This window comes from Erythrobacter sp. S227, assembly GCF_057364925.1.
This window is the reverse complement of sequence record NZ_CP200280.1, coordinates 2573965-2800463: the sequence shown is the minus strand read 5'-3', so window position 1 is coordinate 2800463 and position 226499 is coordinate 2573965. Positions and strand designations below refer to the sequence as shown.

Below are 226499 nucleotides of genomic sequence, written 5' to 3'. Positions count from 1 at the left end.
TGAGAGGCCAGCTTGAATCGCTTTTGACGCGCTACAACCAGGTAACTTCCGCTGCCAATGTCGATGCAGGCGCATTCAACAAGCTTGATGCCGCTGTGGTTCCATCCACGCCTTACGCGCCCAGCCTGTCTGTCAATCTGACCATGGCTTTGGTTGCCGGTATTGCATTGGCTGGCGGTCTTGCTCTCTTGCGGGAAACCTTTGATGATCGCATCCGGTCACTGGAAGAAGTCGAAGACAAGCTTGGTCTGCCGCTATTTGGGCAAACGCCCTATGTGGATGAGCGCGACATCGAAGTCTTTGGCAATGATTTCAGCACGCTTATGGAATCCTATGCCTCGATCCGATCGAGCATCGACTTTTCACTCTCGCGAGAGCGCAATGTGCTGCAATTCACCAGCACAGAGGCTTCAGAGGGTAAGTCAACCACGGCCGTCATCCTTGCTGAATTGTTCGCCCGCATGGGCCGCAAGACCCTGTTGATTGACGCTGATTTGCGCCGTCCAACGATTGCAAAGCTCCTCGATATCGAGAAGCCGAAAGTGGGCCTCGTCGAAGTTCTGCTTGGCCACGTCAAACTTGAAGACGCGATAATCAAAGGGGTTCACGACAACCTCGATATTCTAGCGATTGCAGAGATCCCTGCGAGCCCGACAGAGTTGCTGGCAGAGTCCTACGTTGGTGAGCTGATCGCCAAGCACCGCAACGATTATTCGCTGATCATCTTCGATTCGAGCCCTGTTATGGGCCTCGCGGATGCGCCAATGCTTTCACGCGTCGTCGATGGGACGATCTTCGTCATGGAAGCCAACCGCATTTCATTCGGTAAAGCGAAAACAGCCAAGCGGCGTTTGCAGGCCAGCGGCGCAAAAATGCTCGGCGTAGTGCTCACCAAATATCGTGCGCTCGAAGCCGGGCAGGATTACAGCTATCAATATAGCTATTACCAATATGGCGGGACCAAGGAGTAGCGAGGGGGCGTGACACGTCATGCTCTTTCGCATTGACCCTGACCAGATGCATCGCTGCCTCAAGCTCGACAAATGACCAGCCGGATTCTTCACGTTAGTGGCGATTTTCCCGATCCGATCGAGCCGTTCAAAACCCCCGTCATCAAGAGCTTCCTTGACCTAACCTCGGCAAGCTTTGACCACGAGGTAATTTCGATTAACCGCCATAGTCCGGGAGCCCAAGGGCTAGTCTCGGCGGTGTTTAATCCGACGGCACAGGTAACAAGCCAGCAGCCGTTCGAGGCTGGCACAGCCCTTCGATACACAGCGCCTGGGCGAGGCATATTTCATCGGACCATGCTGGAGCGGCTGGGCAAGCACATAGCAGCCATCATCGCTGCGAGAGGCGCCCCGGTGGATTTACTGGTCGGGCACAAGCTCACCATTGAAGGCATCGCGGTCGAAAAAGCATCCGAGATCACCGGTATCCCTTACGCTCTCACCATTCAGGGCAACACCGATCGAAGGATTTTGAAGGCTCGTCCGGACCTGCGCGGAGTGTTCCGGTCAATCTATAAAAATGCCAGCTCGGTGTGCACCTTCACCCCCATTGCCAGAGATGCAATCGAGGGCATGCTGGGCAAACGAAGGGATGGCATTACGCTGATCCCCTGCCCTACTGAGCTCGATAGTATCGTGCCGCCCAAGGTTACAAATGGCGATGTGATTTCTGTGTTCCATTTGAAGAACCACGCGGTGAAAAACCTTGATGGGCTTGTCAAAGCAGCCTCAAAGCTCGGCGGCGAAGCACGCTGTCGCAAGATCGCAATCTTGGGCGGTGGGAACGAGGAAGAGCTGGCCCATTGTCAGCAGATGATTACAAGCGCCCCGCATGTCCGTTTGGAAGGGCCAGTAGCCCGCACATCTATGCAAGCCAGAATGAACGAGGCCTGCGCTCTAGTTGTGCCTTCAAGAGCCGAGTCTTTTGGGCTTGTATTTGTCGAAGCTCTTTTTGCAGGTCTTCCCATCATCTATCCCAAAGGCACCGCAATCGACGGGTATTTCGATGGCCTGCCGTTTGCTCAAGGAGTTGACGCCGGGTCACCGCATTCGATCGCAAAGGCGATAGAGCGAGCCATCAAAGACGAGCGCTCAATGAAGGCAGCGCTAGCCCAATGGCAGCAGTCAGGCGCAGCAGATTTCTTTACCCGTGATGCAGTTGCGAAGGGGTACACATCCGTTCTTGAAGGTGCCCTGGCCGGCTAAACGCAGCCAAGCGCCTAATAGCCTTGCATCCATTCCTTGCGGGCATCCCAGATTTTCGCCCATTCAGCGGCAGATTCTGAGTCGCCCGAAAGGCGCGATTGAATGATCGAGGCAAGCCTTCGGTTAGCGATCCAGAACCACATCAGCATGCGCCCCAAAGGAGCGAGGGCTGCAGGCCAATGATCGTCAATCAAACTCACTTTGGCGCGCATAAGCTTGATCTGCTTCTGGCTCCTCAGCTTTGTTGAAGCCCCGACCAGATGCATAATCTGCGCATCCGGCGTCACCATTGGGGAATAACCAAGTTTGGCAGCGCGAAGACACATGTCCGCCTCTTCGCCGTACATGAAATACTTGCTGTCAAATCCGCCTAACCGGTTCCACAAATCGCGTTTCAAAAGAAAGAAGCAGCCGACAACAATATCAACCTCGCGAACGCTGTCGCGCTTCCATCCGCCAATCGCTTCGGGGTTCCAAAATGGTGAGTTCGGAAACATCCGGCTGAGGCCAAATGCGCTGCAAAAAAGGCTCCAAGGAGAAGACTTTTTCCAACACGAAGCAGGGTTGAGCGAGCCGTCAGGGTAGACCGTTCTTCCCCCAACGATCCCTGCTTTGGGATTGGCTTTGCCAAAGCGCAGGAGGTTCTCGATCGCTTTTGGATGGGTTTCTGTATCGGGGTTTAGTAGAAGCAACCAGTCCGTCTGTGCCCCGGCTGCAACGCGGTTGTTGGCTTCGGCGAAACCGATATTGTCGTCATGGGCGATCAACTCAACTTGCGGGAATTTTTCTGCAACCGCTTCAGCTGAGCCGTCGGCGGACGCATTGTCCCAAACAACGACGTGCATCTGAACATCGCCAGCGTTCTCGAGCAAAGTCTCAATCGCCTTCAGTGTCAGTTCGCGCGTGTTCCAGCTGACGATAATGATCGTGACTTCGGCGCTTTGGGGTGGAGCGAGCATTGTTCGGAATAGAGCCTGTTTGCAGGGGTGAGTGAGGATCGTTACGGTCAACCACTACGCAATGGATGGCAAACAGTCACGGGCAAACAAGTCAATTCGATGGGTTTTATTGAGGCCAACCAGACAAGAAACGAAGACTTTCCTACATCAAATGTTCTTCTTATGTTCTTTCCGAATCCAAGGAGAATAGAAATGCCTCAAGACCCCTTCTCAACTACCGACAGCGTCACATCCCCTTCGCGCGACTGGTTCGATATTGTGCCCGATGACAATTCGGACCTCAATTTCGTACCAAAGGCCATTTTTGTTGGCACAGGCGGCGATCTTGTTGTTTCCAGCACTCACACGAACACCGAGGTGATCTTCCGAAATATTCCAAGCGGGTCTGTCCTGGACATTAGGCCCGCTGCGGTGCGGGAAACGGGTACCACAGCAGCGGACCTGGTGGGTCTGATCTGATGGTGGGGTTCGGTTTTGGAACCGGCTTTGGCAATGAGTTTTCAAGGTATGCGCCTTTTGCAGGTGGGCAGCCGGTCAACCAGAGTCTGAGGCCAGGTAGCAATTGGGACGGCGCGCCCTCCAGCGGCTTTGCGAGTGTTCCGACCGATCCGGCGCGCACCACTGCAAAGCCTGTTTGTCGGCTGCTCACTCCTCCTCATCAAACTGTGCGGATCGCAAATGTGATCGGCGTGTTTGCTGCGGCCAACAATGAAGGCTCGTTGATCCCCAATCTTGGCATGTCGCACGTGGATTTTCACTGCGAAGGCAATGTGCTTCGCGTGGACAGCCCGACATTTCGCACGTTCGAGCGCGCAGACGGATCTACCTATGACATGCTGGGCTGGTGGATTACTCTAAGCCGGCCCTCGGGCGAAGAAGGCATTGCGCAGGTTTATGCCGAAGCTGTGCCGAGTGACACATCAATGCAGCCCAGAATTTCTGGTCCGTTCAACTATGTGATGGCATCGAAAACATTCGATTATGATGTGACAGTTGCCGCCAGCGGCGGAGCGGACTTCCTCACTATGGAAGACGCATTCACACACCTCAGAGCCCAGGACGCGCAGCACCCCCGGGTCAGGGTTCTGGAGGGCGGCGACTATGAACTGGGCAATACCAGCCGCCATTCACCGGCAGGATGGTGCAGGATTGAGGCCGATGCACCGGTGACATTTCTGCAGTCCCCACCGGCGCTGGAAGGGGATTTCACCCGCATGCGGCCAGGGATGGAGAGCCTTCACTTCAAAGGCCCCGAAATCACAATCGACTTTGTCGAGACCTTGGAGTTCTATACCGAACTTGAAGGCGGCGAACATTGGCTTGATGGCATTCACATCGTTCAAAGCAGGGGCCGCGAAGACCTTTGGCGAAAGGGCCCGCGAAACATCATTCCCAGCCTCTTCCGCAATGGCGCGTGGTTCACAGACTGTGTCGTTACCGATGTAAATGATGTCTTCGACAAAGCTCGACTGGTGCGCGGTTGCAGAACTTCGGCAACCTGGGCGGATTTGGCGCAAGATGCACTTTGCTTTGTCGCGAACGAGGTCGAGGACCATTCAAGTGCATTTTACTACACAAATGTTGAGGCACTGAGCATTGCCTATTCAGGGTCGGGAATACCGACAGTATCAATTCGCAATTCGCCAAGAAGGCTCGTTTTACGGGTCGATGGCGTGGATGAGGCAAGCTTTGTTTTCGATGGCAGCGAGCAGGGTTTCAGAAATGACACCAACTACCGCATCGCCAGCTCCGTCGATTGGGTCAATGCGCAGACAGATTGGTCCGCAACGCTGCTTGATGACACGAGGGCGGGCATCTCCCTCTCCCCGCCGGGAACCACGAATGGAGGCGCACAAGAGGACATTGCAGTCCCCACGACACTGCCGACCCACTTCGACATTCACTCGGATATCTACCAGCTGCCGATCTTGCCTGACTTCCGCGAGAATATGGTCTTTGCTTTCAATCGCCTGTGGAAGATCGATGCACAGAACATCTTCATTCAGGACCGTCCCGGTGTGCTCGACAGCATGGTCATCGGCAATGCCCTCTACAACAATCTTGGCACGCCGGACGAGGGGCTACAGTCTGACCTTGGCGGCATGATCAGCCACGGGGTATTTGCTCATAACACCATGGCGACACAGCGCGCCCTGATCCCGTCTGATGGTCAAGGGGGTGATATATACTCGCTTGTCGCCAACAATGTGATCCTGCGCCTAACCGTTCGGAATAGTGACCCGATCCCGCCTGAACTGACGGTGAGAAACAATCACGTCGTGCAAGATGTCGGGCTTCCCTCTGGACTTGAAGGCACATCAAGTGGCGGTGACAGCACGACCCTCTTCACAGATGTGATCAACGGTGACTTTGCGCCTGCAGGTGATCTGCTCGTCAACGGAGTAGCACCTTGTCTTGCGAATGACCTTCTTGCCGCGGAGTTTCCACAAACGGCGAGTAAAGGGGCACTTGCGGCTGTGGCGAGCGTCAACACAGGCGACCCACTGCCATCTTGGAGCACCGCCCCATCTATCACTGGTCTCGCAGAAGTCGGCCAAACTCTGTCAGGTGATGATGGCGTTGTCGAAGATGGGACGGTCAACGACCGAGTTTGGCTTCGCAATGGGCTTGCAATCCCCGGTACAGTCGACCCTTCCTATACTCTGTCTAACGAGGACGAAGGAACACTTATCGCTTACGCTGTCGAAGCCACCGGTCCAGGAGGAGTGAACTTTGCCGTTAGCGATGAAGTAGGCCCTATCGCAGCAGCGCCGGGACCAGGCGATGAACTTGTCTTCGTTGATAGCATTCAGGCTGGAGGTTCAGGAGGTTCCGCCTCTGCAACAGGGCTTACCGCAACTGGCAACGACAGACACATCTTTGCCATGGTCGGTGCAGGCACGAGCGACGCGGTCAACGACATCAACTGCATGATAACCGGATCTGGCGGCACAACCATGATGACCCGGGTTTTCTTCAGCGGCACCCAAAACTCAAATCCAGCAAGCTCTCTCGAAGCGTTTGCCGGCTTTGTGATTGATGAAGCGAACCTGCCAGGCGATGGACCTTATAATCTTGTCGCGAATGCAAGCGGAGCAAACGTTCCGGACAAAGTGGGAATTGTCGCAGGCTCTGTGGCCAATGCCCCTTCAGCGCCCATCATTGCCTTCGATCGTTCGCCCAGTGTGACCGCGACCGCTGTGGCTGATGGCACCCTTGCGCTTGTTGGCCTTGGTTCAAGCACTGCAACAAGCAGCGCGTCAGTGTCGGGAGCTACACAGGTCGAAAACCTCTTCACCTATGGTGACGGCATTCAGCTTGGCTGGACCATGACGGACACAGGACCTGTGACAGTCAGTAACTCGGTCAGCGCCCGAAGTGTCAGCGCGATTGTCTTGTTTGCACCTAGCGAAGCAACTTGACCGGCACACATTTGAGTTCATGCGCCATGATCATTGGGCCTCAGCCGCTTTCGGCTTTGCTCGATGATCATGGCGCGTAGCTCGGCTGGGACAACGAGCACCGCTCCAAGAAGCGTAAGCGACCCGACAACAACTCCTGCGGCCAACTTCAAACCTGGTTCAGGCAAAAGACCAACGGTCGCGATTGCCACCAAAAGGCCCATCGTTCCGGGGATTTGGGTGACCCAGAACCGGCGACTTCCAAAACCTGAATTGGCCACAAGGAAAAGCGCTTCAAAGGTACGCCTGAAAAGAAAGGCACCCACGACTCCCATCAACCCGTAGGTGTTGGCGCAGTACAACAGCAGCCCAAGGTAGGGCAGGATCGTGGCGAGCTGAAACTTTGCTACAAAGGCGCCCCTGTCCTGCGACTGCAGGAACACCGCCATGGTTTGCACGATTGCCGTCACATAGAAAGCGCACAAAAGCCACGTTCCAACTTCGACCGAGCGAGGGTCCAGTTTGTCGCCAAGCCAAAGCTCCAAAAGCGGCTCAATGAGGTAGATCAACCCCACGATCATCGGCGCGAAACACGCCGACATCACAATGGAATAATAGAGCGCCATTTTTTGCGCCTTCACGCCCGCCGAAACCGCAAGGCGCGGAAATAGAACTTTGACAAGTGACTGCGGGATCAGTTGGAGGCGGCTGACGACCTGAAACGGGATTGTGTAAGCAGCTACTGCAATCGCACCCAATTGCGCACCAATGACCATCCGGTCCAAGGTCAACAGCAACGGGGCAACAATTGCGGTTGCCATAATCCAGAACCCGAACTTCAAAAGAGCACGGGACCGATACCAGCTCACGCGAGCCTGCTTTCCACGCAGTTGCGAGCGCCACAAGTCGAGCAGCAGGAAGGTCAATCCCAGGCAATAGGCTGTGAGACTTGCCCACAAGAGGACGACCATAGTCGCCCCGAACATGTGCGCGTAGACCAATGCCAGAAGCGGCAAGCCCCCATTGCACACCATCATTGCAAAAGAGGCGCTGGGAAAACGCTCCTTCCCGACCAATGCACCGTACACTGCGCGCGAAACACCGCTTATAAAGCTGGAGGCACCGATGAGCCAGATCGATGCGACAAGCTCCTGCTTGACTGTCTCGCTCACTTCGAAAAACTGCCCGAAGAAGACGAAGGCCACAACGCTCGCCAGGATGGCGGTTGCAGGGCTGACAACCAAGGCCGTCGCGAGACCTGTGACCATTGTATCGCGGGCCGTTTGATGATCATCCTCAGCGCGCGCCACCGCATGGGTGATAGCTGTGCCGACCCCATCGAGGATATGCGCGGAATAGATCAGGATGAGCCAGCACAGTGCAAGCGCGCCATATCTCTCAGCTCCGATTATCCCGAGAAGAAACGGCAGCGTAACCACCGTCACCAAAACAGGTACGATGCTCCCTGCGAGTGAGAAAAGGCTGTTTCGAGCTAGCATAACGAGCGACCAGACCTACGGTCTTATCGAACGTCTCGCGTTTGGGGCGGCATTTGCGTTTGCGGTGCCATTTGGGGTTTTGGCTCTTGCATCATCGGCCTTGGCATCATCATCTGTCTGGACCGCGTTCTCGTGATCGCAATCATGCATGATGTGGAAACGCCAAGGGCGATCATAAAGAAGACATTGGCTTCTGAGAAGAATGTGACCGTCATCGATGTAAAGACCAGAATGGTCAGCATAATGTTCAGACTAATGACGAAGTTTCGATCAGCAAGCGGGAGCTTCGCCGCAGTTCGGCCTAGGGAGACCATCACAATGCCAACGGCGATCGCAAAGAGAATTGGAGTGACCAGGCCAAACCGAAGAGCCAACAGCAAGAAGTGCGCATCGATCGCGTCAGTGAGCCATGCAGGTTTGTCGTAAATGGAAAACCCGATGCCGAACAGCGGATTGTCGATCACTGTCTCGCCGCCGTACTTCCATTGCATTCGGCGAATGTAAGCGGTCGCAGGGTTCAGCGTAAAGCGTCCGACAACGCCGACGATTCCTCCTTGCAGGGCGATCTCGGCCAAGACCCCGTAAAACACGATACCAGCGGTAATGAACGGCCATCGCAGTGGCCTCAAGAGCGGAAGGAAGCGATCCAGAACAACCATCGCAATCCCGAGTGCAAGCGCGATAAAGGTCGCAGACGACAGAGAAAAGAACGCAGCCCCTGATGCAACAGAACCCACAAAAAGGGCCCGCGATTTTATCCCGCTCATCAGATAAAGCGGCAGAAGGCTGGCAAGAATAACGCCCCCGAGGATGGGGAAGGAAAACACACTGTAGGCTCGCAAGAGACCGATACGGGTTTCATAAAGCAGGTTGAGATTGCCTTGAGCCGCGCCCGCCTCGTAATTGACTGCGCTACCAAAGATGGAGCTGAAGAATGGCCTAATAATGAGTTGGCCAGACAAGCTCTCAATGGCGAAGAACGCGGATGCGAAGATCAGCCCGGGAATGATCAAAACGAGAAGTCGACGCAGATCATTGAGGCTCGAAATCGCACCCCGTGCGATCAGATATCCGCCGAAAGTATCCAGTACGATCGCCACCGAGCGAACGAGCCCTTCGTTCGGGCCGTATAATTGAACGAATGAAATCATCATCCAGCTGCAGCCGAGGGCCACAAGCAGATCGACCCTGTTAACCCCGCCATCACGGCGTGGGGCAAGGTAGATAAGCAAAGGCAAAGCCACGAAAATCGCTAACCTGTAAGCGTACAGGTTCAGACCGGCGACAACAAAACGGACTTCAATCGGGAAAAGCAAAAACGAGTAAATCACGATCAGCAACGGCATGACCTGCAAAATCGGATTTGCATCCCGTTTGGCCATCTGGCGCATCGGACGCATGGGCCGTGGCGGGGGAATACGCCGAAGATCACTCGGAGTTGTCATTCGCGGTCCCTTAAATGCCTCTAACCTACAAAGTGCCGCGCTGCACACGGGCACGGCGACGGGCGGTGAGCAATCCTGCCAGGAAATCTGACTTCTTGGCCCACCTGAGAATCGTCCTTTTCACTTCTGAACGCAAGTGTCTTGTCGGCGCTGTGTCATGGTTGATTACAGCATCTATGGTCGACTGGGCGAGCTCTTGAGCAGGTCCTTGAGGTGAGGAAATCGCCTCAGCAAGGCCTTCAAAACCAGCAATGGCTCTCCTGATCGCCTCCGAGCGGCTGGCTTGGCGATCTTGCGCATGGCTATTGGCAAAGGTGTCGAGGATATCGGGAATGTCCATCGACATGCCATAATCAATGCCGGCAGCCAAAAGCGTCTGGCGGTGTTTTCCATCGCCTTTGCCTTTGCCAACATATCCCGCAAAAGCAGTCCCGAACGAGGCCGCCGTGACGCACGCATGTAGCGAACTGGTGATCACACCTCCGCTCATGCCAAGCAAAGCCGCTGTGGCGATGATGTCTTTGCTTTCCACTAGAGGCAAATGAACGTCGCTTGCGTTTACCCCCAGCTCGATCAGGAGCCCACGCGCCGTTTCTAGTGTGTGTCTGTCATCCATGAAATGGCAAACGGGAACCATCAGGATCGGCATCTCGAAGCGCTTTGCGACGGCAGCGACCTGTTTGCACCAGTCGCGCAAATCATTTGCAAGGTAAGGCGCGGAAATGTGCGCAGCCAGATAGTTTCCAGCATTGTACCCCTCGGGCAACCACTTGCTCAGTTCGCTTTCCCATTCCTCGGTAGGCTTCATGGTCGAAAGCGCGAAAACAGGGTCCACCTCAACCGGGAAACGATTACCCAATCGCCGCGCAGTTACCTCATCGCGCACACACACTCTTGAAGCGGACGCAAGAGCATCCGCGATCGCGCTGGGGGCTTCAAGCTGGGCGTGAGGCATGCCTACGCAATGCACGTGGAAGTCCGTCATCCCGCGTGCAGTCGCCACTGTAGGAGCAAGCCAAAGCCGGGTGTAGGCGCTTAAGGTTGACGCAGGAAAGTTGAATGTCCCGCTGCTGTGCCCCACCCATAGGGTTTCGCCACCGCAAAGGATGAGCGCATCTTCGTCAAAGGCAATGTTCGAAAGCGTGTCGGGAAGCGGCTGGATCGGGCCGTAATCCATAATCTGGGCCGACTTGGCCAGAGGCGAATAGAAGCTGAACACGACGCTTGGGTAGCGCTCTTTCAAAAGGTGCATGTAGACGGCCGGAAAAAGGCAATCGCCATAATTGGCGACATCAAAAGTGCCAACAAACCCGACCTTTGACGGCCTTCCTGTGACTGACATGTGCATCCCTTAGGTGATCTCGAGGCAGTGCCGCTAACACGTTGGCAGGAGAACCGCTAGGTTCGAAGAGAAGGAACCTGCCTGCACAGATCGTCACGTTGGTTTGGCCGCTAGTTCCCGTCCTTCACTTTGAACCAGTAAGCGCCAGGCTCCAGATTGCTGACCGTTTTCACTGCGGGAAATGCGCGGGAAAATTCGGCCTCATGATTGTGTTTCAGCCAGTTCAGCGCAAACACGGTTTCGTAGCGCGCTGAATTCTGCAACATGACTTCCAGCAGATATTGTTCGTTCCACAATCTGCGATCATCGCGCAGCCATTTCTCCGGGTAATCGCGTGGTGTGAAAACGTCATGGACATGCACCAGAACGCCGGGCTTTAGCGAAGGAATGATCTGTAAAAACTCGACCAATACATCGCCAAAGGGTCGAATGATGTGAGAGCTGTCTACAAAAAGGACATCCCCAGCCTCCAGTTCGTCGAACAGATCAAGCGGCACATCTTCAACGCGGCTTCTGATGATGCGAGGCCCCAGTTTCTCCAGCCACGGCATCTCGTAGGGTTCAACGCAAATGTGTTCGCACTGATATGCGGGGTCTTCGACGGTGTTTTGCGCCATTGCGTGAGCGGCCATCTTGGTCGAGTTGCCTGAACCAATCTCGATGAGCCGGCGCGGTTTGAAATGCCGTATCATCGCATAGAGCGAATCCGCGTCTCCGGGCCCGTATTGGTTGTTGTTGTAGGAATAGACCAGCTCATTGCTGTCCGAAAAAGGGAGCGATGCGATCTCATCTCCGTAAGAAAAACTCTTCAGGAGTTGAACCTGAGCCGTCTCGTGGAGATCGATACCCGGCAAGGTCCTTTCTCCGGTTACGTCCTCGGGCAAATCCTCGTTTCGATAGGTGGGTTGGTAGTAATGGGTCGAGCGCCAATGAACTCCAACCCGGTCAGCTTGAGCGCGATACCGCGGGTAATTCCCCGGCCAGTTTCCGACTGCACGAAACAAGGGAGCGCCAGCAGTCACAACGCCTGCCGCGATGTAGTCGACTATCTTCTTTAACATGACCGCCAGCTTTCCTCCCAAACCGCGAGTCAAACAGGTCGGCATGCTCCCACGAGCGACCGATTGATCCCATTCGGCTGCGTCCATTCCCTACAGGAGGAAACCTAGCCTAAGGAACTGGTCCTTACAAATGCGGGGGAAATACTTGAGCGACTAGAACGTTAATACTCAGGGGGTTGCCAATGGCCGCCACCATGTTTCGTTATCAAGATACCAGCGCAGGGTTTGGCGCAGGCCCTCGTCAAAACTGCGGGTCGCCGCATATCCAAGCTCGCCGCGCGCTTTGGTTTCATCGATCGCATAACGGCGATCGTGCCCCGCCCGGTCGGTCACAAAAGTCTTAAGCGTTTCGCTCTTCTGACCCTTAGCAGCAGGCGCATCAGGGTAACGCTGAGCAAGGCCGTCGACCTCTTCAAACGCCAGATCAACCTCACGGCATATCGCAGCGATTACTTCGAGATTTGGCAGTTCTGCCCCGCCCCCGATATTGTAGGTCTGACCTGGCACGCCCTTTTCAAGGCACGCCTCAATGCCGCGGCAATGGTCTTCGACATGCAGCCAGTCGCGCACATTCATGCCGTCACCATAGATAGGCAGGTTCTTGCCCGACAAAGCGTTGAGGCAAAACAGCGGGATGAGCTTCTCAGGGTATTGATAAGGACCGTAATTGTTCGAACAATTGCTGGTCGTGACGTTAAGGCCATAGGTGTGATGATAGGCGCGGACCAGATGATCAGACGCAGCCTTTGATGCGGAATAGGGGGAGTTTGGCGCATAGGGCGTTGTCTCGCTAAATGCGGGATCGTCATTGCCAAGCGAGCCATAAACCTCATCAGTAGAGATATGATGGAACCGGTGATCCTTGCCGTCACCATCAAGCCAGACCGCGCGCGCGGCCTTCAAAAGGGAATTGGTGCCGAGGATATTGGTATCGATGAAGGCATCAGGACCCGTGATAGAGCGATCCACATGGCTTTCAGCGGCAAAGTGCACAAGCGTGCTGATATCGTGTTCACGCAGGAGCTTTTCGACCAGTTCCTGATCGCGAATATCGCCGACAATCAATTCCGCCGAAGGCGCATGTTCAATCGTAGAGCGATTGCCAGCATAGGTCAGCGCATCCAAAACGATGACGTGATCTTCGGGGTGATGGGCATTCCAGTAATGCACAAAATTGCCGCCGATAAATCCAGCACCACCGGTTACGAGCAAATTAGCCAAGAGCCTTTTCCTCTTTCAACATTGCGCGCAGGTTCTCGCGCCAATGAATGTGTTTGTCGCCCAGAAGCGCGCGCGTGGCACTGCTATCCAAAAGGGAGAACGCAGGACGCTTTGCCGGGGTTGGATAGTCTGACGATGCGATAGGTTTGATCGCCGGAATCCGCTCAATCAGCCCAATGGCGTGAGCCTCCTCGGCAATCGCCACTGCAAAATCATACCAACTGATTTCACCTGCATCGCTGTGATGGAATGTCCCGGATGCACCCTTTTCGATCAAGCCCCAGATTGTGGTAGCAAGACCGGTTGCCCAAGTTGGTGCTCCCACCTGATCGGCTACAATGCCAAGCTCATCGCGCTCATTCATAAGACGGATCATCGTGCGCACGAAGTTTGCGCCCCCAGCGGCATAGACCCATGAGGTGCGTACAAGAATATCTTGCCCGCGCACATGATCTTCACCAGCCGCCTTGGTCCGGCCATAGGCACTGATTGGAGCACGTTCGTCTCTGGGCTTGTATGCTTTTGATGAGGTGCCGTCGAAGACAAAATCGGTCGAAACATGAACAAGCTTGCCACCCGATTGCTCCATAGCCTCAACCATGATCGCCACAGCATCCGCGTTGATCGCAAGGGCAAGATCTTCTTCCTCTTCTGCACGATCAACCGCGGTGTAGGCCGCTGAGTTGATAATGATCTCTGGCGCTTCGACCGCAAGGCGGGCAGTCAGCATCGCGCTGTCTGTGAGATCAACATCGTCAACATCAATTGCGCTCAGTTCAGCACTGTCGGGCGCCGTCGCCTGAAGAGCCCTGCCCAATTGTCCGCCCGCTCCGGTGATCAGGACTTTCATGAAAACACCGCCACATCAGCAAGCGCCACACCTTCTGCATCCTTGGCCGAAATGATCGGATCAAGCCCTGCCAAAGGCCATTCAATTCCAACGGCTGGATCATCCCAAGTCAAAGTGTGCTCGGATTGCGGAGCATAGGGCGCGGTGCATTTGTAGAGGAAATCGGTGTCGTCGCTCAGCGTCAGAAACCCGTGCGCGAACCCTTCCGGCACCCAAAACATGCGCTTGTTCTCGGCAGACAACTCAACGCCGACCCATTTGCCAAATGTACTTGAGCTTTCACGAAGATCGACCGCCACATCAAAAACCGCGCCATTGGCAACTCTGACAAGCTTTCCTTGCGGGCCCGGATTTTGGAAATGTAGACCCCTTAGAACGCCCTTTTGCGAACGGCTGTGATTGTCTTGCACGAAAGCGGTGTCGATACCCGCCGCGCGAAAAGCGGCCTCGTTCCATGTTTCCATGAAAAACCCGCGCTCGTCCCCGAAAACGCGCGGCTCAATGATCAGCAGGCCTTCAATCTTGGTTTCGATGATATTCACGGCAGCACCGGCTTTTCGAGCAAGCCGCGCAGATATTCGCCATAGCCAGACTTGCGCAAAGGTTCTGCGATCTCCTCAAGCTGCGCATCAGAGATAAAACCCTGACGCCAAGCTATCTCTTCCGGACACGCGATCTTGAGCCCCTGACGTTCTTCGGTAATGCGGACGTAAGTCGCTGCATCAAGGAGCGACGCATGGGTCCCTGTATCCAGCCATGCAAAACCGCGTCCCATAATTTCAACCGACATCGACCCTTCATCGAGGTACAGGCGGTTAAGGTCGGTGATTTCAAGCTCGCCGCGCGGTGATGGTTTCAAATCACGGGCACGGTCCACAACGGTTTCATCGTAGAAATAAAGGCCCGTCACAGCATAGTTGGATTTGGGCTGGGCGGGCTTTTCCTCAATCGAAATCGCCCGTCCTGCACCGTCAAATTCAACGACGCCAAAGGCTTGCGGATCGGTCACACGGTAGGCGAATACGCTCGCACCCGTATCCCGCGCATTTGCGCTCCGCAAAATATCCGGCAGGCCGTGACCATAAAAGATGTTGTCGCCAAGGATTAGTGCGCTTGGCCCGCCTGCGACGAAATCCGCGCCAATGTGGAACGCCTGCGCGAGACCTTCGGGCTTTGGCTGCTGCGCGTAAGAAAGGTTGACGCCAAAATCGGAACCATCGCCCAGAACGCGTTGGAACTGCTCCGCGTCCTCCGGCGTAGTGATGATCAAAATGTCTTGAATGCCTGCCAGCATCAGCGTGCTGAGCGGATAGTAGATCATCGGTTTGTCGAAGATTGGCATCAACTGCTTCGACACGCCCTTGGTCAGCGGGTACAGCCGCGTGCCCGATCCCCCTGCGAGGATGATCCCCTTGCGCGGTTTTGTCACGATATTCGCCTTGATTAACCCTACACCCTGAAAGCGCATTGTGCTTTGCAGCATGCCCAATAGGGGTCAAGGCTTAATGTCCTATTGTGAATGGGACGCCCCTGAACCGGTGAAAGCAATCACTGGTAAATGTGCGGCATTTATCGCATGGGACAGTGGGGCCAATTTGCGTTTGGCCAAAGGGAATTGGGATCGAATTTGCAAATCCAATGAGCGACGCTGCATCCATTGATGACTTTCTTGCCAAGTGCCTGCGCGCGGTCCGTGCGGGGAAGCCTGCGCCTTGGTCACAAGATGCATCGGCCGGTTGGGAGGCGGTGTGGAGCCGCATCGAATATCACGGCATCGCCTTTCTTTTGAATTCCCATGCAGATCAACTGGATAAGTGGCCGAAAGACCTACTTGAACGCATGGTGGAAGAGGCGCGGCTTATCGCCTTATGGGAAACGACCCACCATCATGCTCTTTCAAAAGTGTTGGACGACCTTAGCCAAGCCGGGATCGAAGCCACTTTGATGAAGGGAACAGCGCTCGCTTATTCGCTTCATGATGAGCCCGCGACGAGGCGCCGCGGCGATACCGACTTATTGATCCAGCCCAAAGACCAGGCTCGCACTCGCGCAGTCCTGCAAGAGCTTGGCTGGTATCGTAAAGAGGACCCGCATGGCCTTTATTACCAAGAGGGCTGGTTGCATGATGCGGCGGGCTTTTTCGTCCATTCCATCGATTTGCACTGGGAGCCCTCGGACAGACCCGTTCTTCAGCGCATTTTGCCCATCAGCGAATTCTTCGTTGACCGGCTCCCTATCCCTAGCCTTCATAAAGCAGCTTACCGCCCTCACGCGGCGTTGATGATCTTGCATGCAACGATCAACCAGAAATGGCATGCCTTGCACGGTTACCATTCCGAAAGCGGGCGTTTAAGCAGCCCTCGACGCCTGATCTGGTCTGTTGACCTCGACTTGCTTTGCCAAAGTATGACGGACGCAGATTGGCGAAAGCTTGAGGAGCATTGCGACGCTCATGGTGTCGGGGCTTTGGTTGCCGAGGCTTTGCGCGGGATGCAGATCGATCTTGCGAATTCAGTCCCCGAAGCCAGCTTGGCGGCGCTAGAGGCACGTCCCCTTGATCCGACTTTGGCTGCATATTTCGCCAATCCCGACAGCCTGAGCCAGTTCTGGATCGACCTTAAGCAGGCAAGGTCTCTCGGCCAAAAAGCATCGCTTTTGAAGACACGTGCATTTCCTCCGCGTGAGCATTTGCTGGAGAAATATCCTTCAGCCGTAAAATGGCCCACCGCTCTTTTGCAAGGGCGTTTGCTATTGGAAACCGCCGGGCGAGCAATGCGAAAGGTGGGCTCACGGTGAGTGTAGCATTCTGGCTTGAATGGGCGCGGCGTTTTCGATGGCAATTGGCGGCGATTAGCACGCTGACACTGCTCAGTTCGATTGCCACACTGGCCGTTCCGTGGCTTGCGGCAGATGCCTTGGGAACCGTTGTTGCTGCCGAGGGCGAGGCGCCTGACCTGACGCAGACGCTTGTCATTCTGGTGATCGTTCTCGCTTTGCTGACCGGACTGAATATTGCGGCTGCGATCCAGTCCGAACGCGCTTCCACGCGTATCCTGACCGATCTTCGCAAGCGTCTCTACGAACATGTCCAGATCATGCCGCTCAGCTTTCATGACGAGCAACGCTCTGGCGATGTTCTTGCGCTGACCTCATACGAAGTCGGCAATTTGAGCGATTTTCTTGCAAGTACTCTTGCCAATGCTCCGGCGATCCTGCTGACCACTCTTGGGGCAATTGCGATCCTGTATTGGATCGACCCGGTCATGGCTTTGATTGTGCCACTACTGGTGCCCGCGTTTGCAATGATGATCCGCCTCACCGGGCGCCAATTGCGCGGACTGTCGGGCAAGGTGCGGGCAGCGGAAGTCGACTTGGTTGCGATTGCAGAACGCGATCTGGAGATACTGCCTGCGATCAAGGCGTTCGCTGTGGAAGAGCATCACCGCACAAACTTTGCCAAAGCCGCCGAAGTCTCGCGCGATTACGCTATTCAGCAAGCTCAGCTGAAAGCCTTCATCGGCCCTCTTATGGCGTTTATTGCCGCACTTGCTGCCATAGGCGTTCTGATGATTGGCAGCGGGCAATTGAGCGGCGAGGCGTCTTCGCCAGCCGAAGTTTTCGCATTTTTGCTTTACGCTGCTTTGCTGACGCGGCCTGCCGGAGCACTTGCGACAATGTATTCGTCTTATCAGATGGCGCGCGGAACACTTGCGCGGCTGGAGACGGTGCTCGCCTTCAGCCCGGAAACCGGACACGATGGCGGGACCAGCATTGACCGGGCCAAAGGTGCGATACGCTTCGAAAATCTAAGCTTTGCCTACCCCGGTCGACCGCCGGTGTTGACCAACCTCAACCTTGAAATCGAGCAGGGAGAAACTCTCGCGGTGACCGGCGAAAACGGTGTTGGCAAATCGACAATGGTGCGGCTTCTCTTGCGTTTCTATGGCGCAACTTCTGGTCGGATCACACTTGATGGAACCGACATAACGGAGTTTCAGATTCAAGAGTTCAGGCGCCAGTTTGGCTATGTTCCGCAGCGCGCTTTGCTATTCAATGGGTCCATCGCTGATAACATCGCCTTTGGCCAGATTGCGGACAATCGCGAGGAACGCATCAATGCGGCTGCGCGGCTATCCCAGGTAAATGACTTCCTAGAAGACTTGCCAGAAGGGCTTGATACCGAGATCGGCGACCACGGGGTGAAGCTTTCAGGCGGACAGCGTCAACGCATTGCTCTTGCCCGGGCCCTATTCAGCGATCCGCCGATCATGATTTTGGACGAAGCAACCAGTATGTATGATCTCGAAAGCGAGGCGGCCTTTGTCGAAGAATGCGTCGAGGTTTTGAAAGACAGGACTGTCATTCTGATAACGCACCGCCCTGCAAGCCTGTCGCTCGCGGACCGTGTGATCAAACTCGGCACTGACGGGGTAAGCGAGGTCAGTAAAAAGGGCTGATTAAGCAGCCTCGGCTGCGATCAATTCCTGCTCTTGCAATTGTTTGGCAAGGGCCATCAAATCAGCTTCGATACGCTCACGCGGGGCATCGAATTCGCTCTCGATCTGATCACAAATCTCGTTCAATTTGCGCGGGGCGTCTGCAAGCAATTCCCAGATGCGCGCACCGACAGCATCAAGCCCGAAATACTGACCCGAGTTAAGGTCAAGCAGTACAAGCTCGCCGCTCACCTCCCGCACGACAACGTCTTCGGACACTGTAAATCGATCAGTGAGTTGCATGCAAATATCCCAAATCGCTCAATATTTTCGTCACCGCAGATCGGAGAAACTCTCCAGCACGGCCTCGCGTACCCGCGGCAGTTCTGCGTAGTCGCGGGTAAAGTCAAGAGCATAGCACGCTATGTCCTGCGACAGGTCAGCCATGCGCGTAAAGTGCCCTTTCAGCCGCGATTTATCAGCGACATCGAGAATGAAGGCATGCGGCATGAGAGCGCTCAACGCCTCCTGACTCGAAAGCCGGCGTATCGAAAGCGGCGCTGAATGATCGGTTCCCAAAAGGAAAATCTGCCGCAAAGGCGCTTGGTCTTTGGCAAATGGCAGGGTGCCACCTGCTTCAACATCTTGTTTGAGATCGTCGTCTTCAAAGTCTGTATCATCGCCGAGCAAGAACCGGGCGCTGTCAGCAAATAGCCTGAGCTTTGAACGCTTTGGCTGTAGCCAATAGGTTTCGTCCTTTCGCCTTAGGTCGATTACATCCTCGGTCAGGAAAGGAAAACCGGCACGAGCAAAAGAGCCAGCAAGCGTGGTCTTACCGCCTCGCGAAAGACCAAGAAATGCAATTACACCGTCCTCGTCTTTGCCAGAAACATCCGCTGGAACCATCACCGCGCTGCCGTGAAGGTAAAGGCCGCCCTTGTGATTGCCCAGAATGGGCTCGATAGCATTGTGGTAGAGATTGGTCAGCGTTTGCACATCGCAATCAGGCGTGGGCCAACCGGTAATAGCGAAGCTTTCATCTTCCGGCCGAAGCTCGAAATCAGCCTGGCCGGGAAAACGAATGACAAATCCCGAAGCCTCGCGGCGGAATTCCGCCATACAGACGCCATTGGGCGAAACCCACCGATCATAGGGCTCACTTGTTAGCGCTGCTTGTTCTCGGGCTGCTTCTTGCGTCCAACTCATAGCAGGTGCCTCTAGCCGCAAGTCATCACTTGTACCAAGGCCCAGTTTCAATGATTTGGGACGAGCCGCTTTTTGCTGAATGACTGCCTCGGACGATTAGCGACAAGAAATTGTAAAATTGTTGCGAAACAGTGCATTTTTGCTGCAGCGCAGCATGATTTGGTTCCCCAAATGGCGAAATTTACTCCGAATCACTTTTTGAGAATTTTACAAGAACTGGCAGTTGGGGCGGGCAACGATTTCAATCAACTTCACGGTTCCCGGTGCACGTGATAAACCGATGGTGGCTACGGCTGATCGCCGCGCGGCAGATGAGCGTGGCCTAGATGCACACTCGCCGTTTGGCCACCGATCGCGGAAATGTAACAGTGAACTCGATCACACTACGGTGGATCAAAGCATGATTCTCTAAAAACCCATTAAAATCAGGGTGTTGACGCCCAAAAACAAAAAGGCACCCCGATGGGATGCCTTCAAGTTTCAGTCTGCATCGGCGGTCAAATGCGCCGGTAAGACCTATATTTTTAGAAGCGTGAGTTAGACGCCGCACCGTCACGGAAACGGGTCTGGCTTCCGCCAGTGAGGTTACGAACCGAACCGAATACGGTCAGTTTCGGAGCCTCATATTTCGCTTTTTCAAAAGTCTTAGTCATTTATTATTCCTGTCCAATTGCACCCCAGTGGCAGGGTTAATTTCGCCTGTGCGGTTAGCTTGATACAAAAATGCTGCGGAAGCGTAAAGACCCCAAATCTCCCAAGCCCAATAATCTCCCTCCGGACCGCGGAAATCTATGTCCAAAATCTTGGGCAGCCCCTCTGAATCGCACAATTCCTGGAGAACTTGAGGTGCATGCGCTCTTACATATTCCGCGAACTGGTGATCGATCTTGGTGTTAGTGAAGTTAGCCTTTGTTGTGCGGTTAAGCACTTTTTCCGGCAGGTAAGGCTCCATCGCTTTCCGGTGAATCACTTTTGTAATGCTCCCGCGCCGCTTGATGTGAGCGGGAGTGGCAAGAGAAAACTCGATAAACGGCCGGTAAAGCATAGGATGCCTCGATTCGAGGCCAATCCTGTTTCTTTGACGGCGCATCATAGAGTGCGTGAGATCGCCTCGCGGGGTTGTTGCGAGGTTCACCTTCGACCACTCGATCGGACTTGCTGGTAGTGAGGCTTCGAATTCTTCCTCTGCCTCTTTAAGGGCCTCGCGCAATTCAGGGGCAAGCCAGCGCAAAGAAACGTCATCGTGGCGACGCTTTTCCCGCATCCTTCGACGTATCGACTCACGAAAGCCTTCTGGCGCAAGCCAAACAGCGGTTTGCCTGGAGCATTGTTTCAGAGCGGGGATAAGACCTTGGTCGGCGACCTCGTTGTTCAAGGTACGCCAAAAGCCGGCTGGATCCTTATTGTCCAGAAACTCAAGGTAGCTGTGAGCGTGTCCCTGAAGCCACTCGTCTCCCCCGATGCCATTGATCATGACACGGGACCCATCGTTAACCACTTGCCGTTCCATGGTCAGCATCATCGCGCCATTGGACGGGCTGGGAATATCGCAATGCCAGTGCCCGTCTTGCGAATAATATTCGATGTCGGGATCAAAGAGCGGCAATTCGCTGAGTTCACGTCCCAAATGGGCAGCAGCGGCCCGTGCATAGGGCAATTCGAATGCGTTGCTCCCATCGGGCGCCGCAAGCGTGTAGCCCTGCATATCTGGGGCCAACCAGCGGCCGTTTTTGATCAAGTCGTCTGCGACAGAGAATATGGCTGAGGAATCCAAACCGCCGCTTACTGCGACGCCGACCTTGTGATGCGCACGAGACGAGCGCCGCACACAGTCGAACAAGACCTCGCGATAATGCTCGACATACTCCGCATCGCTTTTGTAGCGGATGGTGACGTCCGTTGACGGTGACCAATACTGTTCTTCGCGAAGAGCCTCACCATCGAAGCTCAGAAAGTGCGCTCGCTTGAGGCGGCTGATTTGCTTCCAGGGGGTTTCTTCACGCAAGTACCATCGGTTGGTAAGTGTCTGTGCAAGATAGCGCAGATTGGGCTCAAGGGCCGCGGGCTTTAATGCCGCAATCGTCCGAAAGTCGGATGAGACGATCAGCCGGTTTTCCTCGCGCAAAAAATAGAGCGGGACGAAGCCCAGATGGTCGCGTGTTGCAAAAAGCCGACCTTGCCTCTGATCCGCGATGATTAGCGCAAATTCTCCCTGGAGACGCTCTGCACAGTCATCCCCCCATGCCTCGTACGCTTTGATAGCGATTTCAACATCGGAGCGATTGCGAAATATCACGCCGCGCAGTTCGAGATCGCTAACCAGTTCGTCGTGGTTTATGAGGTATCCGTCGAAGACGCAGGCAACTTGCCCGTCATCGGTTACGATTGGTTGCGATTGCTTATAAGATTCGCTGGTGGTGTGCAGCGTGCAGGCGGTTAGAGCCAGACGACCTGAAACCCAGCTTCCTTCTGCATCGTGGGGGTAGGCCCGAAGAGAATGCAAAGCCGTCTGCACGTCATCATCGCGTACACCGTCAGTTGAAAAGATGGCACAGATGACGGACAAGCTGGAAATCCCGATAGCGGCAACAGAACGCTTGGCACCTCGCTAAGCGCTGTGCCATGGCGGCGGCGTAATAGGCAGATGATCAACTTGGCGCAATCTTCACACATCCCTGAAAGTGGCAAGCTGCCCGGTTTGCGCGATGTGCCTTGGCTCACTGTCTATGCGCTTCGTGGCTTTTGCGAGCTTGTTCGCGCCAGGCTGATTTTTGCAAAACTTGAAGCCAAGGCGATCCCCGAAAGGAACCGGCAGGCCAAGGCGAAGGCTTTTGCAAATAAAGTCGTGCCCGCAGCGACACTTGCCCGAATCACATATGTGATGCCCCGATTGTCAGATCGGCTCCCGTGGCGGAGTGATTGCGTGATCCAAGCCATCGCGGCACAAAACTGGATCGCGTCTTATGGAGCGGCAAGCGAAATCCAGATAGGCGTTGAAAACCCCAAGGATGGTAAGTTCGGCGCCCATGCCTGGCTCCTTCACCGCGAATCGGTGATCACGGGCGGAGATATTGATCGATATCACGTGATTCTGGCCGAATCGGGGGAAGACAAGTGAACTTGTTAGTGCGTTAGACCAATCGTTCATGCCCTAAGAAAAGGTCACGGTAAGGACTGCAGGGCGGTGGTTAGCATTCCATTTACCTTTTTTTCGAGATGTAGTTGTCAAACGTGTTGCACTGCACTAACAGGCTACTTGAAACCACTCATCAAGAGGGCAGGATTGATGTTCAATAAGATTATCACGACCGCCGCTGCAGCTGGCCTCGCTTTTGCGCCAATCGCTGCTCAGGCAAACACCCGCGCTGCTGACAGCGCTCCAGTTTACACCAGCGCTTCTGCTGCACAGCCCGGCCTTGGCCGCACTGCTGAAGGCGAAGACATCGTCGGCGTACCTGGTGTAATCATTGGTGTCCTTGCTGCTGCTGCTGTAATCGGCGCAGTTGTTATCGCTGCCAGCGAAGATGACGAAGACACTGATCCAAATCAGTCGCCAGGCACCTGATCGCCTAACGGCTTTCGGATACGGTAACACAAAGATGAAGCGCGCGGGTTTTCCGGGCGCTTTTTCTTTGTCTCAATTGTACGTGCAAAGTCGAGTCTCATAGCCTTGCCACGGACGCTGGAAATCAAACCCAAAGACAATATGCGGGGCCATTTCTGGGCCCTTCTCGTGCTACTTGTCTCTGCCCTCATCTTTGGCGGCGGCGGGTCTAGGTACGGCATTGCCAACCTGCTCGTGCAGCTGACCGCTATCGGGGCCCTTGCCTTTCACCGCGAAGCTTTCCTGATGTTTTGGTCGCAGGCACCCCGGGCGCTGAGGCTCCTTGTAGCAGTGTCAGTCCTACTGCCTTCACTGTTCCTCATCCCGTTGCCACCACAGATTTGGACCACGCTGCCCGGACGCGAAATGGTTGCCCAATCGCTCGAGCTGGCGGGCGGGATCGGCTGGACCACAGCAAGCGTCGATCCGATACGAACCCTACTCGCGATCACCGCACTGATTACGCCGCTGGCGGTTGTGTTTATCGGTTGGACAATCTCTCGAACGCATCTCATCACCCTTGGCTGGCTGATCGTATTGCTGGGGCTCGCAAACTTCGCAGTGGGCATTGTCCAGGTGCTTTCAAACGGCGCAACCGGGCTCTTCTACCCTGAAAACCCCATGCCCGGCATCTTGTTTGGCACTTTTGCGAACCGAAACACGACCGGCCTTTTCCTTGTCGGGTGTTTGGCCTTTGCCGCCCTTCTGCCCGCCCCGCCCCAAGCGAGGCAGGCCGCTGTGCCCGCACGCATATTCATCTGTGTCTTGCTTCTTCTAGCCATCCTTCTGACCCGCTCTCGCACAGCCTTGGTGCTCGCAAGCTTGCCGCTTGCAGGGCTCTTTTTCCAGGTACTGGGGCAACGGCTTTCTGCCACGCGCAAAGGTATGTCCACGAACGGAAACAGGAAATGGGTTGCGATAGCGGCCGGAGCACTCACGCTTGGCGCAATAGCCAGCATCGGCGTGATGGCGCCGGGCCGGATCGGTGAGGTCGTTGAGCGTTTTCAGAATGACCGCACCGATGCGCGGACCTATATTTGGGAAGATGCCAGCTACGCAGCGAGCCGTTATTGGCCGGTTGGGTCCGGCACGGGCACTTTTGACGACGTATTCCAAACCGATGAGTCGCTCGAAAATATCACCCAGCGCCGCGCTGGCAGGGCTCACAATGACTACCTTGAAGTCGCCATCGAAGCGGGGACCGCGGGATTGTTGCTGGCTGTCTCCTGGCTGGTGCTTTTGGCGTGGCTGAGCTGGCAAGCCCGCAATCGCGATGGAAGATGGATCGCATGGAGCGGTAGCATCACCCTTTTCGCAATCGCGCTGCAATCGATTACAGATTACCCGCTTCGCAATCAGACGATGCTCGCCCTCGCCGCTTTTGCAATGGTCATTCTTGTCCGCTTTGCCCTTCCTCAGCGGGAGACCAAACAGTGATTGGACGCGTGATCTGGTTGGCGCTTCTACTGGGAATTGCCGTTGTATCAATCGGGGTGCAGCTCGATCGTGAGGCTAGAAAGACGCCGGCTTTAGCGCTTCAGGTGCCAGAACTCTTCCGCTCCGGGGCGCAGCCTCGAATAACTGCGTTGGCCATCGATGCGGGCGCCTCGGATATGGCTGTCGCGCAGGCTCAGACCCTTGTCAGGAGGCGTCCGCTTCCAGCCCGGCATTTGCGTTTGCTTGCCCAGGCGCATTTTGCAGCCGGAGACAATGAGACCAGCGCTCTCGCGATCCAATATGCAGCCCAGCGCGGATGGCGCGACCCGCTTGCACAAGAGGCGATGATGCAGATTGCGCTCGTAGCGGGCAACCGGCCAGAGGCCGCTCGGCGATATGCTGCGCTGTTCTTGATGGCCGATACTGATCGCGCTTTTCTTGAAAAGGCCGGTCTAGAGGTCTTCCCGCAAACAATAGGCGAAGAAAGAGCGGTCTTTGCGCAAATTGTTGCCGGCGGTGAACGGTGGCAGAACACATTCCTGATCCGCGGGGCCCGGGTCATACCCGCCGATGCTTTTGTCGAGATTATCGAGATGAGCGCCAGGGACGGCGCCCGGTTTCGTTGCCCCGCCCTACGCCAGGCGCAGCGTATAATCGAAGGCAAAGACCAAGTTCTGGGCAAACGGCTATCATCGTTACTTAGCGCACAGTGCTAAGCGAGCGCGGGTCCTGTCAAAGGGGTGGCCGTCAGCGGATCGTCCGCAGTCAGTAATACACTACCTTGATGAGTGCATTTTGCCGAGGTTTCACCCTCCGCGAGCCGTCATGCTCCGGCGTTGTTCAATCGCGTCTCTTCTGACCAACGGATTTCGCCACTGGTGTAATCTTCGACGGGATAGAAGGTGGTGGTCATCACTGTAGCCCCATCATCCGCAAACAATTCGGTCGACGTTCGGTCCATGAGCAAACGAAATTGAATGGGCGCACCGTGCTTTTTGCGCGGCGCTCGGTGAATTTTGGCGAACTCAGGGTGAAAACCGACCTTCCCCGAATTCCTGCGGTCGATGTACCAGCCTTGTGCATCCATCCCGATCAGCAATTCCTTGCCAGCGGTGTTGGACAACTGGATTTGGAACCAACCGTTTTCAGGCGCTTCGAACACTAGATTTACCTCGGTAGATGGGAGGAAACCGCCCGCCAGCTTCGCGCCGTGTTCGAACACTTCCAGTTTGACCGGCGTTCCGCGCAGCACGGCCAGCTCCTCGGCGGGTTTCCGGCGCAATTCGGTGCTGTGCAGTGTGAGTTCGCGCGGCGCAGTCAAGGCGCTTCGCCACTGCTGCGTAGGTACCTGTTCGGCATACATCCAGTTCGACATCCAGCCCATGAAGATGCGCCGACCATCTGGAGCACCGTTCCAGATCACCCCGGCGTAATTGTCGGCGCCATGGTCGAACCACACCACATTGTCGCGCTTCAAATTTTTCTCCAAATTCAGCGTCGAGTGTGAACGATGAGCCGTTCCAGTCACCGACGAAACATTGGGGGCCCGAACCGCCTTGTGGCCCGCCTTTGTTCAGGCTGAGCAGGAGCACCCACTTCAATTCACCTGACGCTTCATCGCGAGCACCGGGAATGACCCCGAAATCGAAAGGTCCGTCTGGCGTACAGTCCGAGAGCACCGGATAGACGGTGTCCTGTTCTTTACCATGTGCCACCGCGACGTTTCGCTGCCGGAAATAGTAGGTGCCGAACCGTGCGTCTTCGCCAACTGCTTCTCGCGTGACGACCAAAGCCTCCTGTCGGTCTTACCAGACGACTACCAAGGCGGGCGGGACGCGGCGCAATATTTAATCGAGCAGGGGCACATCAATATCGCTTGCCTGACCCTCAACCCAATTATTGAAGCTGCGAGGCTGCGACTTGCCGGACTCTGCGATGCGATGAGTGCCGCTGGGGTCTCCAGTGCGCGAGGAATGGATCAAACCTGCCGTCAAAGGCGACATTGGCGAGGAGGAAAAATGTGCGGCAGGATCGCTTGCGGAGATCTTTGACCCCGGAAAGGACTATTACCCGACAGCTCTGTTATGCGGCGATGATAAGGTCGCACTGAAATCCATTTCGGCTTTTCTGCAGCATGGGAAACGCGTTCCAGAAGATATTGCTGTTGTCGGATTCGATGATTTCCAGATGATATCAAATAATATTTTGGTTTCGCACGACCTGCAGGTGCTTCGAGCCTCCAATGACCGCTTTGCCCACGAGTCAATGACTCTGCGTTCCGAGATCTTAGTTCATCAAAGCGGACATTCTCTGAGGCCATTCAGGCCAAGGAGAACTACAATGACGTATTCGAAACTTGGCCCTTGTGCTCAACATCGCGTGCCGTTGAACTTTGGAGCGAAGATTGGAGCCAAGCGTCCCTTCAATCAGAAACAGATCTTGGCGATCCGTTTCTTCCTTGATCGCGAGAACCGCATCCGAGATAAAGCTCTGTTTGATTTGGTGATTGATAGCAAGCTGCGTGGTCGCGATCTCGGTAAATACCGCAACCTCACGAAAGGCAATCATACTGGGTGTGCCTGCACTAACAATTCATCCTCTTGCCCACTGGTTCTGGCTCGAGGGTGGAAATTGGTTTCGCCGTTAGTGATGCGAATGACAAAATCACCCTGGCAGTCAACGATTAGTGGATAGGCCAAAAGGAGTTTTCAGCCGATGTCTTGCAGCGGCAACAGTGCATAGTGCTCGGCTTATGTGGCGCGCTGGCAAATGGCGCGAACTCCATGGTTCAGCATGCCCTTACGATGTAGTCTGTTCAATTCTCCCGAGAAGAGCGTGTCAAGGTGTTCTGCATCGAAACCCGCAATGCAAATGGACACACCTATTCTCGTGAACTGGCGAGTTTTTGTTCAAGCGCTTCCAGAAATTGCATCTTGCGTGCGGCGGGAATGTAAAAATGATTTTGATGCCAGTCAGTCTGCTCAATCACGAAGGGAATATTGTGTTCTTCGCAAAGGGCAGAGAATTTCTGGTATTTGGTTTCTGGACTGTCGTATTCTGTGCTGTTTTCCTCAGTGCCGCCGTCTATTCGGCGATTGTACGGTATGAAGCATTGCGGCTCATCAAATCGCTTAAAGCGCGGGTCCACTTCATCCGTGATTTCCAGGGTTAAACGCAGAGGTCCCACACGCCACCATTGCTGGAGTGTCCCTTTCAGCACGGCGTGCTCTTTCTCGCTGATTAGCTCTGCCATGGTCATCAGTTTTAACGGTCAATTTGCAAAAGGGAAATGTCGTCTTGCGTAAAGACATTGCGGTCGCCGCGGCTGTTTAGAATCACGCTTTGCTCTTGACCCAGCGCCCGCAGAACAGCTTGATCACTAGCGGAGGCGACCTTTTGGCTAGCGTCTATCCCGGGCTGGGTATGAGCGCTCCAGCGCCATCCCTCGGATTGCAATTGATCAAGCAGCCGCGCTGGGATTTCGATCCTGCCATCATTTCCGCGCAGGACCATACGCTGCGGCCCGTTCGTGAAAATTGCAAATTCATCACCTGTTCTGGCAGTGAGGGCTGCGATGTCATTGAGATTGATATCACTGCGAGGGATTGTAATTAGAGCACCATCGCCCTCAAGCATACCGAGCAGGCGTGACTGGCGTGCATTAAGCTCCCCAAATCCCGTGTAAATGGCGGCCGGATTGCCCAGTGTCCCATTTGAGCGGGGGGCCGCAATTTCCAGCGCTTCCGAAAGCCCTTCACGCATCCGATTCACCGACAATGCCTGATCGGCAGGCAAGGTAGCGGTATCGATCCTGTTTATAGCCGCAAGCGCTTGTGCCGCCTCATCAGCGTTGCCGCCTAGAAGAGTTTGGCGGGCCAGGCGTGTGCCACTTTGGACCATGCTGCTCAGCCGGTTTAGATCAACCACGCCATCTGCCGCGCGGGCTACATCGACGGCAAGGTCAGAAACCCTGCCAGCTAGACCTAGCTTGGATACGGGAACAAGAGTGGAGGCAACTTCGAATGTTGCTCGCCCAACTGTCTCACCCCACCATCGCGCCTCGGCTTCCGGGCCTAACGCTGCCGCTTGTGCGTGACTGGCCTGCAAACTGTCCCAAGCCCCGTCAATCGCAGCGATGACATCGGCCTGAAGCCGCCCCGGATCGCTTGCAACCGCAGACAAATACTGCCTGATGTTAGCGCCCATAGCACGCAGAGCTTCGTTGCTTGCCTCACCGCGCTGTGCCGAAGGTAGAATGCTGTCAGCCCAGCCTGGCAAACTGCCTGTCGCACCGCGCAACAAATCACCTGCATCACCGAGGATTGAATTGTCAGCGCCGTACTGCGCGAGCTGCCCTGCAAGGACTGCAATACCGACGACAGTATCTTTTGCGCCGTTGAAGACACCGCGCGCGACCCCCTCTTGAAATGCCAAGAGCGTGCGGGGCCCAGACAAAGCGGCGGACAAACTTTGCGACCAGTCTGCACCGACAAGCGCAGGGTTATCAGCAATGCCGGCCAAGCCTTGTTGAACCGTGGTTGTCAGCGCGCCAATGGAGGGGTTTCCGCGTACCGCTGTTCCGATCTGGTCGGCCCACCCCCTTAAGGCAGCGTCGCGTTGAGAAGCGGTTTGAGCGTTCAGCAGGTCGGCATAGCGGGACATCACGGCCTTAATGGCTGCATTATCTGTCCTGCCACCGGCCATTTCGACCAGTGCATCATATTGGGCGCGCACTTCCAGGTTTGAACTGTTCCGCGCCTGATCAATCCACGCATCCCAGCTCAGCCCGCCCTCAGCGAAGCCAAAGCCGGTTTCTTCTAGCCTCGAGGTATCCAGAGGAGAAGGTGCTGGGGTGTTTTGTGCAAATGTGGATCCAGTAGTGATCTGGTTCATGCGCAGCCTCGCCGAATAGAATAGTCCAGTTCCAATATGATAAGAAGGCTGACCTGTCGCTCTGCAGAATGCATATGGGAGCAGCTTTTGTACCTTAACGGGGCATTAGAACACGGATGAGCAATTCAAAGCCGCGCCTCTTCGAGATCTCGACAGTCTGCTTTTTTCGAGAGTCTCAAAAGCAAGGCAGCGGCTTGGGCTTCGCACACGCGGTTATTGGGGAAATACTTGCAACAGCACCGCGACACGCGATAGGCTTGAGTCGCAACTTGCAAGCAAGATAACGCTTTTCGGACAACTCATTTTTCGTAGCGCAGGAGTACCCCCTTGATCCTCACTCCGTTTGGCCGTTCTTTGTTGTTTGGCTTTGGCCTCACACTTGCTGTTTGTAGCGCAGCTGTGCCCAGCCAAACGCTTACCGCACAGCAACCGCTGGAGGTGCAATCAGGACAGGGAGAGCGCAGTGGCGGAGTTCTTGGTGACGATTTTGCGCGGGACGCGGGCGCAATCATCGTGACCGGACAGCGGCTTGGTGAGAACAATCTCTTCGAACCGGTCGTCCACCCTGAGGACAGCTGCCAGGTGAATGCCCCTGCAAGCGGCGAAAGCGAACCGGGCTTTGCGATTGATGCAAGCGGTTTTACGCGCGTTCGTCAGCTTGAACGTGTCAGGCGCAAAACGCGTGCATCCACCATTTATGTGAAGGGGGGCAGCTTTGTTGGGGCCGATTTCCGCCGTGCTAAATTGTACGATATGTGTTTTTTCGGCACTGATTTGAGCCAGACCAACTGGACAAATATGTCGGCGCGCGGTTTGGGTTTTGTAAACGTCGATCTCAGCGGCGCAAATATGCAGCGTGCGTATCTTCCAAATGTTCTCTTTAGAAATTCGAAGCTTATGGCGGTCAATGCAAAGGGGGCACGTTTCAACCAGGGGAGGCTTGACGGCGGATGGGAGGGCGCTTTGCGCGGTCTCGATCTGAGCGATGCCGACCTCACAGACTTCCGTATCGTGTGCGGTACATCTGCCGCCGATGGTTGCCCGATCGACAGAAACGACATTTCCATGGCGGGCGCCAACCTTCGCCGTGCGAGCCTGCATTCGTTTTATACCAGCGATCTGGATCTGGCTGGCGCGAGGATTGATCAGACCGAACTATCGCTCGAGCATCTAACGCTTTTGGATGAAGCGAAACTGGTGGGGCCCATTGTGCTGCGCTCGCCGCGCCGCGCGATGATGCTTTTTCCTGGAGAAGTTGCACAGCTGACCAAGGTTGCTCGCAGCAGTGAGGCCTCTGTCGATCTCTGCGCGGGAGCAGGTGCAAATGCGAGTGTCCAAGGAGATCAGGCTAGTGCCTCCAGGCCCTCTTCCGATCCCACGACGCCTTCTGCGCTTGCGATTGTCTGCGGTATACCAGGTAGTGAGACGCGCGACTTGCTTCGTTCAGTCGCTTTACTGGAGAGCCAGTCACAGAGTGCCCGCGGGTATATGGAAAGGCGCAAAATTTGGGAGGCAAGCCGAGATGCGTGCCTTGATTTGGCGGCATCTAACGACCAGAGCGCATGTGTCATCTCGGCCTATCGCGGTCGCCAGGCCAGCCTTCGCGAAAGCCTTGGCCGACCTGATTGGCTAAAGGATCGCGGTTACCGTCTATTTTTGTCGCGCGAGGCCGCATTTCCAACTGACAAGGGTAGGCCCGGACTTTACGGTCGGGTCCTCCCGGTTCTGCTCGATACAGCGGCGGCAGCCCTTATCATTCACAGCGACGGTGAAGGCCGCATTCACGCAAAAGGGGTCGCGGTGGACGGTTGCTATTTCGAACAAGAAGACCTCGCGTTGGACGTTGCAAAGGGACAACTCGGCTTTGCTGCAAAAACGCGCCGTCGCAGGGGACCCCTTCGTATGGAGGAGCCGCTGATCTCGTTGGCAGGCCGCAGCGCCGAAATCGAAGCGGCTGGGTTGGTGCGGGCAAGCAGCGGCTGCGATGTCGAAAACCCGTTTCCGAAACTTGAAGAAATTCAACTCGACGACAACCTACTCGCGACCATTTGGGACCGTTTCTAGAGTCAGCGCGGACGGTTCTTATACAAAACGTATAGAGACAGGTTTGTAGCATCTGTGCGATCTAAAAGACGTAACAGATGTCGGAGATTGATATGTCAATAGGTGGTGCCAACGATGTGTCCCGCGGCACAGAAACAAGCGTTTCTTCACCATCCAGCACGGCAGGTTCTGACCTTGCCAGTGCTGGAGCCGACCGCGTCGAGGCAGCCCAGCGTGCAATTGATACGGGCGCTTTGAATGTAGCCCAGGACACGCAAGTCGGTGATTTTGCTCAAGCGACGCCAGCCCAAGGTCAATCGGGCACCGTCCCACAAGGGCAAGGGTCTGCACCCGGCGGTTTCGCACAAGCTATCAACACTCCTCCGCCACAGCCAACAACTCTCGAGCTCGCCCAAATGTCGCAAGCCGTCTATGGCGAAGTAGGGCCGCCCAGAGGTTGGGCTGTCGCGAGCGCACAGCAGCTCGCCGAGATTGGTCTCACCCCCGACATGCTCACCTCGCCAACCTCTGAGTTTCAGGCGCAGGTTTACGTCCGCGAGATCGCAGGACAGACGAGCTACACGGTCTCATTTCGTGGAACTCAGTCGCGCAATGATTGGGTGGCTAACGGGCAGCAAGGGCTTGGCTTTCAAACCGACCATTACAACCGCGCGCTCGAAATCGGCGAGAGTTTGATCGTCCCCGAAGGATCGCGCATCACTTTGACCGGTCACTCACTTGGCGGCGGGCTTGCGTCCACCGCGGCAATTGCGTCTGAGCTTGATGCGACTACCTTTAATGCTGCAGGATTGCATCAGAATACGATCGGTGCAGCGCAGGATATTGCCGCTGCAGATGGCCAGCTCGAAATCCCCGACATCAGTGCGGTTTACGTCCGCGGCGACATTCTTTCGATGGTTCAAGACGGCGGCGACCAGGTGATTGGCGGCCTTATCGGGCGCGGTTTAGGCAGTTGGCTTGGTGGGCCTTTGGGAGGAGCGGCTGGCGGGCTTGCTGGGCGTCAATTGGTCGATGCGCCTGAGGCGTACGGAAACCGGATAGAAATTGACCCTGTGCGGCCCGAGGGCATGCGCTGGTACCAGGATAACCCGGTGGCACGGCATTCCATGAACTATGTGATTTCCAGCCTTCAAGGCAATTGACTTGGCGCGGGCGCAACCAGCGTCTAAGGTGAGAAAATATGTTTAGGCGCCCCAGTGTAGTTGCAATCACCTTTGCCACGCTGCTTGGCGTTGCTTCTGGGAGTTGTGCGCCAGTGACTGCGGGATCGCTTTGTTTCCAACGTTCTAAACCCTCTTTACCGACAGCGGAAAAGGTGCGCCCCTATCTCAATAATGGAGACGAGGGTCGTCAGATTTATGATGCGATTTCCAGGGGAGATATCGCTAAGGTTGAGGCATTGGTGCGCGGCAACCCCCGGTTGCTGGAGACACGCCGGGTTTTGGCTGACGGAGAACGTCCCTCGAATGGCAACACTGGCGGGCTTCTGACTTTTGCAATAGCAAGCTGCAATCCTCAAATGGTGGGCGCGCTGCTTGAGCTTGGCATTGATCCCGATGGGACCCCGCCCGGCAATGCTCTGACATACGCCCTGCTTGCAGACGATATGGTGATGGCCACTATGCTTCTTCAGGCGGGCGCATCACCCAATGCTAAACCGAAAGACGGAACAACGCCGTTGCGTGAAATCCTGTATTACGAGCGCGCTGACGCTGTGTCGCTTTTGGTCAAGGCAGGTGCAGATGTAAATCACGCCGATGCGATAGGCACTACGCCTCTGATCGCGGCAATCCGGTTTGAGGATTATGCATCGGCGGACATTTTGATCGGTGGCGGGGCGAACCCTTGGCTTGTCGGGAATAAGGGCGCATTGCCTGCTTCCATGTTGATGAAGGCGGCGAAAGACGCGGCGAAAGAACCGGCCCGAGAGGCACTGCTTGAAAAAGTCCGGGCAAAGGCACCTTCATGGCCGCCACCTGCGCACAGTGAGATTGTGACCAATTTTGCTTCAGGCGAATGGCCTACGGCGGCAATGAAAGCGGACGGGTTTGCCGTGTCTGAGGGCGCGCTTCGCACTATCAGACAGGTTGCCAAGGCATCTGGCCGGGGACGATAGCGATGGTTGGTTCCATTCGCTCAAGCGGGATATCGGGTGTCTCAGCAATTGGCCGCGCTGGTGCGCCATCTGGGGGCAGTCGAACCGGCGGAGCGCTGCGCAAACTTGCAGGGCGGGTCGCAGGACGTTTTGCGCGTGAATTCGATCTCCTTGGCGATGACCGTGCGGGAAGCGATAACGCAGATAGTTTTCGCGAAGGCGAGGATATCTACGATGTGCTTAGCATAGCGCGCGAACTGGCAAACGAGCTTAACGCGCGAGCCTTGGATGAGGGGCTGATTGCCCGCTCACTTGGCGGATTTGTGCAGGAAAGCGCAGTGCTTCTGGCGGCGCGTCCTGGCGCTGCCTCGCTCGATGCAATTGCAAGGGTGATCGCGCAAAATGAGCATTCGCGCGAAGAGGAAACTCTGACGGGATCAATCGCACAGATCGATCAAACGGCCCGCGGCATTGCGGATGCTTCGCCCGGAGCAGATCCCGCTTCGCGCGCGCTGGGCGGGTGATGCGCACTTTCCAAGTGGAGCGATTGGACTTTTAACCGCCGCCTGTTGAGTGCTGCACTAAGCTGTAGGTGCAATTGAGCAGTCTGCAAAGCAGACAATTTGGGATCAACCCCGGCAATTCGTAGCGAAAGGCTTCCACCTGGTTCGCGCAAGATATGAGCCGTCTGCGCCAGCGAACCGCCAGGAAAGGCGATAGTCACCAGCTGCTGGACAGAGGCAGGCCAACTTTCGGCGATATGGGCGGCCATGCGTTCGAGGACCGCATTGTCCAGTGCACTCAAGGCGGTGGCTGGGGTAGCGACATTGACGCTTGATGTTTGAGCAAGGAGGATCGATGCGGGTTGCGACTGCCCATGATCTGACCTTGCATCCCCACCATCATGACCTGCGTTTTCGGAACCGTCCTCTTGCTCACGCTTTAGCACGCGGTTTCCTGGCCCGGTCTCATTTTGCCCCTGAGCTTTCTCGACGGTCGAGGCTCCTTTACCCGTATTCTGATCGAGCTTTGCGGTAAAACGCTCCCTCGTCGACTGCAATTCAGCCTGCTTGCGGGCAGTGTCTGCTTTCGGCTCGAGCGGGGCTTCTTGACTGGCGGCAACAGGGCGATCAGATGCCGAAAACGGCCGAGGCGACTGAGAAGGGGTGGAATTCATCGTATCCTCTCCTGCATTTCTTCATCGTCGCGAGTCTGTGCTGTGGTTGCAATTGCGCGCTCTACCGCTGCCAGATGTTGATCGATCATGGCGCCGCGTTGGCGCATTTGTTCGTGCTTATATCTGGCCAAGCTGGTGTGATCCTGTGCCTCGCTCAAATTCGTTTCAGCACGCAAGGCGCTATCGGCCGCCTGCTTCTCTCGTATTCCTTCGGCTATCATCCAGATTTCAGCCTCAGCCGATCCGCGCAGATTGAAAAAGGAGGAGCGCGCTTTTGCAAGCCTTGCCTCAGCCTCCTCGCGTCGAACCGCCGCAGCTTCAGATTCGGCGCGGGCCTCTCGTTCTGCGCAAACCGCCTCGATCCGCACACGCTTTGCTCTGCGTTCTTTCAGTGCATTAACCCGATGCACCTGATTGAGGCGGCGTTTGCGGGTGAGTTCGCTCATAGGATTGTCTCCCCAATAGCGCGGAGCCGAGCAATAGTCGCGACCGGTTCGCTAGCCTCGTCTGGGCGCTGACGAAGAAAAGCTTCAATGGCGTCGCGCTGATCAAGTGCTGCATCCGCCAGCGGGTCGGCACCGCGTTCATACTCACCCATCTGCAGCAGCATCTCAATGTCTTCGAGTTTTGCGAGCATTGCGCGCAAGGCCTCAGCAGACGCGATCTGCCCAGCGCCTGCCAGCTTGCGAAATAAGCGGGATTGGCTGTGTCCGATGTCGATTGCGGGATAATGTCCGCGCGCGCCCAAAGAGCGGGACAGAACGATGTGACCATCGAGAAGCGAACGTACTTCTTCTGCGACCGGGTCTTCTTCCTCGCCTTCGGTCAAAACGGTGTAGAGCGCAGTAATTGCGCCGCTGCGATCTGTGCCGGCCCGCTCAAACAGGCGTGGCAGCTCGGCAAAAACCGAAGGAGGAAGGCCTCTGCGCACGGCGGGTTCTCCTGCGGCAAGGCCGATTTCCCGTAGCGCCCGAGCATAGCGGGTGACGCTATCCATCAGCAGTAGAACATGTTTTCCCTGAGCACGGAACCCTTCCGCAATCGCAGTGGCCGCGCGCGCCGCACGAACGCGCTCCATCGCGGGCTGATCCGAAGTCGCCACGACCACAACAGAGCGCGCTAAGCCATCTTCACCCAGGGCATCATCGATAAACTCGGGCACTTCTCGGCCCCGCTCTCCGATCATTCCGATTACAATGGCATCAACTCTCGCACGCCGAGCTAGCATCGCGAGAAGTGTCGACTTACCGCCGCCTGCTGCTGCGAATATCCCGACACGCTGGCCCTCGCCGATAGTCAGAAGCCCGTCGATAGCGCGAATACCGCTTTCAAACGGTTGCTTAATGGGGCGGCGTTCCATCGGGGGCGGTGATGGCGCTGCGAGTGGACGATCGGGGGTCAACTCCAAAGGCCCAAGTCCGTCGACCGGTTTGCCCTTTGCATCAAGCACCCGGCCCAAAAGACCATCATGTGCGGGCACTCGGTCGGCGAGATCGCGGAGTACGACCTCAGCATCACTTCGCAACCCCCGCAGATCACCGAGCGGAGTGAGAAGCAAATCGCTTCCTTCGAACCCAACCACTTCCGCGCCAAGGGCGTCATGCCGTAAACTCTGCGCGTCATGTGCTGACCCGTCCATGATCTCAACTAAGTCGCCAATCCGTGCCCGCACTCCGCGCACCCTGAGGGTGGTGCCCACCGCACCGACAAGCCGCCCGCGCTGTTCGAAAAGTGGCGCTCGCAGACCATCAAGAAGGGTCGCCTTTTTCCTTGAACCGTACGAGATTTTTACTTCCGCAGAAGCGAGGGGCGCATCGCTTGCGTTCATCTCTGATCGCCTACTGCGTTGCTGACTCCCCATCTTTGGCGGAGGGTATGAAGCTGTGTGTCCAGGTCGGCGACGATCACGCCTTCGCCTGATCGTACGCGGCAGCACATGTCTTCGAGGGTTTCATTGGCCTCAATCCGCACATTTGATGCTTCGCCGCGCATCCGTTCGCTGACCGGGCCGGCGAGATCGGGTGCAATTTCGATGATACAATCCTCCGCGCCTGCGCCAAGCCTGCCAAGTGCCTGCGCGGCCAATCCGGCGACCACCTCATCAGGATCGCGCCGTCCGATCAATTGTGAGATTACCTCAATCGCAGCGGTGGCAACCTCGCGTTCGCGGCGGGTGTTTTCCTCTGCAAACCCGTTGGAAAGCTCGGCAAGCGCCGCACTCAGCGCATCGGCAAGCTCGGCGCGGGCCGATTCTCGGCCCGCCTCATAACCCTGCATCCGCGCCGCTTCACTAGCAGCTTCGGCCTCATCCCGGATACGCTGTGCCCGTGCGAGGAGATCGGCAGCGCTTTGGAAAACGGCAACATCCTGTTTCGCAATACGAGCGGAAGGCAATGTGACCAGGCTCTCTCCGAAAATGATGGGACCGCTCATAATTGGTGCGCCTTATTTGCGGAAACGGGTCCTGAGCTTTGCATGAGCTCGCCTGCGCATCGCACAAGCTGCGAGATCTGCGCGTCATCGGCGACACGCGATAGCAATTGTGTGCCCTTTTTCATCAATGCAGCGAGGGGCGGAAGAACCGGCACCAAAGCGTCTTTGGGCAGTTCGTTCAGATCCAACCTTATCACGGCATCAAGCAATTCTTCACCCAACGTTTGCGAAATCTCTTGCAGCCGTTTGCCGCTCAACTCGCGGTCAAGCGCAGGTTTGGCCTGAAGCAGGGCAATCGTCACTGCGAGCCGCTCACCGTGACGATCGGACGAATGCGCAGCCCTTTGCTCACGCACCAAATCCGCGAAGGTCGGTTCGCGCTCTCCATTTAGCCGTCGCTCAAACCGGGCAGCGCGGGCGGAAATTAACGGATAAGAGCTCAGCGCGAGCTCATCCTTGCTGGCGTCCGTTCTACTTGTGTCAATTCCTTGCATCATGTGGTTCATTCTGCTGGCTGTGTCACACGGTCGGTCACATCATCGGACATGGGGGCGTGAATTGACTCTGTTGCTCGGGCTCTCGTTCGCTCGGCCGCTTTTCTGGCGGCACGAAGGGAGACAAAACGCCACCCAGCAAATGCGAGGATTATCAACCCAAGCGCCGCTGCAAGTGGAGCAAGGGTTTCTCTCAGCCAATCAGAAACCGGGTCTTCGCGAACAGCGGGCAGCGGTTTCGCTTCCGTCATCGCCACAGATACTTTTTCATAATCCAATCCCTCAATGCTGTTGGTTACAAGCGATTTGATTGCCGCAGTCTGCGCTGGCAAGTCCATGCCTTCGCGGTATTTCACAAAGACTGAGGCAGATGGCGGATTAGCCGTGCCCGTCAATGCGTCCGCTTCGGGCAGTGCGAGGTGCACGCGTGCGTCTATGACCCCGTCGAATTGGCTTATTGTATTTGCAAGCTCTTGACTGGTTCCAAAAACGAGGCGTGCGCGTTCGGCCAACGAAGACGATGTGAAGCCTTCCTTTTCAAACACCGTGCCCAGAGATTCGAACCGCTCTTTCGGGAGGCCATTCTGGCGCAAGACCTCGACTGCCTCGGCAAAGTCCGCATCGGCAACATGGACGGTGAAAGAGTCTTTTTCGCCCAGGCTTTTGCTACTGTCGATCCCTGCGCGTTTCAGGACTGAAATCATCTCGTTCGCCTCACGCTCACCGATATCGCGATAGAGTTCTTGGCCGCTGCACGCAGTCAAAGCCAAGGACATCATCAAGACAAAAGCAAGACCGGCGTTGGCCGATTTGAACCACGATATCATAAGTGCCCCTTAGCTTTGTTGACGGAACAATTGCTGCACCCCGTCGGCGCTGCGATTAGCGATGTTGGAGGTAAGCTGGCATTGGAACATAAATTCCTGACACTGCATCGTCAGTTGGACGATCTCGCCCGGCGTTAGTTCGCCGCCACTTTTTTCAGCGGCTTGCGCATAGTCGGTGACCGAGCGTGCCTGTATGTCGATCCCATCGAGCGCGCTCAGAATATTGCCAAGTGGTGCGGGCAAGTCGGCACGCAGTGAACCGCTTGCGGACATAGCTTGTTCAATGGCGTTGGCGAACTTGTCGGCTTCGGCAGAGTTTGCACCGCCGACGCTGGTTGTAACATCGCCCGGAGCGGAGTTTGGGCCAAGAGCGATTGTACGTTCGGCTGCGCCAGCGCCTGCGGACGAGGCGATGGCGGTCAAGATGGCATCCATACTCATCGGATCAGCTCTTGCGTGCCATGGTTTCAAGAGCCTTGGAGACGCTATCCATCGAGGTGTGGCTGCTTTGTGCCATAAAGCTCATGCGCATAGATTCTGCCGTGAGTTCTGTGATCGCCGACGGGGTATCGCCGCCATTCACCGCAACGCCTTCCGACTGCTGCTCGATCTGCATAGCCTGATTATCTAGCGCTGCGCCCCATGCCCCGGCAAACGCCTCGAACCAATTGCGAGAGCGATCGTTATTATTAAACATATTGCCCGAGGCAGCCATATCGCTGAGTATGCGGGTGTTGATCGTATTCATAAGATCGGTTCCTTTCTTGATCGTGCCGGAAATGGCACCTTAATTCTTGCCGTTCACATGGTCAGTACGTCACGCAACCCGTCTCGCTCGACGATGACGCTATTATCCTTGATTTCTAAAATCTTGTGTCCGGTCGGGAGGTTCGCTCCTGCAAACCAGCGCGTACCGTCTTCGGTCACGATGTAACCGGGATCACCGGCGATGAAGCTCGCTGCGCCGTAACCTGGTGCATTGAAAAAGTAAGCGAGGTCCGATTGCCCACGTTTGCCAGACGCGCTGAATGTAAATGCCTGCACGCGCGGCAGATCCCGGCTGAGCAATGCTTCGAGCTCGGCCTGACGGTCTTGCGGAAGAAACTCGGTCTCAATTAGTAATCCAGCCGTTCCAGCCGGGATCACATCGGCATCTACGTTTTGCGCTGCCAGAAGGTTATCAGCCGCCTCTGCCGCGCTCTGCAATGTGGTAACACCCAAAGCAATGCCGGGATGGCGCTCCTGCGCCCATGTCTTGAGCCTTAGAAGATCGTCCTCATTCTCGACCAACCCAACTACAGCGAGGCTTTGCACTGCGCCTCCTGCATCGCGAGCCGGTTCAACCGTTAAGCGCCCCAAACCCAATTCTGTAAGCTCCCGGTGGATCGCTTGGGGTGATGGTTTGGAAAAAGACAAGGCGCTCGTGCCAAAAAATGTACCGCCAGCTACAACCAACAATATCGCTGCAAAGAAGGCCATAGTGATGGGCGAGGTCAGCTTTTCCTGGTAAAGATTGCGCATAGGCTGTGTACGCAGATCAATGCGTTCAACCACGCTCGTCGCAGGCACTCTATTGGTCTGCTCAGTGAGCGCGGCGGAAGCTTGTTCAGCGATGTCTTGTGCCTCACGCCAGCGTTGTTCGTTTTCGCCTCCGATAGCGAACGCAAATCCGGGTGTGCGCACAGGCACATAAGGTTCAAGCATGATACGTTCACCGGCGACTAAGTCGCGCCCGAGGACGGTAATCCGGCCGGCCACAACCTCCAACTCCCCCAGCCTGCCGCGAGGTGTGAGATATAACGCAAGTCCGCTCGCTTCTGGATCGCGCAGGACAATATCATTCTCGAAGCTGTGCCCGACCATAATTTTTCGGTCGGGAGGAAGGCTATGCTCGGCGTCTTTGTTTCTGCCTCTAAGCACGCGCAAACGCAGGCGTTCGCGGACTACTGACGTATTCGTGTCCGAGTTGGAGCTAATTGGGGATGAAGAAACCGCGTTCATTGCGCCTCTCTCGCTGACAGTTGAGCCGCGCTCAATTGATGGATTTCAGCGGGTGATGGCGTCCGGGGCTGCGCCATCGTCGCAGGACCAAGGTTGCTGACGCGCGGGGTCAAAAGGAAAAGGCGTTCAATATGTTCTTCCCCTTTGCGCCGGCTCCGGAATGCCTGTCCCAGCAACGGGATATCGCCAAGGACAGGGGTTTTGCGTTTACGATCAAAACTACGGGTTCTCGTAAGCCCGGCGAGCAATGCGCTTTCTCCGTGCCTAACAATCATCGTTGTTTGGATGCGAGGGCCAGCTGGCGTAGGCACCCCGTCCACTATGAGTCCGTTCAAAGACGTGTCGCTGATCTCAATGTTCATACGGATCCGCATATCGCCGCCATCCTCAATGGCCGAGGGGCGAATGCGCATTGAAAGGCCGTAGTTTATCGCAAAAGCGCTCGCGAACCGTTCAGCCTGATTGCGGATGATTTGCTCGGCTGTGATATCAAATGTGGCGACTTCATTGTTGTTGGTCGAAAGCGTCGGCCGCGTCACAACGCGCACCGCACCATTCTCTTCCAATAGCCTCAGGCGGCCCAAGAAAAAGGACCCGTCGTTTGTGACGAACCCGCCGGTTATCCCGCCTGGGCCCAAGTCGGGGCTGCCTATCAACGCGCCAAGGCCCAAGTCCGCGATGACCCCGCCAAGCGAGGCTCTCAGCTCTTTCAGGCGGTTCACGTCCAACTCGAGGATTGTTACCTGTGTCTCGACCATAAGCGGTTCGAGATCAAGGTTAGCGATCAGCGCTTCATAAACCGGCATCACCTCAGGGCGATCGCGCACGATAACAGCGTTGACTGTGGGATCGGCAGAAATGCGGGGGCCATTAAGGTCGTAGTCTGCTTCGGCAACTTCACGCCTGTTGTCGGACCTGTTGTTTTGATCAAAAGGCTCGAAAGGGCTTTCTGGGCCCAATCGGCGGATGCCATCATTTTCAAAGACGTTGGTTCCGTTTGATGTAACGCCGCCAACCTGACGGCCATCACCCATCTGTTCTTGTAACAATGTCGCGACGCCCGGTATGATGTTGACGCGTGTCGTACTTCTCACTTCTCGGTCTGCTGCATCGCGATACTTCAGGTAGAAAATACGTACCTCGAATGGATTGCGCCCGCCTGCAGGCTGCAAGACTCTCGAACTCACACTGGTGCGAATAAGGGATGTTGCGATCGGATCGGTTCGCCGAGGCTCAGTGCTGGGCTCGGCGCGCGCAACCTGACTTCTCATCTGGCTAGCCATCGTTTCAACCTGATCAAGATAGGCGGGAACACCTGTTGCGAGAACCATCCCATCACTAGGCCGGACCGTGTTGATGCTGTCACTGATAGCGAGGCTTTGCACCTGCGAGACGAGCCGCTCAGGCGCGTATGTCGGGATCGAACGGCTGCTCAATTCCTCCTGAGAATAGACGCGCACTACACTGCCGTCCCAATAGGCGACAAGGCCGTAAGCACGTGAAATAGCTCTCCAAATCTCTTTCGGCTTACCCGGAAAGACCCCCTGAACCTGACCCTTCACTCCGGTACTGATTTTTACAGGAAGGCCGGCTTCGCCCATTAGATCAGCTACGAAATCACGCACATCTTGCCCGCGCGCGCTCAGCGATATTTGCTTATCAGAAAAGGGGGGCTCTCCTGCCGATAGCGCAGCCGGAAAGCACAAAGAGAGGGCAAACAAGCTCCCAACGTAGAATACTGTGCGGCTCCATTTTAAACGAGAGAAGATATCTTTAACAGGGTTGTTGGCGAGAGCTTGGGGGGTCACTCGGCTGCCTCCATTTCCTGGGTTTCTATGCTGGAATGCGAAATCAGATTGGGTTCGATCGCAAGCTCACCAACCACGTCAAGTGGGACTGCGGGATTAAGCTCGTTGAAACTGAGGACTGGCACGTCGAACAGATCAGCGGCGGTTATGAGCCGTAAGGGCCGACGAATGTCCTGAGCGGTCAAGATAGCGCGCGCGCCGGTTTTCTCGACTTCGCGTCCAATAAGCTGAACAAACTCGCGCATCCGCAAGGGATCAATCGCAAGCCTCGTTTGGCCATCGATAACAGTTGACGTTTTGCGGATCGCCTCTTCAGCGATTTGCCCGATCATCAGAACGCGCAATTTGCCATCCTCGCAAAGCGGCGCCACAAGATTTCGCCGAAGCTTGACCCGAGTGCGCGCAGCTATCGCAGCGGGTTCTCGCTCATTTTGACCCGCTTCGCAGATCGCTTCGATACAATCGCGCAGATTCCGAAGCGGCACTTGCTCTTCGGCCAGAAGCCGCAAGACTTCGCGAATTGTTGGCATCGCCACCGCGCGCACAGTCTCTTTGACCACTTCGGGATAGTTCTCACCCAACCGGTCCAGCATTTCTGTGGTTTCTTGCAAACCCAAAAAGATCGACAGGTTTCGACGCAGCAACTCGCGCACGATGTGAGGCAGCCGGTCTTCTATCAGCGCCATATCCTCGCGGGCTGCGGCCAAGGGAGCGTCAAATGCGCACAATTCCCAGCTGCCTTCGGGACGGGTGCTGGTGAAGCGGGCAATGCGAAGGTCGGGTAAAGCAATGCCAGACTGCTCCTGCACGCTAGCGCGGGCGCTGTTGAGGCTTGCCGCAAGTCGGTCCATGCTGGCCGCTGATATATCGCCCGGCGCGATGTAAAGCGCCAGGGGCTCAGCACGCGGAGCAGGTGTCGCTTGAAGGATAATCTCGTCAGGCGCACGTTCATCTTTATCCAAGCTGCGATCAAACAGCGAGCGCACTTGGGGCCCGAAAACCTTGTGCCGCCAGACCCCCAAGCCGACGAGCATGGCGCCGATCACGAGGAAGACGGCGACCGGAAAGCCGGGGATGAGCGCCAGCAAAAAGGCTATCGCGCCAGCTGCGATCAAAGTGCCGGGTTTAGCGCCGACTTCGGCAAATATGGCTGGCGCGAGATCAGGTTTTGTCTCAGGATCGTTGCTGCGGGTGACCAATAGCCCTGCCGCAAGCGCACAAAGAAACGCAGGTATCTGTGCAACCAGGCCATCACCTATCGTCAAAATCGAGAAGACCGACGCAGCCTCGGCCATTGAAAGACCGTGGTAAATCATACCCACCGCGATCCCGCCAACCAGATTGATGAGCACGATTACAATGCCCGCAATCGCATCGCCCTTAACGAATTTCATCGCCCCATCGAGACTGCCGTAGAGCTTGCTCTCTTGCTCGAGCAAAGAGCGCTTCTGGCGGGCCTCATCTTTGCTTAACAGTCCTGAACGGAGGTCGCTGTCGATTGAAAGCTGTTTGCCTGGCATCGCATCCAGGCTGAACCGGGCACAAACTTCTGCCACCCGTTCTGAGCCCTTGGAGATGACGATGAACTGGACAACGGTGATTATCAAAAACACCACCAGCCCGATGACGATGTTTCCCGCCGCCGCTGTCTCGCCAAATTCTCTTATGATCTGACCGCCATCCATTTCGCTCAGGATCATGCGCGTTGTTGCGATACTTATGGCGAGCCGTGTCACCGTGGTAAACAGCAGGATCGAAGGGAAGGTCGAGAAATCAAGCGGCTGGCGAAGGCCGATCACTGCGATCACCAAAAGCGCTGCGACAATGAGGTTTATCGCAATGAAAACATCAAGCATCGCAGGCGGGAACGGCAGGATGAACATGGCGAAGATCGCCAGTAATCCTCCTACCACTGCAATTTGAGCGGCTGGTATTTGTTCTGCCGTTCGCTTGAAGGTCCGGGCCAATTCCATCAAAAGTTCACCGCAAAACCGCTCTCGCCCGCCAATTGCTCATAATTGGCTTTGACTTTGACAACGTAGTCTTGCGTCTCTCGATAAGGCGGGATCGCATTGCCGTATTTTCGAACCGCACCTTCGCCCGCATTATAGGCGGCAAGAACTAGATCTATGTTGCCCTCGAATCTGTCCCAAAGCTGGCTCAGTAATTTGGCCCCCGCATTGACGTTGGTGCGGGGGTCATAGAGACGCGACGGGTCGCGCACTCCAAGCATTCGTCCGGTCCCGGGCATAACTTGCATGAGCCCCCTTGCGCCTGCGTGACTGGTCGCGTTTGCCCGGTAAGCGGATTCCTGTTTGATGACGGCATGCAAGAGTAGAGGGTCGACACTATGCTCGCGTGCAGCCTCAGCAATTGTTTGATCGAAGCTCGTGGAATAGCTGCGCGGGCCCAACGAGAGTATCGCATCTGCATTTTCTGATGCCCCCGCCGCCATGCGCGCATCATCGTTCGGCTCCCCGGAAGGCTCGCTAGGCACTGCTACAAGGTCCCAAGCACTCGACCCGGGCCTGATCGCAACCTGGCTTCCGTCACGAGATGCGATCGCTCGGGTCGGTATGTCCTTGGCCCGGGCTGAGTTAAAGCGGGCGTCCCTTGGCCCGCGCTCTGGCGGTATTTGCCAAGGCGCCAAACTATCAGGATCAGACGTTTCGTCTGGTGCCTGCGCGCGGGGCAAATTGGCGCGATATGCGGGCGATTCGATAATCGAACTTTCGGGGCAATGACCAATAAGGCCCTCGAACTGACGCAAAGCGCGAATGTCGGCAACGCGAAGTGGCGCATCAATAGGGCATTCACCGGGGTCTTCGATTGGTTCGGGAGGGTTTTCTTTTGCCACTACAGGCGCCGCAATTGCTATAAATACTGCGTAGACAGCAATTATACTGGCAAATCTACAAATATAGGGCGTCAAAATAAAATCCTCCGTGCCTAAAACAAGGTTAAAGGCGTGCGCAATTATATTACCCAGCACGACGCGTGCGGGCATGTAAGGCGCAAACATCTGTTATTGCGCCTGAAATTGACTGTGGGATTACGACTCGCGCCGCATTTGATCCTTGATCTTGGATGATAGCCAATTTTTCTCTCGTGAAAAGTGCCGGGACCATAATCGCAAAAATTATTTTAAATCAGTAATTTAAGGCGATAATTTCCACTAAGATGCATTTTTCTCACGATCCACTTATCGCAATTTATAAACCATTCGGCTCTGTTGCATTTTGTTGACAATATTTGTGTCAATCCGATTCTTTCCTTACTGACACGAATGTTCATTAACTGATGCATTGACATTACTGTTTAAAGGCTGAATTCAAAGCGCGAGCCGATTCCCCATCTTGGGTGTTTTCAGGGAGCAGCGCTGTGGCCGATAAGGATAAGGGAGGGGATAAGACCGAGCTCCCGACGATGCGCAAACTTCAAGATGCGCGCAAAAAAGGGGACATCGCGAAAGGCAAAGAACTGACGCCAATGCTTGGCACGATTGGCATGGCGATCCTTTTTATGATGGCAGCGGCTTACGTAGCGACCTCCATTGCATCTTTTGCCGATACAACTGTTCAAACGGCGGCTCGGGGCGACTTTGACCTGCAATTATTCCAGATCGGGGGCGAGGCGACCCTGCTGTTATTGTCGCTGTCCGCCGTGTTCCTCTTGCCGCTTTGCGCGATCGCCCTTTTTTCCGAAGTACTCCAGACGCGCGGCTTGGTCGCACCGAAGAAGCTGGAGCCCAAGGCCGAGAACCTCAATCCGGTCGAGGGCATCAAGCGAATGTTCGGGACACAAGGTCTTATTGAATTAGTCAAAACCCTGATCAAAGTGACGGCGATCATAGCCATCGTATGGTTCGTCGCCAAAGACCAGATTGCACAAATGGGAGCGATGCTCTTGCCTGCGACCCAGCCCGTTTGGCGAGAGGGGGCGGGTATGCAAGGGGGCACCCAAGACGCATTAATTTCTTACACCATCACCCTCAAAGTGCTCGCTTCGGTTGGAGGCATATTTGTGCTCGTTGCAGCGATTGATTTTGTCTGGTCGCGTCAGCAGTTCATGAAAAAGATGATGATGAGCCGCCGGGACATTAAGGATGAACAGAAACGTGATGAGGGAGATCCCCATGTTAAAGGACATCGCAAACAAATAGCGCAGGAATGGGCACAGTCCGGCGCTGTCTCGAAGACCTCGGATGCTAACGCTTTGCTGGTCAATCCCACGCATCTCGCAATCGCCATCCAATATGATCCCGACACCGCACCCATCCCCACTGTGTTGGCTCGCGGAGAAGGCGAAATCGCTGCATTGATGCGCGAGACCGCAGAGCGGTTTGGAGTGCCAATTGTGCGCCATATCCCAAGTGCAAGGCAGCTGTGGGCGAGAGGTGAGGTCGGGGAAATGATCCCCGAAGACATGTTTGACGCCATCGCCGAAGTCATCTTGTGGGCCCGCAAGGCCCGCGCAGGTGAAGCGCCGATGGACTGCGACCTTCACCGCGAAACTTCCGCAGCCGCCGCGAGAAAACAATATCAGGGGCGGGAGCCACTGCCTGAACCTGTAACCAGTCAAAGTTCACATTCATCCAATCATTGAGGACAGCCGCAAATTTATGTCGATCGGAACGCTCTTCTCCTCCCTGCTTGCCATCATCATCTCGCTCGCTTTCGTCATTGCTCTGGCATGGGGAACGCTGTGGCTTTTGAAGAGATTTCAGGACGGCAGTTTTGGCCGCCTATCCGGCGCTGATGACGGACCTGATATGAGGTTTGAGAAGGCATTGCCTGTCGGACCTCGTGAACGACTTGTTCTGGTTGAGGTTGAGGGTGAACAGATGCTGCTTGGCGTTACCGCACATGCGATTACACCGCTCAAGAGCTGGCCCGTTTCTACATCTTCGAACGATGAGGTTGGACGTTCTGCCGGTGCAGATGCAGATGCAACAGATACTCAATTCGAAAATCGAGGCTCAGAACGCCGTTTCCGTTTGAGGATGGCTAAAAATGATCGATCTTTGGCCGACGATGTATCGGGAGACAGCAGATTATGAACCATCCGGTTCAAGGTCTCGCCGCAGATTTATGCAACCTTTCTGCAGCGCAGATAGCTTGGACGCAGCAGGCTGCGCAAAGACTGGCCAGAGCTGGGTTTCAAACGTCCATCTCTCCCAAGCGAAGGGATGACGCGGCGTACTTTTGGGGGGAGTGCATCGCATTCCTACCTATGCGCAACCCACCATTACGCGCCGCCCCTGCCGAGGAGTTGATGCGCACTCTCACGGCGCATGAAGACATTCTCGCCGATATTGAAAAGGCTCTTGGGGTTGCCGTAGAGTTTCATGATATGCGCCAGCCTGACGCGGATTGGCCCGCTATCACGCTGAGTAAAGGCGGGGAAGTCTTAGGACAGCTCGCAATCCTTACCGAGATTTGCGCAGCCGAGCCTGCCTCTGCGCCGATTGTTATGCCTTGCGCTTTTGTGGGCGCACGCCTTGCCATCTGCGATGCCGAGGCGCTTGATGCAGGCGATTTGGTAGTGCTCAATCATGGCCCTTGGCCAATGGTCACCGGTCAAAACTCTGCAAGCGATGAAACGCTTATGCCGCCACAAAAGTCGCGCTTGGGGTTTGACCCTATCGCGGGAAGGCTCGTGCCGATCCTCGCGGATGGAGGGCCGCCCACAGCCGAGCCGATTTCAAGAGGAGCATCAGGTGCTATGACCCGAACCGAGCCTTTAGCCGAACCTTCATGCAACCCCTCAGGCAGTTTTGCTGTCCCGGTTGCCGTTCACTTTTCCGATATCGCGGTGACTCAGGCTGAGCTTGGGCGCATGGCTGAAACGGGGACTTTTGATTTGGGGGCTGTGAGCGAGGGGCTCAAAGCGAGCCTTTCGATCGGAGGGCGCACGATCGGGCGTGGCGAAATTGTCAGGATCGGAGATCGGTTTGCAGTTCTTCTCGAACATTCTGAAGTGGGTTCATCGCCGTCTGCACAAACTGAAGACGCCACAAACGGGCAAGCCATCGATCGCAGCGACATTAAACTTAGCCAATCTGATGATGAAACCGTTCCGAGCAGTCCGGGGGCCAGATCTCAATTCACTGGTGACCATTCGGTAACAAACCCATGAAGGAGCAAACTTGATGGAACTCGGCAGCTTTACCCCCGGCTCGGCGCTCATAACGGTCATCCTGATTGCGCTTGCACCTTTTCTGGCAGTGATGGTTACAAGCTTTACCAAGATCGTCGTCGTTCTTTCGATCGTCCGCACCGCGCTCGGACTTCAGCAAACCCCTCCCAATGTCGTACTCAATGGCCTCGCCCTCATTTTAACCGTTTATGTGATGTACCCGACGTTACAGGATATGAGCGCGGCGGCCGGTTTGACGGATGAATCTGTCGCGACAATGCCGGGCGATGCTCCTCCCAATATCGGGCAAATCCAGGACACGCAGGAGATATTGTCGACTGCCGACCGTGTCAAAGAACCGCTACGAGAATTCCTGGTTGCGAACACCACGAGAGAAGACCGGGCGTTTCTCCTGGCGACCCAGCGGCAGATTAGCGGTCCCGAGCGCGCAGAGGAGCTTTCCGACCGCGATTTCGTGATTGTAATCCCGGCCTTTGCGGTGCGTGAACTTAAGCTTGCTTTTCAAATCGGCTTCCTCATATTTTTGCCGTTCCTGATAATTGATTTGTTGATTTCCAACATCCTGCTGGCGCTCAATATGATGATGCTGAGCCCGGTGACGATATCGTTGCCGTTCAAGGTGCTGTTATTCGTATTGGTGGATGGGTGGGTTAAGCTTAGCCACGGATTGGTGCTGTCCTATGTTTAGAACACGGGGGCGGCAGGCGATATGACAGATATGACTGACATTACGCTGGAAGCACTTTGGCTTGTGCTACTCTTATCGGCTCCGCCAGTGATTGCAGCCTCTATCGTAGGGCTGTTGGTGGCCGTGGTGCAGGCCGCGACGCAGGTTCAGGAACAAACGCTCCAATTCACGCTTAAATTCTTTGCCATTGTGCTGACGCTGTTCATCACGGCCTCGCTAATGGCGAGCAGTCTCTACGCTTTCAGCGATCAGATTTTCAGCAACTTCCCGCGCATGATCGGATGAGTATGCCCGATACTCTCGGGGGATCGCTTATTCAGGCGATCCCGTGGACACAGCAAGCGCTACTTGTGGGTGCTGGCTCTGCGCGCTTTGGTTTTGCTTTCCTCATGCTGCCTCTTTTTTCCAGTGAGCAGATCCCTGCGCTTGTGCGCAATTCGCTTATCGTGACCTTCGGGCTTGTGACGCTGACATTGCCGATGCGCTTTGAGCCGCAGTCACTAAGTGCAATCGATTGGGTGCTCCTATTGGGGAGAGAAGCGGCAGCCGGAACTGTGCTTGGCTTGTTCTTTGGCACCTTTTTGTGGGCGATGGCGTCTGCAGGCGAGATTATCGATAGCAAGTCGGGCGCAACAATCGCACAAATCGTCGACCCGGTCAGCGGCGCAACCCAATCACTGACCGCCACATTTCTGGGCCGGTTTGCGCAGGTGACGTTCGTGACTGCTGGCGGCCTCACATTGCTGGTTGGCACACTTATGTTGAGCTTTGCAGTGTGGCCAATGGGTCCGGGCGGGCTCAGCCTTGAAATCAGTGGTGTGCGTCTATTTGAGGGTGAGCTTGGACGTTTTTTCCAGATTGCCTTTTTCGTCGCATCGCCTGTCCTTATGGTATTGTTTATTATCGATCTTGGCATGGGGCTGCTCAATCGGTTTGCACCCAATTTCAACGTCTTCATGCTTTCGCTTTCGATCAAGACCACCGCGGCGATCTTTATCCTGATCCTAATCCTTCCGCTTCTGGCACAGATGGTCATCAGTGACCTGGCAACGCGCCAAGATGTAGGTTTCGGGATCATGGAGCGGGCAGGAGAGCCGCAATGAGTATGAGTGAGATTGATCGGCAGGCGGGCGAGCAAACCGGCTTTGACCTTGCCTCGATCGATCCTGACATGCTCGCGCTTATCACCAAGATGCGCGAAGCGGCGCGGCGTGATCCGGCCCGGCAACGCGATGTGGAGATCGGCGAATTCACAGTGGACGGCGCGCGAGTCCCTTTATCGCTTGTAGAGGGCCTGAAGGGTCTGACCCGCACAGAGGCCGCCGCTTTGCGCTTTGCCGGTTGGGGAAGGTCCAATGCAGACATCGCAACGCTGCTGTCCGTCGGGGAAGGGACAGTGCGAACCCACTTGAACAACGCGGTGCGCAAGCTCGATCTCGATGGAATGCGAGAGCTGGTGGCACTTGGCGGGCTGTTGTTTCATTCCCTCGATTAGGCCTGCATTACCGCCCTCTATACGCTTTGCATAGGCTGCCTCTGCATTGTGCAGATATTGCTACTCACCAAGATCGGCGAAAAAGAATCCGAAGACATCAACAAGTCTTTCGGATTCCAAGTTCTGATGATCAATGACAGGAGTTGCTATTATGTTTGACCGTATTGCAGGTGCAGTTTTTAACCCCGCCACTTTAGTACAGGCTGCCATGGGCCCGGTAGGCTGGGGCGCCCTTGCCATGCGCACCATCGGCTCACAGATCGCAATGAATGCGATCCAGCAGTTTGGCCAGCAAATGGGTTTGCCACAGCCAATGATCGACATGGCTCAGGCGGCTTTTGCTCAAAACGCCGGGCTCAACGGTGCTTTCAATCAGAATTTGCAAGAAGCCGCAGCGGGTCTTGGCGTCCGCCAATTTGACAACTTCTTCGATCAGATCAGAGGTCGCGAATCAGCGGGTTTCCAAAGTCTGCGTCAGTCGATCGACTTTTTTGCAGACCAAGGACGGATGTCACCTCTTCAACGCGGACAGCTTATGAGCGCGTCTGAGATGCTTCTTGATACGATGCAGGACTTCATGCGCGCCAATGCTCAGCGTGAGCGCGAGGATGGTATCGGTGGGATCGGCGACGGTGGTGGTGGCTTCCTTGCACGGATGGCACGCGCCCTTGGTCAGATTCTTGACCAGAAGATCAACCGCATGGTCGAAGTTAGCGAAGCGATCGGTCAACAAGGGGACTCTAATACTTCGCAGCTGGGCGAACTTAATGGCGAGCTTCAGAAGCTGAATCAAGAAATCAGCATCATTTCCAACGCGCTCAATACTTCATTGAAAGCGGTCGGGGAATCCCAGTCAACGCTTGCTCGCAAGCAATAATCGCAAATTTCTAGCACAAGAGCTGGGGGGGTGGTATGAAATATCACCTCCCCGTTTTTATATCAGGAGCGGCCCATGATTAGATATGCCTTGGCTTTTCTAGCTCTTTTCGTCGTGCCCATGTCGGCCCAAGCCCAGAATATGGGCGGCGTCGTTGGCTTCAACAACGTTACCAATTCCATCTGTGGCGGGTCTTGCGAGAGGGCGCGAGAGCGCCAAGATCGATTCGTCGATGCCCGCAGCTTGAATGCGTTGATCGGCTTGCCGGCCAGACGTACAACACAGGCTGCCGCGAGCACCTTCACTTATCGCTATTCCGCACAGCGTACCGAGCAGAACTTGCGCACTTTTGTTGACCGCACTCCAGTTGAAGCGGGTCGTGCAGACCTTGAGCGGACTCTGGCTGCAGAGCCAGGCTTGATGGCTAACATTCGCACCGGGATGAAGTCTTACGGATTTGATCCCGACAATGTCGCCGACATCTATGCAATGTGGTGGATGAATGTCTGGATGGCGGCGAATAAGCAGGATCGAGATCCCGACAAAGGCACAATCGTGATGGTCAAGAACCAGGTCTACAATGCTTTCGCTGCGACCCCAGCCTTCGGGGACACAACCGATGCGCAGCGTCAAGAATATGCCGAAGCATTGATGTTACAGGCTTCCATGCTGAGTACAGCGTTTAATCACTACAAGAACACCGATCCCGCGATGCTTGATCAATTGGCAAAAGCTGCAGCTGAAGGCGCCAAAGCTAGCGGGCTGGACTTGAGCACGATGAGCCTTACCCGCAACGGCTTTGTCCCGCGCCAAGGGGCGGATGCAGGCGATGCTCTTGAGGCGGGTCCGGGCGGCAGCGAACAACCGGTGCGCAATGCGAGCGTCGAGGGCGAGGAAGGTGATGCATCTCCACTAACACTCGCTTTAGCGGTAGGGGCAGGTCTCGGCCTTGCGGGTCTTGGCGGCTACGTTTTAGTCAAACGGGGATAGGTTTGTTGCTGCAAACAGGTGACAAAGAGACATGTTAGCGCATGCATAGACTAAAGCGCGCTCACCTGTGCATTGCCTTCGGTCAGCGCTCTCATGCTATGCGTTTTGCAGATAGCGTTGAGCACACCTTGCAGTGATACTTCAATCCCAACTTGGAGTACCTCGCCATGAACGCCATTGCACAAACTCGGCCGTCAATCTCTGAGCAAGGAGCGCTCAGTATGTCGCTGAGCGGCAATGAGTATACCGTCCAGAGAGGCGACACTCTTGGCCAATTGGCGGCGCGTTTTGGAACCGATGTGGCGACACTTGCGAGGGCCAACGGGATTATCAACCCAGACCGGATATTTGTCGGACAGCAGCTCTCTTTGCCGTCATCGGGCGGCCGCGAACATATTGTTTCTCGCGGGGATACCTTGAGCGTGGTTGCCCGTGCCAACGGGCTTTCTCTTGCTCAAGTACTTCAGGCCAACCCGCAAATTCGTAACGCCGACATGATCTATCCCGGGCAACGCATCGCGCTTCCTGAGCCAGGCCCGGAATTGGTCGGCGCCCGGCCCGCCTCAACCTCTCCAAGCGCAGGGGTGGGGCAAGTCGCCAAAACCCGTTTTGAGGGAGGAACGCTGAACCTTTCTCAGGCCGACATCGACAATATAAAAAGGACGCTTCAAACCGAGTGGGTTCAATCGGCAGGCGAGGCGCAGGCCTATGGTGTGATTGATACGATCTTAAACCGCACAGCCTCTGGCCGGTGGGGAGACACCGTTTCAGAGGTCGTAAACGCACGTAACCAGTTTTCCGATATCAATGGTCCGGTGTCCCGCCGCGATGGCCGCAACGCGGTGGAAGACATCCCAATGTCGCGCGTAAGCGAACGTGTGGATGCACTGGTCGATCGTTATCTTGCCGAACGCGCTGCGGGACGCCCTTCTTCGATCGGGACGAATCTGAATTACGCGAACCCCAATTACTCAGATGCGCGCAACCTTGGATGGATTAACGCCCTCGACGGACCAGTGCTGGGCCGCGGTGATGCAATCCATCGTCACGGCACTACACCGGATCTCGAGCGCTTTCGGCCCGATGCATTTGCGGTTTCACTGCCTGGGGCAACTGGAACCGCGGTGCCTGCTGCATCCGGTACTTTTGATGGGCGCATTCTTGCTCAGGAAGCTGGCGTCGCCATCAAGAGTGACCGGGTCGACATTGACAGTCTGCATCCATCCATGGACCCTGTGATCCGCGCGGTTGCAGTAGCCGCTGAACGCCTAGGCCTGCCGCAACCTGTGATTACCAGCGGCAATGATGGTCGACATTCTAATGGCTCGCTCCACTATCAGGACCGAGCGCTCGATTTCCGCGGCAATAATATCACTGACGCGCAAGGGTCTGCATTTGCCCGCGAAGTTAGCCAAATTCTCGGATCGGACTATGATGTGCTATTCGAGACTTTCGCGGGCAATGCTGCAAATGACCATCTTCATGTGGAATACGACCCTGATTAACTGCGTACATCAACGTGGCCTGCGGGGCGTTCTTACGATTGCTGCATTGATGGGAGGAGCCGCTTGCTCGAATGCGGCCAGTGTAACTGATCAAGCCAAGCGCGAACCAGAGAGGCACGAAAGCGCAGATGGGCGTACGAGCGAAGTGCCCGCGTTGCCAATTGTGCATGATGCGGCCACTGCGACAAGGTCGGCGGTGTTAAGCATGGAGTCTATGGCTGAGAAGTTTCCGACCCGGGGCAGCGGGCCGGGCTGCTTTATAACCTTCGCTTATCGTGGTTATGTGCCTGAAACACTGATTTGGGACGGCGAGACTTGTGAGGAACTTACGACGCGTTTTGGCGATCGCGCCTTTTTAGAAGCTTATGGCAATTGGGACCGGCTCGATTCATCGCAAAAAGAAGATGTATCGAGCGGCCCTGATGGCCGGGTGTTTTACGTCGAAGGAAAGTACACCGCATCGGTCTATCCGATTGGAACCAGTGGCCTTACCTACGAAGTTGTGGTCACTGATTGACTAAGATTTGTAGGCCCTGTCAGAGCCAATGCACCGGATCGCAAATCGTGGGCCGGCGTCATAATTTGTAGGGACGCCGAGACCCCGTAAAACATGCAGTCCGTCTTACTATTTCAACTGTTCGCCCGAGATCATCCGGATCGCCGTGCTGATGTATACTCGTTATCCGTTGAGACTGCGTGATGTGGAATACCTGCTATTTGAACGTGGTATCAGTATCGGCCACGAGAATGTACGATATTGGTGGAACCGGTTTGGCCCTTCGTTTGCGGCTGATATTCAAAGGCAGCGCGCCTCCAGAATGGAGGGCTTTCGCCATTGGCTCTGGCACCGTGATGAGATGGGGCGGTGGAAAAACAACCGGCTGAAGAACTCACACTTACCTCTCAGGCGCATGAGGACGTTACAGAAATTCGCCTCGGTTCACGCCAACAATCATAGCCACTTCAGCTCGCAGCTTCATCTCGTAAACCGCAAAAGCTTCAAAGCCGCCCGCTCAGCCACATTGGCTGAGAGGCAGATCTTGCAGCATGACCCATGCCGCCATCAGTCCTAATTGCGCCAATCGGAGACAAGTTGAGATTGGTCTGATAACAACGCCATCCTCTCTATCTTGAGCTGGGCTTACCCTCGCGCGGGATAGGCGCAATATCCGCGTTCTTCTCCGGTTTAGAGTAGCGATTAATCCGGCTTTGCCATCTTTGCTCCGTTCCGGGTCCGAGCGGGATAATCAGGGTTGGTTAGAATGGCTCTGCCAACAGACACAGCGTCCGCTTCTTCTGTCTCGAGCCATTCAACTGCAGCGTCGGGTAGTACCATAGCGTCGGTGATGATGAGGCCGTCATAAGCTGTGCGAATATTCGTCAGTGTGTCGGGGCGGTCTTCGCATTGCCCATGGTGGTCGGTTTGAAATGGTTATTACCACTGGTCTGGCTGCGGCAGCGCAAGGGGTGAAGATGGGCTTTTCTGACCCCAGGATCGGCGCCGCTGCGGTCGCGGGAAGCCTGCAGCGATTGATCCGCGAAGTCGACTGCAAGGCGGGGATAGAGAGATTGCTCACTGTTGATCCGATCAATACAACGTGGGCGCTTGACCCTAGTCTGGTGCACGCCATGGTGCCGCAAGCGCAGGTGATGGACGAAAGCTGCGCATTGGCGCACCGCATAATTGTATGCGCGCCAATGGTGATCCAGGCAACTAAGCAATGCGCATTCGAAGGTCGGGCACAAGGCCCCTAAGCCATTCCCTCAATCTATTGTAGTTTGCTTGATAGGGCGGCGACCTTCGGACAGGTGCACCAGCCGCTCTCTCGCGATAGAACAATCTTTCAGTATCTGAAGCGTGAGCCCAATCTGCGAAACCTTGCGCCAAAAGGTGTTCATGGAGAGGCACCCACCTTTGCGAGTTGTTCTTCACTTCCCCGGCAATGGGGGTCAAGTGTATGGCCCATACCCCATCCTCTTGCCGAACATCAGTCTTGCGAAGCTGAAGCACCTCACCAACTCTTGCGCCGGTATACGCGCATAGCCAAGGCACCCAACGTCTAGCATCTGCCAACTGCTTGCCCATCCGTTTAGGGGCTGGCGTCAGGGAGGCAGATAGAATGATCCTTTGCTCATCCTTGCTGAAGTGCCGTTCGCGAAGCAGCTTGGGCTTCTTAGCTCGCATAAGCTTCAAGTCTGACATTACGTTTCGTTTTAAACGGAGCTTGGTGACACCGTAGGCAAGCGTCAGGCGAAGAGCTGCAAGGTAGCTATTGCGGATAGTTCCCTCGGAAAGTGTCGCTGCCTTCCGTCCGGGCTGGGTTCTCAACCAATCAATCCAGCCGATAACGTGCTCCAGCTCAACTTTGGCCGCATCGCTAACCCCGCTTTGACTGATGAATGAGCGGACGTGCGACCGGAACCCTTGGATTGTGGAAGGCCTAGCTTCTGCTTCGCTCGCATAGCCCTCAAACAATTCCATCAAGGTAACCGCTTCATGGCGACCGGCCTCCGATAACAACTCCTTATCCTCTCTCCGTTCTCTAAGCCCGCGTAGCTCAGCGGCCTTTTCAGCCCTAATCTCCAAATCAAGTGCAAACTTTGGGTCTTGCTCTGCGCGAGCTTCCTCCTCTGCATCTTGAGCCGCAAAGAACTCCGCAGCTTCAAGCGAGGCCTCCTGCATCGCGCTCTCTACCTCCGCCGCCTCAGGACTGTCTTGACCTAATCGACTGATAGAAGCCGGAGCTTTTCTTGCGCTGTCAATCCACTCGTTCGTCTTGGAGAGACACTCGGGTAGCTTGCGCTTTGCAGCTTCACGATCCTTGACCCGCAGCGACCATGTCCATTCTGTGCGAGGTTTTCCACTGGCGGTCCGAAAGTGCCCTCGGACGTCATCAGGCACTATTCGCCTGAAGTAATACGTTCCATTGCGGTTCTGTAGATGATTGCTCACGTCCTTGCTCCTATTACAAATGTAACAGTCAGCTGAAAAATCCCAATACTTTTCAGAGATTTGATGCACTTTCAGAGACTTAGAAAGTGCTGGTGCCAGAAGAGGACTCGAACCGCTCTCAGAATGTCGCAAAACTGCGAGAATCTTGACCTTGGTTACTTAAGTGAGGCCCCCGTCGGTGCCCCAAGAATGAATTTTTGCCAGAGGATTTGGGTCCCATCCTCGAAAAATTCTAATGATTTCAATGCTCGTTGTTTACAGCAAATTGATGGGAAAGACCAGCCATTTTGCCCCAACCGAGTGACTGAATTCAGGAGCTATCCGCGCGCCTTCGCCCACTCCTCCCAATAGGGCACTAGCTCATCAGGCAGGCTTTCCACAAACTCGTAGCCCAATGAATAATGGGGCATCGCCTCGGCAACTGCGTCGAGCAGCGCCGCTCCCTGCACCGTGTCCTTGCGCCGCTTAAGCGGGTTCCGCTTTGACTGAGCACCCAGCCAGAGTTTGTGGAGCGCGAACCAGCGGGGGTCAGGTGCGACGATTCGCGCCGGGCTGCCATCACGGCACGGGACGACCTGGTCTACCCGCCGACCCGGTAGGAGCCATTCCTGTTCGGGTAGCGGAACGGGTCGTGGCCGATCTTTTCCGGCGAGCGTTTCGACACGTGATGGTGCGACCAGCAATTCGACTTCATAGGCCTTCGCATTTCGCGCCTGAAATTCCCGTTCGGTATTGATCGTGAAAGTCGGATCAACCGCTTTGAGCATGTCCCAAAGCTGCGTTCCGTCTTCCGGTTCGTCAGCCGTCCAGGCGAGATCGAAGTCCTCTGTCTCGTCAGGCATGTCGCGGAAAGTGCCCGCAGCTTCTAGCGCATAGGCGGCCATCGCATTTGTCCCGACCACAAGCAGATGGCTGCCGAGAAGCGAGCGCCTGTCTGCCTCACGAAGGATTGGACCCGCGTCCGCCGAGAGGAGCGGCAAGCGTAACGCGCGCGCAATCCTGCTACTTTCGCCGAGGGCATCCCGCGCACCGTCCCGGCGCTCCCTCAGAGCACTCTTTGCAGCCTTGTAGTCCTCCAGCTGGGTTTGCTTTTCATTGTCCCAGGCACCGAGACTTTTCCCGTTCCCGCTGCGATCGAAGATCTCATAGAGATACTCGTAATCGCCGACCTTCTTGCGCCTCAGGTCGTATGGCATCGCATAGAGTTCGCGCTCGGCCTCGATCCACGCGTCATAGCGCTGGCGCATGTTGATGAGCGCACGTTCCTGTTCGGCAGAGAAAGGTTGGATCACAGCCATCGCTGCGATTTATCCCACAATTTTCCAATTTTCAATAAACGCGGGATAAATGCGCTCGAACCGGGGCACGTGTAATGATTTTCGCGTTTTCTTTGCATGTCCGTATCAACGTGCAAAGCGAAAGCGCATTTGCTTGTCATTTCGACTCAAGCTGCGATTCGCGCGAAAACCGGTCTCGCGCTGCACCAAGACCGTAGATTCGGACCTGCATTGGCCCGGAGCGGACACCAGCGGGAAAATTTCTCTCAGTCCCGGACTGTCCATATCGATCCAACAGCGTCCATCCGCCATTCCGGAACGGCATTAGTTCTCTTTTTGTTCTTTCCTACAGCATTGCGATTCGCATAGCTTGGCCAACGTCACCTAAGCCAAGGGTGGCGCTGAGTTGAACATCTGATTGCACGATCCGTAACGGCAAAATGAAAGCAACCCATCGTCGCGAGGGGACAAGCGGCAGCGGTGACAGAACCTTGAAGCAAAGGAATCTGTCGTGCCGAATATCGAACTACTCACCTGCCATGAGGTCATGCGCCTCACGGGCATTCGCAGCCGGACAACGATCTGGCGACGCATCCGCCGGGGTGCCTTTCCTCATCCGATAGACATCGGTGGCGGTCGTATCCGCTGGCGCTCCACTGACATCGAAGAGTGGATAGAGACCCTCCCCCTGCGCAGCTATTGACCCCTCCAATGCGGGCAATGGCCCGCAGAAAGCATCTCCCCCATGTCTGTCCTTTCCCTGATCAACGCGGCCCTGCAGAAGCATGGCTGGCTGATCGCTCGCCTTCCAAGCGACGAAGAAGCGCGCGCGGCCCAGCTCGTAGGATTGCTTGTCGAAGACAACGCCGACGGGCGCGCCCGTCGCCACACATTGCAGCCCTGGCTCTGGTACGAACGCCCGGTCCGCGAGCGGTTTGAGGGGCAAGATTGTTGCCTCACTGTCGAGGGCCCAATTTACAGGAGCCGGAACGGAACCGGGTATCCGCTTGGCGGCCAGCTGCGTACCGAATTCGGGTGGCTGGACCTCACGCCGGAAGAGACCAACCAGCTCGCCGATGAGGTTCGATCAACGATCGACCTCGCGCTGCTTCGCTGGTTCACGCGCCCCGATATGGCGGAACGGCGGTTGTCCTCGCGCCAATCCCGCGAACGCTATTTCGACGACCATGTCGCCCGAAATCTGATCCTGTCTGCGACGCCTCCAACGGCAAGCATGGAGCAAGATGCCCATGCCAATTGACCGGAGAAAGACGGGAGAAAGAAGGGGCCACGATACTGCGTATCGGACCCGTAATTTTCATACACACCCCACGCACGTGTGCATCGAGGAATTCTGCGGGTTTGAGCGGATGCGAATAGCATCGCGTTCAAGCACGTTGCCCGGAAGCCGCGCAATTCCGCCATTCTTCGCGATGGCGGATAGCATCGCCGCCGGAGCGAACCGATGAGCGCGCGGGCGCAGACGGTGCGCCTCAGTCCGTCGCAATACCGGGTGCTGGCTGACTTCGCCAGGCGGAGGGGCCTGAGCGACTACGCCATGCTGGCGCGGGTCGTGGAAGCAGGCTTTCTCGCCATGCTTCACGGCACCGACAAGGAGACCGATCTCGCCGAACTGGCGCGCGAGATCGGGGCAATATCGGAGCGCCTGGCCGAGGTCGAAAGGGTGCTAGACCGCACCCTGTTCACCGCCTGTGCGGCCTATGCCTATGCCCGTCACGCGGCGCTGGGCACGAAGAAACCCGACGAGACAATTGCAGCCGAAGCGCGCGCCGCGTTCGAGCGCCAGCGCTCGCTCGCCCTGGAGATCGAGCCATGAATTCGAACATCGATTTTGTAACCCGTGCCCATGCCCTGTGGCGCGTGCGCATGGCGCAATGGCAGCAGCGTTTTCGCTTCTTCTCGGCGGTCACTTTAGGTGCAGCAGCGACCGGAGCAATCATTGCACCCCAGTTCCTGCTGCACGGCCCCGCGGTAACGACAGCGGTGCAGTATGCGTGGGCTAACCTGCTGACCCTGCTCGGTTCCCTTGGGGACAGCGACATCAAGATGAACATAGCGATGGAGGGCAAGCGCTGGACCGTTCCCGCCGCCTGGTTCGCCTCTGAACCGCTCTTCACCGATACCTTCTGGCAGGTCGTCAAAGTGATCGCTGGCGGTGCAATCACGGGCTTTGTGATTGGCCTGTTCACGGTCTGGTTGCTCCAGCGAACCATGTCCGAACAGGGCAAGGATACGCTCGCCGACCGGGTCATTGGCGGCACCCGCGTGGCGGATGAAGTGGACGTTGCGGCGCAGACGATATTGCTCTGCGGCAGGGATGCCCTGCGCATCGGCCCGGTCCCCGTTCCGCGCCGGATCGAGACCCGCCACTTTGCCTTTCTCGGCACCACCGGCAGCGGCAAGACCACTGCCTTGCGCCAGATGCTCGACGGCATCGAAAGGCGTGGCGAAGCGGCGCTGGTCTATGACACATCGGGCGAGTTCATAGCCCACTATTATAACCCCGCGCGCGGCGACATCATCCTAAATCCCTTCGATGCGCGCTGCGCCTTCTGGACGCCCTTCGACGAGATATCGCACCCAGCCGATGCAGACCGGATTGCACGCCAGCTCGTCTCGGAAACCAGTAGCCAGGACGACGATGTCTGGCTTGAAACAAGCCGCATTCTTGTCGCCAATATGATCCGCTCGCTTTGGTCAGAAAAGAACTGCAGCCTCGAAGCTTTGCTCGAAGCCTTGCAGGTCAAGGACAAGGAACAGTTGAAGGAGTGGCTGGGGCATACGTCGTCGGCCCGCACCTTTGCCAACGACGCCGACCGCGCCACCGGCAGCGTGCTCTTCATGCTCGCCAAGGCGGCAAACCTGATCCAGTTCCTGAAGGTCGAAGATGAAGGAGAGGACCGCTTCGCCTTCCGCGATTTCATTGCCAAACTGGACGAGTGCGAGGGTGCGAAGCCCTGGATCTTCGTGCCCCGTAAAGAGGACTATTTCGAAGCCTCCAAGCCGCTTATGGCGTGCTGGCTCGAATGCGCGGCGAGTGCGGTGCTGGGTCTGTCGCCGTCGCCAGACCGCCGCATCTGGTTCGTGCTCGACGAGCTGGCCGACCTGCCCCGTGTCGAGAACCTGGCTCGCCTGCTGCCTGAGGGACGCAAGTTCGGCGCTGCGATCGTGCTAACCTTCCAGGCGCTCGGGCAGATGCGCAATCGCTACGGCGCGAACATCGCCGAGGCCATGCTCGCCTGCTGCAACACCAAGCTGTTCCTGCAAACGGTCGATCAGGAAACGCGCAAATGGGCGAGCGAGACCATCGGCCAGTGCGAGGTGGAATTGCGCGTTGCCACTGACACGCTCTCTATAGGCAGCGAAGTGCCGCGCACTACCATTGCGACCCAGCGCCAGTTCCGCCCCGCCGTGCTCGAAAGCGAACTGCGCTTGCGTCCGCATCAGGGCTATTTGTTGCTTCCCGATGGCCTGCCGGTCGCGCGCATTGGTCTTACCGCCGATCACATCACCCGGCGTGGCGACCCTCGTCAGCCTGCCTACGTGCCAGGCGATCCGGCAGGCACGCTCTGGAGCCGGGTCAGCGAGATCGCGATAGGTGCAGAGCCCGACGCAAAACCGGGACCGGTTTAGTGGTCGCCTCGGTCTCGGCCCTGTCGAGTGCCGGGCAGGCCGCGAGCTATTACGAGGCCGACGACTATTATGCTGAAGGCGGCATGGCTCCGTCCGAATGGTTTGGCGAGGCAGCAGAGAAGCTGGGCCTGTCGGGCGAAGTTGATCGCGAGAAGTTTGCCGAATTGCTCGAAGGCCGGATTGCCGGACAGCAACTCGGCACCACCCGCGATGGCAAAGTAGAGCACCGGCCAGGCTGGGACATCACCCTGTCTGCGCCCAAGTCGGTCTCGATCATGGCCGAGGTTGCCGGAGACAAGCGGCTGATCAAAGCGCATGGCGCGGCGGTGAAAGTGGCGCTCGCCCATGTCGAAAAGCACATGGCGGCAACGCGGATCAGGCAGGGCGGCGAGGTCCGGCGCGAGGCGACCGGTAATCTCGCAATCGCCACTTTCCGCCATGCCACGAGCCGCGCACAGGACCCGCAGCTGCACACCCATGCGGTCGTGATCAACGCCACGCAGGACAAGGATGGCAACTGGCGCAGCCTTGAACCCCGCGCCTTCTACCAGCTGCAAAAGGAAATCGGCGCGATCTACCGGCAGGAGCTGGCGCACGGTGTTGCCGCGCTGGGATACAAGATCGAGGCCGGGAAAGACTCGCTGTTCGAGATCGCAGGCGTTCCTGAGAAGGCCATCGATGCGCTGAGCCAGCGCACAGCAGCAATCGATGCCCGGCTTGCCGAGCGCGGGAAGACTCGCGATGAAGCCAGTGCAGCCGAAAAGCAGATCGCCGCGCTCGATACACGGGAAGCCAAGACAAGTGCGGATCATCGCACCTTGCGGGCCGACTGGCGGGCGACTGCCGATGCCAACGGGTTCGACAAGGCAGTGCGAGACAGGTTGATCGGTCAAGCGAGGGAGCGGACCAAGAGCAGCAAAGCGACTGCCAGCCCGGAATTGCTGGCGCGACAGGCGGTGACATGGGCCGCTGCCAAGCTCTCCGAGCGAGAGGCGGTAATCTCGGCCAGCGCGCTGGCGCGCGAGGCCGGAGACTATACCTTTGGCAAAGCCGGGCATGGCGCAATCAGCGTAGCGATTGCCGAGGCGGGAGAACGCGGTGAGCTAGTCCCGCGCACTTTCCTTGACCGGCGCGGCGCGGAGTTCGCCGGGTTCACGACGCCGCAGGCGATCGTGACAGAGCGGACGATGCTGCGGCTAGAGCAAGCCGGGCGCGGCATGGCGCGATCACTCGCCAGTCCGGTTGCAGCAGCACGGACCATTGAGCGCGCAGCGCGCCAATCGGCACGATCTGGCTATGCCTGGACTGAGGACCAGAAGCGGGCGACCGCAGACCTACTTACTTCGCGGGATCGCGTCGCCGCTGTCCAGGGATATGCTGGGACCGCCAAGACCACTACCGTGCTTGCCACCTACGCGCGCGAGGCAAGGCGTCACGGACTTGCGGTTACCGCGCTTGCGCCGACCGCATCAGCAGCAACCGTTCTCGGCGAAGCGCTCGGCCTGCGCGGCGATACCGTGGCGCGGCATTTGCTGGCGCCAGAGGCGAAGGCAGCGGGCAAAAATGCCGTCTGGATTGTCGATGAAGCCTCGATGCTTTCGGCGCACGACATGGCGAAGCTCTTGACCCGCGCCGACAAGTCCGGAGCCCGGCTTGTCCTAGTAGGTGATGTGAAGCAACTGGGATCGGTGGGCGCGGGCGTGGCCTTTGCCCAGTTGCAGCAGGCAGGCATGGCGACCGCGAAACTTGCCGAGGTGGTCCGGCAGACCAATGCCGAAACCCGCGAAGCCGTGATGGCGTCAATCGAGGGCCATGCAGGCAAGGCCCTGGCCGCGCTTGGACGTGGCGGCGGCAAGGTGATCGAAGGCACAACACCCGAAGAGCGCCTTGGAGCCATGGCGCGGCACTATCTGGCGTTGCCGGTCTCAGAGCGCACACGAATGCTGGTGATCGAACCATCGCGCGAAGGCCGCGACCGGCTCACCAGCATGATACGCGCGAAACTAACCGAGCGCGGCGAGCTGTCGGCGGATGCGGTACGATTCCACGCTCTTGAAGCGAAAGGTCTGACCCGCGCCGAAGCGCGCGAGGCGGCCAGCTATGCCATCGGCGATATTGTCCGGTTCAACCGCGACTATGCCGCCAAGGGCGTGCGGCGTGGTGAGAGTTTCGCAATTGCCGCTGTCGATCCCGAGCGAGGGCGTATTGCTCTTGAAGGCCGCGATGGACGTTCGATTGACTGGCATCCCCGGCAGTGGGGCGCTGGCAAAGCCGAAATGTTCGAGCCGAAGCCGATGGAGCTGCGGACCGGCGACCGCGTGCAGTTCACCCGCAACGACCGCGAGGCTGGGAGGGTCAATGGCCATGGCGGGACCGTTACCCGCATCGATCCTGACCGTAGCCGGGCAACCGTGAAGCTCGTCAACGGACGCGAGCAGAAGCTCGACCTCTCCGATCCTCGCGATGCCCATTTGCGACATTCCTATGTGCAGACAGCGCACGCCGCGCAGGGCCAGACCGCCGAGCGCGTCCTGATCCACGCCGACAGCCGCTCCACCAATCTGGTCGATCAGAAGATGCTTTATGTCGCACTGTCACGCGCTAGGGCCGAGGCCGTGGTTGTCACAGACGACAAGGACCGGCTTGTCCGCGCCATCTATGAGCGCGCGGGTGAAAAGCAGACGGCCATGTCCGCGAGCGCTCCCGACGCCGGAAAATCGAAGGCTATGGGTGCCGGGCTGGGCTAGGCCATCGGCGCACCTGTGCCATCATCGATGGCAGCACATCCTTCGGAAAAGTGCAAAAGAAGGTCCGAGAAATCCGGACAATTTGGCTCACTAGATCACCCACATTTCATAAATGTGTTGCATATTTCTGAAATGTTTACCATATCGACAAAACGGAGATTCGATATGGACAAGAAGCGTGAAAATTTCGTCAGACTTGCGGAGCAGAGGGTCAACCGCGCCCTCAAGGAAATCCGCTTGATCGGAAATCTTTCGAACAGATCGGCATATTTCTCGACAGACGAGGATGTGAAGAAGATATTCCGGGCCCTTCAGAAGGAACTCGACACTGCCAAGGCTCGCTTCGGGGATGCTGAAAGCGGCAGCGAATCCCTGTTCAAGCTCTGATCACGCGGCAAAAAGGAACGGACATGACTGGACCAGTACTGGAATTTTTGCCGAATCAGGCAGGTGAGAGCGAAGGCCTCGGCGACGCAGGGATCGAGACCTTTCGCGATAACCCTTATGCGAGTTGTGGCCGCGAAGCCGGGCAGAACAGTGCTGACGCCGCTGTCGACTTTCCCGTGAGGATGAAATTTGACGTGCTCGACGTGGCAACTTCAGAGCTGCCGGGCATTGCTGTCCTGACCGACACAGTCGAAAGATGCCTCGCCGATGCCAAGCAGGAAAAGGACGAAGACTTTTTCTCCCAGGCGAAGAAGCTGCTCGAAAAGCCGACCACCAAGATTCTCAGGATCAGTGATTTCAATACGAAGGGCCTTGCCGGACCTTCGGGTCAAGAAGGCACTCCATTCCATTCGCTGCTGAAGGGTGCCGGCGTCAGCAACAACAAGACAGAGACGTCGGGGGGCTCATTCGGCATTGGCAAGAACGCTTCGTTCGCGATCTCCGATCTTCAAACGGTTCTCTATTCGACAGCGTACCGCGATCAGGCAGATGAGTTGCGGTTTGCGGCTCAAGGCAAGTGCCGGATGGTCTCCCATGTCGATACCAACGGTGAAAAGAGACGAGCCACCGGCTACTGGGGAAACCCGGATGGATATGTCGCTGTCGAAGATCCGGCACTGGTGCCGGACTGGATGCACCGCGACGAGATCGGGACAAGCATTTTCAGTGTTGGCTTCAGACAGAACGACGGCTGGTCCTGGTCTATCGCCTACTCACTGCTGACTAACTTCTTCGCAGCGCTTCACCGGGACAGGATGGCGTTCGAAATCAACGACGGCGAGATCAAGCTCAATCACAATACAGTTGCGGCGATGTTCGACGACCCTCGCATCATCTCGGCAGCCGAAGCGGACGGTCAGAAAAGCCAGCTCGACTTCTCGCGCGACCTGTTCCGCTGTCTGACCTCGCCCGATGCGACGGAAATTGAACAGAAGGTTCAGGGTCTAGGCAAGATGCGCTTCCGTATTCTTGTCGACGATGGCCTCCCCAAGCGTGTTGGCATCGTCCGCAACGGAATGTTGATCACCTCAGAGCTTCAGCAGTTCGGGGACAAGCTTCAAAGGTTTGTCGGCACGCGCGAATTTGTAGCATTCGTCGAGCCGGTCGCCGACGCCGCAAGCAAGCTCATGAAGTCGATCGAGAATCCGCGGCATGACAGCTTCTCCGCCAACCGTCTTTCCGATCCGCTGAAGCGGCAAGCCGCTGAAAGCGCTATGAAACAGCTCATCAAGGACTTGCGCAGACAGATTGAACAGACCGCTTCGATTGAGGAGGACGACGAGGTCACACTCGACGAGCTGGCAAGGTTCTTTGCCGAGGATGCCAGCGGCACTCCGCCGCCCGACCCCGATGCCGAGAATGATCCCGAAAAGTACGTGTACAAACCGGCTCGCAAGACCAAGACAAGAGCGCTGCGACCGCAGGAAAACACCGGCGATGATGGCGGTGGCGGAGACAAGGAAACACGTCAGACGGGCGGGAAGCGCTCCGGTGACCAGAAAGGGCCGGGAGCCGGAAGCGGCGGAAGCGGCACGCAGGGCAAGGTGCCGCCGCTGAAGCTGCGGGGTCTCAGGACGGCGATACCTTCCGACCAGCCGGATGCACTGAAAAGGACCATATGGTTTACGCCCACCGTCTCGGGAGCAGCTGTGGTGCAGCTCGAAGCTACTGGACTCAACACCGGAGAGCCGCTTCCTGTCGTTGCCACGAGCAACGGCGCTGTACACAAGGGAAACGTGGCAATTGAACTGACGGAAGGGGAGCGGGTCTCCCTCGAAGTAACGTTCGACGCGCCCTATTCGGGCCCGGTCGAAGTGTTCGCCACTGCTGAATTGCAGGAGGCCGCAGCATGAAGTTTTCCGATGACATGCGCTTCGCCCACCCGGTACTGACGGACGAGACCGGTGACTTCAGCGAAGGGAGTTTTGCGCTCGATACCGAAGTCGAGGAGATCATAGAGACCGGCAAGGTCAGTATCCGCTACAGCATCGACCTCACTGAGACATCGATCCGTGAGCTTGTCGAGAATGGCAAGGCCTCTGTCGGGATTTTCGTCCGGTGTGGTGACACATTCTATTCCGAGCTCCGGGAACTTGGTTGGCCCGAGGGCAAGGTCGAGTTCGAGAAGGGCTCGCTGTTGAACCGCGTAACGGTTCGCCCCGTCATCTGGCTTTCACAATCGCTGCCGGAATGGGAGCCGGGCAATGTGCACCCGGAATTTACACTGCCACTCAGTCTGGTTGCCGGAGATATTCTGGCCTTTGACGATGAGCAGGTCCTAAGCGTCGGCCAGGCAAAACTGGCGCCGATGGAGAGCATATTTGCGCTTGTCGCATCCCCCTCCCAGCCTGAAGGTCAGCTCAGTGTGAAACTGGACGACGAGAAGATCACAATTATTGCCGGGGAGGAGACGTTCAAGATGATCAACGGGCTACGACATTCACCGGCAAAGGCAGCTGTCCTGAGTTCGGTATACTTGCCCGCCGTGATGGAGGTCCTCGACGCGCTGCGGGACAACCCAGACGCGCACGAGAACCGGCGCTGGAAACAGCCGTTTGCAGCGAAATGCACGGTTGCCAACATCGATTACAACGGCAGTCTTTTTGATAACGCGCAGACGCTGCTGGAAATGCCGGTCAGTCGGCTTGAAACGATTGCGGAGGCCAAGGCGTGAGCAAACTCAAATTCCTCTCTCAAGATGTCATGGACAGCCTGCAGGCGCAGGTGACCGCCAATCGCACCCGGTATGAATCCGGCGACTTTCTTGATCTCGAACTTGGAAACGGATGGGCGATCGAGGCTTCGTCAGTATCTCTCGATGGAGCGGCCATTGCCGACCTCGACATGTCGTCGACGAAGCCGGAGATCGAAGTCCAGAATTCACTGAAAGTCTTCGAAGCGCTTCCCGGAATGACCCCGGCCATAGCGCGCGAGGGTCGCATCTGGACCAGGCTCACCCATGTAGAGGGCCTCGAGTACTCGCGGGCGCGGTGGCTCTCGGGCGCTTCCGGAGAGGCAGTCGACAAGGCTGTCCTCGACCATTTCTTTGGAACGGGGCTCACTTCGATAAGGGACGATAATGCAATTGGCCGCCTATGGTGGAATGCGAGGGTGGCGAAGATTGCGGCCGGCGCTAGTGACCATGAAAATGCGCTGAACCTTATCCTCAAGAGCGCTGACATTCGGAGCAACTTCGTTGAGCGCTCCCGGACCACAAGCAGGCCCCAACTGGCACAGGGCCTGATCCGGATCATGACCGCAGAACCTTGGGTAACTTCAGATGAGGCGAGCTTTCGCCATTTCATGAAGGTCCTGAACCGGAACGGTGGCGGAATTCTTTTCGAGGTCATGAGCGAATCTGAAATCGACAAGTTTTTGGCGGATACCGCGGCATTGGCAATGCGACAGGCCGAAAGAGAGTTGAAAGCTGCCTAGGCTACCCTGCCGGGCAACCTGCTCTATCCGCTGGCGCGGACCGGGCCTGTAGTCCCTTCCCATCCGGGTGACGATCAGGAGCACTTGAAAGCGGAGCGGGAATTCCTGACGGACGCGCTCTGTCCCGCGCATTCTGCGCTCCTGAGGGCGCGGCATTCCTGAGCTAACCCGCAGGCACTCTTGCCTCTCTCATTGCCGGACGCCCGCTGGCGCACAGATCGCGCGCGCAGGACCTCCGTCGGCTTCGCGCCGTTGCAAGGGTGCTATTCTTTCTGGATCGCCGGGCGATCCCTGGCGGGAACACCAGGGGCTTTGCCCTCTCGTTCCCGAAACCGGAAATAGACGCCCCCGTGTGGCGGCCAAAGTCCGGCCAATTCGCGCTATGCGCGAAGGCCGATCTACATGCCCGCTGGCCCGCACCAGGGCATCGATTCCGGTTTTCCCTCCCCCTCCCATCCTCGCCGGAAGGCAGGCCGCATGCCGCGTGCCGGATGCGGCTTTCAGCCGAAGGAGGGCAGAAAATGGGTGATTTGATTTTGAGCTACCGGGCTTGCGGAGCCGAGTGCCGCGAGGACTGGTTGCGGATGCTGGCCAATGAGAACGGCTTGCCGTTCGGGACGGTGCAGCGTCTGGCCGAGGAGCTGGGCGAGTGGGAAGATTTCGGCGAGCTGGTTGAAATTTGTGAGCGCGGCCGGAGGGCGGTGCAATGACCGCTGGCACCCTTTCCCACAGCAAGCGGATTGCCCGGCTCAATGACCGGGCGCGGCAGGCGATGGGCCTTGCGTGCGTTGCAGTGGCAACCGAGGGCTTTCGGGCCTTGTCCGAGGAAGATCAGTCGCGGGTGCGCGAGCTGGTCGAGACATTCGACGCCTTCACCCCGGACAACGATCCTTATGGCGAGCGCGATTTCGGGGCGATCTATCAGGATGTCGATCGCAGCTGGACGACCGCGCGACCGGCGCGGCCTGCCGCAACCGTGTTCTGGAAGATCGATGCCTACGACCGTGACTTGCGGGTCGGCAGCGAAGACCCCGCCAACCCCGCCGTTACCCGGCGGGTGCTTACCATCATGCTGGCAAGCGAGTACTGACCGGAAGTGTCCTGTGGAAATTTGTTCCACAGGACACTCTTGCGGATGTTCTGCAAATGTTTCATCACTGGGTCTGGATTTGACATCTTGTCCTTTCCAGACCCAGTGGAGATGCCCGTGCTTGATCGCCGCACCGAGTTTACCAGACTGAGGGAATGCGCCGGATTGTCGATCGAAGAAGCAGCACAGCTGCTCCACGTGACCGAACGAACAATCAGACGCTACGAGACACCGGGATCACGCGGAACAGATCCATCGCCGCTGGCGCTGGATTTCGTTCGACGCATGGCACAAGCCGCCGCGCGTGCGAACTTTGTGGACCGCGAAAGGCCAGCCTTCCGTTTCATAGACCTCTTTGCGGGTATTGGAGGCTTGCGGAGGCCGTTCGAAGAGATTGGCGGAAAGTGCGTGTTCACCGCCGAGTGGGACCGCTGGTCACGCAAGACCTATGCCGCCAACTATCCTGACAACCCCTTCGATCACGAGTTCGCTGGCGACATCCGGCCCTACGCCGACGAGCCCTGGAAGGTTCCCGGGCACGACGTCTTGCTGGCCGGTTTTCCTTGCCAGCCATTCTCGATTGCGGGGGTCTCGAAGAAGAACGCGCTTGGCCGACCTCACGGTTTCCTGTGCGATACGCAGGGGACGCTTTTCTACGATCTCGCCAAGATCATCGCCCATCATCAGCCCAAGGCATTTCTGCTTGAGAACGTGAAAAATCTCGAGCGGCACGACCGGGGCCGGACTTTCGCCACCATCATGCATGTTCTCACACAGGAGCTCGGCTACAAGGTCCAGTACCGGGTAATCAGTTCCGCGCCCTGGGTTCCACAGAAGCGCGAGCGCGTGTTTATTGTCGGTTTCCGGGAAGAGACAGGTTTCAGCTTCGATGACCTGGAATTGCCCGAGAGCCGCGAGCCTGTGCTGGGTGACATCCTGGAAGACGATGTTGACGCCAAGTATACGCTGAGCGAGCATCTGTGGGGCTACTTGCAGGGGTATAAGGAGAAGCACGCAAAGAAGGGCAATGGCTTCGGCTATTCCGTCTTCGGTCCCGGCGATGTCTCGCGTACTCTCTCCGCGCGCTATCACAAGGACGGGTCCGAATGCCTGGTTTTGCAACCTGGCAACCGGCCCCGCAGGTTAACCCCGCGCGAGTGCGCGCGCCTCATGGGTTTCGACGAACCGCAAGGCAGCGACTTCATTATCCCCGTTTCTGACACTCAAGCCTATCGCCAGTTCGGCAATGCCGTGGTGGTGCCCGTAGTCCGCGCTGTAGCCAGGATCATGGCCCCCCATATTGTGGACGAGCCTGCTGCGAAGGACGCTGTCAGCGAACAGGTTCGCGAACCGGCTTACGCCCATGGCTGATGTGGTCTCGCCGGCTGTCCGCAGCCGGATGATGGCCGGAATCAGGGGCAAGAATACAAAGCCGGAGATCATCATCCGGCGCGGATTGCATGCACTCGGCTTCCGCTATCGCCTTCACGACCGCAAGCTGCCTGGAAAGCCGGACCTTGTGTTCCCGGCGCGACGGGCAGTGATCTTTGTACATGGCTGCTTTTGGCACGGGCACGACTGTCATCTCTTCAGGTGGCCTTCGACACGCGAGGAGTTCTGGCAGGCCAAGATCACCCGAAACCGCGAGAATGATCGCAAGCATTCTGCGGCACTGAACGAGGCTGGCTGGCGTCAGGCGACTGTTTGGGAATGCAGCCTCAAGGGCAAGACGCGTTTAGCCGATGGGCAACCCGTGAGACTGCTCGCGGACTGGCTTCGATCGGACCACGCGTCTATCGAGATCGAAGGACAGAACACGTCCGGACGGAGCGCAGATGGCTGAACAGTTTGACCTTTTCGCGGAAGATGGCAGCAGCCTTCTTGCAGAGTTGCTACGCACGTCGCGCGAACTCTTCGTCAAGAAGCTGTCCAACAACGACCGCGACTGGGCGCGGCTGAGAAACAAGCACCAGGGCGGTGTCTACGTCCCGCCAGCTCAGCGCGACAGCGGCTTCTTCCCGCCACTTGTCGCCAAGGAACGGGACGACCCGGAAGCCGATGAAATAAGGGAAGCGTGGTTCCAGACCGATTGGCCGCAGTACGGCATCGAAAGGAAGACTCGCCTGGTGCACTACACCAGCAAGGGTACTGAGACCCACATGACGCGGGTACCCAAGGAGGGATTCGCGGAATTGTCTCCTGCTTCCTGGCTCGTCATGTCGGAGGCAGAAGGGCGCGGCGAGCCGCGCTACATTTGCCTGACGGTCGATTCCGCCTCTGACGACGCGACCGTCCTTCTCGACACACTGGGTATCGATGCCGCCTTCACGGTAGGAATTCTCGATCCGGCAGCTGCGATCGCGCGCGAACGTGACGAGATACTGGACTTCGCTGAAGAAGTGGCGCTGGCCTGGCTCGCAGGCGAGATCGCCGGTTTTGCGAACAATCGGGCAGCAATGCCTGCGACTGCCGAACTCGCCCAGCTAGCGCGGACGAACTTTCTTGATCGCTACAAACTACCTTCGCTCAATCCTTTCGAGCTGGAGTTTCCTGGCGACGCGGTCCGGGAGATCAGCCGCAAGATCGAGTGGGACCTCTTCCGAGAATTCCAGCGCCGGGAGCGCGGCGTAGAACTGGTTCGTATCGTGCTCGGCGATGATCCGATCAAGATCGACATGAAGGGCGTCGTGCGGCGTCTGGTCGATGCAACCGGCGCGGTCGACCGTTTGATGCTCTCGGCCAGCCAACAACGCAAGTCGCGCGCCGGATACTCGTTCGAGCACCACATCGAGGCTATGCTTGAAGCGGGCAACATTCCCTTCGCCAAGCAGGTCGTAATGGACGCGAAGAAGCGACCTGATTTCGTGCTTCCATCGCTTGTCCATCTCAAGAAGCCGTACGAAGGCGCGCAGCGCGGACTTATCCTTAGCGCGAAGACGACACTTCGCGAGCGCTGGAAACAGGTCCAGCGAGAAATGGGCGGCAGCGACCTGTTTCTCGCAACGGTCGATGAATCGATCGCGGCCAATGCGATCGAGGATATGGCATCGATGGGCATCAACCTCGTCGTTCCGGAAACCCTCAAGAAATCGAAGGACACCGAGTATGTTCGCCATGACAACGTGCTCGACTTCGCCACGTTTTTCCGCGGGGAACTGCAGGTGAAGCGCTTGCCTGCCTGGGCCTGATAACTCTTCGTTGCCTTGGACTCGTATTGAGCACCCTCACTGGCCGCACGCGGTCAGTCTTCAATGCCCGGCCCGCGCAAGTTCGCTCCGCTCACCCGTGTTGGACATGAATCCTCCCCTTGGCCGTGCGGCCTTCTTGTTTGGTGCGACGAGCCACCAGACACGAAAGGACATCATCATGGCACGCAGCAATATTCCACCCGCGCACGAGACCAATCCGCCGGACTACCTTGCCTGGCATGTCGCCAACAAGGGCGACAAGGGTTTCTGGATCCGCATCGGAGCCGCGTGGTTCCACCGCGACCGCAAAGGGCTGTCGCTTCAACTGGAAGTGGTGCCGATCAATGGCCGGATTGTTCTGCGCACGCCGATGGACGACGAGAAAAAGGAGCCGGGCGCTTAGCGCCCGGCCTTCGGGCGAACGGATCGCAAGTCCTCCGATTGCGCCCGGGCAGTTTTCGGCATGGAACTACACCAAAAAATTGACATCGCTCGGTTCAAGCGGCCTGAATTGCAAACTAATCACTAACCCGTGAAAGTCTTAGCATGGGCGACATCGACGGAGGACGGAAATATAGGATTGAAAATTGATGCGAAGTAGTCCGGAAGCCATCTATCCTGAGGTATCAAACGGTGTGCGCACACATGCCAAGAATAAGGACAGCAATATGGCGGTTGCGAATATCGTGACGCGTACCAGCGAACCCGCGATTCGGAAGGGTGGCGCGAAAAGTCTCCCGTTTAAGGTCGCAATCGTCGGATGGATCGATTTGCTTGGTTATGGCGAGATGATCTCGGATGTCGGCTACAACCCCATAGCCAGCCAAGCAAAAAAACCGATCAGTCGGCTCCGCGCCTTTCACCGTATCGTTGCCGAACATAGCACCCGAAACTTTCGAACCCTCGTCCTCAACGACGGAGCCGTCGCGTATCGCGATCTTTCGCTCCGCGGCTCAGCAAACACAGTCGATTTCTTTTGTCGGGCCTGGGACCTCTTTGAAGCGGTAAATTCGCTAGAAACTCAGAATGGCTTCCCCGGCGCACGCATGGTCGTCGCACCGGGCCTGAGAGCCAAGGGAAGTCGACGCGCGATAGATTATACTTCAGGGCATCTAGACTCGATCCTGCGGCGGATGGCGGACGGCACCATTTCAGCCGATCAGGCCGTTCGCGAAGCGGCGGCGATCCAAAAGTACTTCGACGTCTTGCCTCAACTTCAAGCCAACTTCGCTTTTTCCAAGGCCTATATCGCCGAGCAGGGCGGCAGGAAATTTGGGCTCGGGGGCCCAGCCTTCTACGTCGACGATATGATCTTCGATGGCACCAAGCCGGACTGGATCGATAGCGAAGAGCCTATCGAATGGGAAATGCCGAAATACAAGCTGGCGACGACTTTCCATCCGGTTCGCGGAGCGCGGCGTCCAAAAGGGTCTCTTGGCGAGATCCCGGGATTTTGCGATGGGATTGGCGTCGCGACCCAGATTGCTGCGGAAGATGCGGCTGCCTATGCTATTCGGACGAAATAAACAAAGTACAACGCTATTAACGGTCGACACTTGAGGGGACGCTACCCAAAAAACCGATCATAATGCCTTTTACTAACTTCGCAGTGCAAGTGGACCAAGTCTGAGTTTTCTGGAGCGCTGCATCGTTCAATTGGCTCCTGACAACCAAGTCTAATGCTCGCTGCTGACCGGCTGCCTCAAAAAGGAAGAACGATGGCCAGTCCGCCTCCCGGAATTTACGACAGCTTCACCGAACAAGGCCTCTTCTGGCTTGCCGATAATCGGGACGACAAGGTTCCTGGCAGCTTGAGCTACGACCCTGAAAACGGGGCTGTGCTCAAGCTGGTCGGAATTTTCGGCGAGTTGCAGGACACATTCAACCGGGCTTTCAGCGGCAGCAACCGAGATAAGGATGCGGTCATTCATGGCGTGACCATGAAGGGCAAGCCGATCAGCCTGCTGCATGCTCACGACACAAACCGGCAATTAAACATGCCTCGTATCCCGCACGAAACTTGGACGTCCAATCTTTTGGTGATCGGGGCGCATATCACGAGCGCAGCTGACGAGGCGATTTTCACGAAATCCTATTTCCGTTTTGACGAGATCGAGACCTGGCTTGAGCACAGCCCGTTTACCCAAACCCTCAATCCCGAAGCGAAAACCCTCAATGTGTTCGCCGAAAAGCCGCGCGAGGTCGCTTTCGCCTCGCACGCGGACTTCGATGTAACCTCGGTTGGCAGTCTCTACTCGGACAATACGTCTGCCACGCGCTACGTCATCGATGTTCCGAGCCAGATGGCGATTACGCCCCGCAAGCCACAGTCGCTGAACTGGCACCTTGATCGTGCTGTAGGTTTGCAGGAGCTCGCTTCTCTTTGCACCGGACATTTCCTTTCCTTTACATCATTCGAACTGCGCGGGCCTGAGGTCGAACTGGGAGGCGGCGGTACGCGTTCGGCAGAAGTGCACTTCTATGCGCGTATGATTCATGGGGAAGCACGTGCGAAGAGCCCTTCCAAACGGCGCACTCCGATCGTGACCGGCCCCGAGTTGAATCGTTTCAACCCGCACGCTGTGCAGGTGTGGTTCAATCAGTTCGAGGACTTCAGCCCCGCTCTACGGCTCTTCTTCACGATCACAGCCGAGCGGGAAATGTTCACCAACATCCGTCTTCTTCTTGCAATCCAAGCGCTCGAGGTCTTGCATCGCCGTACCAGTGGCGAAACGGTGATGGCGGAGGAAGACTTCGGAAAATTTCGCGAGGCGATGGTGACGAACATTCCATCCGAGACCGACACCGCTATGCGCGAAAAGCTTGAGGCACTCTATCGCTTCGCAAATGAGCCAAGCCTCAAGCAGCGGCTCCGCTCGATCGTTACCTCGCTTACCGAGGCGTTCGGCGAGACACCGGGCGGCTTCAACGGCAAATTCATCCGTAAGCTCGTTGATACGCGCAACTACTACACTCACTTTTCGGAGGAATTAGTTGGGCGTATCCTCGACGGTGAGGGTATGCATTGGGCTACCCGCCGTGTCGTACTCCTGCTGACTTTGCTTTTTTTGCAGCGCCTTGGCCTCGCGGCAAACGATATCAAGCCGTTGCTGGAGCGGCACCGGGAATTTGCGCAATTATGGGCAAAGGCTGAACGCCCCAGTTGATCTGTCTGGCTGCTTTAGGAAGCAGTTTCTCGTACTTGGCTGTCCGAATAACGCTTCTTGAATAACATTCGGTCATTTTATTCCTCGTGAAGTCGGCCTTACCCTATAAGCAGTCCAACTTTAATCCCAACAAAGCTGGAAGCGATGATGATTCACAGCTTCACGACCATGTGAAGCCGCGAGCCTGTAATGGGATTGCGCCGACATCTTAGATTTGATTAAGCAGAATGCTAACTTGCTGTTTCAATGGAACAAAGGATAATGACCGCCAGTGAACGAATTCGTCGACCTAGACCGTACCTTCCACGAGCTTCCCTCCCATAAAGGGGACACCGACGACTTCGACTTTCAAGGGACATTCGGCCTTGGCAGCGCCCTCACATGGGGCAAACTGATCGATCAATTCCGGGTTGTCCTCCTGTCCGAAGCTGGCGCGGGGAAAACGGTCGAAATTCACCAAGCCGCCAAGCGCCAACGCGCCGCTGGCAAGCGAGCATTCTTTCTGCGCCTGGAACACGTTGCGGACGACTTCGATATCGCCTTTGAGGAGGGCTCGCTTACTGAGTTCAACGACTGGCTGGCTTCGGGAGATGAAGCCTGGCTTTTTCTGGATTCTGTTGATGAGGCTCGCCTTAAGGAGCCTGCAGACTTCGAGCGGGCGATTCGCCGACTAGGCCAGCGTCTTTCGCCAGCGCTGCAACGTGCGCACATCTTCCTCAGCAGCCGTGGCTCCGCATGGCGCCCGATCAGCGACCTGCGTCTCTGCGGCGATCAACTGAAGTTTCAGCCGCCCAAAAAGTCTGAGAGTTCAGAGGTTTCGGGCGAAGGAGCTGCCGCAAAGAAAAGTTTTGCCGTCGATCGGACCTCTACGGGGAAGGATGACACCCCTTTCAAACTTGTCGCGCTGGACGATCTTCGGGGACCGCAGGTCCGCAAGTTTGCCGCGGCAAAAGGTGTCGAGAACATCGACGCGTTTCTCGAAGCCATTGAACGCGCCGACGCATGGCTAATGACCCATCGCCCGCAGGACTTGGAAGAGCTCACCGGGTTTTGGCTGAAGAACAATCGGGTCGGGAACCGCTTGGAGCTGATCCGGGAATCGATCGATCAGCGGCTGAGCGAACCCGATCAGCGTAGGGATGAAGCCCGTCCCCTTTCCAAGGAAAGGGCTCGAATAGGTGCCCGCCTGTTGGCCGCTGCTACGACGATGTCACACGAGGCCGCCATTCGCGTCCCCGACGGAGCACAGAATGCGGTTGGTCTTCCAGTAGCCGATGTGCTTGGAGATTGGAGCGCGCCGGATCATGCAACACTTCTCGCCCGACCGATTTTTGATGAAGCGATTTATGGCACCGTTCGGTTTCACCACCGATCGCAGCGCGAGTATCTAGCTGCCGAGTGGTTTGACGGGCTGCTCAAGCAAGAAACGTCCCGGCGAGAGATCGAAACGCTTTTCTTCCGAGAGCAATATGGGATCGAGGTCGTCACGCCGTCCCTCCGACCAGTCCTCCTCTGGCTCATTCTGCTGGACGAACGGATGCGCGAACGCGTCTTGCGCATCGCGCCGGGGCTAATCTTTGAAGGCGGTGAGCCCGCAGAGCTGCCGCTGGAAACTCGACAACGGGTGCTCCGTGAAGTCTGCGATGCCGTCGCCCGCGGTGAAGCCGGGCACGGCATGGACTACGCAGCAGTCCAACGTTTTGCCAATGTCGACCTTGTCCACGAGATCAAGGATTTGATCCGTGAATATGGCCGGCATGATGACATTCTTTGGTTCTTGCTGCGAATGGTCTGGCAAGGACGCCTCAAAAACGCGCTACCTGAGGCCAAGCAATACGCCTTCAAAACCGACGCGGGTAAATATGTCCGTACTGCCGCCATTCGTGCGGTCTTGGCGCTTGGTAGCGACGAAGACGCGCGCCAGGTGCGAACTGCATTTGTCGATGAGCGGCGCCATCTTAGGCGCGACTGGCTGGCAGAGCTGGTCGAAAAGCTACCCTCCGATCAGGCATCCATTGATTTGCTCGTGAGGCGCTTTCGAAGACGGAGCCAAAGCGCCGTTTCAGCAGCGATGGTTTGGGTCAGGCGCTCTCGAACTACATCTTGAGCATACCTATCGACATGTTGCCGGGGCTGATCGCACGGCTCGCCAAACTCGTTTCCAAACGCCCGGTTATCGAGCGACTGCACTGCGAGATTTCCGAGCGGCACGGGTGGCTCCTTAAGCGTGTAGCACAAGGGGTGGAGCGTCTGGTGGAAGCGCGTCATCCAGCAGCACTCGAACAGGCCTGCTTATCCATTCTTCAAAGGCTGCCATCGGCCACCGACTATCAAGACTGGGATCTTCGAGACATTCAATCCAAGCTCCCAGAGCTGGTGCCCGCATGGCCGGAGTTGAACGACGCGCTGTTCTGGCATCATGTGAAGGTGGCGCGCAAATCTTTGAACAAGAAGCGCGGGGAACGTCTGACAGATTTCTGGCGGGCCTATTGGCATTCCTTCTGTCGCTTCTCCCCCGATGACTTCGATCGCATCAAGGCCGAGATTGCATCGCAAGGGTTCCGCGACGACCGGTTGGTTGCTCTCAGCTTGGCGTTCCGCTTGTATCGGGACGCCGGAAGGCCGCGTAAATGGCGCGAACAGCTTAAGGCCGTCTGCAAGGGCAAACCGACATTGGAGGCCAAGCTTCAGGCTCTTTTGCATCCTCCGCCTGCGAGCGATCAAGACAAGCGCTATCGTCGTCAGGAAGCGCAGTGGAAGCGCCGGAGCGAGGAGAGGGAGCGCCGGATCGCAGAAAATGAAGCCGAATGGCGCGCTCATCTCGATGCGAACTTTGAAAAGTTGCGTAGTCCGGATTTGCCGAAGCCCACGGACATCTCGAATGACCAATATTACGTCCACGAAAAGCTGCGTGAGTTAGGTGATCATTCCAGTCGCTGGACCCATGGCGAATGGCAGCTCCTGGAGGGTGTATACAACGCTGACATTGCGCGAGCCTTCCGTGATGGGGTGGTAGCCTATTGGAGGCGCAATAAGCCGAAGCTCCTGTCCGGAGGGAAGGCAGGCAATTCCACACCCTTTTCGACAATCTTTGGTCTAACCGGCCTCGAGATTGAAGCGAACGAGACTCCGCAATGGCCCTCCGGGCTTTCCGAAAACGATGCCGAAACTGCTTTTCGCTACGCCATGAGCGAATTGAACGGATTCCCTGATTGGTTCCCAAAGCTCTATCGCGCCTTCCCTCAAATCATCACCGATCTGCTGCTTCGCGAAGTGGATTACGAGCTTCGTACAGGGACCGCCGATCACGAGAGCCACTATGTCATCTATGACCTCAGCTGGCATGGGGACTGGGCCGATGAAACGCTCGCTCGCCCCATTTTCGAAAGGCTGAGCAGTCGTGAACCGAAGAGTGTCGGCACGCTTCGGTATCTTCTGACCATCCTGAATCGTTCGGGACTTGCAGAGGGCGAGCTTGCCAACCTTGCAGAGAAGAAGACGCAGCAAAAGGCGCTCGATCACGTCGCGACCTGGTATGCCGTTTGGGCAGGGGTTGAACCAGAACACGCGATCCGAGCCATTCGCTCAAAGCTCAGCAAACTTCGCACCAAGGCAAAGCGTGTGGAGCTCGCAATGCAGTTCATCTCGCAGCTTGTTGGCGACCGGCACGACAGATCGGTTGTTCGCCAATGTTACCGCACGCCCCAACACCTGCGGGACCTCATCATACTGATGCACGAGCATATCAAAGAGAAGGATGACATTGATCGAAATGGGAAAGGCGTTTTCTCGCCCGGCCTGCGCGATCACGCCCAAGATGCACGCAACCATCTGTTCGGCATGCTCAAGGACATTCCTGGGAAGGAAGCTTTCCTAGCGATCCAAGACCTAGCGCGACAGCATCCGGTGGTGAGTTCGCGACCGTGGATGCTTCATCACGCCAAGAACAAGGCCGAAATCGAAGCAGACCTAACCCCATGGACGGTTGCTCAGGTCTGCGAGTTCAACGAGAGACTGGAGCGAACCCCCCGCAATCATCGGGAACTTTGGGAGCTAGGGGTGCTCCGTTTCCTCGACCTGAGGGCCAAGCTTGAGGATGGCGATAGCAGCGTTGCCGATATCCTGAAGATGGTCGGCGACGAAATCCAGATGCGCAAATACATTGGCGATTGGCTGCGTGACGGCTCTCTCGGCCGTTACTCGATTCCCCAGGAAGAAGAGCTCGCGGACGCGAAACGCCCGGACCTTCGCGTTCATGGCACAGGCTTCGATGGTCCTGTGCCCGTTGAACTGAAACTCGCGGACAACTGGTCTGGCCCTGGCCTCTTCGAGCGGCTCGAAACCCAGCTTTGTGGTGACTATCTCAGAGACGACCGCTCAAACCGTGGTCTGTTTGTGCTCGTCTATCGAGGTCAGAAGACGGGATGGGATATTCCTGATCGCGACCGTTTGAATTTTGATGATCTGGTCGCGGCTTTGCAGGAGCATTGGCTTGCGATCTCTGCCAAATTTCCGGGTGTTGAAGAGATCAAAGTCGTAGGAATCGACCTCACTAGGAGATCAACCAAATCAAGTGGCTAACTCATTGCGTAGCAAAGTTAATTCGGACCATTCGATCAAGTCGCCTTTTTTGCGCGAAACCATATAATTTCTGTCAGTCAGACCAAGTCCAAATTAGCAGAGCTTACGGTTGAGCCTATTCATGCAAAATAGCTCTCTATGAGTAGCCGAGGTTTAGAGGTTCGATTTTCCTTTTCGAAACATGTCTAGATTGTCGCTCCACCATTGAGCCATCTTCACTCGCTCGTCCCAGTAGTTTCCGCGATTGTATACACCACGGATGGCATTGCTGTCGCCATGAGCGAGTGCACGCTCAATCGCGTCTGGATGCCAAAGCCCACTCTCGTTAAGCATGGTCGATGCGGTCGAGCGCAATCCATGTGCCGTTACTTCGTCTTTGGTGAAGCCCATGCGCCGAAATGCCGCGTTGATGGTGTTCTCGCTCATTGGGCGCTGGCCCGTATGGAACGCCGGGAAGATGTAGCCCTTGCCGCCGGTGATCGATTTTAGCTCTCGGAACAGCTCCAACACCTGCCGTGACAGCGGCACCACATGGGTCCGGCGCGCCTTCATCTTACCTTCCGGAATTGTCCAGGTGGCCTTGTCCCAATCTATCTCGTTCCATTCGCCGTGGCGAAGCTCACCGGGCCGCACAAAGACATGTGGTGCGATCTTCAACGCGAATTTCGTCGCCGGGTAGCATTCGAAATCATCGATAGCGCGGAGTAGCCCGCCCAACTTCTCAGGCTCAAGGATCGCCGCGTAGTGCCGTGCTTTTGGCGTGACCAGTGCGCCCTGCAGGATCGATGTTGGATCGGTTTGGCACTGGCCAAGCGCAGCTCCATACCGGAACACCCGGCTAGCGAAGGATCGGCATTTCTTCGCGGTTTCGAGATTGCCTCTGGCTTCGAGTTTCTTGAGCGCCGCCAGCATCAACTGCGGATCGACGTCGTTGATTGGCATATTGCCGATTGCAGGCTTGAGCAGGTCAAGGAACCAGCGCGCCTTGCGCAGCGTGGCCTCCGCCCGACCTTCCGGGACCATCTTCTCGTCTATATACTTATTGGCGATGACCTCGAAGGTGTTCTCAGCGCCGAGCTTGATCCTGGCCTTCTTGCGCTTCCGCTCCAGCATCGGATCGATGCCATCGGAAACCTTGAGCCGCGCTCGGTCGCGAAGCTGGCGCGCTTGCGACAAGCTGACCTCTGGGAACGCGCCGATGGGCAGCTTCTTTTCCTTCCCGCCGAAGCGGTACTTGAAATACCAGAGCTTGGAGCCGTTCGGCTTCACCAGAAGCAGCAGTCCCCGCGAGTCGTATTTCTTGTACGATTTGTCGGAAGCTCGGAAGCCTTTGATTTCCTGCACATTGAGGCTCATTTGGGGGCCTCACTTTTGTGCAAGTTGGGGCCTTTTGAGCTGGAGCCCCCAGCCGAGGCCCCCACAGACGTTGGAACAAAGCGGAACAAAACAAGACCTCGCTTTCTGCGCTAGAGGTCAAGAATGGCAGAATTCCGCCATTTCTGCAATGTTTTGGAACGTTCTGATGAGAACAAATGGTGCCCAGAAGAGGACTCGAACCTCCACGCCCTTGCGAGCGCCAGCACCTGAAGCTGGTGCGTCTACCAATTCCGCCATCTGGGCACGGGTGGCGAGCAGCTTGTTGCGCTCTCGCCGGGTAGGGGCGGGCAAATAGCGTTGCAGCTACAGCAATGTCAACGCAAACCTTCGCACGTATATCTCACCCCTTGCCCTTGCGCGCGCATTGGAGCATGGCGACCCCAATCAAACCCTCAGTTTCAAATCCTCCGTTTCCAACCTTCGCGTGCCATACCCTTGCGCAAATTGATCAGCTCTTCGGGATATACGAGCCATGTCAAAACCATCACCTCTCTCCAATGCTCTCGTCACCGTTTTTGGCGGAGGCGGCTTTATCGGCAACTACGTTGTTCAAGCTCTGCTTGAGCGCGGTGCCCGGGTCCGGGTTGCCAGCCGCAAGCCCGAGAAAAGCTGGCCGTTGAAGCCGCTTGCCAATCTGGGCCAGCTTCAGTTTACCCAATGCGATATCACCAGACCTGAGCAAATCACCAAGGCGCTTTCCGGCGCCGAATATGTTGTGAACCTCGTGGGTGCCTTTGCAGGTGACCTCAGCAAACTGATGGGCGAAGCGCCCGGGCAGATCGCAGCGCAGGCCAAGGCGAACGGGGTCAAGGGCTTTGTCCATCTCAGCGCCATTGGAGCCGATGAAAACTCGCCGACCGCCTATGCCAAAGGCAAGGGTCTGGGCGAACGGCTTGTCATGGAGGGTTTCGAGAACGCAACCGTGCTTCGTCCTTCCATCGTGTTTGGCAAGGATGACAACTTCCTCAACATGTTCGGCGGCCTGATCGAAATGGCTCCCGTCCTCCCCGTCTTTGGCCCCGATGCCGAGCTTCAGCCGGTCTATGTCGACGATGTTGCCGAAGCGGTGGCCGTAGCACTGGAAGACCCTGCCAGGCACGGTGGCAAGATCTTCGAGCTTGGCGGGCCGGAAGTCCTCACCATGATGGACATCAACACCCGCATCGCAGCCGCCTGTGGCCGCGATCCCAAGTTTATCGCCATGCCCGACGGGCTCAGCGGTCTGTTCGCCGCTATGCCCCTGACCCCGATGAGCCGCGATCAGTGGACCTTGCTCAAAGCGGGAAGCGTGGTAGCCGATGATGCAAACACGCTGGCCGAACTTGGTATTGAAGCGCGCCCGCTTGGCCTGTTCCTTGACAAATGGATGATGCGGTATCGCAAATTCGGGCGCTTTGGCCTTGCCAATGAGCGCGCAAAGCGCCGTGCAAACAAGCCTTAGATAACGCGCCATTTTTCGCAAGTTTTGACACACTTGACACACTGTCCAGAGGCAAAAAACCTTTGCCCTCTTACAGCCCGGTAAAAAGCGGGACCGGAGAGGGCAAATAACGGGCTGCATATCCCGCGACGCTTATACAATGCGGGGCGAGTAGGAAAACGCGCCCTTGCTAAAATCGTCAGGTCGCCGCCTGCAACTGTTCCGAATACAGCGTCAGCAAGTCCGCATAGGCTTTCTCAGCCGCTTCCTTGGCGTATGCCGGGCTGTCCGGCACGGTCCAGCCGTGATCGCCAGCATAAACCTCGACTTTGGCAGGACGCCCCGCTTCCTTTGCAGCGGCAGCGAACTTGTCCTTGTCGCCGGGTGCCTCGGCATCGTCGTCCTGCGCGACCGCGATCAGATAACCAGCCGTGCTTGCCCCGAGCAATTTGTGCGGGCTCTTTGCATAGTCTTCGCGTACCAGTCCCCCACCGTGGAAGCTGGCCGCTGCTTTAATCCGCGTGGGAACCGCCGCGGCGCTCCACACGGTGAACGGCCCGCCCATGCAGTACCCTTGCGTGCCGATCCCTTTGGACGTGTCGACTGCGTCTTGCGCATCGAGCCACACCACCGCGGCCCCCGCATCGCGGCCAATCGAATCCGCATCGAGTTTCTCGCGCCAGGGGCGAACTTTCTGAAAGCCTTCCGCTTCGATAAAGGCGGCGAAATCGGCAAACTGTTCACCCGCAACATCGCGGTAATAAGGGTTCATGATAAGGACGGCATAGCCTTCACCCGCAAGCCGACTTGCCATGTTGATTTTGGACGCGCGGATCGAGGCGATGTCAGGCCAGAAGATGACCGCCGGGTGCTTGCCTTCGGACGGGTGGATGAAAACACCGTCCATTACGCCATCGGCGGTCTGGAAGGTGACTTCGGTTTGTGTGACGGGAGTCCCTGCCACGTCACCTTCAGGAAGAGTGATATCGACTTCATGACATGCTGCCAAAACAGCAGCGGAGCCAGCAAGCACACCAAATTGCCTACGGCTCATCGCCCATTTCTTGAGATTGGCTTCATCACACATCGCGTCTCGTCCTCTTCTAAGTGGTGTTCGCCTCCAGTGATAAGCGCGCAAACACCCCATGGACAAGCAGCATTTTGCACGGCAGACTGCGTTTCAAGACGGGACTTAATTGCCCCGCATGGGAGAAAAAAATATGAAAAAGCTGATTTGGGCAGCGCCTGTATTGGCGCTGGGCACCTTGGGTCTGGCATCATGCGAAGATATGGCCGGGACCAGCGAAGGCGGCATTACGTCAGAAATGCTGCTTGCCGCAGGCGATGACAACGCCAATTGGATCACCCATGGCCGGACCTATTCCGAACAGCGATTTTCACCTTTGGAAAAGATCAATGCCGACAATGTCGGCGATCTGGGCCTTGCCTGGTACGCCGATATGGATACAGCGCGCGGGCAAGAAGCAACGCCGCTTGTCATTGATGGCAAGATGTACCTCACCACCGCATGGTCGAAGGTGAAAGCCTTTGATGCGACCACGGGCGAGCCTTTGTGGGAGTACGACCCTGAGGTTCCCGGCGAAACCGGCGTCAAAGTGTGCTGCGATGTCGTGAACAGGGGTTTGGCCGCATGGGGCGATGACCTCTTCTTCGGCTCGCTTGACGGGCGGCTGATCTCACTCGACCGCAATACGGGCGAGCTGAATTGGGAAGTCGTCACCGTTGATCAGGAGATGGCCTATTCCATCACCGGCGCACCGCGCATCATTGATGGCAAGGTTATCATCGGCAATGGCGGCGCAGAGTTTGGCGTTCGCGGATATATCGCGGCCTACGATGTCGATGACGGCAGCGAATTGTGGCGCTTCTACACCGTGCCAGACGGCACGGAAGGCGATGATGCGCCGGAGCATTTGAAAGCCGCCGCTGAGACATGGAACATGGAAGTTCTTGCAGGCTCCGACGCAATCGGCGGCGGGGGCACGGTCTGGGATTCCATGGCCTATGACCCCGAGCTTGACCTTCTCTATTTCGGCGTTGGCAACGGATCCCCATGGAACCAAGCGTACCGTTCACCGGGCGAAGATGGGGCGGGAGAGGGCGATAACCTCTATCTGTCCAGCATCGTCGCGGTGCGTCCAGATACGGGCGAATATGTCTGGCACTATCAGACAACGCCGGGAGAAACGTGGGACTACACCGCGACGCAGCACATCATCCTTGCCGATATGGAGATCGAGGGCGAAGAGCGTCAGGTGCTGATGCAGGCACCCAAGAACGGGTTCTTTTATGTGATCGACCGGGCAACCGGTGAGTTCATCTCTGCCGAAGAATACATCCCGCAAAACTGGGCCGAGGGGATCGACGAAAACGGTCGTCCTATCTTCAATCCCGAAGCGCGGTTCGACAAAACGGGCGAGACTGCACTGGTGATGCCGGGACCACTTGGCGGGCACAACTGGCACCCGATGGCGTTCCACCCGGGCGAGGGGCTTGTTTACATTCCGGCGTTCGAAGCCGCCTCTGCCTATGCGCCGCAGGCCGATTGGAAGCCCGACCGCGCACGCGGCTTTAACGTCGGGATTGACCTTGGCGCAGGCGATCTGCCGCCTGATCTGGGGGTTCGCAAATCCATCTATGGCACGGTCAAAGGCAAGCTGATGGCGTGGGACCCTGTGGCGCAGGAAGCGCGCTGGACGGTCGAGTTCCCCGGTCCATGGAATGGCGGATTGCTGGCGACCGGCGGCGGGCTGGTGTTCCAGGGCAATTCGTCGAGCGAATTTGCCGCTTACAATGCAGGCTCTGGTGAGAAGCTTTGGAGCTTTGCAGCGCAAACCGGGATTGTGGCACCGCCCATCACCTACACCGTGGACGGCGAACAATATGTCGCCGTGCTGGCCGGATGGGGCGGCGCATATGCCTTGGCGGGCGATGGCCATATGATCAAGGATCAGGGGCCGGTGCGCAATATCTCGCGGCTTTTGGTGTTCAAGATCGGCGGTGAGGCTGTGCTTCCCGATATGCTGACGCTGGCAGAGATCCCGCTCGACCCGCCACCTTCGCGTGCGAGCGCCGAGACTATTGCTCTGGGTAAGGTCAACTACGCCCGCTATTGCGCCGTGTGTCATGCGCCGGCCGCTGTAGGCTCAACCACGCTGCCGGACCTGCGCCGTTCGGGCACGCTCGGCAATGCGACAAGCTGGCAGGCGGTGGTCCACGACGGCATCCTTGCTGACAATGGCATGGCAAGCTTTGCGACCTCCCTGTCAAAGGACGAGATCGAAGCGATCCGCGCCTATGTCATCGCGCGCGCCAATGAGGACAAGGCGCTTGAGGCGGCGAGCGCTGAGCAGATCGCAAAGCGCTAACCGAAGAAGAACGTGTTGAGCAGGCGCCCGGGCAATAGGGTGAAGGCGCCTGCGATGCACAGTCCCACGTAAAGCCCTGTCATCGCGCCGCGGTGATGGCGGATTTTCCCTTTTCGCGCGAGGTGAATCGCCAACGGCACGTTGATCAGCGTCCACACTGTAAAGAAGTGGATGGGGCTAAACCCGGTGCCCGCAATCCCGCCCCCTGGTGCAACGATAAAGGCCGAGGCGATGGCGGTTATGACCATGAGCGCTGCCCAAATTCGCCCAAACAGCTTGTGCAAGGCATCGCCTTTCTTGCGCAACAAGATCACCGGACCGAGCAATAGCGCGGGAACAACGGTCACAAGATGCAGCATCACCGGCCATGTCAGCCGCGATTCGCCAGCAGACACCGATTGCGGCGTCGCAAAGCCTCCCGTCACCATCGCCAAAACTGTCAGGCCAATCGTGACGCCAATCGTCACGAGGCCTGTTGCCACCATGTCCGGACCAAAAAACCGGCGCGGCCCATTGGGGGCGTTCATTTGATCGGGTGCTGTGTTCGACATAGCTGCTCTTGTATCCTTTTCGTAGCTCACGCTAAAATGATGCGATGTTGCATTGCCCTTTTCAAAATTGCGCGCCCACCCGCGATGCCAAGCGCAACTGCGCAGCGTGTCCGCATGATGCGTGAAGCGTCCGGCTCTTTCGCGAATGGTCCGCGATGATTGAGCTCACCCGGCTCGAACGGCTTTTGGCAGAAGCGGGGATCATGGCCCTATGTGGCTGTATTCTTGCTGTTTCAGGTCTCTTCGTAGGGCCTGAAATGCCTCTTGGCGCGCGGCTCGCCTATTGGATTGTGGGCCTGATTGCCGCCTGGGCCTTGGTGCAATTGCTCGCTTTTGTGGGGTCCGCTGTTGCCAAGCTGCTGGGCCTTGCACCGCAGTGGGGTTATGCGCTCACCATTCCGCTCGCAACCGTCGGGATCGCTTGGGGCATCCTCTATTGGTCTGGCGGCAGCGAACTTGCTTTGAGCGAAGGGTTCGGGCGCGTCTGGATCAGCGCATCTATCGTCGGGCTTGGCTTTTTTGCATTGTTCTACGTGCTCTACGCTCGCGCCGAAGCGGTGCCTGAAGTGGAGATATCGGACGATGTGGAAGCGGAAGAAAGGCCCGGACAAAGCAATCCGCAGACAGCACTCCACGAGCGCCTGCCCGCAGGCTTTCCTGACATCATCGCTCTCTCGGTCGAGGATCACTACACCCGCGTTCACGCCGCCACGCGCAGTGAAATGGTGTTGATGCCACTTGGCGAAGCGATCGCGCTCATGCCCGCTGAGGCAGGCAGACAAGTCCATCGAAGCTGGTGGGTCGCGCGTTCAGCGGTTGCCAGCCACAAGCGCGAAGGGCGCGATATCAAGCTGACGCTGACCAATGGCTTGGAGGTGCCGGTAAGCCGCGCACAGGTCAAAACCTTACGCGAGGATGGCTGGCTGGATTAGCCTCTAAACACCACCGTCCGGTTGCCGTTCATCAGAACCCGCTCGCCTGCAAACAACCGCACCGCTTCGGCAAGCACGCGGCGTTCGATATCGCGGCCTTTGCGCACCAGATCGGCGGGGCTGTCGGCATGGGTGATGCGCTCCACATCCTGGTGGATGATCGGTCCCTCATCGAGGTCCGCCGTTACAAAGTGAGCGGTCGCCCCGATGATCTTGACCCCGCGCTCGTGCGCCTGGTGGTAGGGTCGCGCGCCCTTGAAGCCGGGCAGGAACGAGTGGTGAATGTTGATGCAACGCCCTGCGAAATGCGCAGACTGCTCGTCCGAGAATATCTGCATATACCGCGCAAGCACCACCAGTTCAGCCTCGGTCTCGGCTGCAATTTCGCGCACCCGTGCCTCGGCTTGCGGCTTGGTTTCTTTGGTCACCGGGACATGGTGGAACGGGATATCGCCAATGTCAGTGCGGATCGCGACATCGCGCGGGTGGTTGGAAACAATCGCCACCGGCTCGATGTTGAGCTCCCCCATGCGCAGGCGATAAAGCAGATCGACAAGGCAATGGTCGCCCTTCGAAACCATGATGATGACACGGCGCGGGCGATCGAGAGAGACGATCTTCCACTCCATCGCATATTCCGCGCCAAGCTTTGCAAAACTGCTGCGAAGCTCATCCGCATTGGTGCCAAGCGGGTCAAATGCCACCCGCATAAAGAAGCGATCGCTGGTCTCGTCGCGAAATTGCTGCGCATCGAGGATATTGCAGCCACGCTCGAACAGGAATGCGGTCACTCGCGCGGTGATACCGGTCTGATCGGCGCAGGTTAGGGTCAGAACAAGGGGAGAGCTCATAAGTGGGCTGCAATCACATCTTCATGCGAGCGGACTGGCCGTCGTCGACCTTGATGACAGCGCCGGTCACGCATTCGCTCGACGGGCTCACCAAATAGAGCAGCGTTGAATCCATCTGCGCTGGAACCGGCACACGTTTGCGAGCCAGCATCGGGCGCGGGTCGCCAATGCGTTCAAACATGCCATCGGTCATCTCGGTCACGAACATGCCCGGGCAAATCGCGTTGACGTTGATATTGGCATAGGACCATTCGACGCTGAGCGTTTCGGTCATGCGGGCAAGCGCGGTTTTGGTGGTCGCGTAAAGCGCCGCCCCGCCGCCATCGTAGCGATAGTGCGCGGTTGAGGAGATGTTGACGATGCGCCCCGGCTTCTTGGCCGCAAGCAGCCTTCGCGCCACTTCGCATGAGAGGATCCACGGCGCACGAAGGTTCACGCCCAGCACGCGGTCGATGAGTTCCAACTCCATCTTATGCGCGCGCTGCGCATCGGGAATGCCAGCATTGTTGATGAGGATATCGACAAGGCCAAGCTCGCGCTCAGCGGTCTCAACCGCGTTGATCAGAGCGTCCGCATCGGTTGCGTCCATGGCGATGGCGACCGCTTTGCCGCCGCTTGCATTGATCTCTTCGGCCAAAGCCTCAAGCCGGTCGACACGCCGCGCGCATAGCGCCACAGCCGCGCCTTGGCTGGCGAGCACGCGGGCGAAACGCTCGCCGAATCCTGACGATGCACCGGTGACCAAGGCCACGCTGCCGGAAAGGTCGGTCGATGCGTTGGGCAGCGGGAATTCCTGGGGTTGGTCGTCACTCATGGGCGCAATTTACCTTCCTGTAAGAGCCGTTTCGCACTGCTCCATCAGCTCGGTGATGATGTCAGCGGCAGGCTCTTCCTTGGTGACCATGCCGACCGATTGGCCCGCCATGATCGAACCGTTTTCAACGTCGCCATCGACAACTGCGCGGCGAAGGGCGCCAGCCCAGAAGTGTTCAATCTCAAGCTGCGCTTCGCCCATATCGACCTCTTCGCGGTCGAGCATTCCGGCAACTTCGATCTGCTTTTTGGTGAATTCTTCGGTGCCCTTGTTCTTGAGCGCACGCACGGGGATCACCGGCAGGCGCGGGTCGACCTGAACGCTGGCCTCTGCATCGCGGGCCTTGGCGCGGAAGAATGCTTTCTTGAAGTCCGGGTGCGCAATGCTCTCTGCTGCGCAGGCAAAGCGGGTGCCCAATTGAACTCCGCAAGCGCCCATTTCGAGATAGCTCGCAATCGCCTCGCCTCGGCCAATGCCGCCTGCGACAAAGACAACATGGTCTTCGGCCAAGGCGGGGAGGAATTCTTGTGCAAGGACACTGGTGGCAACCGGACCGATGTGGCCGCCTGCTTCCATACCTTCAATCACCAGAGCATCACCGCCGGAGCGCAGCAGCTTTTTCGCGAGTGCCAGTGTGGGCGCAAAGACGATGACCTTGCCGCCAAACGCCTTGATCGCTTCGACCGAGCCTTTGGGAGGGATGCCGCCTGCGAGCACCACATGGCTCACCGCGTATTTCTTGCAGACCTCAATCAAATCGAAGAGCTGCGGGTGCATGGTGATGAGGTTCACGCCAAAGGGCTTGTCCGTCATCGCTTTGGTCGCCGCGATTTCAGCATCAAGCAGGTCAGGCGTCATTGCCCCGCAGGCAATCACGCCAAAGCCGCCAGCGTTTGAAATTGCGGACACCAGATTGCGCTCGGACACCCAGCTCATCGCGCCGCACATGATCGCGGTTTCACAGCCGAGGAAGTCCGTACCGCGCTGCATCATGGCAGCAGTTTTTGAATATTTGGTCATAGGAACGCTCGCTTAAGCGGCGCCCGCGCAAAGATCAATCGTGATACACAATGCGCACCTTGCGTGCCGTAGCGGCAGCCAGCTCGCGCGCTTCGCCTGTATCCTGACCCTTGGCCAGCGCAACAGCCATGCGGCGATAGGGGCGCGTGGCGGGCTTTCCGAAAATGCGGACATCGGCGGTGTCATGGACAGCGAGCGCTGCATCCACCCCTTCAAAGCCGAAGTCCTCGCTATCGCGTTCTGCAAGGATCACGGCGGAAGCGGACGGGCGGGCGTGGATGGTCGCTGGCACGGGCAGGCCAAGGATGGCACGGGCGTGGAGGTCGAATTCGGTCAGATCCTGGCTTGCGAGGGTGACCATGCCGGTGTCGTGGGGGCGGGGCGAGAGCTCTGAAAAGATTACGTCATCGCCGCGAACGAAGAACTCGACCCCGAACAGGCCCCAGCCTTTGCCATCCCCTTGAAGCGCCTCGACGACTTTGACCGCCATCTCTTGCGCCTTGGCAATTGCGTCTTGCGACATTGCTGCGGGTTGCCAGCTTTCCTGATAATCACCACGTTCTTGCCTGTGGCCGATGGGAGGGCAGAAACTGATGCCGCCCCTTCCATCTTTTCCGGCATGGCGAACAGTCAGCAGCGTGATTTCATAGTCAAAGGCGATAAACTCCTCGACGATCACGCGCGCCCGGTCACCGCGCATATTGGCGCAAGCATAATCCCACGCTTCTTCTAGACCCCCGGCGTTATCGACCTTGCTCTGGCCCTTACCCGATGACGACATCACCGGCTTGATCACGCAAGGGAAGCCCGAGTGGTCGGCTGCGGCGCGCACTTCCTCAAGGCTGGTCGCATAGCGATAGCGCGATGTGATGAGGCCAAGCTCACCCGCCGCCAGATCACGGATGGCATCGCGGTTCATGGTCAGCTGCGCCGCACGCGCGGAGGGTACCACGTTAAAGCCCTCGCCCTCGAGCTCGCTCAGAACCTCGGTGCGGATCGCCTCGATCTCGGGGACGATACAATCGGGGCGGTGCTTTTCGGCGGCAGCGCGCAACGCCGCGCCATCAAGCATCGAGAAGACCTCGCGCGCATCGGCAACTTGCATGGCGGGGGCATCGTCATAGGCATCGCAGGCGATCACGCGCGCGCCCAAGCGCTTGGCTGAAATGACAAATTCGCGGCCCAGTTCGCCTGAACCAAGAAGGAGGATAGTGCCGGTGCATGGGGTGACGGTGTGTGACATGACGATGGCTTAGCCCAAGGTACCGCTACCTCCAAGCGGCTCGGATAAGCGCAACGCCGGGGTCGTTACTTTAAGAGGCGCGTCTTGCTGCGCGCTCTACCACCGCCTCGATTGCGCGCTCTACCGAGCGACCGCTTGAGAAAGTCGATTGCGGTCGGCAAATCGCCGCCTGCATCCCTCCGGCCGCGCGCGCCATGACCAGGCCCAGCTCCGCCTGGCGGATGGTCCATTCCGCACTCAGGTCCAGTCGCGCAACGCCTGCACTCGCGCTCAGGTCGGGCTTTCCACCAGCGTCCGGCATCGCCAGCCCTGCGAATATCCGAAGCGTTTCGCGCGCCCATTCCTTCGCTTGTGCCGTGCCCCTGGCGGGCAAAATTACCCCAAAGCGTTCGTCATCAATCTGTGCGATCGTAAAATGCGGTTCAGCCATTGCTTCGAGAAAGCGGGCAAATCCCCACCGGATCTCGTCAGCGGTCGCCTGTCCATATTGCATGAAAATCGCGCGCATGCCGTCAATCGCGAGGATCGCAACGCTGGCGCTTTTATTCATGGCGATACCGCCGGTAAGCTCGCGGACAAATGCACGCCGGTCAGCAAGGCCAGTGAAAGGATCATTGGAAGTTGCGACCGGTTTTGGCGCCGGTTTGATGTCTGCAATTTGAGCGCGCTCCTGCACGATCTGCAGTGTCCCCAGCACCCCTGCCAATTCGCCGTCATCATTGTCCAGACGCGTCAGGGTGAGGTCGTACCAATCCCGGTTCTCGCACTCGCCAATGCGGAGCGCGGGCACCTCGTCAGCCTCGCCGATATCGCGCGATAGCATCGCATTGACCGGAAACCGCACACTGCGGACGCTGGACCCTTCTGCGACCACCTCATCAAAGTACCGCGTCACCTTGGACTGGTAATCCGGTGCAACGAAATCGGTCACATGCGGCATTACCAGCATCGCATCGAGATCAATCCCGAGGCGCGCCACATTTACCGATGCGTCAATGAAAAATCCTGCCGTATCAAGCCGGACAAAGATACCGTCCGCACGATCACGTGTTCGACCAACCGAAGTGTGGTCGACACGGTTCTGTATATGCAATTTCATGCAATAAGCCCCTAGTTTTAAACAACCGCCCCGCGCGATCCGCTGTCAATCCAGGTAGCTCGTAAACTAACGCCCCGAGGGGCCCTTTGGCGAAACATCGTGATGTTTCAATCGATAAGGCCAAAAGCCCGTTAGTTTGGGTTAAGTCACTGAACTAAATAACGAATCATTGCTTCCGCTGTTTACCATAATCTGACCAGACAAAGAGTTTTTTCGAAACCTCGGCGACTCAAGATCGCCTCAAATTTCGATCATGATATGAACACATCCGGGATCGACGGCATATTCCGAAGCGATACTTAAGCGACATTCCTCTACGAGGTTTTCACTCTTGCTTTGGCTGGCAGAACCGGAAAGCTCGGCTTCGGAAACGCCAAGCACTTCGGCGATTCCCGCGATCCTCTCGGGCAATGGCCGTGCCTTGCCTTTTTCCCATGCCCAAACGGTCGGTTTGCTCACACCCAAAGCGTTTGCGACCTGTTCAAGGGTCATCGAACGTTCGCGGCGCAGGCGATTGAGCTGGACCCCGAACTGGGCACCTTTGGAGGCCCGCCCAAATGCAGGGGCAGTCGTCTGCCCAGCAGCACCAGACGCAGGTCCAGAAGCAGAGCCAGACGCCGGGCCAGCCTCGCGTGGCTCTGATCGCAGCTCGGTGGCGGAAAGGGCCGCTTCGCCAAGGGCCTGCTCAAAGGCGCAGCCATACAAACGCTCGCTCACCCAAACGATCTCTGCGCCCACCGGCCCCACATCAGGCAGGCCGATGGCCAACCGCTCGCCGGGAATGAGCTCCAGGTCTGTTTCGATCAGAAGGCCCGCAGCGGACAGATTGTGGATCGTCACATTGGCAGGAGCGCCGCCTTGGGAAACAGCCTCGGTCTGAAATTTCAGCGCGCGGCGGGGGTATCTGCGACCATCCGCAGTGACGCCTTGGGTGCGTTCGATAACTTCGAGGTGGGCTTTCAACGCCATTAGGTAAGGCTCCTGTGTGAGAGCCTCAAAGTCCGGTCAAAAAGGTAAAGACGGAGTTAGCAAACAAGGTTAATCGCGCCGGACCGCACCTGTGTGCGACCAAGCGTTGAAATGAGCTTGCAAGATTAGCGGTTAGTCGGCGGCGTCGAGGCCGTAAGCTGTGTGAAGCACACGCACGGCAAGTTCGGTTTCGTCTTCATCAATCAGCACGCTGACCTTGATTTCGGAGGTCGAGATTGCCTGAATGTTGATGCCGCGATCAGACAGCGCGCTGAACATGGTGCTGGCAACGCCGGCGTGGCTTTTCATGCCGACGCCCACCACGGAAATCTTGGCCACTTTGCTGTCTGTGATGATGCGGTTGAAACCGATGTCTTCGCGCCGGTCATCCAAAAGCGCCTGTGTACGGGCAAGGTCAGCGCCCGGCACGGTGAAGGTCACGTCGGTCTCGCCTTTGTCGCGGCCGACGTTCTGAATAATCATATCGACATTGATCGACGCATCCGCGAGCGGGGCAAAGATATCGGCCACAGCGCCGGGCTTATCGGGCACGCGGGTCAGCGTCACTTTCGCTTCGTTCTTGTCGTGCGCGATACCGGTTACAAGTTGGCGTTCCATTTCGCCCCTTTCGACCATGAGTTCCATTTCTTCATCCGACACGATCAATGTGCCGGGCAGTTCATCAGCGGGAACGGCGTCATCCCCTACAAAGCTGGAGAGCACCTGAAGGCGCACGCCCGCTTTCATTGCAAGTCCCACAGAGCGGGTCTGAAGGACCTTTGCGCCCACGCTCGCAAGCTCCAGCATCTCCTCATAAGTGACCGCTTTGAGCTTGCGCGCTTTCGCCACGATGCGCGGGTCGGTGGTGTAAACCCCGTCCACATCGGTATAAATGTCGCAGCGGTCCGCTTTCACCGCCGCCGCCACAGCGACCGCCGACGTATCAGACCCCCCGCGGCCAAGCGTCGTCACCCGGCCTTCATCCGAAATACCCTGAAACCCGGGACACACGGCGATTTCGCCGCTTTCCATGCTGGCGATCATATCGGGGGCATCGATGGTAGAGACACGTGCCTTTGAGTGGGCCTCAACCGTTTTCATCGGCATTTGCCAGCCAAGCCAGCTGCGCGCTTTACAGCCCAGCGATTGCAGGGTCAGGGCCAGCAGCCCGCTGGTCACTTGTTCGCCGCTCGATACAACAACGTCATATTCCGCCGGATCATAAAGCGCATTGGCTTCGCGGCAGAAATTGACGAGGCGATCGGTTTCGCCCGCCATCGCGCTGACGACAACGGCGACCTCGGAGTTGTTTGCGGCCTGTGCGCGAACGATATTGGCGACGCGGCGAATCCGCTCGGTCCCCGCCATCGAGGTCCCGCCAAACTTCATCACAATTCTTTGCTTTTTTTCGGCCAAGCCCATGAAGCTCCCGCTAGTTAAGTTTCGTTCGCGCTGCTAACGAGGGTCTATGGGAAACGCAAACACATCTGACGTAACAATCCGTCCCGAAGAGGCCGCCTTCTTTGCTGATCTTGCAAAAGACTGGTGGAACCCGAAGGGAAAAATGGCGAGCCTGCATCAGGTGAACCCGGTGCGCCTTGCCTTCATCCGTTCAGCGGTTGATGCACATTTTGGCACTGACACCCGCGGGATCAGGCCGCTCGCGGGCAAGACCGCGCTTGATATCGGCTGCGGTGCGGGGCTGGTGTGCGAACCGCTTTCCCGGCTTGGCGCAGCAGTGACCGGCGTCGATGCGGCATCCGACAACGTCCAGGCCGCCAGCGCGCATGCCGAGGCAGGCGGGCTCGACATCCGCTATATCGCGGGAGAGGTCGCATCGCTCGATATTGGCACCTTTGATCTGGTTACCAGCCTTGAGGTGGTCGAACATGTCGCGGACAAACGCGCGTTCCTGCGCGATGTGGCGGACCGGCTGGCACCGGACGGATTGCTCGTGCTCTCCACCCCCAACCGCACGGCTGCCTCGCGCGTGCTGCTTGTCGGCGCGGCAGAGGCGGTGGGATATGTCCCCAAAGGCACGCACCATTGGGAAGATTTCATCACGCCGGAGGAACTGGAAGAGCTCCTCGCAGAGCTCGGCTTTGAAGTGACAGAGCGGCGCGGGATTGCATGGCGTCCGGGCAAAGGACTGCACCTGTCCGATGACGAGGCGCTCAATTACATTTTGAGTGCTCGGCTGAAGCGTTAGTCCGACCTCCCTCGTCATCCTGAACTTGATTCAGGATAACACGTCGACCCGGCCACCAAGCTCAAAGGGTTATGCTGAAACAAGTTCAGCATGACAATTCTGCTACAAGATACGCGCGGCTTGCTCGGGGCTTGGCGCCCAACATTCGTCTCTCTTGCCAAACCATTTGTAGCGATTGCGCGCGATGAGCTTGTAGACGGGATCGCGAAGAAAGCGTGGGACGATGCGGAAAATCACCGCTGCGCGCCACGGAAGCCCAAGCTGCGACCACATATGCAGCACCGCATCGCTGTTCATCCAGATGCGCCCGCCCTCACTCTCAGCATCGAGTATGATAAAGCTTGTGGGATCATCGGGATCAAGCCCCGCGTGAACCATGATCGCAGCGCCCGCCGCGTCCTGCATGGCAGCCAGCCGAAACCGGCCCTGACGATCATGGTTCAGAACAAAGCGCGCGTTCGCCGTGCACAACACGCACACGCCGTCAAACACGATGATCGGCTTGTCGCGGGGAATGCCTGCGAGAAGGCCTGCCTTATTGGCCATCCTCTTTCTCCGAGAGAGCGACAAACTCTTTCACATTATCGGTAAAGAACCCGTCCGCACCGCTCGCAAGCGCTGCTGTCCATAGCATCCGCCATTTGCCATCTGCCGAAGGCCCGCCTTCGTTCTGCAAGCTTTCGGGGAGAAACCCGTTTTCCTTGCGCAAGGTCCACGGGTGAACCTTCAAGCCAAGCCTTTGCGCATCGGCCACCAATGATGTTTGCGCCATGGTCTGCGGGTCGAGCACATAGCCAAGCCATGGCCCAATCCCGTCAACATAGGTCGCAAGCTCTTCCAACCCGCTGGGCGTAATCATCTCGGCATAGCGCATCTCGGGCTCGTCCACCGGGCCACCTTCAGGGTGGATCAATTGCACAAGCTTATAATCGCTGCGCTGGTTCAGGCGGCGCAAAGTTCCCACTTCAAAGCATTGGATGAATATCGGGTCTTCAGGACCAATCCCAAGGTCACGCAGTTCGCGAAGGACCAGATCGACCATGTCGATGCCTTCAACCTCGAGCATGAAATTGGGGTGTTTAAGCTCGGGGTAAAGACCGATTTTGCGGCCCGTCTCGGCCTCTTTTGCGCGGACCAGCTTGACGATCTCTTCAAAGGTTGGAACCTGATAAAGACCGTTGAAGCGCGTGTTCGCAGGGCGGCTTGCGGGCACGCGTTCCTTGGCGCGAAGAGTGCGCAATTCTTCGAGCGTAAAATCCTCGGCAAACCATCCGGCCACGCGCTGCCCGTCGATGGTCTTCTCGCGGCGCAAATGTTCAAATTCTTCGCGGCCTGCCACATCGGTCGTGCCCGAAAGCTCGTTCTCATGGCGAGAGACAAGCTCCAGATCCTTCGTCACCACAAGGTCCGGCTCAATAAAATCGGCACCCTGATCAATCGCCAGCTCGTAAGCGGCAAGAGTGTGTTCGGGCCGGTCGCCGCTTGCGCCTCTGTGAGCGATTATCAGGGGATCATCTTGAGCCATAATGGGAGCGGGAACCGTAAGCAGCGCAGCAGCTGCACTCACAAAAAACAAGCGGACCATTCATCTTCCTTGAAACCCACGAGGATGCCATTTGCATGCTCTACCACTGGGCGTTTGATCATGGAGGGGTGCTGAACAAGCAAGGCTACGACTTTGTTACTGTCAGCTGCCTCCGTCTTTTCAGCATCGGACAATTTGCGAAAGGTGGTGCCGCGTTTGTTGAGCACGACATCAACGCCCTTATCAGCGATCCACGAGGCGACTTTACCGGCCTCAGCGCCCTCTTTCTTATAGTCGTGAAATTCGTAGTCGAGCCCGTTTGCATCGAGCCACTTTCGCGCCTTCTTGACGGTGTCGCAATTGGGGATGCCGTAGAATTGAATGGTCATCGTGGGGGCCAGTCCTTGACGCAATGAGAATGCCGGAATGCGGGTCCTCTACCCCAAGCTTCCCTCGGAAAACAGTGACAAATTGTCACACAATCGCGCCCGCGCCTCTCGCCCGTTCCCGGATTGCGCCATCAGGCTTAACGGACCCTTTAGTGTTTGTCCTTAAGGCGAGGTTGAACCTTGTAGGATGACCATGACCAAAACGCCTTTTAAATCCGCTCTGGCAAAACTCGCTCTTACCGCTGGCGCTGCTGCGCTCAGCTTTGCCCCTGTCGCAGCCTCTGCAGGCACGCGCGCCGGTGACAATGCGACTGTCTACGCGTCAGCTGAATCGCAGCCTGGTCAAGGTCGCGCCGCTGAAGGCGAGAAACTGGGCGCGAGCGCTCCGGCATATTTCATCCTCGCTGCCATTTTCGGGACGTGGGCAACCGTATTTATTGCCAAATCCTCGGACGTCTTGTTCGATGACGAGGATGAAGACGACGGCTTCCAGTCCGCGGGCGTCTAAACCCGTCCTGATTGCGCGCCCAAATGCGCATCTGCAATCGCGACCGCTAAGGCATCTGCGGCATCTGCACCGGCCACTTTTGCGCCGGGCAAAAGCACTTTGATCATAGCCTGCACCTGCGCTTTATCCGCGCCGCCGGTCCCTACAACCGCTTTTTTCACCAGCCGCGCTGCGTGTTCATTGACGTGAAGCGATGCGCCCCCGCAAGCGGCAAGGATGCATCCGCGCGCTTGCGCAAGCTTCAGAGTGGATTTGGGGTTTTCATTGACGAACACCTCCTCGCACGCCGCGCGGTCGGGGTTGTGCGTAGCGACAACCTCCACAATCCCTCTATGTAGCAACGCCAAGCGTTCGGCCATCGGGGCCTTGGCATTCGTTTTGATCTGGCCGTTGGCAATATGGATCAGACGCGAGCCCTCGCTGCGAACAACGCCCCAGCCTGTGCAGGTTAGCGATGGATCGAGGCCCAAAATTACCATTCAAAGCCCCACCATAAATCCAAGCCGCCACGCAATCGCGAGCGCAAACGCCGTCAGCAGCGCGGTTAGAAAAAGCAGTTCGAGCTTCTTCAAACGTCGAGTTTATCCATCACTTCATCGCTGATTTCGTAATTGCCCCAGACGGTTTGCACGTCGTCATCGTCATCAAGCGTATCGATGAGTTTCAGAAGCGTGCCAGCGCCTTTCTCGTCCATCTCGACAGTGAGGTTCGGCTTCCACGCAAGTTTGACTTCTTTTGCTTCGCCCAGAGCCTTCTCAAGCTCTGACGATACGCCGTGCAGTTCTTCGGGCGCGGTCCAGATGGTGTGGCCATCTTCAGACGATTCGATGTCGTCCGCGCCTGCTTCCATTGCCGCTTCGAGTACGGTGTCCTCATCGCCTGCTTCTGCCGGATATTCGATCATTCCAACGCGTTCAAACCCGTGAGCAACAGAGCCCTCTGTGCCAAGGTTTCCGCCGTTCTTGGAGAAGGCTGTGCGAACAGCCGTAGCAGTGCGGTTGCGGTTGTCGGTCAGCGTTTCAACGATGATCGCGCTGCCGCCCGGGCCATAGCCTTCGTAACGGACCTCTTCGTAATTCTCGCCATCGGCTGCTGCGGCCTTGTCAATCGCGCGCTGGATGTTGTCCTTGGGCATGGATTGCGCTTTGGCGGTGTTGATCGCGAGGCGCAGGCGCGGGTTCATATCGGGATCAGGCGTGCCCATTTTGGCAGCAACCGTGATTTCGCGGCTCAATTTGGAAAACAGGTTAGAGCGCTTTTTGTCCTGCGCGCCCTTGCGGTGCATGATATTCTTGAATTTGGAATGGCCTGCCATTGGAAACTCTTTTTGCCAAAGATTTGGTCGGTTTGCGTTTTTTGCGCTGTTTTAAGCGTGAATTAGTGGGCATGCATTAGCCCCATGAGCGACATGACGACAACCCCCATCTCTGGCCCCATCTCTGGCCCCAACTCCGGCCCCATCTCCGGCCCCAACTCTGGCCCTATCAACGCGGCCGAAATCGAGGCCACTTTTGGCGATGGGACGCGTGATGCCGCCCTTGCGGCACCGGCCCCGACCCTTTTGGATGAATGGCGGCGCTTTGGCGCATTCCTGAAGCGTCCTACCCTTGACGTCGGCACCCAGAATGCGGGCGCTTTTACAGTGCTTGCACGCATATATGCCCTCGATATTGCGGCGATGGCGGTTTTGATCGGCCTTGCCAGCGCGTTGATCGCGGCGGGCGTCTACATCCCCGAAACCGCGCTTGCGGGTATGGAGTTTACGCCGGGGATCATTTTCGCAGTGGTGGTCGGTGCACCGGTTATGGAAGAGATCGCCTTTCGAGGCTGGCTTTCAGGCAGGCCGGGCCCGGTTCTGGCACTACTCCTTTTGGGAGTGGGCGTGATGGGGGCGGTGCTGCTCCACACATCCACGCCTGCCGGAGGCGCAGCGATCGGCCTTGCAGGTATCGTCGCAGCGGCGATCGCGCTGTTCGCGCTTCGCAAAAAGCCGGCGATGGGGTGGTTTGCGCGGAGTTTCCCGCTGTTCTTCTGGTTCTCAACCCTCGCCTTCGCGCTGGTCCACCTTTGGAACTTTGATGAAGGCTCGCTTGCGATCCTTCTGCCGCTGGTCCTGCCGCAGTTCATTCTGGGAATGATGCTGGGATATGTGCGGGTGCGCTTTGCGCTCTGGGCCGCAATTGCTCTGCACGCAGCGCACAATGGAACAGCGGTTGCGATTGCAGCCTTGGCAGGGCAGATGGGTTAGGAAGCCCCACTATCTGTTTTCCTGCTTGCTAGGTTACGTGCCAAGGTGACCTTATGGATTACAAAAGAAGGCGCCGAGTAAGGCAAAACCTGATCGTCAGACAAAAACATCGCTGCTATTACTGTGTGCGTGTTTTCGGTCCAAAGGGCTCTCCGTTGGAAGCAACCATCGAGCATTTGAGACCTCTTGCTGACGGCGGATCGAGCAGACAGAAAAACCTCGCCGCTGCTTGTCGCCATTGCAATCAGCACAGAGGCCGCCAGATGCAAGCTTCCCGCTCGGCCAGAGCCTAAATCTTAACCGCGGTCCCGCTGGCCGAGACCATCAGCATCGAGCCCGTGTCGCCGACCACCTCGTAATCAAGGTCAATCGCTACGACCGCATTTGCGCCTTTGGACGCGGCTTCTGCCTGCAATTCGGCAATCGCCTCGTCGCGTGCTTGCTTCAGGATGCGCTCATAGCTGCCCGAGCGGCCGCCTACGATGTCACGGATATTGGCAAACAGATCGCGAAACAGGTTTGCGCCAACGATCACTTCGCCAACGACAATACCGCAATATTCCTGAATCGGGTGCCCCTCCACCGTGGGTGTGGTGGTGACAAGCACGCCGCGCGCGTCTTTCCATGGTCCGGCCATTGATCATTCTCCCTTATGAGGTGTGTTATCCAAATAACACGCAAATACGGGAATTCAATGGCGGGTATCGCCGCCGGATACAGCGATCACATCATGCCAAGCGCAGACTTGTAGGTTTCAAGCACCATGTCCTGCTCGGAACGCTCATCCGGCTTCATTTTGCGAAGCTTGATGACCTGGCGCATGATCTTGGTGTCATAGCCCACCGCTTTTGCCTCGGCATAAACATCGCGAATATCATCGGCGATGCCTTTTTTCTCTTCTTCAAGGCGTTCAATCCGCTCAATCAACAAGCGCAGGCGGTCATCGGTGGCTTCGGCCATCGTCGGGGGTTCTCCAAAAGAATCGGTTAAACAGTTGGCGCTCCTCTAACAGGAGACGCGAAGGCTTGCAGCTTGTGTCTGTTTATTCTCCACCGATCTACCCACAACTTGCGCGAGGACGCCGATATTGTAGGGTCGCGGCACCGTTGGGTGCGCACATGATACGCACCTGACGCGCAGATGATACAGGCGAAGGGGGGTGAGCCAGTGGTCGAACGAGTAAAAGCGATTGGGGCTGCGCGCGCTCAGGAGAGGCTTGCATGACCCCTGACGAATTGGAAGTTGTCCCGTCCGAAACCGGCGCAAACGGCAATGTCGTCGTGTTTTGCGGCCATATGTTCAATGCCGGAAGCGATGCCGAAATCTCCCTTGCGCAGCGCATCAGCAACCACCTTGATGAACTGGATGTCACGGTCGGATACGGACCGCTCGCTTGCGGCGCGGACATTGTGATTGCCGAAGAGCTGTTAAAACGCGGGGCGGAGCTCAATGTCGTCCTGCCCTTTGCCGAAGAAGACTTCATCGATGAAAGCGTAACATCTGGCGGACATGATTGGGCAGAGCGGTATTACGCCTGCCGCAACGCTGCCAAAACGATCAACTTTGCAACGCCTAGCGATTATGTCGGTGACGACAATCAATTCGCCTACAACACGCTTTACGCCATGGGTCTGGCGCTATTGCGCGCCGAAAAGCGCAAATGTGAAGCATACCAAATCGCGGTTGTTTCCAACGAATTTGCAAGCTTCTCCTCCACCGGGATTGCCGGGACAAAGGCGGATATGAAGCTGTGGCAGGATCTGGGCAGGCGAACCATCACGATCCCTGCCGGCAATGTGCCGCGAAACCTGCGCTTTCCCAAAAGGGGCAAGATCGGCGACGGGACCAAGCGCGAAATCCGCTCTATCATCTTTGCCGATTACAAAGGTTTCTCGCGCCTTGGCGAACGCGAACTGCCCGAATTCATGCATGTCATCATGGGGCGCATCGGGCAGGTGCTCCACGACCACGGCGACCATGTGGAGTTTCGCAATACATGGGGCGATGCGGTTTATGCGGTCGTCGATCAGCCCAAAAAAGCCGCCGCAATCGCGCTCGCTTTGCAGGACGCCCTTAATGATATTCCGCGCGGGCTTGTCCCTTCGGGCGCGGTCGCCGGGATGCGTATTGGCGTGCACTATGGCCCGATCTGGGTTGGCACCGACCGGATCACCGGCAACCGTCTATGGTACGGCGGCGAGGTCAATCGCACCGCGCGGATCGAACCGGTGACGCCAGTAGGCGGGGTCTATTGCACCGAAAGCTTCGCTGCAGCGCTCCTCATGGACAATTGCCACGAGTGCAAATTCACATCCGTTGGCCGCGTATTGCTTCCCAAAAAATACGGCGAGGTCGAGCTCTACCATCTGGAGAGCGCTGGAAAGCTGGACAACTCTTGAGGTGGATCACTCCCGCTTGTTGAGAGCGATGCTGGCTTCCATCGCCGCCAATTGTTCATCGGTCGCCGGCTTTTGCCGGGTCGCTTTCCACTCATCCATCGGCATTCCGTGAATAAGCTCGCGCGCAGCCGCCTTGTCCCCTTCAAAACCGGCATCGCGAATCCAGTCCGCCAGGCAATTGCGGCAAAATCCGGCAAGGCCCATGAGCTCGATATTTTGCGCATCGTGGCGATATTGGAGATGGCTCACCAGACGCCTGAACGCCGCAGCAGCAACGGCATCGTCCAATTGGTCAAGATCGGAGGGAGTATTCGTATTCATGCGGGCTTTTCCTTGAGTTGCAATATGGCTGTGTCATAGCAAACGTATTACGTGATGGGCCAAAGGGATCAGCAGCGCCATGACAAAAAGCGACAACACTCGGATCGACCCCAAAATCGACCCAAGGATTGGCCCTCGGGGGCGCAAGGTCAAGATTCTGGCCACTATCGGCCCTGCCAGCCGCTCGCCGGAAATGCTGCGCAAACTGTTCAAAGCGGGCGCGGATGCTTTCCGGGTGAATATGAGCCACGGGACCCATGACGATCACGCAGAGGCGATCAAGGCAATCCGCGATCTGGAGAAGGAATTTGCCCGCCCGATTGCAATTCTGGCCGACCTTCAGGGGCCCAAGCTGCGCGTTGGCGAGTTTGCCGAAGGGCGCGCCGTCATCCGCCATTCGGGCCATTTCACATTGGACCGCGACCCAACGCCGGGTGACGAAACCCGCGTTTGTCTGCCCCACCCTGAATTGTTCGGCATTATGGAGCGCGGGCAGCGTCTGCTGATCAATGACGGCAAAATCAAGCTGGTGGTGAAAGAGGCGGACAAGGACCGGATCTTCTGTTCAGCCGAAGTCGGCGGGGTCATCTCAGACCGCAAGGGCGTGAACGTCCCCGATGCCGAGATACCGATCCCTGCCCTTACCGATAAAGACCGCAAGGATCTGGCCTTTGCCGTCCAGCACGGCGCAGACTGGATCGCGCTTTCTTTCGTGCAACGCCCCGAAGACATGGCCGAGGCGCGCAAACTTATCGCCGAGCATAAGGGCCGCAACACCGCCCTCCTTGCCAAGATTGAAAAACCCATGGCGGTCAATCGCCTGGCCGACATCATCGATATGGCCGACGGCATTATGGTGGCGCGCGGCGATTTGGGTGTCGAGCTTGAGCCTTACGAAGTGCCGCCGCTTCAAAAGAAGATCGTCAATGCGACACGGCGTGCGGGGAAGCCGGTGATTGTGGCGACACAGATGCTGGAAAGCATGATCGAAAGCCCGATACCGACCCGCGCCGAAGTCTCGGACGTTGCCAATGCGGTCTATGACGGGGCGGATGCGGTGATGCTCTCTGCTGAAAGCGCGGCGGGTGACTGGCCCGAGGAATCGGTGGCGATGATGAATGCAATCGCTCTGCAGATCGAAAACGACGAAGGCTATAAAGAGCGGGTGCGCCTGCTGGAGACGCAGCCTGATGCGACGACGTCGGATGCGCTTGCGCACTCCTGCATGACCATTGCCGACACCGTGCCGATCAGCGCGATCACCGTCTTCACCTCGTCGGGCTCCACCGCGCGCCGCGTTTCGCGAGAGCGGCCCGATACGCCCGTACTCGTCCTTACCCCAAGCGTCAGGACAGCGCGGCGCGTCGCCCTGTTATGGGGCGCGCATGCTGTGGTGACAAAGGACATCGGCAGCTTTGAAGAGATGATCGCCAAAGGCAAACGCATGGCCCTTCGCCATGGCTTTGGCGAACCGGGGTCAAAGCAGATTGTGCTGGCCGGTGTGCCGTTTGGAACGCCGGGCTCGACCAATGTGCTGCATGTGGTGACGCTTAGCGGGAAGGAATTGGAGGAGCGTGGGGATTAAAAAATCTATGTTCAAGCTTATTGATTTGTTGGGAATGAGTTGCTAATTGGAAGGCAATCGCACCCGCCCGGCCTCTTTCCTTTGTGGAAATGCACACTGGGCGGGTCTTTTTTTGCCTGTTGAGCGATATAGTAACGAAATGGCTCGAACCTATTCAAAACCTTCGCTTACTATCGACGAACAAATCAGTCATCTCGCCGAATGTGGAATGGTAATAGATGATAAAGATAGTGCTGCTTATTGGCTTTCACATGTCAGCTATTACCGCCTGAGCGCGTATTGGTTATATTTCGAGAGCCCGAAAGAGGAAGGTGACCCCCGATTTAGGCCGGGGGTAACGTTTCAACAAGCTACAGCTCTTTACGATTTCGATAGGAACCTGCGAAGGTTGGTATTTCGCGGCACCGAGCACGTCGAAGTCGCATTAAGGGGAAGCTGGGCATATCAGCTAGGTCAAATCGAAAACGGACACAGTTATCTGAACGCTGCGCTTTATCGCGACAGAGCCGAGTTCAATAAAAGCTTGGCGAGGCTCGCAAACGGCGTTGGACGTTCGCGCGAAACGTATATCAAGCACTACATGGCAGCGTATGACACTCCTGCCTTACCACCCGTTTGGATGGTCGCCGAGATGATGTCATTCGGTGAAATATCGCGCTGGTATTCTAACCTTCGTGATCGGTCGCTACGGAAGCGCATTGCCAATCCCCTTGGCCTCAATGAAACCGTATTTGTTCCCCTCGTCCGTCACATTAATGATATCCGGAATACATGCGCCCATCATGGGAGGCTTTGGAATCGAGGATTTAGAGCGCCGCCTAAACTGGCAGAAAAACCTCCCGAGCTTGCCCAATCGCTGGATAAAGCTGCGAACCAAGCGGGACTTCGGATTTATAACGGCCTGACAATGATCAATTACATTGTCCAGAAGGTCGCGCCGGACTCCAACTGGTCCAGCGACATCAAGCAAGTTCTCTGTAGCCACCCCGAAAATGCACTGAGCGATATGGGTTTCCCCAATGAATGGCAGGAAACTCCAATTTGGAGGGCCTAACCCGCTGCCTTCTCCAGCCGTGCCTTTGCCTCGGTTTCACCGATCAATGGCAATAGCTCGCCCATATCGGGGCCGTGGTTCATGCCGGTGAGCGCTTGGCGAAGCGGCAGGAACAATTGCTTGCCCTTGCGGCCTGTTGCCCCCTTCAAGGCAGAGGTCAGCGCGCTCCATGGGTCGTCGCCCCAGGTCAGCGTCTCAGCCGCCTGCGCAAGGTAGGTTTTGTCCTCGTCCGAGAATTCAGGTTGTTCGATCGGGCCGGTGACCAGACGCCACCATTCGGTGACCTCGCCAACGGTCGAGATATTGGGCTGAACCGCGTGCCAACCCGCCTCGTCCATGCCTTCCGGCAGGCGGTCTTTCACCGCTTCATAAGGCATGGCGTGAACAATCGCAGTGTTCAGCCGCTCCAATTCGGCATCGTCAAACTTCGCAGGAGCACGGCCAAAAGTGCCAAGATCGAAGGTTTCGAGCAGTTTCGCGCGGTCCGCAATCGGCTCTACCGGGAGCGACGTGCCAAGGCGTGCAAGCAGAGCGATGATCGCGATCGGTTCAATGTCCTTTTCGCGGAACGCATCGCAGCCGAGCGAACCCAGCCGTTTGGACAATTTGCCCTCTTTGCCCACCAAAAGCGCTTCATGCGCAAATTTGGGCGGGGCCGCACCCATGGCGGTGAACATCTGTATCTGCACGGCGGTGTTGGAGACGTGGTCTTCTCCGCGCAAGACCTGCGTCACGCCCATATCGACATCATCGACAGTAGACGGGAGCATATAGAGCCACGACCCATCGGCGCGGCGGATCACCGGGTCTGACAGAAGCTTTGCATCAAATTTGGTATTGCCGCGTACCCCGTCGGTCCATTCGATCACTTCGTCATGATCAAGCTTGAAGCGCCAGTGCGGCGCAATTCCTTCGGCTTCCTTTGCCGCGCGTTGTTCGTCGGTCAGATCAAGCGCACCGCGATCATAAATCGGCGGCAAACCGCGCCCGAGGAGCACCTTGCGCTTAAGCTCGAGTTCCTGGCTCGTCTCATAGGCTGGATAAATCCGGCCCGCTTCGCGCAGAGTGTTGAACGCCGCTTCATAGGCATCAAGCCGTGTCGACTGGCGCTCTTCACGGGTCCAGTTGAGGCCCAGCCATTTAAGGTCCGCACGGATGGCGTCGACATATTCCTCTTTGCTGCGCTCAGCATCGGTGTCGTCGATGCGCAGGATGAATTCCCCGCCCTCTTCTTGGGCGAGCATCCAGTTGTGGAGCGCAGTGCGGATATTGCCAACATGGAGCCGGCCCGTGGGCGAAGGTGCAAAACGTGTCGTGGTCGTCATAAAAGTTGCGCTAGCGCCAAAAGCGTTACAGTCCTAGCGGGAAAAGTGGCCTAGCGGGAAAAGTGGCCTAGGGGAAAAAGGGGAGAGCGCGCAAAATGGACGCAAGAAAATTCGAAGCGGCTGTTGAAGCAGCCGATTTGCCGGGGGCCGCTGCGATTGTGGTCGACAAGGAAGGCGCAATCTTTGCCCACGCTGTAGGCTCTGCGAGCACGGCGACTTTGGTGCCGATGGCTCTGGACACCAAATGCCAGATCGCGTCGATGACGAAAGCCCTCGTGTCTGCTGCTGCAATGCAATTGGTCGAACAGGGCAAGCTTCGGCTAGATGAGCCCATCGGTGCGCTTTTGCCTGATCTGGCCGAGCCCGACATCCTCACCGGCTTTGACGATGCGGGCGTTCCGCAACTGCGGAAAGCCACCCGGCCTGTGACCTTGCGCCACCTTTTGACCCATACCGCCGGGCTGGGATATTTCTTCGTCCAGAGCGACATCCTGCGATATTACATGCATGCCGGCATTCCCCAGCCGGGCGAGCGGGCAGGTGTTGAAATGCCGCTTATGTTTGAGCCCGGAGAACGCTGGGAATACAGTGTTGCAACCGATTGGGTCGGTTTCGCGGTGGAAGCTGCCAGCGGTATGCGGCTGCGCGATTATCTGACCGCATATGTGCTTGCGCCGCTGGGGATGAACGCGACCGCCTTTCACGATACCCCGCCTGACGGGCTGGCAAGCGTACATGTGCGCAAACCCGAAGGCGGTTTCGATATTTCGCCGGTCTTTCTGAGCAATGCCGAATTTGACAGCGGGGGCGGCGGACTGGTCTCAACCGCGCAAGACTACGCGCGGTTCTTGCGCGCGATGCTGCGCGGCGGGGAGCTTGACGGGACACGCATTCTGACAGCGGAAACGGTTGCAGAAATGGGCCGCAACCAGATCGGCGACTTGCGCGCAGGCTATATGGCCTCAAGCATGCCCGAACTTGCAGGGGCCTTCGACAATTTTCCCGATATGCACACAGGTTGGGGCCTTGGATTTCTGTTGAACCCGGAACCTGGCCCCAATGGCCGCGCTGCGGGAAGCATGGCGTGGGCAGGGATTTTCAATTCCTATTACTGGATTGATCCAGCGTCCGAAAAAGCCGGGGTGTTTGTCACCCAGATGTCGCCCTTTGGCGATCCCGGCGCGCTGGAGGCATTCGGCGCGCTTGAGCGGATGGCCTACAGTTAAACGCCAATAAGTCAGACTGCGGTAAACTCAGCCTCGACCAGTTCGAGGACGTTTTCCCACAGGCGCGTCGCGCGCTCATTGCGGATCAACCCGTCCACCGCGGCTCTGAATTTGGAGTAATCCCGGTCGGTTGCGGCCTCCAGGGCCGCTGCGATGGTTGCCTCATCATGGGTGAGCTTGCAGCAGCAAAAGCGCGAAACGTGGATGTTTTCCGGCCAGATCGCAGCAACCGTTTGGCTCAGAGCAAGAGCTTTAGCGGCCACGCTGACACTGTTCAGTTGCGCAGCAAGCTCCGGTATCGGATCGCGCCCCGCTCTCTGGTGGAGAGCGATAAGCCGCAGGGAATAGACAAACCGCGCCGCAATCGGACCCACAGTTTCGATGGAACGCTGCTGCGCCAGCTTGGCGATTGTGGCTTTGCTCTCGGCGGTCGGGACGGAATTGCTTGGCATGATGCTCCTTCACTGGTCTGTGGTGTGACTGTGAGGAGCATCATGGCCTAATTGCAAATGCTTCGCAAGAGCGAAAAGGTGGGGATTGTCACTTCGGCGCGATGTCGAATGTGTGCTCGATGTAGAGGAACACCTCGGTTTCGCTCGATTGCTGGAAATACAGATCGCCGTGAAGGCCAGTGATCGAGACGCCGTAGTCACTCCCAAACAGCTTCGCATAGGCGTTGGCTTCCCTGGCGATTTCACCGACGACAGCCCGTCGGTATTGTTCGGGATCGTCAATCGCGAGGCCGGTTGTGCCCACGTCGATAAAGGATCGGCCCGTTGCAGGGATCGCCTTTACAAATTCCTTGATCCGCTCGGATGTCGCGCGCACCGATGGATCATCGCCGCGCAAAGGGATGCGGGCATAAATCTGTACCCGGTTGGTGTCTGGCCGGTTGCCCCCTGCAAGGGGAAGCTGACGCATATTCGCCAAGGTCACAGGCTCCAGACCATACTGGCCCGCGACAACATCAATGCCCTCGGCATCAGCGCGCTTCAACGTTTCGCCCAGCATTGTGAAAAGCTCTTCGCGGCGTTCATCGAAATTGCGCGAGTCTGAACTCACGAACAGCGGCGTGACGAAATAATCTGCGCGCCGTGTTACCCCGATAGCGGATGGACCGCTGCCATTCCGGCTTGGGCCGAGATAAGCATTGAACGCAGAGCGGTCTTGGCGTGAGCCCGTAACAACGACAGTGTCTTGCGCGGTCAATGGCACAACCGGCGCGGCAATAGCGGTCGCACAAGCCAATAGAATCAAACGTTTCATAAAGTCCCTCCTCCAACAAATAAGCAGGCACGCTATGCCCGCAAACCAGACTGCAATCTGAACGGCCACAAAAAAGGCCCCGAAGGATCGCTCCTGCGGGGCCTCTTTTTAGGTAGACGCGCGTCGCTTATTCGCTGGCGTCGCCTGCGTCTGCTTCGGGTGCCGGTGCTGAACCGCCACCCATGGCTGCCTTCATCGCGTCTTCCGAAGAGACCGGATCAGCGGCCGGTTCTTCTTCTTTGACGCCCGCTGCTGCCAGCTTCTCTTGCTGCTTTTTCCAGGCAGCTTTGAGAGCAGCATCACGGCTCGAGGCAGTCACACGCATACGGTTCATGCCAGCGCCCGTCCCTGCCGGGATCAGGCGGCCCACGATCACATTCTCTTTAAGACCGATCAGCGTGTCTTTCTTACCTTCGACCGAAGCCTGGGTAAGTACGCGGGTCGTCTCTTGGAACGATGCGGCAGAGATGAAGCTGCGGGTCTGGAGCGACGCCTTGGTGATCCCGAGCAGGATCGGCGTGCCTTCGGCCGGCTTCTTGTTCTTGCCAAGCTTGGCGTTCACTTCGAGCATTTCGGCATAGTCGACCTGCTCGCCCGGCAGAAGCGTGGTGTCGCCGCCATTGGTGATCTCAACTTTCTGCAGCATCTGGCGAACGATCACCTCGATGTGCTTGTCGTTGATCTTCACGCCCTGCAGTCGGTACACTTCCTGGATCTCGTTGACGAGATACTCAGACAGTGCCTCAACGCCCATCACCTCAAGGATGTCGTGCGGGTTCGGCGCGCCGGAAATCAGGGTATCACCCTTTTTCACGAAGTCGCCTTCCTGCACGTCGATCACCTTGGTTTTGGGGATCAGGTACTCAACTGGATCACCCTCTTCCGGTACAATCGCGATCTTGCGCTTCGCTTTATATTCGCGAACGAATTCGATCTTGCCCGAAATCTTGGCGATGACCGACATGTCCTTTGGCAGACGCGCCTCGAACAGTTCGGCCACACGCGGCAGACCACCGGTGATGTCGCGGGTTTTTGCAGCCTCACGCGATGCACGCGCAAGAATGTCACCAGCTTCAACCGTTTGACCGTCTTCGACCGAGAGCGTGGTGCCCGGTGCAAGCATGTAGCGCTGTGCATCGGTTTCGTCCTCGATGGTCTGGCCTTCGCCCTGAAGGATCATGCGCGGACGCAGCTCTTCCTTCTTCTTGCGGCCGGTGGCGCGGTTTTCGGTAACCACGCGCTGCGCGATACCGGTGGCATCATCGGTCTGCTCTTCAAGCGTCGTACCCTCGACCAGATCCTGATACTTAACCACACCCGATTGTTCGGTGATGATCGGCAGAGTGAACGGGTCCCATTCAGCAAGGCGGTCGCCTTCTTTGACCTTCGCGCCGTTCTTGAACTTGATGACCGTACCGTAAGGCACTTTGTGCATCTCACGCTCACGGCCCTCGGCATCGATAACCGCGATTTCACCGTTACGAGCGAGCGACAGGATGTTGCCCTTCTTATCGGTGATCGTCGGCATATCGCGAAGTTCGACCTTACCGTCCGAAATCGCTTCAAGGTGCGATGTTTCGTTGAGCTGCGCTGCACCACCAATGTGGAAGGTACGCATGGTCAACTGAGTACCCGGCTCACCGATGGACTGCGCAGCGATAACGCCCACAGCTTCACCGATGTTCACAGGCGTACCGCGTGCAAGGTCACGGCCATAGCAGGTTCCGCACACGCCCTGCTCGCTCTCGCACAGCAACGGCGAACGGATGCGAGCAGACTGAACTTCAGCCGCCTCGATTTCCTTCACCATTGGCTCGTCGACCATGGTGCCAGCCTTGACGATCACTTCGCCGGTTGCAGCGTTGACGATGTCTTCGGCAACGGTGCGGCCAAGGATACGCTCACCCAGCGACGCGATGACCGAACCACCTTGAACGATGGCACGCATTTCAAGTGCGTTTTCGGTCTTACAGTCTTTCTCAACGATGGTGCAGTCTTGCGATACGTCGACCAGACGGCGGGTCAGATAACCCGAGTTTGCTGTCTTGAGCGCAGTATCAGCCAGACCCTTACGGGCGCCGTGGGTTGAGTTGAAGTACTCAAGAACCGACAGACCCTCTTTAAAGTTCGAGATAATCGGGTTCTCGATGATCTCGCCCGAAGGCTTGGCCATCAGACCGCGCATACCGGCAAGCTGTTTCATCTGCGCAGGGCTACCACGCGCACCAGAGTGGCTCATCATGTAGATCGAGTTGATGTCAGCCTCGCGGCCTTCTTTGTCGATGGGCTGTGCCTTAATCTCGGCCATCATCGCATCAGCAACCAGATCGCCACACTTGGACCAAGCGTCGATGACCTTGTTGTACTTCTCTTGCTGCGTGATGAGACCGTCCTGATACTGCTGTTCATAGTCAGCAACCAGCGACTTGGTCTCTTCGACCATGCCTTCCTTTGCGTCAGGAATGATCATGTCATCTTTGCCGAAGCTAATGCCCGCCTTGAATGCGTGGCGGAAGCCCAGCACCATGATGGCGTCAGCGAAGAGGACCGTGTCCTTCTGCCCGGTGTGACGATACACTTCGTCAATCACGTCACCGATGTCCTTCTTCGTCAGAAGGCGGTTGATGATGTCGTAAGGAACCTTGTGGTTCTTTGGCAGGCACTCACCGATCAACATACGGCCCGGCGTCGTTTCAAAGCGCCTCATGACGATGTTGCCATCTTCATCCGCTTGGGGAACGCGTGCCAGGATCTTGGAGTGAAGCGACACAGCCTTGGTCTCAAGCGCATGGTGCACTTCGGCCATATCGGCAAAGCGCGGCAGCTTCTCGACTTTGGTGCCGTCTTCATTCTCGAGGAATTCAGGGGTCTTTTCCTGACGCTCCATCGAGAGATAGTAGATACCCAGCACCATATCCTGTGACGGAACGATGATCGGCTTGCCGTTGGCAGGCGAAAGGATGTTGTTCGTTGACATCATCAAAACGCGCGCTTCGAGCTGCGCTTCGAGGCTGAGCGGTACGTGGACCGCCATTTGGTCGCCGTCAAAGTCAGCGTTAAAGGCCGAACACACCAGCGGGTGAAGCTGGATCGCTTTACCTTCGATGAGAACGGGCTCGAACGCCTGAATGCCAAGACGGTGAAGCGTTGGCGCACGGTTCAGAAGAACGGGGTGCTCACGGATCACTTCGTCAAGGATGTCCCAGACTTCCTTGCGCTCTTTCTCGACCCACTTCTTGGCTTGCTTGAGGGTCATCGAAAGACCCTTTGCATCAAGACGTGCGTAGATGAACGGCTTGAACAGCTCGAGAGCCATCTTCTTCGGCAAACCACACTGATGAAGCTTAAGCTCAGGACCGGTCACGATGACCGAACGGCCTGAATAGTCGACGCGCTTACCAAGAAGGTTCTGACGGAAGCGGCCCTGCTTGCCCTTGAGCATGTCAGAGAGCGACTTCAGCGGACGCTTGTTCGCGCCGGTGATGACGCGGCCACGGCGGCCGTTGTCGAACAGGGCATCAACCGCTTCTTGAAGCATACGCTTCTCGTTACGAACGATGATGTCTGGTGCGCGAAGCTCGATCAGGCGCTTCAGACGGTTGTTCCGGTTGATCACACGGCGATAGAGATCGTTCAAGTCGGACGTTGCAAAACGGCCACCATCCAGCGGCACCAGCGGGCGCAGTTCTGGCGGGATCACAGGGATCACTTCAAGGATCATCCACTCAGGACGGTTGCCTGATTCAATGAAGCTCTCAACCACCTTGAGGCGCTTGATGATCTTCTTGGGCTTAAGCGTCGACTTGGTGGTCGCGAGTTCCTCAAGCAGGTCTTCGCGCTCTTGCTCGAGGTCCAATTCCATCAGCATGACCTTGACCGCTTCTGCGCCGATGTCGGCGGAGAAGGCGTCTTCGCCATACTCGTCTTGCGCTTCCAAGAGTTCGTCTTCGGTGAGCAGCTGGAATTTTTCGAGCGGGGTCAGACCCGGCTCAACCACAACATAGCTTTCGAAGTAGAGAATACGCTCAAGCTGCTTCAACTGAATGTCGAGCAGGAGGCCGATGCGCGATGGCAGCGATTTGAGATACCAGATGTGCGCCACAGGAGCCGCAAGCTCGATGTGGCCCATACGCTCACGGCGAACCTTGGTAACGGTGACTTCAACGCCGCATTTTTCGCAAACGACGCCTTTGTACTTCATGCGCTTGTACTTGCCGCAAAGGCATTCGTAGTCCTTTACCGGACCAAAGATACGCGCACAGAAGAGGCCATCACGCTCAGGCTTGAACGTACGGTAGTTGATCGTTTCCGGCTTCTTGATCTCTCCGAAAGACCACGAACGGATGCGCTCTGGCGAGGCGATGCCGATCTGGATCTGGTCAAAGGTTTCCGGCTTAGCCAGCTGGTTGGTGAATTTTGTCAGTTCATTCATGACTGTGTTCCCTTGAGAGGGTGAAAACTTTTAGGCGGAAAGGTGGGAGGGGCCGCAAAGCCCACTCCCTCTATTCCGCTGCAATCGCGCCGAAATCGTCGTCGTCTTCTTCGCCGTCACCCAGCGAAGTCAGCTCGACGTTCATGCCCAAAGAGCGCATTTCCTTGACGAGAACGTTGAAGCTCTCCGGAATGCCTGCCTCGAAGGTGTCGTCGCCTTTGACGATGGCTTCGTAGACCTTGGTCCGGCCCACAACATCGTCCGATTTGACGGTGAGCATTTCCTGCAAGGTGTAGGCAGCGCCGTATGCTTGCAGTGCCCAGACTTCCATCTCACCAAAGCGCTGACCACCAAACTGCGCCTTACCACCCAGCGGCTGCTGCGTGACGAGCGAGTATGGACCGATGGACCGTGCGTGGATTTTGTCGTCGACCAGGTGGTGCAGTTTGAGCATGTAGATAATGCCCACGGTCACCTTACGGTCAAACGCCTCACCGGTGCGCCCGTCATAGAGCGTCGACTGGCCCGAGCTATCGACACCGGCCTTGACCAGATAATCGGTCACGTCAGGTTCGCGCGCACCATCAAAGACCGGCGTACCCATGGGCACACCTGCCGAGAGGTTGGTCGCCAGCTCAACGATGTTTGCAGTCGAACGGCTTTCGAGATCTTCGAAATACTGCTCGCCGTAAACATCTTTCAGACGATCAACGACAGCCTCTGGAGGCTTCACATCGGCATAGTCTTCGGCTGCATTCGGATTGGCCGCTTTCCACTCTTCGAGTTTTTCGGCGATATCCATGCCAAGGCCGCGTGCTGCAAAACCAAGGTGCGTTTCAAAGATTTGACCGACGTTCATACGCGACGGCACGCCCAGCGGGTTGAGCACAAGGTCAACCGGCGTACCGTCTTCGAGGAACGGCATGTCTTCGGCAGGAAGGATGCGCGAAATCACACCCTTGTTACCGTGACGACCGGCCATCTTGTCGCCCGGCTGAAGCTTGCGCTTCACCGCGACGAAGACCTTGACCATTTTGAGAACGCCAGGTGCCAGCTCATCGCCGCGCTCCAGCTTCTCTTTACGGTCGTCGAACTTGGCATCGATGAGGCCAACCGCTTCGTCATATTGCGACTTGATCGCCTCAAGCTGCGTTTGACGCGCATCGTCAGCAACCGCGAATTGGAACCATTCGTGGCGTTCGATGTCGGCCAGAACCTGCTCCGTGATTTCCTGACCCTTCTTGACGCCTTTCGGCGCGGCAGAAGCGGTCTGACCCAGCAGCATGTCTTTGAGACGGTTGTACGTCGCACGGTTCAAAATAGCGCGTTCGTCGGCGGCGTCCTTGCGAAGACGTTCAATCTCTTCGTTCTGGATCGCACGGGTACGATCATCGATTTCGATACCATGACGGTTGAAGACGCGAACCTCGACAACCGTGCCAGCGACACCCGGTGGCAGACGCAGCGAGGTGTCACGAACGTCGGACGCTTTCTCGCCAAAGATCGCGCGAAGGAGTTTCTCCTCCGGCGTCATCGGGCTTTCACCCTTTGGCGTGATCTTGCCGACGAGAATGTCACCCGGGTGCACTTCTGCGCCGATGTAGACAATGCCTGCCTCATCCAAGTTGCGCAGAGCTTCTTCGCCCACGTTTGGAATGTCGCGGGTGATGTCCTCTGGGCCAAGCTTGGTGTCGCGGGCCATCACTTCGAATTCATCAATGTGGATCGAGGTGAAGACGTCGTCTTTCACGATGCGCTCGGAAATGAGGATCGAATCCTCGTAGTTGTAGCCATTCCAGGGCATAAACGCGACGAGGCTGTTTTTGCCCAGCGCCAACTCACCAAGGTCCGTCGATGGACCGTCAGCGATAATATCGCCCGGCTCAATCGTCTCGCCCACTTTCACCAGCGGACGCTGGTTGATGCAGGTGTTCTGGTTGGAGCGCTGGAATTTCTGCAGCGTGTAGATGTCGACGCCCGATTGACCGGGCTCAACATCACCGATTGCACGGATCACGATACGCGTCGCGTCAACCTGGTCGACAATACCGCCGCGCTTCGCCGCAATAGCCGCACCGGAATCGCGCGCCACGGTTTCTTCCATGCCGGTGCCGACCCATGGTGCCTCTGCTTTCACAAGCGGCACAGCCTGACGCTGCATGTTCGAGCCCATAAGCGCACGGTTCGCGTCATCGTTCTCAAGGAACGGAATGAGCGAGGCGGCAACAGAAACGAGCTGCTTTGGCGAGACGTCCATCAAAGTGATCTGATCGTTTGGTGCCATCAGGTTGTCACCCGATTGACGAGCCGAAATCAGGTCTTCGACAAAAGTGCCGTCGTCGTTGAGTTCGGCCGAGGCCTGCGCAACGGTGTGCTTCTGCTCTTCCATCGCGGAAAGATAGATCACATCGCCGCTGACCTTGTTGTCTTTCACCTGACGATAGGGCGTCTCGATAAAGCCGTATTTGTTCACCCGGCTGAACGATGCCAGCGAGTTAATCAGACCGATGTTCGGGCCTTCCGGCGTTTCAATCGGGCAGATACGGCCATAGTGGGTTGGGTGAACGTCGCGGACTTCAAAGCCGGCACGCTCACGCGTCAAACCGCCCGGGCCAAGCGCCGACACGCGGCGTTTGTGGGTGACTTCGGACAGCGGGTTCGTCTGGTCCATAAACTGTGAAAGCTGCGAGGAGCCAAAGAACTCACGCACGGCCGCCACAGCAGGCTTTGCGTTGATAAGGTCGTTCGGCATCACAGTCGACACGTCGACGCTCGACATACGCTCTTTAACCGCACGCTCCATCCGAAGGAGGCCAACGCGGTACTGGTTTTCGAGAAGCTCACCAACCGAGCGAACACGGCGGTTGCCAAGGTTGTCGATGTCGTCAACTTCGCCCTTGCCGTCTTTGAGATCGACAAGCTCTTTGACCACCGCAAGGATGTCTTCCTTACGCAGCGTCGTCACAGTGTCTTCGGCATCAAGGCCAAGACGCATGTTCAGCTTTACGCGGCCAACAGCGGAAAGGTCATAACGCTCACCATCGAAGAACAGGCCTTCGAACAGAGCTTCTGCGGTTTCCTTGGTGGGAGGCTCGCCCGGACGCATGACCTTGTAGATCGCCTCAAGACCCTCATCACGGTTTTCAGCCTTGTCGACTTTCAACGTGTTACGGATCCAAGGGCCGGTGTTGATTTCATCAATGTCGAGAAGTTCAAGCGTATCAAAGCCCGCTTCATCAAGCGCTTCGATGTGCTCAAGCGTCACTTCGTCGCCTGCTTCGATATAGATAGAGCCGGTTTGCTCATTGATCATATCGTAAGCGGCATAACGACCGACGGCTTCCTCAGTGGGAAGCAGAAGGTCCGTCAAACCATCTTTCTGCGCCTTGTTCGCAGCACGCGGAGAAATCTTCTGGCCCGCTGCAAAAATCTCTTCGCCAGTCTTCGCATCAATCAGCGGGAAGGCCGGCTTCGCGCCGCGCCATGCCTCTGGCGTATAAGGGATTTTCCAGCCGTCTTTGTCCCGTGCCCACTTCATCGTGTCGTAGAAGTGGTGAAGGATACCCTCGCTATCGAGGCCCAGAGCATAAAGCAGCGCGGTCACCGGCAGCTTACGCTTACGGTCGATCCGCACGTTGACGATGTCCTTGGCGTCAAACTCAAAGTCGAGCCATGAACCACGGTACGGAATAACGCGCGCTGCAAACAGGAGCTTGCCCGAGGAGTGCGTTTTACCGCGGTCGTGATCGAACAGAACGCCCGGCGAACGGTGCATTTGCGACACGATCACGCGCTCAGTACCGTTCACGATAAAGGTGCCGTTATCGGTCATGAGCGGCATATCGCCCATGTAAACGTCCTGCTCTTTAATATCGAGAACGGAGCGAGTTTCGGTTTCCTGATCGACCTCAAACACGATCAGGCGAAGCGTTACCTTCATAGGAGCGGCGTAAGTGATCCCGCGCTGACGGCACTCGGTGGTGTCGTACTTTGGCTCTTCGAGTTCATAGTGAACAAAGTCGAGCTCTGCGGTGCCTGCAAAATCGCGGATCGGGAAGACGCTGCGCAGGGTCTTTTCCAGACCCGACACATAGCCCGTTTCCTTGTTCGAGCGCAGGAAGAACTCATAGCTCTCCCGCTGCACTTCGATCAGGTTGGGCATTTCGACGACTTCGTGAATATCGCCAAAAATCTTACGGATGCGCCGCTTTGCGGTACCCTTTGCCTGACGGCTACGGGTGGCTTTCGCTTTGGTTGCCATGGAGGAGTTTTGCCTCTTTGCTTGTGCACGCCCCGGGAAATCCGGACCGCGAATTGGGTTCAGTCGTCACGCGAGACTGTCATGCCATATCAGACGCAAACAAGCCGCACTCCAGCAGACATGGAATTGGGGGCCCAATCCGTGTCCAAAATGGATGCAGCTTAAACACTCGCGAATATGGCAAAGCACCGATTTCTATTCTTGGTCCAATTCGTCGCGCATGAATCAGTCCGGCTCGAAAGCGGTGTGTGAAGGCGTATTTAGGCACAATGCTGGATTTGTAAAGGGGGCAATCGCATGCTCGCGCCCAGCGGCATTATCGTTTTTCAATATTATTGATTGACAATAAACTTCGACTCGGCCAGATGGCGCTTATCGATTTTCAATATGCCCTTTAATGGAAAACAATATGAAACCGCAGCTTACAAACACATTCGCCGCCATCGCAGCCGCGATCCTTGCCTTCACCTCCATCGGCACCCTCACAACCGTGCCGCCCGCTCATGCAGCCTCACCGGTCGGCATGGTCGAGCTTGCCTAGATCAAGAGCGGCCCGACGCAGCTAGCCCGATCTCGTTAGAAAGGTTCATAGCCATGACTACCAATTCCAAAGACCCCCTGCTCATTGCCGGCAAGATCATGACGACACTCGTGATGGTCATTGTCGGTATTGTAACGGTCATCCTCATTGGAGTTATCCCGCTTTTGCTCATCGAGCAGTCTGAGTTTGCTGCTGCCGTTATCGAAGGCGGAGGCGACAGTGTCACCGCGGCTTTGGCCGCTTCAATCGTTCTGCTTTTGCTGGCTGCCGCAGTTACAGCGGCCGCATTCTACTTCTTCCAATTGCTCGGCAGGATTATCGACACTGTCAGAGATGATGACCCGTTCACGCTTGCAAATGCAGACCGGCTGACCCGCATGGGATGGATCGCTCTGGGTTTTCAGATCGCAACATTCCCTATCGCTGCACTGGCTGCCTATCTCGCGGCTTATGTTCCCGCCGAAAATCTGACCGTCGATTTCGACTTCTCGCTGACCGGAGTGCTTTTAGCCATCGTGCTGTTCATCCTCGCCCGTGTGTTCAAGCACGGCGCTGAAATGCGCGAAGATCTGGAAGGGACGGTCTAATGCCAGCCGATGACGAAGGAGCCGTAATCATGGTCAAGCTCGATGACATTCTCCACGACCGGCGCATGACGCTGACCGAGCTGGCCGAGCGGGTGGGTCTCACCCTTGCCAATCTCTCGATCCTGAAAACCGGAAAGGCCAAGGCGATCCGATTCACAACGCTTGCGGCGATATGCCGAGAACTGGAGTGTCAGCCAGGAGACCTTCTGGAGTACCAGATCAAATAAGCTGCAAGCACCAATTCGCTTGACTCTCGAGGCGCGCATAGTAATGGCGCGCCTCGACCTCTTTACCGGAGGTCATCCGTCCGAGACAGTTGGTGAGAGGAATTTGCCTCTCTTAATCTCCAGCCTAGACGGGGAAAAGAGTTTCTCTGGTGGGCCGCAAATGCGCTCACCCTGATCAAGCCTTTGGCTTCTCCTTCCCCATTGATGGACTTGATCTGTGTCGATGAACGGCATGGATTGATTTGAGCCGGTTGTGCGCAGGCCTCGCCCGCACACAGCCATAGTGAAGGAGCAAATGCATGGATCGTTCGCAAAAAGCCGATGCGGTTGCGCAGCTCTCGCAAGTCTTCAACGAGGTCGGCGTGGTGGTTGTCACCCGCAACCTCGGCCTGACGGTGGACCAGTCTACCGATCTTCGGGGCAAGATGCGCGAAGTTGGTGCAACTTATAAGGTTGCGAAGAACCGTCTTGCAAAGCTCGCCCTGAAAGACACCGATTACGTTGGCCTTGAGGAATACCTCACCGGTCCAACCGCGCTTGCATGGTCTGAGGACCCTGTGGCGGCAGCAAAGGCTGCTGTTGAGTTCGCAAAGTCGAACGACAAGCTGGAAATCGTCGGTGGCTCGATGGGCAGTCAGGTGCTCGACGAAGCCGGGATCAAGGCGCTTGCCTCGATGCCAAGCCTCGACGAGCTGCGTGGCACGATTGTTGGCCTTGTCAACGCACCTGCGACGAAGATCGCTCAGGTTGCAACGGCACCAGCCAACAAGCTGGCCCGTGTCATTGGCGCATATGCCGCCAAAGACGCTGCCTGATATTGGGCTTAAGACGCTACTCGCACGATAAACGAAACATCATTGGGACGCATCTAAGTCCCGAATTTTATTGGAGTTAACATCATGGCTGATATCGCCAAGCTTGTTGAAGAACTTTCGAAGCTGACCGTCCTTGAGGCAGCTGAACTTGCCAAAGCACTCGAAGAAGAGTGGGGCGTTTCTGCAGCTGCTGCTGTTGCTGTTGCTGCACCTGCTGGTGGCGGCGGCGAAGCTGCTGCTGAAGAAAAAGACGAATTCGACGTCATCCTCACCGGCGACGGTGGCAAAAAGATCCAGGTCATCAAAGAAGTCCGCGCCATCACCGGCCTGGGCCTCACCGAAGCCAAAGGTCTCGTCGAAGGCGCACCAAAGCCTCTCAAAGAGGGCGTCAACAAGGCAGAAGCCGAAGAAATCAAAGGCAAGATCGAAGCAGCTGGCGGCACCGTCGAGCTCAAGTAAATCTTGGACAAAGTTTTGTGAGTGTCTTGAAGCGCTCGCAATTAGGGGGCGGTGTCAGCGATGGCGCCGCCCTTTTTGCGTCGGCTTAGAACTTGGGCGGGCAAGGCGGGCTATACCGATCAGGCGGCCCCTTTTGAGGTTGCGGCCCGGCGCTCTCTTCCTGCCTTGGGTCAACCATACGGCCCATAAACAGGATCGCGCCAGAGCGTTTGTCTCGCAGCAAGAACATGAACGGATGATCCGCGCGGAAGATGAAGGGTGGCGGCGGAGGAGGACCAACGCGCGACGAGGTCACCATGACCCCGCCCATCACCACGGCCGTTGCTGCCGCCGCTTCCGACCCGGCTTCGTCGACATCAATGTTAGCTTGGTGAAGGATATTGGTGATCTTCAACCCGCACCAATCGGGAAGCGTCGCTTGCGGGAAGGTCGCCATACGATTAAAATTCGCATTCTTGGAAAACGGCAGGGGCGCGCCCATACCATCAATCACCGCCTTCAGGTCCGCATTCCAATCAAGGCTCATCTTCGGGATAGTCAGGACCGTGTCATAGGGTTTCGCCTCATCCAGCGCCTCAAGCCATCGCTCAAGTTTTCTTGGCGTGAGACCTTCTTCAAGCTTTGCCAAACCGTCTGGTTTTTCAGGCAGGATCGCAACCATGCTCACTTCTTCGCCCGCATATGGCAGATCGACGAGCTTGACCGAACCGCGCTTGATGCCGCGAAACTCGGCGCGAAGGTTCATCAGATCAGCCGTGATTTCATCGCCTCCCGCGAGGAAGAAGGGCTCTTCTCTGGTAGCGCTTTCCGAGAAGCGGGTGAGCCAATCCCCCTTCCAATAGATTGCGTTGACGAGGACCGCAGCGGTCAGGGTGTTGAGCACGTCTCTCTGGATGAGCTCTTCAATCCGATTGTTGGTCTTTCCCGCAACCCAGCCGTTGATCTCTTTACGCGCACTTTCAGGATCATTGCCAAAATCAGCTCTGTTGAATGCGCCAGATGCCTCGCGCTCCAGATCAGCACGATACTGCGGGTTGAGCGTCAGATCATCACGCACCCAGAAGGCGTTGGCACTGCGCAACTCGCGGCCCTCCCCCGATATCTGCATCATGCGGTCAAGCTCTCCGCCCGCACGCAAGTATCCCTCTGGTCCCGCAGGGTAGTGCATCACCGAGCGCATTTGCTCAGCCGTCTGGCCGTCCGCACCGCGATAGGCGTATCCCATCGCTAGCGAGATACTGGCTGGCGAGAAGAACAGGTTTTCACCCGGCTTTGCGACAGCGCGGTACATATCAAGTGCAAAGGCGTTCGAGCCTCGCGCGACGTCTTCAACGCCGACTTGAGTGTCTGAAGCAGCAGTCCGAGCGCTGTCGGTTGGAGCACAGCTCGCAAGCATGGATGCAGCCAACAAAAGCCCGATGGATTTAGTGTGTGTCTGACTTCGCATTGCGTCCCCTCTCGTTGCCCCCCTCATGACTTCATCAAAAGAGTCAGAGTAATGGACGAGGGTATATCTACCAATGAGAACGGGAGATTAACGCGGGATTTGCTCGATCGCGGTCAGTTCAGAGCCCAGGGTCGGGACCGAAATCTGATCGACCTGCACCTTTTTCGCATTGGGCGCGTCCTGGTAATCGATCCCGAACTCCACCTCGTCATAGGCGGGGTTATAGCTCACCGGAATGCCGGCGGCTTGCAGCTGCGCGAGGGTCACGAAACTGTCGATTGCCGCGCCTTGCGTAATGCTTGCAAATTCCGTCTTGCTGAATTGTTCGCGCATCATGTTGGCAACCGAGCGGAGGCGGATTGCAATCGTACCATCGCGCTGTTGGAAATCGACGCTGCCGGTAAGAACGCCGTTTACCCGCGCATCAAGCTTTGTCTTGGGCACAAGCGCCGCTTGCGCAGCTGCCGTGGCGCTGACTTCGGGTGGGGGAGCGCCCACGGGAACAGCACGGCGAACCTCATCAACACCTTCAGGTGGCCGCACGGGCGTCCGGTTTGGCGCGATTGGAAGCGAGCTTCGCACCGCTGCAGACGCATCAATTGCCCCTGCAAAGGCCGCCTCGACAGACCGGTTGGCAATCGCATCGGTGCGCGCCGATGATGAACTCAGCGCAAGGGTCCGGCCATCAGGACCCGCATTCTCAGGTGTTGCACGAACCACGGCATCAAGGCCGGTGATCTGATCAATCGCAACAGTGCGGGTCGCGATTGCGTTGCTGCGCGATTGCGTGACCGGTGCAGGACCTTCGGGCAAACGGGGTGGTACCAATGCGGTCAGCGCCGACGGCATCTCGACGCTGGCAAAAGCAAGATCGAACTCTTGTGAGCCTGTGCTCAGGACGGCCAGAGGCAACTCGCGGTCAAACGCGCTAAGCCTGATTTCGCTGCTGAACGTCACAGGCTCATCATCTCCGCCGATCACATCGGCATACAGCAAACCTGTAATCTGATTGGCGACCTGGCCTTGTGGCGTCCAGACTTGCGTTGCCAGCTTGGGTGCGGCTGCTGCAGGGGCAGCCTTCATCGCAGGCTGCGGTTTTGTCTCGGGCTCAGGCGAGGAAAGCGCATCCCCGAAAGATGCCTCTCCAATCGCGCCGACCATCGCTTCGAGCGAGATGTTCGGTACAGCTATCGCCACGGCGACCGCTGCAGTCCCGAATGCGAACCGCGTTTTGTTGAGCGTCTTGCTGGCAGGGGCTCCGTTGATGCTGGCGGCGATCGCAGCCTTCTCTACAGCTGTCAGAGGGGCGGGCATAAAGCGGGCATGGGGCCACCAATCGCTTTGCGCGACATTGGTGTCTGCCTTGCTGTTTTCGCTGCTCACTTGAGCATCCCCCTTTCGGAACCCGCTTTCTTTAATAAATTATTTACATTCAAGATAAAGCGCTTTTTACAAATCGCAGCGGCGGTGCCCCGATACAACACACGGGCGCGCCAAAGCGCCTTGCTGCGTGAATTTGCTTTTCCAATGCCGCTTCCCTTCCTATTCGGGCCGGCTCGCTATAGCGCGGGCGGACAAGCTATGACGCAAAATGAGGCCATTCATAACCGCCCCGATCAGGCATTGAGGGCGCCCCCTACATGGGGTCAGGAGTTTCGGGCGACGCTTGCGCTCGCCGCTCCGCTTGCCGCTGCCAACCTGTTGCAAATGCTCACCTATGCGGTGGATGTGATCTTCATTGCTCGGCTGGGGGATGAACCGCTGGCTGCCTCTGCTCTGGCGGTTTCCCTGTTCGGATTGGTCTTGTGGGCCATGACTTCGCTTACCGGAGCCGTCGCGGCTTTGATTGCCGAGGCCGTTGGCGCAGGTGGGCCCACATTGCGGCCTGTCAGACGGTCCGTTCGCATGGCCTTGTGGCTGGCGGTAATAACCGGCGTTATCGGTATGGGCATTTGCCTGGCTCTTGAGCCGATCATGCGTGCAACCGGTCAACAGCCGCAGATCATCGCATTGGCGCGCGAATACAATTACATCATCATCTTCTCGCTGATCCCGATGCTGCTGGCGGGGGTCTTGCGCAATTTCGTTTCGGCATTAGGGCGCCCGATATTTGCCACCGCGATCACCGGGGTGGGCATTTTCGTAAACGCCTTTGCCAATTACGCGCTCATTTTCGGCAACTTCGGCGCGCCAGAGCTGGGTCTCAAAGGTGCAGCGGTGGCAACCATCATCACCGCCTTTGTGATCCTTGGCGCATATATTGTGGCGATACGGCTCGACCCGAAGCTTCACCGCTATCACATCTTTGGCAGGCTCTGGTCGCCGGACTGGGACCGCTTCTGGCTGATTGTTCGGATCGGCGTTCCCATTGGCCTGACCGTGACAGCGGAGGCCGGTATCTTCGGTGCAGCGGCATTCCTCATGGGCAGGTTCGGGGCAAGCGAACTTGCCGGGCACACAGTCGCGCTGCAATTGGCTGCGCTCGCTTTCCAGGTTCCGTTTGGCGTGGGCCAGGCAGTGACCATTCGCGTGGGCTATTATTACGGTGCGCGTGATCCCATTGGCATCAAACGCGCAGGCTGGGTCGCGCTTGCGATCTCGACCGCCTTTATGACCTGCACGGCAAGCGCCATGGTGATCGCGCCTTACACATTGCTTTCGATCTACGTTGATCCCTATGCCGCCAAGAACGCAGCTCTCGTCGGGTTCGCGCTCCAATACCTCGTTCTCGCCGCAGCGTTCCAATTGGTGGACGGCATTCAGGCAGTCTCCGCCGGAGCTCTTCGCGGGCTACAGGACACGCGCGCGCCGATGTGGATCGCGATTTTCAGCTATTGGGTGCCCGGTATCGGCCTTTCGATAGGCCTCGGGTTCTTCACCCCGCTACAGGGAACGGGCGTTTGGATCGGCCTTGCGACCGGGCTTGCTTTTGCAGCCGTTCTGCTCACCTGGCGCTGGATGGCGCGGGAGAGATTAGGGCTGGTCAAGCAGCCGCCGCGCCCATCGTAGTCACCACGCGTTGAGGGAACGGGATGGAAATGCCCTTCTCGTCAAACTTGGCCTTGGCCGCTTCGGTAAGGTCCCACGAAAGCCCAAGATAATCCGCCGTATTGCACCACACGCGAAGCCCGATCCCGACCGAGCTTTCGTCAAGCGAAGCGACAAACGTGACAGGCTCAGGATCGCTCAACACCCGCTCGTCTCCGGCTGCCAGTTGCAGCAAGGTGTCGCGCGCGTTCTTCATGCTGTCGTTATAGCCAATCCCGACAATCAATTCGAAACGGCGCGTTGGATGACGAGTGAAATTGATGATGGGCTGGTTCCAAAGCTCGTTATTCGGCATCATCACGAACAGGCCATCAGGCTGTTTAAGCTCGGTGGTGAAAAGGCCAATTTCCTGCACTGTAGCAGTGATCGTACCGACATTGATCACTTCGCCCACACGAAAGGGGCGCTGGGTCATAATCATCACGCCTGATGCGACATTTGATAATGTGCCCTGAAGCGCAAGGCCCACTGCAAGCGCCACGCCGCCGAGCGCTGCAATGATACTGGTGGTCTCAACCCCGAACTGGGTCAGAACCGTCAGCAAGACAACGGACCAGATCGCAAATTTTACCGCTTTGCCGATCACACGGGCAATTGAGATATCCACCCGCGAGGCGCGGGTAAGCCCGCGCACCACCCAGCGTGATACCAGGCTTCCCACCAGCAGACCGAATACCAGCACCGCTATCCCGGCGCCAAGATCCATCAGGTTCATCCGCAGCCAAATGAGGCCCTGCTCTGCGTAAGTCAGGTCAGTGATTTCAGGATTGAAGCGGATCATATAGCTCTCAAAAACAAGGCATCAGCGCGCATGTTCTCACGCCGGCAAAGGTTGAGCGTGTGGCGGATGCAGGCCCAATACTCAAGCGCGAAGCGCCGCATTGCCTTTTCGCAAATTTTTTTGGGTCCGTCGCCTTGACTCTTGCACCCGTGGCAACCATCTGCCCCCGCGTTGGCACTCTAATAGCGAGAGTGCCAAATTCGTTTATCAACCACGTAAGAGAAAGGTCATAAAAATGGCATTTCGTCCACTTCACGACCGCGTTCTGGTCCGTCGCATCGAAGCCGACACAAAGACCGCAGGCGGCATTATCATCCCTGACAGCGCTCAAGAAAAGCCATCCGAAGGCGAAGTCGTCTCCGTTGGCGAAGGCGCACGCGACGATGCAGGCAACCGCGTTGCTCTCGACGTAAAAGCCGGCGACCGAGTGTTGTTCGGCAAATGGGGCGGCACCGAAGTCAAGATCGACGGTGAAGACCTCCTCATCATGAAGGAAAGCGACATCATGGGGATCATCGGCTGAGGCCGAAAGGCTTTAGTCTGACCCAGAAAATCGCACCTAAAAAATTCCAAGAATTCAGGAGAAACAATCATGGCTGCAAAGGACGTAAAGTTCGGCCGCGAAGCACGCGAAGGTATTCTTCGCGGCGTAGATACGCTCGCTAACGCTGTTAAAGTCACCCTCGGTCCAAAGGGCCGTAATGTCGTCATCGACAAAAGCTTTGGCGCGCCGCGCATCACCAAGGACGGTGTATCGGTTGCCAAGGAAATCGAACTTAAAGACAAGTTCGAAAACATGGGCGCGCAAATGCTCAAGGAAGTGGCCTCGAAGACCAACGACCTTGCTGGCGACGGCACCACCACCGCGACCGTGCTCGGCCAGGCCATCGCCCGCGAAGGCATGACCGCTGTGGCTGCTGGCATGAACCCGATGGATCTTAAGCGCGGCATCGACACTGCAACCGCAGCTGTTGTTGCGAACCTTCAGAGCCGTTCAAAAGAAGTCGCTGGTTCTTCCGAGATCGCTCAGGTCGGCATCATCTCTGCCAATGGCGACAAAGAAGTCGGCGAGAAAATCGCTGAAGCCATGGACAAGGTCGGCAAAGAAGGCGTTATCACCGTCGAAGAAGCCAAGGGCCTCGAGTTTGAACTCGACGTTGTTGAAGGCATGCAGTTCGACCGCGGTTACCTCTCGCCTTACTTCATCACCAACCCGGACAAGATGCTGGTTGAACTCGACAACCCATACATCCTGATCCACGAGAAGAAGCTTTCAAGCCTGCAAGCCATGCTCCCGGTTCTCGAAGCTGCAATGCAGTCGGGCCGCCCGCTTCTCATCATCGCTGAAGACATCGAAGGCGAAGCGCTCGCGACCCTCGTCGTGAACAAGCTGCGCGGCGGCCTCAAAGTCGCTGCTGTCAAAGCTCCAGGCTTTGGCGATCGTCGCAAAGCCATGCTGCAAGACATCGCGATCCTCACCAAAGGTGAAATGATCAGCGAAGACCTCGGCATCAAGCTTGAGAACGTGACGCTGGGCATGCTCGGCGAAGCCAAGCGTGTCACCATCGACAAGGACAACACCACCATTGTCGACGGCGCAGGCTCGGAAGACGACATCAAGGCACGCGTCGGCGAAATCCGCACGCAAATCGACAACACCACCAGCGACTACGACCGTGAGAAGCTGCAAGAGCGTCTCGCGAAACTCGCAGGCGGCGTTGCTGTGATCAAGGTTGGCGGCGCTTCGGAAGTCGAAGTGAAAGAGCGCAAGGACCGCGTTGATGACGCGCTTCACGCAACCCGTGCAGCCGTTGAAGAAGGCATCGTCCCGGGCGGCGGTACCGCGCTTCTTTACGCAACCAAGGCTCTCGAAGGCCTCAAAGGCGACAATGACGACCAGACCCGTGGCATCGACATCGTTCGCCGCGCAATCATGGCGCCGGTTCGTCAGATCGCTGAAAACGCTGGCCACGATGGCGCGGTTGTTTCTGGCAACCTGCTTCGTGAAGGCGATGAGACCCAAGGTTTCAACGCTGCAACCGACGTTTACGAAAACCTCGTTGAAGCAGGCGTGATCGACCCAACCAAGGTTGTTCGCACCGCTCTGCAAGACGCAGCTTCTGTTGCTGGCCTGCTGATCACCACCGAGGCGGCGATCACGGATGCTCCAGAAGACAAAGCCGCAGCCCCTGCAATGCCCGATATGGGCGGCATGGGCGGCATGGGCGGCGGCATGGGCTTCTAAGCCAGCCACTTTTTCCAAGCTTTCAAAAAAGGCCCCGTCGGAGCAATCCGGCGGGGTCTTTTGCTTTATTCGCAACTAAAGCCTTAAAATCGTATTCTGTTTTTTGCAACAAGCCGCCAAGTTCGCGATTTAAAGCGATAAAGATCGCCTGAAGAGTTAATCAAACTTGACGCGTTCGAGTGTATGATAAAGAATACAGCCTTCCAGTCTCCGAGAGTCGAACGACCCCGGAGTTTTGCGGCGCAGGGCATTGAAAGCCGAGCTGATCCGGCTTCCAAATCTTTCCGGGTTTGGTTTTGGGCAATGCGCCACCGAAGGGTTTTTGCCTGCTGGAATAATGGGATCTGCGGACGAGAATGCACGCGGAACGTTGAAGGATAATCAGGCCGCTATCTGTGGCCTCCTCAATGCTTTTGTGCGTTCGCTCCTGCTAATCCTGGACGGGAGGTAGACCTATGCATACGCATAATGACGGGATTAGCTCTGGAAGTGGGCCATCCAACCTTATTGGTTGCCTGACCTATCAAAGCAGGGCAGCAGCGCCGCCGTCCGAAACCGAACTCAACGAACTTGTCGCAAGGGCACGCTCCCGCAATCAAAGCGTCGGTGTCACCGGCATGCTTCTGTATGAAAATGGCAAGTTTCTACAAACACTCGAAGGCCCACCCGATGGTCTGGGTGCTGTCTGGAAATCGATCCAGCAAGATGAGCGCCACAAAGACATCGAACTGCTGACAGAGCATTTTGTCGAAGCGCGCCTGTTCTCGGACTGGGACCTTCTTCTTTATCGCAAACGCGATGAGGCGCCCCCGCGCCTTTGGGATCGTCTGCGCCGCAAGCACCCTCTCAACCAGCATGTGCAGCGCGTTGTACGCGACGCATTCGACGCAAATGAGACTGGCCTTGGCGACCTTTTCGCACGGCTTGCTGAATCGGGTTGGCATGGCGATGAAGTGGTCAAGCAACTGATTGAACCGGCCGCCCGCGCGATGGGCGACGCATGGCTCAGCGACGAATGCAGCGAGTTTGACCTGACACTGGGGCTTGGCATCTTGCAGATGGCGGGTCATGCCGTGCGCTACACCGAAAACTCGGAAAGGCTGCGTTCGAAGACCTATTCGGTCATTCTGGCATCAGCCCCGGGCGAACCGCATATGCTGGGCCAGAGCATCCTTGCCGACCAGTTTACCGATGCCGGATGGTCGGTTGAAATGTCACACCCCGGTAGTGATCAGGCGCTCGCCAATCAGCTGGAACACCAACGCCCTGATGCGCTGGATATCGGGCTGTCGGAAGCACTGCCGCGTCCCGGACGCATCGCCGCGTTGCGCGAGACGGTGAAGCAAAGCCGCCTTGTTTTGCCAGACCAAAATCTGGTCATTTCAGTGGGCGGAAGATTATTCGCAGAGGCAGCTGCCACCGCAGAGCATGTGGGCGCCGATCACTCTCGCCCGACATTGGCCGGCACGCATTTGCGCATCGCAGAGCTGGTTGCCCATGCACGCAAAGTGCGGTCGGGCGAGTAACGAGGCCTCAAAAGCCAATCCCGCGTCAAAATCGTACGCTCATTTACCGGCAGGTTGCCCTTCCATTGTCTTGCGCTCTGGGCCATTAGCGTCCGGAAAAATCATGAGGGAACTCTGAGATGAAAATGAAATTCGCAGCCTTGCTGCTTTCAACCGTTGCGCTTGGCGGTTGCGATGCGTTGACACCGGTGGAAACGGTGGAATGCGGCACGGTTGCTCAATCAGAATGCCTGAACGCGTGGTTTGATGAAAAGTTCGAAGAACAGCTTGCCTTCTCGCCGATCACACAAACGGGATTGGGCCGGAAAACCGACTACGACAAAATCGACGATTTCAGCGAAGATGCACAGCTTGCCCAGCTTGAATGGATGCGCGGCGCAACGGCGCAAATGGAAGCAAGCTTTGATTATGACGAGCTCTCAGAGGCGGCCAAACTCTCCTACGATATGTGGAAGTACCGGCTTGAGCAGGCGGAGCGCGCTTACGAGTTTCGCGAGCAAGCCTACATCCTCCACCAAATGGGCTCTGCGCAAAGCAGCCTTCCGACCTTCCTGCTGACGCAGCACACTGTCGAAGATGAAAACGAGATGCAGGCGTTTATCACGCGTATTGGCGCGATCGGGACAGCTATGGACCAACTCCTCGCCCGCGCTCAGGCAAACGCCGAGGCAGGCACCCGCGCCCCACGCTTTGCTTATGATGCGGTAATCCTTGAGGCGAACAACCTCACCTCCGGCGCGCCTTTCGATGAGGGTGAGCCTTCCGCCATGTGGGCCGGCGTCGAGCGCCACCTTGCGAGCCTTGTTGGGAGCGGCGCGATTACCGATGAACGCGCCGAAGAGCTCCGCGAAAAAGCGCGCACAGCGCTCATCGAAGAATTCGCGCCTGCCTATGCACGCACGATTGCCTGGTTCGAAGAAGATCGCCCGAACACAAGCGAAGAGGCGCAAGGCGCAACCGCTTTGCCCAATGGCGAAGCATTTTACGCAGCATCATTGAAAGAAATGACCACCACCGACCTTACCGCTGATGAAATTCACCAGATCGGCTTGGATGAGGTTGAGCGCATTCAAACAGAAATGCGCGCGATCATGGAGCAGGTCGGGTTCGAGGGGACCTTGCAGGAATTTTTCGAGTTTACCCGCACCGATCCGCAATTCTTCTACCCTGACAATGAAGCGGGCGCGCAGCAATATATCGATCAAGCCAAGGCTCACATTGATGCCCTGACCGCGCGGCTGCCCGAGTTTTTCGGCACCTTGCCAAAGGCGCCGCTTGAGGTGCGCCGGGTAGAGGCTTTCCGTGAACAGGACGGTGCCGCCCAGCATTATCAACCTGGCACACCCGATGGTTCACGCCCCGGGATTTACTACGCTCACCTTTCCGACATGACTGCGATGCCAATCCCTGAATTGGAAGCGATCGCCTATCACGAAGGCAATCCGGGCCACCACATGCAATTGTCCATCGCACAGGAATTGGAAGGCGTGCCCAAATTCCAGTCCCAAGGCGGATTTATCTCTGCCTATGGAGAAGGCTGGGCGCTGTATACCGAACTGCTCGCAAAGGAGATGGGCGGTTACCAGGACCCTTATTCCGACTTTGGCCGCCTTGGCAGTGAAATCTGGCGCGCAATCCGTCTGGTGGTTGACACCGGCATCCACGCCAAGGGCTGGAGCGAGGAAGAAGCGGTGCAATATGCGCTTGAAAATTCCCCCAATCCTGAAGGCGCCGTGCGCAGCGAAGTTCAGCGCTATTATGTGCTGCCGGGCCAGGCGACATCATACAAGATCGGCATGATCCGTATTCAGGAACTGCGTGCGAAAGCGGAAAAAGAGCTGGGCGAAGACTTCGACATTCGCGGGTTCCATGACACCGTGCTTGGCGGTGGCTCGGTGCCGCTGTCGATCCTTGAAAAACGGATCGACCAATGGATCGCGAGCGTCAAAGAAGCGTAAGCTGCTTGCAGATCAAATAGAAGAAGGGCGCGAGGTGGTTGACCACCTCGCGCCCTTTTTGCGTCTGGATTGATGAGGCCTTAGCCGCCCTTGCGGCTTGCCGCTGCTGCTTCGATCACGTCCTCATCCCATGTGACCTGCGTCTGGGTCTGCGGATTGAAGCGGGTGTTGGCGTAAGATGCGGCTTCTGCAGCTGCAATCTCTTCGGCGGTCAGGTGCTCTGACGGCTCAAGCGCAAACACATCGACACCGCGGGTGATCTCTGTGCCGTAGATCCGGCCATTGTACCAATAGCTGGACCAGAAACCGCCAACGACCAATTGCTCACCATCGATGGGGCCACGGTCAAAGAAGGCAATCTCTTGCGGATTAGCGCTGTCGGTGAAGTCCATCACGCTGATGCCGCCCTGATACCAGCTTTGCACGAAGATATCGCGGCCGGGAACCGGAATGATTGAGCCGTTGTGAGCGACGCAATTTTCCGTGTCGCTTTGTGGTCCGGGCATTTTGTAGTGGCTGCGGAATTCAAGCTTGCCATCGACAATGTCGTAAATCGCATTGGCGCCCCAGGTCATCGGGTCCGATGCCTTACAACGCGGACGACCGCCTCCGCCCCATTCGTCAGTGAAGATCACTTTGGTGCCGTCATTGTTGAACGTGGCCGAGTGCCAATAGGCAAAGCCTTTGTCGAACACGCTGTCGGTGCGAACTGGGTTATAGGGATCGGAGATATCCATAATGATCCCGTTGCCCGAACACGCGCCTGCCGCGATTTTAAGCGCGGGGAAGACGGTGATGTCGTGGCACTGGTTTGTCTGACGGGTGTCTTGCGCGCCTTCTTCAGAGGTGCCGCCTTTCCAAAGGCCAGCAATCTCGCCCGTTTCATTGTCGGCAAACACGCGCGGGCTGCTGGTGATGCGGGCCGCTGCCGGATTGGCGAGCGGGATTTCGATCACGTCGATGCTGAACAATGCAGTGCGGCTGTCCGCTTCATTATCGATGCAGCGCGACAGCTCTTCCTGTTTGCGCACGCGCGACGTCCCCGAGTTGTAAACGACGAGCTTTTCGTCATCGGCGCTCACGATCGAGTGCGTGTGGCTGCCGCGGCAGGTTTGCACCTGTCCGACCTGGCGCACAGCGGTGAGGTCCGAAATGTCGAAAATGCGAAGGCCGCGGAAACGCTCTTCCGACACGTCGCCTTCAACACCCTGTAGCCCGCAATCCACGCGGCCACGGGTTTGCTCGACGCTCATAATGAGAAGGTTTTCGTAAACCGAAACGTCGCCTTGGCCGCCCGGGCAGACAACCGATGACATGAGGTTGGGAACCCCGTCATCGCCAAGCTTATAGATGTTGAAGCCGTGATAATTACCGGCGACCATAATGTCGTCGAAGAACGCCATGTCGGTGTTGGCAAAATCGAGCAGCGGCGAACGCTCGGCAAACTGGGTCAGGCTTTCGCCGTCTTCCTCTGGCGTTTCCGCCGCTTCGGCAGCCGCTTCTTCTGCCTCTTCCTCATCCATTGGGAGAGCTGGGCGAAGGTCCGCAGGGTTCTCCGGGTTAAAGAAGCCGGCAGGCTTTGGCAGCGACACCACCTTGCGAAGGTTCATGATTGCCTCGCCCGCATCGTCGAAACCAACAGCCAGGTTGACGCGCGGATCGGATGAAAGGCCAGCCAGCATCACATCCATCTGATCGATTTCGGATTGCTGGTCGCTTTCGATATCGCTGATGAACTGGAAAAGCACAGGGTCAGACGCGCTGCCCGGTTGGTCGAGCAGATCGTCAACCATTTTGATCGCGCCTTCGTGGTGGGCAATCATAAGCGTGAGGAACAAGCGGTCGAATTCCGTGCCCTCAAGCGTTGCGAGCTTGGCCATGTCCTCTGCGCTTGCCATACCCGCCATTTGCGAGTGATCCATGGCATGGCCCATCATGTGATTGGAATGGTCCATCCCTGAATGGTCCATCGTTGAGTGATCCATGCCGACCATCACGGTTTTCTGACCGCGCGCGGACAGCCATTCGTTCATGAACTCGATCTCGTCAGCCTGGCTCGACAGAATGCGGCCAGCGATAGTGACGACGTCTTCATTATTGGTGCGCGCTTCGACCAGAGCGGACATTTCAACCGCCTGTTGGTGATGCGCGATCATGCCTTGCATGAAGCCGACATCTGCATCGGTGTAGCTGGACTTCGCAATCTCGCTTGCTTCACTTGCGCTAAGCGTTTTGCTCGCTTCACCTGGTGCACCTGGCAAAAGGATGGGAGCGGTCTGCGCCATCGCAAGGCTCGAACCGGTAAGAAGAAGGCCCGTAAGCAGGCCGCGAGAGCCCAAAACGAGGTTACGTTGCATGGTCATATTTGTCCTCATGATGCGTGGTTTGACAGCATACCTGCCCGAATGGTTGCGCCAGTCAAGGCTGCGTGTCAGGCAACCCATACATACGCAACAAGGGAACAATCGAAGGGTTCCTCGCATTATAATTAGTGCAGCGATCTAAGCCGGGATCGCGAATCGGTCGCGAGCGCTGCACATTTCGCCGCATGCGACGGGGCGAGCGCTTGTCGCGGCGAATCGTAGGACCCTAGAGACTGCGCTTAAGCTGCCGCTAACCTTGTTCGGAGTACGTTCTGCCGATGGCAATTCGACACATTCTTTCCTCGATCACCCGCGCCGCCCTTCCGGCCGCAGCCCTCATCTTCGCAAGTTTCACGCCCGCCTTTGCCCCCGCCTCGGCTCAGGGCAACGAACGTCAGGGCGACGAGCTGCAGGCGAGCTTCGACAATGCTTTTGGCACGCAGGCAAGAGAACCCTCCACCTTTGAGGCGATTTACTCCTCTTCGTTCGAGCAGCGCATTGCCGAACTTGCCGATGGAAGCGATGGACGTATCGGCGTTGCTGCATGGGACCTTGCAACCGGTGAGCAGATCACGGTGCTGGGCAATCAATTGTTCCCCATGGCCTCGACCAGCAAGATCGCTGTTGCTGCAAAATATCTCGAGATGGTCGAACAGGGCCGATATACGCTGACCACGGAATTTCCGCTGCTGATCCCTGTTCGCTCGGCGAAATTTTCATCTGCCGCGGCCCCTGTGCGCAATGGCAATTCCATGGCAGCGATTGATCTTATCGAGATCATGATCACCCGATCGAGCAACCCGGCGACAGATGCCTTGCTGAAAGCCGTGGGCGGTCCGCAAGCGGTCAATGACTGGATGCGCCGCCAGGGCATCACCGATTTTTCCATCGACCGCGATATCGCAACCTTGGTGCGCGATGACGGCGAATATGACCCTGCCAACTGGATTGATCCGCGCGATGCGGCCACGCCCAAAGCCATGGTGCGCCTGCTCGCCGGGCTTTATCGTGGTGAGTATCTGTCGGACGAAAGCCGCCGGATATTGCTCGGCGCGATGAGCCGCACTGTCACTGGCAAGCGCCGTATCATCGCCAATATGCCAGGCGAGGCAAAGGTCAGCCACAAGACCGGTTCGCTCAACAACACGTCGAGCGATGTCGGGATAATCGAAAGCCCCGATGGACGAGCTATTGCAGTCGCTATCTACGTAACGGGCCAGGGTTCACGTCGCGCCCGCGAAGCACGGATCGCTTCAATCGCCCGCGCGCTTTACGACGGGTTCAGCGTACGCGCCCGCCAGGATCGCAACTGGGTGAACGCCCCGCGTATGGGCGGCGGTTAGGCACTCAAACCAGCAGGCAGCGCAGAATCTAGCGCGCAAAGAAAAAGGCGGCGCCCACACAATGGGACGCCGCCTTTTCTTTTTCTAGCGTGAAGCTAGCGAAGAGCGAATTACTCGCCGTCCACCATAGCTTCTGCCTTGGCAGCAGCGCCTTCAGCAGCTTCGGTCACAGTGTCAGCAGCGCCTTCAGCAGCTTCGGTTGTTGCATCAGCAGCGCCTTCGGCAGCTTCGCCAGCAGCAGCAGCGCCTTCTTCAGCAGCAGCAGTCGCGTCGTCAGCGATTGAAGCAGCGTCAGCAGCCATCGCGTCGCCGGTTTCGCTCACAGCGTCAGCGGTTTCACCGCAAGCAGCGAGGCCAAGAGCAGAAGTTGCAACAAAAGCGGCAAGAACGATCTTACGCATAATAAATTCCTTGTTCAGCGTTTAGAACACGCACCCCCCTCCTAGGGGAACGCGCCAAAGTCGGGCAGAACAGCCTGACTTGAGCTTCTAAATAGTGGCGGAAATGTGGCCGCACAAGTAAAATGTGGCAAAATGCCCCTTTTTCGCCTTATTCTTGCCACATTTGAGCGAGCTCCCCATGCGTCCTTTTTAGCAGGCAACCACTTTTGGTGGGCAAGGCAGCCTTCAAACATCAAGGCGACTTACGCCCGCGTGCTCGCGATGCTAGCAAGCGAGCCATGTCAGACAAGAAGCAGCACCTCTATCTCGTCGATGGCTCGGCCTATATTTTCCGCGCCTATCACCGCTTGCCACCCCTTACCAATCCGGAAGGGACCCCTGTTGGCGCGGTTTATGGCTACACAACCATGCTGTGGAAGCTGGCCGATGATCTGGATGCTGCTGATGGGCCGACGCATTTGGCGGTGATCCTGGACAAGGATTCGAAGAGCTTTCGCAACGACATTTACCCTGAATACAAGGCCAATCGCCCGCCGCCGCCCGAAGACTTGCGGCCACAATTCCCCCTGATCCGCGATGCTACCCGCGCGTTCAGCCTTCCATGCATCGAAGAAAAGGGATTGGAGGCAGACGACCTGATCGCCTCCTATGCCCGCGAGGCACAGCGTAAGGGATGGGACGTGACAATCGTCTCTAGCGACAAGGATTTGATGCAGCTTGTTGGCGAAGAAAATGGTGCGCGCATTGATATGCTCGACACCATGAAATCACAGCGCATCTATCTGGATGAAGTGCACGAGAAATTTGGCGTCACCCCTGATCTGGTCGGCGATGTGCTGGCCCTTATGGGGGACAGCGTCGATAATATTCCGGGCATTTATGGAGTTGGCCCAAAGACCGCATCCAAGCTCATCGCCGAGCATGGTTCACTTGCCGCAGCGCTCGACCAGGCGCCGGATATGAAGAAATCCAAATTGAAAGAGCGCCTGCTTGAAGGACGCGAGGCTGCCGAGCTGTCGCGCGTTCTGGTTACGTTGAAAGAAGACTGCGACCTGCCTGTGGCGATCGAGGACATGGCCCTTGGCAAGGTTCCCGAAGAACCTCTGGCCGAATTTCTGCAAACGCACGGATTCAACTCGCTTCTCAAACGCCTTGGCGCAGGAACCGGTTCACCCGAGCGGCCCAACAATCTCAATCCTGCCAAAGCGGATAAAGGCGGCGACAAGGGCAATGCTGAAGGAAACCGCCAACCTCTGCCGGAAATGCCGAAGGTGGATCGCAGCGCGTATGAGGCGGTTCAGACTTTGGAGCGACTCAAGGAATGGGTTGCGCGGGCAACGGCTGCCCGGCTGGTCGCGGTGGATACAGAGACCTCTTCGCTCGATGCCATGCAGGCTGACCTCGTCGGGGTGAGCCTTGCGCTTGGCCCCAATGATGCCTGCTACATCCCGCTCGCCCATGGCGGCAGCGATATGTTCGACGAAAAGCCTGAGCAGGTTGCGATGGATGACGCCATTGCAGCGCTCAAACCCATGCTCGAGGATGATTCCGTCCTCAAAGTCTTCCAGAACGGCAAATATGACCTCAACGTGCTGGAGCGTTCAGGGATTAGCGTCGCGCCTATTGAAGACACGATGGTGATGAGCTTTGACCTTGATGCAGGGCGCGGCGAAGGCATGGGAGGCGGTCACGGTATGGACGACCTCTCCGAACGCCACCTTGGCCACACCCCGCTTTCCTTCAAAGAAGTGTGCGGCACCGGCAAGAAAGCCATCCCTTTTGGCGAAGTGCCTTTGGACCGCGCGACGGAATACGCCGCCGAGGACGCCGATGTCACCTTGCGGCTTTACCGCATGCTCAAACCGCGTCTTTCCGAAGAGGGTGGCAGCGCCATTTACGAACGCGTCGACCGACCGCTCATCCCGGTGGTTGCGGGAATGGAGCGCGAAGGCATCAAGGTAGACCGCGCGCGCCTTGCCAAACTCTCGGAAGAATTTGCGACCGAAACGGCCCGGCTTGAAAAGGCAATCCATGAAGTTGCGGGCGAGGAATTCTCGGTCGGCTCACCCAAACAATTGGGCGAGATCCTGTTCGACAAGATGGGTTTTAAAGGCGGTCGTAAAGGCAAGAGCGGCGCTTACTCCACCGATCACTCGACGCTTGAAAAGCTGAGCGCCGACCCGGAAGCTGCGGCGATCACCAAGAAGGTGCTTGAATGGCGCCATTTGTCGAAACTGAAATCGACTTACACCGATGCGCTGCAGGCGCAGATCAATCCCGATACAGGGCGCGTGCACACCAGTTACAGCCTTGTTGGGGCCCAGACAGGGCGATTGTCTTCAACCGATCCGAACTTGCAGAACATCCCCATCCGCACCCCCATTGGCCGGCAAATCCGCGAGGCGTTTGTGCCCGAAGACGGCAATGTCCTTCTCGCAGCAGACTACAGCCAGATCGAATTGCGACTGGCTGCGCATATGGCCGATGTCGGCACTCTCAAAGAGGCCTTTGCAAACGGTGAGGACATCCACTCGCGCACAGCGACCGAGATGTTTGGCGAGGTGACAAGAGACACCCGCGCGCAGGCAAAGACGATCAACTTCGCCATCCTGTACGGCATTTCGCGTTGGGGACTTGCAGGCCGCCTGGAAGTCGAACCCGACGAAGCGCAGGCGATGATCGACACCTATTTCCAGCGTTTCCCCGGCATTCAGCGCTATATCTCCGAGACACTCACAACAGTTGGCGAGCGCGGCTATTCCGAGACGCTCTTTGGACGCAAGACATGGTTCCCGCGGATCAAGTCGAAGAACCAGGCCGAACGGCAGGGTTCAGAGCGCGCGGCCATCAATGCGCCGATCCAGGGGACAAGCGCAGACATCATCAAGCGAGCCATGGCACGAATGCTCCCGGCGTTGCGCGATGCTGGACTAAACGATGTGCGCATGCTGCTTCAGGTGCACGATGAATTGGTGTTCGAACTGCCCGAAGGGGACGTGGCCGCCGCCTCGCCGATTATCGAACGGGTCATGGCAGAGGCCGCGCTCCCGGCGGTCACCCTTGATGTGCCGCTCGCGATTGATATCGGGACAGGCGCGAGCTGGGACGCGGCGCACTAAGACAAGCGCGCCACTGACCTAGTCGTGCTTTTCGGCCCGCGTCGCTTCGAGATGTTCGGGCGCGAAGAAACCGATCGGATTTGCCTCGACCGCGCGCTTCTTCAGCTCGCCTCGCATGGCGCGATATTCGGCTTCCATTCGCGGCGTGACCGTTGCCCGGCTGTCCTCAAGAGCATTGTCGAAGTCCTGCATTTCAACCGCAGACACATCGCCGCCCATCCGTCGAAGTGCGCTAAGGCCAGCGCGCCGGACAACATCTTCGAGGTCGGCTCCGGTGAAGCGTTCGGTCTTGGCCGCGACTTCATCCAGATCAACATTGCTCGAAAGCGGCATGTTCTCTGTGTGAATGCCTAAGATATGACGGCGACCCTCCAGATCAGGTGTGCCGACATAGACAAGCTCGTCGAAGCGGCCCGGGCGAAGGAGGGCCGGGTCCATCAAGGTGGGACGGTTGGTCGCACCGATGACAATTACCGATTGCAGCTCTTCAAGCCCGTCCATTTCGGCCAGAACCGTGTTCACCACGCGGCCTGTCACCTGCGGCTCGCCCTGTCCGCTGCCACGTGCAGGAACAAGGCTGTCGATCTCGTCGATAAAGACCACACAGGGCGCAACCGCGCGGGCACGTGCGAAGAGTTTGGCGATCTGCTGTTCGCTCTCACCATACCATTTGCTGAGCAAGTCAGAGCTTTTGAGCGAAATGAAGTTGGCGTCGGCCTCTTTAGCGACTGCTTTCGCCAGCAAGGTCTTGCCGGTGCCGGGAGGTCCATAAAGAAGGAAGCCCTTGGCCGGACGAATACCCAGACGGCGGAAACCTTCGGCATTCTTCAGGGGCAGCTCAATGCCTTCTTTGAGCTTGTCGATTGCATCGCCAACCCCGCCGATATCGTCCCAGCCGACATTGGGCATTTGCACCATGACTTCGCGCATGGCGGAAGGTTGCACGCGCTTAAGAGCGCTTTGGAAGTCATCGCGCGTCACGCATAATTCTTCGAGCACCTCTGGCGGGATTTCGCGGGCATCCAGATCAAGCTTGGGCATGATCCGGCGCACGGCATCAATCGCCGCCTCGCGGGCGAGGGCTGCAATATCGGCCCCGACAAACCCGTGGGTCATGCGGGCAAGCTCGTTCAGATCAACGCCTTCCTCGAGCGGCATGCCGCGGGTGTGGATGGCAAGGATTTCACGGCGACCCGTTTGATCGGGAACCCCGACAACAATCTCTCGGTCAAAACGGCCCGGACGGCGCAACGCTTCATCAATTGCATCGGGACGATTGGTCGCCGCAATCACCACAACGTTCGCGCGTGCCTCCAAGCCATCCATGAGGGTGAGCATCTGGGCGACCAGTCGTTTTTCCGCTTCGCCCGGGACCTGTGTCCGCTTGGGCGCGATGGAATCGATCTCGTCGATGAAGATAATGGCAGGCGATGCCCTTGCGGCTTCTTCGAACACTTCGCGAAGACGCTTTTCGCTCTCGCCATATCCAGAGCCCATGATTTCAGGGCCATTGATGATGAAAAACTCGGCGTCGCTTTCGCTGGCGACCGCCTGCGCAAGGCGGGTCTTGCCGGTTCCCGGAGGACCATGCAGCAACACTCCCTTTGGCGGATCAACGCCAAGCCGCGTAAACAATTCCGGATAGCGAAGCGGCAGTTCGACCATCTCGCGCAGCGCTGTGATGGTGTCCTCCATGCCGCCGACATCGTCATAGTTGACGGTGCCCCGGGCATCGCGCGGCTCTTCATATTCGGTGCGCAGCTCAACCTCGGTGTTCTCGTCTATGTGGACGATGCCCTTTGGACTGGTTGAGTGCACCGACAGGCGAATTTGTGTGAGCGCGTAAGCTGGCGCGCGCAGCAGCTGGCGCACGTCTGATGGCATGTTCTGCACCGGCTGTTGGCCAGTGGTCGCCACAAGGTCGCCTGCGACCAGCGGTTTTTTGAAAAAGTTGCGTTTCAGCGCCTGTGTCGGCCCCTGCAAACGCATCTCTCGCTGGGCCGGGGCAAAGACTACACGTGTCGCAGGGCGCGATTCGCCGACATGGATATCGACATGCTCACCCGACCCTGCCTCCGCGTTGCCGCGCTGAAGCCCGTCAAGGCGAATGACATCAAGTGTCTCATCCTCCTGATAGGCGGGCAGCGCGATTGCCGCAGTCGAGCGCTTGCCCTCGATTTCGACCACATCGCCTTCAGTAATGCCGAGCTTCTGGAACGCGGAGCGGGGCATTCTTGCCACGCCCTGCCCCGACTCTTCCTGACGGGCCGGTGCCACCTGGAGCCGAAGAGTGCGGCTAGGAGTGTCGGCTGTGTCGGCTGAGTTGGCGTCTGCCATGGCTGCGGTCCTTTGGCTGAATGATGCGATCAATTCGGTGATCTATTTGAACGGTCACAAGTAGCTAGGATGCAGTAGTGGCGATTGCAAATGACACTTTGCCAGCATGGCTAAGCAGATGCACGGGTTGGGAAGAAACTTTCGCGCTGCCCGGCAGCTTGCTGCGCCCCTAGACCTGCACTCATGGACTCCAGACAAAAAAAGCCCGGCACGAAGGCCGGGCTTGATAGTTTGGGAGAGGATGCCTGATAGGCATGGATGTTGTTTGCCGACAGCGGTGAAATTGTGCAAGTGCGAAAGCCGCATTCTTTAATGCATAAAATGCATCAAACTTGCTGGAACCATCCCAATTTATGCCGTTTCGCGCAAATTCTAGAGCCTTAATATTAGGCTTTTGCCTATTTCTTAGGCAGTTTTGCAGCAGGATATGCTCGGAACCGCATTCTACCATGCGTGCTCTCTAACCCGTGACATCACGGGTACATGGGACTAATCAGGGTTTTGTGACAACTTAAGGTCCGATCATGTACTGATGCGCCTCAGATCGAGCGCGCGCTCGGGTTTGAAAGGGCCTTTTCCCGATGGAAATGGAACGGACCGGCTTTTTCTATGTCAAAAATTTATCCGAACGCTGTTGCTGCACTGGAAGGCGTGATTGCCAATGACCTGCTGGTTGCCGCTGGCGGTTTTGGCCTTTGCGGCATCCCAGAACGTCTGTTGGACGCGATCAAACAAAGCGGCGTGACCGGCCTCACCTTTGCTAGCAACAATGCCGGCATCGACAACGAAGGCATCGGCAAGCTGCTGCGCACGCGCCAGGTAAAAAAGATGATCTCTTCCTATGTCGGCGAGAACAAAGAGTTCGAGCGGCAATTCCTGTCAGGCGAGCTTGAGGTTGAGTTTTGCCCTCAAGGCACATTGGCCGAAAGAATGCGTGCAGGCGGCGCCGGTATCCCCGGCTTCTACACGAAGACGGGCGTGGGCACTCAGGTTGCCGAGGGCAAGGAGCACAAGGAATTCCCGGATCAGGACGGCATCATATCGACCTACATTCTCGAGCGCGGGATTTTTGCCGATTTGTCGATCGTAAAGGCGTGGAAGGCCGATGAGACAGGCAATCTGATTTTTCGCAAGACAGCGCGCAATTTCAACCAGCCGGCCGCGACGTGTGGCAAGGTCTGTATCGCCGAGGTCGAGGAGATCGTCCCGGCGGGAGCCTTGGAAGCGGACGAAATCCACCTGCCGGGCGTCTTCGTCAACCGGATGGTCCTGGGCGCGCCGTACGACAAGAAAATCGAATTCCGCACGGTTCGCACACGCGAAGACGCGTAAGGGGAAGCGTATATGTCAAAAGATCTGCGAAACACGCGTCTGAGCAAGCTTGCGACAACCGCTTTTGTCTTGGGCTCCGGCTTGGCGTTGCAAGGATGCGTCGCGGCTGCTTTTCCAATTGCCGCCGGTGGATTGCTTGGAGAGCGCTCAATCTCGAGGGGCAACAGCGATGCGCAGCGGCCCGAACCTGTCGTGCAAGTGGCGACATCGGACGGGACAAGCGCAGTCGTCAATTCTGATCTTATGCCGGTCAACGAAGAGCCCGAGAATGCTTTGCCTCCCGCCGCTTCCACAAGCGCCGATTTCAACGCGGCTTTTTCCGACAATGCGGCGGTGGGCGCCCAGTCGACGCAAACTCCAACTGTTGTGGCTTCTGTGGCCTCTGAAACATCCGCTCCAGCACCGGCCCCCATCGATAGGCCCACAAACAGGGTGGTTCGGCCTTTGCCAACGCCGGTGCCATCTGCGCGTGAGCCCCTCACCGCCCCAATAGCCGGGCCAGGACCGAGTCCGGGAGCCGAACCAATCGCTGCGCGCGTTTCAACTCCGGCTACCGCCCCTCTAACTACTCCAGCTGAGCAGCCAGCTCTCACATCAAGTTCACCGCTGAACTCGCTTTCGGGGGTCAATCAGTTCCTCTCTTACGCCAATCAGCGCCAGATCGGTGCAGGCGACGAAGCAGAGGCCGCGATGCTCAGTAACAGGGTCACGCTTGAACCTGTAAAAGCGCAATGCGGCGGTGTGTCGCCCACTGTCCTGATCGATCTTGATCCGGTAGGCGGGCTGTTTGATTCCACCACAGCCTCTCGTCCGCCATCAGGCCTCGCGCGAGGGCTGGCACAATTGCGTGAAAGCGGCGTCAATGTCGCATGGATTTCAGGCAACGGGATCGACAAGCTTGATGCGATCAAGCGGGCGCTGACTTACAGCGGACTTGATCTTGCAAACGAGGACCGCGTCCTGCTTGTTCGCGGCCCCGATGATCGCAAACAAACCCTTCGCGAAGAGCTGTCTCAAATCAGCTGTCTGGTTGCGATTGCGGGCGATACGCGTTCCGATTTTGACGAGCTTTACGACTATCTGAAGAACCCTTCGGATGCGAACTCTCTCGAACCCCTTATTGGCGATGGATGGTTCCTCATCCCGCAACCCCTGCTCTAACCGAAAAAGGCAAAACTATGAGTGATGAGGTGAAAGGCTGGAGCCGCGACCAAATGGCAGCGCGCGCGGCGCAAGAGCTCAAGGACGGATATTACGTCAATCTCGGGATTGGCATCCCGACGCTTGTTGCCAACCACATTCCGGGAGGAATGCTGGTCACGCTGCAAAGCGAGAACGGTATGCTGGGTATCGGGCCCTTTCCTTTCGAGGGCGAGGAAGATCCCGACCTCATCAATGCAGGCAAGCAAACGATCAGCGAGCTGCCGCACAGCGCATATTTTGACAGCGCCACGAGCTTCTCGATGATCCGCGGCGGTCATATTGACCTGACCGTGCTTGGCGCGATGGAAGTTGCCGAAAACGGCGATATCGCGAACTGGATGATCCCGGGCAAAATGATCAAGGGCATGGGCGGCGCGATGGACCTTGTTGCCGGCGTCAAAAAGATCATCGTGGTCATGGATCACACTGCGAAAGACGGCGGTCCGAAGCTCATCCCTTCGTGCACCTTGCCTCTGACCGGCGCGAATGTCGTTGATATGGTCATCACCAATCTCGGCGTATTCCATCGCCCGTCCAAAGATGCACCCTTCCGCCTGATAGAGCTCGCTCCTGGCGTCACCGAAGAAGACATCGCCGCCTCGACGACAGCCGCTTATGAAGTGGCGCTGGAAGCCGCATAAACGGCGCAACTCTTATGTGGCTCGATAGCCCCCGAAACCCAAACGCTCCGCTTGCCGGGCTCAAAGTGCTCGAATTTGCGCGCGTGCTTGCGGGGCCGTGGGCGGGTCAGATATTGGCGGACCTTGGCGCAGATGTGATCAAGATTGAGAGCCCCGAAGGCGACGGTACACGGCAGTGGGGCCCGCCATGGGTCGAGCGCGTGGGGGCCGACGGCACAGTCCACAAAGAGGCTGCGTATTACCATGCCTGCAACAGGGGCAAGCGCAGCGTGGTCGCCGATTTTGGAAAGGCGCAAGACCTCGAACGGGTTCGCGATCTGGCAAGTGAAGCCGATGTCCTCATCGAGAATTTCAAAACTGGCGGCCTTGCAAAATTCGGGCTTGATTACGCATCGTTGAAGACCGCACATCCGGCGCTGGTCTATTGCTCTATCACCGGCTTTGGGCAAACCGGCCCACGCGCACACGAGGCGGGGTATGATTTTGTCATTCAGGGCATGAGCGGCTTTATGTCGGTCACGGGCGAACCGGGCAGCGTTCCTGTCAAAATGGGCGTTTCGATCAGCGATCTGACGACAGGCATTTATGCGGCCAACGCAATTCAGGCCGCGCTGATCCAGCGGGGCAGAACTGGCAAGGGCCAGCATGTCGATATGAGCCTTCTGGATTGCTCGGTCGCGCTGCTCGCAAATCAGGCGACCTATCACCTCACCACAGGCGAAAACCCGCCGAGGATGGGCAATGCGCATGCGCAGGTCGCGCCATACGGTGTCTTCCCGGTAAGTGACGGGCATGTCATTTTGGCGCCTGCCAATGATCGGCTTTTTGCAAAGCTGACCACGGTTCTTGATCGGCAAGATCTCGGGGCTGACCCGCGATTTTCCAGCAATGGTGGAAGGGTCGAAAACGCAGAGGCGCTCGATACCGAGATCGCCAAGGCAACATCCAACTGGACCAAGAAGGGCCTGATCGAGGCCTGCAATGCCGGGGGCGTTCCAGCGGGCCCGATCAACAAACTTGATGAGGTATTCGCCGATCCCCAAGTGCTGGCGCGCGGTATGCGGGTGGACCTTGGCGGAATGCCGGGTGTGCGCAGCCCGTTCACATTCTCGGATGCTGAACTGGCGCTCGACCGGCCCTCCCCAATACTGGGCGAAGACACACCCGATCCCTCCTGAAACACACCTCAAACGACAAGTCCCTTGCCTTATTCCTGGATTTCTGTAATTACAGAAATAACGAAAGCGAGGCGAGTCGTGAGCAAGTTGCTCGATATTCCGGAAGCCAGGTCCTTCATCCTGCATTGGGGTGAAATGGGCACCGAATGGGGCGTCAATCGCTCTGTCGCTCAGGTCCACGCCTTGCTCTATCTGAGCAATCGTCCTCTTCACGCAGAGGAGATTTGCGAAGCTCTTGGCCTTGCCCGGTCCAACGTGTCCAACGGGCTTAAAGAGCTGCAATCCTACGCCATCGTACGCCGCGTCCACGTCGAAGCAGACCGGCGCGATCACTTCGTCGCGGAAACCGATTTGTGGGATATGCTGATGAAGATCGCGGCCGAGCGTAAGCGGCGCGAAATGGACCCAACAATCCAGCTTATGGGCGAGCTTGCCGAAAGCCTTGAGGGGCGCAACGATGTGCCTGCCCATGTGCGCGAACGGATCGGGCGGATGCACGAATTTATCGGCACGCTGACGGGATGGTACGCCGATGTGCGCGACCTTCCCAAGCCCACCCTTGTCCGATTGATGAAGCTGGGGCGCGGCATTGCGCGCTTTCTACCCGGCAAATCGAACGACTGATTTCCTGACTTAAAGGAGGCCCATATGAACTACGCAAAGTCACACACAGGTATTTCTGATATTACAGAAAAATCAGAATTTGCAGGAATCGCACATTTTGCTGCATCGCTGGGCTTGGGCGTTCTTACTGGAACGCTCGTCCTTGCCGCGGGGCTCTTGATTGGCGCTGGTTTCGACGTTGACGCTGGGCAAGTGTTCACCGGCATCATCCTTATCGGTGCATTTGTCGGCTTCTTCACCATTGCTGCCATGCTCGTAATCGGCCTGCCCCTTACCCTCGTTCTGCGCGTTCTCGGGATGGAGAAGGCCGTCACTTATGCAGCAATCGGTGCGCTCGCGGGGTTCCTGATCATTGCCGTGCTCTTCGGCATTCACGAAGAGGATGCGCAAATGCTCTGGTTCCCGCTTTCCGGAGCTCTGGCGGGATGCGCCTGCGCTTTTCGCTGGGGTCGGTGGCGCGAGCAAATAACCAGCCAAAGCGAGGCATCGGCCCCGCCTGCCCCCGCTTCCAAACACGACAACCCGATCCATGATCTGATTTTCTAGACGGCCAGCTCAATTTGAAAGGAGCAAAATGATGTACGCCCTTATTTCCTATGTCATCTATCTAGGCGCCAGTATTGGCCTCACCGTCTGGGTGGCGCGGACCTTGTCCAAGAACGGCTTTGTTTTCCTGACCGAGTGTTTTGGCCATGACCGCATGCTTGCCGCATCCACCAACCATTTGCTGGTCGTCGGCTTTTACCTCGTGAACCTTGGATGGATCTTGTTGACCTTGCGGTTCGGAACCCCGCCCGAAAGCGCGATAGACGCGATCCAGTTCCTGTCTAGCAAAGTGGGAATTGTGGTTGTCGCCCTTGGCGCAATGCACTTCTTCAATATGAATGCGATTGCCAAATTCGGGCGCAAAGTGGGCCATTGGTTCCGGGAGGAACAATGGGCAGCAAAGGCTGCTGAGCCCGAAGCCTGATCAGGCTCCAAACAGGGCGTCCTCAGTTTTCGAGGGCGCCCGATTGGATGTTGATCGACGTATCATCGCCCCAGGTCGACACACTGCTGACGGTGCGGTTTGCATTCACAACTTCCAGCACACGGCGCAAAGACGGCAGACGGTTTTGAGGAGCATAATTGATCCTGCGGTTGTCTGTGATAAGCGTGATGGAATAATTGGGTTTAGAATTTGGGCGCTCGCTCTGGAGGATTTGTCCAGCCGTATCGGGTCCCACCCAAATTCCCTTACCACTGTCGCTGAGCGCCAAAAGATAGGCATCGGCCGCGCCATCCGCACGGTAAGCGACTTGGACGGGGCCTAAGGATGAATCCCGGCACCAAACCTTAGCAGGTTCAGGAATGTTTGCCACTTCGCCGCCGTCTTCCTGCGTGCGTTCGCGCGACATCATCCCCCCCAGCAAGGCCCCCAGAAGGGCAGAACCCGCATCAGGTTTTGCGTCTCTTGCCTTTTTAAACCTCAACTTCTCTTCGCAATCCACCACGGCTATCGCAGGTGATTGCGCAGCCTTTGCCTCTGGCGGGCTCAGCTCGCGAAACGCGGCATCTATCAATCCGCCCAGCTCTTCCGGGTTTTTGGTCGAAGACGACACGCGCATCTTCACCAGCCACCCATCGATCGAAAACAGCACAACCGCAGTGCTGAGCGCAGTACGGCTATTGGGCGTGGCATAGATGGCGCGCAGACCCTGCCACTCTTCCGCTCCTGGCCAACCATACTGCTCCACGCCGAAAGCCAGTTCGGGCTTGGCGTAAATATCGCGTATTTCTATTCCGGTTTGTGCCTGGCGAAACCAGACCGGAACAGCGCCATTGGTATGGCGATAGATATATAGCGAGATTTCTTCTGACCCATCCGAGCCGGGAAAAGAAAACCCGATGTTGAGGAAATCCGGCGCAAATTCGGTCGCCCGCCCGCGTGGTAAGCCGCCCAGTGTATCGGGAACCACAATGCCGCTGTGGGGATGCTCCCAAGGTGCGCCCACCTCAAGTTCAATTGGGGCCTGAGCACTGGCAGGCGCCAAAGGCAGGGTCAAAAGACCTGTGAAAAGCAAACCTGCAAGAATACTTGAACGCATACTACATCCCCTGTCTACATCCGCGGTGTTCAACCTGGATTAGTCTTGCAGCACGGGACGAGAGTTCAAAGCAGTATTTTTGTAGGCGTGTGAAGAATTTACGAAAGCGTTGAGCGTCAACTCAACAACCGTGATCCGCCACGCCATAACCGCTCGAACGGCCCTTGTCCGAAATGCCGCACCCAGATCGGTGACCAGATCAACATGGCGGCTATCGGCACAAAGCTGATTGCGATGCATTGTGTTCTGGAGACCTCTCCGAAAAGTCCAAGGCCCCAGCTAGCGAAGATCGCGCCAAGGATCACCGAAGTCATCAGATAGTTGGTGAGCGACAAGCGCCCCGCCGCCGCCAGTCGTGTGCGCAAGGCTGCGTCCTTTCGGAAAAAAGCCATCGCCAAAGCCGCATAAGCGAGCCCCAATGCGGTATCGAAAGGCGCAGACAAAACGAGGCCCACCATCCCGACAACACTTGCCGGAAAGCCATTATCTGACACCCACCACGCAAGGCCAAGCAAGGCGGGAATGGCGAAAAGAGCGCTGATCGCAGCGCAGCGTTGGAGCAGGAAGAGCCGCCATTTGCCTTGCAAAAACCCGTTCTTCCAAAGCCCCATCCCCAATGCCATCGCGGCCAGATTGACAGGTATCGCGCTCCCGATCACGGTCAGTTGAGAGCCAAAGCCTTCGAGCCTTTCTGTGATACGGTCGCCCCAGGACAGGCGCCCCTGGTCAAGCATATATTGGACCGAGGCGGGATTGGAGCCGAAGACGCGTTCGGCAAAAAGCGCAGCATCGCTTCCCTCTCGGCCCTGAAAGAAGTGGAGCACGCTCACACCCAATGCGACAAGCCCGCCGCCGACATGGACCGCGATAAGGCCGATGCAGATCGCGAAAAGAGCCCTTGAACCAAGCGCGGCCAGCAATGGCAATGCACAGCCGGCCACAGCGTAAACCCGCAGCACATCGTTGCTTGCAAAAAACACCGAGTGGGCCGCGCCAATCACAAAAAGAACCGCCATTCGCGCAAAGTGCGCACGCCATGGCCTCTCGCCGCCCCGCTCCAAAAGGATGAGGCAGCCAGCTCCGAAAAGCATGGCGAAAAGGGTGCGGAATTTGTCTTCGACAAAGACAAAGCTGACCGCCCAGATGATGCGATCAAGGCGTGTGGCCTCACCTAGTCCCGGCCCCCAGACGGTGGGGTTGTAATAACCTTGAGCAGGAAGCGCGAAGGCATAGACGTTCATCAAGACAATGCCGATCACGGCAAGCCCGCGCAGAGCATCAAGCTCCGCAATGCGGTGCTTGATCGCGGCGTTATCAGGGGCAGGCGTCTCCATCAGCGACGCCATAGCTTATCTGTTAAGCGCTGCCTTCAAGTCTTCGACCAAATCCGTGCGCTCCCACGGGAAACGGTCACCTTCAGCCGTGCGGCCGAAGTGGCCATAGGCCGCGCTGATCCGGTAGATCGGCTTGTTAAGGCCCAAATGCGTGCGAATGGCGCGCGGGGTCAGGCCGCCAAGCTTTCCGATTGCGTGGATCGCTTCCTCAAGGCTTGCATCGGTCACGCCCTCGGCGGCGGTCCCGTGCGTATCGACATAAAGCGACAATGGCTCGGAGACGCCAATCGCATAGGCAATCTGGATCGTGCAGCGGGTGGCCAATCCAGCGGCGACCACGTTCTTGGCAAGGTAGCGGGTGATGTAAGCCGCGCTGCGATCCACCTTCGTCGGATCTTTGCCGCTAAACGCGCCGCCACCGTGCGGAGCCGCACCGCCGTAGGTATCAACGATGATCTTGCGTCCCGTCAGTCCTGCATCACCGTCAGGGCCGCCAATGACAAAGCTGCCTGTAGGGTTGATGTGCCACTGCGTTTCATCGGACAGGAAGCCATCGGGCAGGACCGCGGTTACCACGCCTTTGACATAGTCCTTAAGCTCGGCCTCTTTCGCACCTTCGTCATAGCCAGCTGCGTGCTGGGTGCTGACGACCACGGCCGTGCAGCCAACAGGGCGCCCGTTTTCATAGCGCAGCGTCACCTGGCTTTTCGCGTCAGGCTCCAGGAAAGGCGCGGCGCCGGAGTGGCGGTCCTTGGCCAGTTGTTCGAGGATTTTGTGACTGTAATCGAGCGTTGCCGGCATAAGGTCAGGCGTCTCGTCACAGGCAAACCCGAACATAATGCCCTGATCACCTGCGCCCTCATCCTTGTTTGATCCTTCTGCCCCTGCATCAACGCCTTGCGCGATGTGAGCGGACTGTCCGTGAAGGTGGTTTTCAAAGCTAAGCGTCTTCCAGTGAAAACCGTCTTGCTCATAGCCGATGTCGCGCACTGTCTGGCGAACGGCCTTTTCGATCTCTTCCTTGGCGCCCGGAGCCCAGCCACCATTGACCGCCCACTCATCATTGTTTTCGTCATACATCGGAGCGCAGCGGATCTCGCCTGAAAGGATGACGCGCTGGGTGGTGGTCATGGTCTCGCAAGCAACGCGCGCTTCGGGATCTTTGGCCAGCATCAAGTCGACGATAGCATCCGAAATCTGGTCAGAGACTTTGTCGGGGTGGCCTTCGGAAACGCTTTCAGACGTAAAGAGATAGTCGCTTCGCATGGTATTGAGTGGCCTCCCGAGCCTTGATTTGTGATGCGCGCTGGGGCGCTAAAGCAGATATAAGGAAGTCTTTATGTCTGCTTTGCCAAGACCTAGCTGCGTGGTTGTCGCAGTGCAAGTAATCTTGGTAGGCCCAGCCCCAAAAGAGCGAGCAATCCCGCCCACATCAGCGGTAGAGCATTACCAAGCTTTGAAAATAGGGTCGGGGCAGCAGCCGCCGGGATTTTACCGTGGAGCGCGCCAGCCTCGCCAGATGGGACGTGCTGAACCACATTGCCTTTTGCATCAATCACCGCGCTGATGCCGGTGGTTGTGGAGCGTAACACAGGCAACCCTTCTTCGATTGCTCGCATCCGCGCCTGCGCCAGATGTTGGGGCGGACCCCAGGTGCCGAACCAACCGTCGTTGGACGGATTGAACAGATAATCAGGCCGATTATCCCGGTCGACCACCTGGCCCGAAAACACGATCTCATAGCAGATCTGGATGCCCGCTTTGCCGTGCTCACCAAGGTCCAGTGTCTGCGGACCAGGACCGGGGATATAGGGGATAGTGCCAGAGGTCAGGCGCGACAGGCCAATCGCGCCAAGGATCTGTTCCATTGGCAAATACTCGCCATAAGGCACCAGATGCGCCTTGGCATAGTGATCGGTAATATCGCCTTCGCCATTCATTGCGACGACGGAATTGCGGGCTGAAAGGGCGCGGGGAATGCCGTCGGACCCCTCCCCGATATTGAGATTGACTACACCTGCTAGCAGTGTCGATTGCGGGCCGATCACCACGCCGATGCGGCGCCTTGCGAAATCGGGATCAGCGCCCGCTGTCATGCGGGTGTAGTATCGCTGCGGATAGCCGTCCTCGAGGTAGTCGGGCACCGCGCTTTCAGGCCAAAGGACAAGCCGCGATTGGTCCGCGTTTTTGGCGGTGAGACGAGCGATGCGCTGGAACTGCTCCTCAAATTTGGAGCCGTCGTTAAGCTCATCTTGTGGGATGAGAGGCTGGACCAGGGTATAGTCGACCGACTTTTCGTGAGGCCCAAAGTCGTATGATAAATAGCTGGTTTTGGCATTGTAGCCTGACGCCTCGGCGACCCAACTCGGGCTTAAGCCCATAAGAATAGCAACCGATCCACCGACAAGGACGCCTAATACCCACCGCCGGGCTCTAAAAAGCCCGAGCAGACATACGGCAGTTAGAACAGCCGCACCGGATAGGCCGTATGTCCCAATCCATGGGAGCACAAAGGCCATGCCTGGCCAATCCCAGCCGCCCAGCAGCATCAGCCCCAAGGGCGGCCAAGGATATCCCGTAAAAACCCAGCTTCTCAGCCACTCGGTCACAATCCATGCGCTTGCGAGCACCGCTCCAAACGCCAAAGCCTCTCTCCGCCGCGCCAGCAAATGCGCTGCCAACGCCGCAAGTGCCGGATATACCGCGAGGTAGATACACAAAAGCGGCACAGCCACCCAGCCGAGCGCCTCCGGCATATCAGATTGGAAAGTGAAGGCGGTCGCGATCCAGTTGTTGGCGAGCGTCAAATGCGCCCAGCCAAAGGTCCAGCCGCGCCAGAAAGCGCTCTTCCAATTCGGGCTTGTGCGCAAATGGGCAATCCACAGCGCGAGCGCTGGCAAGGCCACCCACCAGCCGTGCACTGGCGGATATCCAAGAGCGACAATCAGTCCCAGAATGCCGGATGTAAACCCGGGCCAGCGCTGCGCAAATTGCGTCACGCGGCTCCAGTAGGAACCGAGCTTATTCCGAGATGTGCTAAGCGCTTCATCCGCCATAGTGCCCGAGCTCTTATCGATTGTACCGCTCTTGGCTCAGGGCCTTTGGATCAACCAGCGACCTCAAGGTCATCGGCATCGCCCGATCCTAAGCCCGCACCAATTGCAGGAGGAAGGGCGGCTGCATCGATTTCAGAGCTTTCCGCAGCGTCATCGACAGACCTTGGCTTGCGCGAACGACGACGCGGTTTGTCTTCGGAGTTTTCATCGCGCTTGTCGTCGCGCTTTTCATCTCTGGGCTTGCGAGCGCGGCGCTTTGGTTTTGGGTTCTCTTCGTCGGCATCGGCTGGCTCGCCTTCGGAACCGGCTTCGCCCTCAGCGGACTGCTCCATCTCTTCCTGGTTGTCGCCTTCCTGAGCATCCCGGCGGCTGCGGCCACGGCGGTTGTTCCGGCGGCGGCCATCGCCATCATCCTCATCGCCATCATCACTGTTGCCACCGCGATCTTCATTGCGCTTGGCCCGGGCTTCGTCCTGACGCGCCTTGTTGTCGGCGATCACACGAAAGTAGTGGTCTGCGAACTGGAGGTAATATTCAGCCTGAACCCGATCGCCATTGTGCTGTGCGTCTTGAGCAAGCTTTTTGTACTTGTCGAGCAGCTGGGGAGCGTTGCCCCGCGCACGGCTATCGATGCGGTTCTGGTTATTGCCGCCGCCCTGGTTGTTGCGGTTACCGCGACCGCGGCGGCGATTGTTATTGCGATTGTTATTCAAGGAAAATCTTCCTGTTAACGAGCCTCAGCGTCCTTCAACAGATCGGCGCCTTATTGCCCATAGACCTTTCGTCTTTGCGCCGCACATGCAGCGCGCTCGCACTCTACGTTGCCTGACCTATGGGTTTGCCCCCGTAAAAGGCCGTTCAACATGGAATAAGGAGCTTGGTTCAGCGTTTCGCGCATATCGCAAAGCGGTGTTCCGACTCGATAGCTAGCGAGCCTTATTGCTTTTGCCAAGCCCTGATGACTTTTTCGTCAACGAAGGATCAGTGCACGCGCTCTTCCCGCAAGGTCTTTGCGCAAATGAACTTCGAAACCGTTTTCTTTGGCGATCCCGGTCACGGCCTCGGCCTGTGTTGCTCCGATTTCAAGAATGGTCACCCCGCCATCGCTCATCAACAAGCGCAATCGCGGGATCAGCGCGCGATAGTCATCAAGCCCTTCTCGCCCGGAAAAAAGAGCGGTTGTTGGCTCAAAATCTCTAACGTCCTGGCGAAGCTTGGCGCCCTCTTCGACATAAGGCGGATTTGACAGGATTAGATCAAACATGCCCAGCCCGTCGGACCAATGCTCCTTTGTCCAGTCACGCAAAAGAAACTGCGCCTGATGTTCGTCAACGCCAAGGCTTCGTGCATTGCTTTGAGCAATTTTCAAAGCAGCCGCAGAGCAATCCGTGGCGATCCCGCTCGTCCCCTCAAGCTCCAGCAATGCCGTGACAAGGAGCGCCCCCGAGCCCGTTCCCAGATCGAGCACCCGCTTGGCATCAGGCGCAATCTCGATTGCGACATCGATCAGGGTCTCTGTATCGCCGCGCGGGATCAAAGTGTCGGGCGAGACTGCAAAAGGCCTGCCGTAGAATTCTTGAACACCTGTAACGTAGGCCACAGGTTCATGCGCCGCTCGCCGTGCAATCAGGGCATCGAATGCATCTGGCGCTGCGTCTTGCATATGCCGCAAAAGCATGTCCGAACGCGTCACACACAGCGCATGGGCCATCAGCAATTCTGCATCGAGGCGGGCTGTATCACTGGTGGCCTCGAGCTGCGCGCTGGCTGCCCGAATGGCATCGGCAATCTTCATTCGGCAAGCGTCGCCAAACGCTTGGCCTCGTCCTCTGCGATAAGGGCGCTGACGAGTTCATCGAGACCCGTTCCGGCAAGCACCTCTTCAAGCTTGTGCAGCGTCAGCCCAATCCGGTGATCGGTCACGCGGCCTTGCGGGAAATTATAGGTGCGGATGCGCTCCGAGCGGTCACCCGACCCCACCATCGCCTTGCGCGCTTCGGCTTCGGCTCCCTGCGCTTCATCGCGGGTCTTTTCATAGAGACGCGCCCGAAGCACCTGCATCGCTTTTTCTTTGTTCTTGTGCTGGCTGCGGCCGTCCTGACACGTCACCACAAGGCCGGTCGGCTCGTGAGTTATGCGGATCGCTGAATCAGTGGTGTTGACGTGCTGACCGCCTGCACCGCTTGCCCGGTAAGTATCGATTTTGAGATCGCCGGGATCAATCTGCACATCCACTTCATCGGGTTCGGGCAGCACCGCGACAGTCGCAGCGGAGGTGTGAATGCGCCCGCCGCTTTCGGTGACCGGCACGCGCTGGACCCGGTGGACGCCGCTTTCAAACTTGAGCTTTGCAAAGACGCCTTGTCCGGTGATGTTGGCAACGATTTCCTTAAACCCGCCGACTTCGGATGCGCTCATGCTGACGGGCTCAACGCGCCAACCCTGCTCGCTCGCAAACTTTTCGTACATGCGGAAAAGGTCACCTGCGAACAGTGCCGCCTCATCCCCGCCCGTACCGGCGCGGATTTCGAGCATGGCGGGCTTACTATCCGCGCGGTCGCGGGGGAGCAGAGCAATCGCGAGCGCACGCTCTTTGTCCGGCAATGCCTCACGGATGGCGGCCAGCTCTTCCTCCGCCATCGCCTTCATTTCCGGATCGGCGAGCATCTCTTCGAGGCCCACCATTTCCTCGCGCATGGCGGTGACTTCGGCGGCGATTTTGGCGACAGGCTCAAGCTCCGCATAATCGCGCGAGGCCTGAACAAATTCATCACCTTCAAGGGTGCCAGACGCCATGCGCGCTTCAAGCTCGGCAAAGCGGTTGGCGATTTGGTCAAGGCGTTGGGCTGGGATAGTCATGGGACTCACGTTCAGTCTTCGATCCCAAACGAGGACGGATCGTCTTCATAGTCAGCAATTAGGTCATCAAAATCGTCGATGTGCTCAGGTTGATCGACATCTTGCCCGTTTTGAAGAGCCGAAACCAACAAAGGGGCCATCGTCAAAGATGCGAGCTGTTGCTCACCCGTTTTCAGATTCTTGAACTGAACTTGACCACATGCCACTTCGTCCTCGCCGATGATGATCGCCGCAAGAGCACCGGAATCGTTCGCGCGGGACATGCGCTTTTTCACTTTGCCGGAAGCAAAGATCTCGCTTGGCAAGCCTTCGTGCCTCAGAGCGCTGAGGCTGCGGATCGCCAGCTCCATCGCCTCATCGCCAAGCGGAATGACCGCTGCGACGACAGGTGGCTCAGCACGTTCCCCCACCAACATCGCCAGCCGCTCAATTCCAGCCGCCCAGCCAACCGCAGGGGTCGAAGGACCACCAAGGCTCTCCATCAAGCCGTCGTAGCGCCCGCCGCCAAGGACGGTCGATTGCGAACCAAGAGCATCAGCCGCCGCCGAGCCCTCATCCGGGATAAACTCAAAGGCGGTGTGACGGTAATAATCGAGGCCACGCACAAGGCTTTCCGCCCGCTTCCATTTGACGCCCGCCGCATCAAGGCCGCTGGTGACGCTCTCGAAGAACGCCAGCGCCTCGTCGGACAGATACGCATCAATCTTGGGCGCATCGGCCACGAAGGCTTGATCGCGCGGGTCTTTGCTGTCGAGGATGCGCAAGGGATTCTTGTGAAGGCGGTCTTGGCTATCCTCGGATAGCTCGCCCTCAACCGCGCTAAAATACTCGATCAACCCGGCGCGCCAAGCATCGCGGCTTTCCGCATCGCCGAGCGTGTTGAGGTGCAGCGTTACGCCCTCGATCCCCAACTCTTTCAAAAGCTGATCGGCCATCGCTAGCAATTCGACATCGGCTTGAGGCTCGCCTGCGCCCAAAATCTCGGCATCAATCTGGTGGAACTGGCGATAGCGGCCTTTTTGCGGGCGCTCATAACGGAACAGGGGGCCGTGGGTTGCAAGCTTTAACGGTGCGTGCTGTTGCCAGCCATTGGTGAGGTATGCGCGCGCAATCCCGGCGGTAAATTCCGGGCGCAAGGTCAGCGATGTCTCGCTGCGGTCCTCGAACGAATACATCTCTTTTGAAACGACATCGGTCGTCTCACCGATCGCGCGGCTGAAAACTTCGGTCCTTTCAAAAACCGGCATTTCTGCCCGGCGAAACCGGTATAATTTACGCACACGCTCGAACGTCTCAACCACAAAGGCGAAGGTTTCTGCGTCGGGTCCGAAAATGTCCTGCGTGCCGCGAATGGCTTTTGGCGTGTTCTTGCTCATGGTGTCCTGATTTCTTTGGGCTGCGATTACGACTAAGGAAGGGCTTTCGCAATCCCAAGAAGGCCGCTAGGGGCGCAGCGCAAACCTTTTGGGAGAAGGTTTCGAATTTTAGACCAGACAGGAAAGTCAGGAACCTCAAATGCGTATCGACAAGATCCCGACCGGCGACAACCCGCCCGAAAGCCTCAATGTCATCATCGAAGTGCCTACTGGCGGCGAACCGGTCAAATATGAGTTCGACAAGGAAAGCGGCGCGCTTTTCATCGACCGAATCCTGCACACGCCTATGCGTTACCCTGCCAATTACGGTTTTGTTCCGCACACTTTGTCACCCGATGGCGACCCGCTCGATGCGCTCGTGATTGCCCGCTCACCGTTTATTCCAGGCTGCGTTGTAAAAGCGCGCCCGATTGGTGTGCTGAACCTCGAAGATGAGCACGGCGGCGACGAAAAGCTGATCTGCGTGCCGGTCAACACGACTTTCCCGTATTATTCAGATGTGGGCGAGACCAAGGATTTGCCGTCAATTATCCTGCAACAGATCGAGCACTTTTTCACCCACTACAAAGATCTCGAAGCAGAGAAATGGGTTCGGATCGGCAAATGGGGCGACGCAGACGAAGCGCGCCAGATTGTTTTGGAAGCGATCGAGCGGGCCAAGAACTAGGCCCGCTACTCTTGCATATTGGCCGCGCCGTTTAGGTGATCGCAAAGATCGCTTTGCAAATACCGGTCAGCACAAGCGGCAGGCCGATTGCAAGAACCCACAACATCACCGTGTCACGGCGAAATGCACCGGCGTATGACGGATCGGTCGCATCCTCGTCTGACATGCTTGTCCAGCGGCGCTCAAACCAGCGGCACGCAGGAATGATGGCGGCAACCAGGATGACCAGAGCCACGTAAGGCAAAAGCGAGGATGTTCCGCCGCTCAATGCCTTTACTGTCATGAAAATCTGAAGGCCGGTGTATACCAGCAAAGCGTATGCGACATGGTCGCTCATGGACTTGCGCCAATCGCGCGGCTTGGCGGCCGGTTGCTCGGCTGCCTCTTGGCTGTTCAACAGCTCGTTCATAGTTGCGTTCCCCAACGACTTTCTCTCTCTCGCTCTTGAGTATCTCAAACGTAGGGCAATGTTGCAAGGTCAGTAACCAAAATGAAATAATTGTCCCGCGCGCCTCGTTTCAGGGGCAAAACCCTCGGAAATTAGAGGGTTTTCCGGGGAATCCGGGTTTGGCAATCCTTCGTTAAGCAAAAATCTTGCCAAAACGTGACCTCTGACCCTTCCCTGTGAAAACAAGGGTGCTACATGAGAATCATATGAGCGACACTACGACCCTTGATGACGCGGCAAGCGCTCCCGATGATGGACCAGGCGCTGCAGGAGCCGACGCCACTGCCCCCATGCCCGATGGCGGGCTTGAGGTCATTTCCATCGCGAAAAGCTATGACAAGCGCGCTGTCCTGACAGACATTTCGCTAACCGTCGCCAAGGGCGAGGTGCTTGGGCTGCTTGGCCCCAATGGCGCGGGCAAGACAACCTGCTTTTATTCGATAATGGGTCTGGTGAAGCCGGATTCAGGCCGCATCCTGATGGATGGCGAAGATGTGACCAATTTGCCGATGTACCGGCGCGCGATCCTTGGCCTTGGATATCTGCCACAGGAAACCAGCATCTTTCGCGGCATGACGGTCGAGCAAAACATCAATTGCGTGCTCGAAATGGTCGAGCCGGACGCGGCGACGCGCGCGCAGGAATTGGAGCGTCTGCTCGAAGAATTTGGCCTCACCCGCCTTCGCGAAAGCCCTGCCATGGCGCTTTCCGGTGGTGAGCGGCGCCGGTGCGAGATTGCCCGCGCATTGGCTGCCAAACCCTCGATCATGCTTTTGGACGAACCTTTTGCAGGGATCGACCCGCTTTCGATCAGCGATATTCGTGACCTTGTCAAAGACCTGAAACGGCGCGGCATCGGCGTTCTGATAACCGATCACAACGTGCGCGAGACCCTCGACATCGTGGACCGGGCCTGCATCATTTATGGCGGCCAAGTTCTCTTTGCCGGAACCCCGCAAGCGCTCGTCGCGGATGAAAATGTGAAACGCCTTTACCTGGGAGAGAGCTTTACGCTCTAACGACCCAGCGCATGGCTTTAGGCCCCCGCCTCGACTTACGCCAATCGCAACAGCTGGTAATGACGCCTCAGCTGCAGCAGGCGATCAAGCTTCTGGCGGCATCCAATCTCGAGATCGAGACCTTCATCGGCGACGCGTTGGATAGCAATCCGCTGCTGGATACAGGTTCGGTCGCGGCTGACAATGAAGGTCCAGCCGGGGAACCGGACGACATTCCGCGCGAGGAGTTTACCGCCGACCAATTGATGGGTCAGGTGCAAGGCGAAAGCGAAGCGCCGCTGGATATAGATGTAAGCGCGATCGACCGCGACCGGGATACAGGCGAGGCCAACATCGGTGCCGGTGGGCCTTCAGATGCAGAATGGGGCTCGGCTGGAGGCGGCGGCGGGATCGACGATCTTCCCGGCATAGAAGCGACAAAGGCAGCAGAGCTCACTCTGGCCGAACACCTTGATGCCCAGATCGGGGGTATTGCCACAAATCCCCGCGAGGAATTTGTCGCGCGCCATATTGCCGGACTTCTGGACGATGCGGGCTATCTCACAGCTTCCTTGCGCGATGTGGCCTTTGATCTGGGGGTCGAGATGGACTGCGCGGAAGATGCACTTGAAGTCGTGCAGATGTGCGACCCCACTGGCATCGGCGCGCGTGACTTGGGCGAGTGCCTTGCATTGCAAGCCAAGGACGCAGACCGCTATGACCCGGCGATGGCGACGATGCTCGCCAATCTGGAGCTATTGGGTAAGGGCGAAGTCGCGCGGCTCAAGCGTTTGTGCAAAGTCGATGATGAAGACTTCGCCGATATGATGAGCGAAATCCGGCAATATGACCCCAAACCCGGCCTCGTCTTTGCCTCGTCCACCAGCGAGGCGGTGGTGCCCGATGTTTTGCTGGCAACAAAGGACGATGGCGGCTGGGACATCACTCTTAACGAAGAGACATTGCCGCGCCTGATCGTTAACCGCGACTATTATGTAGAGCTTGGCGGCGAGAGCAAAACTGTCGACGCCGAAACACAAGGCTGGCTGAAGGAAAAGCTCGCCGATGCGCATTGGTTGATCCGCGCGCTGGATCAGCGGCAGAAGACGATCCTCAAAACCGCCGCTGAAATCGTGAAGCAACAGGACGGCTTCTTCCGCCGCGGAGTGTCTGAACTGCGCCCGCTAACTTTACGCGAAGTGGCCGAGCAGATCGACATGCACGAGAGCACGGTCAGCCGCGTGACCAGCAACAAGTACCTCTGGTGCGAGCGCGGGACGTTTGAGCTCAAATACTTCTTTACCAGCGGCGTTTCGTCCTCGGACGGCGAAGGCGCGTCCTCCGAAGCGATCAAGGCGCGCATCAAGGCGCTGACCGATGCAGAGGACCCCAAAAAGGTGCTGTCGGATCAGAAACTCGCCGACCTCCTCAATGAAGAAGGCTTTGGCCTCGCCCGGCGAACGGTTGCCAAATACCGTGAAGCGATTGGCGTGGGCTCGAGTGCCGAGAGGCGGCGGGCGAAGAAGCTGGCGGGGCTTTGAGAATATCAGCAACTCATGCAAACCCAGTTTGTCCGCTTGCGACCCAGAGGCAGTTAACAATCCTCTATCTTGGCGACGGCTCGATAACATGAATGGTCGACGCGAAGGCATCATGGATATCCTCGTCGACCCTCACCAGCCCGGCATTCTCAAGAGTTCGCAACGCTCGCAATGCATCGCTTTGAACCGAATTTGTTATGAGGTGTAACTCACGCCGATGGGTTTTGATGCCAGCTCTCTGGCGGCTGCGCAGGATTTCAAGGAGGCTCCTCGCGTCGTCACAGCTCAATCCCGCAACCCGCAACGCCAGATGGCGGGAGCGCGAAGCGTCGCGGTGCGACGAAACCCATCGGGTTGCCATTTGTGCGAGCGAGCGCAAATCGAGGTCTCCATGCGTGTCTTGATGCCCGGCGACGCACCCAGAAAAACCTGATGAGCCGCCGGGGCTTTTGTTCGGATTCCGGGAACGCAGCGCGCCCATCCGAAAGCGACCCGAACGGCTGCGCTTTTTAGAGCGCGAGAGTGCCTTTAGACGCGAAGACAAGTTAGTGCAGTCGCCCACCGGGGGGACATGTGATACAGATAAGCTGATGCGCGAACTTCTTCCTGTTATCGACGATCTTCGGGATTTGACTTCGGTTCTCGAATTCGTCCGCGATGTCTGCGTCAAGAATGGCGTGAAGAGGATGAGCTATCATTTCTCGCCAATCTTCGATGAGCCTACATCGATCCGGACCATCGTGTATGCTCACGGCTTCTCAGAGGAATGGCTCGAGCAGTACGAGGAGTCTGATTTTCGTTCGCATGATCCGATTCCCGGTCGAACCTATGCGAACGGCGAATTCTTGAAATGGGCCGATGCCATGGCGGCCGAGCCAAACACTCCTGAACAGGACGCATACTTGGCGGCTATGAAGGCCGCCGGACTTGAGCATGGGTTTGGCCTAGCGCTGTTTGGACCAAAGGGGAGACAAGCCTACGCTTCCTTTGATTTTGGTGTGCCACTTGAACAAATCGAAGCAGCAACCGTCGCATTGATCAGATCACTGGCGCAGATGGCGCATCAGCGGCTTTGCGTTCTTATCGATGAAGAGCATGAACCCAGAGAGCTGTCGAAAAGAGAGAGGGAGGTCCTGACCTGGATGGCCCGCGGCAAATCCTCGTTCGACATAGGTGGCATCCTGGGAGTGTCGCCTGACACTGTTAAGACCTATCGAAAGCGCATCTACGAGAAGCTTGACGTCCATGACCGGTTGAGCGTGGTCATCCGAGCGCTCAAGATTGGGTTGATCCATATTTGAGTTTTGGTCGATAGCAGAATGGATGCTCTCAGCCGTTGAATGGCGAAAGCGTCTCTTGACGTAACGCCCCAACAACGGACCTTTGCTCAAAGTTCTCAACTGCCGAAAACCATCTTTCGTGCCTCATCCTGAACCAAACCGTTTTCCTACAGTTATCCGCAAGGGCTAAAGCGTATGAGCAATGGTAACACTTTCTTCTTTGATCCTAACGCGCGTTCGCGACCCATTCAGGAGCGTTAGGTTTTCGTCCTTTGCACAGTGTCTCAAGTGTCTCAAACGGCCCGCACAGTCGCTACTTAAGCACTACGTATAACCCCTGCGACTCGTGGGAAGAGCTGGGTTTACGCTAAATTAACCTTTTCCGTTCAGAACTTGTGTGGTTAATAGAGGGCAACATCTCTTAGCGAGACGTTACCATGCACATCTCCCTCCAATATAATGGGGCGCAATTAGGGGACCAGAAATGCGAGTGCTGTTGATTGAAGACGAGCCAACAACGGCAAAAGCCATTGAGCTTATGCTGACGACCGAGGGCTTTAATGTCTACTCAACCGATTTGGGCGAAGAAGGCCTCGATCTGGGTAAGCTGTATGATTACGACATCATCCTGCTCGACCTGAACCTACCAGATATGCATGGCTATGACGTGCTTAAGAAACTGCGTGTTGCCAAGGTGCAGACGCCGGTACTCATCCTCTCGGGCATTGCCGAGATGGACAGCAAGATCCGCTCATTTGGTTTTGGCGCGGACGATTATGTAACGAAGCCCTTCCATCGCGAAGAGCTGGTGGCGCGTATTCACGCTGTTGTGCGCCGCTCGAAAGGCCACAGCCAATCGATCATCCGCACCGGCAAGCTTGCGGTTAACCTCGACGCAAAAACCGTCGAAGTCGACAGCGCCCGTGTGCACCTTACCGGTAAAGAATACGCGATGCTCGAGCTTCTCTCGCTTCGCAAGGGCACGACCCTTACCAAGGAAATGTTCCTCAACCACCTTTACGGCGGGATGGACGAACCAGAGCTCAAGATCATCGACGTGTTTATCTGCAAGCTGCGCAAAAAGCTCAGCCATGCATGCGGCGGTGAGAACTACATCGAAACCGTCTGGGGCCGCGGCTATGTGCTGCGCGATCCACACGAAGAGGTTGAAGCAGCGTAAGCTTCCACCACACGAACTTCAGCGCGAAACGCCCGGTCTCCTCCCAGAGGCCGGGCGTTTTGCTTTCCGCTTCGCTACTCGTGATCTACCAGCTTGGCGTAGTCACTTCCGCTCGGCTCCTGGAACAGGCTTAGCTGGAATTCCGGCACAATCGCGATCAGATGATCGAAGATATCCGACTGGATGCTCTCGTAGGTGTTCCAGTCGGTCGTGTCGGTGAAACAGTAGATTTCAATAGGCAGGCCCTGTGGCCCCGGTGGCAATTGCCGCACGAGAAGCGTGAAATTCGGGCTGATGCGCGGGTGCCACTTGATATAGGCGGCGATATAGGCGCGCAAAGTACCGATGTTGGTCAGGCGGCGCGCATTGACCGGTGCATCGTCCTTGCCGAGCTTGGTCTCGTTCCATCTGGCGAGCTCATCACGGGCATTGGCCAAGTAGTCTTTGAGAATATTGAACTTCTTGAGGTCCACCACTTCATCATCGGTCAGGAAGCGGACCGAATTCTGATCGATCAAAAGCGAGCGCTTGATCCGCCTGCCGCCGCTCTCGCTCATGCCGCGCCAGTTGCGGAAACTGTCGGATACAAGGCGGTGTGTCGGGATCGTGGTGATGGTCTTGTCGAAATTCTGCACTTTCACCGTGTGGAGCGAGATATCGATCACATCACCGTCCGCATTCATGCCGGGCATCTCAATCCAGTCGCCGACGCGAAGCATGTCATTGGTGGTGAGCTGGACCGAGGCAACGAGGCTGAGGATGGTGTCCTTGAACACCAGCAAGAGGACAGCTGTAATCGCGCCAAGTCCACTGAGCAGCAAAAAGGGCAACTCATCGATCAGAATTGAGATAAGGATGATCGCCGCGCCGCACAGGACCAGGATCTTGACCACCTGAACAAAGCCCTTGATCGGGCGGTTCTTCGACTGGGGACGGCGCTCGTAGACCTCATTCATATAGGTCAGCGCTTTTACGATCCCCATCGCGATCGAAAGGACGATGATCGCCTGCGTAACATTGGCGATAAGGTTCATCGCGATATCAGGAAGGCCCGGTACAAGCGCAATACCGTTGGATATCACCAAGAGGGGCGCCACGGTCGCAAACCAGGTGGCGGAGGAATCGATCGTCTTGCTCTTTTTGTCGAGGTAAGGCGCGACAAGCCTCAAGATCACATCTTTCAAGATGAAATTGACAGCAAGCGAGGCAATCAGAAGCCCCGTCACACCAATAACGGTCTGCGCCCAGACGGGCTGTCCTTCGATAATTGCCAAAAGCTGTTCCATGTCGGTCCCGATATAGGATGAGCCCCCCGCCCCTCAAGGCAAGGGCGCATGTTTCTTGGGGGTGGACAAACCGCCACCTCCCCGACTAGCGGACCCGTTATGAGCGCATACAAAGAAGGCGACCCCACCACGCTGAGCCGGCTATACGGCCGCAGCATCGGCAAACCCTTGCGTGCCAAGCAGCAGGATCTGGTCGATAATCTGTTGCCGCAAATTGCGGTACCGGCAGAAGGTCCGGTGACGGCTGAAGGCCTGTTTGGTGAGGACTGCCCGCTTCATTTCGAGATCGGTTTTGGCGGCGGCGAGCATTTGGCATACCGCGCAGACCTCTTGCCAAATCATGGCTTTATTGGCGCAGAACCTTATATGAATGGCGTCGCACAGGCGCTTTCCCATGTCGACGAACAGAAGCTTTCCAATGTCCGCCTCCACAATGGCGATGCGCTGGAAGTGCTTTCCCGCGTGCCTGATGGCTCTCTCTTGATGGCCTATCTGCTGCACCCTGATCCTTGGCCAAAGAACAAGCACGCCAAGCGCCGGATGATGAATGATGGGCCGGTTCAGATGATCGCTGACAAGCTCAAACCGGGCGGCGAATTCCGCTTTGGCACCGACCATCCGATCTATGTGCGCCACGCCTTGATGGTCATGCAGCGGTTTACCGATGTGTTCGAATGGGTCGCCGATGGTCCGGCAAGCTGGCAAAACCGGCCATCGGGCTGGTGCGAGACCCGCTACGAGACAAAGGCACGCGAGACCTTTGGCCACGAGGTTTGGTATTTCCGCTATCGGCGGCGCTAGATTTGCAATCTTGGAGCCAACGCGGCACGCTGACCCCTAATTGGTAAGGGGCACTAGGCATGGCATCGCGGCGGCAATTTTTGGGCGGTTTGGTTGTGGCGGCCGGGACGCTGGCAGCGTGTAGCGAGATTGAACCGGACAAAGGTTCTACCCGAACCGTTACGAAAGACGCCCTGACCCTCGACGCAACAGCCCTCGAGGATGCGCTCGTGGGGTCGTCTTACCTAGGCACCGGTGGCGGCGGTGGCCTTGCAGAGGCGCGCGAACTCATTGCCAAAGACCTGGCAGCAGGGCTCACATTCTCGATGATCCCTGTTTCTGCACTTGCGGACACTGACCGGGTCGCCTGCCCCTATGGACTTGCGAGCCTTGCGGACACGAGCGCAGAAATGCAGGCGCGGCTTGATGCGGTAGAGAACAAGGTGGAGGTCCCGGTCCAGGCCGCTTTCGAGGCGCTCGAACGCCATGTCGGCCAGAAGTTTGCAGGCGTCATTATGGGCGAAATCGGCCCGCTCAGCCTTGCCGAAGGGCTTGCCACAGCCGCGCGCCTTGGCGTGCCTGCGCTCGACGCTGACACGGTTGGCCGCGCAGTGCCTGAAATCAACCAGCACTCTGTAAAGGTTGCAGGAATTCCTCTTACTCCCATTGGTGCAGCGACGCCATTTGGTGATGAGATGATCGTCGAGACTCTGGGCGATCCGACGCGCGCTGAGGATATTTTGCGGTCAATATCAGTGGTCAGCCGAGAGTGCGGTGTTACCGATAGTCCAATCACCGGGGCTCAGGCCAAAACGCAAGGGACCTTGGTGACTGAAAGCCTCTCGCTATCGATCAGTATCGGCAGGGCGGTGCGCGAAGCAAAGGTGGCAGGCACCGATCCGGTAGATGCTGCACGCAAAGCAGGTGATGGTTATCTGCTATTCACGGGCACTGTTGCCGGGTTCGACTGGCGCGATGAGGATGGTTTTCTGGTTGGCGAGGTACAGTTGAACGGCACGGGCGATTTCGAAGGTCAAAGCTTTGCGACTGACGTAAAGAACGAGCACCTCATCGCGCGCCGCAATGGCGCGGTGATCGCGACCTGCCCGGACCTTATCTCAATCATCGATGTCGCCAGCGGCGATGGTATCGTCAATCCGGGATACGAAGTAGGCCAAGAGGTTGCCGTGCTAGGCTTTCGCTGTGACCCGCTCTGGCGCAGCCAAGCGGGCCTGGCGGTGTTCTCGCCCAGCTACTTTGGTTATGACATCGACTACGTTCCAATCGAGGAACGCCTTGCCTAGGCCCTAGCTCACGATTCCCGCGCTTGTCAGGACTGCCAGCGTCAGCACATCCGGTGCTGCCGCTGTCATCGGTGCGATCTGCACAGGCTTCTCCATACCCAGCAGCATCGGACCAACGGTCGTGTTGGAGCCGAGCTCCCGCAGAAGTTTCGCCGAGAGGTTTGCAGATTGCAGACCCGGCATGATCAGAACATTGGCTGGGCCTGAAAGACGGCTGAAGGGGTAAAGCTTCATGACAGCCGGATTGAGAGCGGCATCAGGTGCCATCTCGCCCTCATACTCAAAGTCGCAGCCTTCCTCATCGAGGATCGCCACAGCCTTACGGATATCCGCGAGCCACTGGCCGGACGGATTGCCGAAGGTAGAATAAGACAGGAACGCCACACGCGGTTCATGCCCCATGCGGCGCGCAACAGCAGCGGTTTCACGGGCAATATAGGCAAGCTCGCTTGCACTGGGGCGTTCGTTGATCGTGGTGTCGGCAAGGAAGGTGGTGTGGTTCTTCCCGATCATCATATGGATGCCGAACGGAAGCGCGCCCTCTTTCTTGTCGAGCACCAGATTTACCTCGCGCATGGTCTGCGCATAGGTGCGGGTAAGGCCTGAAATCACGCCATCTGCATGGCCAAGCGCCACCAGAAGCGCTGCAAACACATTACGTTCCTGATTGACCATCCGCCGAATATCACGCTCGGTATAACCGCGCCGTTGAAGACGATTGTAGAGATAATCGACCATGGCGGGCACGTGCTCGCTGTCAGCCGAGTTCTGGATCTCGAAGCTTCCCGGATCAGAGACGGACAGCTGATGGAGCTTGTCCATGACCGCTTTGGTCCGGCCGACAAGGATCGGAATGCCATAGCCAAAATCGCGGAACTGTATCGCTGCGCGCAGCACCACTTCCTCTTCTGCTTCGGCAAAAACCATGCGTTTGGGGTTGGCGCGCGCCTCATTATAGACACCGGTGAGCACCGACGTTGTTGGGTTGAGGCGAGATTTGAGCGCGTGCTTATACGCATCGAAATCATCAATCGCGATTTGCGCAACGCCTGAGTCCATCGCCGCTTTCGCAACAGCCGATGACACAACTTCGATCAAACGCGGATCGAAAGGCGCCGGAATGATGTAGTCGGTGCCGAACTTCTGGTTCTTGCCATAGGCGCTCGCCACTTCTTCGGGCACCTGTTGGCGCGCCAATTCTGCAATCGCCGTGGCAGCGGCAACCTTCATTTCTTCGTTGATGGTCGTCGCTTGTACATCAAGCGCGCCGCGGAAGATGAAGGGGAAACCCAATACGTTGTTGACCTGGTTAGGAAAATCGCTGCGCCCGGTAGCAATAATCGCATCGGGACGAACAGCCTTTGCCTCATCAGGCATGATCTCGGGCGTTGGGTTCGCCATCGCAAAGATAATCGGGTTTTTGGCCATCTTGGTGACCCATTCCGGCTTAAGCGCGCCAGCAGCCGAGAGGCCAAGGAAAATATCTGCGCCGTCCAGCGCCTCTTCCAGCGTCGTCGCATCGGTAGCGACCGCATGTGCGCTCTTCCACTGATCAACCTTGTCGCGCCCGATCGTGATGGGACCAGAGCGGTCACACATGATCACATTATCATGCGGCACACCCATGGACTTGATCAAAGCGGTACACGCAATCGCGGCCGATCCGGCACCGTTCACAACAACCTTGACGTCCTTGATATCCCGGTCGGTAAGATAGCATGCGTTGAGCAGACCCGCTGCGGTGATAATCGCGGTTCCGTGCTGGTCATCGTGCATGATCGGAATGTTCATGCGTTCGCGAAGTGCAGCTTCGATGATGAAGCACTCGGGCGCCTTGATGTCTTCGAGATTAATCCCGCCGAAGCTTGGCTCCATCAAAGCCACAGCTTCAATGAAGGCTTCGGGATCTTCGGTCGCAAGTTCTATGTCAATCGCGTCCACATCGGCAAAACGTTTGAACAACACCGCCTTGCCTTCCATCACCGGCTTGGACGCCAGCGCACCCAGATTTCCGAGGCCCAGAATGGCCGTTCCGTTGGAAATTACCGCTACCAGATTGGCTTTCGCGGTGTAGCGCGCGGCCAAGGAGGGGTCGGCAGCAATTGCCTCTACGGGGACAGCCACACCGGGCGAATAGGCGAGCGACAAGTCGCGCTGCGAAGTCATAGGCTTCGTCGCGACGATCTCCAGCTTACCTGGGCGAATGGTTTCGTGGTAAAAAAGCGCCTCGCGGCTGGTAAAGCCGCCCTTGGGTTCGTCTGTCATGTGGGCCCCCTCAAATGATCCTCAATTGCACTATTGATGAATGCCTTAGCCCGCCCTTGCGGCATATGAAAGTGGGCGATTGCACAATGAGCGAGCAGGGGTGACCACGTCGGCGGATAAGTCCGCACTTGCCCTTCCCGAATCGCATGCTCGCTGGCACCCCGAAACCAATGGCCGCCCGGAAGAAGAATACTGACAAGCCCACGCCCATGATGGAGCAGTATCTTGCGCTAAAGCGCGAGGCTGAGGGCTCGCTCCTGTTCTACCGGATGGGCGACTTCTTCGAGCTGTTCTTCGACGATGCCAAGATTGCCTCTGACATTCTCGATATTGCCCTGACCGCGCGCGGCGAGCACGGGGGCGAACCGGTCGCCATGTGCGGTGTGCCCGTCCACGCGGCAGAAGGTTATCTGGCCCGCCTGATTAAGGCCGGGCAGCGCGTTGCAATTGCCGAACAGACCGAAACCCCCGACGAGGCCAAAGCGCGCGCCAAACGCGAGGGGCGTCCTGCCTCGAAAGCTCTGGTGGCACGCGACATAGTGCGTTTTGTGACTGCTGGCACTTTGACCGAAGAGGCTTTGCTCGAACCACGCCGTGCCAATTTGCTCGTCGCATTAGCCGAGGTTCGCGGAACTATCGGGGTTGCCGCTTGCGATATCTCCACCGGGGTGATGGTGCTGGAGGAGTGCTCTTCGCAGCTTCTGGGAGCAACGCTTGCGCGGCTCGGAGCAAGCGAGGTGGTGGTGCCCGAGGACTGGGAATTGGGCCCCGAGGACGCCGCACACCATGTGCGAAGTGCATTTTCCAGCGATGCCGGGGCACAACGCCTCAAAGCTCTCCACGGTGTCTCGACGCTTGACGGGTTTGGCGAGTTTTCACGCGCAATGCTGGCTGCGGCTGGGGGGCTCATTGCCTATCTCGACCATGTGGGACGCGGCGAATTGCCATTCCTGCTACCACCCACAGCGCGCGAACAATCGCTGGGCATGGCGATGGATGAAGCCACCCGGACCAGCCTGGAAATCCTTGAAGCGACAAATGGCGGACGCGCTGGTAGCCTTGTTGCGACGCTTGACCGGTGTTCGACCGGTGCCGGATCGCGGCTTTTGGCGGAGGACCTTTCCGCGCCGCTTCTCGACCAGTCTGCGATTGAAGACCGCCTTGCGCTTGTACAGTTCTGGCTTGAACGCCCGATTGAAAGAGCAAACCTTCGTGATGCGCTTAGGGCATTGCCGGATTTTGGCCGCGCGCTTGGCCGTATTGTCGCCGGACGGGGCAGCCCTCGTGATCTGGGGCAGGTGCGCGATGGACTTGGCGAAGCATGGCGGATTTACGAATGGCTGTCCGGGGAGCCGGATCGCCCTCAACTCCTGGACCTGCTTTTGCCCAAGCTGGCAGGTCACGGGGCGCTCATCGATCAGCTTGCGCGTGCGCTTGTTGCATCTCCCCCAACAGAGCGAAGCAATGGTGGATTTATTGCCGAAGGGTACGATGCCAGCCTTGATGAACTGCGCGCAATGTCGGGCAGCGCAAGGCGCGCCATTGCCGCCATGGAAGCGCGTTACCGCAATGAAACCGGGATAAGTTCGCTCAAGATCAAACATAACGGCGTGCTTGGTTATTTCATCGAAGTACCCAGCCGCCACGGCGATGCTTTGATGGCCCCCGATAGCGGTTTTACCCATCGCCAAACGATGAAAGGCGCAGTGCGTTTCAATTCGCTCACCCTGCACGAGGAAGCCTCTAGGGTTTCGGAAGCAGGTGGCCGGGCGCTCGCAGCCGAAGAAGCGCATTTTGAAAAACTGACAGCACTGGTAAGCGCCGCGCGTGAGGCAATTGCGGCCACCGCTGCTGCTCTTGCCCGCATTGATGTGGCAAGCGGGAATGCAGAACGCGCGAGCGAGGGTGATTGGTGCAAACCGGCGATTTCGGAAGCGGGCACGCTTGCCATCAAAGGAGGCAGGCATCCTGTCGTGGAAGCCGCCCTCAGCAAATCGGGTGAGCGCTTTGTCGCCAATGACTGCACCTTGCAGGAAGACGACCGGCTTTGGCTTATCGGCGGCCCGAATATGGGCGGTAAATCGACCTTCCTGCGCCAAAACGCCCTCATCGCATTGATGGCACAGGCTGGCTCCTACGTACCAGCAAACGAAGCACATATCGGGCTGGTGGACCGTTTGTTCAGCCGCGTGGGAGCATCGGACAATCTCGCCAAGGGACGCTCAACCTTTATGGTCGAGATGGTCGAGACGGCCGCGATCCTATCGCAGGCCACTTCCAAAAGCCTCGTCATCCTCGATGAAGTGGGCCGAGGCACGTCGACCTATGACGGGCTCGCGCTTGCATGGGCCGTGGTCGAGGCTGTGCATTCGCAGATTGAGTGCCGCTGCTTGTTCGCAACGCACTATCATGAGCTTTCGCGCCTCGCGGATAGCTGTCCGTATCTCTCCCTTCATCACGTGAGAGCACGCGAGTGGAAGGGCGATCTTGTGCTTCTGCATGAGCTTTCCGAAGGTCCGGCGGACCGCTCCTACGGCCTTGCTGTTGCAAAGCTTGCTGGTGTGCCGGGACCCGTGATCGATCGCGCAGGGCAGGTTCTTGAAAAGCTGGAAGCGGCGCGCAGTGAAACAGGCGGGCTTGCCGCAGGGCTTGGCGAACTGCCGTTGTTCGCTGCGGCCGCTGCGCAATCCGCGCCTGTCGAAACGAGCGAAGAAGTGTTGGCGAGAAAGCTGCGTGATGCTGATCTTGATGCACTTTCACCGCGTGAGGCGCTTGATCTGCTCTACGAGCTTAAAAACTCGCTCGATTAATCTTCCTTCACTTGGCGTGCCAACCAATCCTTAACTCTATCCGGGTATTTCTGCTTCCATGTCTAGTTCACTCTTTGAAAACCCAAAGGTTGCGCTCGGTTTTTCCGGCGTGGTTGTCGCTGTCGCATTGGTAGCAAGCGTTGCTTTCCAGGAGTTTTCCGGAAGCGACGAAGCACCTCAAGAAGCAGTCGCGGCGGCTCCAGCCGCTCAGGCCGCGCCGCAGCAGGCACAAGCAGGCTTTGCCCCTAGCCCGGCTCCTGGTTGGGGCGGAGCGAGCGATGATTGGGGCGCTCCAAGCGCTTCGTCGCAGAACGGCGGTTTCTCAGAGACTCCGGGGCTTACCAATGATGCGCCCGTGTTTGGCGATCACGTCTCGAAGAAAATGGACGGAGGCGGTATAGACCGTTCAAGCGGACCAAAGGTCACGACGAGCGCGGCTCCAGGCGCGCCGGAAGTGCGGCCACCACAAACCGGCTTCACTCCTGAAATTCAGGTGAAGGGCAACTAAACCCCTCCCCTTAGCGAGTGGGCACTGGCGCTTCGCCGGTGTAGTCGTAAAATCCACGGCCCGTCTTGCGGCCAAGCCATCCAGCCTCGACATATTTCACCAGCAAGGGCGCGGGGCGATACTTGCTGTCGCGCGTGGTGCGGTACAGCACGTTGATGATATCAAGGCACGTATCAAGCCCAACAAAATCAGCCAATTGTAACGGACCCATCGGGTGATTGAGACCCAGACGGCAGCCCTTGTCGATGTCTTCAATGCCAGCCGTTGACTGGCCAAGCACGAACACCGCCTCGTTGATCATCGGCAAAAGAATGCGGTTCACAACAAAGCCGGGCTCATCCTGGCTCAGCACCACTTCCTTGCCCAATCCCTTGGCGAACTCGGTCACGCGGTCCGTCGTATCCTTGGCCGTCGCAAGGCCAGGGATCACTTCGATAAGCCCCATGACGGGTACCGGATTGAAGAAGTGCAGCCCGATAAATCGCGCAGGATCAGGCGAATGGTTTGCCATGCGGGTAATCGGAATAGAGCTGGTGTTGGAGGCAAAGATCGCATCTTCGGCCAGAACCTTGCCAGCGCTCTCGAAAATCGCGTTTTTGATCTCTTCGCGCTCGGTCGCTGCCTCGATGATGAGGTTCGCCTCAGACATGGGCGCATAATCGGCAACCGGCGTAATCCGCGCAAGCAGAGCTTCGGCGGCGTCTGCCTCGATCTTACCGCGACCGACCAGTTTGGAGACAGCGCTGTCGATCTTGCCTTTGCCAGCTTCGGCGCTGGCGAGATCAATATCTGACAACAGCACTTGCATGCCATGTGCAGCCACGGTTTGAGCAATGCCGGTGCCCATCTGGCCGGCCCCGATAACAGCGATTTTTTGCATGATAGACTTCCCTTCGCAAGTGCAGCAAAGCGGCTCCTAGCGGGGAAGTTGCAGCGTGGCTAGCAGCTTGCGACTTATCTAGTCGCGCTACCTATTTGCGCCGGGGACCCATTTCACGTCTGCCTTGCCATTGTCATTGAGCACACGGGCCATGACAAACAGGAGATCCGACAGACGGTTGATGTAAGTCAGCGCCTGCGGATTGGTCGGAGCCTCACCTGCAAGCTGTGTCATTGCCCGCTCGGCAGCGCGCGCCGAAGCGCGGGCCACATGGACGCGGGCAGCCGCCTCACTGCCACCGGGCAAGACAAAGCTGTCGAGAGGCTCGAGATGCTCGTTCAAGGCATCAATTTGCTCCTCCAGCCAATGTGGTTGCGCATCTACGATGCGCAAAACCATCTCTTTTGGGGCAAAATCGCCATCATCGGCGGGCGTTGCAATATCCGCGCCCAGATCAAACAAATCGTTCTGAATGCGGGTGAGAAGCGCGCGCCAAGCCTCATTCTCGATCGCGCACACCGCCAGACCAATGGCCGAGTTGGTTTCATCCACCATGCCGACCGCCTGAATGCGCGCAGAGTGCTTTGCCGTGCGAGACCCGTCAACGAGGCCGGTTGTGCCGTCATCGCCGGTGCGGGTATAAATCTTGTTGATTTTGACCATGATGCAGGCCTGCTTAGCTGCCGGCGCCAGCCACAAGAGCGATCACTGCAACCACGCCGATTGCCATGGCCTGATACTTGATCCGGCTGAACATCGCCTTGTTCTGCATCTCCTGCATCTCGGTGACGGTTTCCGCCTCGCCCGTTTCAAGGTCGATTTTGGTCGTCTTGAGAAAAGCAACGATCCCGCGGACAAGCGAGACCACAACGAGAATGCACAAGATAACGAGCACTGGGATAAGAATATAATTCATACCAGTGTAAATGGTCGCAACGCCGTCAAGTTCCAAGCTCGAATTTTTGCATGCGCAATTGCTCTGCAAGCATCAGCCCGTCTTCACCGGCCAATCGGCGATCGGCAAGCGCAGGCGAACCGCGTCGTTTGGCGAGCTTTTTGCCCGTTTCATCCAGCAAAAGCGGATGATGGTGATAGTCGGGCAAAGGCAGGTCCAGAAGCGCTTGGAGCAAGCGGTGAATGTGCGTTGCTTCGAAAAGGTCCCGCCCCCGCGTCACCATTGTTACGCCGTCCGCTGCATCATCCAGTGTTGCTGCCAAATGATAGCTTGCCGGCTCATCGCGGCGCCAGAGCACGACATCGCCAAGTTCATAAGGATCGCAGAACTGGACACCATCGAACGTGTCATACCACTCTAATTGCCCGACCGCCTTGTCAGCGCGCGCTACATCCAGCCGCCATTGAACCGGGCCATCGCCTGGCACGTCCAATGTCTTGCATGTGCCAGGATAGATCGGGCCCATCGGTCCGGGTTTGGCGCCCGCTGCCTGGATGTCGGCCCGCGAGCACTGGCAGGGATAGAGCAAACCTGCCTCTTTCAGCCGAGTGAACGCCTCTTCGTAAGACGCAATTCTGGCCGATTGCGGTTGGACCTCCTCCCATTCCAGCCCCAGCCACTCCAAATCACGCCGAAACTCGTCGGCCAGCTCCGGCCGTGATCTCGCGCCGTCGATGTCCTCGATCCGCAGAAGAAAGCGGCCACCTTTTGCCTTTGCCAGATCGTGAGCGACAATCGCCGAGTATGCATGACCCAGGTGCAAGGGCCCGTTGGGGCTTGGTGCGAACCGTGTGGTAAGGGGCGAAGAGCGCATATTGGCGTCATGCCACAGGACAAACCGCCAGGCTATTCACACAATGTCCACAAGCTGCACCTGTGGATACCCACATTGTAACGGCTTTGACTCTTTGGCCTGTCACGTCATGTTCGTGTCAATCAGGAGGGAATGCGAACGATGTTCAAAGCCGAGCTGATCGAGCAGGCCGCGCGGTATCGAAGCGCCGAAAAGGATGCAGGTAGCCACCTTTCGGCATGCCCTGCGCTTGTGCTCAATGCAGACTACACCCCGTTATCCTACTACCCGTTGAGCCTTTGGCCCTGGCAAACCGCCATTAAGGCGGTTTTCCTCGACCGGGTTGATATCGTTGCGAGCTATGACCGCGAGGTCCACTCCCCTAGCCTCGATATGAAAATCCCCAGCGTGATCGCCTTGAGGCAATATGTGAAGCCGAGCGAGTTTCCCGCTTTCACCCGCTTCAACGTATTCCTGCGCGATAAATTCGAGTGCCAATATTGCGGGTCAAAGGACACCTTGACTTTCGACCATGTGATCCCTCGCCGTCTTGGCGGCAAAACCACATGGGAGAACATCATCACCGCTTGCGGCACTTGTAATATGAAAAAGGGCGGGCGCACGCCCAAACAGGCCCATATGCCGGTGCAGATGAAACCAATCCGACCAACGAGCTGGCAATTGCAGCAGCAGGGAAAAATGTTCCCGCCCAATTACCTGCACGAAACATGGCGCGACTGGCTGTATTGGGACATCGAGCTGGAGGCGTAAGGCCCCGCTCTCACCCTGCAACCGAATTACGGGGCTACCCCTCGATCACCTTGGTTTCCGGATGATGCTTGTCGAGGTGCTTCTTGATAATGCGCAGGTTCCTTGTGTTTGAGCGAAACACAAAGTCAGCCGCATCACCCACCACGGGCACAAGCCCCAGAAGCGCATCGAAGGCAACATTGCCCCCCATGCGGGTCAATTGCCATTTGGAAAGGCCGAGATTGCGCGCTTCCCATACGATGTAAGCGCCAAGGGCCGTTGTCACAATATCGCCAACCACCGGTATCAGACCGATAATCGCATCAAGGCCGATTGGCATATTGACACCGGGAATACGGAAACTGCGTTCAAGAAGAATCTCAACGGCTTCTACGCGCGCCCGGACAGAGTGCGGATCGCTGCCTGTTGGCAAAGCAAAGCTCAGCCCCTCGGGCCTGGCGGCGCTAGTGGAATCGAAACCCGCTCTATCGCGCGCAGTGGGGCGAGACAGGATGGGCGGCCTATTGCCAGATGTCGTCATTATGCACTCCTACCCCACCTAATTGGGGTCCTCGGCCAGCGCAGGCAAGGGGTGAAGCCCCCAAGGGTTGGCCTGATACCCGTCAACAGCCCCACGAACCAAAGACCAGCGAACAGGCGAACCTAGCGGGATAAACACCTCTGCCTCGGTCAAAATCTGATGCGCTTCGATGAGCAGGGCTTGCTTGGCCAAGGGATCTCGAACCCTCAGGGATTCGCTGACCAATGCGTCAGCTTCTTCAGAGCAAAGGCCGATATCGATCGAGCAATTGAGCTGGTTCAAAAACCAGCGCGGCGAGGCATACCGGGCAAGGCGATCTCGCAGCTCGAGATCGCCCCCTCTACCAAGTGCCACCTGCTCAGCGCGCACTCCGATCTGCTGCCAGTTTTGTGCAAGGGTCGCAAAGAGCAGGTCGCTGCCCGGCCCCTCTGGAAGGCCGACGCGAACAACAGGTTCCTCGCCAGTGGCCGCCCGCCATTGTGCAATCCGCCCGCGCGCAATCGCTTGCCGCTCTTCAAAAGAGAGGTCCGGCCACCTGGTTGTTTGATAAGTTGGTGGAACAAACAGGTTGTTGGGCACAATCCAGGACGTCGGCGCCCAGCCGCCAATCCCGATAGATTGTAGCAAAGTCGAGCGATCGATAGCCATCGAAAGCGCTTCTCGCCTTGCGGGGCTCTCTAACAAGTCAGCATCACTGCGAACCATAAAGCCGAACAAGCCGAAGGTTGGGTCCACCTGAATCGCACCTCGCGACAAGGGGCCAATCTCGACCATAGGAAACTCGGCAATTGATCCATTCATAAGCAAGTCCAGCTCGCCCCTTGAAAAGGCATCGATCGCATCGCGAGCCGAAAGACTTCGCACTGCCAGATCACGGGTCAACTCTTGCCAATCTTCGCGCGCCGGCAATCCACGGGCCTCGGGTGGCAACAAGCTGAGTCGGGCAACGGCGCTGCCTTCCTCGCGCTCCATTATCATCGGTCCTGTCCCGCTGCCGTCAATTTCCAGACCAAGCTCCGGCTGGGCCAGAAGTCTCAGAAAATCGGGCATTGGTCCGGATAACCGTAGCTCGATCACCCGCCCGGTCATCGCCCGTACTTCCACTACCTTGGCAAAGTCGAGACCAAGCGACGTGCCCTCAAGCTGGCGAATACGCTCTTGAAGCAGTCGCCTGATTTGCGCCGCGGTTATGGGTTCACCATTTGGACCATCGGAATTTCGCAAACGGAAGATGTAGCTCATCGCGTCATCGGTCACGATCCAGCGCTCAGCAAGGGCTGGCACCACCTGTCCCGCCGGATCCAGAGAAACCAATCCTTCGTTCGACGCGGCCCGCAGGTGCTGTGCACCGGGTGACAAACGCACACCGGTTGCAAACAATTCTTCTGGATCGCCGATAACGGCGACCTCGACGGACCCCTCGTCCGCGCCGGGACCGCAAGCAAGAAGCAATGCCGATAGGACAGTAAGAAGAATTGTGCGCGTCACCGCTGCACAATTAGCATCTAATCGGCCCAAGAACAGAGCCTTCTAAGTTAGGGCGGTCATCCGATCCGGGCGATCAGGTCGTTAAGGTGACCAATCCGGCGCAAAACCTCAAATCTTGCGCAGATTGGCAGGGTCTTTCGGAGCCGGCGGTGCACGGTGTGCGTAAGATACCGGGTTTGAACCTGTACCTTGCGCTCCGCCATCATTCGCCGGTGCGCGCGCGGCTTGAGAGTCGATCTCTTCGTCAAAAGCGATGCCGAAACGTTGATCCTGGACCCAGGCAACAGTGCCTTTGACAAGCCCGACATTGCGTAGCTCGACATCGACCCGGTTGCCTCGGCTAACCTTCATGGTGCCCTCGCCCATCATGCCGCCATCCGACAAGTTTCGAACGCGCACGCGGTGCTGCACTGTTTGCTGTTCAACGGTAACATTAGCCAGCAAAAAGAGGCTGTCTCGTGTTACACTTCTCGTCTCGACACCTGTCATTGTCGTAACGTCTCCGACCTTCAACGTGGCTATTTTGTGCTCTTGGCGCGGCCATCTTGTGCGTTGTGCATGTCGAATATCCGCGCCTTGTCTGCCTTTTTGCCTAGTCGCGCTCAGTTAAGGGCTCGTAAAATTTGTAACAGAAGTGGGGGCAAAAGCTGATTGGCGTCCCAAACTGGAACAAGAGTTTACCAATTACACCGGTTCAGTAGCGCATCGGGCCACCATCTAGTCGTCGCGTGAAATTTTTTCCCGCCGCTCATGCGCTTCTTGTGCCTCGACAGTCATGGTCGCAACAGGCCTCGCGATCAGACGTTTGAGGCCGATCGGGTCGCCTGTAACCTCGCAATAGCCATACTCGCCCTGTTCAATCCGGCGAAGTGCCGAGTCAATCTTGGATACGAGTTTGCGCTGGCGATCACGGGTGCGAAGTTCGATGCCCCAGTCGGTCTCGCTCGACGCGCGGTCATTGAGGTCAGGCTCACGGATGGGCCCGCTGGCCAGAGACTGCAGAGTTTGACCAGCCGCACTGTGGATCGAACGCTTCCACTCGAGAAGAAGCATCTGAAAATACGCCTGCTGACGCTCATTCATATACTCTTCGTCATCGGTGGGAGTGTAGTCCTCGCCCAAAAGGCTCTTGGCCTTTTCAATGATTTCAATTTCTTCGGAAGCCGCCGCTGACATGTGGTCCTCTAATTCCAAAAACCGTGTTGCAGACGGCCAGGCCTAATTGCGCTTCCAGTCGCGATTACACCCGGCGATCCCTTGCTGGGCGCGCTATAGGCAAGCGCATGGGGCCCCGCAAGACAGTTTGCGGCCTCGCCCCCCGATTAACGCGAACTTGGAACAAAAGCGTGGGATTTGATCTTTGTAAAACCCCGTAATTTACAAAGAAAACCCGGGGTCATTAACGATTTGTTGACCATGATCATTGAGGTCTAGCGATGCCCAAAACGAAACGGGGAACCGGGACGGGGGTTTGGGCGTGAATACAACGGGGAATATGAAATGAAGTTCAATTCTATCGATCAGGTCGCAAGCGACACTTTAGAGAGCGGTGAAATCGACATAGCGATTGCAGGTTACCTTGCAGATGCGGTTGCCGGTGATGTGGCGGCTCTTTTCAATCTTGGCGTGGCCTATTCGACCGGTTCCAACGGGGTCGACTGCGACCTGGTCGAAGCACACAAGTGGTTCAATCTTGCCGCTTCAAGGGGCCATGAAGACGCAGCATTCTGCCGCGCTGACGTGTCTGACGAGATGACCGCACGCGAAATCGCCGAAGCACAGCGCCGTGCTCGCCGCTGGCTTTCCGAAGAACGACGCGCCGCCTAAAACCTCGTGCCCGCTCAGCCCTTCTTAAAGGGTGTCCGTCGATCTAGGAAAAGCTGATCCGTAGCGACGCCTTCGTGTTCGCGCTCCAGGAAATCGGCGACAGCTGCGCGAAAGCCGGGATCGACCAGATAGTGGGCTGAATAGGTCTGGACAGGCTCATACCCTCGGGCAAGCTTGTGGCCACCTTGCGCCCCTGCCTCCACTCGGGGCAAACCCATTTCAATCGCGATATCGATCGCTTGATAATAGCACAGCTCAAAGTGCAGGAAGCGCACTTCGCGGGTGCATCCCCAATATCGCCCGTAAATCGCATCTGCGCCAATGAAGTTGAGCGCGCCAGCAACGGCCTCCCCATCATCAAACGCAAGGATCAGGACCATTCGATCCCCCATACGCTCGCCGAGAAGTGTGAACGCCTCTCTGGTGAGGTAAGGCGTGCCCCATTTTCGTGCGCCTGTGTCCTGATAAAAGACCCAGAACGCATCCCAGTGCTCAGGTTTGATATCATCCCCTGAAAGACGCTCTATTTGCAGACCTTTTTTTGCCGCCTCCCGCTCTTTGCGCAGGTTCTTGCGCTTGCGCGAGGCGAGGCTCTCAAGGAACCCGTCGAAGCTATCATAATCGCGGTTTAGCCAGTGGAACTGGATGTCGCTGCGGATCAGCCAATCCTCGGCCTCAAACAGCGGCAACTGAGACGTATCGATGAATGTCGCATGGGCAGAAGAAAGCCCGTTCTGCTCACACACAACTTCGGCGCCTTTGAGAAGGTGCGAGGCCAAAGTAGGATCAGACAACAGCAAACGCGGGCCAGTTGCCGGGGTGAACGGCGCTGCAATCTGGAGCTTGGGATAATAGTTCCGCCCTGCCCTGTGGAGTGCGTCAGCCCAGGCATGGTCGAACACATATTCCCCTTGGCTGTGCCCTTTGGCATAGCTTGGCATGGCGGCAAGCAGTCGGTCGTGCTCGTCCGTGATCGCGATGGGCGCAGGATCCCAGCCGGTTCCCGATCCCACACTTCCCGAGTCTTCCAGCGCTGTCAGAAACTCATGGCTCACGAACGGATTGCGATTGCCGCCAAGCGCGTTCCATTGGTCCGCATGAAAATGGCCAACCCTGGGTGCCAAACGGACGGTCAATTCTCGCTCGCTCATGCCAATCCTGCGCCTTCCGCGATAAGCGCATCGACATTCTCGAGAGCTCTCTTGCGGGTTTCTGGCGAATTCACCGTCCAAGATAGAATGGGAAGACCGCCCGCGCGCAAGGTCGAAACCCATGGGTTTGGTAGCGCAGCGGTATGATAGGCGAGAAAATCGGGTTGGGCGATTGCCAAGGCATAGCGGCGCGCTTCGGGCGTTTGGCTATGACCCATCTCATCCTCGCGCATCACCAAGCCGCAAACCGTTTCGGCAGAGTTGTCGCGAAACCAGGCCGCAACGCGCGGATCAAAACTCATAACGGCATGGGGGTGAGAATAATCCTTGAGCACATTGGCAACAGACACACAGCTCCACTCCACGTCATAGACAGGCTTTGACTTGATCTCGATCAGAAGCGGCACGCGGCCACCTACCACCTCTAGCAACGTAGCGAGACTGGGAATGGATCCGTCGTTCTCACGAAAGGTGATCTGCTCAAGGTCGCCGCAGGTACGATCCTCGACCAGTCCCGAACCAGTCGTCAAACGGTCGAGCTCCCAATCGTGAAAGACCATCGGCTGGTCATCGAAACTGCGTTGGATATCGCATTCGATGCCCATCCCCGCCTTGATCGCAGCGCGAGCCGCTTCAAGCGAGTTTTCGGGTACACCGTCGCAATGCAAACCGCGATGCGCGTATTCCCATCTAGTCAGCCACTCGGGAACAGGCCGGGAGCCCATCAAGCGGGCACCTTAGTCCGCAAGCGCGATTACCGCGTCCACTTCGACCGCAGCGCCGAGTGGCAAAGACGGCGCGCTCACAGCAGCGCGGGCATGGCGTCCTGCATCTCCAAAAACCTCAAGCATGAGATCAGAAGCGCCATTCGCGACCTTCGGCTGATCGGTGAAATCCGGTGTCGAGTTGACGAAAGCGCCCAGCTTCACGACCCGCTCTACTTTTTCCAGGACACCTGCATTCTTAAGCTGCGCCAAGATCATGAGGCCGCATGCGCGCGCCGCTTCCATCCCCTCGGCAAGCTCGACATCATCGCCAAGCCGCCCTTTGGCCAAAACGCCGTCGATGAAAGGTAGCTGCCCCGAGACATATGCAAAGCCGTTCTGAACAACCACAGGCACGTAGCTTGCAACAGGTGCAGCAGCCTTGGGTAGAGTGATGTTCAACTCGGTGAGACGGTTTTCGATTTTCATGAGGCTTAGTCCTTCAATTGCTCGCTGAGCCAAGGCAGCGCCTCGCTCCAAAGATCGATCCGCGCATGGGCATGGCCTGCTTCGTGAGCGCATGGGATAGCGCTCGAAATCATCGGCTCTCCGCAAAGGTGGAGCCTCATCACGTGCGGGGTTGTCTCTTTCACAGACGCATGATGCTGTGCCAGGTCATCGATAAAGAGCGCCTTGGTCGGGCGAAACTCGTCGATGATCTTCGCCAATGCAGGTCCTTTGGGCCCTTGGTTGGTGTAAACCTTGGCGTGAAGCCCATGGGCGGCCAATTGTTCAGCCCGGTGATCCCGGCGAAAATCCACTAGGTTCGTCAACACAACAAGATCGGCCTCTTCGGCGAGCGTGTTGAGCGCGTTGATAGAACCCGCGATCGGCAGTTGGCTGTCCATTTGCGTATCGAAAAAACCGCCAAGCTTCTTCCAAATCTCTTCGGGTGCGAGAAATTCGCCGCTTTCTCTCCAGCGAAGAGCCTTAGAAAAATCGCCGCCGCTCAGGTCAAAATCGATCCCTTGGCTTTCTTCGAGCCACACCTTGAAGGGTGCGACCATGTGCAAAATCACTTCGTCACAATCACTGATTACAAGGGGGCGGCTCATCAGTTTAAATTCCTTCGGGAGGCAATCAGTTCTTCGGGCGTCACAGCCAAAGCTTCGGCTGCGCGTATAAGGTCTGGTTCGTAATTGGCTAGAAAATCCAGAGCTGAACCCAGAACGGCCACATCGTCCAATCCGTTCCGCAAAGATTCCGGATCAAGCCCGGTAAGGTCGAGATAACGCTCAGCGCGCTCTGTATCCTGCAATATCCAGCCGAGCGCCGCGAGCGCGAGGGTCTTGGCCCGGGTCACTTCCTCAGGCGAACCGGCATGGCGAGGCTTGTCGTTGGGATCAGGGATTGTGATGACCTCTTCGCGCGATTAGGTGTGAGTTAGTTTCAAACTGGCGGGCGCCCATATGGCAAAACTAATTATGGTTGTTGAGGATAATGACCTCAACCGGAAATTGTTCTGTGATGTGCTGAAGGCGCAAGGATTTGAGGTTGAACCGATTGCGGATGGCAATGCTGTCCTTGCCGCTGCCAGGAGAGTCTCCCCCGACCTGATCATCATGGACATACAATTGCCGGGGGTCTCAGGAGTTGATTTGATCGAAGCCGCCAAGAAAGAGGTATCGCTCAAAGACATTCCCGTGCTCGCCGTCACCGCTTTTGCGGCGAAGGGTGACGAGGAAAAGATCCGCGAAGCAGGCGCAGCTGGTTATCTGTCGAAGCCTGTGTCGATCATACCGTTTATGAACGCGGTGAAGGAATTGCTGCCCGGCTAGGGGGCGATATTTTCGTAAGCGAAGACAATCCACGTGATGAACACGCCCCACACAAATGTGCGGTAAGCGTAATTCAAATATTTGTATTTCTTGCCCGCCAAGACCTGGCCGCCCTGATGAACATCGGTCAACATGGTCCGAAAAAGCGCCTCATCCGTTTCGAACTTGTCCAGCAATTCATCGATCCACTCGTCAGTCTCAAGAGAGACGTAGTGGCCAAAGAAAAGATAGTTGAATTTCGTCCGGTCTTCCGGAGCCTTGGGTACAGATGGAATAACTGCCATCACCGCAAAGAGGGAGGAGATGAACGCGGTTGCCGCCAGGGTAAGCACCGCCCAGGTCGCACCGCCTCCAAACAGATTGGTGATCGACATGGAGAAAACCACGAAGGTTGCACCGATCAGAATTGAAGCCTTGTTGTCTGCCATCGAGGACAAGGACAGTGTCTGAGTCTGTGCTGTGCGCACAAGGTGGATCGAATGATTGGAAAATTTGCGCTCTTTTTGAGCAGGTTCATGCGCTCCAGCCGCTTCAGAACCACTAATCGGCGCACCATTTTCAGGTCCGGCTTGTGCCACCATTGTTCCACCCCCATAACATTGCCATATTGGTCTGCCATCTAGGCGAGAGCTTGACAAGCTTGCCCCGGCTCAGCTTTTGCAGACCAAACCGGTGGTGCAACGCCCTTGCGCCCAATACAGAAAGCAGATTGAGATCATGACCGAAGCCGACGTTGATCAGCGCATCCGCGCGTTGATAGAGCCCTTCAACAAAAAGGGCGTCGAGATTAAGAATGAGACGACATTTGCGAATGATCTCGAATTTGACAGCCTAACCGTGATGGATTTCGTAGCTGAGATAGAAGACGAGTTTGATATCATCATCAGCATGAACCAGCAGGCCGAGATTGAAAATTACGGTCAGCTTATCGCTGCTGTTCACAAGCTACAGGATAGCTGAAGAAAGCCTTTTTATGAACGACATCGCTACCGCCACCCAGACCCCGACAGGCGATCTGTTTTCAAAGTTTGATGACCTCATCCAAACGCGCGAGACGCTTTTGGCAAGCGGCGTCGAGGACCCCTTCAATCTGGTGATGGAGAAAGTCCTCTCGCCAACTCGGGCGATGTGCAACGGGCGCGAGACGATTTTGCTCGGCACCTACAACTACATGGGTATGACCTTTGATCCGGATGTTCTGGATGCAGGCGAAGATGCGCTTCGCAAGTTCGGGTCAGGGACAACCGGCAGCCGCGTCCTGAACGGAACCTATCAGGGCCACAAGGAATGCGAAGATGCATTGAAAGAGTTCTACGGCATGGACCATGCCATGGTCTTCTCGACCGGATATCAGGCGAACCTCGGGATCATCTCGACGATCGCTGGTAAGGGCGACTACGTCATCCTCGATATCGATAGTCACGCGTCGATCTACGATGGTTGCGCGATGGGCAATGCAGAGATTGTGCCCTTCCGCCACAACAATATCGAAGCGATGGAAAAACGCCTCCGCCGCATCCCCGAAGGCGCAGGCAAGCTGGTCGTTCTCGAAGGCGTCTATTCCATGCTTGGCGACGTTGCCCCACTCAAAGAAATGGTCGCTATCGCCAAAGAACATGGGGCGATGGTGCTTGTGGATGAAGCGCACTCCATGGGCTTTATTGGCGAGAACGGTCGCGGTGTTTGCGAGGAACAAGGCGTTATCGATGATGTGGATTTCATCATCGGCACTTTTTCAAAAAGCGTCGGGACAGTCGGGGGCTTTTGTGTCTCCAATCACCCCAAATTCGAGATCATGCGACTTGTCTGCCGCCCCTACGTCTTCACTGCGAGTCTTCCGCCTAGTGTCGTAGCCACTGCAGCGACTTCGATCCGCAAATTGATGCATGGCGCTAACAAGCGCGCGCATTTGTGGGAGAACTCAAAGACGCTCCACAAAGGTCTCACCAATATGGGCTTCAAGCTTGGTACCGAGCAGGCCGAGAGTGCGATTGTGGCGGTTATCATGCCGGATTTGGAGCGCGGTGCCATGATGTGGGAAGCGCTTTTGAAAGAAGGCCTATACGTCAATCTCGCCCGGCCACCGGCAACCCCGGCCGGCATGACATTGCTGCGCTGTTCGCTTTGCGCTGAACATTCGGCCGAAGAGGTGCAGACCATTCTTTCGATGTTTGAGCGGGCCGGCAAAGCGGTCGGAATCATCTAACGCACAAAGGCAGTCATTTGTGTCCGACCCAATTCTGATATCCGAAGAAGGTTCGGTCGCCACGATTACGCTTAACCGCCCTGAGCGGCTGAATGCGATGGATGAGGCCCTCATCTTCGCGCTTCGTGACTATTTTCAGGCGCTCCACGACCGGCATGATATCCGGATTGTGATCCTCAAGGCAAAGGGTCGGGCATTTTGCGCGGGGCTTGACCTTGGCGCATGGCCAAAGGATGCGAGTGTCGGCCCGGTTCAACACACATGGCGGACCCAACGCAGCATCGCGACCGTCATGCAGCTTATGCGTTCCTGCCCTCAACCGATCATCGCTTTGGCGCAAGGGGCGGCGTGTGGTGGCGGACTTTCCTTGCTCTTGTCGAGCGACATCCGTTTTTGCACGCCCGATTTCCGAATGAACGCGGCCTATATCAAAATCGGCCTTGGTGGCTGCGACATGGGATCGAGCTATTTCCTGCCGCGGCTTGTTGGATCGTCTTTGGCTAGCGAGATGATCCTTACGGGACGCTTCATTCATGCGGAAAGAGCCCTTGCGTCCGGCTTCGTCAGTGCCGTTGTCGAACCGAACGAATTGGATGGCGCAGCGCAGGAAATCGTCGCTGAAATGTTGCTTACTGCACCGATGGGCCTTCGCCTGAGCAAAGACGCCCTCAATCGCAACATTGATGCGCCCGGCTTTGAAGCGGCACTTGCAATAGAAGACCGCCAGCAAGTGCTCTTGTCCCAAACACAAGATGCTACCGAAGCGCAGCGTGCGTTCCTGGAGAAACGTGCGCCAGAGTATCGGGACCGCTAAGCGGCACGGCCCCATTCACCAGAATGGTTATGTGCGTGGAGTTAGCGAACCAGGATTGGGTCAACCTTTGCCCCTGCCTTAACCCCTTACATCGGCAGCTTGCGCGCAGATGTGATCATCGGCCTCTTCTTCACCGCCGGCGAGCTGGGTGAAAGCGAAGAAGCCGCCAACAACCAAGACCACGAACAATGTGGTGAGCCAGCCAAGATATTTATCGATGATCCGCTTGATCGGAGCGCCGAAGACCTGGAACAGTACCCCGACGACCATGAAGATGAGAGCCCTACCCGCCATCGCCGCAAGGGTGAAGGTCAAGAGGTTCATCTCGATGAACCCTGCAGTGATTGTCATCAGCTTGAAGGGAACCGGCGTTCCGGCCGCAAAGAACACGGCCATGGCTCCTTGCTCACGAATATAGCACGCAGCAACGGGAAAGCTCTCCGTCAGGCCCAGAAGGCCGATTATCCAGGCACCTAAAGCCTCGTAAAGAAAGAACCCGATCCCGTAGCCGAATATCCCGCCGAGCACAGATGATATGGTCGCGATCGCAGCAAACCGGATCGCCTTGTTTGGCTCCGCCAAACACATCAATCCCAGGAGCGGATGCGGCGGGATCGGGAAAAAACTTGATTCAATGAAGCTGAAAAAGGCGAGCCACCATACCGCATAGGGGTGCGCCGCCTTGTCCATAGTCCAATTGTAGAGTGCGCGAAGCCAGGCCAATGAAACTGTCCCAATCGAGGTTTGCCCACCCCCAAGGGAGTAAAGAGCAGGAAGCGATGGGCCCTATTGCAGCCAAGAGGGTGGTGCAATCGAAAATTGACAAACCTATTTGGTTATTTCTCTTGACATTGTGACGCTATTTGGTACTAATAGATCAACATCTAGAAATTGTGATTCGCTTTTAAGGGTGGTTTGGGATCAACCACGCAAGGCCTGCTCTCGTTAAGAGATGCGGGTCTTGTCTGGTCACTCTTCGACGGGAGACGACCAATGAACTCGCACGACAGCCAAGCTGCTCATCTATCTGGTCAAAATCAACTGAGTGCAACGCAACCAAAACAAGACAAGTTTGAGGCATTCCTCGTCTATTTGGCAGAAAGCTCTAATGTCACTCGCTCCGCAAAGCTCGCGGATCTGGGGACAAGCACCGTATATCTAAAGCGGCGTCAGGAACCTGCTTTCGCACGCAAATGGCTCGCCGCTCTTTATGAGGGCTACCTTCATCTGGAGATGGAAGTTGTGCGCAGGCTCCGCGAAGGCGAGATGCAGGGCAAGAACAAAGACAAATATGATTTCGCCAATGCAATCAGGCTTTTGTCTGTGCATCGCGAAAACGCTGCAAGAGCCCAGGCAGAGCAACGAAATGTGGACGCGAAGGCTGTGCGTGCATCGATTGATCGCAAGATCGAAGATATCCGCCAGCAGGTCCAGCTTGAAAAGGGCCGCGAAGGCAAGCCACGTTGACTGGTGCGCTAGATTGGCTCGTACAAGAAGACGCATCTGTTCGTGAACAGATCGTCACATCGCTTACTCAGGAGGAACGCAATGAATGGCGCTTCCACTGGGAAATACAGGCGCGCGAGGCTCAACTTGCTCCGATAGGAGACTGGCGCAGTTGGCTCATCCTAGCAGGACGCGGCTTTGGCAAAACCAGAGCTGGCGCCGAATGGGTGCGCATGATCGCCGAGAACAATTCCGAAGCGCGCATCGCGCTGGTGTCTTCCTCTTTGACGGAGGCAAGATCGGTCATGGTTGAAGGGGAGAGCGGGATATTGGCTTGCTGTCCGCCTGAACGCAAACCGGTGTTCGAGGCCTCGCTCAGACGTGTGCGCTTCCCCAATGGCGCGCAGGCTCAACTGTTTTCAGCGGCTGAACCAGAGAGCTTGCGAGGGCCGCAGTTTAGTCACGCCTGGTGTGACGAGATCGGAAAATGGCCGCTTTCGCATGACAGGGCAACGCGGGCATGGGACAATCTTCTACTGGGGCTTCGCCTGGGCAAAGACCCTCAAATTGCGGTAACGACAACGCCTCGCGCCGTTCCGATTGTACAACGTCTTTTAAACTCCGGCGAAAGCCAGAATGTCGTGATTACCCGAGGCTCGACCTATGACAATGCGGCCAACCTGCCCAAGAAATTCCTGAGCGCAATCGAGAGCGAATTCGGCGGAAGCCGCCTGGCGCGTCAAGAAATCGCCGGCGAGCTTCTTACTGATCTGGATGGCACATTATGGCCCCGTGCCACCTTGGAGCGAGCGCGCACTAATGCGTCTGATCAGGACTGGCGCCGGGTGGTCGTTGCGGTTGATCCGCCAATCTCTTCTTCGGGAGACGAATGCGGCATTGTGGTGGCCGGCGTAAATGAGGATGGCATCGCCCATGTTCTTGCCGATTGCTCGCTTGGCCAAGCAAAGCCGAGCGATTGGGCGCAGGCTGTGGCGGGTGCCGCTGCACAATGGAACACTGACCGGGTTGTCGCCGAGGCCAATCAGGGCGGCGCGATGGTTGAAAGCGTGCTTCGCGCAGCCAATGCCGCGCTTCCGGTCAAGTTGGTTCACGCAAGCCGCGGTAAAGTCGCAAGAGCGGAACCAATCGCCGCGCTCTATGAAGCGGGAAGAGTGCGCCATTGCGGCTCATTCCCGCAGCTTGAAGACCAAATGTGCGGGATGCTTATCGGCGGTGAATATGCAGGCCCTGGTCGCTCACCGGACCGCGCAGATGCTCTGGTTTGGGCTCTGACAGAATTGATGCTTGGCCAAGCGGCCAATCCAAGCGTGCGCGCGATGTAGCGCAGCGAAAAATAAAGGAAATTCAAATGGCATTGCTCGAACAGCTGCTCTCCGCCTTCAAGGGCGGGGAGGAAACCCGCGTGCCTCTTGCACCGGGGATTATGCAAGGGTGGACACCCGCTTTTGCAGAAGCGGGCGGGTCAAAACCCTATCAATACGAACGCTGCGTAAGAGAGGGATTCCTCGGCAATCCCATCGCCCAGCGCGCGGTAAGAATTGTCGCAGAAGGCGTTGGGCAGGCCCCGCTCAGCAGCAATGACGACAGATTAGCCGCTCTCATCAATGCAACGAGTGCGGGTCAATCCTTGATCGAGACACTGGCCGCGCACCTTTTGCTTCACGGGAATGGCTTTGTGCAGATCGTGAAAGACGCAAGCGGCCAACCTGTTGAGCTATTTGCGCTGAGGCCTGACAGGATGAATGTGGTTGCCGGCCCCGATGGTTGGCCCTGCGCTTACACATACTCGGTCGCTGGCGATAAGATCACGTTGCCGCTCGAAGATGAGGACGGCTGGCCCAACATTATCCAGATCAAGACGATGCACCCTCTGGACGATCATTTGGGTGCAAGCGCTCTTGGAGCTGCGCAACAAGCGGTTGCGATCCATAATGCAGCCTCTGAATGGAACCGCGCGCTGCTTGAGAACGCGGCTCGCCCATCAGGTGCATTGGTCTATGAACCGGGTGACAATTCCGGGCTTACCAGCGAGCAATTCGAGCGTTTGAAAAGCGAGCTTGAAGCCGCGTTTTCGGGTTCTGGTAATGCAGGGCGGCCGATGCTTCTTGATGGCGGTTTGCGCTGGCAATCCATGGCGATGTCACCAGCCGACATGGATTTTGCAACCCTCAAAAGTGCGGCTGCCCGAGAGATTTCACTCGCATTCGGGGTCCCACCGATGTTGCTCGGGCTTCCGGGCGACAACACCTATTCAAACTATCGCGAAGCCAATCGGGCGCTTTGGCGGCTGACCTTGTTACCACTTGCAGAAAAGCTCTTCTCCGCTCTGCAAGAGGGGCTTTCGCCATGGTTTTCCGGCAGCTCAATCGCGGTCGACCTCGACAAGATTACCGCCCTTTCGGAAGATCGCGAGCGGCTTTGGAAGCAAGTGTCCGATGCCGATTTCCTCACCCGGTCTGAAAAACGCCAATTGCTCGGATTTGAACCGCAGGAGGATGTGCAATGAGCCCTTCTGATACTCTCGCCAGTCTTATGGCACAGGCCAATCAAGATGGCGCCGACATCGTGACTTTGCGTGCGATTGTCGAAGAAACAACAGAGATTGCGACCGACCGCGTGCTTGACCGGTTTGGCCTTGCCGACCCCAATGCTGTGAACGACTTGGATGAGCTGCGCGAACTTCTCCAGGCATGGCGCGATGCCAAGGCAAGCGCTTGGAAGGCGTTTATCGAATGGGCCATTCGGGCCCTTCTCGCAGCGCTCCTGATCGGGATCGCAGTGCGCCTGGGTGTCTGGGAGATGCTGTAATGACTACAGGATCACCATCTGACGAGCCCGTTCGTTTCGCTGGATATGCGGGGCTGTTCAACATCCCTGACGCGGACCGCGATACGATCTTGCCCGGCGCGTTTACTGCGACCTTGGCTGCAAGGACAAAGGCACTTCCTCTCTTGTGGCAGCATCGCCCCGATCAGCAAATCGGCGAGATCGAAGTGATTACACAAGATGAACGCGGCCTTCGCGTCATCGCCCGGATTGATCGTACAAAAAGCAAGGCGGCCCACCTGCTCACCCAAGGTGAGGTATCCGGCCTAAGCTTCGGATATCGCGCACGGCAAGCACGCCACAGCGAAAAGGGCCGCGAATTGGCTGAAATTGATCTGTTCGAAGTCAGCCTCGTCACCCACCCACTTCAATACGGTGCTCGTGTCCACTTCGTGGCTTGATCGCTGAAAACCATCCACCGACGGGCCGCCATGCTGGGCGGCCTTTTTTATGCCCAACAGAAAGGCCAACTACCCCATGGATACCAACACCACCCCTGTTGCAGCTACTGCAGCCTCGGACGATCAGATGGAACAAAGCTTCGACATTGTGTCGCGGCAAGATCAGGCTGAAGCCGACATCCAAACGCTCCGTACCGATGTCGATGAAGTCAAAGCGCGCCTCGACAAAGTGTCGCGTGCAGCATCGCGTCCAGCCATTGGCGGCACAGTGACAAACGACACGAAAGTCAAAGGCTTCGTTGATGGTTATTTGCGCAAAGGCCGTGAGGCCGAGGTCAAATCGATCAACGGCGCATCGCCTTCAGATGGCGGTTTTGCAGTGCCGCAAAAGATCGACGCAATGATTGCAAGCGAACTGGTTGAAATCAGCCCGATCCGCTCGATTGCACAAGTCGTGCAAACCGGGACCTCTGGTTATCGCAAACTGGTTGCGACCGGTGGCACGGCGTCTGGCTGGGTCAGCGAAGTGGCACCTCGTCCTGAAACAGAGGCACCAAACTTTGCCGAAATCGCGCCGCCAACCGGCGACCTTTTCGCCAATCCCGCCGCTAGCCAGGCGATGCTTGATGATGCAGCGTTTGATCTTGAAACCTGGCTCGCCAATGAAATTGCGCTTGAATTTGCCCGAGCTGAAGGGTCTGCCTTCGTCGATGGCACTGGTAACAATCAGCCCGAAGGTTTTCTTCGCTCGCCAACCAGCACCGCAGAAGACGGCGTGCGCGCGTTCAAGACGGTCCAGTATATCGGCTCTGGCGATGCAAACGGCTTTGATAGCGCTCCTGAAGCCAAGCTCATCGACCTTATCCACTCGCTCAAATCCGGCCATCGCCAAGGCGCAAGCTTCGTCATGAACTCTGCCACTCTGGCCTCGGTTCGTAAGCTCAAGACCGCTGATGGCGCATTCTTGTGGCAGCCGGGCATGGTCGAAGGTCAACCTGATCGCCTCATGGGCTATCCGGTGGTTGAAGCCGAAGACATGCCTGATGTGGCTTCTGGCGAATTCCCGATCGCCTTTGGCAACTTCCGCCACGGCTATCTGATTGCAGAGCACAGCGCGACCAAGATCCTTCGCGATCCGTTCACGAACAAGCCTTTCGTCCACTTCTATGCGACCAAGCGTGTAGGCGGCCAAGTGCTCGATTCAAACGCTATCAAGCTTCTCAAAATCGAAGCCTAAGGCACTGCTTCGCGCCGCCACTAAGCGGCGCTGTCTGTTCCCGGCAAGGTAGAGTTCCCCCCTTTGCTCCCTTGTCGGTACCTCGCGCCCGCACCCACGCAAACCACGCTTCACTCCAGCTGGTTGCGAGCGGTGCGGGCGCACCTTGATCCATTATCGAACCTGGGAGACCGCAATGCAGCGGAGAATTGTGGAACCGGCGGATGTAAGCGGCACCGCGCTTGCGGACCTGAAAAGCTGGCTCGGAATATCGCGGCCGGGTGAGGACGCCCTTTTAGTCGACCTTTTGCTCACGGCTCTTGGCATGTGCGAAAGCTTCACGGGCCAGGCCCCCTTGTCGCAGCTGGTGGAAGAACGGTTGCCGACTTCCGCCAAAAAGGTGAAGCTTAACTGCAGGCCGGTAACCTCAATCTCCAATGTCGAGCTCGTCTCACACAATGGGGACCGTACGCCGCTTACTCCTGATCAATATGAAACCGACATCAGCCCGCAAGGCAGTCTGGTTTTTCATCTGATAAACAGCCTGGAAGGGCAAGACGTTATCGTGACGGCAAGAGTGGGTATCGCTGAAACATGGGATACGGTCCCCGCCCCTTTGAAACAGGGTATTATCCGGCTTTGTGCGTATCACTACCGCGACCGGGATAGACCCTCAGACACCGGCAAAGCGTCAGCGCCTCCCGCTACCGTCAGCGCCCTTTGGCGTCCGTGGCAGGAGCGCAGGCTCACATGATTACTGCTGAGGCAGCGAGCGATGCACTGATCCGAAGACTGGAAGGCCACGCAAAACGCATTGCCCTCCAACACGCCGTGCGACGTCGCCCGGGCCGTCAGGCAGGCGCGATCATCGATTGGCATTCGGCCAGTTCGCTTTGGCCAAATTTCACAAAAGGCTGACCCAATGGAAAATCACCTGCGCGCGGAGCTCCTCACATGGCTTCGCGACGACCCTGAGCTTGCCCACATCAATGCGATTGAAGAGGAAGCCCCGGTAAGAGCAAGCGCCCCCTGGCTTGGGATCGCTGCCAGCGCATCAACCGATTGGGGCACCAAAGAACGCCCTGGCCGAGAGGTGCGTATAGCCATCGAACTTGAGAGCCGCGCTGACGAACCGGATGCGGACGGCTCACTGGTCAACGCAATCGAACGCCGCGTTCTCGACTTGCCACCGTTTCACTCCGGATTTGAACTTGCATCAATCCGTTTCCTGCGCGCTCGAAGTGAAGAGCGTGAAGGCAATCTGCGCGGTGCACTGCTCGAATTCCGGTTCCGGATTTTCGCCCCACAAACCTGATATTTCACAACTGGAGACAAGCTATGCCAGCGCAGAACGGATCTGCTTTTTTGCTTAAAATCGGAGACGGTGGATCACCCGTCACATATGAAACCGTGGCCGGAATGCGGACCACTCAATTGTCCATCAATGGTGACCCTGTTGCGGTCACAAACAAGGAATCGGGCGGTTGGCGCGATCTGCTTTCAGGTGCTGGTACCCGCTCAGTTTCTGTCAATGCGGCGGGGATTTTCCTCGGTAGCAACTCGGAAACCTCTATCCGCTCTCACGCGCTGGCGGGCACTATTGATGACTACGAATTGTCTTTCGAAGATGGCGAACGCTTGCGCGGGCGCTTCCTGGTTCAGCGTCTCGATTATTCGGGCGATTTCAATGGGGAGCGCAATTACACGCTCCAACTTGAAAGCTCAGGACCGGTCGTGCCGGCATGATCAAGCCTGCCAATGCGCTTCGAGGTGAGGCGCAATTCCAGCTTGGTGAGCGCGAGTATCGCTTGCGCCCGAGTTTTGAAAACCTTGTCGCAGCCGAAGCAGAAATCGGCTCACTGTTTGCTTTGGTTGAGCGTGCCTCTGAAGGCTCTCTCACCCTTTCTGAGGTGAGCGCCTTGATATGGCACTGCCTCGATGCCGACCCACGGCCTTCGCGAGAAGAGGTCGGGCAAGCGGTCCTGAAACAAGGTCTTATCGAGACAACTAAGCCCGTGCGAGCCATCCTGTCTCAGGTGCTGCAAGGCCAGTCGTGACAGACGACAACCTTGAGGCTTTTACGGCCTCTGCCCCGCGTTGGTGGAGCATGGCCGCCCAATGGTTGGCTTGGAGACCAGATGAATTCTGGTCCGCCACACCAAGCGAATTGAGGGGCGCATTATCTGATCCACAAGCCCCTCAAGGCAACGCAGGCCCTTCGATGGACCTGATCTCTCAAATGCTGGAGCGCGAAAGAAATGGATGACTATTTTGAAGAACTGGTGATCGACGTGCGTGCGACAACGGACGGGTTCAGTTCAGACCTTGAGACGGTCCGCAGCACCGTCGATTCCACATTGATCGGCAGCTTTGACCGCGCCGGCTCAGTGCTCGAACGCGGTCTATTGTCGGCGGTCAGACGCGGCTCTTTGGGTTTCGACGACCTGCAAAGAGTTGCATTTCGGGCCCTCGACTCAATCGCTGCCCGTGCCATCAGTTCAGGGGTTGGATCGCTTTTTGGCGGGCAAGGTTCCGGCTCCGGCTTTGGCAACCTCTTGGGTCAGGCTTTTGGCTCGCTGCTGGGAGTTCCTGGCAGGGCAACGGGTGGGCCTGTTTCGCCGGGCCGTGGATATCTGGTTGGTGAAAATGGGCCAGAGCTTTTCGTCCCGACCTCCGCCGGACGCATCAATGCCAACCAAGGAACGGTCGCAGCAGGCCGCGATGTTCGTGTCGCTATCCAGCTGGCCACTCCGCGCGGGACAGCCGCCCCAACCGCCATGCAACGCTCTTCGCGCCAGGTCGCAAGTGCGGTGCGCCGTGCTCTCCAAGACCGCTGAGACAGGACAAAACCGACAATGGCTTATTGGCTAGCGCGCGAACGCCGCGGGCAGGAATCCAGCTTTATCCAGCGTTTCGACCCCCGTTTCTGGCGCGTGAATTTTCCTCGCCCTGCAATGGCATCGGTCGTCACGACGGGCCCGGATTCGATGCAAATCGATGTTGAGCTTCATCATGAGGGCGAACTTGTCGGCCTCATTTGGGAGAGCGAAGACGCACTCGATCACCCCCTGCTCGCCTATGAAACAAGCCGGGATTACTCAAACACAAGCTTGCGGTTCCGCTGGCAATCCGAAGGCGTCATTGCGCTTGATGCGGTCAACGGTCCGACACTGACAATTGAGGGACGTGATGCAGCGGGCAATCCCCAAACCTGGTTCATCAGGCTCTGGAACTACGCGAAAGGCACGCCAACCGATGCGGTGATCACTTTGCCATTCTCGCAGCTCGAGAGCGGGTTTTCGCTGCCGGGCAGCCCGATCTATGCAGGCGACATCGACCGAATGTTCATCTCGCTTGTTGCGCCCGGGTTTGCCGCGGGAAGCGACTTGCCTTTGCCCGCACGTTTCAACGGCAAAGTCACGGTCTCCAACATCGTAGCCGATGGACGCCACTCCATGCTTAAAATCGGGGACGTCCGACTTCCAGTACACGGTGACCGGCTCGCAACCGCTTATGACGATGCATACGATCAGACGCCTGCTCGTATCCTCAGGAACCTTATTGGCCTCGGATACCGCGAAGATGTGATCCACTATGTCGGCATGAGCCACTTTATGCGCCTTGGATTACAAGGGAGCGATTTACTGGCTGTTCCCTCAGGTGAGCTTTGCCAGCCTTGCACCGAGTGGCACCGGAATTTCTTTGCGTTGGCGAGCGAAAATGACCTCGAAGTGATCGCATCGATTTCATACGAACTCTTCAATGCCTATTGCCCGGACAGTTGGAAACAACGTGACCTGAATGGCAATCCTGCGCTCACTGGATGGGTCCCCCCATCAAGCCTGCTATCACCAGCGAATTCTGATGCAATGGCGTGGTTGCAAGCAAGCGCGACAGCCTTTGTCGACCTGTTGGCCGCATCTATGCTGCCCGTGCGCTTTCAAATCGGTGAGCCTTGGTGGTGGACCACTGCGGACGGACAGATTTGCATTTATGATAATTCAGCGCGCGATGCGTTTGGCGGTTCACCGCCGGATATTCCAGATATGCGCCAGCCAATGGATGCTGACCAAATTGCGCTGCTCGATGACGCAGGCGCGTTGCTCGCCCAATCAACTGCCGATCTGACCGCATCCATTCGCGCAGCAGCGCCGGCTGCATCTCAAGTTCTATTGCTTGCGTTCACGCCGACAATTCTGAACCCGGAAATGCCTGAATTGTACCGCGCCAATCTTCCCGCAGGCTGGGCAAAGCCAGCATTCGATCGCCTGCAGCTTGAAGACTATGATTGGCTCACAGACGGCGCGGACGCGCTTCGCCGCCAGGCTTACGTTTTTGCAGACGCGCGCCTCCAGTACCCTCTTGGAGAGCAGGATTACCTCGCAGGCTTCGTCCTTCAGGCCGAAGACGATGTGGAATACTGGACCCGCATTGACCGCGGGATTGATGAAGCCGCCGCGCGCGGCATTGAACGCAGATACGTCTGGGCTCAGCCCCAGGTTAATCGTGATGGTTACACCCGCATACCGCCAACCCAAGAGGTCGAAATGGAAGCCTTTGATGACGTCGTCTACCCCTTCGCTCTTGGGCGAAGTGCGTCAGTCGCACCTGAATTCTCGACCTCGATCACGGTCACATCTTCGGGCCATGAGCGTCGCAATTCTCTCTGGTCAGATGCCAGAATTCACTTTGACGTAGGGCCGGGCATTCGATCGGAAAACGAACTGTGTGAGCTCATCGGCTTCTTCAGAGCGCGGCGCGGTGCAGCACGCGGTTTCCGCATCAGCGATCCAACAGATCACAGCTCGAATGGCATGACAGGTTCTCCAACAATGCTCGACCAGTTGATCGGAACAGGCGATGGATTGGCCGCAGAATTTCAACTGGTGAAGGCCTATGGCACGAATGCCGAACCGCAATTGCGCCCGATCACCCGGCCAAGGGCAGAAACGCTTCTGGTGAGTGTCGATGGGAACCCGTCCTCCGATTGGTTCCTCGGGGACAAAGGCAAGCTTTTCTTCAACACGGCGCCCGCGCCCGGCGCACAAATTCGCGCAGGGTTTCTCTTCGATGTGCCAGTTCGCTTCGCCGAAGATCGCGTGGACATTTCGGGCGTGAATTTCGAAGCAGGCGAAGCCCCAAGTATTCCTCTCATTGAGCTGAGAGAAGAGATATGACGCGAGTCTTCTTCGACCGCGATCTCGAAACGGCGGCAACATTCTGGCGAGTGTTTCGCAAAGATGGCGTGACCCTTGGCTTCACAAGTCATGATCGCGACTTGCCCATTGGCGGTATCCTTCACCGATCGGCACCCGGAATGGTGCCAAGCGCCATCAGGCTGACATCGGACCTGTCGGAAGAGAACGCGGGGGTCGAAGGCGCGCTCAGCCACGATGCCATCAGCGAGAGCGATCTGGCAGCAGGTCTCTATGATGAAGCTGCAATCGAGGTGGGCATCGTTGATTGGGAGAAGCTTGATCATCTAGTGCTCTACAGCGGTACTCTCGGCCGGATCACCGATGATCGAAGAGGCTTCTCCGGGGAACTAAGATCAGCCAAGCGTGTGCTGGAGAAAGATCTTGTCCCGCGAACAAGTCCCACTTGCCGGGCGGTATTTTGCGGCCGTGGCTGCGGGCTTTCTGCCAATCGGTTTATGCAGCGGATTGTGGTGGATGGGGTCGATCCAGACCTCAACCGCATCAGAATTTCAGGGATATCGACCGACGATCACCGCGACGGCCAAATCCGGTTCTTGGATGGGCCGCAGACAGGAATTGCCTTTGCGATTGTAGGGGCAGAGGGTGAATGGCTCGCGCTTGATCGACCTCTTAGCGGTGCACTTTCTGACGGCACGCCAGCCGAGCTTTTGCAAGGATGCGACCACACGCTGGTCACATGCGCCAACCGTTTTGACAACGCTGTGAACTTTCGCGGCGAGCCATTCCTCCCGGGCAATGATTTGCTCGCACGCTACGGTCAGGGGCTAGGGTGACCAAAAGCGCCACGCGCGGGCAAGAACTTGCCAAGGCGGCGTCGCGGTTCCTTGGGGTAAGGTTCCTGTTGCATGGTCGTGATCCCAATGTCGGCCTCGATTGCATTGGGCTTCTTGCATGCAGCCTTGAAGAAATCGGGAGCGTGCCGATTGTCCCTCAAGGGTACCAGCTTCGAAATGCTGACCACATGCGCTGGATTGAATGCGCCAGGCATTCCGGGTTGGCACCGGTCGAGGGTCAGATCGCTGCCGGCGATGTCCTTTTGATCAAACCGGGTCCCGGACAGCAGCACCTTTTGATTGTCGAGAGCACGACTTCGGCCGTCCACGCTCATGCAGGCCTTCGCAAAGTGGTGCGGCAGGCCATTGATCCCAATGATGAAAAACTGGCGCACTGGCGCCTTTCATAGAACCGAAAAGGAACGCAAGATGGCAACTCTGCTTTTGACTGCAGTTGGCACCGCCGTCGGCGGTCCAATTGGCGGTGCGATCGGGGCATTTATTGGACAGCAAGTCGACCAGTCTGTGTTCGGCTCCAGCCGCCAAGGCCCTCGCCTGAAAGAACTCACCGTTACGACCTCAAGCTATGGCCAACCTTTGCCCAGAAATTTCGGTCGGATGCGAGTCGCAGGATCGATCATCTGGGCGACCGAACTCACTGAAACGACCAACAAGGGCGGCGGCAGCAAGGGGCAGCCTTCTACAACGACCTTCTCATATTCGGCCTCATTTGCGGTAGCCTTGTCCAGTACGCCTATCGACCGCGTCGGAAGGATCTGGGCAGACGGAAATTTGCTTCGTGGCGGCGCTGATGATCTCAAAGTAGGCGGTGCGCTACGCATCTATCCTGGAACAGGAGATGCCGAGGTCGATCCTTTGATTGCCGCAGATCAAGGGGCTCTTGCACCGGCCTTTAGAGACATTGCCTATGTCGTTTTCGAGGATCTGCAACTTGCCGATTTTGGTAATCGCATCCCAGCTTTGACATTCGAGGTCTTCGCACCAAAGGATCAAACCGTCTCAATCAATGAGCTTGTACCGGATGCTGAGCCAGGCGATGGAGACGTTGTCCTGCAAGATGCTCGTGGTTTTTCTGACGAAGGCGGGGCAATCGGCTCAACTCTTGCAACCATCGATCAAGTTTTCCCGTTAGTCTGTACGACAACCGCACGGGGTCTGCGATTGGCATCTGCTTATTCGAGCGCGCAGGAAATCCCGGTTCTACCTCCTCAAATCTCGGTTCGAGATAGCGAGGACGCCAATGAAAGGCACAAGCGGCGCGGTGAAAGAGTGGGCGATGAACCTCTCGCATTGCGGTATTACGACGAAGAGCGTGACTATCAGCCAAGCGTCCAACGTGCGCTCGGCCTTCGACCCGATGGCCGCGAGATCATGATCGATTTGCCCGCAGCGATGAACGCGCAAGGCGCCAGGCAGTTGGCAAACTCTAATGCACATAGGGCCCGTTGGAGCAACGAGCAGGTCACTTGGAGGACCGGCGAACTCAACCCGGAAATTTGTCCGGGAAAACTCGTCCGCATTCCGGATTCGCCCGGGATTTGGCTAATCAGAAGCTGGGAATGGTCAGAGCTTGGCGTCGAGCTTGGACTCGACCGCGTGTCTCCCGAGATTGCAGGAGAACTCGTTGGCGACGCCGGGGTATCCAATGCACCGGCAGATGATCCTGTCACGCCCACACAGATGTGCGTGTTTGAAGTGCCGGCCGAAAACAACGCCACGCCGTCGAGCCGATCAATTGTGGCTGCGGTAACATCGCAAAGCGCTGGCTGGAGGGGAGCTTCTTTGTTCGTCGAACAAGGCGGTGCTCTTTCCGAACTGGGCTCAACTGGCAATGTTCGGGCAATCACAGGTGTCCTCACTGCGCCAATCGATGGATCAAGCTGCCGTGTTGTCGAAAGAAATGCCGAACTGTTAGTTGACCTGTTTGCCCATGACCTTGCGTTTCAGAGCACGGATGTGGTGGGGCTGGCGAACGGTGCGAATCGGCTCATGGTTGGTGGCGAAGTCATCCAGTTCCTTGAAGCGCAGTCGCTCGGCAATGGAAGCTGGCGATTGTCCGGTTTGCTGCGTGGCCGGGCTGGCACTGAACCGGCGGCCATCGAAGGGCATTCGATTGGTGCTTGTTTCACTCTATTGGGAGACAGGCTGACCAACGTCGATCCGTCACAAATGCCAGCAGGGTCGCAGGTGCGTCTGGCTGCGATTGGTCTTGCTGATGATGAGCCGGTCTTTGCTAACCTGCAGAACATAGGCCTATCCCGTCGGGCACTCATGCCGGTAGCGCCAGTCAAACGGGTCTTTGCAGATGATTCTTGGCAATTGTGCTGGACCCGCCGGGCGCGAGGACAATGGACTTGGCCAGAAGACGTAGAAGTGCCGCTTGTCGAAGAGCAGGAACTCTACCGCATCGGTTTTGGGCCTACCGAGGCGCCATTTACCCTTTGGTCAACGGACCAAAGCCGGTTCGTGTTGTCACACGCCCAACGCCTTAGCCTTGTAGCAGATCACGGGCCCAGCAGTTTGTGGGTCAAGCAAGTGGGTTCCTACGGCGAATCGCCTGCATTGATGCTCGCCACACTATCCTGATTTCTTGGAGACCAAACATGGCCGATCCGATTGTTTTTCCCTCAACAACAGCACACCATTCGCTCCCCCTTCTGTTCGCGGGCCAGGCGCAGAAGGAGCCATTTATCAACCATGCCTTTTCTTTGATCGACGCACTCATTCAAACAGGGGTTATCGATTCGCTCGATACGCCGCCTGGAAATCCCGTAGACGGAGCATCATTCCGTGTCTTGGCGAATGCTAGCGGTGAATGGAGTAGCCGCGATGACAATATCGCGATCTGGATCGGTGAGGCCTGGGAGTTCATTGCCCCGGCCAAAGGCATGACAGTGTTCGATCAAATGGCAGAGGTAGAACTACGATATAACGGTGGCTGGCAATCAGCGGCGGAGCCCGCAGCGCCCACAGGGGGATCAACAATCGACACCGAAGCCCGAGCGGCCATTGGCTCGCTGATTGAGGCACTTCGGACAGCTGGAATCTTTGAAGGCGCAGGTTCATCATGAGCTCTCATGACAATGAAAATGCGTTACAAAAGGCCCTAAGAGGCTATTGGAGTGCCACTTTTCGCGATTCAGGTCGCAATTAGAGGTAAACTTGCAACAGTCTGCTCGATTGAAGCTTGCTTGTGCAATACCGAGAAGTTAGACAACGCTAGCGCCTCAACTCGAAAAAGGGGAATTCCAAAATGCGCAATATCGTCATTGGCTTGGCGATGGCTTCGACGGCTCTGACAACACCGGCCATGGCCCGCGAGGGTCAATGGTACATTCAAGGTGATGCCGGTGCGATGATCGTTGAAGACGTCGACTTTGATATTAATGGTAGCACAGACGCTGCTACCGCGGACCACGATGCTGGCTGGGACGCCGGCGTGGCTGTTGGTCACGACTTCGGCATGTTCCGTCTTGAGGCTGAAACCAGCTATCGTCGTGCTGGTCTCGACGAAGTAGGTGCTGCTCCAGTACCTGGCCTGCCTCTCAACCCAGTTCCGGGCGGCGGGTTCAACCTGCTCCAGTCCGAAATCCGGCCTGCTGGCGGCATCACTGATGCTCTCAGCTTCATGCTTAACGGTCTCGTAGACTTCGGCCCAGACGACGGCGTTCAAGGCTTCGTCGGAGGCGGTGTCGGTATTGCTCGCGTTGATTTTGAAGGACGCCTCAACACTGCTGGCCCAGGTATTTGGAACGACTCAGACACTGGTCTTGCATGGCAAGCGCTTGCGGGCATCCGTGCCCCAATCAGCGACAAATGGGACGTTGGTCTGAAGTATCGCTACTTCAATGCGACTGGCGTGGATCTGGTTGACCCAATCGGCCGCGATCTCAGCACTTCGCTGTCATCGCACTCGATCTTGGGTTCGTTGGTGTACAACTTCGGTGGTGAAGCACCGCCGCCACCACCGCCTCCACCACCTCCACCGCCGCCTCCGCCGCCTCCACCACCGCCACCTCCACCGCCGCCTCCGCCGCCGTGTAACACTGGCCCATACATCGTCTTCTTTGATTTCGATGAGTCAGTCATCACTGCAGACGCAGCGACGATCTTGGACAACGCGGTAACGGCATACGCAAACTGCGGAACTGCAGCTGTAATGCTTGCAGGCCACACCGACCGTGCTGGTAGCGTTTCGTACAACGAAGCTCTGGCTGGACGTCGTAACTCCAGCGTTACTGAGTATCTGACCGGCCGGGGCATCCCGATGGGTCGTATCTCGAGCCAAGCATTCGGTGAAACGCAGAACCGCGTACCAACCGAAGACGGCGTTCGTGAACTGCAAAACCGCCGCGTGGAAGTAACTTACGGTCCAGGTTCGGGCATGTAAGTCTAGGCTTCCTTAGCAAAGCATATGAAAGGGGCTGGAGAGATCCGGCCCCTTTTCTTTTGGCGAAATAGAATCAAGCAATGTCCGGCCTGCAGACAGGATGTCGCGATGGAATAAAGCCGGGCAAGAGAAAACATAGCCCCCAGCCTGCTGCGCTATGCAACGTTGATATTTGCTTGCGCCACACATCCCACGCAGCCGCGAGAGGGCTGACACCTTACGTCAGTGCCGGAGGGATAAGGGTACCAGTTGCTCTTCGCCAAAACCCGGAGAAGCCTCATTCGCCCTCGAATTTCTCACCCGCAGCTTTGGCACGCTCGACAACACTGCCACTCGCTTTTCCGGTCAATCGGATAGCAGCGATGAGCAAGGCAAGCCCAATCGGCGCGATCCAAAGCGTCGAAAGCACGCCGGCACTCAGATCGTCACTGTTTTGCGTTGAGACATAGCCGGCGGTGAATGGCCCAAGAGCCAGTCCGACAAGGGTGGTTGCAAGGAAAAAGGTAGCAGTGGCCGTGCCTCTCATCCGCGGAAGGACAAGCGCTTGGCTTGCGGCAGCAGCAGCTCCCAATGCCGATGCTGCTAAGGCTCCAACTACAAGATTGAGGCCTATAAACAGCCAGTAGCTTTCTGTTGTATACTGTACGATAGCGAAAGGGATAGGGCTCAGCAGCCCGAACAAGACGACCCAAACTCGTCCGGAGCTAGTCTTGCTCATTAGCGCATCGGCCATGCGGCCACCCAGAATAACCCCTAGAAATCCACCCGCAGCTCCGCCGCCGCCGAGCCAGAAACCCAAACTTACCTTGGACACTTCGAAAACTCTCTCAGCATATGGCGCTCCCCAGTAACTGGCCGCGTAGGCCATAAAGGCCACTGTTCCATAGCCCAGGATAGTGCAAAGGAACGCTGGCGATCCCCATGTGAGGGCGAATGTGGGATAGTCGCGCTCCCGAAGCGCAGTCGCCCAACTGAAGACGGCATAGTATCCCAAAGCGAGCAAGAACCATTGATCGCTAATTGAAGGCAGCTCTGAACCTGTGGCGCCTTCCAAGGCTTCCATTATGAAGCCTTGTCCTGTGCCGAGCATCAAAGTCAGCAGGTAAGCGACAACGAATGCCAGAATGAAAGCTGCGATGTTCATCGCAAGCGCCATTCCACCGCGTGATGCAGCACCGAAAAACGTGAAGCCCGGAATAACTGTCGTCAGTTCCTTCACGAAACCCTTGAACGGGGCGGGATCTTCGGGAGTTGGCAGACCGTCAATCGCGCCTCTCACGGGTTCGCGAAGGGTCATCACCCAAACTGCGAGCAACAATCCAGGGACACCAACGGCGATAAAGGCAGCCTGCCAACCCGCTAGATTAAGCGGTCCGCCATCTGGAAAAGCCGCATTCCAGCGGTCGACGACCATACCGCCGATTGCGAGCGAAATGCCGCCTCCGATGTAGAGGCCCGAGCTGTAGATCGCCAAGGCCGTTGCCCTGAGACGCGCCGGGAACCAATCGGAAATCAACGAATATGCCGACGGGCTGGCGGTCGCTTCGCCTACACCGACACCAATCCGGGCGATGGTCAATTGGCCAGCATCACGCGCAAAGCCAGAAAGCGCGGTCATGGCTGACCAGAGGCTCAGTCCCAAAGTCATCAGCCGGATGCGTTTCCAACTGTCTGCCAGTTTGCCCAAAGGAATGCCGAAAAGCGCATAAAAGATTGCGAAGGCGGTTCCGTAAAGAAAGCCCAGATACGCGTCGTCAACGCCAAGGTCTGCCTTGATGTCATTGGCGAGAATCGAGAGGATCTGCCGGTCGATGAAATTCAAAACATAGACGAGCACCAAAACGCTCAGCGCATACCAGCTATATGCTGGTACGGGCGCACCACTTTCGTCAGCCGAACCTTGCATTTCCAGTTCCGGCTGCTCTGCGGCTTCGTCACTCAACGCGAATCTCCCAACACCATGACTTTTAGTGAGCAGCGTGAACCGCCTGCTCTATTTTGCATAAAGCGTGCTATCGACAATTCCCGCCTCAGCAAAACCCTTTTTTCGCAATCGACAGGAGTCGCAACCGCCACATGGCAGGCCTTCGGGCGTTGGGTCATAACACGACCAACTCCATGCAGGATCAAGACCCAATCTGGTGCATTCTGTTGCGATGTCAGCTTTGGTCATATGCTGTAGCGGCGCATGAATATTGAGCGGACTGCCTTCAACGCCTGCTTTCGTGCCCAAACGGGCCGTTTCGGCAAAACTCTCGATAAACTCCGGCCGGCAATCGGGATACCCGGAGTAGTCGAGGGCGTTCACACCGATAAAGATATCACGCGCTGACCTTGATTCAGCACACGCCGTTGTCAGGGCAAGAAACACCAGGTTGCGCGCCGGCACATAAGTGACCGGAATATCGTCGCCAACGCCCTCCTTGGGAACGTCGATTTCATCGGTGAGTGCGGAGCCACCAAAAGCTCTCAGGTCGAGGGCTATCTCGGTGTGGCTTGCGAGATGAAGTTTGGCTGCAATCGCTTTGGCACGGTCAAGCTCAACACGGTGCCTTTGGCCGTAATTCACGGTCAACGCGTGCACGGCAAAGCCGTCTTCCAAGGCTCTTGCGGCCGAGACCATGGAATCGAGACCGCCCGACAAGAGAACGATTGCTGGAGATTTTGAGGACGCCATGAGAGGCAGCTAGTAGCCAACGCCCAGATTGGCAACAATCAGCGCCAATCGCTTCGCTTCTCAGCAGGCACCCGTGCGCCTTGCCTCTGCTGCAAACTGGAAGGGAAGCCCAGAGGCAATACCCTGGCTTTCGATCTGAACCAAAGCGCCTGTCTCTTTGCGGATGTTGGTCCGGCCGTACCCGTTACCAGGGCAAGTGTACTGCACTGCAACCTTATTGGTACCATCTTCGACGATAAAACGACTGCAACCAGGCTCTTCATGACGCAGCTGGATAAGCTCTTTGCCGGTCTTCACGCAGATCTTGCGATCTGCAGAACCATCACGGTGCTTAATCGTCCACTCGCCTTTGGTTAATCCTTCGAGCATGGACAATCCATCTGACTGAGCGGCTGCGGGAAGCGCAAGGCCTAGCGCCACCATCCCAAGGGCGGTCACAATCCCGATTGGTGAAAATTTTACGCGTGAAATCATGCGCAGTAACTCCGCTAGTCTCGTGATAATTACATGCACAATTGTATATTTTCACGATGAGCCGTTCCTGAACAGCGATAAATCGCTAGATCGCTAGATCAAACGTCTTTGCGCAAAAGGCACAATCGACCAAAATCACTCCTGCGTCATTGCGCATTTCATCTCGTTCGTTTTCGGGGAAGCGCGATATGACCGAGGCATAGTAATCTGCGCTGCACCGACAACCACGCTCCAATTCGCTCCCCGGCTGGACGCGAATCTCTGTTTCCTCGTGGAACAGCCGCCAAATCATCGCCTCAAGAGACAGCTCGCGATCGAGCAGCTCATCATGGCTAATCGAACCTGCCATCGTTGCCACATGTTCCCAGTCAGGATGGTCCATCCTGACATGAAGACGCTCGCGGCCTTCTTCGCCATCAGCCAAATGCTGGATGAGCAGGCCTGCTGCCACCCCTCCCCCGGAGCCGGATCGGCTCGCCACCCTGATTAGAGTGGGTACCTGTTCGGACTGGCTGAAGTAGATTTCACATGCCTCAGCCAGGCTATCTCCTTCAAGCGGAACAATACCTTGATAGCGCTGACCCGCGCCGGTTTCGAAAGTGATGGCGAGATAGCCCTCGCCAAAAAGCGATGACAGCGAAGGGTTCGCGCCAAGCTGTGCCAGACTGGCGGAATCAAACTCGGCATAGCCACGAAGGCTTCCCCCGCGAAAATCACAAACCAGAAGCGAAACAGCGCCCACTTTGGTTTGCGCCTGCATTGTAAGCTGCGCACCATCGCCGTCGCTTTTAAGGAGGCCACCCATTAATGCTGCCAATACGAGGGCTTCCTCTAGCAGGTGTGTCACTGGTGGCGGATAATCGTGCGCTGAAAGCACCTTATCAATCACATCATCGAGGCGCACCAAACGGCCACGCGCACTGCGGTCCGGCAAGGTGAAGCCCAGAAGCTTATCTTCAAATGTCTCAGGTGTTGTCGTCATGGCTTCACCATATGGTGGCTCGCACCCTCTGCGTTAAGGCCTAACTCGCGGCCAATTTTGCAAAGACAATCAACCCAAACGGTCAAAGCACCACAATAGGACCGATTTTTGTCCATGAATGCGGTTTTCGGCTTCATCGAAAACAACCGATTGTGCGCTCTCGAACACTTCCTCGCTCACCTCTTCACCGACATGGGCTGGTAAGCAGTGAAGGAAGAGAGCGTCCGGCTTTGCCCTTTGCATGAGCGCATGATTGACTTGGAAGGGTTCCATGGCGCGGCGTTTCGCGTCCGCATCAGTCTGCCCCATGGAAATCCATGTATCCGTGACGAGAACATCCGCGCCAGTCGCTGCCTCGGCAGCCGAGTTGGTCGGTGTAACCTGTGCCCCGCCAGAGCGCGCCATTTCCACAAACTCCGGGCTAGGCTCAAACCCTTCGGGGGTTGCCACACGCACGTTGAATTTCATCAGGCCCGCAGCCTCGAGAATGGAATGCAACACGTTGTTACCGTCACCAAACCAGGCGAGCTCCAGACCAGGAAGAGCCTTGCCATGTTCGATGACCGTCAGCAGGTCGGCGACGATCTGGCACGGGTGGGAACGATCGGTCAGACCGTTGATCACCGGAACAGTGGCATGCCGCGCCATTTCCTCGATCTTGGCATGATCATCGGTGCGCAGCATGATCGCATCGACCATCCGGCTAAGGACCCGCGCTGTATCCGCAATGGTTTCACCGCGACCAAGCTGGCTTGATCCCGCCTCAAGAATAAGCACGGTTCCGCCAAGCTGCCGCATGGCGATATCGAAACTGACCCTCGTGCGGGTGGAGTTCTTTTCAAACACTAGCGCCAGCACGCGACCTGCCAGCGGGGCGTCTTTGTCGGCCTCACCCTTGGGTGCGCCAGCACGCGCAGCCTTGCGATCAATCGCATCGGCAATCATCGCGGCTATTGCGTCTGCCCCGGCATCGCCGAGGTCAAGAAAGTGCTTAACCTGACCAGACATCACGCAGCAGCCGGCGCTTCAAAGCTCGCAGCACCAGCCGACAGCTTCTCGAAGAATTCCTCAATCTCTGCATCACCAATGACAAGCGGCGGAATGACCCGCAGTGTTTGGTCGCCAGCAGCCACTGTCAGAAGCTGGTGATTGTCGCGAAGATGGACAAAGAATGGACGGCTTTCGACCTTCATCTTGATCCCCAGCATCAAGCCCTTGCCCCGAACCAGTTCAAACAGGTCAGGATAGTTGCCGATGAATTGTTCAAGGCGCGTCCGGATCCGTTCGCCCTTCTCGGTCACCTCGGCGAGAAATTCCGGATTAGCCACCGCATCCAGAACGGCACTTCCCGCTGCCATTGCGAGCGGGTTGCCGCCATAGGTCGAACCATGGGTACCAAAGGTCATACCGCGCGCTGCCTTCTCCGTTGCTAGAACAGCACCGAGCGGGAAGCCTCCCCCTAGGCCTTTAGCAGTGGCCACAATATCGGGCTCAATGCCATAATGCTCATAGGCGTACATCTTACCGGTCCGCGCAACGCCGCATTGCACTTCGTCCAGAACCAGCATCAGATCATGCTCATCGGCAAGAGCACGCAGGCCCTTCATAAACTCATCCGAAGCAGGGCGAATACCGCCCTCCCCCTGGATCGGCTCGACCAGAAAGCCAGCGGTATGCGGGCCCATCAGAGCTTTCGCCGATTCCAGATCGTCAAATTCGGCATATTTGAAGCCATCAAGCAGCGGCGAAAAACCGTGGTGCATCTTGGTTTGGTTTGACGCGCTGATCGTTGCCATTGTCCGGCCGTGGAAGGCATTCGCAAAAGTAATTAGCTCAAACCGCTCCGCATTGCCCTCATCACCGGCATTCTGGTGATAGGCACGAGCCGCTTTGATCGCGCCTTCGACCGCTTCTGCGCCTGAATTGGTAAAGAACACGGTGTCGGCAAACGTCGTATCGACCAATTGTTGGGCCAGTTTCTCACCTTGCGGGCTACCGTAAAGGTTGGAGACATGCATCAGTTGTGCGGCTTGGGTCTGGATCGCTTCGATCAACCCTGCGTGCGAGTGGCCCAATAGGTTCACTGCAATACCGCTGGCAAAATCGAGATAGCGCGTGCCGTCCTCGTCAATAAGGTGGCAGTGCTCGCCCTTTACAGGCCGAACTCCGCAGCGCGGGTAAACAGGCATAAGCGGCGAAATCGTCATAATATCTTTTCCTGAATTCTGTGAGATCGGACCCCAAAAGCAAATGGCGGCCCACACGTGAGCCGCCATGCTAGATTAGAAAAGGCCGCTCGATCAATTGGTCAAACGGACAATGTGCGTGACAGAAACTTATTACTGCACCGGCACCAGATTGACCGCAGAATACTTGCCACGTCGGTCAACTTCGAGGTCGAACTCAAAACGTTCGCCTTCGTTGATCTCGGAGAGGCCTGAACGCTCAACCGCGCTAATGTGAACGAAGGCATCTGGTTCGCCATCATCGCGCACGAGGAAGCCAAAACCCTTCATCGAGTTGAAGAATTTGACAGTGCCGGTTGCTTTGTCACCGGTAAGCTCGCGCTTGGGCGGGCCAGCGTCAGCCTTCTGAACTTCGATTACCTCACCGACGACTTGCAGGTCCTGCGCAGACACTTTGCCTCCGCGATCGACGAGGTTGAATTCGAGCTCCTGGCCCTCAGCCAGGCCTTCGAGGCCAGCGCGCTCGACTGCACTGATGTGCACGAACACATCCTCGCCGCCGCTTTCTTGCTGGATGAAGCCAAAGCCTTTTTGGCCATTGAAGAACTTAACCGTTCCCTTGCCGGTTCCAACGACTTGAGCGGGCATGCGATTGAAACCGCCGCCTCCGCCAGCGCCGCCGCCACCCGGGCCGCCGCGTCCACCGCCGCCGCCACGAGGACCGCCACCAAAGCCACCGCGATCACTACCGCCGCCGCCGAAACGATCACCGCCGCCTCCGCCGCCATAACGGTCGCCGCCGCCACCGCCACCAAAGCGGTCGCCGCCACGGTCATTTCCGAAATCGCGCGGCGGCGAATAACCGTCACCGCCACCAAATGGATCGAAGCTATCTTCGCCGAATCCGTCGCGCTTGTCCCGGCCGCGTCGACGTCCCCTGTCGTATCCCATAACTGAGCATATACCTTAATTACGCTGCCCAACTTCAAAGACGCCGACGACGAGGGCAACGAGCCGTATCAGACGTTGAAAAGGACCCTAAAGAATCTGGACCTCTTCTTTCCACTTATCCACATAGCGCAGATAAACGCTGTTTGCGAACGTTTTAAGCTATTTAAGGCCTCTGTCGTAAAAATATGGCGAATCCAGCGGTCAAATAGTGTTGCTTACGCGACAAACTGATTGCTTGCGCCTATCGAGCGAACAAGAACTGACAATCAGCCTAAAAAGAGCAGGGAAGCCGTGCCAGATTTCAAACCACTCTCCGAAACGGTCTTTGCAAGCCAACAGATCGAGCTTGCCGATGTCGCCTTTGCAAAATCCGCTGGCGTAACCACAATAATCAACAATCGTCCCGATGGTGAAGACCCGAATGCGCCGCAAAGCGATGCCATCGAAGCAGAAGTATTGGCACAAGGCCTTGGCTATATTGCAATTCCCATCGGGCATTCTGGCTTTAGCGAAGTGCAGATCGACGCCATGGTTGAGGCCATGAAAAACGCGGAAGGTGGTTTGCTCGCCTATTGCCGCTCAGGCACCCGCTCGACATTTCTTTGGGCGCTGGCAAGCGCCAAAATGGGAGCCGATCCCGACGCGATCACACAAGCTGCCATGGCAGCGGGCTATGACGTAAGTCCCCTTCGCCCGATGATGGACATGCTGGCCGCGCGCTAGCGCTTGGCTCTCTACTGCGCTTGGGCCTTCGCGAATGAACATTCATCCACTTCTGTTGCAGTTTCTTGTGTCTCTGGTCGCAATTCTTGCGCTCTACGGTCTTGCAAGAGCACTACGGTTAGGTGGGCAGCCAAAACTCACTGACGAGGATTCGGTGAGGTTTGCTGCGGGCGAGGTTGAAGATGGCTTCGAGCCGGGCAAGTTCGCAATATCGAGGCGGGGAGATGCCGCTCTTGCCCGCGATGCCAATGGACGAATGATGCTCATAAAGCGCCACGGCAATCGCTTTGCAGGGCGCATGCTCAACGACAGCGCACGCGTTAATGAAGAGGTGGACGCGATCATTGTTGACGTTGGCGATGCGCGTTTTGGCAGCGTGAGACTTTCCCTCGATGAACCCGGCATTTGGGTCGATGCGATCAACAGGTTATAACGCAAAGCAGTTATGCCAGATTTTTCGCCCACCCAGTATGCCGTGCCGCTTTTTGTGGTCGCCGTTCTCGCGGAGATGATTTGGTCACGTCTGCGCAGTCCGCAGAGCTATGAGCCGATGGACACTTTGGTGAGCCTGGCCTTTGGCCTAGGCTCCACGGTTGCCGGGGCATTGTTTGGCGGGTTCGCCGCCTTTGTGTTCATCGAGGCATATCAATATCGCATCTTCGACATGGGGCCCGAGTGGTGGAGCATTTGGTGGGCTTGGCCGCTTTGCTTCGTGCTGGATGACCTCAAATATTATTGGGTGCACCGTGCTGGCCATCGCATCCGATGGATGTGGGCGAGCCACGTGAACCACCATTCTTCCCAGCATTACAACCTCTCGACAGCCTTGCGACAAAGCTGGACCGGGGCGTTCACGTTCGGGCTGCTGTTTGCACTGCCTCTGGTGCTTCTAGGTTTCCACCCGGCCATGATTGCGATCTGTGGCGGGTTCAACCTCGTCTACCAGTTCTGGATCCATACAGAGGCGATTGACCGTATGCCGCGCTGGTTCGAAGCGGTTATGAACACACCCAGCCATCACCGCGTCCACCATGCGACCAATCCGCGATACCTTGATCGCAACTATGCCGGTGTCTTTATCATCTGGGACAAGATGTTCGGCACGTTTGAGGAGGAACTGTCGGCAAGAGATGGGGCTGAGCCCATCCGCTATGGCATCGTCAAGCAATTGGGCAGCTTCAATCTGCTCTACGCCGTATTCCATGAATGGATCGGGATGATCAGCGATATCTGGCGCAGCCCATGGCGCCACAAGCTTTCCTACCTCCTGCGCGAGCCCGGCTGGACCCATGACGGGAGCCGGGAGACTTCCGACACGATCCGCGCGAAGTGGCTGAGGCGGCAAGAGGCAGAGCCCAAGCCTCAAACAGACCAAGTGGCTGATCGAAACCCGATTGCAGACGCTGCGCAAGCTGCTAACTCTCCTTACTGAAGGAGAGATCATGGATAGTTTTGACTACATCGTCATTGGCGGTGGCAGCGGGGGAAGCGCGGTTGCCGGCAGATTGAGCGTGGATGGTACGCGCCGGGTTTGCCTGCTCGAAGCAGGCGGTCGCAACAACAATATGTTGATCAAGACGCCAGGCTTCATGCCTTTCATCCGCAATTCGTCGAATTACAAATTTGATACTGTCCCGCAAAAGGGGCTGAACGGACGGATCGGTTATCAGCCACGCGGCAAAGGCCTTGGCGGATCATCTGCGATCAATGCGATGGTCTACATTCGCGGAAACCGCTGGGACTATGATAATTGGGCCGAGATGGGCTGCATCGGCTGGTCATACGATGACGTTCTCCCCTATTTTCGCAAAGCGGAAAGCAATGAGAACGGCGCCAACGATTACCATGGCGGCGGCGGACCGTTGTTCGTTTCCAACCAGCGCGGCACCAATCCCACGAGCCACGCGTTCGTGGAGGCCGCCGGTGAATTGCAGCTGAAACGAAATGACGATTTTAATGGTGAGGGCCAAGAGGGCTTTGGCCTGTACCAAGTGACCCAGCGCGATGGCGAACGGTGGTCAGCAGCGCGCGCCTATGTCGAGCCTATCCGCGAGCAAGGTAATATCGACATTCGCACGAACACTCTGGTTGAAAAACTCGTCGTGGAAGACGGGCGGGTCACCGGAGTGCAAATCCGTCGCGGAAAGAAATCAGAGACGATCCATGCGCGTCGCGGCGTTGTTCTCTCGGCAGGCGCGTTCAATTCACCTCAAATCCTTATGCTCTCAGGCATCGGCCCTGCCGATCATTTGAAAGAGCAAGGTATCGAGGTTGTCCTCGACAAGCCTGCTGTTGGATCGAACCTGCAAGATCACATTGATTATGTGTCTGGCTGGGAAACAGAAAGTGATGTGCCCATTGGCGGCACCCTCAAAGGCACGCTCCAAATGGCAGCGGCAGTGATCGAACATCGCCGCAAGCGAACCGGCCGGATGACTACGCCTTATGCAGAAGCGGGCGGTTTCTGGACCGTGACGGACGGAGCGCCTGCTCCCGACGTTCAATGGCATTTTGTGCCTGCTGTCCTCGAAGATCACGGGCGTGAACAGATTAAGGCGCACGGATTTTCGCTGCATGCCTGCGTGCTTCGCCCGGAAAGCCATGGCACCGTGCGCCTCGGTTCAAATGATGCTGCTGCGGCACCGCTTATTGACCCTAATTTCCTGGACGATGACCGCGATATTGCGGTCATGCGCGCAGGCGTCAGGCTGTCTCACCGGATTGCAGAGGCTCCAGCATTGCAGGCTTACGGCCCGACGGACCGCCACCCGGTCGACTTGAATGACGACGATGCACTAGATCATCTCATCCGCGAGCGGGCTGATTCAGTGTACCACCCCGTCGGTACCTGCCGCATGGGCGCAGATAAGGATGCGGTTGTCGACACCACGCTCAAAATGCGCGGGCTCGATGGCCTGTGGATTGCTGATGCGAGCATTATGCCCAAACTTGTGAGCGGCAACACCAACGCTCCCAGCATTATGATCGGCGAGCGCTGCGCGGACTTCATCAAATCGGCGGAAACCGCCTAAACCCATACTCTGCAGACAAAAAAGAGGCCGGAGCGTTTCGTGCGCTCCGGCCTTCAAAAGTTTGATTGTTCGCAGGAGGAACATCGGTTGGCGGGATAAGAGGGGAGAGGAGAGAGAGTCTCTTACCCCGCCAAACTGGTTGCGCTCTTATCGAGCGAATTCAGGATAGGCTTCGACACCGATCTCAGCCTTATCGAGCCCGTTCATTTCGTCTTCTTCCGAAGGACGCACACCGATAGTGTATTTGAGAGCGAGCCACACGACAGCCGATGCAGCTGAGACCCAGACGGCGGTGAGAAGAACACCGACCAGCTGACCCACGAAGGTCGCATCACCCGTCCACGCAACGATGAGCGTGCCCCAGATACCTGCGATCAGGTGAACCGGGATAGCGCCGACAACATCGTCGATTTTGAACTTGTCCAGAAGTGGAACAGTGAAGACCACAATCGCGCCGCCGATGCCGCCGATCAGGATCGATTGACCCACAGTCGGAGCAAGCGGTTCGGCAGTGATCGACACGAGGCCAGCCAGCGCGCCGTTAAGGGCCATGGTGACGTCTGCTTTTTTGTAGAGAACCTGTGTCAGGATGATCGCCACGACCACACCGCCGGCTGCTGCCATATTGGTGTTGACGAAGATCTTCGAAACATCGGAAGCATCGCCCACGGTGCCCATCGCAAGCTGCGAAGCACCGTTGAAGCCGAACCAACCGAGCCACAGGATAAATGTACCCAGCGTCGCAAGCGGAATGTTCGATGCAGGGAAGACATTGATCTTGCCGTCTGCGCCATACCGACCGGCACGCGCACCGATGATGATTGCGCCAACGAGAGCAGCCCAGCCACCGGTTGAGTGAACAAGGGTCGAGCCCGCAAAATCGCTAAAGCCGTGGACGCTATCAAGATAGCCACCGCCCCATTCCCAGCTGACAACAACTGGGTAAATGATGCCGGTGAGAACCGTCACGAAGATGAAGAACGGAACAATCTTTACCCGCTCTGCCACGGTGCCCGAAACGATCGAAGCGGTGGTTGCACAGAAAACCATCTGGAAGAACCAGTCGGACGCAACCGAGTAACCGGTGCCTGTGTCGGCCTCGCTGACGCCTTGCATGGCGTATGGGAAACCAGCAATGCCAAACAGGCCGAGCGACCCTTCGGCAAAGCCAGGGTAGGCGATCGAATAACCGATTACCCAGAACATCAAACCGGCGATGGAATATAGGCCGATGTTTTTAAGGCACTGTGTTGACGTGTTCTTGGCACGGACAAGGCCAGCTTCGAGCATAGCAAAGCCAGCAGCCATCCACATCACCAGGAAGCCACCGATCAAGAACAGCAGGGTGTTGAAAATATATGCGGTTCCGGCCGAAACGACCTCCGCATCTGGAACAGCTGCCAGGGCAGGCTGAGCGACAAGCGCGCAAGCTCCAAGGAGAGCAGCGGCTTTCAGGAGAGGTTTTATCATATGCCTGTTCTCCGAGGGCTTAAAGTGCGGTTTCGCCAGCTTCGCCGGTGCGGATGCGCGTGGCTGAAGCAAGGTCGAGGACGAAGATTTTGCCGTCACCAATGGCTTCGGTGTTGGCTGTCTGCTGAATGGTTTCGACCACCTGCTCAGCGATATCGTCGCTAGCGGCAATTTCGAGCTTCACTTTAGGAAGCATATTGGTGGAGTATTCAGCCCCGCGATAAATCTCGGTCTGGCCTTTTTGACGGCCAAAGCCTTTGACCTCCGAAACGGTCATTCCGGCGACACCGATTGCGCCCAATGCTTCGCGCACCTCATCGAGCTTAAATGGTTTTATGATGGCGATGATGAATTTCATCCTTGCCCCCTTTATGGTTCCAGCCGGCCAATCCGGCTCGCTTCAACAAGCAGCAAGGAGCGTGCCATTTTCTAAAAGGGCGAGGTAACGCAGGGGAAACCAGACATGATGGAGCGATTCCATTCAGCAGGATGTGCAACTGCACAAAAATGCCTGCCCAATTTTTAACCTTCTGTTTATTTTTTAGGCAGTCGCGGTCACTTTCGCGCAAATTTAGGCGGCCGCACGTAACAATCTAACAGGGGTCAGGAATCGCCTGAAATATACTGCGTCGTTGCGCGAGTGGGCAGGCCGTCAATGCTGGAAGTGCGCCCAGCCATCTTGGCTTCCCAAGCGGCGGGGTCGGCGTTCCCGTGGAGTTTGGTGAGAGTATTGCGCTCACCTTCCAAGCTCATGAAGGGAACGCCGTAACCACACGAGGTCTGCACGCTCTCAACATCAATCACGAAAATCTGCCTGGTGCCTGGAAGCAATGTGAAGTTGGCCGACAGCGCCTCCCATTCGGCGTCCTGCGGCAGAACTGGACGACCTTTGCCATAAATGCGCAATATCAAGGCGGGCTGTTCAAAATTGCAGAACATGATCGTGATACGCCCCTTGTCGGGTTGATCCGACATCACATGGGCATGGGTCTCATTTCCCGAGCCGCCGAGATCAAGATAGGCAACCTGAGTGGGCGAGAGCACGCAGAATGCATCATAGCCCTTGGGGCTAAGGTTTATGCGCCCATCGATCGCAGCTGTGGCAACGAAGAACACGGCCTGCTTCTCGATCATGGCCACATGCTTTTCATCTAATGCATCGAAGAATTCGGCCATGAGCTGCTCCTGAGAATTAAGGCCCGAAATCTAGAGGAAGTCGCGCAAGACGGACATAAATCTGTCGAATTGATCGTGGTGTAGCCAGTGGCCTGCGTTTTCGAATTCGATCACGCTGGCGGTGTTGAAATGCTCGAGCCGCCCGTCTTTTTCAGGATTGGAGGCCCAGCTCTTCTCGCCATAAAGAAGCAACGTCGGGCACGTAATCGCGCCCCAGATCGCTTCCATAAATTCATCGGCCACATCCTCGACCTGCCACACGTTCAAATGCGGGTCGAATTTCCAGCTGTAGGTTCCGTCTTCGTTGCGGTTCACGCCGTGGATGGTGAGGTGGCGCGCCTGTTCTTCGGTGAGGTACGAGTTTTCTTCAATCATGCGCGCAAAAGCGGCCTCGATGCTCTCATATTTGCGCGGGGTGCGCCCTGCGGCTTTGCGCTTTTTCTCGATCCACTCGCGCATCCGTTCAGGGTAAGCCGTTTCGCGCTGTTTGGCTTTCCACTCTGGCGAAGGCCCCAAGCCTTCAATCGCGACCAGCTTTGTCACCATATCGGGGAACATGCCTGTATACCGAAGTGCGACATTGCCCCCCATCGAGTGGGAGACGATTGTTACAGCCCCCCGGCCAAGCTGATGCACCAATTGGGCAAGGTCGTAGACCATGTCGTTGGATGTGTAATTACCATCTGACACCCAATCGCTGTCGCCATGCCCGCGGTGGTCCATCGCAACCACGTGATAGTCCTTGGCCAATTCCTCAGCCGTCCAATCCCAGCTACGCGCATGATCGCGGCCACCATGAACCAGGACAAGCGGCGGTGCCTCATGGTTGCCCCAATCGACATCATTCAGTTTGAGGCGTTGGGAGATGAAGCTTTGAGAGGTGGGGCCTGAGTGGGTCATGTGATCCCAATGCCGTGAACTGCCAGTCCTCGCAAGCTACCTTTCTTTGGTGGCCGAGAAAGTGAGCTCGGGGTTCTTTTCAACCTGATAGTTCACGTCCCAGGGCGACTTCGCCATGAAGACAAGGTCGCCATCACGGTCGCGGGCAAGGTTTGCGCGGTTGAAACCCTCAAACTCATTGAGCGCTGACGTATCGCCCTTGATCCAGCGTGCAGTCGCAAAGGGCGATGCCTCCAACGCTGCCTCGACCTTATACTCGGCCGACAGCCGCGAGATAAGAACATCCAACTGAAGCTGTCCGACAACGCCCACGATGTGCTGCGCGCCGATCTCTGGGTAGAAGACCTGAATGACGCCCTCTTCGGAAAGGTCGTCGAGCGCTTTCCTAAGCTGCTTGGTCTTGGTCGGGTCTTTCAATTGGACACGGCGCAGGATTTCCGGCGCAAAGTTGGGCAGGCCCGTAAAGCGCAGCTGGTTTTTCTCTGACAAAGTGTCGCCTACGCGCAGAGTTCCGTGGTTGGGAATGCCGATGATGTCGCCTGCTTCAGCGGTGTCCGCAATCTCGCGGTCCTGCGCAAAAAACAGGATAGGAGAGTGGATCGCAATCGGTTTGCCAAGCCCAGAGGGCGTCAGCTTCATGCCGCGCTTAAATGTGCCCGAAACCTGACGCATAAAGGCAATGCGGTCGCGGTGATTGGGGTCCATGTTCGCCTGAACTTTGAAGATAAAGCCGGAGACCTCACCGTGATCGGGCGCGATTTGCTCGTCCCCTGCGGGTTGCGGGCGCGGCGGCGGGGCAAAATTGGCGATGGCTTCGATCAGCTCTGTCACGCCGAAGTTTTTAAGCGCTGACCCGAAATACACAGGCGTCATGTCGCCATTGCGGTAGGCCTCAAGGTCAAACTCGGGATAGCCTATTTGAGCCAGCTCAACGTTCTCAGCGACCTCTTCGGGTAGGTCGAAATCTGCAATGCGTGTGCCCTTGAACTCGCGCGATGGGCCCTCTGGCACGACGACTTCGCCGCTCGCAAAGTCGAGAATGCCTTGGAATTCTCCGCCCATGCCAACCGGATACATCTGCGGAGAAACATCGAGCGCGAGCATGTCTGCAATCTCGTCGAGCAGCTCGAAGACCGGCCGTCCCTCGCGGTCGACCTTGTTGACGAAGGTGATGATCGGGACAGAGCGCAGGCGGCAGACTTCAAAGAGCTTGCGCGTTTGCGGCTCGATCCCCTTTGCCGCATCGATCACCATCACGGCCGAATCCACCGCCGTCAGAGTGCGATAAGTGTCCTCTGAGAAATCCTCGTGGCCCGGCGTATCAAGCAGGTTGAACGTCACGCCCTCACGCTCGAACGTCATGACCGACGAGGTCACCGAAATCCCACGCTGCTGTTCGATCTTCATCCAGTCCGAGCGCGCCCGCCGCTGATCGCCGCGCGCCTTGACCTCGCCCGCAAGGTGGATCGCGCCGCCTTGCAGGAGGAGCTTCTCGGTAAGCGTCGTCTTACCAGCGTCGGGGTGCGAAATGATCGCGAAGGTGCGGCGATTTGACATCAAGTTCTCAGTGCTCCGCGGTTAGCCCCGCAGCTCTGCTCCCATTTTGGCCGCAGCTGCCACGACGCTGTCGGCGATGGCCTTTAGCTCTTTGTCTTTAAAGCTCTTGTCCTGCGGTTGCAGCGTCACCTCGATTGCAATCGACTTTTGCCCCTCGGGCACACCTTCACCGGTGAACACGTCAAAGACGCGCGCGCCCGCAATGTTCACCTTGTCCGATCCGCGCACCGATTTGAGCAGGTCTTCGGCGGCTAGGTCAGCGGCCACCAAGAAGGCGAAATCGCGCGTCACTGCTTGGAGCGCGGGCGGCGTGAAGCTTGGCCGGGCAAAGCTGACAGGGCCCTTGCCCGCCTTTTTCGCAGGGATGGCATCAAGGAACAGCTCAACCGCTGCCACCGGTCCGTCCATGTCGAAGGCCTTGAGCGTTGCAGGGTGCATCATGCCAAAGCGGGCAAGGATAATCTTGGGACCGAGGCGCAAGGTGGCTGATTGGCCCGGATGGAACTGGTCGCCCGCCTCACCCATCACCATCAACCGCGCCGTTGGAGCACCTACTGCTTCAAGCAAAGTGAGAGCAGCAGCCTTCGCATCGTAAGCATCAAAGCTTGCCGCTTTGCCAGTGGCCCAGCCGCGCGTCGTCTTTTCCCCTGCAAGGACCACTCCCAAGGTCGCTCGCTCATCGCTTGCGCCCGCTTTGCCGCGGAAATAGCGGCGACCCAGTTCAAACACCCGCGTTGATCCTGCACCGCGATCTGCATTGCGTTTGGCTGCCATCAACAGGCCGGGGATGAGCGAGGGACGCATGACCTTCATGTCTTCGCTGATCGGGTTGCTTAGCTTCCACAGATCATCGGTCGCGGTGAAATGCGCCGCGACGTCTTCGGGCAAGAACGACCAAGTAATCGCCTCATCCAGCCCGCTGCCAGCCGCCGCACGACGAAGTTTGCGCTCGAGCATTTGCTGCGGGCTGGCCGTTGGCCGTGCCACACCGTCCACGCGGGGAAGCGCGACGCTTTCAACCTTATCAAGGCCGTGAATACGCACGACCTCTTCGACGAGGTCTGCAGGCCCTTCGATGTCATTACGACGAAGTGGACAGGTGACCTGCCAATCGCCTGAGACCTCGAAGCCGAGGCTCTCAAGGATCGCCCGCTGCTCGGCGTCAGCGATATCTACGCCGCCAAGTCGTTTGGTAAGAGCCGTGTCGAATGCGACGACCTTGGCCTTTGTTGGGGGCGAGCCAGCATGCACAGCCTCGCCCGCCGTTCCGCCAGCAAGCTCCGTGATGAGCCCTGTGAGAAGGTCGAGGCCTTGCTCCAGAAACTCAGGATCGACCCCGCGCTCAAACCGTATCCGCGCATCGGTCGCAAGGCCAAGCTGGCGGCCCGTGACACCGGTTCTGGCAGGGTCGAAATAGGCGATTTCGAGGAGAACATCCTTGGTGTCATCCTGCACCCCTGTCTCCTCGCCGCCCATGATGCCGCCAATGCCCAGCACTTTCGCCTCATCGGCAATCGCGGTCATGGTGTCGTCGAGCGTGTAGGTCTTCTCGTTCAGCGCGAGAAGCTCTTCGCCCGCCTTTGCCCGGCGCGCACAGATCGAGCCTTGCAGCTTGGCAAGGTCATAAACGTGAGCAGGGCGCCCGAAGGCAAGCATGAGGTAGTTGGTTAGGTCCACCAGAAGCGAGATCGGCTTCTGGCCAGCCGACTTCAAACGCTGCTGCATCCAATCGGGCGATGGGCCGTTTTTGACGCCCTTGATGACCCGGCCGTAGAACGCAGGGCATCCCTCGGGGTCATCGGTGCGGATTTCGATGGGGCACTCGCCCGAGGCCTCAAACTTCGGGAAGGCGATGGGCTTGAGCGTGCCCAAGCCTGCCGCTGCCAAGTCGCGCGCGATGCCGTAAACGCCCATGCAATCGGGACGATTGGGCGTGATCGCAACTTCAATGATCGGTGATGAGCCTTGGTAGTCGGCAAAGCTATGGCCGACGCTCGCGTCCTCTGGAAGTTCTATGATGCCATCGTGATCTTCGCCAAGTTCCAGCTCGCGCGCAGAACACATCATGCCAGTGCTTTCGACCCCGCGAATGGCCGCCTTGCGCAGCTCCATGCCGTTGGAAGGTACGACGGCTCCCGGAAGACCAAGCACGCCTTTCATCCCAGCGCGCGCATTGGGCGCGCCGCATACAACCTGAACTGGATCGCCTTCTCCGGTATCGACGCTGAGCACTTGAAGCTTGTCAGCATCGGGGTGCTTTTCGGCCGAAAGGACATGCGCAACACGGAAACCCGCGAGGGTCTCAGAAGGATCTTCGACACCTTCAACCTCGAGGCCAATCGCATTGAGCGCGTCGCAAATTTCTTGAAGGCTAGCCCCTGTATCGAGGTGGTCTTTTAGCCATGTGGTTGAGAACTTCATGGGCGCACTCCCACACCGGCAGAAAGCGTCGGCTGATCGTAGGGCGAGAAGCCATAGTGTTCGAGCCAGCGCGGATCGCCGTCGAAGAAGGCGCGCAAATCGTTCATCCCGTATTTGAGCATAGCGATGCGGTCGATGCCGAGGCCAAAGGCGAACCCTTGGTATTTGTCAGCATCGATCCCAGCGAATTCAAGCACGCGGCGGTTGACCATGCCGCTGCCGCCCAATTCCATCCAGTCGTGGCCATCATCATCCCCGTGGCCGCCCACAACGCGGCGCCCGCCTTCTTTTCCGGCGCCTTCGTTGGAATAGCCGACATCGACTTCGACCGAAGGCTCGGTGAACGGGAAGTAGGAGGGGCGCAGACGTAGCACGATATCTTCGCGCTCAAAGAAGGCTTTGAAGAAGGTCTCCAGCGTCCATTTGAGGTGGCCGAGGTGAATGTCCTCATCCACTACAAGCCCTTCGACCTGATGGAACATCGGGGTGTGAGTTGCATCGCTATCAGAACGATAAACCCGGCCCGGCGCGATGAGGCGGATGGGGGCACCCTCGGCCTTCATCGACCTGATCTGCACCGGCGATGTGTGGGTCCGCAGCAACATCGAAGCGCCGTCTGCCGCCTTGTCCGAAAAATAGAACGTGTCGTGCATCGCGCGCGCAGGGTGGCTTTCATCCATGTTGAGCGCGGTGAAATTGTGCCAATCGTCTTCGATCTCGGGGCCGGTCGCCACGGAGAAGCCAAGGTCGGCGAAGATCTCGGCAAGCTCATCCATCACTTGGCTGACCGGGTGGATCGAGCCCTTCGGTTGCTCTGGCGCGGGAAGCGTGAGGTCAATCGTCTCGCTTGCCAGCTGCACTTCGAGAGCCGCTGCTTCGAGATCGGCCTTCTTTGCATCAATTGCTTCCGCCACCTCGCCGCGCACCGCTTGAATGGCAGGCGCGGCTTCTTTGCGCTCATCAGGGCTCATCTGCCCGAGTGTTTTGAGCGCAAGGCTCACCCAGCCCTTTTTGCCAAGCGCTGCCACGCGCTGCTCTTCAAGCGCGTCGAGGCTAGTGCTCGCTTCGATTGCCGCAAGCACGGCCTGTTTTTGATCTGTCAGTTCGGTCATTAATTCCGCTTTCCAATTGGCCGGTCCGCTAGCGAGAATCGCGCTCACATGCAAAGCGCGTTTCGCATCTTCACTCGATTAGTCAGTGCCCGGATCGTGCAAAGCCTGTACAGCCTGCCCCGCAATCGCCATACGTGCCTTTGCCGCCGCCATCAAAATCGGCTTGTCCAGCTTGGCGTAAGTACTTGGAGCCATGCCCATGAACCGTTTGAAATCCCGAACAAAATGTGCCTGATCATGGTATTGCTGATCGAGAGTATTGAGCCATTTCATCGATGGATCGAGCATGAATTTGGAAAGACTGCGCAAGAAACGTTGTCGCCTGAGCAACAGCTTGGGCGAAAATCCAAACGCTCGTTTGGAAAGGCGTTCCAGCGAGCGCACGTTCATCGAAACATCCTCAGCCATTTGAGCAACTGTGCCGATTTTGGGATTCACCAAAGCCGCATTCAACAGGTGGATCGCCCGCATTTCGACGGTGTCTCGCAAAGCAAGCCCGTCCATATGTGCCTCGATCAGAGCTAGCTCCTCGGCAAAATCGCCGCTGCTATTGGACAGTATACTTGCCAGTGGCTGAAAGGAAGAGAACACGGGATCCTCGTTGCCGTCCACAACCTTATCGCAGTAATCGCTTGCAGGAGCATCGAACAGAGCCGCCCAGCCAAGCGGCATAAGGCCAATGCCCCAGCTTCTGCCCGGTTTCATCCGAAATCTGGGTGCTGTCGCAGTTGGTCCTGCCACCGCAAACCGGGGTACATCCTCAAAAGGCGACGACGCAGTCGCACTTTGCGACATGCTTTCGTCCATAAATCGCAGGTTCGCCCATTCGGGATGAAGACGATCTTCGATCATCGGATCACCCTTTGAGGCGACGACTTGAGTACAGTAATAGGTGGTGATGAAAGGCCTAAGCCTGGCGCTGGGGAGCGCAAAGCGGATCGACACTGAATTGCCCGGCTCAGCGTGCACGGCTCGTCCTTTTATCAGACATCATCGTCAGACTTGCTCGGCCGATCAAGCGCTTGGGCCGCGCTACCCCAGACCTTTTCTCGCGCCTCCATGAAGGACGCAAGGATTGGGTGATCGAGGCTTGCATATTTGCTCGGGGTCATCGTCATGAATTCGGTGAACTCGCGGGTGAATTGCGCCTGATCGTGATACTCTTCATCCATCGCCTCAGTCCACAAGACCCCGCGATGAAGCATGTAGCTGGTAAGGCTGCGCGTGAAGCGCTGGCGGCGCATTAGCCGCTTTGGGGTAAAGCCAAAGAACCGGCGGCAAACCCGTTCAAGCGTCCGCACACTCATCGCACAGGCATCAGCGAGGCTGGAAACCGCGAGGTGGTCACCATTTACAAGCTCATCGTGCACTCGAACAATCTTGTCCTCATCACGCGATGGTCTCATCAACCGTTCCATCGTTTGGTTGATCGCAGAAAGCTGCTCTTCGACGTCAGCGCCCGGATTGCAAAGAAGATTTGAAAGGTCATCAAACTTCGCAAATGCCTTGTCGCGCGCGCCGTCAAGCAATGTGTTGCGATAGTCATAGGCTTCTGCGTCTATCAGGCGGGCCCAGCCTAATGGCAATATGCCGATACCCCACATGCGCGATGTGCCGACATTGAATTTGTTCGCTACCGAACTTGGGCCGGTCGCAACGAAACGAACGCCAGAGAGGGTCTGGCCGGCAATCCGAGATGCGGGAGTGGAGCCTGCGAAGAACCGGATATTGGCCCATTCAGGTTGCAGGTAGTCTTCGACCAATCCACCGTCAGCAACATCGAGTTTCAGCTGGTAATAGGTCGTAAAACAGCCATCGAATTTTGCGGGTGCCGGATGAAACACCGCGCGGACCGAATGGCTCGACCCGCTCCGAGCTGCGGCGGAGGTGGCTTGGCCGTCTAGATGTTCCTCCGTGGACATGCGCAAGGTTTGGCGCAGTTGTCGAAAAACTACAAGGTTTTAGGCGCATATGTACAAGCTGGGTTCGGCTCTTCTCCAGATGCAAAAAGGGCCTCAGCGCCAATTTTGACGCCGGGCCCCTTTTTTGTTCTGGCCGACCGCACTGCTTATTCGCAAACGGCCATCATCGGCTTGCGCCGCGATTTTGCCGGCGATTAAGCTGGCAAAGCGCTTTTCGCCTGTGCGATGATCGCTTTGAATGCCGCCTCTTCGTGCATTGCAAGATCGGCCATGACTTTACGGTCAAGTTCGATCCCGGCAAGCTTCACACCGTGCATGAATTGCGAATATGTGAGGCCTTCAGCGCGAACAGCTGCGTTGATGCGTTGGATCCAAAGCGCGCGGAAGCTGCGCTTCTTTGCCTTGCGGTCGCGGTAGGCGTATTGGCCTGCTTTTTCGACGGCCTGACGGGCGATGCGGATCGTGTTCTTGCGGCGGCCGCGGTAACCCTTGGCCTGCTCAAGAAGACGCTTGTGTTTCTGGCGCGTGGTAACACCGCGTTTAATGCGTGGCATATCTCTATCTCCTGACTATTCGATCAGTTGAGCCCGTAAGGGGCCCATTTTTTGATCGTCTTCGTGTCCGGGTCTGAGGCGACCGAGGTTCCACGGTTCTGGCGGATATACTTTGCATTGTGGCTGATCAGGCGGTGGCGCTTACCAGCAACACCGTGCTTGACCTTGCCAGTTGCGGTGATTTTGAAGCGCTTCTTCACACCGCTTTTGGTCTTAAGCTTGGGCATTTTCATCTCCTTCATAAAGAGACACATTGGCTCAACCCTGGCAGCCCTTGTCGCCAGGCCGAACGCTCAAATACGTGTCGGTAGGCGGCGGCACATAACGAATTTGCACATAGATGCAAGTGATTCGGTGCCTTACCCCTGCCAAAGTTTGACACACTTGACACACTGTTCAGGGCCAAAAAACTTTCCGTTGGTTCGACCAAGCCTAACAGAGGGCCCGATAGCGATGTCATGAAGCGGTGCATGGCGGCCCGTTTACCCTGAGATGCCGGAGTAGGAAAATGCTGATCAGGCAGCAGGGGTGTTTCATCCACCCGTATAGGCCTTATGCCCGGTCTCTTCGAGCCATAGCGCAAAATTGCCACTGGCGATAAGCTGCGCGCCCTGTGGCAGATCATCGGTCCAGATGTATGCGTCAGCCTCAGTGTCGCCATAGCCGTCCCAGCCATCGACCGGCACAGCTTGCCGCATGTAGCTTGGCCCTTCAAACTCGTCGACCGGAGCCATATCGACCTGGGACGCCTCATGGATCGCACCGTGGACGACTGATGCATAGCGCGCCTGCGTCAGGATCAGCGCGGGGTGCCAGCCATGATCGGTCGGTATTGCATAGAGCGCCCCTTGCGTTGTCGCAGGCGCTCCCATGCCAAGACCTTTCAGAAACGGCCAATCGCCGCCGTCGGGGCCGAGACCTTCCTGGAGGACGCCGTAGAAGAAGAGGTGGGTAGGCTGGGTCATGGCATAATCGGCTTCAGTGATTGTGCTGTGCGCCCCCGCCCATCGCCG

General features: G+C 57.2%; 222 protein-coding genes and 1 tRNA gene (2 of these 223 only partly in view). 117 read left to right on the top strand and 106 right to left on the bottom strand.

Going from position 1 to position 226499, the window contains the following annotated elements; translation table 11 throughout:
• Both AC0V6Q_RS13335 and AC0V6Q_RS13330 read left to right on the top strand, forming a co-directional pair.
• Nucleotides 1–971, top strand: partial view of a GumC family protein gene (locus AC0V6Q_RS13335; protein WP_486168865.1) — the final stretch only. The gene continues 1234 nt to the left of window position 1, outside the view; the window shows 971 of its 2205 coding nt (coding positions 1235–2205); its start codon lies off the left edge, out of view; it ends in the stop codon at nt 969–971.
• A gap of 72 nt (nt 972–1043) precedes the next feature.
• A complete protein-coding gene (locus AC0V6Q_RS13330) occupies nt 1044–2216 on the top strand; it encodes a glycosyltransferase (protein WP_486168864.1) in 1173 nt (390 codons plus the stop codon).
• 14 nt (nt 2217–2230) lie between these two features.
• Here the strand turns inward: AC0V6Q_RS13330 and AC0V6Q_RS13325 are convergent, their stop codons facing one another.
• Nucleotides 2231–3175, bottom strand: coding sequence for a glycosyltransferase family 2 protein (locus AC0V6Q_RS13325; protein WP_486168863.1), 945 nt, complete (start codon nt 3173–3175; stop codon nt 2231–2233).
• A 192-nt stretch (nt 3176–3367) separates the two neighbouring features.
• Here AC0V6Q_RS13325 and AC0V6Q_RS13320 point away from each other — a divergent pair, with 192 nt between their 5' ends.
• Together AC0V6Q_RS13320 and AC0V6Q_RS13315 are read left to right on the top strand one after the other, a co-directional pair.
• Nucleotides 3368–3634: a spike base protein, RCAP_Rcc01079 family gene (locus AC0V6Q_RS13320; protein ID WP_486168862.1), complete on the top strand. Its 267-nt coding sequence runs from the start codon at nt 3368–3370 to the stop codon at nt 3632–3634.
• On the top strand, nt 3634–6597 hold the full coding sequence (locus AC0V6Q_RS13315) for a hypothetical protein (protein ID WP_486168861.1): 2964 nt from the start codon (nt 3634–3636) through the stop codon (nt 6595–6597). Before AC0V6Q_RS13320 ends, AC0V6Q_RS13315 begins: the two co-directional genes overlap by 1 nt.
• Nucleotides 6598–6614: 17 nt before the next feature.
• Here AC0V6Q_RS13315 and AC0V6Q_RS13310 read toward each other — a convergent pair whose 3' ends face one another.
• From AC0V6Q_RS13310 to rfbA, 8 genes are all read right to left on the bottom strand, one after another.
• On the bottom strand, nt 6615–8075 hold the full coding sequence (locus AC0V6Q_RS13310; protein WP_486168860.1) for an oligosaccharide flippase family protein: 1461 nt from the start codon (nt 8073–8075) through the stop codon (nt 6615–6617).
• A gap of 23 nt (nt 8076–8098) precedes the next feature.
• Entirely contained in the window at nt 8099–9520 is a 1422-nt protein-coding gene (locus AC0V6Q_RS13305) for an O-antigen ligase family protein (RefSeq protein WP_486168859.1), read from the bottom strand.
• Nucleotides 9521–9545: 25 nt separating this feature from the next.
• The gene (locus AC0V6Q_RS13300) at nt 9546–10862 is read right to left on the bottom strand and encodes a polysaccharide pyruvyl transferase family protein (protein ID WP_486168858.1); all 1317 of its coding nucleotides are present in this window, start codon (nt 10860–10862) and stop codon (nt 9546–9548) included.
• Nucleotides 10863–10972: 110 nt separating this feature from the next.
• The gene (locus AC0V6Q_RS13295; protein ID WP_486168857.1) at nt 10973–11923 is read right to left on the bottom strand and encodes a class I SAM-dependent methyltransferase; all 951 of its coding nucleotides are present in this window, start codon (nt 11921–11923) and stop codon (nt 10973–10975) included.
• A 168-nt stretch (nt 11924–12091) separates the two neighbouring features.
• Nucleotides 12092–13144, bottom strand: a complete 1053-nt coding sequence (gene rfbB / locus AC0V6Q_RS13290) for a dTDP-glucose 4,6-dehydratase (RefSeq protein ID WP_486168856.1) — start codon at nt 13142–13144, stop codon at nt 12092–12094.
• A complete protein-coding gene (rfbD, locus tag AC0V6Q_RS13285) occupies nt 13137–13994 on the bottom strand; it encodes a dTDP-4-dehydrorhamnose reductase (RefSeq protein WP_486168855.1) in 858 nt (285 codons plus the stop codon). The genes rfbB and rfbD overlap by 8 nt, the downstream gene beginning before the upstream one ends.
• Nucleotides 13991–14536, bottom strand: coding sequence for a dTDP-4-dehydrorhamnose 3,5-epimerase (rfbC, locus tag AC0V6Q_RS13280; RefSeq protein ID WP_486168854.1), 546 nt, complete (start codon nt 14534–14536; stop codon nt 13991–13993). The genes rfbD and rfbC overlap by 4 nt, the downstream gene beginning before the upstream one ends.
• Nucleotides 14533–15423: a glucose-1-phosphate thymidylyltransferase RfbA gene (gene rfbA / locus AC0V6Q_RS13275; RefSeq protein ID WP_486168853.1), complete on the bottom strand. Its 891-nt coding sequence runs from the start codon at nt 15421–15423 to the stop codon at nt 14533–14535. The genes rfbC and rfbA overlap by 4 nt, the downstream gene beginning before the upstream one ends.
• A gap of 209 nt (nt 15424–15632) precedes the next feature.
• Between rfbA and AC0V6Q_RS13270 the strand changes: the two genes are divergently transcribed.
• On the top strand, nt 15633–16790 hold the full coding sequence (locus AC0V6Q_RS13270; RefSeq protein WP_486168852.1) for a nucleotidyltransferase family protein: 1158 nt from the start codon (nt 15633–15635) through the stop codon (nt 16788–16790).
• Nucleotides 16787–18451, top strand: coding sequence for an ABC transporter ATP-binding protein (locus AC0V6Q_RS13265; protein WP_486168851.1), 1665 nt, complete (start codon nt 16787–16789; stop codon nt 18449–18451). The genes AC0V6Q_RS13270 and AC0V6Q_RS13265 overlap by 4 nt, the downstream gene beginning before the upstream one ends.
• On the opposite strand, the gene AC0V6Q_RS13260 is transcribed toward AC0V6Q_RS13265, so the two are convergent.
• The 4 genes from AC0V6Q_RS13260 to AC0V6Q_RS13245 form a co-directional block, all read right to left on the bottom strand.
• Nucleotides 18452–18733, bottom strand: a complete 282-nt coding sequence (locus AC0V6Q_RS13260) for a PqqD family protein (protein ID WP_486168850.1) — start codon at nt 18731–18733, stop codon at nt 18452–18454. It abuts the gene before it with no gap.
• Between the two features lie 30 nt (nt 18734–18763).
• Nucleotides 18764–19636, bottom strand: coding sequence for a hypothetical protein (locus AC0V6Q_RS13255; RefSeq protein ID WP_486168849.1), 873 nt, complete (start codon nt 19634–19636; stop codon nt 18764–18766).
• Between the two features lie 524 nt (nt 19637–20160).
• Nucleotides 20161–20289 carry a lasso RiPP family leader peptide-containing protein gene (locus AC0V6Q_RS13250; protein ID WP_486168848.1) on the bottom strand — a complete coding sequence of 43 codons (129 nt, stop codon included), beginning with the start codon at nt 20287–20289 and terminating at the stop codon, nt 20161–20163.
• Nucleotides 20286–22202, bottom strand: coding sequence for an asparagine synthetase B family protein (locus AC0V6Q_RS13245; RefSeq protein WP_486168847.1), 1917 nt, complete (start codon nt 22200–22202; stop codon nt 20286–20288). Before AC0V6Q_RS13245 ends, AC0V6Q_RS13250 begins: the two co-directional genes overlap by 4 nt.
• An 87-nt stretch (nt 22203–22289) precedes the next feature.
• On the opposite strand from AC0V6Q_RS13245, the gene AC0V6Q_RS13240 reads away from it, so the two are divergent.
• The 4 genes from AC0V6Q_RS13240 (at nt 22290) to AC0V6Q_RS13225 (ending at nt 25393) form a co-directional block, all read left to right on the top strand.
• Nucleotides 22290–22754, top strand: a complete 465-nt coding sequence (locus tag AC0V6Q_RS13240; RefSeq protein ID WP_486168846.1) for a lasso peptide biosynthesis B2 protein — start codon at nt 22290–22292, stop codon at nt 22752–22754.
• Nucleotides 22755–22922: 168 nt separating this feature from the next.
• Nucleotides 22923–23201, top strand: a complete 279-nt coding sequence (locus tag AC0V6Q_RS13235; protein ID WP_486168845.1) for a hypothetical protein — start codon at nt 22923–22925, stop codon at nt 23199–23201.
• Between the two features lie 105 nt (nt 23202–23306).
• Complete coding sequence (locus tag AC0V6Q_RS13230) at nt 23307–24677, top strand: O-antigen ligase family protein (protein WP_486168844.1); 1371 nt, start codon at nt 23307–23309, stop codon at nt 24675–24677.
• A gap of 176 nt (nt 24678–24853) precedes the next feature.
• Nucleotides 24854–25393, top strand: coding sequence for a hypothetical protein (locus tag AC0V6Q_RS13225; RefSeq protein WP_486168843.1), 540 nt, complete (start codon nt 24854–24856; stop codon nt 25391–25393).
• A gap of 107 nt (nt 25394–25500) precedes the next feature.
• Here AC0V6Q_RS13225 and AC0V6Q_RS13220 read toward each other — a convergent pair whose 3' ends face one another.
• Entirely contained in the window at nt 25501–26154 is a 654-nt protein-coding gene (locus AC0V6Q_RS13220) for a GH32 C-terminal domain-containing protein (protein WP_486168842.1), read from the bottom strand.
• A gap of 139 nt (nt 26155–26293) precedes the next feature.
• Here AC0V6Q_RS13220 and AC0V6Q_RS13215 point away from each other — a divergent pair, with 139 nt between their 5' ends.
• Nucleotides 26294–26728 (top strand): type 1 periplasmic-binding domain-containing protein, encoded by a 435-nt coding sequence (locus AC0V6Q_RS13215; protein WP_486169315.1) that lies wholly within the window; start codon nt 26294–26296, stop codon nt 26726–26728.
• On the top strand, nt 26640–27371 hold the full coding sequence (locus AC0V6Q_RS13210; protein ID WP_486168841.1) for a substrate-binding domain-containing protein: 732 nt from the start codon (nt 26640–26642) through the stop codon (nt 27369–27371). Before AC0V6Q_RS13215 ends, AC0V6Q_RS13210 begins: the two co-directional genes overlap by 89 nt.
• Before the next feature lie 187 nt (nt 27372–27558).
• Here AC0V6Q_RS13210 and AC0V6Q_RS13205 read toward each other — a convergent pair whose 3' ends face one another.
• On the bottom strand, nt 27559–27936 hold the full coding sequence (locus AC0V6Q_RS13205) for a hypothetical protein (RefSeq protein WP_486168840.1): 378 nt from the start codon (nt 27934–27936) through the stop codon (nt 27559–27561).
• Between the two features lie 5 nt (nt 27937–27941).
• Nucleotides 27942–29570 carry a hypothetical protein gene (locus AC0V6Q_RS13200; RefSeq protein WP_486168839.1) on the bottom strand — a complete coding sequence of 543 codons (1629 nt, stop codon included), beginning with the start codon at nt 29568–29570 and terminating at the stop codon, nt 27942–27944.
• Nucleotides 29571–29897: 327 nt separating this feature from the next.
• On the opposite strand from AC0V6Q_RS13200, the gene AC0V6Q_RS13195 reads away from it, so the two are divergent.
• The 4 genes from AC0V6Q_RS13195 to AC0V6Q_RS13180 all read left to right on the top strand — a co-directional run bounded on the left by AC0V6Q_RS13195 (nt 29898) and on the right by AC0V6Q_RS13180 (nt 34253).
• Nucleotides 29898–31634: a pentapeptide repeat-containing protein gene (locus tag AC0V6Q_RS13195; protein ID WP_486168838.1), complete on the top strand. Its 1737-nt coding sequence runs from the start codon at nt 29898–29900 to the stop codon at nt 31632–31634.
• Between the two features lie 92 nt (nt 31635–31726).
• The gene (locus AC0V6Q_RS13190) at nt 31727–32776 is read left to right on the top strand and encodes a Tle-like phospholipase domain-containing protein (protein ID WP_486168837.1); all 1050 of its coding nucleotides are present in this window, start codon (nt 31727–31729) and stop codon (nt 32774–32776) included.
• Between the two features lie 173 nt (nt 32777–32949).
• Nucleotides 32950–33750: an ankyrin repeat domain-containing protein gene (locus AC0V6Q_RS13185; RefSeq protein ID WP_486168836.1), complete on the top strand. Its 801-nt coding sequence runs from the start codon at nt 32950–32952 to the stop codon at nt 33748–33750.
• A gap of 2 nt (nt 33751–33752) precedes the next feature.
• Entirely contained in the window at nt 33753–34253 is a 501-nt protein-coding gene (locus AC0V6Q_RS13180) for a hypothetical protein (protein ID WP_486168835.1), read from the top strand.
• Here AC0V6Q_RS13180 and AC0V6Q_RS13175 read toward each other — a convergent pair.
• From AC0V6Q_RS13175 to AC0V6Q_RS13120, 12 genes are all read right to left on the bottom strand, one after another.
• Entirely contained in the window at nt 34184–34906 is a 723-nt protein-coding gene (locus AC0V6Q_RS13175) for a hypothetical protein (RefSeq protein ID WP_486168834.1), read from the bottom strand. The two genes, AC0V6Q_RS13180 and AC0V6Q_RS13175, sit on opposite strands and share 70 nt — an antisense overlap.
• Nucleotides 34903–35352 (bottom strand): hypothetical protein, encoded by a 450-nt coding sequence (locus tag AC0V6Q_RS13170; protein WP_486168833.1) that lies wholly within the window; start codon nt 35350–35352, stop codon nt 34903–34905. Before AC0V6Q_RS13170 ends, AC0V6Q_RS13175 begins: the two co-directional genes overlap by 4 nt.
• Complete coding sequence (locus AC0V6Q_RS13165) at nt 35349–36734, bottom strand: FliI/YscN family ATPase (protein WP_486168832.1); 1386 nt, start codon at nt 36732–36734, stop codon at nt 35349–35351. Before AC0V6Q_RS13165 ends, AC0V6Q_RS13170 begins: the two co-directional genes overlap by 4 nt.
• Complete coding sequence (locus tag AC0V6Q_RS13160; protein WP_486168831.1) at nt 36731–37339, bottom strand: FliH/SctL family protein; 609 nt, start codon at nt 37337–37339, stop codon at nt 36731–36733. The genes AC0V6Q_RS13165 and AC0V6Q_RS13160 overlap by 4 nt, the downstream gene beginning before the upstream one ends.
• Complete coding sequence (locus AC0V6Q_RS13155; RefSeq protein ID WP_486168830.1) at nt 37336–37836, bottom strand: hypothetical protein; 501 nt, start codon at nt 37834–37836, stop codon at nt 37336–37338. The genes AC0V6Q_RS13160 and AC0V6Q_RS13155 overlap by 4 nt, the downstream gene beginning before the upstream one ends.
• A gap of 5 nt (nt 37837–37841) precedes the next feature.
• On the bottom strand, nt 37842–38660 hold the full coding sequence (sctJ, locus tag AC0V6Q_RS13150; protein WP_486168829.1) for a type III secretion system inner membrane ring lipoprotein SctJ: 819 nt from the start codon (nt 38658–38660) through the stop codon (nt 37842–37844).
• A gap of 9 nt (nt 38661–38669) precedes the next feature.
• Nucleotides 38670–39101, bottom strand: coding sequence for a hypothetical protein (locus AC0V6Q_RS13145; RefSeq protein WP_486168828.1), 432 nt, complete (start codon nt 39099–39101; stop codon nt 38670–38672).
• A 4-nt stretch (nt 39102–39105) separates the two neighbouring features.
• Entirely contained in the window at nt 39106–39408 is a 303-nt protein-coding gene (locus AC0V6Q_RS13140) for a hypothetical protein (RefSeq protein ID WP_486168827.1), read from the bottom strand.
• Between the two features lie 53 nt (nt 39409–39461).
• Entirely contained in the window at nt 39462–40661 is a 1200-nt protein-coding gene (locus tag AC0V6Q_RS13135) for a SctD/MshK family protein (RefSeq protein ID WP_486168826.1), read from the bottom strand.
• The gene (locus AC0V6Q_RS13130) at nt 40658–42286 is read right to left on the bottom strand and encodes a secretin N-terminal domain-containing protein (protein ID WP_486168825.1); all 1629 of its coding nucleotides are present in this window, start codon (nt 42284–42286) and stop codon (nt 40658–40660) included. Before AC0V6Q_RS13130 ends, AC0V6Q_RS13135 begins: the two co-directional genes overlap by 4 nt.
• A 179-nt stretch (nt 42287–42465) precedes the next feature.
• Nucleotides 42466–44442: an FHIPEP family type III secretion protein gene (locus tag AC0V6Q_RS13125; RefSeq protein WP_486168824.1), complete on the bottom strand. Its 1977-nt coding sequence runs from the start codon at nt 44440–44442 to the stop codon at nt 42466–42468.
• Nucleotides 44442–45326, bottom strand: a complete 885-nt coding sequence (locus tag AC0V6Q_RS13120) for a lytic transglycosylase domain-containing protein (protein ID WP_486168823.1) — start codon at nt 45324–45326, stop codon at nt 44442–44444. Before AC0V6Q_RS13120 ends, AC0V6Q_RS13125 begins: the two co-directional genes overlap by 1 nt.
• Nucleotides 45327–45850: 524 nt before the next feature.
• Between AC0V6Q_RS13120 and AC0V6Q_RS13115 the strand changes: the two genes are divergently transcribed.
• From AC0V6Q_RS13115 to AC0V6Q_RS13055, 13 genes are all read left to right on the top strand, one after another.
• Nucleotides 45851–47074 carry an EscU/YscU/HrcU family type III secretion system export apparatus switch protein gene (locus AC0V6Q_RS13115; RefSeq protein WP_486168822.1) on the top strand — a complete coding sequence of 408 codons (1224 nt, stop codon included), beginning with the start codon at nt 45851–45853 and terminating at the stop codon, nt 47072–47074.
• Between the two features lie 16 nt (nt 47075–47090).
• On the top strand, nt 47091–47528 hold the full coding sequence (fliO, locus tag AC0V6Q_RS13110) for a flagellar biosynthetic protein FliO (RefSeq protein ID WP_486168821.1): 438 nt from the start codon (nt 47091–47093) through the stop codon (nt 47526–47528).
• Nucleotides 47529–47743: 215 nt separating this feature from the next.
• Nucleotides 47744–48607, top strand: coding sequence for a hypothetical protein (locus AC0V6Q_RS13105; protein ID WP_486168820.1), 864 nt, complete (start codon nt 47744–47746; stop codon nt 48605–48607).
• 13 nt (nt 48608–48620) lie between these two features.
• On the top strand, nt 48621–49316 hold the full coding sequence (sctR, locus tag AC0V6Q_RS13100; protein ID WP_486168819.1) for a type III secretion system export apparatus subunit SctR: 696 nt from the start codon (nt 48621–48623) through the stop codon (nt 49314–49316).
• A 21-nt stretch (nt 49317–49337) separates the two neighbouring features.
• Nucleotides 49338–49601 carry a type III secretion system export apparatus subunit SctS gene (gene sctS, locus AC0V6Q_RS13095; protein WP_486168818.1) on the top strand — a complete coding sequence of 88 codons (264 nt, stop codon included), beginning with the start codon at nt 49338–49340 and terminating at the stop codon, nt 49599–49601.
• 2 nt (nt 49602–49603) lie between these two features.
• The gene (gene sctT / locus AC0V6Q_RS13090) at nt 49604–50419 is read left to right on the top strand and encodes a type III secretion system export apparatus subunit SctT (RefSeq protein WP_486168817.1); all 816 of its coding nucleotides are present in this window, start codon (nt 49604–49606) and stop codon (nt 50417–50419) included.
• Between the two features lie 2 nt (nt 50420–50421).
• Nucleotides 50422–50811 carry a helix-turn-helix domain-containing protein gene (locus tag AC0V6Q_RS13085; RefSeq protein WP_486168816.1) on the top strand — a complete coding sequence of 130 codons (390 nt, stop codon included), beginning with the start codon at nt 50422–50424 and terminating at the stop codon, nt 50809–50811.
• Between the two features lie 151 nt (nt 50812–50962).
• Nucleotides 50963–51688, top strand: a complete 726-nt coding sequence (locus AC0V6Q_RS13080; protein WP_486168815.1) for a hypothetical protein — start codon at nt 50963–50965, stop codon at nt 51686–51688.
• Between the two features lie 75 nt (nt 51689–51763).
• Nucleotides 51764–52678 (top strand): DUF6683 family protein, encoded by a 915-nt coding sequence (locus AC0V6Q_RS13075; protein WP_486168814.1) that lies wholly within the window; start codon nt 51764–51766, stop codon nt 52676–52678.
• Between the two features lie 221 nt (nt 52679–52899).
• A complete protein-coding gene (locus AC0V6Q_RS13070; protein WP_486168813.1) occupies nt 52900–54183 on the top strand; it encodes a LysM peptidoglycan-binding domain-containing protein in 1284 nt (427 codons plus the stop codon).
• Nucleotides 54149–54700, top strand: coding sequence for a hypothetical protein (locus AC0V6Q_RS13065; RefSeq protein ID WP_486168812.1), 552 nt, complete (start codon nt 54149–54151; stop codon nt 54698–54700). Before AC0V6Q_RS13070 ends, AC0V6Q_RS13065 begins: the two co-directional genes overlap by 35 nt.
• Nucleotides 54701–54830: 130 nt before the next feature.
• Nucleotides 54831–55256, top strand: a complete 426-nt coding sequence (locus AC0V6Q_RS13060; protein ID WP_486169314.1) for a hypothetical protein — start codon at nt 54831–54833, stop codon at nt 55254–55256.
• Between the two features lie 355 nt (nt 55257–55611).
• Complete coding sequence (locus AC0V6Q_RS13055) at nt 55612–55938, top strand: enoyl-CoA hydratase-related protein (protein ID WP_486168811.1); 327 nt, start codon at nt 55612–55614, stop codon at nt 55936–55938.
• Here AC0V6Q_RS13055 and AC0V6Q_RS13050 read toward each other — a convergent pair.
• Nucleotides 55898–57136 (bottom strand): DUF6538 domain-containing protein, encoded by a 1239-nt coding sequence (locus AC0V6Q_RS13050; RefSeq protein ID WP_486168810.1) that lies wholly within the window; start codon nt 57134–57136, stop codon nt 55898–55900. The genes AC0V6Q_RS13055 and AC0V6Q_RS13050 overlap by 41 nt on opposite strands.
• 317 nt (nt 57137–57453) lie before the next feature.
• Nucleotides 57454–58434: a GSU2403 family nucleotidyltransferase fold protein gene (locus AC0V6Q_RS13045; protein WP_486168809.1), complete on the bottom strand. Its 981-nt coding sequence runs from the start codon at nt 58432–58434 to the stop codon at nt 57454–57456.
• Between the two features lie 490 nt (nt 58435–58924).
• Here AC0V6Q_RS13045 and AC0V6Q_RS13040 point away from each other — a divergent pair, with 490 nt between their 5' ends.
• The 19 genes from AC0V6Q_RS13040 (at nt 58925) to AC0V6Q_RS12950 (ending at nt 80722) form a co-directional block, all read left to right on the top strand.
• A complete protein-coding gene (locus AC0V6Q_RS13040) occupies nt 58925–59116 on the top strand; it encodes a helix-turn-helix transcriptional regulator (RefSeq protein ID WP_486168808.1) in 192 nt (63 codons plus the stop codon).
• A 42-nt stretch (nt 59117–59158) separates the two neighbouring features.
• The gene (locus AC0V6Q_RS13035; protein WP_486168807.1) at nt 59159–59674 is read left to right on the top strand and encodes a hypothetical protein; all 516 of its coding nucleotides are present in this window, start codon (nt 59159–59161) and stop codon (nt 59672–59674) included.
• A 204-nt stretch (nt 59675–59878) separates the two neighbouring features.
• A complete protein-coding gene (locus AC0V6Q_RS13030) occupies nt 59879–60250 on the top strand; it encodes a hypothetical protein (protein WP_486168806.1) in 372 nt (123 codons plus the stop codon).
• Nucleotides 60247–62067, top strand: a complete 1821-nt coding sequence (locus AC0V6Q_RS13025; RefSeq protein WP_486168805.1) for a type IV secretion system DNA-binding domain-containing protein — start codon at nt 60247–60249, stop codon at nt 62065–62067. The genes AC0V6Q_RS13030 and AC0V6Q_RS13025 overlap by 4 nt, the downstream gene beginning before the upstream one ends.
• Nucleotides 62067–64814: a MobF family relaxase gene (gene mobF / locus AC0V6Q_RS13020; RefSeq protein WP_486168804.1), complete on the top strand. Its 2748-nt coding sequence runs from the start codon at nt 62067–62069 to the stop codon at nt 64812–64814. The genes AC0V6Q_RS13025 and mobF overlap by 1 nt, the downstream gene beginning before the upstream one ends.
• A gap of 165 nt (nt 64815–64979) precedes the next feature.
• A complete protein-coding gene (locus AC0V6Q_RS13015; protein ID WP_486168803.1) occupies nt 64980–65201 on the top strand; it encodes a hypothetical protein in 222 nt (73 codons plus the stop codon).
• A gap of 23 nt (nt 65202–65224) precedes the next feature.
• Nucleotides 65225–67114 (top strand): hypothetical protein, encoded by a 1890-nt coding sequence (locus AC0V6Q_RS13010; RefSeq protein ID WP_486168802.1) that lies wholly within the window; start codon nt 65225–65227, stop codon nt 67112–67114.
• Complete coding sequence (locus AC0V6Q_RS13005; protein WP_486168801.1) at nt 67111–67935, top strand: hypothetical protein; 825 nt, start codon at nt 67111–67113, stop codon at nt 67933–67935. The genes AC0V6Q_RS13010 and AC0V6Q_RS13005 overlap by 4 nt, the downstream gene beginning before the upstream one ends.
• On the top strand, nt 67932–68696 hold the full coding sequence (locus AC0V6Q_RS13000; protein WP_486168800.1) for a DUF6339 family protein: 765 nt from the start codon (nt 67932–67934) through the stop codon (nt 68694–68696). The genes AC0V6Q_RS13005 and AC0V6Q_RS13000 overlap by 4 nt, the downstream gene beginning before the upstream one ends.
• Before the next feature lie 521 nt (nt 68697–69217).
• Nucleotides 69218–69406 carry a hypothetical protein gene (locus AC0V6Q_RS12995; protein WP_486168799.1) on the top strand — a complete coding sequence of 63 codons (189 nt, stop codon included), beginning with the start codon at nt 69218–69220 and terminating at the stop codon, nt 69404–69406.
• A complete protein-coding gene (locus AC0V6Q_RS12990; RefSeq protein ID WP_486168798.1) occupies nt 69403–69786 on the top strand; it encodes a DUF3768 domain-containing protein in 384 nt (127 codons plus the stop codon). Before AC0V6Q_RS12995 ends, AC0V6Q_RS12990 begins: the two co-directional genes overlap by 4 nt.
• 45 nt (nt 69787–69831) lie before the next feature.
• Entirely contained in the window at nt 69832–71157 is a 1326-nt protein-coding gene (dcm, locus tag AC0V6Q_RS12985; RefSeq protein ID WP_486168797.1) for a DNA (cytosine-5-)-methyltransferase, read from the top strand.
• Entirely contained in the window at nt 71150–71629 is a 480-nt protein-coding gene (locus tag AC0V6Q_RS12980; RefSeq protein WP_486168796.1) for a very short patch repair endonuclease, read from the top strand. The genes dcm and AC0V6Q_RS12980 overlap by 8 nt, the downstream gene beginning before the upstream one ends.
• Nucleotides 71622–72974, top strand: a complete 1353-nt coding sequence (locus tag AC0V6Q_RS12975; protein ID WP_486168795.1) for a type II restriction endonuclease — start codon at nt 71622–71624, stop codon at nt 72972–72974. The genes AC0V6Q_RS12980 and AC0V6Q_RS12975 overlap by 8 nt, the downstream gene beginning before the upstream one ends.
• Before the next feature lie 178 nt (nt 72975–73152).
• A complete protein-coding gene (locus AC0V6Q_RS12970) occupies nt 73153–73377 on the top strand; it encodes a hypothetical protein (RefSeq protein ID WP_486168794.1) in 225 nt (74 codons plus the stop codon).
• A 265-nt stretch (nt 73378–73642) separates the two neighbouring features.
• On the top strand, nt 73643–74500 hold the full coding sequence (locus tag AC0V6Q_RS12965) for a hypothetical protein (protein ID WP_486168793.1): 858 nt from the start codon (nt 73643–73645) through the stop codon (nt 74498–74500).
• 153 nt (nt 74501–74653) lie between these two features.
• Entirely contained in the window at nt 74654–76141 is a 1488-nt protein-coding gene (locus AC0V6Q_RS12960; RefSeq protein WP_486168792.1) for an ApeA N-terminal domain 1-containing protein, read from the top strand.
• Between the two features lie 271 nt (nt 76142–76412).
• Nucleotides 76413–78248: an NACHT domain-containing protein gene (locus tag AC0V6Q_RS12955; protein WP_486168791.1), complete on the top strand. Its 1836-nt coding sequence runs from the start codon at nt 76413–76415 to the stop codon at nt 78246–78248.
• Nucleotides 78245–80722: a hypothetical protein gene (locus AC0V6Q_RS12950; protein ID WP_486168790.1), complete on the top strand. Its 2478-nt coding sequence runs from the start codon at nt 78245–78247 to the stop codon at nt 80720–80722. The genes AC0V6Q_RS12955 and AC0V6Q_RS12950 overlap by 4 nt, the downstream gene beginning before the upstream one ends.
• A 153-nt stretch (nt 80723–80875) precedes the next feature.
• Here AC0V6Q_RS12950 and AC0V6Q_RS12945 read toward each other — a convergent pair whose 3' ends face one another.
• Complete coding sequence (locus AC0V6Q_RS12945; RefSeq protein ID WP_486168789.1) at nt 80876–82078, bottom strand: tyrosine-type recombinase/integrase; 1203 nt, start codon at nt 82076–82078, stop codon at nt 80876–80878.
• Nucleotides 82079–82255: 177 nt separating this feature from the next.
• A tRNA-Leu gene (locus tag AC0V6Q_RS12940) sits at nt 82256–82342 on the bottom strand.
• 229 nt (nt 82343–82571) lie between these two features.
• Here AC0V6Q_RS12940 and AC0V6Q_RS12935 point away from each other — a divergent pair.
• Nucleotides 82572–83540, top strand: a complete 969-nt coding sequence (locus tag AC0V6Q_RS12935) for a complex I NDUFA9 subunit family protein (protein ID WP_486168788.1) — start codon at nt 82572–82574, stop codon at nt 83538–83540.
• A 178-nt stretch (nt 83541–83718) separates the two neighbouring features.
• Here AC0V6Q_RS12935 and AC0V6Q_RS12930 read toward each other — a convergent pair whose 3' ends face one another.
• Entirely contained in the window at nt 83719–84606 is an 888-nt protein-coding gene (locus tag AC0V6Q_RS12930; protein ID WP_486168787.1) for a dienelactone hydrolase family protein, read from the bottom strand.
• 133 nt (nt 84607–84739) lie between these two features.
• Between AC0V6Q_RS12930 and AC0V6Q_RS12925 the strand changes: the two genes are divergently transcribed.
• Nucleotides 84740–86908, top strand: coding sequence for a PQQ-dependent dehydrogenase, methanol/ethanol family (locus AC0V6Q_RS12925; protein WP_486168786.1), 2169 nt, complete (start codon nt 84740–84742; stop codon nt 86906–86908).
• Here the strand turns inward: AC0V6Q_RS12925 and AC0V6Q_RS12920 are convergent.
• Nucleotides 86905–87459, bottom strand: a complete 555-nt coding sequence (locus AC0V6Q_RS12920) for a DUF2306 domain-containing protein (RefSeq protein ID WP_486168785.1) — start codon at nt 87457–87459, stop codon at nt 86905–86907. The two genes, AC0V6Q_RS12925 and AC0V6Q_RS12920, sit on opposite strands and share 4 nt — an antisense overlap.
• Before the next feature lie 155 nt (nt 87460–87614).
• Between AC0V6Q_RS12920 and AC0V6Q_RS12915 the strand changes: the two genes are divergently transcribed.
• The gene (locus tag AC0V6Q_RS12915; protein WP_486168784.1) at nt 87615–88391 is read left to right on the top strand and encodes a LytTR family DNA-binding domain-containing protein; all 777 of its coding nucleotides are present in this window, start codon (nt 87615–87617) and stop codon (nt 88389–88391) included.
• Here AC0V6Q_RS12915 and purU read toward each other — a convergent pair.
• The 7 genes from purU to AC0V6Q_RS12880 all read right to left on the bottom strand — a co-directional run bounded on the left by purU (nt 88388) and on the right by AC0V6Q_RS12880 (nt 95776).
• Entirely contained in the window at nt 88388–89242 is an 855-nt protein-coding gene (gene purU, locus AC0V6Q_RS12910) for a formyltetrahydrofolate deformylase (protein ID WP_486168783.1), read from the bottom strand. The two genes, AC0V6Q_RS12915 and purU, sit on opposite strands and share 4 nt — an antisense overlap.
• Before the next feature lie 13 nt (nt 89243–89255).
• Nucleotides 89256–90056 (bottom strand): SDR family NAD(P)-dependent oxidoreductase, encoded by an 801-nt coding sequence (locus AC0V6Q_RS12905; protein WP_486168782.1) that lies wholly within the window; start codon nt 90054–90056, stop codon nt 89256–89258.
• 9 nt (nt 90057–90065) lie between these two features.
• Nucleotides 90066–91076 carry an NAD(P)H-dependent flavin oxidoreductase gene (locus AC0V6Q_RS12900; protein WP_486168781.1) on the bottom strand — a complete coding sequence of 337 codons (1011 nt, stop codon included), beginning with the start codon at nt 91074–91076 and terminating at the stop codon, nt 90066–90068.
• Nucleotides 91077–91110: 34 nt separating this feature from the next.
• A complete protein-coding gene (gene purT / locus AC0V6Q_RS12895) occupies nt 91111–92319 on the bottom strand; it encodes a formate-dependent phosphoribosylglycinamide formyltransferase (RefSeq protein WP_486168780.1) in 1209 nt (402 codons plus the stop codon).
• 70 nt (nt 92320–92389) lie between these two features.
• Entirely contained in the window at nt 92390–93418 is a 1029-nt protein-coding gene (locus AC0V6Q_RS12890) for a GGDEF domain-containing protein (protein WP_486168779.1), read from the bottom strand.
• 240 nt (nt 93419–93658) lie between these two features.
• Nucleotides 93659–94387, bottom strand: a complete 729-nt coding sequence (locus tag AC0V6Q_RS12885; protein WP_486168778.1) for a helix-turn-helix domain-containing protein — start codon at nt 94385–94387, stop codon at nt 93659–93661.
• Nucleotides 94388–94519: 132 nt separating this feature from the next.
• Nucleotides 94520–95776: an aspartate kinase gene (locus AC0V6Q_RS12880; RefSeq protein WP_486168777.1), complete on the bottom strand. Its 1257-nt coding sequence runs from the start codon at nt 95774–95776 to the stop codon at nt 94520–94522.
• Nucleotides 95777–95855: 79 nt separating this feature from the next.
• Here AC0V6Q_RS12880 and ubiG point away from each other — a divergent pair, with 79 nt between their 5' ends.
• The gene (ubiG, locus tag AC0V6Q_RS12875) at nt 95856–96596 is read left to right on the top strand and encodes a bifunctional 2-polyprenyl-6-hydroxyphenol methylase/3-demethylubiquinol 3-O-methyltransferase UbiG (protein ID WP_486168776.1); all 741 of its coding nucleotides are present in this window, start codon (nt 95856–95858) and stop codon (nt 96594–96596) included.
• Nucleotides 96597–96698: 102 nt separating this feature from the next.
• Here ubiG and AC0V6Q_RS12870 read toward each other — a convergent pair whose 3' ends face one another.
• The 3 genes from AC0V6Q_RS12870 to AC0V6Q_RS12860 are packed head-to-tail and all read right to left on the bottom strand — an operon-like array spanning nt 96699 to nt 98510.
• A complete protein-coding gene (locus AC0V6Q_RS12870; protein ID WP_486168775.1) occupies nt 96699–97142 on the bottom strand; it encodes a thiol-disulfide oxidoreductase DCC family protein in 444 nt (147 codons plus the stop codon).
• Nucleotides 97132–98181 (bottom strand): glycerophosphodiester phosphodiesterase family protein, encoded by a 1050-nt coding sequence (locus AC0V6Q_RS12865; RefSeq protein WP_486168774.1) that lies wholly within the window; start codon nt 98179–98181, stop codon nt 97132–97134. Before AC0V6Q_RS12865 ends, AC0V6Q_RS12870 begins: the two co-directional genes overlap by 11 nt.
• Nucleotides 98160–98510, bottom strand: a complete 351-nt coding sequence (locus AC0V6Q_RS12860; protein WP_486168773.1) for an arsenate reductase — start codon at nt 98508–98510, stop codon at nt 98160–98162. Before AC0V6Q_RS12860 ends, AC0V6Q_RS12865 begins: the two co-directional genes overlap by 22 nt.
• Nucleotides 98511–98703: 193 nt before the next feature.
• On the opposite strand from AC0V6Q_RS12860, the gene AC0V6Q_RS12855 reads away from it, so the two are divergent.
• Nucleotides 98704–99018 (top strand): hypothetical protein, encoded by a 315-nt coding sequence (locus tag AC0V6Q_RS12855; protein WP_486168772.1) that lies wholly within the window; start codon nt 98704–98706, stop codon nt 99016–99018.
• Here the strand turns inward: AC0V6Q_RS12855 and ruvC are convergent.
• Nucleotides 99015–99497, bottom strand: a complete 483-nt coding sequence (gene ruvC, locus AC0V6Q_RS12850) for a crossover junction endodeoxyribonuclease RuvC (RefSeq protein ID WP_486168771.1) — start codon at nt 99495–99497, stop codon at nt 99015–99017. The genes AC0V6Q_RS12855 and ruvC overlap by 4 nt on opposite strands.
• Before the next feature lie 89 nt (nt 99498–99586).
• Nucleotides 99587–100333, bottom strand: coding sequence for a YebC/PmpR family DNA-binding transcriptional regulator (locus AC0V6Q_RS12845; protein ID WP_486168770.1), 747 nt, complete (start codon nt 100331–100333; stop codon nt 99587–99589).
• Between the two features lie 84 nt (nt 100334–100417).
• Here AC0V6Q_RS12845 and AC0V6Q_RS12840 point away from each other — a divergent pair, with 84 nt between their 5' ends.
• Entirely contained in the window at nt 100418–101266 is an 849-nt protein-coding gene (locus AC0V6Q_RS12840) for a CPBP family glutamic-type intramembrane protease (RefSeq protein ID WP_486168769.1), read from the top strand.
• 53 nt (nt 101267–101319) lie between these two features.
• Nucleotides 101320–101559, top strand: coding sequence for an HNH endonuclease (locus tag AC0V6Q_RS12835; protein ID WP_486168768.1), 240 nt, complete (start codon nt 101320–101322; stop codon nt 101557–101559).
• Here AC0V6Q_RS12835 and AC0V6Q_RS12830 read toward each other — a convergent pair.
• Entirely contained in the window at nt 101556–101903 is a 348-nt protein-coding gene (locus tag AC0V6Q_RS12830) for a heavy metal-binding domain-containing protein (RefSeq protein ID WP_486168767.1), read from the bottom strand. The two genes, AC0V6Q_RS12835 and AC0V6Q_RS12830, sit on opposite strands and share 4 nt — an antisense overlap.
• A gap of 86 nt (nt 101904–101989) precedes the next feature.
• Entirely contained in the window at nt 101990–102226 is a 237-nt protein-coding gene (locus AC0V6Q_RS12825) for a DUF2312 domain-containing protein (RefSeq protein WP_348159160.1), read from the bottom strand.
• A gap of 260 nt (nt 102227–102486) precedes the next feature.
• Between AC0V6Q_RS12825 and AC0V6Q_RS12820 the strand changes: the two genes are divergently transcribed.
• Nucleotides 102487–103665, top strand: coding sequence for an adenylate/guanylate cyclase domain-containing protein (locus AC0V6Q_RS12820; RefSeq protein WP_486168766.1), 1179 nt, complete (start codon nt 102487–102489; stop codon nt 103663–103665).
• Between the two features lie 6 nt (nt 103666–103671).
• Here the strand turns inward: AC0V6Q_RS12820 and AC0V6Q_RS12815 are convergent, their stop codons facing one another.
• On the bottom strand, nt 103672–103986 hold the full coding sequence (locus AC0V6Q_RS12815) for a DUF1244 domain-containing protein (protein WP_486168765.1): 315 nt from the start codon (nt 103984–103986) through the stop codon (nt 103672–103674).
• Nucleotides 103987–104065: 79 nt separating this feature from the next.
• Between AC0V6Q_RS12815 and pyk the strand changes: the two genes are divergently transcribed.
• Nucleotides 104066–105571 (top strand): pyruvate kinase, encoded by a 1506-nt coding sequence (gene pyk, locus AC0V6Q_RS12810; RefSeq protein ID WP_486168764.1) that lies wholly within the window; start codon nt 104066–104068, stop codon nt 105569–105571.
• Nucleotides 105572–105617: 46 nt separating this feature from the next.
• Nucleotides 105618–106625, top strand: coding sequence for an Abi family protein (locus AC0V6Q_RS12805; protein ID WP_486168763.1), 1008 nt, complete (start codon nt 105618–105620; stop codon nt 106623–106625).
• Here the strand turns inward: AC0V6Q_RS12805 and gltX are convergent.
• Entirely contained in the window at nt 106622–107950 is a 1329-nt protein-coding gene (gene gltX, locus AC0V6Q_RS12800; RefSeq protein ID WP_486168762.1) for a glutamate--tRNA ligase, read from the bottom strand. The genes AC0V6Q_RS12805 and gltX overlap by 4 nt on opposite strands.
• Before the next feature lie 95 nt (nt 107951–108045).
• Here gltX and AC0V6Q_RS12795 point away from each other — a divergent pair, with 95 nt between their 5' ends.
• Nucleotides 108046–109176, top strand: a complete 1131-nt coding sequence (locus AC0V6Q_RS12795) for a serine hydrolase domain-containing protein (protein WP_486168761.1) — start codon at nt 108046–108048, stop codon at nt 109174–109176.
• A gap of 11 nt (nt 109177–109187) precedes the next feature.
• Here the strand turns inward: AC0V6Q_RS12795 and AC0V6Q_RS12790 are convergent, their stop codons facing one another.
• From AC0V6Q_RS12790 to rpoB, 4 genes are all read right to left on the bottom strand, one after another.
• A complete protein-coding gene (locus AC0V6Q_RS12790) occupies nt 109188–109628 on the bottom strand; it encodes a DNA-directed RNA polymerase subunit beta' (RefSeq protein ID WP_486168760.1) in 441 nt (146 codons plus the stop codon).
• 88 nt (nt 109629–109716) lie between these two features.
• On the bottom strand, nt 109717–110442 hold the full coding sequence (locus tag AC0V6Q_RS12785) for a hypothetical protein (protein WP_486168759.1): 726 nt from the start codon (nt 110440–110442) through the stop codon (nt 109717–109719).
• Nucleotides 110443–110569: 127 nt separating this feature from the next.
• Complete coding sequence (gene rpoC, locus AC0V6Q_RS12780; protein ID WP_486168758.1) at nt 110570–114874, bottom strand: DNA-directed RNA polymerase subunit beta'; 4305 nt, start codon at nt 114872–114874, stop codon at nt 110570–110572.
• Between the two features lie 70 nt (nt 114875–114944).
• The gene (gene rpoB / locus AC0V6Q_RS12775) at nt 114945–119135 is read right to left on the bottom strand and encodes a DNA-directed RNA polymerase subunit beta (protein WP_486168757.1); all 4191 of its coding nucleotides are present in this window, start codon (nt 119133–119135) and stop codon (nt 114945–114947) included.
• 409 nt (nt 119136–119544) lie between these two features.
• On the opposite strand from rpoB, the gene AC0V6Q_RS12770 reads away from it, so the two are divergent.
• The 5 genes from AC0V6Q_RS12770 to rplL all read left to right on the top strand — a co-directional run bounded on the left by AC0V6Q_RS12770 (nt 119545) and on the right by rplL (nt 121764).
• Nucleotides 119545–119676 carry a hypothetical protein gene (locus tag AC0V6Q_RS12770; protein ID WP_486168756.1) on the top strand — a complete coding sequence of 44 codons (132 nt, stop codon included), beginning with the start codon at nt 119545–119547 and terminating at the stop codon, nt 119674–119676.
• Between the two features lie 53 nt (nt 119677–119729).
• The gene (locus AC0V6Q_RS12765; RefSeq protein WP_486168755.1) at nt 119730–120263 is read left to right on the top strand and encodes a DUF2975 domain-containing protein; all 534 of its coding nucleotides are present in this window, start codon (nt 119730–119732) and stop codon (nt 120261–120263) included.
• On the top strand, nt 120263–120490 hold the full coding sequence (locus AC0V6Q_RS12760; protein ID WP_486168754.1) for a helix-turn-helix domain-containing protein: 228 nt from the start codon (nt 120263–120265) through the stop codon (nt 120488–120490). The genes AC0V6Q_RS12765 and AC0V6Q_RS12760 overlap by 1 nt, the downstream gene beginning before the upstream one ends.
• A 299-nt stretch (nt 120491–120789) precedes the next feature.
• A complete protein-coding gene (gene rplJ, locus AC0V6Q_RS12755) occupies nt 120790–121305 on the top strand; it encodes a 50S ribosomal protein L10 (RefSeq protein WP_486168753.1) in 516 nt (171 codons plus the stop codon).
• 84 nt (nt 121306–121389) lie between these two features.
• A complete protein-coding gene (gene rplL / locus AC0V6Q_RS12750) occupies nt 121390–121764 on the top strand; it encodes a 50S ribosomal protein L7/L12 (RefSeq protein ID WP_486168752.1) in 375 nt (124 codons plus the stop codon).
• Between the two features lie 85 nt (nt 121765–121849).
• Here the strand turns inward: rplL and AC0V6Q_RS12745 are convergent, their stop codons facing one another.
• Together AC0V6Q_RS12745 and AC0V6Q_RS12740 are read right to left on the bottom strand one after the other, a co-directional pair.
• On the bottom strand, nt 121850–123211 hold the full coding sequence (locus tag AC0V6Q_RS12745; protein WP_486168751.1) for a serpin family protein: 1362 nt from the start codon (nt 123209–123211) through the stop codon (nt 121850–121852).
• An 87-nt stretch (nt 123212–123298) separates the two neighbouring features.
• Entirely contained in the window at nt 123299–124594 is a 1296-nt protein-coding gene (locus AC0V6Q_RS12740; RefSeq protein WP_486168750.1) for a hypothetical protein, read from the bottom strand.
• Between the two features lie 198 nt (nt 124595–124792).
• On the opposite strand from AC0V6Q_RS12740, the gene AC0V6Q_RS12735 reads away from it, so the two are divergent.
• A complete protein-coding gene (locus tag AC0V6Q_RS12735; RefSeq protein WP_486168749.1) occupies nt 124793–126220 on the top strand; it encodes an MATE family efflux transporter in 1428 nt (475 codons plus the stop codon).
• On the opposite strand, the gene AC0V6Q_RS12730 is transcribed toward AC0V6Q_RS12735, so the two are convergent.
• Nucleotides 126195–127040, bottom strand: a complete 846-nt coding sequence (locus AC0V6Q_RS12730; protein WP_486168748.1) for a mechanosensitive ion channel family protein — start codon at nt 127038–127040, stop codon at nt 126195–126197. The genes AC0V6Q_RS12735 and AC0V6Q_RS12730 overlap by 26 nt on opposite strands.
• A gap of 235 nt (nt 127041–127275) precedes the next feature.
• Here AC0V6Q_RS12730 and AC0V6Q_RS12725 point away from each other — a divergent pair, with 235 nt between their 5' ends.
• The 4 genes from AC0V6Q_RS12725 (at nt 127276) to AC0V6Q_RS12710 (ending at nt 132769) form a co-directional block, all read left to right on the top strand.
• Nucleotides 127276–127563, top strand: coding sequence for a co-chaperone GroES (locus tag AC0V6Q_RS12725; protein WP_486168747.1), 288 nt, complete (start codon nt 127276–127278; stop codon nt 127561–127563).
• A gap of 69 nt (nt 127564–127632) precedes the next feature.
• A complete protein-coding gene (gene groL, locus AC0V6Q_RS12720; protein ID WP_486168746.1) occupies nt 127633–129285 on the top strand; it encodes a chaperonin GroEL in 1653 nt (550 codons plus the stop codon).
• A 455-nt stretch (nt 129286–129740) separates the two neighbouring features.
• Nucleotides 129741–130811: a BLUF domain-containing protein gene (locus tag AC0V6Q_RS12715; RefSeq protein ID WP_486168745.1), complete on the top strand. Its 1071-nt coding sequence runs from the start codon at nt 129741–129743 to the stop codon at nt 130809–130811.
• Nucleotides 130812–130930: 119 nt separating this feature from the next.
• Nucleotides 130931–132769, top strand: coding sequence for a DUF885 domain-containing protein (locus AC0V6Q_RS12710; RefSeq protein ID WP_486168744.1), 1839 nt, complete (start codon nt 130931–130933; stop codon nt 132767–132769).
• A gap of 80 nt (nt 132770–132849) precedes the next feature.
• Here the strand turns inward: AC0V6Q_RS12710 and AC0V6Q_RS12705 are convergent, their stop codons facing one another.
• A complete protein-coding gene (locus AC0V6Q_RS12705) occupies nt 132850–135132 on the bottom strand; it encodes a DUF305 domain-containing protein (protein WP_486168743.1) in 2283 nt (760 codons plus the stop codon).
• A gap of 278 nt (nt 135133–135410) precedes the next feature.
• Here AC0V6Q_RS12705 and AC0V6Q_RS12700 point away from each other — a divergent pair, with 278 nt between their 5' ends.
• Complete coding sequence (locus AC0V6Q_RS12700) at nt 135411–136475, top strand: serine hydrolase (protein ID WP_486168742.1); 1065 nt, start codon at nt 135411–135413, stop codon at nt 136473–136475.
• 110 nt (nt 136476–136585) lie between these two features.
• On the opposite strand, the gene AC0V6Q_RS12695 is transcribed toward AC0V6Q_RS12700, so the two are convergent.
• The gene (locus AC0V6Q_RS12695; protein ID WP_486168741.1) at nt 136586–136876 is read right to left on the bottom strand and encodes a hypothetical protein; all 291 of its coding nucleotides are present in this window, start codon (nt 136874–136876) and stop codon (nt 136586–136588) included.
• A gap of 278 nt (nt 136877–137154) precedes the next feature.
• Here AC0V6Q_RS12695 and polA point away from each other — a divergent pair, with 278 nt between their 5' ends.
• The gene (polA, locus tag AC0V6Q_RS12690; RefSeq protein WP_486168740.1) at nt 137155–139995 is read left to right on the top strand and encodes a DNA polymerase I; all 2841 of its coding nucleotides are present in this window, start codon (nt 137155–137157) and stop codon (nt 139993–139995) included.
• Between the two features lie 18 nt (nt 139996–140013).
• On the opposite strand, the gene AC0V6Q_RS12685 is transcribed toward polA, so the two are convergent.
• Nucleotides 140014–142332 (bottom strand): CDC48 family AAA ATPase, encoded by a 2319-nt coding sequence (locus AC0V6Q_RS12685; protein WP_486168739.1) that lies wholly within the window; start codon nt 142330–142332, stop codon nt 140014–140016.
• A gap of 609 nt (nt 142333–142941) precedes the next feature.
• Between AC0V6Q_RS12685 and AC0V6Q_RS12680 the strand changes: the two genes are divergently transcribed.
• The 7 genes from AC0V6Q_RS12680 to AC0V6Q_RS12650 all read left to right on the top strand — a co-directional run bounded on the left by AC0V6Q_RS12680 (nt 142942) and on the right by AC0V6Q_RS12650 (nt 148280).
• The gene (locus tag AC0V6Q_RS12680; protein ID WP_486168738.1) at nt 142942–143664 is read left to right on the top strand and encodes a CoA transferase subunit A; all 723 of its coding nucleotides are present in this window, start codon (nt 142942–142944) and stop codon (nt 143662–143664) included.
• Between the two features lie 12 nt (nt 143665–143676).
• Nucleotides 143677–144825, top strand: a complete 1149-nt coding sequence (locus AC0V6Q_RS12675) for a hypothetical protein (protein WP_486168737.1) — start codon at nt 143677–143679, stop codon at nt 144823–144825.
• A 17-nt stretch (nt 144826–144842) separates the two neighbouring features.
• Nucleotides 144843–145508, top strand: coding sequence for a CoA transferase subunit B (locus tag AC0V6Q_RS12670; protein ID WP_486168736.1), 666 nt, complete (start codon nt 144843–144845; stop codon nt 145506–145508).
• Nucleotides 145509–145522: 14 nt separating this feature from the next.
• Nucleotides 145523–146686: a CaiB/BaiF CoA transferase family protein gene (locus tag AC0V6Q_RS12665; RefSeq protein WP_486168735.1), complete on the top strand. Its 1164-nt coding sequence runs from the start codon at nt 145523–145525 to the stop codon at nt 146684–146686.
• A 78-nt stretch (nt 146687–146764) separates the two neighbouring features.
• Complete coding sequence (locus tag AC0V6Q_RS12660) at nt 146765–147310, top strand: GbsR/MarR family transcriptional regulator (RefSeq protein ID WP_486168734.1); 546 nt, start codon at nt 146765–146767, stop codon at nt 147308–147310.
• 24 nt (nt 147311–147334) lie between these two features.
• Nucleotides 147335–147856: a hypothetical protein gene (locus tag AC0V6Q_RS12655; protein ID WP_486168733.1), complete on the top strand. Its 522-nt coding sequence runs from the start codon at nt 147335–147337 to the stop codon at nt 147854–147856.
• 31 nt (nt 147857–147887) lie between these two features.
• Nucleotides 147888–148280, top strand: coding sequence for a hypothetical protein (locus AC0V6Q_RS12650; RefSeq protein WP_486168732.1), 393 nt, complete (start codon nt 147888–147890; stop codon nt 148278–148280).
• A gap of 22 nt (nt 148281–148302) precedes the next feature.
• Here the strand turns inward: AC0V6Q_RS12650 and AC0V6Q_RS12645 are convergent, their stop codons facing one another.
• From AC0V6Q_RS12645 to hisS, 8 genes are all read right to left on the bottom strand, one after another.
• Nucleotides 148303–149397, bottom strand: coding sequence for a hypothetical protein (locus AC0V6Q_RS12645; protein ID WP_486168731.1), 1095 nt, complete (start codon nt 149395–149397; stop codon nt 148303–148305).
• Nucleotides 149398–149513: 116 nt separating this feature from the next.
• Entirely contained in the window at nt 149514–150731 is a 1218-nt protein-coding gene (locus tag AC0V6Q_RS12640) for a DUF418 domain-containing protein (protein WP_486168730.1), read from the bottom strand.
• A 15-nt stretch (nt 150732–150746) separates the two neighbouring features.
• Complete coding sequence (gene metK / locus AC0V6Q_RS12635; protein ID WP_486168729.1) at nt 150747–151997, bottom strand: methionine adenosyltransferase; 1251 nt, start codon at nt 151995–151997, stop codon at nt 150747–150749.
• Between the two features lie 92 nt (nt 151998–152089).
• Complete coding sequence (gene lnt / locus AC0V6Q_RS12630) at nt 152090–153787, bottom strand: apolipoprotein N-acyltransferase (RefSeq protein WP_486168728.1); 1698 nt, start codon at nt 153785–153787, stop codon at nt 152090–152092.
• Nucleotides 153788–153837: 50 nt separating this feature from the next.
• Nucleotides 153838–154500 carry a DUF4167 domain-containing protein gene (locus AC0V6Q_RS12625; RefSeq protein ID WP_486168727.1) on the bottom strand — a complete coding sequence of 221 codons (663 nt, stop codon included), beginning with the start codon at nt 154498–154500 and terminating at the stop codon, nt 153838–153840.
• Nucleotides 154501–154757: 257 nt separating this feature from the next.
• Entirely contained in the window at nt 154758–155582 is an 825-nt protein-coding gene (gene prmC, locus AC0V6Q_RS12620) for a peptide chain release factor N(5)-glutamine methyltransferase (RefSeq protein WP_486168726.1), read from the bottom strand.
• Nucleotides 155579–156646, bottom strand: coding sequence for a peptide chain release factor 1 (gene prfA, locus AC0V6Q_RS12615; RefSeq protein WP_486168725.1), 1068 nt, complete (start codon nt 156644–156646; stop codon nt 155579–155581). The genes prmC and prfA overlap by 4 nt, the downstream gene beginning before the upstream one ends.
• An 11-nt stretch (nt 156647–156657) precedes the next feature.
• Nucleotides 156658–158022, bottom strand: a complete 1365-nt coding sequence (hisS, locus tag AC0V6Q_RS12610) for a histidine--tRNA ligase (protein WP_486168724.1) — start codon at nt 158020–158022, stop codon at nt 156658–156660.
• A gap of 139 nt (nt 158023–158161) precedes the next feature.
• Here hisS and ppa point away from each other — a divergent pair, with 139 nt between their 5' ends.
• Nucleotides 158162–158689 carry an inorganic diphosphatase gene (gene ppa, locus AC0V6Q_RS12605; RefSeq protein WP_486168723.1) on the top strand — a complete coding sequence of 176 codons (528 nt, stop codon included), beginning with the start codon at nt 158162–158164 and terminating at the stop codon, nt 158687–158689.
• A 31-nt stretch (nt 158690–158720) separates the two neighbouring features.
• On the opposite strand, the gene AC0V6Q_RS12600 is transcribed toward ppa, so the two are convergent.
• Complete coding sequence (locus tag AC0V6Q_RS12600; RefSeq protein WP_486168722.1) at nt 158721–159098, bottom strand: hypothetical protein; 378 nt, start codon at nt 159096–159098, stop codon at nt 158721–158723.
• A gap of 245 nt (nt 159099–159343) precedes the next feature.
• Here AC0V6Q_RS12600 and lptB point away from each other — a divergent pair, with 245 nt between their 5' ends.
• The 4 genes from lptB to ctrA all read left to right on the top strand — a co-directional run bounded on the left by lptB (nt 159344) and on the right by ctrA (nt 164136).
• A complete protein-coding gene (gene lptB / locus AC0V6Q_RS12595) occupies nt 159344–160156 on the top strand; it encodes an LPS export ABC transporter ATP-binding protein (protein ID WP_486168721.1) in 813 nt (270 codons plus the stop codon).
• Nucleotides 160157–160167: 11 nt separating this feature from the next.
• A complete protein-coding gene (rpoN, locus tag AC0V6Q_RS12590; RefSeq protein ID WP_486168720.1) occupies nt 160168–161676 on the top strand; it encodes an RNA polymerase factor sigma-54 in 1509 nt (502 codons plus the stop codon).
• A gap of 590 nt (nt 161677–162266) precedes the next feature.
• A complete protein-coding gene (locus AC0V6Q_RS12585; RefSeq protein ID WP_486168719.1) occupies nt 162267–162977 on the top strand; it encodes a helix-turn-helix transcriptional regulator in 711 nt (236 codons plus the stop codon).
• Between the two features lie 463 nt (nt 162978–163440).
• Nucleotides 163441–164136 carry a response regulator transcription factor CtrA gene (gene ctrA, locus AC0V6Q_RS12580; protein WP_486168718.1) on the top strand — a complete coding sequence of 232 codons (696 nt, stop codon included), beginning with the start codon at nt 163441–163443 and terminating at the stop codon, nt 164134–164136.
• 74 nt (nt 164137–164210) lie between these two features.
• Here the strand turns inward: ctrA and AC0V6Q_RS12575 are convergent, their stop codons facing one another.
• A complete protein-coding gene (locus tag AC0V6Q_RS12575; protein WP_486168717.1) occupies nt 164211–165422 on the bottom strand; it encodes a mechanosensitive ion channel family protein in 1212 nt (403 codons plus the stop codon).
• 99 nt (nt 165423–165521) lie between these two features.
• Between AC0V6Q_RS12575 and trmB the strand changes: the two genes are divergently transcribed.
• Together trmB and AC0V6Q_RS12565 are read left to right on the top strand one after the other, a co-directional pair.
• Nucleotides 165522–166223, top strand: coding sequence for a tRNA (guanine(46)-N(7))-methyltransferase TrmB (trmB, locus tag AC0V6Q_RS12570; RefSeq protein WP_486168716.1), 702 nt, complete (start codon nt 165522–165524; stop codon nt 166221–166223).
• 59 nt (nt 166224–166282) lie between these two features.
• The gene (locus tag AC0V6Q_RS12565) at nt 166283–167506 is read left to right on the top strand and encodes an S-methyl thiohydantoin desulfurase family protein (RefSeq protein ID WP_486168715.1); all 1224 of its coding nucleotides are present in this window, start codon (nt 166283–166285) and stop codon (nt 167504–167506) included.
• Nucleotides 167507–167509: 3 nt separating this feature from the next.
• Here the strand turns inward: AC0V6Q_RS12565 and AC0V6Q_RS12560 are convergent, their stop codons facing one another.
• Nucleotides 167510–169771, bottom strand: coding sequence for an NADP-dependent malic enzyme (locus AC0V6Q_RS12560; protein WP_486168714.1), 2262 nt, complete (start codon nt 169769–169771; stop codon nt 167510–167512).
• A 209-nt stretch (nt 169772–169980) separates the two neighbouring features.
• Between AC0V6Q_RS12560 and mutS the strand changes: the two genes are divergently transcribed.
• The gene (gene mutS / locus AC0V6Q_RS12555) at nt 169981–172581 is read left to right on the top strand and encodes a DNA mismatch repair protein MutS (protein ID WP_486168713.1); all 2601 of its coding nucleotides are present in this window, start codon (nt 169981–169983) and stop codon (nt 172579–172581) included.
• Between the two features lie 58 nt (nt 172582–172639).
• Entirely contained in the window at nt 172640–173089 is a 450-nt protein-coding gene (locus AC0V6Q_RS12550) for a hypothetical protein (protein WP_486168712.1), read from the top strand.
• 10 nt (nt 173090–173099) lie between these two features.
• Here the strand turns inward: AC0V6Q_RS12550 and AC0V6Q_RS12545 are convergent, their stop codons facing one another.
• The 4 genes from AC0V6Q_RS12545 to gluQRS form a co-directional block, all read right to left on the bottom strand.
• Nucleotides 173100–173969, bottom strand: coding sequence for a 3-hydroxyacyl-CoA dehydrogenase family protein (locus AC0V6Q_RS12545; protein ID WP_486168711.1), 870 nt, complete (start codon nt 173967–173969; stop codon nt 173100–173102).
• Nucleotides 173970–174056: 87 nt separating this feature from the next.
• Nucleotides 174057–174632 carry a cob(I)yrinic acid a,c-diamide adenosyltransferase gene (locus AC0V6Q_RS12540; protein ID WP_486168710.1) on the bottom strand — a complete coding sequence of 192 codons (576 nt, stop codon included), beginning with the start codon at nt 174630–174632 and terminating at the stop codon, nt 174057–174059.
• 13 nt (nt 174633–174645) lie between these two features.
• Entirely contained in the window at nt 174646–174885 is a 240-nt protein-coding gene (locus AC0V6Q_RS12535) for a hypothetical protein (protein WP_486168709.1), read from the bottom strand.
• Between the two features lie 25 nt (nt 174886–174910).
• Nucleotides 174911–175738, bottom strand: coding sequence for a tRNA glutamyl-Q(34) synthetase GluQRS (gene gluQRS, locus AC0V6Q_RS12530; RefSeq protein WP_486168708.1), 828 nt, complete (start codon nt 175736–175738; stop codon nt 174911–174913).
• 141 nt (nt 175739–175879) lie between these two features.
• Here gluQRS and AC0V6Q_RS12525 point away from each other — a divergent pair, with 141 nt between their 5' ends.
• Nucleotides 175880–176488 carry an HNH endonuclease gene (locus AC0V6Q_RS12525; RefSeq protein ID WP_486168707.1) on the top strand — a complete coding sequence of 203 codons (609 nt, stop codon included), beginning with the start codon at nt 175880–175882 and terminating at the stop codon, nt 176486–176488.
• A gap of 34 nt (nt 176489–176522) precedes the next feature.
• Here AC0V6Q_RS12525 and AC0V6Q_RS12520 read toward each other — a convergent pair whose 3' ends face one another.
• The 4 genes from AC0V6Q_RS12520 to dksA form a co-directional block, all read right to left on the bottom strand.
• Entirely contained in the window at nt 176523–177008 is a 486-nt protein-coding gene (locus AC0V6Q_RS12520; RefSeq protein WP_486168706.1) for a DUF4112 domain-containing protein, read from the bottom strand.
• A gap of 18 nt (nt 177009–177026) precedes the next feature.
• Nucleotides 177027–178496: an ABC transporter substrate-binding protein gene (locus AC0V6Q_RS12515; protein ID WP_486168705.1), complete on the bottom strand. Its 1470-nt coding sequence runs from the start codon at nt 178494–178496 to the stop codon at nt 177027–177029.
• 108 nt (nt 178497–178604) lie between these two features.
• Nucleotides 178605–178940 carry a PilZ domain-containing protein gene (locus AC0V6Q_RS12510; RefSeq protein WP_486168704.1) on the bottom strand — a complete coding sequence of 112 codons (336 nt, stop codon included), beginning with the start codon at nt 178938–178940 and terminating at the stop codon, nt 178605–178607.
• A 273-nt stretch (nt 178941–179213) separates the two neighbouring features.
• On the bottom strand, nt 179214–179672 hold the full coding sequence (gene dksA, locus AC0V6Q_RS12505; protein WP_486168703.1) for an RNA polymerase-binding protein DksA: 459 nt from the start codon (nt 179670–179672) through the stop codon (nt 179214–179216).
• A 324-nt stretch (nt 179673–179996) separates the two neighbouring features.
• On the opposite strand from dksA, the gene AC0V6Q_RS12500 reads away from it, so the two are divergent.
• Nucleotides 179997–180323 carry an SEL1-like repeat protein gene (locus AC0V6Q_RS12500; protein WP_486168702.1) on the top strand — a complete coding sequence of 109 codons (327 nt, stop codon included), beginning with the start codon at nt 179997–179999 and terminating at the stop codon, nt 180321–180323.
• Nucleotides 180324–180337: 14 nt separating this feature from the next.
• Here AC0V6Q_RS12500 and AC0V6Q_RS12495 read toward each other — a convergent pair whose 3' ends face one another.
• From AC0V6Q_RS12495 to AC0V6Q_RS12475, 5 genes are read right to left on the bottom strand one after another with little or no spacing between them, the layout of a single operon-like run.
• Nucleotides 180338–181474 (bottom strand): GNAT family N-acetyltransferase, encoded by a 1137-nt coding sequence (locus AC0V6Q_RS12495; RefSeq protein WP_486168701.1) that lies wholly within the window; start codon nt 181472–181474, stop codon nt 180338–180340.
• Nucleotides 181471–182199: a glycerophosphodiester phosphodiesterase family protein gene (locus AC0V6Q_RS12490; RefSeq protein ID WP_486168700.1), complete on the bottom strand. Its 729-nt coding sequence runs from the start codon at nt 182197–182199 to the stop codon at nt 181471–181473. The genes AC0V6Q_RS12495 and AC0V6Q_RS12490 overlap by 4 nt, the downstream gene beginning before the upstream one ends.
• 12 nt (nt 182200–182211) lie before the next feature.
• Nucleotides 182212–182667 carry a RidA family protein gene (locus tag AC0V6Q_RS12485; protein ID WP_486168699.1) on the bottom strand — a complete coding sequence of 152 codons (456 nt, stop codon included), beginning with the start codon at nt 182665–182667 and terminating at the stop codon, nt 182212–182214.
• A gap of 5 nt (nt 182668–182672) precedes the next feature.
• Nucleotides 182673–183293 carry an HAD family hydrolase gene (locus AC0V6Q_RS12480; RefSeq protein WP_486168698.1) on the bottom strand — a complete coding sequence of 207 codons (621 nt, stop codon included), beginning with the start codon at nt 183291–183293 and terminating at the stop codon, nt 182673–182675.
• Nucleotides 183293–183541: a DUF3572 family protein gene (locus tag AC0V6Q_RS12475; RefSeq protein ID WP_486168697.1), complete on the bottom strand. Its 249-nt coding sequence runs from the start codon at nt 183539–183541 to the stop codon at nt 183293–183295. The genes AC0V6Q_RS12480 and AC0V6Q_RS12475 overlap by 1 nt, the downstream gene beginning before the upstream one ends.
• Nucleotides 183542–183647: 106 nt before the next feature.
• Between AC0V6Q_RS12475 and AC0V6Q_RS12470 the strand changes: the two genes are divergently transcribed.
• A complete protein-coding gene (locus AC0V6Q_RS12470) occupies nt 183648–184016 on the top strand; it encodes a response regulator (RefSeq protein WP_486168696.1) in 369 nt (122 codons plus the stop codon).
• Here AC0V6Q_RS12470 and AC0V6Q_RS12465 read toward each other — a convergent pair.
• Nucleotides 184013–184597, bottom strand: coding sequence for a Pycsar system effector family protein (locus AC0V6Q_RS12465; RefSeq protein WP_486168695.1), 585 nt, complete (start codon nt 184595–184597; stop codon nt 184013–184015). The two genes, AC0V6Q_RS12470 and AC0V6Q_RS12465, sit on opposite strands and share 4 nt — an antisense overlap.
• A gap of 136 nt (nt 184598–184733) precedes the next feature.
• Here AC0V6Q_RS12465 and AC0V6Q_RS12460 point away from each other — a divergent pair, with 136 nt between their 5' ends.
• Genes AC0V6Q_RS12460 through AC0V6Q_RS12450 form a run of 3 tightly spaced genes read left to right on the top strand, consistent with a single transcriptional unit; the run spans nt 184734 to nt 187036 of the window.
• On the top strand, nt 184734–184976 hold the full coding sequence (locus tag AC0V6Q_RS12460) for an acyl carrier protein (protein ID WP_486168694.1): 243 nt from the start codon (nt 184734–184736) through the stop codon (nt 184974–184976).
• A gap of 13 nt (nt 184977–184989) precedes the next feature.
• Nucleotides 184990–186222 carry a serine palmitoyltransferase gene (gene spt / locus AC0V6Q_RS12455; RefSeq protein WP_486168693.1) on the top strand — a complete coding sequence of 411 codons (1233 nt, stop codon included), beginning with the start codon at nt 184990–184992 and terminating at the stop codon, nt 186220–186222.
• 19 nt (nt 186223–186241) lie between these two features.
• A complete protein-coding gene (locus tag AC0V6Q_RS12450) occupies nt 186242–187036 on the top strand; it encodes an enoyl-CoA hydratase/isomerase family protein (protein WP_486168692.1) in 795 nt (264 codons plus the stop codon).
• A 78-nt stretch (nt 187037–187114) separates the two neighbouring features.
• On the opposite strand, the gene AC0V6Q_RS12445 is transcribed toward AC0V6Q_RS12450, so the two are convergent.
• Nucleotides 187115–187726 carry a YqaA family protein gene (locus AC0V6Q_RS12445; protein WP_486169313.1) on the bottom strand — a complete coding sequence of 204 codons (612 nt, stop codon included), beginning with the start codon at nt 187724–187726 and terminating at the stop codon, nt 187115–187117.
• Nucleotides 187727–188029: 303 nt separating this feature from the next.
• Here AC0V6Q_RS12445 and AC0V6Q_RS12440 point away from each other — a divergent pair, with 303 nt between their 5' ends.
• The 19 genes from AC0V6Q_RS12440 (at nt 188030) to AC0V6Q_RS12350 (ending at nt 203349) form a co-directional block, all read left to right on the top strand.
• On the top strand, nt 188030–188503 hold the full coding sequence (locus AC0V6Q_RS12440; RefSeq protein WP_486168691.1) for a hypothetical protein: 474 nt from the start codon (nt 188030–188032) through the stop codon (nt 188501–188503).
• A complete protein-coding gene (locus tag AC0V6Q_RS12435; protein ID WP_486168690.1) occupies nt 188500–189825 on the top strand; it encodes a DNA-packaging protein in 1326 nt (441 codons plus the stop codon). The genes AC0V6Q_RS12440 and AC0V6Q_RS12435 overlap by 4 nt, the downstream gene beginning before the upstream one ends.
• Before the next feature lie 26 nt (nt 189826–189851).
• The gene (locus AC0V6Q_RS12430; RefSeq protein ID WP_486168689.1) at nt 189852–191009 is read left to right on the top strand and encodes a phage portal protein; all 1158 of its coding nucleotides are present in this window, start codon (nt 189852–189854) and stop codon (nt 191007–191009) included.
• Complete coding sequence (locus AC0V6Q_RS12425; protein ID WP_486168688.1) at nt 191006–191311, top strand: DUF6127 family protein; 306 nt, start codon at nt 191006–191008, stop codon at nt 191309–191311. The genes AC0V6Q_RS12430 and AC0V6Q_RS12425 overlap by 4 nt, the downstream gene beginning before the upstream one ends.
• Nucleotides 191311–191730, top strand: a complete 420-nt coding sequence (locus tag AC0V6Q_RS12420) for an HK97 family phage prohead protease (RefSeq protein ID WP_486168687.1) — start codon at nt 191311–191313, stop codon at nt 191728–191730. Before AC0V6Q_RS12425 ends, AC0V6Q_RS12420 begins: the two co-directional genes overlap by 1 nt.
• A gap of 76 nt (nt 191731–191806) precedes the next feature.
• Nucleotides 191807–192967, top strand: a complete 1161-nt coding sequence (locus tag AC0V6Q_RS12415; RefSeq protein ID WP_486168686.1) for a phage major capsid protein — start codon at nt 191807–191809, stop codon at nt 192965–192967.
• 175 nt (nt 192968–193142) lie between these two features.
• Nucleotides 193143–193700: a head-tail connector protein gene (locus AC0V6Q_RS12410; protein WP_486168685.1), complete on the top strand. Its 558-nt coding sequence runs from the start codon at nt 193143–193145 to the stop codon at nt 193698–193700.
• Nucleotides 193697–193864 carry a hypothetical protein gene (locus AC0V6Q_RS12405; protein WP_486168684.1) on the top strand — a complete coding sequence of 56 codons (168 nt, stop codon included), beginning with the start codon at nt 193697–193699 and terminating at the stop codon, nt 193862–193864. Before AC0V6Q_RS12410 ends, AC0V6Q_RS12405 begins: the two co-directional genes overlap by 4 nt.
• A gap of 4 nt (nt 193865–193868) precedes the next feature.
• Nucleotides 193869–194261: a DUF3168 domain-containing protein gene (locus AC0V6Q_RS12400; RefSeq protein ID WP_486168683.1), complete on the top strand. Its 393-nt coding sequence runs from the start codon at nt 193869–193871 to the stop codon at nt 194259–194261.
• Nucleotides 194262–194284: 23 nt separating this feature from the next.
• Nucleotides 194285–194692: a phage tail tube protein gene (locus tag AC0V6Q_RS12395; protein WP_486168682.1), complete on the top strand. Its 408-nt coding sequence runs from the start codon at nt 194285–194287 to the stop codon at nt 194690–194692.
• Nucleotides 194689–195003, top strand: a complete 315-nt coding sequence (locus AC0V6Q_RS12390; RefSeq protein WP_486168681.1) for a gene transfer agent family protein — start codon at nt 194689–194691, stop codon at nt 195001–195003. The genes AC0V6Q_RS12395 and AC0V6Q_RS12390 overlap by 4 nt, the downstream gene beginning before the upstream one ends.
• A gap of 50 nt (nt 195004–195053) precedes the next feature.
• Nucleotides 195054–195212, top strand: coding sequence for a phage tail assembly chaperone (locus tag AC0V6Q_RS12385; RefSeq protein WP_486169312.1), 159 nt, complete (start codon nt 195054–195056; stop codon nt 195210–195212).
• Nucleotides 195205–195783 (top strand): tail tape measure protein, encoded by a 579-nt coding sequence (locus AC0V6Q_RS12380; protein ID WP_486168680.1) that lies wholly within the window; start codon nt 195205–195207, stop codon nt 195781–195783. Before AC0V6Q_RS12385 ends, AC0V6Q_RS12380 begins: the two co-directional genes overlap by 8 nt.
• An 18-nt stretch (nt 195784–195801) precedes the next feature.
• Nucleotides 195802–198123, top strand: a complete 2322-nt coding sequence (locus tag AC0V6Q_RS12375; protein WP_486168679.1) for a DUF2460 domain-containing protein — start codon at nt 195802–195804, stop codon at nt 198121–198123.
• Entirely contained in the window at nt 198120–198938 is an 819-nt protein-coding gene (locus tag AC0V6Q_RS12370) for a DUF2163 domain-containing protein (RefSeq protein ID WP_486168678.1), read from the top strand. Before AC0V6Q_RS12375 ends, AC0V6Q_RS12370 begins: the two co-directional genes overlap by 4 nt.
• Complete coding sequence (locus tag AC0V6Q_RS12365; RefSeq protein WP_486168677.1) at nt 198935–199348, top strand: hypothetical protein; 414 nt, start codon at nt 198935–198937, stop codon at nt 199346–199348. The genes AC0V6Q_RS12370 and AC0V6Q_RS12365 overlap by 4 nt, the downstream gene beginning before the upstream one ends.
• A 19-nt stretch (nt 199349–199367) precedes the next feature.
• Nucleotides 199368–201545 carry a phage tail protein gene (locus AC0V6Q_RS12360; protein WP_486168676.1) on the top strand — a complete coding sequence of 726 codons (2178 nt, stop codon included), beginning with the start codon at nt 199368–199370 and terminating at the stop codon, nt 201543–201545.
• Between the two features lie 17 nt (nt 201546–201562).
• Complete coding sequence (locus AC0V6Q_RS12355) at nt 201563–202030, top strand: DUF2793 domain-containing protein (protein WP_486168675.1); 468 nt, start codon at nt 201563–201565, stop codon at nt 202028–202030.
• A gap of 182 nt (nt 202031–202212) precedes the next feature.
• On the top strand, nt 202213–203349 hold the full coding sequence (locus AC0V6Q_RS12350) for an OmpA family protein (RefSeq protein WP_486168674.1): 1137 nt from the start codon (nt 202213–202215) through the stop codon (nt 203347–203349).
• Between the two features lie 277 nt (nt 203350–203626).
• Here the strand turns inward: AC0V6Q_RS12350 and AC0V6Q_RS12345 are convergent, their stop codons facing one another.
• From AC0V6Q_RS12345 to AC0V6Q_RS12315, 7 genes are all read right to left on the bottom strand, one after another.
• On the bottom strand, nt 203627–205255 hold the full coding sequence (locus AC0V6Q_RS12345) for an MFS transporter (RefSeq protein ID WP_486169311.1): 1629 nt from the start codon (nt 205253–205255) through the stop codon (nt 203627–203629).
• Nucleotides 205256–205342: 87 nt separating this feature from the next.
• Complete coding sequence (gene queC, locus AC0V6Q_RS12340) at nt 205343–206026, bottom strand: 7-cyano-7-deazaguanine synthase QueC (protein ID WP_486168673.1); 684 nt, start codon at nt 206024–206026, stop codon at nt 205343–205345.
• Between the two features lie 60 nt (nt 206027–206086).
• On the bottom strand, nt 206087–206500 hold the full coding sequence (locus tag AC0V6Q_RS12335; protein ID WP_486168672.1) for a DUF3617 domain-containing protein: 414 nt from the start codon (nt 206498–206500) through the stop codon (nt 206087–206089).
• A gap of 85 nt (nt 206501–206585) precedes the next feature.
• Nucleotides 206586–207482 carry an Hsp33 family molecular chaperone HslO gene (hslO, locus tag AC0V6Q_RS12330; RefSeq protein WP_486168671.1) on the bottom strand — a complete coding sequence of 299 codons (897 nt, stop codon included), beginning with the start codon at nt 207480–207482 and terminating at the stop codon, nt 206586–206588.
• A gap of 69 nt (nt 207483–207551) precedes the next feature.
• Nucleotides 207552–208490 (bottom strand): ornithine carbamoyltransferase, encoded by a 939-nt coding sequence (gene argF, locus AC0V6Q_RS12325; RefSeq protein ID WP_486168670.1) that lies wholly within the window; start codon nt 208488–208490, stop codon nt 207552–207554.
• Nucleotides 208490–209689: an acetylornithine transaminase gene (locus AC0V6Q_RS12320; protein ID WP_486168669.1), complete on the bottom strand. Its 1200-nt coding sequence runs from the start codon at nt 209687–209689 to the stop codon at nt 208490–208492. Before AC0V6Q_RS12320 ends, argF begins: the two co-directional genes overlap by 1 nt.
• A 132-nt stretch (nt 209690–209821) precedes the next feature.
• A complete protein-coding gene (locus tag AC0V6Q_RS12315) occupies nt 209822–210619 on the bottom strand; it encodes a cold-shock protein (RefSeq protein WP_486168668.1) in 798 nt (265 codons plus the stop codon).
• 291 nt (nt 210620–210910) lie between these two features.
• On the opposite strand from AC0V6Q_RS12315, the gene AC0V6Q_RS12310 reads away from it, so the two are divergent.
• From AC0V6Q_RS12310 to AC0V6Q_RS12295, 4 genes are read left to right on the top strand one after another with little or no spacing between them, the layout of a single operon-like run.
• A complete protein-coding gene (locus AC0V6Q_RS12310) occupies nt 210911–211342 on the top strand; it encodes a protein tyrosine phosphatase family protein (protein ID WP_486168667.1) in 432 nt (143 codons plus the stop codon).
• A 34-nt stretch (nt 211343–211376) separates the two neighbouring features.
• Nucleotides 211377–211775 carry a hypothetical protein gene (locus AC0V6Q_RS12305; RefSeq protein WP_486168666.1) on the top strand — a complete coding sequence of 133 codons (399 nt, stop codon included), beginning with the start codon at nt 211377–211379 and terminating at the stop codon, nt 211773–211775.
• A 12-nt stretch (nt 211776–211787) separates the two neighbouring features.
• Nucleotides 211788–212774 (top strand): sterol desaturase family protein, encoded by a 987-nt coding sequence (locus tag AC0V6Q_RS12300; protein ID WP_486168665.1) that lies wholly within the window; start codon nt 211788–211790, stop codon nt 212772–212774.
• 10 nt (nt 212775–212784) lie between these two features.
• Nucleotides 212785–214374, top strand: a complete 1590-nt coding sequence (locus AC0V6Q_RS12295) for a GMC family oxidoreductase (protein ID WP_486168664.1) — start codon at nt 212785–212787, stop codon at nt 214372–214374.
• Between the two features lie 147 nt (nt 214375–214521).
• On the opposite strand, the gene AC0V6Q_RS12290 is transcribed toward AC0V6Q_RS12295, so the two are convergent.
• From AC0V6Q_RS12290 to AC0V6Q_RS12250, 9 genes are all read right to left on the bottom strand, one after another.
• On the bottom strand, nt 214522–215844 hold the full coding sequence (locus tag AC0V6Q_RS12290; protein ID WP_486168663.1) for an ammonium transporter family protein: 1323 nt from the start codon (nt 215842–215844) through the stop codon (nt 214522–214524).
• Between the two features lie 19 nt (nt 215845–215863).
• On the bottom strand, nt 215864–216202 hold the full coding sequence (locus AC0V6Q_RS12285; RefSeq protein ID WP_034962446.1) for a P-II family nitrogen regulator: 339 nt from the start codon (nt 216200–216202) through the stop codon (nt 215864–215866).
• Between the two features lie 245 nt (nt 216203–216447).
• A complete protein-coding gene (locus AC0V6Q_RS12280) occupies nt 216448–217020 on the bottom strand; it encodes a pyridoxamine 5'-phosphate oxidase family protein (protein ID WP_486168662.1) in 573 nt (190 codons plus the stop codon).
• A gap of 30 nt (nt 217021–217050) precedes the next feature.
• Nucleotides 217051–217920 carry an alpha/beta fold hydrolase gene (locus tag AC0V6Q_RS12275; RefSeq protein WP_486168661.1) on the bottom strand — a complete coding sequence of 290 codons (870 nt, stop codon included), beginning with the start codon at nt 217918–217920 and terminating at the stop codon, nt 217051–217053.
• 36 nt (nt 217921–217956) lie between these two features.
• Entirely contained in the window at nt 217957–219477 is a 1521-nt protein-coding gene (locus AC0V6Q_RS12270; protein ID WP_486168660.1) for a peptide chain release factor 3, read from the bottom strand.
• A gap of 21 nt (nt 219478–219498) precedes the next feature.
• On the bottom strand, nt 219499–221898 hold the full coding sequence (pheT, locus tag AC0V6Q_RS12265) for a phenylalanine--tRNA ligase subunit beta (RefSeq protein ID WP_486168659.1): 2400 nt from the start codon (nt 221896–221898) through the stop codon (nt 219499–219501).
• Nucleotides 221895–223010 (bottom strand): phenylalanine--tRNA ligase subunit alpha, encoded by a 1116-nt coding sequence (pheS, locus tag AC0V6Q_RS12260; protein WP_486168658.1) that lies wholly within the window; start codon nt 223008–223010, stop codon nt 221895–221897. Before pheS ends, pheT begins: the two co-directional genes overlap by 4 nt.
• Nucleotides 223011–223088: 78 nt before the next feature.
• Nucleotides 223089–223979, bottom strand: a complete 891-nt coding sequence (locus AC0V6Q_RS12255) for a helix-turn-helix domain-containing protein (RefSeq protein ID WP_486168657.1) — start codon at nt 223977–223979, stop codon at nt 223089–223091.
• 14 nt (nt 223980–223993) lie between these two features.
• Nucleotides 223994–224932, bottom strand: a complete 939-nt coding sequence (locus tag AC0V6Q_RS12250) for a helix-turn-helix domain-containing protein (protein WP_486168656.1) — start codon at nt 224930–224932, stop codon at nt 223994–223996.
• A 9-nt stretch (nt 224933–224941) separates the two neighbouring features.
• On the opposite strand from AC0V6Q_RS12250, the gene AC0V6Q_RS12245 reads away from it, so the two are divergent.
• Nucleotides 224942–225130 carry a hypothetical protein gene (locus AC0V6Q_RS12245; RefSeq protein ID WP_486168655.1) on the top strand — a complete coding sequence of 63 codons (189 nt, stop codon included), beginning with the start codon at nt 224942–224944 and terminating at the stop codon, nt 225128–225130.
• On the opposite strand, the gene rplT is transcribed toward AC0V6Q_RS12245, so the two are convergent.
• The 4 genes from rplT to AC0V6Q_RS12225 all read right to left on the bottom strand — a co-directional run.
• Complete coding sequence (gene rplT / locus AC0V6Q_RS12240; protein ID WP_486168654.1) at nt 225127–225486, bottom strand: 50S ribosomal protein L20; 360 nt, start codon at nt 225484–225486, stop codon at nt 225127–225129. The two genes, AC0V6Q_RS12245 and rplT, sit on opposite strands and share 4 nt — an antisense overlap.
• 23 nt (nt 225487–225509) lie before the next feature.
• Nucleotides 225510–225713 (bottom strand): 50S ribosomal protein L35, encoded by a 204-nt coding sequence (gene rpmI / locus AC0V6Q_RS12235; protein WP_486168653.1) that lies wholly within the window; start codon nt 225711–225713, stop codon nt 225510–225512.
• A 306-nt stretch (nt 225714–226019) separates the two neighbouring features.
• Entirely contained in the window at nt 226020–226451 is a 432-nt protein-coding gene (locus AC0V6Q_RS12230) for a gamma-glutamylcyclotransferase family protein (protein WP_486168652.1), read from the bottom strand.
• A 13-nt stretch (nt 226452–226464) separates the two neighbouring features.
• Nucleotides 226465–226499, bottom strand: partial view of an inositol monophosphatase family protein gene (locus AC0V6Q_RS12225; RefSeq protein WP_486168651.1) — the 3' portion only. 763 nt of this gene lie beyond the right edge of the window; the window shows 35 of its 798 coding nt (coding positions 764–798); the start codon falls outside the window, past its right edge — the gene reads right to left on this strand; it ends in the stop codon at nt 226465–226467.

What these genes read in the sequence shown, in the direction of transcription:
- AC0V6Q_RS13330 (WP_486168864.1), top strand. Translation starts at nt 1,044, where the DNA reads ATGACCAGCCGGATTCTTCACGTTAGTGGCGATTTTCCCGATCCGATC.
- AC0V6Q_RS13325 (WP_486168863.1), bottom strand. Translation starts at nt 3,175, where the DNA reads ATGCTCGCTCCACCCCAAAGCGCCGAAGTCACGATCATTATCGTCAGC.
- AC0V6Q_RS13320 (WP_486168862.1), top strand. Translation starts at nt 3,368, where the DNA reads ATGCCTCAAGACCCCTTCTCAACTACCGACAGCGTCACATCCCCTTCG.
- AC0V6Q_RS13315 (WP_486168861.1), top strand. Translation starts at nt 3,634, where the DNA reads ATGGTGGGGTTCGGTTTTGGAACCGGCTTTGGCAATGAGTTTTCAAGG.
- AC0V6Q_RS13310 (WP_486168860.1), bottom strand. Translation starts at nt 8,075, where the DNA reads ATGCTAGCTCGAAACAGCCTTTTCTCACTCGCAGGGAGCATCGTACCT.
- AC0V6Q_RS13305 (WP_486168859.1), bottom strand. Translation starts at nt 9,520, where the DNA reads ATGACAACTCCGAGTGATCTTCGGCGTATTCCCCCGCCACGGCCCATG.
- AC0V6Q_RS13300 (WP_486168858.1), bottom strand. Translation starts at nt 10,862, where the DNA reads ATGTCAGTCACAGGAAGGCCGTCAAAGGTCGGGTTTGTTGGCACTTTT.
- AC0V6Q_RS13295 (WP_486168857.1), bottom strand. Translation starts at nt 11,923, where the DNA reads ATGTTAAAGAAGATAGTCGACTACATCGCGGCAGGCGTTGTGACTGCT.
- rfbD (WP_486168855.1), bottom strand. Translation starts at nt 13,994, where the DNA reads ATGAAAGTCCTGATCACCGGAGCGGGCGGACAATTGGGCAGGGCTCTT.
- AC0V6Q_RS13270 (WP_486168852.1), top strand. Translation starts at nt 15,633, where the DNA reads ATGAGCGACGCTGCATCCATTGATGACTTTCTTGCCAAGTGCCTGCGC.
- AC0V6Q_RS13260 (WP_486168850.1), bottom strand. Translation starts at nt 18,733, where the DNA reads ATGCAACTCACTGATCGATTTACAGTGTCCGAAGACGTTGTCGTGCGG.
- AC0V6Q_RS13255 (WP_486168849.1), bottom strand. Translation starts at nt 19,636, where the DNA reads ATGAGTTGGACGCAAGAAGCAGCCCGAGAACAAGCAGCGCTAACAAGT.
- AC0V6Q_RS13250 (WP_486168848.1), bottom strand. Translation starts at nt 20,289, where the DNA reads ATGACTAAGACTTTTGAAAAAGCGAAATATGAGGCTCCGAAACTGACC.
- AC0V6Q_RS13235 (WP_486168845.1), top strand. Translation starts at nt 22,923, where the DNA reads ATGTTCAATAAGATTATCACGACCGCCGCTGCAGCTGGCCTCGCTTTT.
- AC0V6Q_RS13225 (WP_486168843.1), top strand. Translation starts at nt 24,854, where the DNA reads ATGGCTGTCGCGCAGGCTCAGACCCTTGTCAGGAGGCGTCCGCTTCCA.
- AC0V6Q_RS13205 (WP_486168840.1), bottom strand. Translation starts at nt 27,936, where the DNA reads ATGACCATGGCAGAGCTAATCAGCGAGAAAGAGCACGCCGTGCTGAAA.
- AC0V6Q_RS13200 (WP_486168839.1), bottom strand. Translation starts at nt 29,570, where the DNA reads ATGAACCAGATCACTACTGGATCCACATTTGCACAAAACACCCCAGCA.
- AC0V6Q_RS13190 (WP_486168837.1), top strand. Translation starts at nt 31,727, where the DNA reads ATGTCAATAGGTGGTGCCAACGATGTGTCCCGCGGCACAGAAACAAGC.
- AC0V6Q_RS13180 (WP_486168835.1), top strand. Translation starts at nt 33,753, where the DNA reads ATGGTTGGTTCCATTCGCTCAAGCGGGATATCGGGTGTCTCAGCAATT.
- AC0V6Q_RS13175 (WP_486168834.1), bottom strand. Translation starts at nt 34,906, where the DNA reads ATGAATTCCACCCCTTCTCAGTCGCCTCGGCCGTTTTCGGCATCTGAT.
- AC0V6Q_RS13170 (WP_486168833.1), bottom strand. Translation starts at nt 35,352, where the DNA reads ATGAGCGAACTCACCCGCAAACGCCGCCTCAATCAGGTGCATCGGGTT.
- AC0V6Q_RS13165 (WP_486168832.1), bottom strand. Translation starts at nt 36,734, where the DNA reads ATGAACGCAAGCGATGCGCCCCTCGCTTCTGCGGAAGTAAAAATCTCG.
- AC0V6Q_RS13160 (WP_486168831.1), bottom strand. Translation starts at nt 37,339, where the DNA reads ATGAGCGGTCCCATCATTTTCGGAGAGAGCCTGGTCACATTGCCTTCC.
- AC0V6Q_RS13155 (WP_486168830.1), bottom strand. Translation starts at nt 37,836, where the DNA reads ATGATGCAAGGAATTGACACAAGTAGAACGGACGCCAGCAAGGATGAG.
- sctJ (WP_486168829.1), bottom strand. Translation starts at nt 38,660, where the DNA reads ATGATATCGTGGTTCAAATCGGCCAACGCCGGTCTTGCTTTTGTCTTG.
- AC0V6Q_RS13145 (WP_486168828.1), bottom strand. Translation starts at nt 39,101, where the DNA reads ATGAGTATGGATGCCATCTTGACCGCCATCGCCTCGTCCGCAGGCGCT.
- AC0V6Q_RS13140 (WP_486168827.1), bottom strand. Translation starts at nt 39,408, where the DNA reads ATGAATACGATCAACACCCGCATACTCAGCGATATGGCTGCCTCGGGC.
- AC0V6Q_RS13135 (WP_486168826.1), bottom strand. Translation starts at nt 40,661, where the DNA reads ATGAACGCGGTTTCTTCATCCCCAATTAGCTCCAACTCGGACACGAAT.
- AC0V6Q_RS13125 (WP_486168824.1), bottom strand. Translation starts at nt 44,442, where the DNA reads ATGGAATTGGCCCGGACCTTCAAGCGAACGGCAGAACAAATACCAGCC.
- fliO (WP_486168821.1), top strand. Translation starts at nt 47,091, where the DNA reads ATGTCGATCGGAACGCTCTTCTCCTCCCTGCTTGCCATCATCATCTCG.
- AC0V6Q_RS13105 (WP_486168820.1), top strand. Translation starts at nt 47,744, where the DNA reads ATGCGCACTCTCACGGCGCATGAAGACATTCTCGCCGATATTGAAAAG.
- sctR (WP_486168819.1), top strand. Translation starts at nt 48,621, where the DNA reads ATGGAACTCGGCAGCTTTACCCCCGGCTCGGCGCTCATAACGGTCATC.
- sctS (WP_486168818.1), top strand. Translation starts at nt 49,338, where the DNA reads ATGACAGATATGACTGACATTACGCTGGAAGCACTTTGGCTTGTGCTA.
- sctT (WP_486168817.1), top strand. Translation starts at nt 49,604, where the DNA reads ATGCCCGATACTCTCGGGGGATCGCTTATTCAGGCGATCCCGTGGACA.
- AC0V6Q_RS13085 (WP_486168816.1), top strand. Translation starts at nt 50,422, where the DNA reads ATGAGTGAGATTGATCGGCAGGCGGGCGAGCAAACCGGCTTTGACCTT.
- AC0V6Q_RS13080 (WP_486168815.1), top strand. Translation starts at nt 50,963, where the DNA reads ATGTTTGACCGTATTGCAGGTGCAGTTTTTAACCCCGCCACTTTAGTA.
- AC0V6Q_RS13075 (WP_486168814.1), top strand. Translation starts at nt 51,764, where the DNA reads ATGATTAGATATGCCTTGGCTTTTCTAGCTCTTTTCGTCGTGCCCATG.
- AC0V6Q_RS13070 (WP_486168813.1), top strand. Translation starts at nt 52,900, where the DNA reads ATGTCGCTGAGCGGCAATGAGTATACCGTCCAGAGAGGCGACACTCTT.
- AC0V6Q_RS13065 (WP_486168812.1), top strand. Translation starts at nt 54,149, where the DNA reads ATGACCATCTTCATGTGGAATACGACCCTGATTAACTGCGTACATCAA.
- AC0V6Q_RS13055 (WP_486168811.1), top strand. Translation starts at nt 55,612, where the DNA reads ATGGTTATTACCACTGGTCTGGCTGCGGCAGCGCAAGGGGTGAAGATG.
- AC0V6Q_RS13045 (WP_486168809.1), bottom strand. Translation starts at nt 58,434, where the DNA reads ATGGCTGTGATCCAACCTTTCTCTGCCGAACAGGAACGTGCGCTCATC.
- AC0V6Q_RS13035 (WP_486168807.1), top strand. Translation starts at nt 59,159, where the DNA reads ATGTCTGTCCTTTCCCTGATCAACGCGGCCCTGCAGAAGCATGGCTGG.
- AC0V6Q_RS13030 (WP_486168806.1), top strand. Translation starts at nt 59,879, where the DNA reads ATGAGCGCGCGGGCGCAGACGGTGCGCCTCAGTCCGTCGCAATACCGG.
- AC0V6Q_RS13025 (WP_486168805.1), top strand. Translation starts at nt 60,247, where the DNA reads ATGAATTCGAACATCGATTTTGTAACCCGTGCCCATGCCCTGTGGCGC.
- AC0V6Q_RS13015 (WP_486168803.1), top strand. Translation starts at nt 64,980, where the DNA reads ATGGACAAGAAGCGTGAAAATTTCGTCAGACTTGCGGAGCAGAGGGTC.
- AC0V6Q_RS13010 (WP_486168802.1), top strand. Translation starts at nt 65,225, where the DNA reads ATGACTGGACCAGTACTGGAATTTTTGCCGAATCAGGCAGGTGAGAGC.
- AC0V6Q_RS13005 (WP_486168801.1), top strand. Translation starts at nt 67,111, where the DNA reads ATGAAGTTTTCCGATGACATGCGCTTCGCCCACCCGGTACTGACGGAC.
- AC0V6Q_RS12995 (WP_486168799.1), top strand. Translation starts at nt 69,218, where the DNA reads ATGGGTGATTTGATTTTGAGCTACCGGGCTTGCGGAGCCGAGTGCCGC.
- AC0V6Q_RS12990 (WP_486168798.1), top strand. Translation starts at nt 69,403, where the DNA reads ATGACCGCTGGCACCCTTTCCCACAGCAAGCGGATTGCCCGGCTCAAT.
- dcm (WP_486168797.1), top strand. Translation starts at nt 69,832, where the DNA reads ATGTTCTGCAAATGTTTCATCACTGGGTCTGGATTTGACATCTTGTCC.
- AC0V6Q_RS12980 (WP_486168796.1), top strand. Translation starts at nt 71,150, where the DNA reads ATGGCTGATGTGGTCTCGCCGGCTGTCCGCAGCCGGATGATGGCCGGA.
- AC0V6Q_RS12975 (WP_486168795.1), top strand. Translation starts at nt 71,622, where the DNA reads ATGGCTGAACAGTTTGACCTTTTCGCGGAAGATGGCAGCAGCCTTCTT.
- AC0V6Q_RS12970 (WP_486168794.1), top strand. Translation starts at nt 73,153, where the DNA reads ATGGCACGCAGCAATATTCCACCCGCGCACGAGACCAATCCGCCGGAC.
- AC0V6Q_RS12965 (WP_486168793.1), top strand. Translation starts at nt 73,643, where the DNA reads ATGGCGGTTGCGAATATCGTGACGCGTACCAGCGAACCCGCGATTCGG.
- AC0V6Q_RS12960 (WP_486168792.1), top strand. Translation starts at nt 74,654, where the DNA reads ATGCTCGCTGCTGACCGGCTGCCTCAAAAAGGAAGAACGATGGCCAGT.
- AC0V6Q_RS12945 (WP_486168789.1), bottom strand. Translation starts at nt 82,078, where the DNA reads ATGAGCCTCAATGTGCAGGAAATCAAAGGCTTCCGAGCTTCCGACAAA.
- AC0V6Q_RS12935 (WP_486168788.1), top strand. Translation starts at nt 82,572, where the DNA reads ATGTCAAAACCATCACCTCTCTCCAATGCTCTCGTCACCGTTTTTGGC.
- AC0V6Q_RS12930 (WP_486168787.1), bottom strand. Translation starts at nt 84,606, where the DNA reads ATGTGTGATGAAGCCAATCTCAAGAAATGGGCGATGAGCCGTAGGCAA.
- AC0V6Q_RS12925 (WP_486168786.1), top strand. Translation starts at nt 84,740, where the DNA reads ATGAAAAAGCTGATTTGGGCAGCGCCTGTATTGGCGCTGGGCACCTTG.
- AC0V6Q_RS12920 (WP_486168785.1), bottom strand. Translation starts at nt 87,459, where the DNA reads ATGTCGAACACAGCACCCGATCAAATGAACGCCCCCAATGGGCCGCGC.
- AC0V6Q_RS12915 (WP_486168784.1), top strand. Translation starts at nt 87,615, where the DNA reads ATGATTGAGCTCACCCGGCTCGAACGGCTTTTGGCAGAAGCGGGGATC.
- purU (WP_486168783.1), bottom strand. Translation starts at nt 89,242, where the DNA reads ATGAGCTCTCCCCTTGTTCTGACCCTAACCTGCGCCGATCAGACCGGT.
- AC0V6Q_RS12905 (WP_486168782.1), bottom strand. Translation starts at nt 90,056, where the DNA reads ATGAGTGACGACCAACCCCAGGAATTCCCGCTGCCCAACGCATCGACC.
- AC0V6Q_RS12900 (WP_486168781.1), bottom strand. Translation starts at nt 91,076, where the DNA reads ATGACCAAATATTCAAAAACTGCTGCCATGATGCAGCGCGGTACGGAC.
- purT (WP_486168780.1), bottom strand. Translation starts at nt 92,319, where the DNA reads ATGTCACACACCGTCACCCCATGCACCGGCACTATCCTCCTTCTTGGT.
- AC0V6Q_RS12890 (WP_486168779.1), bottom strand. Translation starts at nt 93,418, where the DNA reads ATGAAATTGCATATACAGAACCGTGTCGACCACACTTCGGTTGGTCGA.
- AC0V6Q_RS12885 (WP_486168778.1), bottom strand. Translation starts at nt 94,387, where the DNA reads ATGGCGTTGAAAGCCCACCTCGAAGTTATCGAACGCACCCAAGGCGTC.
- AC0V6Q_RS12880 (WP_486168777.1), bottom strand. Translation starts at nt 95,776, where the DNA reads ATGAAGTTTGGCGGGACCTCGATGGCGGGGACCGAGCGGATTCGCCGC.
- ubiG (WP_486168776.1), top strand. Translation starts at nt 95,856, where the DNA reads ATGGGAAACGCAAACACATCTGACGTAACAATCCGTCCCGAAGAGGCC.
- AC0V6Q_RS12870 (WP_486168775.1), bottom strand. Translation starts at nt 97,142, where the DNA reads ATGGCCAATAAGGCAGGCCTTCTCGCAGGCATTCCCCGCGACAAGCCG.
- AC0V6Q_RS12865 (WP_486168774.1), bottom strand. Translation starts at nt 98,181, where the DNA reads ATGGTCCGCTTGTTTTTTGTGAGTGCAGCTGCTGCGCTGCTTACGGTT.
- AC0V6Q_RS12860 (WP_486168773.1), bottom strand. Translation starts at nt 98,510, where the DNA reads ATGACCATTCAATTCTACGGCATCCCCAATTGCGACACCGTCAAGAAG.
- AC0V6Q_RS12855 (WP_486168772.1), top strand. Translation starts at nt 98,704, where the DNA reads ATGACCAAAACGCCTTTTAAATCCGCTCTGGCAAAACTCGCTCTTACC.
- ruvC (WP_486168771.1), bottom strand. Translation starts at nt 99,497, where the DNA reads ATGGTAATTTTGGGCCTCGATCCATCGCTAACCTGCACAGGCTGGGGC.
- AC0V6Q_RS12845 (WP_486168770.1), bottom strand. Translation starts at nt 100,333, where the DNA reads ATGGCAGGCCATTCCAAATTCAAGAATATCATGCACCGCAAGGGCGCG.
- AC0V6Q_RS12840 (WP_486168769.1), top strand. Translation starts at nt 100,418, where the DNA reads ATGAGCGACATGACGACAACCCCCATCTCTGGCCCCATCTCTGGCCCC.
- AC0V6Q_RS12835 (WP_486168768.1), top strand. Translation starts at nt 101,320, where the DNA reads ATGGATTACAAAAGAAGGCGCCGAGTAAGGCAAAACCTGATCGTCAGA.
- AC0V6Q_RS12830 (WP_486168767.1), bottom strand. Translation starts at nt 101,903, where the DNA reads ATGGCCGGACCATGGAAAGACGCGCGCGGCGTGCTTGTCACCACCACA.
- AC0V6Q_RS12825 (WP_348159160.1), bottom strand. Translation starts at nt 102,226, where the DNA reads ATGGCCGAAGCCACCGATGACCGCCTGCGCTTGTTGATTGAGCGGATT.
- AC0V6Q_RS12820 (WP_486168766.1), top strand. Translation starts at nt 102,487, where the DNA reads ATGACCCCTGACGAATTGGAAGTTGTCCCGTCCGAAACCGGCGCAAAC.
- AC0V6Q_RS12815 (WP_486168765.1), bottom strand. Translation starts at nt 103,986, where the DNA reads ATGAATACGAATACTCCCTCCGATCTTGACCAATTGGACGATGCCGTT.
- pyk (WP_486168764.1), top strand. Translation starts at nt 104,066, where the DNA reads ATGACAAAAAGCGACAACACTCGGATCGACCCCAAAATCGACCCAAGG.
- gltX (WP_486168762.1), bottom strand. Translation starts at nt 107,950, where the DNA reads ATGACGACCACGACACGTTTTGCACCTTCGCCCACGGGCCGGCTCCAT.
- AC0V6Q_RS12795 (WP_486168761.1), top strand. Translation starts at nt 108,046, where the DNA reads ATGGACGCAAGAAAATTCGAAGCGGCTGTTGAAGCAGCCGATTTGCCG.
- AC0V6Q_RS12790 (WP_486168760.1), bottom strand. Translation starts at nt 109,628, where the DNA reads ATGCCAAGCAATTCCGTCCCGACCGCCGAGAGCAAAGCCACAATCGCC.
- AC0V6Q_RS12785 (WP_486168759.1), bottom strand. Translation starts at nt 110,442, where the DNA reads ATGAAACGTTTGATTCTATTGGCTTGTGCGACCGCTATTGCCGCGCCG.
- rpoC (WP_486168758.1), bottom strand. Translation starts at nt 114,874, where the DNA reads ATGAATGAACTGACAAAATTCACCAACCAGCTGGCTAAGCCGGAAACC.
- rpoB (WP_486168757.1), bottom strand. Translation starts at nt 119,135, where the DNA reads ATGGCAACCAAAGCGAAAGCCACCCGTAGCCGTCAGGCAAAGGGTACC.
- AC0V6Q_RS12770 (WP_486168756.1), top strand. Translation starts at nt 119,545, where the DNA reads ATGAAACCGCAGCTTACAAACACATTCGCCGCCATCGCAGCCGCGATC.
- AC0V6Q_RS12765 (WP_486168755.1), top strand. Translation starts at nt 119,730, where the DNA reads ATGACTACCAATTCCAAAGACCCCCTGCTCATTGCCGGCAAGATCATG.
- AC0V6Q_RS12760 (WP_486168754.1), top strand. Translation starts at nt 120,263, where the DNA reads ATGCCAGCCGATGACGAAGGAGCCGTAATCATGGTCAAGCTCGATGAC.
- rplJ (WP_486168753.1), top strand. Translation starts at nt 120,790, where the DNA reads ATGGATCGTTCGCAAAAAGCCGATGCGGTTGCGCAGCTCTCGCAAGTC.
- rplL (WP_486168752.1), top strand. Translation starts at nt 121,390, where the DNA reads ATGGCTGATATCGCCAAGCTTGTTGAAGAACTTTCGAAGCTGACCGTC.
- AC0V6Q_RS12745 (WP_486168751.1), bottom strand. Translation starts at nt 123,211, where the DNA reads ATGCGAAGTCAGACACACACTAAATCCATCGGGCTTTTGTTGGCTGCA.
- AC0V6Q_RS12735 (WP_486168749.1), top strand. Translation starts at nt 124,793, where the DNA reads ATGACGCAAAATGAGGCCATTCATAACCGCCCCGATCAGGCATTGAGG.
- AC0V6Q_RS12730 (WP_486168748.1), bottom strand. Translation starts at nt 127,040, where the DNA reads ATGATCCGCTTCAATCCTGAAATCACTGACCTGACTTACGCAGAGCAG.
- AC0V6Q_RS12725 (WP_486168747.1), top strand. Translation starts at nt 127,276, where the DNA reads ATGGCATTTCGTCCACTTCACGACCGCGTTCTGGTCCGTCGCATCGAA.
- groL (WP_486168746.1), top strand. Translation starts at nt 127,633, where the DNA reads ATGGCTGCAAAGGACGTAAAGTTCGGCCGCGAAGCACGCGAAGGTATT.
- AC0V6Q_RS12715 (WP_486168745.1), top strand. Translation starts at nt 129,741, where the DNA reads ATGCATACGCATAATGACGGGATTAGCTCTGGAAGTGGGCCATCCAAC.
- AC0V6Q_RS12710 (WP_486168744.1), top strand. Translation starts at nt 130,931, where the DNA reads ATGAAAATGAAATTCGCAGCCTTGCTGCTTTCAACCGTTGCGCTTGGC.
- AC0V6Q_RS12705 (WP_486168743.1), bottom strand. Translation starts at nt 135,132, where the DNA reads ATGACCATGCAACGTAACCTCGTTTTGGGCTCTCGCGGCCTGCTTACG.
- AC0V6Q_RS12700 (WP_486168742.1), top strand. Translation starts at nt 135,411, where the DNA reads ATGGCAATTCGACACATTCTTTCCTCGATCACCCGCGCCGCCCTTCCG.
- AC0V6Q_RS12695 (WP_486168741.1), bottom strand. Translation starts at nt 136,876, where the DNA reads ATGCGTAAGATCGTTCTTGCCGCTTTTGTTGCAACTTCTGCTCTTGGC.
- polA (WP_486168740.1), top strand. Translation starts at nt 137,155, where the DNA reads ATGTCAGACAAGAAGCAGCACCTCTATCTCGTCGATGGCTCGGCCTAT.
- AC0V6Q_RS12685 (WP_486168739.1), bottom strand. Translation starts at nt 142,332, where the DNA reads ATGGCAGACGCCAACTCAGCCGACACAGCCGACACTCCTAGCCGCACT.
- AC0V6Q_RS12680 (WP_486168738.1), top strand. Translation starts at nt 142,942, where the DNA reads ATGTCAAAAATTTATCCGAACGCTGTTGCTGCACTGGAAGGCGTGATT.
- AC0V6Q_RS12675 (WP_486168737.1), top strand. Translation starts at nt 143,677, where the DNA reads ATGTCAAAAGATCTGCGAAACACGCGTCTGAGCAAGCTTGCGACAACC.
- AC0V6Q_RS12670 (WP_486168736.1), top strand. Translation starts at nt 144,843, where the DNA reads ATGAGTGATGAGGTGAAAGGCTGGAGCCGCGACCAAATGGCAGCGCGC.
- AC0V6Q_RS12665 (WP_486168735.1), top strand. Translation starts at nt 145,523, where the DNA reads ATGTGGCTCGATAGCCCCCGAAACCCAAACGCTCCGCTTGCCGGGCTC.
- AC0V6Q_RS12655 (WP_486168733.1), top strand. Translation starts at nt 147,335, where the DNA reads ATGAACTACGCAAAGTCACACACAGGTATTTCTGATATTACAGAAAAA.
- AC0V6Q_RS12650 (WP_486168732.1), top strand. Translation starts at nt 147,888, where the DNA reads ATGTACGCCCTTATTTCCTATGTCATCTATCTAGGCGCCAGTATTGGC.
- AC0V6Q_RS12645 (WP_486168731.1), bottom strand. Translation starts at nt 149,397, where the DNA reads ATGCGTTCAAGTATTCTTGCAGGTTTGCTTTTCACAGGTCTTTTGACC.
- AC0V6Q_RS12640 (WP_486168730.1), bottom strand. Translation starts at nt 150,731, where the DNA reads ATGGAGACGCCTGCCCCTGATAACGCCGCGATCAAGCACCGCATTGCG.
- metK (WP_486168729.1), bottom strand. Translation starts at nt 151,997, where the DNA reads ATGCGAAGCGACTATCTCTTTACGTCTGAAAGCGTTTCCGAAGGCCAC.
- lnt (WP_486168728.1), bottom strand. Translation starts at nt 153,787, where the DNA reads ATGGCGGATGAAGCGCTTAGCACATCTCGGAATAAGCTCGGTTCCTAC.
- prmC (WP_486168726.1), bottom strand. Translation starts at nt 155,582, where the DNA reads ATGAAGATTGCCGATGCCATTCGGGCAGCCAGCGCGCAGCTCGAGGCC.
- prfA (WP_486168725.1), bottom strand. Translation starts at nt 156,646, where the DNA reads ATGACTATCCCAGCCCAACGCCTTGACCAAATCGCCAACCGCTTTGCC.
- hisS (WP_486168724.1), bottom strand. Translation starts at nt 158,022, where the DNA reads ATGAGCAAGAACACGCCAAAAGCCATTCGCGGCACGCAGGACATTTTC.
- ppa (WP_486168723.1), top strand. Translation starts at nt 158,162, where the DNA reads ATGCGTATCGACAAGATCCCGACCGGCGACAACCCGCCCGAAAGCCTC.
- AC0V6Q_RS12600 (WP_486168722.1), bottom strand. Translation starts at nt 159,098, where the DNA reads ATGAACGAGCTGTTGAACAGCCAAGAGGCAGCCGAGCAACCGGCCGCC.
- lptB (WP_486168721.1), top strand. Translation starts at nt 159,344, where the DNA reads ATGAGCGACACTACGACCCTTGATGACGCGGCAAGCGCTCCCGATGAT.
- rpoN (WP_486168720.1), top strand. Translation starts at nt 160,168, where the DNA reads ATGGCTTTAGGCCCCCGCCTCGACTTACGCCAATCGCAACAGCTGGTA.
- AC0V6Q_RS12585 (WP_486168719.1), top strand. Translation starts at nt 162,267, where the DNA reads ATGCGCGAACTTCTTCCTGTTATCGACGATCTTCGGGATTTGACTTCG.
- ctrA (WP_486168718.1), top strand. Translation starts at nt 163,441, where the DNA reads ATGCGAGTGCTGTTGATTGAAGACGAGCCAACAACGGCAAAAGCCATT.
- AC0V6Q_RS12575 (WP_486168717.1), bottom strand. Translation starts at nt 165,422, where the DNA reads ATGGAACAGCTTTTGGCAATTATCGAAGGACAGCCCGTCTGGGCGCAG.
- trmB (WP_486168716.1), top strand. Translation starts at nt 165,522, where the DNA reads ATGAGCGCATACAAAGAAGGCGACCCCACCACGCTGAGCCGGCTATAC.
- AC0V6Q_RS12565 (WP_486168715.1), top strand. Translation starts at nt 166,283, where the DNA reads ATGGCATCGCGGCGGCAATTTTTGGGCGGTTTGGTTGTGGCGGCCGGG.
- AC0V6Q_RS12560 (WP_486168714.1), bottom strand. Translation starts at nt 169,771, where the DNA reads ATGACAGACGAACCCAAGGGCGGCTTTACCAGCCGCGAGGCGCTTTTT.
- mutS (WP_486168713.1), top strand. Translation starts at nt 169,981, where the DNA reads ATGATGGAGCAGTATCTTGCGCTAAAGCGCGAGGCTGAGGGCTCGCTC.
- AC0V6Q_RS12550 (WP_486168712.1), top strand. Translation starts at nt 172,640, where the DNA reads ATGTCTAGTTCACTCTTTGAAAACCCAAAGGTTGCGCTCGGTTTTTCC.
- AC0V6Q_RS12545 (WP_486168711.1), bottom strand. Translation starts at nt 173,969, where the DNA reads ATGCAAAAAATCGCTGTTATCGGGGCCGGCCAGATGGGCACCGGCATT.
- AC0V6Q_RS12540 (WP_486168710.1), bottom strand. Translation starts at nt 174,632, where the DNA reads ATGGTCAAAATCAACAAGATTTATACCCGCACCGGCGATGACGGCACA.
- AC0V6Q_RS12535 (WP_486168709.1), bottom strand. Translation starts at nt 174,885, where the DNA reads ATGAATTATATTCTTATCCCAGTGCTCGTTATCTTGTGCATTCTCGTT.
- gluQRS (WP_486168708.1), bottom strand. Translation starts at nt 175,738, where the DNA reads ATGCGCTCTTCGCCCCTTACCACACGGTTCGCACCAAGCCCCAACGGG.
- AC0V6Q_RS12525 (WP_486168707.1), top strand. Translation starts at nt 175,880, where the DNA reads ATGTTCAAAGCCGAGCTGATCGAGCAGGCCGCGCGGTATCGAAGCGCC.
- AC0V6Q_RS12520 (WP_486168706.1), bottom strand. Translation starts at nt 177,008, where the DNA reads ATGACGACATCTGGCAATAGGCCGCCCATCCTGTCTCGCCCCACTGCG.
- dksA (WP_486168703.1), bottom strand. Translation starts at nt 179,672, where the DNA reads ATGTCAGCGGCGGCTTCCGAAGAAATTGAAATCATTGAAAAGGCCAAG.
- AC0V6Q_RS12500 (WP_486168702.1), top strand. Translation starts at nt 179,997, where the DNA reads ATGAAGTTCAATTCTATCGATCAGGTCGCAAGCGACACTTTAGAGAGC.
- AC0V6Q_RS12495 (WP_486168701.1), bottom strand. Translation starts at nt 181,474, where the DNA reads ATGAGCGAGCGAGAATTGACCGTCCGTTTGGCACCCAGGGTTGGCCAT.
- AC0V6Q_RS12490 (WP_486168700.1), bottom strand. Translation starts at nt 182,199, where the DNA reads ATGGGCTCCCGGCCTGTTCCCGAGTGGCTGACTAGATGGGAATACGCG.
- AC0V6Q_RS12485 (WP_486168699.1), bottom strand. Translation starts at nt 182,667, where the DNA reads ATGAAAATCGAAAACCGTCTCACCGAGTTGAACATCACTCTACCCAAG.
- AC0V6Q_RS12480 (WP_486168698.1), bottom strand. Translation starts at nt 183,293, where the DNA reads ATGAGCCGCCCCCTTGTAATCAGTGATTGTGACGAAGTGATTTTGCAC.
- AC0V6Q_RS12470 (WP_486168696.1), top strand. Translation starts at nt 183,648, where the DNA reads ATGGCAAAACTAATTATGGTTGTTGAGGATAATGACCTCAACCGGAAA.
- AC0V6Q_RS12465 (WP_486168695.1), bottom strand. Translation starts at nt 184,597, where the DNA reads ATGGTGGCACAAGCCGGACCTGAAAATGGTGCGCCGATTAGTGGTTCT.
- AC0V6Q_RS12460 (WP_486168694.1), top strand. Translation starts at nt 184,734, where the DNA reads ATGACCGAAGCCGACGTTGATCAGCGCATCCGCGCGTTGATAGAGCCC.
- spt (WP_486168693.1), top strand. Translation starts at nt 184,990, where the DNA reads ATGAACGACATCGCTACCGCCACCCAGACCCCGACAGGCGATCTGTTT.
- AC0V6Q_RS12445 (WP_486169313.1), bottom strand. Translation starts at nt 187,726, where the DNA reads ATGGACAAGGCGGCGCACCCCTATGCGGTATGGTGGCTCGCCTTTTTC.
- AC0V6Q_RS12440 (WP_486168691.1), top strand. Translation starts at nt 188,030, where the DNA reads ATGAACTCGCACGACAGCCAAGCTGCTCATCTATCTGGTCAAAATCAA.
- AC0V6Q_RS12430 (WP_486168689.1), top strand. Translation starts at nt 189,852, where the DNA reads ATGGCATTGCTCGAACAGCTGCTCTCCGCCTTCAAGGGCGGGGAGGAA.
- AC0V6Q_RS12425 (WP_486168688.1), top strand. Translation starts at nt 191,006, where the DNA reads ATGAGCCCTTCTGATACTCTCGCCAGTCTTATGGCACAGGCCAATCAA.
- AC0V6Q_RS12420 (WP_486168687.1), top strand. Translation starts at nt 191,311, where the DNA reads ATGACTACAGGATCACCATCTGACGAGCCCGTTCGTTTCGCTGGATAT.
- AC0V6Q_RS12415 (WP_486168686.1), top strand. Translation starts at nt 191,807, where the DNA reads ATGGATACCAACACCACCCCTGTTGCAGCTACTGCAGCCTCGGACGAT.
- AC0V6Q_RS12410 (WP_486168685.1), top strand. Translation starts at nt 193,143, where the DNA reads ATGCAGCGGAGAATTGTGGAACCGGCGGATGTAAGCGGCACCGCGCTT.
- AC0V6Q_RS12405 (WP_486168684.1), top strand. Translation starts at nt 193,697, where the DNA reads ATGATTACTGCTGAGGCAGCGAGCGATGCACTGATCCGAAGACTGGAA.
- AC0V6Q_RS12400 (WP_486168683.1), top strand. Translation starts at nt 193,869, where the DNA reads ATGGAAAATCACCTGCGCGCGGAGCTCCTCACATGGCTTCGCGACGAC.
- AC0V6Q_RS12395 (WP_486168682.1), top strand. Translation starts at nt 194,285, where the DNA reads ATGCCAGCGCAGAACGGATCTGCTTTTTTGCTTAAAATCGGAGACGGT.
- AC0V6Q_RS12390 (WP_486168681.1), top strand. Translation starts at nt 194,689, where the DNA reads ATGATCAAGCCTGCCAATGCGCTTCGAGGTGAGGCGCAATTCCAGCTT.
- AC0V6Q_RS12385 (WP_486169312.1), top strand. Translation starts at nt 195,054, where the DNA reads ATGGCCGCCCAATGGTTGGCTTGGAGACCAGATGAATTCTGGTCCGCC.
- AC0V6Q_RS12380 (WP_486168680.1), top strand. Translation starts at nt 195,205, where the DNA reads ATGGATGACTATTTTGAAGAACTGGTGATCGACGTGCGTGCGACAACG.
- AC0V6Q_RS12375 (WP_486168679.1), top strand. Translation starts at nt 195,802, where the DNA reads ATGGCTTATTGGCTAGCGCGCGAACGCCGCGGGCAGGAATCCAGCTTT.
- AC0V6Q_RS12370 (WP_486168678.1), top strand. Translation starts at nt 198,120, where the DNA reads ATGACGCGAGTCTTCTTCGACCGCGATCTCGAAACGGCGGCAACATTC.
- AC0V6Q_RS12360 (WP_486168676.1), top strand. Translation starts at nt 199,368, where the DNA reads ATGGCAACTCTGCTTTTGACTGCAGTTGGCACCGCCGTCGGCGGTCCA.
- AC0V6Q_RS12355 (WP_486168675.1), top strand. Translation starts at nt 201,563, where the DNA reads ATGGCCGATCCGATTGTTTTTCCCTCAACAACAGCACACCATTCGCTC.
- AC0V6Q_RS12350 (WP_486168674.1), top strand. Translation starts at nt 202,213, where the DNA reads ATGCGCAATATCGTCATTGGCTTGGCGATGGCTTCGACGGCTCTGACA.
- AC0V6Q_RS12345 (WP_486169311.1), bottom strand. Translation starts at nt 205,255, where the DNA reads ATGCAAGGTTCGGCTGACGAAAGTGGTGCGCCCGTACCAGCATATAGC.
- queC (WP_486168673.1), bottom strand. Translation starts at nt 206,026, where the DNA reads ATGGCGTCCTCAAAATCTCCAGCAATCGTTCTCTTGTCGGGCGGTCTC.
- AC0V6Q_RS12335 (WP_486168672.1), bottom strand. Translation starts at nt 206,500, where the DNA reads ATGATTTCACGCGTAAAATTTTCACCAATCGGGATTGTGACCGCCCTT.
- hslO (WP_486168671.1), bottom strand. Translation starts at nt 207,482, where the DNA reads ATGACGACAACACCTGAGACATTTGAAGATAAGCTTCTGGGCTTCACC.
- argF (WP_486168670.1), bottom strand. Translation starts at nt 208,490, where the DNA reads ATGTCTGGTCAGGTTAAGCACTTTCTTGACCTCGGCGATGCCGGGGCA.
- AC0V6Q_RS12320 (WP_486168669.1), bottom strand. Translation starts at nt 209,689, where the DNA reads ATGACGATTTCGCCGCTTATGCCTGTTTACCCGCGCTGCGGAGTTCGG.
- AC0V6Q_RS12315 (WP_486168668.1), bottom strand. Translation starts at nt 210,619, where the DNA reads ATGGGATACGACAGGGGACGTCGACGCGGCCGGGACAAGCGCGACGGA.
- AC0V6Q_RS12305 (WP_486168666.1), top strand. Translation starts at nt 211,377, where the DNA reads ATGAACATTCATCCACTTCTGTTGCAGTTTCTTGTGTCTCTGGTCGCA.
- AC0V6Q_RS12300 (WP_486168665.1), top strand. Translation starts at nt 211,788, where the DNA reads ATGCCAGATTTTTCGCCCACCCAGTATGCCGTGCCGCTTTTTGTGGTC.
- AC0V6Q_RS12295 (WP_486168664.1), top strand. Translation starts at nt 212,785, where the DNA reads ATGGATAGTTTTGACTACATCGTCATTGGCGGTGGCAGCGGGGGAAGC.
- AC0V6Q_RS12290 (WP_486168663.1), bottom strand. Translation starts at nt 215,844, where the DNA reads ATGATAAAACCTCTCCTGAAAGCCGCTGCTCTCCTTGGAGCTTGCGCG.
- AC0V6Q_RS12285 (WP_034962446.1), bottom strand. Translation starts at nt 216,202, where the DNA reads ATGAAATTCATCATCGCCATCATAAAACCATTTAAGCTCGATGAGGTG.
- AC0V6Q_RS12280 (WP_486168662.1), bottom strand. Translation starts at nt 217,020, where the DNA reads ATGGCCGAATTCTTCGATGCATTAGATGAAAAGCATGTGGCCATGATC.
- AC0V6Q_RS12275 (WP_486168661.1), bottom strand. Translation starts at nt 217,920, where the DNA reads ATGACCCACTCAGGCCCCACCTCTCAAAGCTTCATCTCCCAACGCCTC.
- AC0V6Q_RS12270 (WP_486168660.1), bottom strand. Translation starts at nt 219,477, where the DNA reads ATGTCAAATCGCCGCACCTTCGCGATCATTTCGCACCCCGACGCTGGT.
- pheT (WP_486168659.1), bottom strand. Translation starts at nt 221,898, where the DNA reads ATGAAGTTCTCAACCACATGGCTAAAAGACCACCTCGATACAGGGGCT.
- pheS (WP_486168658.1), bottom strand. Translation starts at nt 223,010, where the DNA reads ATGACCGAACTGACAGATCAAAAACAGGCCGTGCTTGCGGCAATCGAA.
- AC0V6Q_RS12250 (WP_486168656.1), bottom strand. Translation starts at nt 224,932, where the DNA reads ATGTCCACGGAGGAACATCTAGACGGCCAAGCCACCTCCGCCGCAGCT.
- rplT (WP_486168654.1), bottom strand. Translation starts at nt 225,486, where the DNA reads ATGCCACGCATTAAACGCGGTGTTACCACGCGCCAGAAACACAAGCGT.
- rpmI (WP_486168653.1), bottom strand. Translation starts at nt 225,713, where the DNA reads ATGCCCAAGCTTAAGACCAAAAGCGGTGTGAAGAAGCGCTTCAAAATC.
- AC0V6Q_RS12230 (WP_486168652.1), bottom strand. Translation starts at nt 226,451, where the DNA reads ATGACCCAGCCTACCCACCTCTTCTTCTACGGCGTCCTCCAGGAAGGT.